This window comes from Streptomyces sp. NBC_00683 (genome assembly GCF_036226745.1).
Taxonomy (GTDB): Bacteria; Actinomycetota; Actinomycetes; order Streptomycetales; family Streptomycetaceae; genus Streptomyces.
Genome location: NZ_CP109013.1, coordinates 4,807,180 through 5,037,865, shown reverse-complemented (window position 1 = coordinate 5,037,865; position 230,686 = coordinate 4,807,180). Strand labels below are relative to the sequence as shown.

Annotated in this window: 189 protein-coding genes, 2 tRNA genes, 3 rRNA genes and 1 pseudogene (1 of these 195 cut by a window edge); 73 read left to right on the top strand and 122 right to left on the bottom strand. The window is 70.1% G+C overall.

From position 1 onward, the window contains the following. On the bottom strand, window positions 1-767 hold the 5' portion of the coding sequence (locus OG257_RS22570; RefSeq protein ID WP_329210133.1) for an alpha/beta fold hydrolase. 175 nt of this gene lie to the left of the window's left edge; 767 of the gene's 942 nt are visible here — the first part of the coding sequence; its start codon is at window positions 765-767; its stop codon lies beyond the left edge, outside the window. Continuing rightward, window positions 764-2,284 carry a flavin-containing monooxygenase gene (locus OG257_RS22565; RefSeq protein ID WP_329210131.1) on the bottom strand — a complete coding sequence of 507 codons (1,521 nt, stop codon included), beginning with the start codon at window positions 2,282-2,284 and terminating at the stop codon, window positions 764-766. Before OG257_RS22565 ends, OG257_RS22570 begins: the two co-directional genes overlap by 4 nt. Window positions 2,285-2,453: 169 nt before the next feature. Here OG257_RS22565 and OG257_RS22560 point away from each other — a divergent pair, with 169 nt between their 5' ends. Next, entirely contained in the window at window positions 2,454-3,095 is a 642-nt protein-coding gene (locus tag OG257_RS22560; protein ID WP_329215281.1) for a MerR family transcriptional regulator, read from the top strand. 4 nt (window positions 3,096-3,099) lie between these two features. On the opposite strand, the gene OG257_RS22555 is transcribed toward OG257_RS22560, so the two are convergent. Further along, a complete protein-coding gene (locus OG257_RS22555) occupies window positions 3,100-3,915 on the bottom strand; it encodes an exodeoxyribonuclease III (RefSeq protein ID WP_329210129.1) in 816 nt (271 codons plus the stop codon). A gap of 49 nt (window positions 3,916-3,964) precedes the next feature. Between OG257_RS22555 and OG257_RS22550 the strand changes: the two genes are divergently transcribed. After that, window positions 3,965-4,453 carry a GNAT family N-acetyltransferase gene (locus OG257_RS22550; RefSeq protein ID WP_329210127.1) on the top strand — a complete coding sequence of 163 codons (489 nt, stop codon included), beginning with the start codon at window positions 3,965-3,967 and terminating at the stop codon, window positions 4,451-4,453. On the opposite strand, the gene OG257_RS22545 is transcribed toward OG257_RS22550, so the two are convergent. Then, window positions 4,450-5,235, bottom strand: a complete 786-nt coding sequence (locus OG257_RS22545) for an SAM-dependent methyltransferase (RefSeq protein WP_329210126.1) — start codon at window positions 5,233-5,235, stop codon at window positions 4,450-4,452. The genes OG257_RS22550 and OG257_RS22545 overlap by 4 nt on opposite strands. Window positions 5,236-5,610: 375 nt before the next feature. Here OG257_RS22545 and OG257_RS22540 point away from each other — a divergent pair, with 375 nt between their 5' ends. Next, window positions 5,611-6,846, top strand: a complete 1,236-nt coding sequence (locus OG257_RS22540; protein ID WP_329210124.1) for a hypothetical protein — start codon at window positions 5,611-5,613, stop codon at window positions 6,844-6,846. A gap of 96 nt (window positions 6,847-6,942) precedes the next feature. Then, window positions 6,943-7,410 carry a GNAT family N-acetyltransferase gene (locus tag OG257_RS22535; protein ID WP_329210122.1) on the top strand — a complete coding sequence of 156 codons (468 nt, stop codon included), beginning with the start codon at window positions 6,943-6,945 and terminating at the stop codon, window positions 7,408-7,410. A 147-nt stretch (window positions 7,411-7,557) separates the two neighbouring features. Here the strand turns inward: OG257_RS22535 and OG257_RS22530 are convergent. The 7 genes from OG257_RS22530 to galU form a co-directional block, all read right to left on the bottom strand. Then, window positions 7,558-7,631 (bottom strand) — tRNA-Ala (locus OG257_RS22530). Window positions 7,632-7,718: 87 nt separating this feature from the next. Continuing rightward, complete coding sequence (sepX, locus tag OG257_RS22525; protein ID WP_443054460.1) at window positions 7,719-8,846, bottom strand: divisome protein SepX/GlpR; 1,128 nt, start codon at window positions 8,844-8,846, stop codon at window positions 7,719-7,721. Between the two features lie 157 nt (window positions 8,847-9,003). Further along, window positions 9,004-9,624 carry a GNAT family N-acetyltransferase gene (locus OG257_RS22520; protein ID WP_329210119.1) on the bottom strand — a complete coding sequence of 207 codons (621 nt, stop codon included), beginning with the start codon at window positions 9,622-9,624 and terminating at the stop codon, window positions 9,004-9,006. Window positions 9,625-9,641: 17 nt separating this feature from the next. Further along, window positions 9,642-10,208, bottom strand: coding sequence for a MogA/MoaB family molybdenum cofactor biosynthesis protein (locus tag OG257_RS22515; RefSeq protein ID WP_329210117.1), 567 nt, complete (start codon window positions 10,206-10,208; stop codon window positions 9,642-9,644). Continuing rightward, window positions 10,205-10,705: a cyclic pyranopterin monophosphate synthase MoaC gene (moaC, locus tag OG257_RS22510; RefSeq protein WP_329210115.1), complete on the bottom strand. Its 501-nt coding sequence runs from the start codon at window positions 10,703-10,705 to the stop codon at window positions 10,205-10,207. Before moaC ends, OG257_RS22515 begins: the two co-directional genes overlap by 4 nt. A 131-nt stretch (window positions 10,706-10,836) precedes the next feature. Then, window positions 10,837-12,147: a molybdotransferase-like divisome protein Glp gene (gene glp / locus OG257_RS22505; RefSeq protein WP_329210113.1), complete on the bottom strand. Its 1,311-nt coding sequence runs from the start codon at window positions 12,145-12,147 to the stop codon at window positions 10,837-10,839. A gap of 5 nt (window positions 12,148-12,152) precedes the next feature. Next, a complete protein-coding gene (galU, locus tag OG257_RS22500; protein WP_329210111.1) occupies window positions 12,153-13,055 on the bottom strand; it encodes a UTP--glucose-1-phosphate uridylyltransferase GalU in 903 nt (300 codons plus the stop codon). A 92-nt stretch (window positions 13,056-13,147) separates the two neighbouring features. Here galU and OG257_RS22495 point away from each other — a divergent pair, with 92 nt between their 5' ends. Beyond that, window positions 13,148-13,741, top strand: a complete 594-nt coding sequence (locus tag OG257_RS22495; RefSeq protein ID WP_443054459.1) for a 5-formyltetrahydrofolate cyclo-ligase — start codon at window positions 13,148-13,150, stop codon at window positions 13,739-13,741. Between the two features lie 37 nt (window positions 13,742-13,778). On the opposite strand, the gene OG257_RS22490 is transcribed toward OG257_RS22495, so the two are convergent. Continuing rightward, window positions 13,779-16,523, bottom strand: coding sequence for a penicillin acylase family protein (locus OG257_RS22490; RefSeq protein WP_329210109.1), 2,745 nt, complete (start codon window positions 16,521-16,523; stop codon window positions 13,779-13,781). A gap of 242 nt (window positions 16,524-16,765) precedes the next feature. On the opposite strand from OG257_RS22490, the gene OG257_RS22485 reads away from it, so the two are divergent. The 6 genes from OG257_RS22485 (at window position 16,766) to mscL (ending at window position 22,666) form a co-directional block, all read left to right on the top strand. Beyond that, entirely contained in the window at window positions 16,766-18,334 is a 1,569-nt protein-coding gene (locus OG257_RS22485) for a potassium/proton antiporter (protein WP_329215278.1), read from the top strand. Window positions 18,335-18,675: 341 nt separating this feature from the next. Next, entirely contained in the window at window positions 18,676-19,956 is a 1,281-nt protein-coding gene (locus tag OG257_RS22480) for an MFS transporter (protein WP_329210108.1), read from the top strand. A gap of 66 nt (window positions 19,957-20,022) precedes the next feature. Continuing rightward, window positions 20,023-20,376: an FmdB family zinc ribbon protein gene (locus OG257_RS22475; RefSeq protein WP_329210106.1), complete on the top strand. Its 354-nt coding sequence runs from the start codon at window positions 20,023-20,025 to the stop codon at window positions 20,374-20,376. Between the two features lie 89 nt (window positions 20,377-20,465). After that, complete coding sequence (locus tag OG257_RS22470) at window positions 20,466-21,314, top strand: S-methyl-5'-thioadenosine phosphorylase (RefSeq protein WP_329210104.1); 849 nt, start codon at window positions 20,466-20,468, stop codon at window positions 21,312-21,314. A gap of 177 nt (window positions 21,315-21,491) precedes the next feature. Further along, complete coding sequence (locus OG257_RS22465) at window positions 21,492-22,091, top strand: hypothetical protein (protein ID WP_329210103.1); 600 nt, start codon at window positions 21,492-21,494, stop codon at window positions 22,089-22,091. A gap of 113 nt (window positions 22,092-22,204) precedes the next feature. Beyond that, a complete protein-coding gene (gene mscL / locus OG257_RS22460; RefSeq protein WP_329210101.1) occupies window positions 22,205-22,666 on the top strand; it encodes a large conductance mechanosensitive channel protein MscL in 462 nt (153 codons plus the stop codon). A gap of 66 nt (window positions 22,667-22,732) precedes the next feature. On the opposite strand, the gene OG257_RS22455 is transcribed toward mscL, so the two are convergent. The 6 genes from OG257_RS22455 to OG257_RS22430 form a co-directional block, all read right to left on the bottom strand. Beyond that, the gene (locus tag OG257_RS22455) at window positions 22,733-22,936 is read right to left on the bottom strand and encodes a hypothetical protein (protein ID WP_329210099.1); all 204 of its coding nucleotides are present in this window, start codon (window positions 22,934-22,936) and stop codon (window positions 22,733-22,735) included. A gap of 67 nt (window positions 22,937-23,003) precedes the next feature. Next, window positions 23,004-23,417 (bottom strand): hypothetical protein, encoded by a 414-nt coding sequence (locus tag OG257_RS22450; protein WP_329210097.1) that lies wholly within the window; start codon window positions 23,415-23,417, stop codon window positions 23,004-23,006. Continuing rightward, complete coding sequence (locus OG257_RS22445) at window positions 23,414-24,163, bottom strand: QcrA and Rieske domain-containing protein (RefSeq protein ID WP_329210095.1); 750 nt, start codon at window positions 24,161-24,163, stop codon at window positions 23,414-23,416. Before OG257_RS22445 ends, OG257_RS22450 begins: the two co-directional genes overlap by 4 nt. Further along, on the bottom strand, window positions 24,160-24,762 hold the full coding sequence (locus OG257_RS22440) for a 4Fe-4S dicluster domain-containing protein (RefSeq protein WP_329210093.1): 603 nt from the start codon (window positions 24,760-24,762) through the stop codon (window positions 24,160-24,162). The genes OG257_RS22445 and OG257_RS22440 overlap by 4 nt, the downstream gene beginning before the upstream one ends. A 6-nt stretch (window positions 24,763-24,768) precedes the next feature. After that, window positions 24,769-27,093 (bottom strand): molybdopterin oxidoreductase family protein, encoded by a 2,325-nt coding sequence (locus OG257_RS22435; RefSeq protein WP_329210091.1) that lies wholly within the window; start codon window positions 27,091-27,093, stop codon window positions 24,769-24,771. Then, window positions 27,090-28,250: an MFS transporter gene (locus tag OG257_RS22430; RefSeq protein WP_443054458.1), complete on the bottom strand. Its 1,161-nt coding sequence runs from the start codon at window positions 28,248-28,250 to the stop codon at window positions 27,090-27,092. Before OG257_RS22430 ends, OG257_RS22435 begins: the two co-directional genes overlap by 4 nt. A 177-nt stretch (window positions 28,251-28,427) precedes the next feature. On the opposite strand from OG257_RS22430, the gene OG257_RS22425 reads away from it, so the two are divergent. Beyond that, on the top strand, window positions 28,428-29,483 hold the full coding sequence (locus OG257_RS22425) for a P1 family peptidase (protein ID WP_329210089.1): 1,056 nt from the start codon (window positions 28,428-28,430) through the stop codon (window positions 29,481-29,483). A gap of 121 nt (window positions 29,484-29,604) precedes the next feature. Beyond that, window positions 29,605-30,351: a DUF6227 family protein gene (locus tag OG257_RS22420; RefSeq protein WP_329210087.1), complete on the top strand. Its 747-nt coding sequence runs from the start codon at window positions 29,605-29,607 to the stop codon at window positions 30,349-30,351. Between the two features lie 121 nt (window positions 30,352-30,472). Here the strand turns inward: OG257_RS22420 and OG257_RS22415 are convergent, their stop codons facing one another. Further along, a complete protein-coding gene (locus OG257_RS22415) occupies window positions 30,473-32,020 on the bottom strand; it encodes an MFS transporter (RefSeq protein WP_329210086.1) in 1,548 nt (515 codons plus the stop codon). Between the two features lie 61 nt (window positions 32,021-32,081). Here OG257_RS22415 and OG257_RS22410 point away from each other — a divergent pair, with 61 nt between their 5' ends. Then, entirely contained in the window at window positions 32,082-33,074 is a 993-nt protein-coding gene (locus OG257_RS22410) for a helix-turn-helix transcriptional regulator (RefSeq protein WP_329210084.1), read from the top strand. Window positions 33,075-33,188: 114 nt separating this feature from the next. Here OG257_RS22410 and OG257_RS22405 read toward each other — a convergent pair whose 3' ends face one another. Then, window positions 33,189-34,190, bottom strand: a complete 1,002-nt coding sequence (locus tag OG257_RS22405) for a sigma-70 family RNA polymerase sigma factor (protein WP_329210082.1) — start codon at window positions 34,188-34,190, stop codon at window positions 33,189-33,191. A gap of 147 nt (window positions 34,191-34,337) precedes the next feature. On the opposite strand from OG257_RS22405, the gene OG257_RS22400 reads away from it, so the two are divergent. After that, entirely contained in the window at window positions 34,338-34,919 is a 582-nt protein-coding gene (locus tag OG257_RS22400; protein WP_329210081.1) for a GNAT family N-acetyltransferase, read from the top strand. On the opposite strand, the gene OG257_RS22395 is transcribed toward OG257_RS22400, so the two are convergent. Continuing rightward, window positions 34,867-35,649 carry a dioxygenase family protein gene (locus OG257_RS22395; RefSeq protein ID WP_329210080.1) on the bottom strand — a complete coding sequence of 261 codons (783 nt, stop codon included), beginning with the start codon at window positions 35,647-35,649 and terminating at the stop codon, window positions 34,867-34,869. The genes OG257_RS22400 and OG257_RS22395 overlap by 53 nt on opposite strands. A gap of 168 nt (window positions 35,650-35,817) precedes the next feature. Here OG257_RS22395 and OG257_RS22390 point away from each other — a divergent pair, with 168 nt between their 5' ends. Further along, window positions 35,818-36,330 carry a MarR family winged helix-turn-helix transcriptional regulator gene (locus tag OG257_RS22390; RefSeq protein ID WP_329210078.1) on the top strand — a complete coding sequence of 171 codons (513 nt, stop codon included), beginning with the start codon at window positions 35,818-35,820 and terminating at the stop codon, window positions 36,328-36,330. 73 nt (window positions 36,331-36,403) lie between these two features. Here the strand turns inward: OG257_RS22390 and OG257_RS22385 are convergent, their stop codons facing one another. Continuing rightward, complete coding sequence (locus tag OG257_RS22385) at window positions 36,404-37,936, bottom strand: MFS transporter (protein WP_329210077.1); 1,533 nt, start codon at window positions 37,934-37,936, stop codon at window positions 36,404-36,406. Between the two features lie 202 nt (window positions 37,937-38,138). After that, entirely contained in the window at window positions 38,139-38,801 is a 663-nt protein-coding gene (locus tag OG257_RS22380; RefSeq protein ID WP_443054568.1) for a TetR/AcrR family transcriptional regulator, read from the bottom strand. Window positions 38,802-39,066: 265 nt separating this feature from the next. Between OG257_RS22380 and OG257_RS22375 the strand changes: the two genes are divergently transcribed. Next, complete coding sequence (locus OG257_RS22375) at window positions 39,067-40,344, top strand: M6 family metalloprotease domain-containing protein (protein ID WP_329210075.1); 1,278 nt, start codon at window positions 39,067-39,069, stop codon at window positions 40,342-40,344. Window positions 40,345-40,356: 12 nt separating this feature from the next. Here OG257_RS22375 and OG257_RS22370 read toward each other — a convergent pair whose 3' ends face one another. The 9 genes from OG257_RS22370 to OG257_RS22330 form a co-directional block, all read right to left on the bottom strand. Continuing rightward, window positions 40,357-42,135, bottom strand: coding sequence for a class I adenylate-forming enzyme family protein (locus OG257_RS22370; protein ID WP_443054457.1), 1,779 nt, complete (start codon window positions 42,133-42,135; stop codon window positions 40,357-40,359). Between the two features lie 113 nt (window positions 42,136-42,248). Next, a complete protein-coding gene (locus OG257_RS22365) occupies window positions 42,249-43,385 on the bottom strand; it encodes a CU044_5270 family protein (protein WP_329210073.1) in 1,137 nt (378 codons plus the stop codon). Beyond that, on the bottom strand, window positions 43,382-44,008 hold the full coding sequence (locus OG257_RS22360) for an RNA polymerase sigma factor (protein WP_329210071.1): 627 nt from the start codon (window positions 44,006-44,008) through the stop codon (window positions 43,382-43,384). Before OG257_RS22360 ends, OG257_RS22365 begins: the two co-directional genes overlap by 4 nt. Window positions 44,009-44,138: 130 nt before the next feature. Next, entirely contained in the window at window positions 44,139-48,371 is a 4,233-nt protein-coding gene (gene fxsT / locus OG257_RS22355) for an FxSxx-COOH system tetratricopeptide repeat protein (protein ID WP_329210069.1), read from the bottom strand. Then, window positions 48,368-49,732, bottom strand: coding sequence for a TIR-like protein FxsC (locus OG257_RS22350; protein ID WP_329210067.1), 1,365 nt, complete (start codon window positions 49,730-49,732; stop codon window positions 48,368-48,370). The genes fxsT and OG257_RS22350 overlap by 4 nt, the downstream gene beginning before the upstream one ends. A gap of 172 nt (window positions 49,733-49,904) precedes the next feature. Beyond that, the gene (locus OG257_RS22345) at window positions 49,905-50,978 is read right to left on the bottom strand and encodes an aKG-HExxH-type peptide beta-hydroxylase (protein WP_329210065.1); all 1,074 of its coding nucleotides are present in this window, start codon (window positions 50,976-50,978) and stop codon (window positions 49,905-49,907) included. Next, window positions 50,975-52,219: an FxsB family cyclophane-forming radical SAM/SPASM peptide maturase gene (locus OG257_RS22340; protein ID WP_329210063.1), complete on the bottom strand. Its 1,245-nt coding sequence runs from the start codon at window positions 52,217-52,219 to the stop codon at window positions 50,975-50,977. Before OG257_RS22340 ends, OG257_RS22345 begins: the two co-directional genes overlap by 4 nt. Next, window positions 52,216-52,434, bottom strand: coding sequence for an FxSxx-COOH cyclophane-containing RiPP peptide (gene fxsA, locus OG257_RS22335; RefSeq protein WP_329210061.1), 219 nt, complete (start codon window positions 52,432-52,434; stop codon window positions 52,216-52,218). Before fxsA ends, OG257_RS22340 begins: the two co-directional genes overlap by 4 nt. Window positions 52,435-52,832: 398 nt before the next feature. Next, complete coding sequence (locus OG257_RS22330; RefSeq protein WP_329210059.1) at window positions 52,833-53,414, bottom strand: hypothetical protein; 582 nt, start codon at window positions 53,412-53,414, stop codon at window positions 52,833-52,835. Window positions 53,415-54,027: 613 nt separating this feature from the next. Here OG257_RS22330 and OG257_RS22325 point away from each other — a divergent pair. Continuing rightward, window positions 54,028-54,103 (top strand) — tRNA-Arg (locus tag OG257_RS22325). A gap of 115 nt (window positions 54,104-54,218) precedes the next feature. Here the strand turns inward: OG257_RS22325 and OG257_RS22320 are convergent. Next, window positions 54,219-54,665: pseudogene (locus tag OG257_RS22320) on the bottom strand (hypothetical protein); the annotation flags it as partial. Window positions 54,666-54,771: 106 nt separating this feature from the next. Between OG257_RS22320 and OG257_RS22315 the strand changes: the two are divergent. The 6 genes from OG257_RS22315 (at window position 54,772) to OG257_RS22290 (ending at window position 62,295) form a co-directional block, all read left to right on the top strand. Further along, complete coding sequence (locus OG257_RS22315) at window positions 54,772-55,932, top strand: tyrosinase family protein (RefSeq protein ID WP_329210058.1); 1,161 nt, start codon at window positions 54,772-54,774, stop codon at window positions 55,930-55,932. A gap of 986 nt (window positions 55,933-56,918) precedes the next feature. Beyond that, on the top strand, window positions 56,919-57,854 hold the full coding sequence (locus OG257_RS22310) for a DMT family transporter (RefSeq protein ID WP_329210056.1): 936 nt from the start codon (window positions 56,919-56,921) through the stop codon (window positions 57,852-57,854). Window positions 57,855-57,889: 35 nt separating this feature from the next. Then, entirely contained in the window at window positions 57,890-59,404 is a 1,515-nt protein-coding gene (locus tag OG257_RS22305; protein ID WP_329210054.1) for a leucyl aminopeptidase, read from the top strand. Continuing rightward, complete coding sequence (locus tag OG257_RS22300; protein WP_329210052.1) at window positions 59,391-59,777, top strand: RidA family protein; 387 nt, start codon at window positions 59,391-59,393, stop codon at window positions 59,775-59,777. Before OG257_RS22305 ends, OG257_RS22300 begins: the two co-directional genes overlap by 14 nt. Then, window positions 59,774-60,673 carry a PhzF family phenazine biosynthesis isomerase gene (locus tag OG257_RS22295; protein WP_329210050.1) on the top strand — a complete coding sequence of 300 codons (900 nt, stop codon included), beginning with the start codon at window positions 59,774-59,776 and terminating at the stop codon, window positions 60,671-60,673. Before OG257_RS22300 ends, OG257_RS22295 begins: the two co-directional genes overlap by 4 nt. A gap of 281 nt (window positions 60,674-60,954) precedes the next feature. Beyond that, window positions 60,955-62,295, top strand: a complete 1,341-nt coding sequence (locus OG257_RS22290) for a lipase family protein (RefSeq protein WP_329210049.1) — start codon at window positions 60,955-60,957, stop codon at window positions 62,293-62,295. A 336-nt stretch (window positions 62,296-62,631) separates the two neighbouring features. Here the strand turns inward: OG257_RS22290 and OG257_RS22285 are convergent, their stop codons facing one another. Then, the gene (locus OG257_RS22285) at window positions 62,632-63,165 is read right to left on the bottom strand and encodes a GNAT family N-acetyltransferase (RefSeq protein WP_329210047.1); all 534 of its coding nucleotides are present in this window, start codon (window positions 63,163-63,165) and stop codon (window positions 62,632-62,634) included. On the opposite strand from OG257_RS22285, the gene OG257_RS22280 reads away from it, so the two are divergent. Both OG257_RS22280 and OG257_RS22275 read left to right on the top strand, forming a co-directional pair. Then, window positions 63,164-63,763 carry a helix-turn-helix domain-containing protein gene (locus OG257_RS22280; RefSeq protein ID WP_329210045.1) on the top strand — a complete coding sequence of 200 codons (600 nt, stop codon included), beginning with the start codon at window positions 63,164-63,166 and terminating at the stop codon, window positions 63,761-63,763. The genes OG257_RS22285 and OG257_RS22280 overlap by 2 nt on opposite strands. Window positions 63,764-63,834: 71 nt before the next feature. Beyond that, window positions 63,835-65,046 carry an MFS transporter gene (locus OG257_RS22275; RefSeq protein ID WP_329210043.1) on the top strand — a complete coding sequence of 404 codons (1,212 nt, stop codon included), beginning with the start codon at window positions 63,835-63,837 and terminating at the stop codon, window positions 65,044-65,046. 52 nt (window positions 65,047-65,098) lie between these two features. Here the strand turns inward: OG257_RS22275 and OG257_RS22270 are convergent, their stop codons facing one another. Continuing rightward, the gene (locus OG257_RS22270) at window positions 65,099-65,458 is read right to left on the bottom strand and encodes a hypothetical protein (RefSeq protein ID WP_329210041.1); all 360 of its coding nucleotides are present in this window, start codon (window positions 65,456-65,458) and stop codon (window positions 65,099-65,101) included. An 88-nt stretch (window positions 65,459-65,546) separates the two neighbouring features. On the opposite strand from OG257_RS22270, the gene OG257_RS22265 reads away from it, so the two are divergent. Continuing rightward, window positions 65,547-68,462 carry an AfsR/SARP family transcriptional regulator gene (locus tag OG257_RS22265; protein WP_329210039.1) on the top strand — a complete coding sequence of 972 codons (2,916 nt, stop codon included), beginning with the start codon at window positions 65,547-65,549 and terminating at the stop codon, window positions 68,460-68,462. Window positions 68,463-68,487: 25 nt separating this feature from the next. Here OG257_RS22265 and OG257_RS22260 read toward each other — a convergent pair whose 3' ends face one another. Then, the gene (locus tag OG257_RS22260; protein WP_329210037.1) at window positions 68,488-68,850 is read right to left on the bottom strand and encodes a DoxX family protein; all 363 of its coding nucleotides are present in this window, start codon (window positions 68,848-68,850) and stop codon (window positions 68,488-68,490) included. Between the two features lie 105 nt (window positions 68,851-68,955). Between OG257_RS22260 and OG257_RS22255 the strand changes: the two genes are divergently transcribed. Beyond that, window positions 68,956-69,333, top strand: a complete 378-nt coding sequence (locus tag OG257_RS22255; protein ID WP_329210035.1) for a winged helix-turn-helix transcriptional regulator — start codon at window positions 68,956-68,958, stop codon at window positions 69,331-69,333. Window positions 69,334-69,374: 41 nt separating this feature from the next. Here OG257_RS22255 and OG257_RS22250 read toward each other — a convergent pair whose 3' ends face one another. After that, window positions 69,375-69,809 carry a hypothetical protein gene (locus OG257_RS22250; protein ID WP_329210034.1) on the bottom strand — a complete coding sequence of 145 codons (435 nt, stop codon included), beginning with the start codon at window positions 69,807-69,809 and terminating at the stop codon, window positions 69,375-69,377. A gap of 249 nt (window positions 69,810-70,058) precedes the next feature. Here OG257_RS22250 and OG257_RS22245 point away from each other — a divergent pair, with 249 nt between their 5' ends. Next, window positions 70,059-70,559: a GNAT family N-acetyltransferase gene (locus OG257_RS22245; RefSeq protein WP_329210031.1), complete on the top strand. Its 501-nt coding sequence runs from the start codon at window positions 70,059-70,061 to the stop codon at window positions 70,557-70,559. A 35-nt stretch (window positions 70,560-70,594) separates the two neighbouring features. Here OG257_RS22245 and OG257_RS22240 read toward each other — a convergent pair whose 3' ends face one another. Further along, window positions 70,595-71,470 carry an aminoglycoside phosphotransferase family protein gene (locus OG257_RS22240; RefSeq protein WP_329210029.1) on the bottom strand — a complete coding sequence of 292 codons (876 nt, stop codon included), beginning with the start codon at window positions 71,468-71,470 and terminating at the stop codon, window positions 70,595-70,597. Between the two features lie 142 nt (window positions 71,471-71,612). Here OG257_RS22240 and OG257_RS22235 point away from each other — a divergent pair, with 142 nt between their 5' ends. Further along, window positions 71,613-72,362 carry an ATP-grasp domain-containing protein gene (locus OG257_RS22235; protein WP_329210027.1) on the top strand — a complete coding sequence of 250 codons (750 nt, stop codon included), beginning with the start codon at window positions 71,613-71,615 and terminating at the stop codon, window positions 72,360-72,362. 18 nt (window positions 72,363-72,380) lie between these two features. Here the strand turns inward: OG257_RS22235 and OG257_RS22230 are convergent, their stop codons facing one another. The 3 genes from OG257_RS22230 to OG257_RS22220 form a co-directional block, all read right to left on the bottom strand. Then, the gene (locus OG257_RS22230) at window positions 72,381-73,271 is read right to left on the bottom strand and encodes an adhesin (protein WP_329210025.1); all 891 of its coding nucleotides are present in this window, start codon (window positions 73,269-73,271) and stop codon (window positions 72,381-72,383) included. A 130-nt stretch (window positions 73,272-73,401) separates the two neighbouring features. Further along, window positions 73,402-75,225: an MFS transporter gene (locus OG257_RS22225; RefSeq protein WP_329210023.1), complete on the bottom strand. Its 1,824-nt coding sequence runs from the start codon at window positions 75,223-75,225 to the stop codon at window positions 73,402-73,404. A gap of 220 nt (window positions 75,226-75,445) precedes the next feature. After that, window positions 75,446-78,247, bottom strand: a complete 2,802-nt coding sequence (locus OG257_RS22220; RefSeq protein ID WP_329210022.1) for a D-alanyl-D-alanine carboxypeptidase — start codon at window positions 78,245-78,247, stop codon at window positions 75,446-75,448. Between the two features lie 164 nt (window positions 78,248-78,411). On the opposite strand from OG257_RS22220, the gene OG257_RS22215 reads away from it, so the two are divergent. From OG257_RS22215 to OG257_RS22205, 3 genes are all read left to right on the top strand, one after another. After that, window positions 78,412-79,131: a GOLPH3/VPS74 family protein gene (locus tag OG257_RS22215; RefSeq protein ID WP_329210020.1), complete on the top strand. Its 720-nt coding sequence runs from the start codon at window positions 78,412-78,414 to the stop codon at window positions 79,129-79,131. Between the two features lie 218 nt (window positions 79,132-79,349). Further along, window positions 79,350-80,207, top strand: coding sequence for a helix-turn-helix domain-containing protein (locus tag OG257_RS22210; RefSeq protein WP_329210018.1), 858 nt, complete (start codon window positions 79,350-79,352; stop codon window positions 80,205-80,207). A 203-nt stretch (window positions 80,208-80,410) separates the two neighbouring features. After that, complete coding sequence (locus OG257_RS22205) at window positions 80,411-80,614, top strand: DUF397 domain-containing protein (protein ID WP_329210016.1); 204 nt, start codon at window positions 80,411-80,413, stop codon at window positions 80,612-80,614. 92 nt (window positions 80,615-80,706) lie between these two features. Here OG257_RS22205 and OG257_RS22200 read toward each other — a convergent pair whose 3' ends face one another. Then, window positions 80,707-83,070 (bottom strand): tetratricopeptide repeat protein, encoded by a 2,364-nt coding sequence (locus tag OG257_RS22200; RefSeq protein WP_329210014.1) that lies wholly within the window; start codon window positions 83,068-83,070, stop codon window positions 80,707-80,709. After that, window positions 83,067-83,480: a hypothetical protein gene (locus tag OG257_RS22195; RefSeq protein ID WP_329210012.1), complete on the bottom strand. Its 414-nt coding sequence runs from the start codon at window positions 83,478-83,480 to the stop codon at window positions 83,067-83,069. The genes OG257_RS22200 and OG257_RS22195 overlap by 4 nt, the downstream gene beginning before the upstream one ends. A gap of 555 nt (window positions 83,481-84,035) precedes the next feature. On the opposite strand from OG257_RS22195, the gene OG257_RS22190 reads away from it, so the two are divergent. Next, the gene (locus OG257_RS22190) at window positions 84,036-85,619 is read left to right on the top strand and encodes a sodium:solute symporter family protein (RefSeq protein ID WP_329210010.1); all 1,584 of its coding nucleotides are present in this window, start codon (window positions 84,036-84,038) and stop codon (window positions 85,617-85,619) included. 82 nt (window positions 85,620-85,701) lie between these two features. On the opposite strand, the gene OG257_RS22185 is transcribed toward OG257_RS22190, so the two are convergent. Then, the gene (locus tag OG257_RS22185; RefSeq protein ID WP_329210008.1) at window positions 85,702-86,817 is read right to left on the bottom strand and encodes an ADP-ribosylglycohydrolase family protein; all 1,116 of its coding nucleotides are present in this window, start codon (window positions 86,815-86,817) and stop codon (window positions 85,702-85,704) included. 270 nt (window positions 86,818-87,087) lie between these two features. Here OG257_RS22185 and OG257_RS22180 point away from each other — a divergent pair, with 270 nt between their 5' ends. After that, entirely contained in the window at window positions 87,088-88,023 is a 936-nt protein-coding gene (locus OG257_RS22180; protein WP_329210006.1) for an SDR family oxidoreductase, read from the top strand. 27 nt (window positions 88,024-88,050) lie between these two features. Here OG257_RS22180 and OG257_RS22175 read toward each other — a convergent pair whose 3' ends face one another. Then, window positions 88,051-90,633, bottom strand: coding sequence for a bifunctional FO biosynthesis protein CofGH (locus tag OG257_RS22175; protein ID WP_329210004.1), 2,583 nt, complete (start codon window positions 90,631-90,633; stop codon window positions 88,051-88,053). A gap of 120 nt (window positions 90,634-90,753) precedes the next feature. On the opposite strand from OG257_RS22175, the gene OG257_RS22170 reads away from it, so the two are divergent. Further along, window positions 90,754-91,443 carry an HAD family hydrolase gene (locus OG257_RS22170; RefSeq protein WP_329215270.1) on the top strand — a complete coding sequence of 230 codons (690 nt, stop codon included), beginning with the start codon at window positions 90,754-90,756 and terminating at the stop codon, window positions 91,441-91,443. A gap of 156 nt (window positions 91,444-91,599) precedes the next feature. Further along, window positions 91,600-92,814: a hypothetical protein gene (locus OG257_RS22165; RefSeq protein ID WP_329210002.1), complete on the top strand. Its 1,215-nt coding sequence runs from the start codon at window positions 91,600-91,602 to the stop codon at window positions 92,812-92,814. A 49-nt stretch (window positions 92,815-92,863) separates the two neighbouring features. Here OG257_RS22165 and OG257_RS22160 read toward each other — a convergent pair whose 3' ends face one another. Further along, window positions 92,864-94,348 (bottom strand): peptidoglycan D,D-transpeptidase FtsI family protein, encoded by a 1,485-nt coding sequence (locus OG257_RS22160; protein WP_329210000.1) that lies wholly within the window; start codon window positions 94,346-94,348, stop codon window positions 92,864-92,866. Window positions 94,349-94,499: 151 nt separating this feature from the next. Continuing rightward, window positions 94,500-95,345: an LLM class F420-dependent oxidoreductase gene (locus OG257_RS22155; protein WP_329209998.1), complete on the bottom strand. Its 846-nt coding sequence runs from the start codon at window positions 95,343-95,345 to the stop codon at window positions 94,500-94,502. A 211-nt stretch (window positions 95,346-95,556) separates the two neighbouring features. Here OG257_RS22155 and OG257_RS22150 point away from each other — a divergent pair, with 211 nt between their 5' ends. After that, the gene (locus OG257_RS22150) at window positions 95,557-97,080 is read left to right on the top strand and encodes a CehA/McbA family metallohydrolase (RefSeq protein WP_329209996.1); all 1,524 of its coding nucleotides are present in this window, start codon (window positions 95,557-95,559) and stop codon (window positions 97,078-97,080) included. Window positions 97,081-97,182: 102 nt separating this feature from the next. After that, window positions 97,183-97,914: a siderophore-interacting protein gene (locus OG257_RS22145; RefSeq protein ID WP_329209995.1), complete on the top strand. Its 732-nt coding sequence runs from the start codon at window positions 97,183-97,185 to the stop codon at window positions 97,912-97,914. A 118-nt stretch (window positions 97,915-98,032) separates the two neighbouring features. On the opposite strand, the gene OG257_RS22140 is transcribed toward OG257_RS22145, so the two are convergent. Beyond that, window positions 98,033-99,955 carry an AMP-dependent synthetase/ligase gene (locus tag OG257_RS22140; RefSeq protein ID WP_329209993.1) on the bottom strand — a complete coding sequence of 641 codons (1,923 nt, stop codon included), beginning with the start codon at window positions 99,953-99,955 and terminating at the stop codon, window positions 98,033-98,035. Between the two features lie 128 nt (window positions 99,956-100,083). Beyond that, on the bottom strand, window positions 100,084-101,361 hold the full coding sequence (locus tag OG257_RS22135) for an acetyl-CoA C-acetyltransferase (protein WP_329209991.1): 1,278 nt from the start codon (window positions 101,359-101,361) through the stop codon (window positions 100,084-100,086). Window positions 101,362-101,436: 75 nt separating this feature from the next. Between OG257_RS22135 and OG257_RS22130 the strand changes: the two genes are divergently transcribed. Beyond that, window positions 101,437-102,756 (top strand): 3-oxoacyl-ACP reductase, encoded by a 1,320-nt coding sequence (locus tag OG257_RS22130; RefSeq protein WP_329209990.1) that lies wholly within the window; start codon window positions 101,437-101,439, stop codon window positions 102,754-102,756. Between the two features lie 4 nt (window positions 102,757-102,760). After that, window positions 102,761-103,639 carry a MaoC/PaaZ C-terminal domain-containing protein gene (locus OG257_RS22125; protein WP_329209988.1) on the top strand — a complete coding sequence of 293 codons (879 nt, stop codon included), beginning with the start codon at window positions 102,761-102,763 and terminating at the stop codon, window positions 103,637-103,639. Here OG257_RS22125 and OG257_RS22120 read toward each other — a convergent pair. After that, the gene (locus OG257_RS22120) at window positions 103,636-104,250 is read right to left on the bottom strand and encodes a TetR/AcrR family transcriptional regulator (RefSeq protein WP_329215268.1); all 615 of its coding nucleotides are present in this window, start codon (window positions 104,248-104,250) and stop codon (window positions 103,636-103,638) included. The two genes, OG257_RS22125 and OG257_RS22120, sit on opposite strands and share 4 nt — an antisense overlap. A 239-nt stretch (window positions 104,251-104,489) precedes the next feature. On the opposite strand from OG257_RS22120, the gene OG257_RS22115 reads away from it, so the two are divergent. Further along, complete coding sequence (locus OG257_RS22115; RefSeq protein ID WP_329209987.1) at window positions 104,490-105,692, top strand: alpha/beta hydrolase family protein; 1,203 nt, start codon at window positions 104,490-104,492, stop codon at window positions 105,690-105,692. Window positions 105,693-105,816: 124 nt separating this feature from the next. Here the strand turns inward: OG257_RS22115 and OG257_RS22110 are convergent, their stop codons facing one another. The 5 genes from OG257_RS22110 to OG257_RS22090 all read right to left on the bottom strand — a co-directional run bounded on the left by OG257_RS22110 (window position 105,817) and on the right by OG257_RS22090 (window position 110,397). Then, window positions 105,817-107,175, bottom strand: coding sequence for a dicarboxylate/amino acid:cation symporter (locus tag OG257_RS22110; RefSeq protein ID WP_329209986.1), 1,359 nt, complete (start codon window positions 107,173-107,175; stop codon window positions 105,817-105,819). Between the two features lie 434 nt (window positions 107,176-107,609). Further along, the gene (locus OG257_RS22105; RefSeq protein ID WP_329209984.1) at window positions 107,610-107,906 is read right to left on the bottom strand and encodes a DUF4229 domain-containing protein; all 297 of its coding nucleotides are present in this window, start codon (window positions 107,904-107,906) and stop codon (window positions 107,610-107,612) included. 93 nt (window positions 107,907-107,999) lie between these two features. After that, window positions 108,000-108,578, bottom strand: a complete 579-nt coding sequence (locus tag OG257_RS22100; RefSeq protein WP_329209982.1) for a GNAT family N-acetyltransferase — start codon at window positions 108,576-108,578, stop codon at window positions 108,000-108,002. A gap of 147 nt (window positions 108,579-108,725) precedes the next feature. Beyond that, complete coding sequence (gene mqnE, locus OG257_RS22095) at window positions 108,726-109,889, bottom strand: aminofutalosine synthase MqnE (protein ID WP_329215266.1); 1,164 nt, start codon at window positions 109,887-109,889, stop codon at window positions 108,726-108,728. 52 nt (window positions 109,890-109,941) lie between these two features. After that, on the bottom strand, window positions 109,942-110,397 hold the full coding sequence (locus OG257_RS22090; RefSeq protein ID WP_329209980.1) for an Lrp/AsnC family transcriptional regulator: 456 nt from the start codon (window positions 110,395-110,397) through the stop codon (window positions 109,942-109,944). A gap of 121 nt (window positions 110,398-110,518) precedes the next feature. Here OG257_RS22090 and OG257_RS22085 point away from each other — a divergent pair, with 121 nt between their 5' ends. After that, window positions 110,519-110,665, top strand: coding sequence for a hypothetical protein (locus OG257_RS22085; protein WP_329215560.1), 147 nt, complete (start codon window positions 110,519-110,521; stop codon window positions 110,663-110,665). A gap of 4 nt (window positions 110,666-110,669) precedes the next feature. On the opposite strand, the gene OG257_RS22080 is transcribed toward OG257_RS22085, so the two are convergent. After that, entirely contained in the window at window positions 110,670-111,350 is a 681-nt protein-coding gene (locus OG257_RS22080; protein WP_329209978.1) for a UbiX family flavin prenyltransferase, read from the bottom strand. Window positions 111,351-111,464: 114 nt separating this feature from the next. Between OG257_RS22080 and OG257_RS22075 the strand changes: the two genes are divergently transcribed. Continuing rightward, complete coding sequence (locus OG257_RS22075; protein ID WP_329209976.1) at window positions 111,465-112,061, top strand: rhomboid family intramembrane serine protease; 597 nt, start codon at window positions 111,465-111,467, stop codon at window positions 112,059-112,061. Here OG257_RS22075 and mqnP read toward each other — a convergent pair. After that, window positions 112,051-112,935, bottom strand: a complete 885-nt coding sequence (mqnP, locus tag OG257_RS22070) for a menaquinone biosynthesis prenyltransferase MqnP (protein WP_329215263.1) — start codon at window positions 112,933-112,935, stop codon at window positions 112,051-112,053. The two genes, OG257_RS22075 and mqnP, sit on opposite strands and share 11 nt — an antisense overlap. Before the next feature lie 17 nt (window positions 112,936-112,952). Continuing rightward, window positions 112,953-114,410: a menaquinone biosynthesis decarboxylase gene (locus OG257_RS22065; RefSeq protein WP_329209974.1), complete on the bottom strand. Its 1,458-nt coding sequence runs from the start codon at window positions 114,408-114,410 to the stop codon at window positions 112,953-112,955. An 89-nt stretch (window positions 114,411-114,499) separates the two neighbouring features. Here OG257_RS22065 and OG257_RS22060 point away from each other — a divergent pair, with 89 nt between their 5' ends. Continuing rightward, on the top strand, window positions 114,500-114,895 hold the full coding sequence (locus OG257_RS22060; protein ID WP_329209972.1) for a PLD nuclease N-terminal domain-containing protein: 396 nt from the start codon (window positions 114,500-114,502) through the stop codon (window positions 114,893-114,895). Here the strand turns inward: OG257_RS22060 and OG257_RS22055 are convergent. Further along, window positions 114,890-115,330, bottom strand: a complete 441-nt coding sequence (locus OG257_RS22055; RefSeq protein ID WP_329209970.1) for a MarR family winged helix-turn-helix transcriptional regulator — start codon at window positions 115,328-115,330, stop codon at window positions 114,890-114,892. The two genes, OG257_RS22060 and OG257_RS22055, sit on opposite strands and share 6 nt — an antisense overlap. A gap of 171 nt (window positions 115,331-115,501) precedes the next feature. Here OG257_RS22055 and OG257_RS22050 point away from each other — a divergent pair, with 171 nt between their 5' ends. Genes OG257_RS22050 through OG257_RS22040 form a run of 3 tightly spaced genes read left to right on the top strand, consistent with a single transcriptional unit; the run spans window position 115,502 to window position 117,956 of the window. Further along, window positions 115,502-116,197, top strand: a complete 696-nt coding sequence (locus tag OG257_RS22050; protein WP_329209968.1) for a type 1 glutamine amidotransferase domain-containing protein — start codon at window positions 115,502-115,504, stop codon at window positions 116,195-116,197. A gap of 11 nt (window positions 116,198-116,208) precedes the next feature. Continuing rightward, window positions 116,209-117,510, top strand: a complete 1,302-nt coding sequence (locus OG257_RS22045; RefSeq protein WP_329215261.1) for an aldehyde dehydrogenase family protein — start codon at window positions 116,209-116,211, stop codon at window positions 117,508-117,510. After that, the gene (locus OG257_RS22040; RefSeq protein WP_329209966.1) at window positions 117,507-117,956 is read left to right on the top strand and encodes a nucleoside deaminase; all 450 of its coding nucleotides are present in this window, start codon (window positions 117,507-117,509) and stop codon (window positions 117,954-117,956) included. The genes OG257_RS22045 and OG257_RS22040 overlap by 4 nt, the downstream gene beginning before the upstream one ends. Window positions 117,957-118,009: 53 nt before the next feature. On the opposite strand, the gene ccsB is transcribed toward OG257_RS22040, so the two are convergent. The 7 genes from ccsB to hemL form a co-directional block, all read right to left on the bottom strand. Continuing rightward, window positions 118,010-119,092, bottom strand: a complete 1,083-nt coding sequence (gene ccsB, locus OG257_RS22035) for a c-type cytochrome biogenesis protein CcsB (RefSeq protein WP_329209964.1) — start codon at window positions 119,090-119,092, stop codon at window positions 118,010-118,012. Then, a complete protein-coding gene (gene resB, locus OG257_RS22030; protein ID WP_329209963.1) occupies window positions 119,089-120,783 on the bottom strand; it encodes a cytochrome c biogenesis protein ResB in 1,695 nt (564 codons plus the stop codon). Before resB ends, ccsB begins: the two co-directional genes overlap by 4 nt. Window positions 120,784-120,787: 4 nt before the next feature. Continuing rightward, window positions 120,788-121,525, bottom strand: coding sequence for a cytochrome c biogenesis CcdA family protein (locus tag OG257_RS22025; protein WP_329215258.1), 738 nt, complete (start codon window positions 121,523-121,525; stop codon window positions 120,788-120,790). Window positions 121,526-121,556: 31 nt separating this feature from the next. Continuing rightward, a complete protein-coding gene (locus tag OG257_RS22020) occupies window positions 121,557-122,162 on the bottom strand; it encodes a TlpA family protein disulfide reductase (protein WP_329209961.1) in 606 nt (201 codons plus the stop codon). 67 nt (window positions 122,163-122,229) lie between these two features. Then, window positions 122,230-123,486 (bottom strand): hypothetical protein, encoded by a 1,257-nt coding sequence (locus OG257_RS22015; RefSeq protein WP_329209960.1) that lies wholly within the window; start codon window positions 123,484-123,486, stop codon window positions 122,230-122,232. Window positions 123,487-123,662: 176 nt separating this feature from the next. Further along, a complete protein-coding gene (locus tag OG257_RS22010; RefSeq protein ID WP_329209958.1) occupies window positions 123,663-124,358 on the bottom strand; it encodes a histidine phosphatase family protein in 696 nt (231 codons plus the stop codon). Beyond that, window positions 124,355-125,662 (bottom strand): glutamate-1-semialdehyde 2,1-aminomutase, encoded by a 1,308-nt coding sequence (gene hemL / locus OG257_RS22005; protein ID WP_329209956.1) that lies wholly within the window; start codon window positions 125,660-125,662, stop codon window positions 124,355-124,357. The genes OG257_RS22010 and hemL overlap by 4 nt, the downstream gene beginning before the upstream one ends. Window positions 125,663-125,958: 296 nt before the next feature. On the opposite strand from hemL, the gene OG257_RS22000 reads away from it, so the two are divergent. Then, window positions 125,959-126,543 (top strand): hypothetical protein, encoded by a 585-nt coding sequence (locus OG257_RS22000; protein ID WP_329209955.1) that lies wholly within the window; start codon window positions 125,959-125,961, stop codon window positions 126,541-126,543. Between the two features lie 98 nt (window positions 126,544-126,641). Here the strand turns inward: OG257_RS22000 and OG257_RS21995 are convergent, their stop codons facing one another. Next, window positions 126,642-128,144: a SulP family inorganic anion transporter gene (locus tag OG257_RS21995; RefSeq protein WP_329209954.1), complete on the bottom strand. Its 1,503-nt coding sequence runs from the start codon at window positions 128,142-128,144 to the stop codon at window positions 126,642-126,644. Window positions 128,145-128,976: 832 nt separating this feature from the next. After that, the gene (locus OG257_RS21990) at window positions 128,977-129,549 is read right to left on the bottom strand and encodes a TIGR03086 family metal-binding protein (RefSeq protein WP_329209952.1); all 573 of its coding nucleotides are present in this window, start codon (window positions 129,547-129,549) and stop codon (window positions 128,977-128,979) included. Window positions 129,550-129,632: 83 nt separating this feature from the next. On the opposite strand from OG257_RS21990, the gene OG257_RS21985 reads away from it, so the two are divergent. From OG257_RS21985 to OG257_RS21975, 3 genes are all read left to right on the top strand, one after another. After that, entirely contained in the window at window positions 129,633-130,445 is an 813-nt protein-coding gene (locus OG257_RS21985) for a helix-turn-helix domain-containing protein (RefSeq protein WP_329209950.1), read from the top strand. A 40-nt stretch (window positions 130,446-130,485) separates the two neighbouring features. Continuing rightward, window positions 130,486-131,022 (top strand): GNAT family N-acetyltransferase, encoded by a 537-nt coding sequence (locus OG257_RS21980; RefSeq protein WP_329209949.1) that lies wholly within the window; start codon window positions 130,486-130,488, stop codon window positions 131,020-131,022. 132 nt (window positions 131,023-131,154) lie between these two features. Further along, window positions 131,155-131,904 (top strand): Mut7-C RNAse domain-containing protein, encoded by a 750-nt coding sequence (locus OG257_RS21975; RefSeq protein WP_329209947.1) that lies wholly within the window; start codon window positions 131,155-131,157, stop codon window positions 131,902-131,904. A gap of 115 nt (window positions 131,905-132,019) precedes the next feature. On the opposite strand, the gene OG257_RS21970 is transcribed toward OG257_RS21975, so the two are convergent. Continuing rightward, window positions 132,020-132,595: a TetR/AcrR family transcriptional regulator gene (locus OG257_RS21970; protein ID WP_329209945.1), complete on the bottom strand. Its 576-nt coding sequence runs from the start codon at window positions 132,593-132,595 to the stop codon at window positions 132,020-132,022. A gap of 107 nt (window positions 132,596-132,702) precedes the next feature. Here OG257_RS21970 and OG257_RS21965 point away from each other — a divergent pair, with 107 nt between their 5' ends. From OG257_RS21965 to OG257_RS21955, 3 genes are all read left to right on the top strand, one after another. Next, window positions 132,703-134,169 (top strand): FAD-dependent monooxygenase, encoded by a 1,467-nt coding sequence (locus tag OG257_RS21965; protein WP_329209943.1) that lies wholly within the window; start codon window positions 132,703-132,705, stop codon window positions 134,167-134,169. A gap of 106 nt (window positions 134,170-134,275) precedes the next feature. Continuing rightward, complete coding sequence (locus OG257_RS21960; RefSeq protein WP_329209941.1) at window positions 134,276-134,611, top strand: YnfA family protein; 336 nt, start codon at window positions 134,276-134,278, stop codon at window positions 134,609-134,611. Between the two features lie 62 nt (window positions 134,612-134,673). Continuing rightward, window positions 134,674-135,432 carry an SDR family oxidoreductase gene (locus tag OG257_RS21955; protein WP_329209939.1) on the top strand — a complete coding sequence of 253 codons (759 nt, stop codon included), beginning with the start codon at window positions 134,674-134,676 and terminating at the stop codon, window positions 135,430-135,432. Between the two features lie 126 nt (window positions 135,433-135,558). Here the strand turns inward: OG257_RS21955 and OG257_RS21950 are convergent, their stop codons facing one another. Next, window positions 135,559-136,752: an RtcB family protein gene (locus OG257_RS21950; RefSeq protein ID WP_329209937.1), complete on the bottom strand. Its 1,194-nt coding sequence runs from the start codon at window positions 136,750-136,752 to the stop codon at window positions 135,559-135,561. Window positions 136,753-136,924: 172 nt separating this feature from the next. Between OG257_RS21950 and OG257_RS21945 the strand changes: the two genes are divergently transcribed. The 3 genes from OG257_RS21945 (at window position 136,925) to OG257_RS21935 (ending at window position 140,349) form a co-directional block, all read left to right on the top strand. Then, window positions 136,925-137,734, top strand: a complete 810-nt coding sequence (locus tag OG257_RS21945) for a DUF3558 domain-containing protein (protein WP_329209936.1) — start codon at window positions 136,925-136,927, stop codon at window positions 137,732-137,734. 181 nt (window positions 137,735-137,915) lie between these two features. Beyond that, a complete protein-coding gene (locus OG257_RS21940; protein ID WP_329209935.1) occupies window positions 137,916-138,737 on the top strand; it encodes a DUF3558 domain-containing protein in 822 nt (273 codons plus the stop codon). A gap of 220 nt (window positions 138,738-138,957) precedes the next feature. Beyond that, entirely contained in the window at window positions 138,958-140,349 is a 1,392-nt protein-coding gene (locus tag OG257_RS21935; protein ID WP_443054454.1) for a DUF2637 domain-containing protein, read from the top strand. A 71-nt stretch (window positions 140,350-140,420) separates the two neighbouring features. Here the strand turns inward: OG257_RS21935 and lysS are convergent, their stop codons facing one another. Beyond that, window positions 140,421-142,172 (bottom strand): lysine--tRNA ligase, encoded by a 1,752-nt coding sequence (gene lysS, locus OG257_RS21930; protein ID WP_329215256.1) that lies wholly within the window; start codon window positions 142,170-142,172, stop codon window positions 140,421-140,423. Between the two features lie 132 nt (window positions 142,173-142,304). Here lysS and argS point away from each other — a divergent pair, with 132 nt between their 5' ends. The 4 genes from argS (at window position 142,305) to OG257_RS21910 (ending at window position 149,295) form a co-directional block, all read left to right on the top strand. Continuing rightward, complete coding sequence (gene argS / locus OG257_RS21925) at window positions 142,305-144,077, top strand: arginine--tRNA ligase (RefSeq protein WP_329209932.1); 1,773 nt, start codon at window positions 142,305-142,307, stop codon at window positions 144,075-144,077. Between the two features lie 762 nt (window positions 144,078-144,839). After that, window positions 144,840-147,836 (top strand): AfsR/SARP family transcriptional regulator, encoded by a 2,997-nt coding sequence (locus tag OG257_RS21920; protein WP_329209930.1) that lies wholly within the window; start codon window positions 144,840-144,842, stop codon window positions 147,834-147,836. 171 nt (window positions 147,837-148,007) lie between these two features. Further along, complete coding sequence (locus OG257_RS21915) at window positions 148,008-148,202, top strand: hypothetical protein (protein WP_329209928.1); 195 nt, start codon at window positions 148,008-148,010, stop codon at window positions 148,200-148,202. A 226-nt stretch (window positions 148,203-148,428) separates the two neighbouring features. Further along, window positions 148,429-149,295: a 4'-phosphopantetheinyl transferase family protein gene (locus tag OG257_RS21910; RefSeq protein ID WP_329209926.1), complete on the top strand. Its 867-nt coding sequence runs from the start codon at window positions 148,429-148,431 to the stop codon at window positions 149,293-149,295. A gap of 10 nt (window positions 149,296-149,305) precedes the next feature. Here OG257_RS21910 and OG257_RS21905 read toward each other — a convergent pair whose 3' ends face one another. The 18 genes from OG257_RS21905 to fabG form a co-directional block, all read right to left on the bottom strand. Then, window positions 149,306-151,162, bottom strand: a complete 1,857-nt coding sequence (locus OG257_RS21905) for an AfsR/SARP family transcriptional regulator (protein WP_329209924.1) — start codon at window positions 151,160-151,162, stop codon at window positions 149,306-149,308. 207 nt (window positions 151,163-151,369) lie between these two features. Continuing rightward, the gene (locus OG257_RS21900) at window positions 151,370-154,216 is read right to left on the bottom strand and encodes a non-ribosomal peptide synthetase (protein WP_329209922.1); all 2,847 of its coding nucleotides are present in this window, start codon (window positions 154,214-154,216) and stop codon (window positions 151,370-151,372) included. After that, on the bottom strand, window positions 154,213-165,141 hold the full coding sequence (locus tag OG257_RS21895) for a non-ribosomal peptide synthetase (protein WP_329209920.1): 10,929 nt from the start codon (window positions 165,139-165,141) through the stop codon (window positions 154,213-154,215). The genes OG257_RS21900 and OG257_RS21895 overlap by 4 nt, the downstream gene beginning before the upstream one ends. Window positions 165,142-165,227: 86 nt before the next feature. Then, complete coding sequence (locus tag OG257_RS21890) at window positions 165,228-165,443, bottom strand: MbtH family protein (protein ID WP_329209918.1); 216 nt, start codon at window positions 165,441-165,443, stop codon at window positions 165,228-165,230. 219 nt (window positions 165,444-165,662) lie between these two features. After that, window positions 165,663-168,152, bottom strand: coding sequence for an FtsX-like permease family protein (locus OG257_RS21885; RefSeq protein WP_329209916.1), 2,490 nt, complete (start codon window positions 168,150-168,152; stop codon window positions 165,663-165,665). Continuing rightward, the gene (locus OG257_RS21880; protein WP_329209914.1) at window positions 168,149-168,928 is read right to left on the bottom strand and encodes an ABC transporter ATP-binding protein; all 780 of its coding nucleotides are present in this window, start codon (window positions 168,926-168,928) and stop codon (window positions 168,149-168,151) included. Before OG257_RS21880 ends, OG257_RS21885 begins: the two co-directional genes overlap by 4 nt. Beyond that, complete coding sequence (locus tag OG257_RS21875) at window positions 168,921-170,279, bottom strand: MFS transporter (protein ID WP_329209912.1); 1,359 nt, start codon at window positions 170,277-170,279, stop codon at window positions 168,921-168,923. The genes OG257_RS21880 and OG257_RS21875 overlap by 8 nt, the downstream gene beginning before the upstream one ends. After that, window positions 170,276-171,193, bottom strand: coding sequence for an ornithine carbamoyltransferase (locus tag OG257_RS21870; RefSeq protein ID WP_329209910.1), 918 nt, complete (start codon window positions 171,191-171,193; stop codon window positions 170,276-170,278). The genes OG257_RS21875 and OG257_RS21870 overlap by 4 nt, the downstream gene beginning before the upstream one ends. A 25-nt stretch (window positions 171,194-171,218) precedes the next feature. Next, the gene (locus tag OG257_RS21865; protein WP_329209909.1) at window positions 171,219-176,087 is read right to left on the bottom strand and encodes a non-ribosomal peptide synthetase; all 4,869 of its coding nucleotides are present in this window, start codon (window positions 176,085-176,087) and stop codon (window positions 171,219-171,221) included. Window positions 176,088-176,152: 65 nt separating this feature from the next. Further along, window positions 176,153-177,154 (bottom strand): 2,3-diaminopropionate biosynthesis protein SbnB, encoded by a 1,002-nt coding sequence (sbnB, locus tag OG257_RS21860; RefSeq protein WP_329209907.1) that lies wholly within the window; start codon window positions 177,152-177,154, stop codon window positions 176,153-176,155. Further along, the gene (gene sbnA, locus OG257_RS21855; RefSeq protein WP_329209906.1) at window positions 177,148-178,161 is read right to left on the bottom strand and encodes a 2,3-diaminopropionate biosynthesis protein SbnA; all 1,014 of its coding nucleotides are present in this window, start codon (window positions 178,159-178,161) and stop codon (window positions 177,148-177,150) included. Before sbnA ends, sbnB begins: the two co-directional genes overlap by 7 nt. Next, window positions 178,158-179,555, bottom strand: a complete 1,398-nt coding sequence (locus OG257_RS21850; protein WP_329209904.1) for a condensation domain-containing protein — start codon at window positions 179,553-179,555, stop codon at window positions 178,158-178,160. The genes sbnA and OG257_RS21850 overlap by 4 nt, the downstream gene beginning before the upstream one ends. 3 nt (window positions 179,556-179,558) lie before the next feature. Next, the gene (locus tag OG257_RS21845) at window positions 179,559-179,804 is read right to left on the bottom strand and encodes an acyl carrier protein (RefSeq protein WP_329209902.1); all 246 of its coding nucleotides are present in this window, start codon (window positions 179,802-179,804) and stop codon (window positions 179,559-179,561) included. Window positions 179,805-179,886: 82 nt separating this feature from the next. After that, window positions 179,887-180,849: a beta-ketoacyl-ACP synthase III gene (locus tag OG257_RS21840; RefSeq protein WP_329209900.1), complete on the bottom strand. Its 963-nt coding sequence runs from the start codon at window positions 180,847-180,849 to the stop codon at window positions 179,887-179,889. A 46-nt stretch (window positions 180,850-180,895) separates the two neighbouring features. Continuing rightward, on the bottom strand, window positions 180,896-181,810 hold the full coding sequence (locus OG257_RS21835; RefSeq protein WP_329215254.1) for a TauD/TfdA family dioxygenase: 915 nt from the start codon (window positions 181,808-181,810) through the stop codon (window positions 180,896-180,898). Between the two features lie 112 nt (window positions 181,811-181,922). Further along, window positions 181,923-182,858, bottom strand: a complete 936-nt coding sequence (locus OG257_RS21830) for a TauD/TfdA family dioxygenase (protein ID WP_329209898.1) — start codon at window positions 182,856-182,858, stop codon at window positions 181,923-181,925. A 40-nt stretch (window positions 182,859-182,898) separates the two neighbouring features. Continuing rightward, window positions 182,899-183,663: a thioesterase II family protein gene (locus tag OG257_RS21825; protein WP_329209896.1), complete on the bottom strand. Its 765-nt coding sequence runs from the start codon at window positions 183,661-183,663 to the stop codon at window positions 182,899-182,901. Further along, the gene (fabG, locus tag OG257_RS21820) at window positions 183,660-184,406 is read right to left on the bottom strand and encodes a 3-oxoacyl-[acyl-carrier-protein] reductase (RefSeq protein ID WP_329209894.1); all 747 of its coding nucleotides are present in this window, start codon (window positions 184,404-184,406) and stop codon (window positions 183,660-183,662) included. The genes OG257_RS21825 and fabG overlap by 4 nt, the downstream gene beginning before the upstream one ends. A 113-nt stretch (window positions 184,407-184,519) precedes the next feature. Between fabG and OG257_RS21815 the strand changes: the two genes are divergently transcribed. Further along, window positions 184,520-185,236 (top strand): 4'-phosphopantetheinyl transferase family protein, encoded by a 717-nt coding sequence (locus OG257_RS21815; RefSeq protein ID WP_329209891.1) that lies wholly within the window; start codon window positions 184,520-184,522, stop codon window positions 185,234-185,236. Window positions 185,237-185,262: 26 nt separating this feature from the next. Here OG257_RS21815 and OG257_RS21810 read toward each other — a convergent pair whose 3' ends face one another. Further along, a complete protein-coding gene (locus OG257_RS21810; RefSeq protein WP_329209889.1) occupies window positions 185,263-186,456 on the bottom strand; it encodes a phospholipase D-like domain-containing protein in 1,194 nt (397 codons plus the stop codon). Between the two features lie 57 nt (window positions 186,457-186,513). Beyond that, a complete protein-coding gene (locus tag OG257_RS21805) occupies window positions 186,514-187,833 on the bottom strand; it encodes a helix-turn-helix domain-containing protein (protein ID WP_329209887.1) in 1,320 nt (439 codons plus the stop codon). 378 nt (window positions 187,834-188,211) lie between these two features. On the opposite strand from OG257_RS21805, the gene OG257_RS21800 reads away from it, so the two are divergent. Both OG257_RS21800 and OG257_RS21795 read left to right on the top strand, forming a co-directional pair. Beyond that, the gene (locus tag OG257_RS21800; RefSeq protein ID WP_329209886.1) at window positions 188,212-188,952 is read left to right on the top strand and encodes a DUF4232 domain-containing protein; all 741 of its coding nucleotides are present in this window, start codon (window positions 188,212-188,214) and stop codon (window positions 188,950-188,952) included. Between the two features lie 90 nt (window positions 188,953-189,042). Further along, entirely contained in the window at window positions 189,043-189,798 is a 756-nt protein-coding gene (locus tag OG257_RS21795) for a DUF4253 domain-containing protein (RefSeq protein ID WP_329209884.1), read from the top strand. 37 nt (window positions 189,799-189,835) lie between these two features. Here OG257_RS21795 and OG257_RS21790 read toward each other — a convergent pair whose 3' ends face one another. Together OG257_RS21790 and OG257_RS21785 are read right to left on the bottom strand one after the other, a co-directional pair. Then, window positions 189,836-190,123, bottom strand: a complete 288-nt coding sequence (locus OG257_RS21790) for a hypothetical protein (protein WP_329209882.1) — start codon at window positions 190,121-190,123, stop codon at window positions 189,836-189,838. Window positions 190,124-190,156: 33 nt separating this feature from the next. Beyond that, entirely contained in the window at window positions 190,157-190,477 is a 321-nt protein-coding gene (locus tag OG257_RS21785) for a hypothetical protein (RefSeq protein ID WP_329209880.1), read from the bottom strand. A gap of 124 nt (window positions 190,478-190,601) precedes the next feature. Between OG257_RS21785 and OG257_RS21780 the strand changes: the two genes are divergently transcribed. Continuing rightward, a complete protein-coding gene (locus tag OG257_RS21780) occupies window positions 190,602-190,961 on the top strand; it encodes a hypothetical protein (protein ID WP_329209878.1) in 360 nt (119 codons plus the stop codon). Between the two features lie 59 nt (window positions 190,962-191,020). Here the strand turns inward: OG257_RS21780 and OG257_RS21775 are convergent, their stop codons facing one another. From OG257_RS21775 to OG257_RS21745, 7 genes are all read right to left on the bottom strand, one after another. After that, complete coding sequence (locus OG257_RS21775) at window positions 191,021-192,337, bottom strand: hypothetical protein (protein WP_329209876.1); 1,317 nt, start codon at window positions 192,335-192,337, stop codon at window positions 191,021-191,023. A gap of 81 nt (window positions 192,338-192,418) precedes the next feature. After that, window positions 192,419-193,414, bottom strand: coding sequence for a porphobilinogen synthase (gene hemB, locus OG257_RS21770; protein ID WP_329209875.1), 996 nt, complete (start codon window positions 193,412-193,414; stop codon window positions 192,419-192,421). A gap of 125 nt (window positions 193,415-193,539) precedes the next feature. Beyond that, complete coding sequence (locus OG257_RS21765; protein WP_329209874.1) at window positions 193,540-195,207, bottom strand: bifunctional uroporphyrinogen-III C-methyltransferase/uroporphyrinogen-III synthase; 1,668 nt, start codon at window positions 195,205-195,207, stop codon at window positions 193,540-193,542. Then, entirely contained in the window at window positions 195,204-196,190 is a 987-nt protein-coding gene (hemC, locus tag OG257_RS21760; protein ID WP_329209872.1) for a hydroxymethylbilane synthase, read from the bottom strand. The genes OG257_RS21765 and hemC overlap by 4 nt, the downstream gene beginning before the upstream one ends. Then, window positions 196,187-197,680 (bottom strand): glutamyl-tRNA reductase, encoded by a 1,494-nt coding sequence (locus OG257_RS21755; protein ID WP_329209870.1) that lies wholly within the window; start codon window positions 197,678-197,680, stop codon window positions 196,187-196,189. Before OG257_RS21755 ends, hemC begins: the two co-directional genes overlap by 4 nt. After that, on the bottom strand, window positions 197,677-198,462 hold the full coding sequence (locus OG257_RS21750; protein ID WP_329209868.1) for a redox-sensing transcriptional repressor Rex: 786 nt from the start codon (window positions 198,460-198,462) through the stop codon (window positions 197,677-197,679). The genes OG257_RS21755 and OG257_RS21750 overlap by 4 nt, the downstream gene beginning before the upstream one ends. A gap of 258 nt (window positions 198,463-198,720) precedes the next feature. Next, window positions 198,721-199,011, bottom strand: a complete 291-nt coding sequence (locus OG257_RS21745; protein WP_329209866.1) for a glutaredoxin family protein — start codon at window positions 199,009-199,011, stop codon at window positions 198,721-198,723. Between the two features lie 126 nt (window positions 199,012-199,137). On the opposite strand from OG257_RS21745, the gene OG257_RS21740 reads away from it, so the two are divergent. The 3 genes from OG257_RS21740 (at window position 199,138) to OG257_RS21730 (ending at window position 202,719) form a co-directional block, all read left to right on the top strand. Beyond that, window positions 199,138-200,100, top strand: coding sequence for an HAD family hydrolase (locus OG257_RS21740; RefSeq protein WP_329209864.1), 963 nt, complete (start codon window positions 199,138-199,140; stop codon window positions 200,098-200,100). Between the two features lie 417 nt (window positions 200,101-200,517). After that, window positions 200,518-201,294, top strand: a complete 777-nt coding sequence (locus tag OG257_RS21735; protein ID WP_329209862.1) for an ECF subfamily RNA polymerase sigma factor, BldN family — start codon at window positions 200,518-200,520, stop codon at window positions 201,292-201,294. A 234-nt stretch (window positions 201,295-201,528) separates the two neighbouring features. Then, window positions 201,529-202,719, top strand: a complete 1,191-nt coding sequence (locus tag OG257_RS21730) for a DUF5667 domain-containing protein (RefSeq protein WP_329209860.1) — start codon at window positions 201,529-201,531, stop codon at window positions 202,717-202,719. 72 nt (window positions 202,720-202,791) lie between these two features. Here OG257_RS21730 and OG257_RS21725 read toward each other — a convergent pair whose 3' ends face one another. The 12 genes from OG257_RS21725 to OG257_RS21670 all read right to left on the bottom strand — a co-directional run bounded on the left by OG257_RS21725 (window position 202,792) and on the right by OG257_RS21670 (window position 216,452). Continuing rightward, window positions 202,792-203,838, bottom strand: a complete 1,047-nt coding sequence (locus tag OG257_RS21725) for a lysophospholipid acyltransferase family protein (RefSeq protein WP_329209858.1) — start codon at window positions 203,836-203,838, stop codon at window positions 202,792-202,794. A gap of 16 nt (window positions 203,839-203,854) precedes the next feature. Continuing rightward, the gene (locus OG257_RS21720; protein ID WP_329209857.1) at window positions 203,855-204,937 is read right to left on the bottom strand and encodes an NAD-dependent epimerase/dehydratase family protein; all 1,083 of its coding nucleotides are present in this window, start codon (window positions 204,935-204,937) and stop codon (window positions 203,855-203,857) included. Between the two features lie 179 nt (window positions 204,938-205,116). Continuing rightward, the gene (locus OG257_RS21715; RefSeq protein ID WP_003948845.1) at window positions 205,117-205,215 is read right to left on the bottom strand and encodes a 30S ribosomal protein bS22; all 99 of its coding nucleotides are present in this window, start codon (window positions 205,213-205,215) and stop codon (window positions 205,117-205,119) included. A 110-nt stretch (window positions 205,216-205,325) separates the two neighbouring features. Next, complete coding sequence (locus OG257_RS21710) at window positions 205,326-205,538, bottom strand: helix-turn-helix domain-containing protein (RefSeq protein WP_014046653.1); 213 nt, start codon at window positions 205,536-205,538, stop codon at window positions 205,326-205,328. Window positions 205,539-205,666: 128 nt separating this feature from the next. Then, on the bottom strand, window positions 205,667-206,482 hold the full coding sequence (locus tag OG257_RS21705) for a phosphatase (RefSeq protein WP_329209855.1): 816 nt from the start codon (window positions 206,480-206,482) through the stop codon (window positions 205,667-205,669). A gap of 76 nt (window positions 206,483-206,558) precedes the next feature. Further along, window positions 206,559-207,731 carry an acetoin utilization protein AcuC gene (locus OG257_RS21700; RefSeq protein WP_329209853.1) on the bottom strand — a complete coding sequence of 391 codons (1,173 nt, stop codon included), beginning with the start codon at window positions 207,729-207,731 and terminating at the stop codon, window positions 206,559-206,561. Then, complete coding sequence (locus OG257_RS21695; protein WP_329209851.1) at window positions 207,700-208,899, bottom strand: MFS transporter; 1,200 nt, start codon at window positions 208,897-208,899, stop codon at window positions 207,700-207,702. The genes OG257_RS21700 and OG257_RS21695 overlap by 32 nt, the downstream gene beginning before the upstream one ends. 43 nt (window positions 208,900-208,942) lie before the next feature. Then, entirely contained in the window at window positions 208,943-209,590 is a 648-nt protein-coding gene (locus tag OG257_RS21690; RefSeq protein ID WP_329209850.1) for an HAD family hydrolase, read from the bottom strand. Window positions 209,591-209,662: 72 nt separating this feature from the next. After that, window positions 209,663-209,779 (bottom strand): 5S ribosomal RNA (gene rrf, locus OG257_RS21685). Window positions 209,780-209,858: 79 nt separating this feature from the next. After that, window positions 209,859-212,983: ribosomal RNA gene (locus tag OG257_RS21680) — 23S ribosomal RNA — on the bottom strand. 303 nt (window positions 212,984-213,286) lie between these two features. After that, window positions 213,287-214,812, bottom strand: a 16S ribosomal RNA gene (locus tag OG257_RS21675). Together the 16S, 23S and 5S rRNA genes form the textbook arrangement of a ribosomal RNA operon. Before the next feature lie 626 nt (window positions 214,813-215,438). Further along, the gene (locus tag OG257_RS21670; protein WP_329209848.1) at window positions 215,439-216,452 is read right to left on the bottom strand and encodes a GlxA family transcriptional regulator; all 1,014 of its coding nucleotides are present in this window, start codon (window positions 216,450-216,452) and stop codon (window positions 215,439-215,441) included. A gap of 73 nt (window positions 216,453-216,525) precedes the next feature. Between OG257_RS21670 and OG257_RS21665 the strand changes: the two genes are divergently transcribed. After that, window positions 216,526-217,110 (top strand): cysteine hydrolase family protein, encoded by a 585-nt coding sequence (locus tag OG257_RS21665; RefSeq protein WP_329209846.1) that lies wholly within the window; start codon window positions 216,526-216,528, stop codon window positions 217,108-217,110. Window positions 217,111-217,145: 35 nt separating this feature from the next. On the opposite strand, the gene proC is transcribed toward OG257_RS21665, so the two are convergent. From proC to OG257_RS21650, 3 genes are all read right to left on the bottom strand, one after another. Continuing rightward, window positions 217,146-217,955, bottom strand: coding sequence for a pyrroline-5-carboxylate reductase (gene proC / locus OG257_RS21660; RefSeq protein ID WP_329209844.1), 810 nt, complete (start codon window positions 217,953-217,955; stop codon window positions 217,146-217,148). A gap of 121 nt (window positions 217,956-218,076) precedes the next feature. Then, entirely contained in the window at window positions 218,077-218,850 is a 774-nt protein-coding gene (locus tag OG257_RS21655) for an ABC transporter permease (RefSeq protein ID WP_329209843.1), read from the bottom strand. Then, window positions 218,847-219,665 carry an ABC transporter ATP-binding protein gene (locus OG257_RS21650; RefSeq protein ID WP_443054453.1) on the bottom strand — a complete coding sequence of 273 codons (819 nt, stop codon included), beginning with the start codon at window positions 219,663-219,665 and terminating at the stop codon, window positions 218,847-218,849. The genes OG257_RS21655 and OG257_RS21650 overlap by 4 nt, the downstream gene beginning before the upstream one ends. Before the next feature lie 179 nt (window positions 219,666-219,844). Here OG257_RS21650 and OG257_RS21645 point away from each other — a divergent pair, with 179 nt between their 5' ends. Beyond that, window positions 219,845-221,299, top strand: a complete 1,455-nt coding sequence (locus OG257_RS21645; RefSeq protein WP_329209841.1) for a SulP family inorganic anion transporter — start codon at window positions 219,845-219,847, stop codon at window positions 221,297-221,299. Here OG257_RS21645 and OG257_RS21640 read toward each other — a convergent pair. From OG257_RS21640 to OG257_RS21630, 3 genes are read right to left on the bottom strand one after another with little or no spacing between them, the layout of a single operon-like run. Then, window positions 221,280-222,059, bottom strand: a complete 780-nt coding sequence (locus OG257_RS21640) for a class I SAM-dependent methyltransferase (RefSeq protein WP_329209839.1) — start codon at window positions 222,057-222,059, stop codon at window positions 221,280-221,282. The two genes, OG257_RS21645 and OG257_RS21640, sit on opposite strands and share 20 nt — an antisense overlap. 52 nt (window positions 222,060-222,111) lie before the next feature. Then, on the bottom strand, window positions 222,112-222,660 hold the full coding sequence (locus tag OG257_RS21635; protein WP_329209837.1) for a hypothetical protein: 549 nt from the start codon (window positions 222,658-222,660) through the stop codon (window positions 222,112-222,114). A 34-nt stretch (window positions 222,661-222,694) separates the two neighbouring features. Then, a complete protein-coding gene (locus tag OG257_RS21630; protein WP_329209836.1) occupies window positions 222,695-223,021 on the bottom strand; it encodes an SH3 domain-containing protein in 327 nt (108 codons plus the stop codon). A gap of 123 nt (window positions 223,022-223,144) precedes the next feature. Between OG257_RS21630 and OG257_RS21625 the strand changes: the two genes are divergently transcribed. Further along, the gene (locus OG257_RS21625; protein ID WP_329209834.1) at window positions 223,145-225,313 is read left to right on the top strand and encodes a serine/threonine-protein kinase; all 2,169 of its coding nucleotides are present in this window, start codon (window positions 223,145-223,147) and stop codon (window positions 225,311-225,313) included. Window positions 225,314-225,344: 31 nt separating this feature from the next. On the opposite strand, the gene ilvD is transcribed toward OG257_RS21625, so the two are convergent. The 4 genes from ilvD to OG257_RS21605 all read right to left on the bottom strand — a co-directional run bounded on the left by ilvD (window position 225,345) and on the right by OG257_RS21605 (window position 229,805). Then, window positions 225,345-227,195, bottom strand: a complete 1,851-nt coding sequence (gene ilvD / locus OG257_RS21620) for a dihydroxy-acid dehydratase (protein WP_329209832.1) — start codon at window positions 227,193-227,195, stop codon at window positions 225,345-225,347. Window positions 227,196-227,321: 126 nt separating this feature from the next. After that, window positions 227,322-227,954, bottom strand: coding sequence for a TetR/AcrR family transcriptional regulator (locus OG257_RS21615; RefSeq protein ID WP_329209830.1), 633 nt, complete (start codon window positions 227,952-227,954; stop codon window positions 227,322-227,324). Continuing rightward, window positions 227,951-228,775: a sugar phosphate isomerase/epimerase family protein gene (locus OG257_RS21610; RefSeq protein ID WP_329209829.1), complete on the bottom strand. Its 825-nt coding sequence runs from the start codon at window positions 228,773-228,775 to the stop codon at window positions 227,951-227,953. Before OG257_RS21610 ends, OG257_RS21615 begins: the two co-directional genes overlap by 4 nt. Window positions 228,776-228,857: 82 nt before the next feature. Then, window positions 228,858-229,805 (bottom strand): Ppx/GppA phosphatase family protein, encoded by a 948-nt coding sequence (locus OG257_RS21605; protein WP_329209827.1) that lies wholly within the window; start codon window positions 229,803-229,805, stop codon window positions 228,858-228,860. Between the two features lie 41 nt (window positions 229,806-229,846). On the opposite strand from OG257_RS21605, the gene OG257_RS21600 reads away from it, so the two are divergent. Continuing rightward, window positions 229,847-230,686 carry a hypothetical protein gene (locus OG257_RS21600; protein WP_329209825.1) on the top strand — a complete coding sequence of 280 codons (840 nt, stop codon included), beginning with the start codon at window positions 229,847-229,849 and terminating at the stop codon, window positions 230,684-230,686.

Here is a 230,686-nt window from a genome sequence, read left to right as displayed (position 1 = left end):
CGCGCGTGCACCGGCGGCGTCAGCCGGTCCTCCGTGCCCGCGATCACCGCGGTCGGCAGCCGCAACTCCCTTACGCCCGATTCGAGATCGAGCTCCGCGAGCACATGCCCCCAGGCGACACGGGCCTTGCGGGGACACGCGTGCACGATCCTGGCACAGGCGTCGACCCGCTCGGGGGACGAACCGCGGCCCATCGTCGCGTACTTGAGGATCGCCTTCGAGACCGCGTTGACCGGCCCGAGCGGCGCCCGCGCCCCGAGGACCTTCCCGGTCAGCCGCGTACGGAGGGCGCCGGCCCGCATCGGCAGTACCAGCGACTCGGCTGTCAGCCGCGAACTGCCGGTGCTGCACAGCAGAACAGCGGCCCCGTGCTCGCGCACCGCGGCCCGCCCGGCTGCGGCGATCAGCGTCATCCCGCCCATGGAGTGCCCGGCGAGCACCGCCTTCTGCCCCGGCGCGAGCGTGGCCCTCAGCACCGCTTCCAGATCGTCGGCCAGCTTCTGCGTGCCGTATCCGTCCGCACCGGCCTCCGGCGTACGGCCGTGGCCCCGCTGGTCGTAGACGACGACCCGGTGGTCCGCCGCCAGGTCACGCACCTGCGCGTCCCAGAAGTGCGTGTTGCAGGTCCAGCCGTGCGCCAGGACCACGGCGGGGGCGCCTTCGGGTCCGTGCAGTTCGACGTGGATGCGCGCGCCGTCGGCGGACACGGCGGTCAGTTCGCGTACGGGCACGGGCGGGACGTCCGCCCGGTGCAGCAGTCGGCTCATCGTGCGACCTCCTCGGTGACGGACTTCTTCGCGGTGCTGACGGCGGGCGGCCGGATGACCTCGTACTCCCCGAGGTCGACCGAGCGCGTGGCCCGCCGGAATTCAGCCGTCGTCCCCGGCCAGACCGTGGTGTTGCGCCCGGTGGAGTCCAGGTACCAGCTGGTGCAGCCGCCGGTGTTCCACACGGTCCGCTTCATCCGGTCCTGGACCCGCCGGTTCCACGCGCCCACGGCGGAGGTCCGTGCGCCGAGTGCGGCGCGTCCGCCCAGGACGTCCAGCTGGCGCAGGTAGTCGGCCATGTAGTTCAGCTGGGACTCGATCATGAGGATCATGGAGGAGTTCCCGAGCCCGGTGTTGGGGCCGATGACCGTCATCCAGTTGGGGAAGCCCGCCGCGGAGGCGCCGCGCAGCGCCTGCATGCCGTCCTTCCAGGACTCGGCGAGCGTGATGCCTTCGGCGCCGACGACCCGGTCGGCGATCGGCATGTCCGTCACATGGAAGCCGGTGCCGAGGATGATCACGTCGGCCTCGGTCTCCGTGCCGTCGGAGGCGACGACGGTGGAGCCCCGCACCTCGGCCAGCCCCGAGGCGACGACGTCCACATTCGGCTGGGCGAGCGCCGGGTAGTAGGCGTTGGAGAGCAGGATGCGCTTGCAGCCGATGCGGTACGAGGGGGTCAGCTTGGCCCGCAGCTCCGGGTCCTTGACCGCCCGCGCCATGTTGGCCTTGGCTATCCGCTCCACCAGGCCCAGCTGGTCGGGGTGCTTGGTGAACGCGCCGACCTGCAGCTCCCGAATGCCCCACAGCAGTCCGCGGCGCGCGGTGCCGGTGAACGGGAGCGTGCGGTGCAGCCACTTCTCGGCCCCGCTGATGGCTCGGTCCATGCGCGGCATGACCCAGGGCGGGGTCCGCTGGAACAGCGTGAGCCTGCTCGCCTTGGGCTGGATCTCCGGCACGATCTGGATGGCGGACGCACCGGTGCCGATCACCGCGACGCGCTTGCCGGTGAGGTCGTAGTCGTGGTCCCACCGGGCCGAGTGGAAGACCTTGCCGGGGAACTCGGCGAGACCCGGGATGTCCGGCAGCTTCGGGTCGGAGAGCGGACCGGTCGCGGAGACGACGACATCGGCGGTGACGGTGACGCCGTTGGCCGTCTCGATCACCCAGTGCAGCTCGTCGCCGTCCCAGCGCATGACCGTGACCTCGTGGTCGAACCTGAGGTGCGGGCGCAGCCCGAACGTGTCGGCCACGTGCTCCAGGTAGGCGCGTATGTGCTCCTGCCCGGAGAAGGTGCGCGGCCAGTCGGGGTTGGGCGCGAACGAGAAGGAGTAGAGGTGGGACGGTACGTCGCAGGCGCAGCCCGGATAGCTGTTGTCGCGCCAGGTGCCACCGACGGAGCCGGCCCGCTCCAGGACCAGGAAGTCGGTGATGCCTTCACGGCGCAGCCGGACAGCGGCCCCGAGGCCCCCGAATCCGGATCCGATCACCGCCACTCGTACGTGTTCGTGCTGGGCCATGCTGCCGCCTCCCCGCGGTACGTCACACGACTCTGCCAGCAATCACTGGCATTGTTGGGAGGGTAGAGCAGGACCGTACCGATGGGTAGGGGTCGCACCAAGGAAAGTTACCGGCGGTACAACATAGGGTGCGGGTGTGGCTGAAGGACGCGAGCACCGCGAATACCGCATGGATGAGCTGGCCAAGGAGGCCGGTATCACCGTGCGCACCCTGCGCTTCTACCGTGAGCGCGGGCTGATCCAGCCGCCTCGCCGCGAGGGCCGCATCGCCTGGTACGACGACCACCACCTGGCCCGCCTGCGCACCATCACGGGCCTGCTGGAGCGCGGCCACACCCTCAACGGCATCGCCGACCTCGCCACCACCTTCGACAGCGGCCGCGATGTCGCCGAGGTGCTGGGCCTGGGAGAGCCGACCGAGGAGACCCCGGTCCGGCTCTCTCCCGAGCAACTCGCCGACTACTTCAGCGACGAGGCCACGGCGGAGAACCTCGCCGCGGCCCTGGACCTCGGCTACCTCGCCACGGACGGCGACGAGATCGTGCACATCAGCCGCCGCCTGCTGGAGGCCTCGTCGGAGCTCGTACGGGAGGGAGTGCCGCTCTCCGCGGTGCTCTCCTCCGGCCGCCTGGTCCGCGAGCACGCCGAGGCGCTCGCGGATCTCTTCGTCCGGGTCATGAACACCCACGCCGAGGGCACCGAACCGGACCGGATGCGCAGCCTCGCCCACGCGGTGGTGGACGCCGAACTGTCCATGGCCCTGGACCGGCGGCTGCGCGGCGAGGACGACACCGGCACCACGGAGAAGTGACCGGCTACCGCTCGTACGTGACCGTCACCGGCGCATGGTCGCTCCACCGCTCGCCGTGCGTGGCCGCCCGCTCGACCCAGGCCTTCACCGCGCGGGCCGCGAGGCCGCCGGTCGCGACCTGGTAGTCGATGCGCCAGCCCGCGTCGTTGTCGAACGCCCGCCCACGGTAGGACCACCAGGAGTAGGGCCCCTCCTCGTCCGGGTGCATGGCGCGGACGACGTCCACGTACGCGGCCTCGTCGAACACCCGGGTCAGCCACTCCCGCTCCTCGGGGAGGAAGCCCGAGTTCTTCTTGTTCGACTTCCAGTTCTTGAGGTCGGCCTCACGGTGGGCGATGTTCCAGTCGCCGCACACGACCACCTCGCGCCCCTCGGCGGCCGCCCGCACCTTGAGGCCCTTCAGATAGGGCAGGAAGGCAGCCATGAAGCGCTCCTTCTCGTCCTGCTTCTCCGTACCGACGTCACCCGAGGGCAGATACAGGCTCGCGACCGTCACACCCGGCAGGTCCACCTCGACGTACCGGCCACTGCCGTCGAACTCCTCGCTCCCCGGGTCCCCGAAGCCGCCGAACCCGGTCTGGACGCGCTCCGGGGCGTGCCGCGTGTAGATGGACACACCGGCGCGCCCCTTGGCCGCGGCCGGGGCGTGCACGGTGTGCCAGCCCTCGGGGTCACGTACCTCTTCGGGCAGCTGCTGCGGTTCGGCCCGGACCTCCTGGAGGCAGATCACGTCGGCCTCCGTCTGCGCCAGCCACTCGACGAAGCCCTTCTTCGCGGCAGCGCGGAGCCCATTCACATTCACACTGGTTACGGTGAGCATCCCGGCACAGTACCGATACCCGCTAGTGCATACCTGTACCATGACTCGCATGAATATCCAGCCTCGGCCTTTCGACCACCCCGACGCCGTCAAACTCAACGACCTGGTGCAGCTCGAATACGCCGAGCGCTACGGAGATGGGGGCGACATCACACCGCTCGACGCCACCATGTTCGATCCGCCGCGCGGACTGTACCTGCTCGCCTATGACGGTCAGGGCAGGCCTCTCGCCACCGGCGGCTGGCGCTCGCAGGAGCGGAACGCCGAGGGCTACTCCGACGGCGACGCCGAGATCAAGCGGATGTTCGTGATAACCGAAGGCCGCGGCAACGGCCTGGCCCGGCGGATCCTCGCCGCCCTGGAAGCCGACGCACGGGCCGCCGGCCGCACCCGCATGGTCCTGGAGACCGGCGACAAGCAGCAGGAGGCGATCGCCCTGTACACCTCCAGCGGCTACACACCCTGCACGAAGTTCGGCCACTACCGGACGTACGAGAGCAGCATCTGCATGGCCAAACCGCTGCGGCAGCCTTCCTAGGGAACCCGCGCCACACCCACGTAGAACCCGCTCCGCTCGTACACCGGCGCGGGCTGCTCCCGGTACCACTCGGTCGCCGAGACCAGCCCCGGCTCCACGAGGTCCAGCCCCTCGAAGAAGGGCTCGACCTCGCCGCGCGTCCTCATCCGCAACGAGATCTCACCCTTGCGGTACGCGGACTCGGTCTCCTGCCGGAGCTCCGGGTGCTGATCGGCCGTCCCGTGCGAGAGGACCAGGTAACTCCCCGACGGCAGCGCGCCCACCAGGGTCCTCGTGATGCCGTACGGGTCCTGGTCGTCGGGCAGGAAGTGCATCAGCGCGATGAGGGACAGCGCGAGGGGGCGACCGAAGTCGAGCACCTCACCCGCGCGTTCGAGGATCGCCCCCGGCTGCCGCACGTCCGCGTGGATGTACTCGGTCGCCCCCTCGGGCCGGCCGACCATGAGCGCTTCCGCGTGACGCAGCACGATGGGGTCGTTGTCGGCGTAGACGACCCGGGCCCGCGGCGTGACGGCCTGGACGATCTGATGCAGATTCGGGGAGGTGGGTATCCCGGTACCGATGTCCAGGAACTGGTCGATGCCCTGCTGGGCCAGCCAGCCGGAGGCACGGTGCATGAAGGCCCGGTTCCGCGCCGCGTTGGCCCGCGCCTCGGCAGGCAGCTTCTCCCCGACCGCCTGGTCGACGGGGTAGTTGTCCTTGCCGCCCAGGAGCCAGTCGTAGACGCGCGCCGGATGCGGCTTGCTGGTGTCGATTCGAGAGCTGGGCATACCGGCTGTCACAGGACGCTCCTCCGTACGGAATCGCGGATACTGGCGCTCCCCCGAACACCGGACAACCGTCAACTGCGGCCACCGGGCGGCCAGGTGAGCAGGAACAGCCTAGGCGACAGAGTAATCACCGTCCTCTGTTGCCCAGTGGTGACACGGTGACGATGGTTCAGCGACCCTGCGTACCCGATGATGAGCGCACACCGCAGGGCCGCCGGGGGGAAATGCAGAACCGGACGGGAAGCGGGAGTCCAGCACTTCGTTCCACGGGATCGGCGCTCTGCCGACTCCCTGCACTTCTGCGCACCACATCGCACCGCCATGCCATCAAGGGCCCGCTGTCCTCGTGTCAGTGCGTCCTCGACGATTCCTGGGGGGAATCCACTCATGCTCGCTCCCGCCCGCGCAGCCGCCGTCGTCGCCGCTGCGATCGCCGGTACCGCCCTCGTCCCCTTCATCGCACACGCCGAGAGCCAGCCGCTGCTGCGCGTCGAGCTGGGAACGCCCGCATCGAGCGGGCCCCTCACCCGGGGCGGCGCCACCGAGACCTTCGAGCTGACCGTGGAGAACCCCGGTACCAAGGCGCGCCAGTACCACCCGTGGCTGCTGCTCGACGAGGCCGGCCCGAGCCCGCTCCAGACGGCTGACATCACCTACCGCGTCGAGCCCGTGAACGCCCCCGCGACCGCCGTGCTCGTAGGCCACCAGGACGGCGGATGGCAGGGCATGTTCCACCCGGCCTCCGGAAGCGCCGGCGACGGCTTCCAGGTCCCGGCCGGCTCCGAGCTGACGTGGAAGGTCACCATCGGCCTCACCAAGTCGTACCCGACGATCAACGGCGGCTTCGAGCTGACGGCCGCCAGCGTCCGGCCCGAGCTGGAGCGACCCGACACCCTGGCCTTCGACGTGGCCCCGAACAACGAGCCCGGCACGTTCCGCACCTGGATGGACAGGACCGGCGGCTGCGAGGGCCTCCCCGAGAGCCAGTGCCAGGGCCTGGACCTGCACTACAAGGTGGGCGGCCACGGCACGTTCAACCACGCCGTGCGCAGCCAGCTGATCGCCTCCTACGGCGACAGCAAGGTGCGGAACGCGGGCCTCGTCGTGGAGGCGAAGGTGGACGGCGGTTGGAAGGCCCTGAAGGGTGACGACTTCTTCGCGACCCTTCCGACGATCCAGAAGGGCTTCGGCGTGGACTCGGGCGAGCGCGTGGTGCCGCTGCGGATCAAGCTGGCCGCCGACACCGCGGTCACCGGCCCCACGCCGATCACCCTGCGGACCGAGACCCTCCTGGACGCCGGGAACAACTACCCCTTCGCGGGTACCCCCGACACGAAGATCACGCTCGGCCCGGTGAAGGCCACGCCCACGCCCACCACGATCCCGTCCACCACGCCTTCCACCACCCCGACGGTGACGCCCTCCACCAGCAGCTCCGCCGCCGCGCCGGCCCCGTCCGCGCCCTCGACGCCTTCGGCGGGTGCTACCCGGGCCACCACCGGCTCCCTCGCCACCACCGGCTCCGACTCCACGGCGTCGCTGTACGCCGCCCTGGCGGCCGCCGCTCTCGTGGCCCTCGGCTCCCTGGCCTGGTTCACCACGCGCCGCAGCGCCCGGCGCTGACGGTCGATAAGCCCCCCGCCGATTCCCGGTGGGCGGGGGGCTTCTCACGTGCGTATTCACGGGCGTTCGCCCCCGGGGCATCGATAGCATCCGCCCATGTCCACCGCGCTCCGCCTGGAGAAGATCACCCCCGACAATGTCGATGCCGCGCTCGCCCTGCGCGTCCATCCCCACCAGGAGAGGAACGTCAGTCCCGTCGCGACTTCGCTGGCGGAGGCGTACGCCTTCGGTGAGCCCGCCTGGCCCCGGCTCATCTTCGACGGCGACCGGCTCGTCGGCTTCCTGATGGCCTTCCTGGACATCCAGTGGGCCCCCAAGAAGGACCCCGACGACCGCCGCAGCGGCCTCTGGCGGCTCAACATCGCCGCCGCCCACCAGGGCAAGGGGTACGGGCGCTTCGCCGTCGAGGCCGTCCGCGAGGAGATACGGCGGCGCGGCGGCACCCTGATGTACGTGTCGTGGGAGCCGGACGAGGACGGGCCCGGGGACTTCTATCTCAAGCTGGGCTTCCGTACGACCGGCGAGACCACCGGCGGCCAGACAGTCGGCGTACTCGACGTATGACGCGAGGGCCCCGCCCGGAAGACACCGGGCGGGGCTCCGTGCTCGCGCGACTGTCCGAGCAGCCCCCGCACCGGCACGGGCACTTCGCTGCTGTACGACGCCAAAGAGCCCCTACCGGGTTTCCCCGGTAGGGGCTCTGAGCTGCGGTGGACCTGTGGGGATTTGAACCCCAGACCCCCTCGATGCGAACGAGGTGCGCTACCAGACTGCGCCACAGGCCCTTGCAACGAGTGAAACTTTAGCACCCCCACCGGGGTGCTCGGAAATCCGTATGCCGCAGGTCAGCCGAGTCGGCGTCGCCACCGGTCTCACTCGTTGGCCGCACGGGGCCGGTCCCCGTCGTCGTACTGGTCGAAGAGCGGCGTCCGGCCCCGGTCGCGCGTGCGGCGGGGCTGGTTGGCGCGTCGGCGCGGCGCCGGGTCCGCCGCGGGCTCGGCGGGGTGCGCCGTGCCCGTCTGGGTGGGCTCCGCCGTGCTGGAGCGGGCCGCGCTCCAGGTGTCCGGGTCGCCGACCTCCACACCGCCCGTGGCGCGCGGGGCCACCGGGGCGGTGACATACGTCGGGAGGGGGACCGGGACCGGCTCCCAGCTGTCGCCCTGGGCAGGCCCGCGTTCGCGCTGCTGGTCCACCCACTCCGCGTGGTCCGTCTGCTCGACGAGGGCGCGGCGGCCCGCCTCCTGCGGGGAGACCGTGGGGGCGGGCACCGGGTGGGAGTCGCGCCCTTCGGGCTCCTCGTCGGGCTCGGCGGGAGCCGTTGTCGCGGGCTGGTGCCTGCGGGGACGGTTCTCGCGGAGCCGCTGCGCGGCCACCTCGGCAAGGCGGCGGTCCATGGTGAAGGCGAACCGGCGCCGCTCCTGGGCGCGCAGATGCACGATGTACGTGCTCAGCAGCACGGCCGGGACGGCGGGCGCCCACAGGAAGCGGAGTCCGCCGACCGCCGCGACGACGGCGCCGAGCGTGAACGCCAGGAACAGGACGATGGTCGTACGCCGACGGCGCGCCAGCACCTTCGAGCGCCGGGCCCGCCGCTCGCGCTCGGCTTCCGCACTCGACGTACGCGCGCGCTGTACGGGCGCGGGCCGGGCCGCCTGCGCGCGCGGGCGCTCCGGGGCGGGACGCTCACGCACCGGGTCGTGCAACCGGGCTTCCGTGTGCGCCGGGGGCGCGGAGAAGGCCCGGACGTCCACGGAACCCAATCGGTCCGTGACGGCATCCGGGTCGACGTCGCCGGGCGCCTCCTCGGCATCGCGCTCCCGCAGCTCCTTGGCGTACCGGCGCTCCATCGCCGCCCGTCCGGACAGCAGCCGGATGGCGGTGCTGAAGCGTTCCGTCGGACGGGCCTCATTGAGCTCGTCCTGCCTGCGGAGCCACATCGGCACCAAGTAGGCGGCCCAGGCCCCGACAATGACTGCGTAGATGAGGCCGCTGCTGCTCACGCTCACACCGTAGAGGGGTTTGCACGGCGGCATCCGCCAATTGGCCCGGTGTGTCGCTCGATCCGGCTGATATCACGGACTTTTTTTGCGATTGTTCAGATCAGCAGTCGACGCGAGTGGGTTCGCTAGTGCTCAGAGAGCGATCAATTTCGAACACTTATTTCATTTCCCCGGGAGTGCGTGGCGCCGCCGGCCGCACTCTGCGCCAGCGCCGGAGCATCCCGTCAGGGACTTCTTCCGCGGTGAGGGCAAAGATCAGATGGTCCCGCCACGCACCGTCGATGTGGAGATAGCGGGGACGCAGCCCTTCCTCACGGAATCCCAGCTTTTCCACGACTCTCCGGCTGGGGCCGTTCTCGGGCCGAATGCAGACCTCGATCCGGTGCAGACCGACGTTGCGGAAACAGTGGTCGACGGCGAGCGCCACCGCGGTCGGCATGACACCACGGCCCGCCACACCCCGGTCCACCCAGTAGCCGACATGGCCCGAGCACATCGATCCCCAGGTGATCCCGGCCACCGTCAACTGCCCGACGAGACGCCCTTCGAACTCGATGGCGAAGGGCAGCATCCGGCCCGCGTTCGCCTCGGAGCGCAGATGGCGGATCATCTGACGGTAGGTGGGGCGCTGGGCAACCGGGGCGCCGGGCGCGGGTGGCGGGACGGTCGCCTCCCAGGGGCGCAGCCAGTCACGGTTGCGCCGGTTGACCTCACGCCACATGCGCTGGTCACGCATCTTTATCGGGCGGAGGGTGATCTCGCCGTCGGTCAGGATCACCGGCCAGGTCGGGACGTTCAGCTCGAGCTCCCCGGTCGGGGGTGATCGCCGCCGCGCACCTGATCGACGGCGTGCACCAGAAGCCTGCTGAGGACGGCGAGGCCGTCGCGCACCCCGCCCGTGGAACCGGGGAGGTTCACGACGAGGGTGCCTCCCGCGATACCTGCGAGGCCGCGCGAGAGCGAGGCCGTCGGGACCATGTCCCGGCCTTCGGCACGGATCGCCTCGGCGATGCCCGGGATCTCGCGTTCGATGACGCGCCGGGTGGCCTCCGGGGTCCGGTCGGTGGGCGAGATGCCCGTACCACCGGTGGTGAGGATGACGTCGTAGCCGGCTGCCGCGCCGGCCCGCAGGGCCGCCTCGACGGGGTCGCCGTCCGGAACGACCTGGGGGCCGTCGACGGCGAATCCGAGACCGGTGAGCGCCTCGACGATGACCGGGCCGCCCTTGTCGGCGTAGACGCCGGCCGATGCGCGGTTGGACGCGGTCACGACGAGCGCGGTGTACGGGGCAGCCGGCGCGGCGCCGGACGGGTCCGGTGCGGGCGGTACGGTGCCCGAGGGGTCGTTGTCGGGCACGGTCATGCGTCCGCCCCCTCCGGCGCGGGGCGGCGGTAGTCGCCGGACTTGCCGCCCGACTTCGCCTCCACCCGGATGTCCGTGATCACCGCGCTCTTGTCGACCGCCTTGATCATGTCGATCACCGTGAGCGCGGCGACCGAGACGGCGGTCAGCGCCTCCATCTCGACCCCTGTGCGGTCGGTGGTCTTCACGGTGGCGAGGATCTCCACGGCGTCGTCCGTGACGCTCAGATCGACCTTCACACCGGAGACGGCGAGGGGATGACAGAGCGGGATCAGGTCCGGGGTGCGCTTGGCCCCCATGATTCCGGCGATCCGCGCGGTCGCGAGCGCGTCGCCCTTGGGGACGCCCTCACCCCGGAGCAGCTCGATCACACGCGGCGACACGAGGACCCGGCCACTGGCCCGGGCGACGCGCGCCGTGACGTCCTTCTCGGACACATCGACCATGCGGGCCGCGCCCGCCTCGTCGATGTGCGTCAGCCTGTTCTGCGTACTCAACTCACTCCGCCTAGCGGTAGGGCGCCGGTTGCCCGCTCGGCCCGCACACACACGTGCGGGCGGGCCGGGGGTCCGGGGGGCTTCCCCCGGTAAGGCACAGCGCCAGATACCGTACCGCCACCGCGCGGAAGTCAGCGGAGGAGGATCACCTCGGTCTCCGCGCCGGGCTCCGCGGAGGTGACGTCCTCGGGCAGCACGATCAGCGCGTCCGCCTGGGCGAGCGCGGCGATCAGATGCGATCCGGAACCGCCGACGGGGGTGACGGTGCCCGCCTCGGAGTCGTACGTACCCCGCAGGAACTGCCGCTTGCCGGACGGCGAGGCGAGCGCCTTGTCCGTGCTCAGCGTGGCGCGGACCGTCGGGCGGCGGACATCCTTCAGCCCCATCAGGGTCCGGATCGCCGGCCGTACGAACAACTCGAAGGAGACGTACGAGGAGACGGGGTTGCCGGGCAGCGCCAGCAGCGGGGTGTGGTCGCGGCCGATCGAGCCGAAGCCCTGCGGCTTGCCCGGCTGCATGGCCAGCTTGCGGAAGTCGATGCCGCTGCCCTGGTCGTCCTCGTCACCCACGGAGGACAGGGCTTCCTTGACCACGTCGTACGCGCCGACGCTCACGCCACCGGTGGTGACGACGATGTCCGCGCGGATCAGCTGGTCCTCGATCGTCGCGCGCAGCGTCTCCGCGTCGTCGGCGACCGCGGGCACCCGGTAGGCGATGGCCCCGGCGTCCCGGGCTGCCGCTGTCAGCGCGAAGCTGTTGGAGTCGTAGATCCGGCCGCCGGTCAGCTCCTCGCCGGGCTGCACCAGCTCGCTGCCGGTGGAGAGCACGACGACGCGCGGGCGGGGCCGCACCTTCACCGTCGAGCGGCCGATCGCGGCGAGCAACCCGATCTGCGGCGGTCCGACGACCGATCCCGCGCGCAGGGCCAGATCTCCCGGCTGGACGTCGCTGCCCCGGGCCCGGACGTGGGCGCGGGCCGCGACGGGGCGGTGGACACGGACCTCACCGCTCGCCCCTTCCGGGGCGTCGCTGTGGGCGCGCATGGACTCGGCCGGGCCGCCGCCCGTACCCCCGTCGGTCCACTCGACCGGGACGACCGCGTCGGCGCCCGCGGGCAGCGGGGCGCCGGTCATGATGCGGGCCGCCTCGCCGGGAGCCACCGACCGGCCGTCGGCGAGTCCGCCGTCGCCCGCCGCGACATCGCCGATGACCGTCAGGACTGCGGGGAACTCCTCGCTGGCGCCCTCGACATCGGAGACCCGGACGGCATATCCGTCCATCGAGCTGTTGTCGAAGGGCGGCAGAGCGACCTCGACCATGACGTCCTCGACCAGGACACAGCCCTGCGCGTCGGCCAGCTGCAGCTCGATGGGCTCCAACGGCCTCACCGCGGCGAGGATGTCGTCCAGGTGCTCGTCCACCGACCAGATCGTGGCGCTCAAGCTGTCTACAACTCCTCGTTGACGTAACTGCGCAGCCAGGTCCGGAAGTCCGGACCCAGGTCTTCACGTTCGCACGCGAGTCTGACAATGGCACGCAGGTAGTCGCCGCGGTCACCGGTGTCATAGCGGCGGCCCTTGAAGACGACGCCGTGCACCGGGCCGCCGGTCTTCTCGTCCTCGGCCAGCAGCTGCAGTGCGTCGGTGAGCTGGATCTCGCCCCCGCGTCCGGGCTCCGTGTGACGCAGTATGTCGAAGATCGCGGGGTCCAGGACATAGCGGCCGATGATGGCGAGGTTGCTGGGCGCGTCGGCCGGGTCGGGCTTCTCGACCAGCCCGGTGATCCGTACGACGTCGCCGTCGGCGGTGGCCTCGGTGGCCGCGCAGCCGTACATGTGGATCTGCGACGGGTCGACCTCCATCAGCGCGATGACGCTGCCGCCCTCGCGCTCCTGGATCTCGACCATCCGGGCGAGCAGCGGGTCGCGCGGGTCGATCAGGTCGTCGCCGAGGAGGACCGCGAACGGCTGGTCACCGACGTGCGGCGCGGCGCACAGGACCGCGTGGCCGAGGCCGCGCGGGTCGCCTTGGCGGACGTAGTGCATGGTGGCCAGGTCGCTGGACTCCTGGACCTTGGAGAGCCGTTCGGCGTCTCCCTTGCGGGTCAGCGCGGACTCCAGCTCGTAGTTCCGGTCGAAGTGGTCCTCCAGGGGACGCTTGTTCCGACCGGTGATCATCAGAACGTCGGAGAGGCCTGCTCCGACCGCCTCTTCGACGACATACTGGATGGCGGGCTTGTCGACGACAGGCAGCATCTCTTTGGGAGTGGCCTTGGTGGCCGGCAGGAACCGGGTGCCGAGACCTGCAGCCGGGATGACGGCCTTGCTGATCCTGGGGCGCGACTGAGTCATACGCAGACTCTAACGGGTACGTATGGGCGGAAGATGAGCGTCCGGTTAACTTCGTACTCATACAACCCCATACGAGAATTATGCGAGCACCCGTGAACCACGACATGTCCGGAAAGGCGCCCCTGCGGCGCGAACTGCTCGCCGCGCGACGGCTCCTGACCTCTCAGGACGTCGAAAACGCCGCGGCGGTTCTCTCCTCGGCCGCACTCGTTCTTCCGGAGCTCGACGGAGCCCGGACCGTCGCCGCCTATGTGTCCGTGGGGCGTGAACCCGGGACCCGCCCGCTCCTGGACGCGCTGCGTGCGCGGAACGTACGGGTGCTGCTGCCGGTACTCATGGCCGACAACGACCTGGACTGGGCGGCGTACGAGGGCACCGAACACCTCCTGCCCGCGGGCCGGGGGCTGCTGGAGCCCGACGGCGCGCGTCTGGGGCCGGCCGCGGTCCTCGACGCCGACGCGGTCCTGCTCCCCGGGCTCGCGGTGGACCGGCGCGGAATGCGGCTGGGCCGGGGCGGCGGCAGCTACGACCGGGTACTGGCCCGGCTGTCGGCGGCCGGGGCCCACCCCGCCCTCGTCGTCCTGCTGTACGACGACGAGGTGGTCGCGCAGGTTCCGGAGGAACCGCACGACCACCCCGTGGATGCCGTGGTCACGCCGGCCGGAGCGCGGCGCTTCACTGCCTAGGCCGTCCTGGGCGCTGCCCGGGCTCCCCGGGTGCCGCCTAGGGTTTCTTGAGCGTCAGCGTGTCGACCGTGGACTGCCCGACCGCGTTGCTGCTGAAGGACCAGTCGAGCAGTTCTCCGTCGACCCACTTGTCGGTCTGATCGGTGTAGTGCGCGCTGAACGCGTGCCCGGAGGCGCCGGTCAGGTTGATCCAGCGGGACTTGTCCCAGTCCCCCACGTTGACGACCATCCGCATCGACGGGACCCAGATGACGTCGTAGCCCCCTGCCGCGTTCCAGCCGGTGGCGTTGACGGCGGCCTCGCCGCCGCCGAGGTGCCAGGGACCCCGGTTGAGGGCCCGCTGCAGAAGGCCGGGGCCCTCGGTGCCGAGCGTCGGGTTGCGCAGGGTCAGCTGGTGCAGCCGACCCCAGCTCCAGGTGGTGATGTCCTTGCCGAGCTCGGCCGTCAGCTCCCAGCGGGCGTCTTCCATGGCCCGGGCGAAGAGCTCGTCACGGTCGTCGATCGCCTCTTCGCGACCCCTGACCGGAGCCTTCCACCACTCGTTGTCCTTGTCCTCGAGGATGGACCCGACCACCTCGTACCAGCGGTCGCCGCCGTCCGGCTGGGCGGCGTCCGGGGCGCGCTGACCGCATTCCCGTACGAGCCGGTCCTGCTCGTCCACCGGACCGGTGCCGGCGGCGGGCGGCACATTGAGGCAGTCACCCTCGGCGCGGAGCTCCTTGGGGAGCTTGTTGCCGAAGGCCAGCTTGAGGATGTTGCGCCAGACGCCGTTGAAGTAGGCGGCGGCCGCCGAGTCGGGTTCCTGGGAGTAGTCCCAGTTCTCCAGCAGCTTCTGCGCCTCGCGGACGTTCTTGTCGGAGATGTTGATCTTCAGCAGTTCGGGCACCAGCTTCGCGGCGATCACGCTCTGGTTGTCCATCTGCATCTTCTGCATGTCGTCGGTCGAGATCTTCCCGCCGCCCTTGGTCTTCGACTCGATGAGGTCGTTGATCCGCTGGCTGCGGGCGCCGTAGCCCCAGTCCTTGGTGAGCAGGTGGGGGTACTTCTCGTCGATGACGGCCTGGTTGGCGGTGACGATGTAACCGCGCTCCGGGTTGTACTCGTACGGCAGCTCGTCGAAGGGAACGAACTCCTTCTTCCAGCCGTAGTCCGAAGTCCAGCCGGGGGTGGGCAGCCGGCCGTCGCCCTTGATCCGCACCGGGATCGTCCCGGGGGCCTGGTAGCCGATGTTGCCCTTGGTGTCCGCGTAGATGAGGTTCTGCGAGGGCACCTCGAAGTTCTTGGCCGCCGCCCGGAAGGACGTGAAGTCCTTGGCCCGGTTGAGCTCGAAGACCGCGTCCATGGACTTGCCGGGATTCAGCGCGGTCCACTTCAGGGCGACCACGTAGCCGTCGGCACGGTCGGGTGCGTCGTTGGTGACGGGCGCCTTCTTGCCGACCTTCTCCAGCTCGCTGCTGCGGTCGGAGACCACCGGGCCGTTGTTCGTCTCGCGCACGGTGATGTGCCGGCTGCGGCCGCCGGCGACCTTGATGGTCTCCTCACGGGTGTCGAAGGGCTTGGTCCTGCCGTCGTACTGGTAGCCCTCGCCCGAGACCTTCTCCAGGAAGAGGTCGGTGACGTCCGCGCCGAGGTTGGTGAAGCCCCAGGCGATGTCCGCGTTGTGGCCGATGATCACACCGGGCATCCCGGAGAACGTGTAGCCGGCGGTGTTGTACTGGCAGGTCTCCGAGATCACCCGGCAGTGCAGCCCCATCTGGTACCAGAGCGAGGGAAGTTGCGGCGCCAGGTGCGGATCGTTGGCCAGCAGCGGCTTGCCGGTCGTCGTGTATTTGCCGGAGACGACCCAGGAGTTCGAGCCGATGCCGCTGCCGTTGGGTCCGAGCAGCGCCGGGATCTCGTCGAGGGTCTCGGAGAGCGCGGAGAGCTGGGTGTTGAGGCCCTCGGTGGCGCCCTCGGGGGTGTTCGAGCCGATGCTGTCCGACGGCTCGGCCTCCGGGTCGAACTTGCCGGTGACCGGGGAGACGGCGCCCTGCCGGACGATCGGCTTGTTCTTCGCGTACGGGTAGTCCGGGTAGAGATCCTCGATCTGCTTCTCGCTGAGCCTGCTGGTCATCAGCGAGCGGTCGATCTCGTCCTGCATGTTGCCGCGCAGGTCCCAGGCCATCGCCTTCAGCCAGGCGACCGAGTCGACCGGGGTCCACTCGGTGGGCTTGTAGTCGTTGGTCAGGCCGAGGGCGGCGTACTCGACGGAGATGTCCTTGCCGTCCTTGCCGTCCAGATACGCGTTCACCCCCTCCGCGTACGCCTGGAGGTTCTTCTTGGTGTCCTCGTCAAGCTTCTTGTCGTACTCATCCTGCGCGACCTTGCGCCAGCCCAGCGTGCGCAGGAAGGAGTCGGTCTCGACCTGGCCGGAGCCGAACATCTCGGAGAGCCGCCCGGACGTCATATGACGGCGGACGTCCATCTCCCAGAAGCGGTCCTGGGCCTGGACGAAGCCCTGGGCGCGGAAGAGGTCGCTGTCGGAGTCCGCGTAGATCTGCGGGATCCCGTAACTGTCGCGTTCGACGTCGACGTTGCCGGTCAGACCCTTGAGCTCGATCGAACCGGTCGTCTGCGGGTACGAGGCCCGAACCGTGGAAACGGACCAGAACGCGCCGTAACCGACACCCGCGACAAGCGCCAGCACCAGGACGATCACGAACAGGCGGGCGCGTCGCCCCTTCTTCCTGCCGGGCTTCTTCGCATCGGAAGAACCGGAAGAGGCGGTTGTGTTGGCGGGCATCGCTGTCCTTCGAGGGGCAGGGTGGTCCTGGGAGTGCAGGAGCAACCATAGGCGCCCCGCCGAAGCCACTCGGACGCGGTATGGGGATGCATCCATTTGCGCACTGCTCGCACGAACACTCGAAGCGTCAAGAAAACGTTAAAGATTAGGTAAGGTAACGAAGTACTGGCCCCCGGAGGTCGATCCGGAAGGCGTACGCAGGGAAGGAACGGACCCTGACTGTCCACGATCTCAACGAACTTCTGCTCGTCTGCTCGCTCGTCCTGCTGGTCGCTGTCGCGGCCGTACGCATTTCGTCCCGCAGCGGGCTTCCCAGCCTGCTCCTGTACCTCGGCATCGGGATCGCCATGGGGCAGGACGGCATTTTCGACGTCAAGTTCGACAACGCCGAGCTGACCCAGGTGATCGGCTACGCCGCGCTGGTCGTCATCCTGGCCGAAGGCGGACTGGGCACGAAGTGGAAAGAAGTCAAACCCGCGTTGCCGGCAGCGGCCATGCTGTCGACCGTCGGGGTGGGCATCAGCGTGGGCGTCACCGCGAGCGCGGCACACTATCTCGTCGGCCTGGACTGGCGGCAGGCACTGATCATCGGTGCGGTCGTCTCCTCCACCGACGCGGCGGCAGTCTTCTCCGTGTTGCGCAAGGTCCCGCTCCCGTCCCGGATCACGGGCGTACTGGAGGCGGAGTCCGGCTTCAACGACGCCCCGGTGGTCATCCTGGTGGTGGCGTTCTCCGCGGTCGGCCCCGTGGAGCACTGGTACGTGCTGGTGGGCGAAATAGCCCTGGAGCTGACCATCGGCGCGGCCATCGGCCTCGCGGTGGGCTGGCTCGGCGCCTTCGGACTGCGTCATGTGGCGCTGCCCGCGTCCGGCCTCTATCCGATCGCCGTGATGGCCATCGCGGTGTCCGCGTACGCGGCGGGCGCCATGGCCCACGGCAGCGGATTCCTGGCCGTCTACCTCGCCGCCATGGTCCTCGGCAACTCCAAGCTGCCGCACTGGCCGGCCACCCGGGGCTTCGCCGACGGGCTCGGCTGGCTGGCGCAGATCGGCATGTTCGTCCTGCTCGGCCTGCTGGTCACCCCGCACGACCTGGGCGACGACTTCTGGCCTGCCGTGGTCGTGGGGCTGGTGCTCACCGTGATCGCGAGGCCCTTGTCCGTCTTCATCAGCCTGGCGCCGTTCCGGCTGCCACGGCGCGAGAAGGCCCTGATGTCCTGGGCCGGGCTGCGCGGCGCCGTGCCCATCATCCTGGCGACGATCCCGATGGTGTCCGGGATCGAGGGCAGCACCAAGGTCTTCAACATCGTCTTCGTCCTCGTCATCGTCTACACCCTCATCCAGGGCCCGACCCTGCCCTGGCTCGCGAAGGCCCTGAAGATCGCCGAGGATCCGTCGGAGGCCGCCGACCTGGGCATCGAGTCGGCGCCCCTGGAGCGGCTGCGGGGGCATCTGCTGTCCGTTGCGATCCCGGGGAAGTCGAAGATGCACGGCGTCGAGATCGGCGAGCTGCGACTGCCCGCCGGGGCCGCCGTCACCCTCGTCGTACGGGACAGGAAGAGCTTCGTACCCGGGCCCACAACCGTGCTGCGGCGCGGGGACGAACTGCTCGTGGTGGCCACCGACCCGGTACGCGACGCGGCGGAAGCACGACTGCGTGCGGTCGGCGAGGGCGGCAAGCTGGCCGGCTGGCTGGGCGCGGGCGGCCCCCGGGACAACGGGTCCCCGGGGCTGGAGGTCCCGCACGTGGTGAGGCTCGCGAAGAAGCTGGGCAGGGGCGGCAGGCACGAGGACACGCGGACGCACCACTGATCGGAGGTGGTGACGCGCACCTCGTTCGCAATCGCAGGCATATTCGGACTGCAGCCTGTAAGATGAAGGATTGCTACCGAAGATCCACCTGAATTAATCTAGATCGACCACATTGATCGACCAGTCTTGATCGACCACCTCTGTCTGATGCAGAGCTGGCGCGACCGTATGGCGGTCGTGGCGTCCTTTTCGCCTCCTTTTCACCTCTGGAGCGAGCGCCCGGCATCTACCGCAGTTCCGCGCGAAGAGGACAGCTCTCGGCAGCTCCCGCACGAGCCGCGCACCCCGGGTGCCGCGGCGCCCCGGGAGCACGGCTACCAGGCGGCAGAAAGGCAAGGACCGTGGCATCCACGGTCTCCGACCGCCCCGGTTACGGGCAGTTGCTGCGCACCCCTGGTGCGTGGACCTTCCTCCTCCCGGGCTTCGCGGCCCGGCAGCCCTTCGCGATGCTGACCATCGGCATCGTGCTGCTGGTTCAGCACACCACCGGCTCCTACGGCAGCGCGGGCGCTGTCGCCGCCGTCTCCGGTGTCTCGATGGCACTGTTCGCACCGCAGAGCGGCAGGCTCGCCGACCGCTTCGGCCAGCGCGCCGTGCTCCTGCCCGGCGTGCTGGTGCACTCACTGTCCGTGGGCGTCCTCACCGGGCTCGCCCTGGCGCACGCACCCCTGTGGGCACTGTTCCTGGCGGCCGTGCCCACCGGAGCCTCCATCCCGCAGATCGGGCCGATGGTCCGGGCCCGCTGGGCCGCCCGGCTCGGGGCCGCCCCGGGTCGGCCCGCGTCCCCGCTGATGTCGACTGCCGCCGCCTTCGAGTCCGTGACGGACGAGTTCACCTTCGTCGTCGGCCCCGTCCTGGCGACGGCGCTGTGCACCGGCGTGCACCCGGCGGCCGGGCTGATCGCCGAGGCCGCGCTGACACTGATCGGCGGAGTTCTCTTCGCCGCCCAGCGCTCCACCCAGCCCGCCCCCCGCAGCGCGGCGACCGCCGCCGAGCCGCACCGCTCCGCACTGTCCGTGCCTGGGGTCCGGGTACTCGCCATCACCTTCCTGGGGATCGGCGCCGTCTTCGGCGGAATGCAGGTGTCGCTGACCGCGTTCTCCGAGGAGATCGGCAGGCCGGGAGTGAACGGGCTGCTGTACGGGGTGTTCGCGGCCGGCAACATGCTGGCCGGGATCGCCTGCGGGGCCATCGCCTGGAAGAGCAGCCCGCGTCGCCGGCTGATCGTCGGCTACGTGGCCCTGACCCTGACCGCTTCCGGGCTCTGGGCGGTGCACTCCGTGCCGCTGCTGGCCGGTCTCGGGCTGCTGGTGGGCCTGTGCATCGCTCCGGCCCTGATCAGCGGGTACACGCTGGTCGAGGCTCTGGTGCCGGCATCGGCCAGGACGGAGGCCTTCACCTGGCTGACGGGCGCTGTGGCGCTCGGCCAGGCGGCCGCTGTCACGGTGGCCGGACAGCTCGCGGACTCCCACGGTGCGAGCACCGGTTTCGTGGTGCCGCTGCTGGGAACGGCGCTGGCGCTGGCAACCCTGCTGGCCCTGCGCTCACGGCTGACACCGAGGTACCGGGGGCGGACGGTGGCACGTGGGATCGGTCACCGCGAGCCGGTCACGGTGGACTGATCGCTCGGAATACGTCAGTATGGAACGTCGTTAGCACTCACTGAGTGAGAGTGCCAGGAGGAGCAAGTGCCGACCTATCAGTACCAGTGCACCGAGTGCGGCGAGGGCCTCGAGGCGGTGCAGAAGTTCACCGATGATGCCCTGACCGTGTGCCCGAACTGCGAGGGACGCCTGAAGAAGGTGTTCTCGGCGGTCGGCATCGTCTTCAAGGGATCCGGTTTCTACCGGAACGACAGCCGCGGCTCCTCGTCGAGCAGCACGCCGGCGACGTCGCCCGCGAAGGCATCCGGTTCCGCGTCCGCCACGTCGACGTCCTCGTCGGGGTCGTCGGGTTCGGACTCGAAGCCCGCCGCGTCAAGTTCCTCGTCGTCGGCGTCCTCGTCGTCGTCCTCGTCGTCGAGCGGCACATCGGCCGCCTGAGGCCGTACACGTACACCACACGCTTCACCAGGACCCCGCTGATCGACTCGGCGGGGTCCCGGTCGTGTTCGCCCGGTTAGTGTGACCGCATGGTGAACGCAGAAACGGGTACAGCGGATATCGGTGTCATCGGCGGATCGGGCTTCTACTCCTTCCTCGATGACGTGACCGAGGTCCAGGTGGACACCCCCTACGGGGCTCCGAGCGACTCCCTCTTCCTGGGCGAGATCGCGGGCCGCCGGGTGGCGTTCCTCCCGCGTCACGGACGCGGCCACCACCTCCCGCCGCACCGCATCAACTACCGCGCCAACCTCTGGGCCCTGCGTTCCGTCGGCGTACGCCAGGTGCTCGGCCCGTGCGCCGTCGGCGGACTGCGCCCGGAGTACGGGCCGGGGACCCTGCTCGTACCGGACCAGCTGGTGGACCGTACGAAGGCACGCACGCAGACGTACTACGACGGAGAGATCCGGGCGGACGGAGCCCAGCCGAACGTGGTGCACCTCGGCTTCGCCGACCCGTACTGCCCTCATGGACGCCAGGCGGCGCTCGCAGCCGCGCGGGGGCGCGACTGGGAGCCGGTGGACGGCGGGACCCTCGTCGTGGTGGAGGGACCGCGCTTCTCGACCCGGGCGGAATCACGCTGGCATGCGGCGATGGGCTGGTCGGTGGTCGGGATGACCGGGCATCCGGAAGCGGTGCTCGCCCGTGAACTGGGGCTCTGCTACACGACGCTGACCCTGGTGACGGACCTCGACGCGGGGGCCGAGGCAGGCGAGGGCGTCAGCCACGGGGAGGTGCTCAAGGTGTTCTCCGCCAACGTCGACCGGCTGCGGTCGGTGCTGTTCGACGCGGTGGCCGCGCTGCCTGCGAACCGGGAGCGTGACTGCGCGTGCGTGCGCGCGCTGGACGGAATCGACACGGGAATCGAGCTGCCTTAACAGGACCGACTCAACAGGACCGACTCGTCCGGGTGCCCGACTTATCCACAACGTGGGGGCTGTCCACAGGCCCCGGCGGGATTCCCGTGAAGGGTGGATCGTGAGGGGAGTCCGGCGGCGATGCCCGCCGGACCCCCCTCACGTCCTGGATTTCCTTCACGGCAGGTGGTGTCAGCCATGCTCCCGTCCGTTCCCGATACACGTCCGGCTCCTCCCGCACCGCGCGGGGTGCCGCCGTTCGACCCCCTGCGCGTACGCGGCAGCCGTGCCGGACGGCTGCGGCGGGTGATACGCGGACAACGCCGCGCGATGGCGGCGGGACTCGCCCTGGCCTCTGCCGCACTCGCCGCTTCGGGCCTGGGCACCTCGGGCACCGCCGCACCGGGGACAGGCGGCACCGCAGGCGCGGCCGCTGTCGCGGGCGGTGTGCCGCCGGCCCCGGAGCGGCGTCCCGTGCGACGGGTGTCCGCGGCGGTACGGATCGCGGATGCGGCGACGGTGCGGCTGCTGCGTGCGGGCGATCGCGTCGATGTGATCGCCGCGCAGGACGGAGATCCCGTGGCCCGGGTGGTGGCGAAGGACGTACAGGTGGAGGACGTGCCGCGCGCAACGGAAGACGTCGGGCACGGATACCCGGGGACGGACGGCGACGGGACAACCGCGGGAGGCGGCGCCCTGGTGGTCCTGTCCGTGGAACGGGACACCGCAGCGGCCCTGGCGGGCGCCGGCGCATCGGGTCGTCTCGCGGTCGTGGTGTCCCATGCCGACGGGAACTGACCTACCGTCAACTCCCCCGTCGGAATTGTCCGATTGGACAGTGCCGCCTCCCAGCGCCTTATGTGGCAGGGCAGTTCGCTCCCCATACGGCACGTACAGAGGAGGGCCCATCCGTGAGCGAGAAGAAGGTCAGTCTGCTGGACGGGTTCAAAGCCTTCCTGATGCGCGGCAATGTGATCGACCTCGCGGTCGCCGTCGTCATCGGTGCCGCGTTCACCAACATCGTGAACGCGGTCGTCAAGGGAATCATCAATCCGCTGGTGGGGGCCTTCGGCACCCAGGACCTGGAGAAGTACAGCTCCTGTCTCCAAGGGCCCTGCGTCGTGGATCCGGACACCGGCAGGATGGACGGTATCGAGATCCTGTGGGGCTCGGTGCTGAGCGCCGCACTCAGCTTCTTGATCACCGCCGCGGTCGTCTACTTCCTGATGGTGATGCCCATGGCGAAGTACCTCGCCAGGCGGGCAGCCGCCCAGGCCGCCAAGGAAGGCGTTCAGGAAACGATGGAGGTGAGCGAGCTGGAGGTGCTGAAGGAAATCCGCGACGCTCTGGTCTCCCGGCGCGACCAGGCGTAGCCGAACCCGATCACACGCGCCGGATCACACCTGGTGGGTCACACGTGGCGGGTCACACGTGGTGGGTCACACGTGGTGGGGCGGCTTCTCGTCGAGGAAGCGGGCCAGATCGGCGGCGCTGCCGCCGGCAGGAGCCCGCTCGCCCCACCCCTGGTCCGTATCGTCCGCGGACTGCGTGTCCAGGGGATCGTCGAAGATCAGAGGCTGCTTGGGCCTGGGCTCCTGCGACGGCTTCGAATCTCGCGGTCCGGGGGCGGGGGCGGTACTCATACGTCAAGGGTACGGCGACACCCGCCGGCCGTTCGGACCCCGCCTCGCCGGCCCTCCGGATCCAGCCTCACCTGTCCTTCGGGTCGAGCAGCCACAGGCCGAGGACGACGAGGAACGACAGGCCGAGGAAACCGGCACCCCACCAGGCAGTTCCCGTGTTGCCCTCCATCCACTCGTCGATCAGCACGGTCAGACCCCAGAGCTGCCCGACGACCACGGTCATGGCCAGGACCAGCCGGGCCGTCAGCTTCGAGGAACGCTCGGGCTCCTGGTCGGTACCCGCTCCGGGACCGGGGCCGGTGTGCCGCACGCGAGGATCGCCGTAACCGCTGGTGGCGCGGATCTGGGGGTAGCGCTCGCGTACGGGCCGGTTCAGTTCGGGGCTGGCGCTGCCCGGCCGGTACTCGGGGTACCGGTGCCCGGGGGCCTCCTGGCCGACACCGGGTTCCGGGCGCTCCGGGGGCTGTCGGGGGTTCGTCATGACCGCCCGCCCGTGGTTCCGGTCCCGCCGAAGGTGCTGCCGGACGGATCGGCGCCCGGCTCGGCGCCCGGCACACCGGCACTCGACGAGGCTGCCGGGGGTGGTGCTTCCACGCCGCCGCTGACTCCGGGGCAGCCGATCCGGGCAGCCAGGTCCGGGCGGTCCTCGCCGATCTGACGGCACAGCCCGTGCTCGATGCTCTCGCCGGAACGGGTGGTGCCCACGGCCCAGATGCTGCCGTCGGTCTGCTCGGTGAGCACCACCTTGGGCAGTCCGCGGGGAGGCGGTCCCGCGGTGACTTCGCCGGTCCGGGCGTCGAAGACGCCTTCGTGGCAGGGGCAGTAGAGCTCCCCCTCCGTGCCCCGGTCGTTGCGCCACAGGACGGCGCAGGCGAGGTGGGTGCAGATCGCGGAGTAGCCGACGAGGGTGCCGTCGTCCATCCGTACGGCGACCGCCCTGTCCTCGTCCCCGGGGTAGCGGAAGGCGAGGGACTGGCCGGGCAGCAGCTGCGTGGCGATCTGCTTCGGCTCGGGGGCCTTGCCGTCCTCCTCGTCCCCGTGACGGTGGAGGATCCCGGCCGCCACCCCCACTCCGCCGAGTGCGAGGCCGCCCGAGACGGTGGTCACGATCCGGAGGTAGTCGCGCCGGGTGGTGAGCGAGTCGGCGGCGATACGGTCGTGGAGTGCCTCGCGGGGATCGCCGCCGGAGTTCCGGCCGCTGCCGGGCTGCTGTTCGGTGACGCTCATCGGCGGACGTCCTTACCGTTGATCTCGACGACGGGAAGGCCACCGGGCACGGGCCACTGGACCCGGTCCGCGGGGACGACCATGGCCACACCGGTGCGGACCTCGCTCTCGCCGAAGACGAAGGTGTCGGCGACCTGGACACCGGGGCGCTCGGCCTGGAGCTCCTCGAGGGTTCCGTAGAAGAGCGCTCCCGTCGGGCAGACGGTGGCGCACATGGGGGCGAGTCCGTAGGCGGTGCGGTCGTAGCAGAGGTTGCACTTCATCTGCAGCTTCGCCTGGAGGTCGATCTTCGGGACGCCGAAGGGGCAGGCGTTGACGCAGTTCGCGCAGCCGATGCAGCGGGTGGTGTCGGCCTGCTGCACCACACCGTCGGCGGTGACCAGGATCGCGTCGGCGGGGCAGACCTCCGCGCAGGGGGCCACGGGGTCCTCGCAGTGCATGCAGACCGTGGGAAGGGAGGCGACCGAGCTGCCCTCGTCGGTGTAGTCGAGGTGAATCATCGACTTGCCGCGGTGCGAGTCGCATTCCCGGCAGGCGGAGACACAGGCCTGGCAGCCGATGCAGCGCCCCGGGTCGATGAAGATCGTTCTGCCCATCATCCGGCTTCAGCTCCTTTCCGAGGTGCCACGGCCCTGCGGAGACGTGGGCGGCAGCGGGTCGGTCCGGGACACCTGGGTCTCGGGGTAGGCGACATGGCCGGGGGCGACGGGGGGCGAGGGCACCTCGTCGATCTTCTCGGCGTGCTCGATCCGGCAGGCGCACACCTTGTACTCGGGGATCTTGGAACGGGGGTCGAGTGCATCGATGGTGAGCGCGTTCGCCGAGGTGGGAACCGGCCAGTGGTACGGGATGAAGACGGTGTCGGGGCGGATCGCCTCGGTGACGAGCGCGGGGAAGACTTCGCTGCCGCGCCGGGTGACGACGCGGACGGGTTCGCCGTTGCGGAAGCCGTGGGAGGGGTGGACCTCCGCCCAGGGCCGTGGGGTCTGCTCGACGAGGGCGCCCAGCCGGCGCGTCTGGTTGCCGGAGAGGAAGTGGGCGACGGTGCGTCCGGTGGTGAGGGACATGGGGTGCTCGTCGTCGTACGGGTCCATCGGCGGGTGCCATTCGACGACCTGCATATGGATCCTCCCGTCGGGGTGGTACGTCCTGCCGTCCTCGAAGAGGCGCGGGGTGCCCGGGTGGTCGGTCGCGGGGCACGGCCAGGCGATGCCGCCGGTCTCCTCCAGGCGTTCGTAGGTGATGCCGTAGTAGTCGATGACGGTCCCGGCGGACGCGGTCCGCAGCTCGTCGAAGACCGCCCGGGAGTCGGCGAACGCGAACTTGTCGCCGGCTCCGAGGCGCCGGGCGAGTTCGCACATCACCCAGGTGTCGGTCCGTACACCGGGGGGCGGGTCCTGCGCCTTGTTGTGCTTGACCACACGGGCTTCGGCGTTGGCCATGACGCCCTCGTCCTCGGCCCAGGTGGTGACGGGGAAGACGACATGCGCGTTGGCGGCGGTCTCTGAGAGGAAGAAGTCGAACTGGGCGTGGAACTCCGTGGCGTCGTAGCCCTCCTTGACCACGCGGTAGTTGGGGAGGGAGACGAAGGGGTTGTTGCAGATGCCGATCAGTCCGCGGATCTCGCGGCGCTGCATCTGCCAGACCATTTCCATCATCGATGTCCCGGCGGCCGGGAGTTCGGACTCCTCGATGCCCCAGATCTCGCAGATCTGGCGCCGGTGTTCCTCGTTGAGGATCGAACGGCCTCCGGGCAGGAGATCGGACTTCTGGCCGTGCTCGCGGCCGCCCTGTCCGTTGCCCTGCCCGGTGAGAGTCCCGTAGCCGGCGCCGGGTTTGCCGATGTGGCCGGTGGCGGCGCAGAGGTTGATCACGGTGAGGCAGTTCTCGACGCCCTGCGAGTGGTGCTCGATGCCCCGGGCGTGCCAGGCCATGGCCTTGGGTGCCCGCGCGAAGGCACGGGCCACCTGGACGATCTGCTCCGCGGGGACGCCGCAGATGTCGGCGGCGCGGGACGGCGGGTACTCGGCGGCCTTGGCCCGGACCTCGTCCCAGCCGGTGGCGTGGGCGTCGAGGTAGGCCTCGTCGGTGAGGCCTTCGGCGATGATCACGCTGAGCACGGAGTTGAAGAAGGCGGAGTCGGTGCCCGGTTTGAGTGCGACATGGATGTCGGCGGTGCGGGCGATCGCCGTCTCGCGCGGGTCGATCACGATCAGGGTGGCGCCGCGGTCCCGGGCGCCCCAGACGTACTGGGTCAGCACGGGGAAGCACTCGCCGACGTTGGAGCCGGCGATCAGGAGGCAGTCCGTCAGCAGGATGTCGGAGAAGGGATTGCCGGCCCGGTCGATGCCGAAGGCGAGCTTGTTGGCGCCCGCGGCGCTGACCATGCAGAGCCGGCCGTTGTAGTCGACGTGCCGGGTCCTGAGCGCGACCCGCGCGAACTTTCCGACGAGGTAGGTCTTCTCGGAGAAGAGGCTGGCGCCGCCGAGAAGACCGAACGCGTCGTTTCCGTGGGCCTGCTGGATGCGCTTGATCTCGGAGACGGTGAAGTCGAGCGCCTCGTCCCAGGAGACCTCCTGGAAGTCCTCGTCGCGCGAGCGGCGCATGAGCGGGGCGGTGAGCCGGTCGGGGTGGTTGACCTGCTGGTAGGCGTTGATGCCCTTGGGGCAGAGCCGCATCCGGTTGATGTCGTGGTTGCGGGGCTCGACTCCGAAGACCTTGCCGCCGCGGTCCACGCGCAGATACATCCCGCACTGGACGCCGCAGAAGCAGCAGTGGGTGGGGACGAGCGTCTCGCCGTTCTGGTCGGCGTGCCACTGGTCGGCCGGAATGCCTCCCGCGTCCCGGAAGCCGCGGGTGCCGGGCGGTGCGAGGGAGGGGTCGAGGGGCAGGGCCGTGCGGCGGTCGGCTGCGCGTGGATCCGCGGTCACTTGAAGCCCTTCTTCACCTGGGAGAGGTAGGCGCTGCCCCGCAGCACCCTTTTGCAGCGCGGGCAGTACTCGGCCCATGCGTCGAAGCCGAGGTCGAGGTCGCGCATGGTGCCGCGCAGGTTCTCGACGTACGGCCCCGTGTCGATGGGTTCCTCGCAGCGGCGGCAGGCGAAGACCTGGTCGTCCTGGCGGCCGGTGTACTTGAACAGCTGCATCCCGACCGCCGCCGGGCGCTGCACGATGTGGAAGAACTTCCCGAAGGGGATGTAGATGAGGGTGAAGACCACCGACACCATGTGGAGGATCGCCAGGAACTGGTAGCCGCCGCCGTGCAGGAAGAGCGAGGAGAAGGTGAGCAGGAGGCCCGTCACGGAGATGACGATGAGGGCGAGCAGCGGCACCATGTCGTACGCGAAGCGCTGACCGGTGATGGCACCGCGGTCCTTCATCCGGCGCCAGAGGAAGTAGGCGGCCCCGGGGATGACCATGACGGCGGCGATGTCGAGGCCGTGGAACATCAGCCAGCCGAGGATGTTCAGCGAGTCGAAGCCGAGGATCTTGAAGCCCCAGATACGCATCTCGTAGCCGGGGCCCGAGCCGCTGCCCGAGGTGAAGGTGAACCAGCCCCAGGTCAGCGGAAAGGTGATCAGCGAGGCGAGGATGCAGCCCCAGAAGATCAGCTGGTGGGCGGCCCAGCGTGCGTGCGACCGGGCGCCGAGGAACTTCTGGAAGCCCAGGTAGGTGGCGATCATCTTCGGCAGGGCGGTGGGGGCCTTGCGGAAGTTCTCGGCCGAGAACAGGCTGCCCCAGCCGCGGGTGAGGAGCCGGCGTGCGCCGGGAGCGGAGATCCAGACCGTGTAGCGGTAGGCCACGCCGAAGGCGAGGAAGACCGTGGCCACGGCGTACGGGAGGAGCGCCGAGTCGAAGTTGTGGAGCAGGCGGCTGCCGAGCACGATCGCGAGGATCAGCAGGACGGAGACGACGACACCCGCCAGGGCCGCCCGGGCGTTGACGGACCGCGGGACGATTCCAGCGGCCTTCGCGGCTACGGCGGAGGCGGGACCCTGGTTCCGGCCGTCCGTCCCGGCGGGAGCGCCGGTGCGGGTAACGGGGTCCGACTGTTCGGGTGCGGCGGGCTCTTCTGGTGGCTCGGTCACCCGGCCACCGTAGGGCTGTACGGAGCGTTTGGTCCTGTTATGTGCATTCGCAGGATGAGCGAGTCGCTCGTGTGGCCCCGGCCCGCGGACCGGCTGCGGCCGCGCGTTCCCCCTCCCCCGCGATCACCGGTACGTTCGCCGTGACACGGCACCGCCGCACATCACGAGGAGCCCGGAATGACCGAGGAACCACGCCTCTTGGGACCGCTGGACGCGCTGACGGACGTGGACGGGATCCGTGTGGGCCATGCCCGGGTGCCCGGCGAGGGTGCGCTGAGCGGGACCACCGTCGTCCTGACTCCCGAGGGCGGCGCCGTCGCCGCCGTCGACGTACGCGGCGGCGGCCCGGGCACGCGGGAGACGGACGCTCTCGACCCGCGCAATCTGGTGCAGCGGATCGACGCGGTGGTCCTCACCGGCGGCAGCGCGTACGGGCTGGATGCCGCCTCCGGGGTGATGGCCTGGCTGGAGGAGCAGGGGCGCGGGGTCCGGGTCGGCCCCGACCCCGCCCACGTGGTTCCGGTCGTGCCCGCCGCCTGCCTGTTCGACCTCGGCCGGGGCGGCGACTGGCGGGCCCGGCCCGACGCCGCGACCGGCCGCGCCGCGGTGGAGGCGGCCGCGGCATCGGAACCGGGGGCGGCGGTCCCGGAGGGCACGGTGGGCGCGGGCACGGGTGCGGTGGCCGGACAGCTCAAGGGGGGTGTCGGCACGGCGAGCATGCGGGTGGCCTCGGGGGCCACGGTCGCCGCCCTGGTCGCGGTGAACGCGGCCGGCTCCGTGGTCGATCCGCGGACCGGGGTGCTGTACGGGGAGTACGGCGCGGGCGAACCCCCGGCGCACCCTGCGCCCGAAGTGCACGAGGCCGCCCGGCTGCGACTGGCGGAGCTCCGGGAGGCGAAGGGAGGACGCCCCTTCAACACCACGATCGCCGTCGTCGCCACCGATGCCGCTCTCACCCGCGCGCAGGCGCAGAAGCTCGCGGGGACGGCGCACGACGGCATGGCGCGCGCCGTGCGGCCGGTCCATCTGCTCAGCGACGGCGACACCGTTTTCGCCCTGTCGACGGGCCGGTTCCCACTGCCGCCGGAGCCCGTGGCCGAGCTGAACGACATCCTGGCAGCGGGCGCTGACGTGCTGGCCCGCGCCATCGTCAAGGCCGTACGGGCGGCCCGGGGCGTCGATGGTCCGGGGGGTGCGTTCCCCTCGTACCGCGACCTCTACGGCACCGCCTGAGAACGTGGGAACTTTCTGCGTGCGCGGTACGTTTTTTGCGAACCCCGGTCACGATGTCAGACCCAGGGACTACGTTATGCACGCATCAAGTAACGCGCGGCGACGGCCTGGAGACAGCACCTTGAGCGATCCGTACGAGACAACCGAGCAGCACCTCGAGCGACTCCTGCGATGCGCCCTCAACTCCTTCGACCTGTCCGACAGTACGATCGACCGGCTCGGGACGGCGCTTGCGCACAGCAGCGCGCTGCACTCGTCCCATCACAGCGCGGCCCTCCACCGCGAGACCCACAGACACACCTACCTGCTCTCCGACGGCACCGCGCTGACCCTGTGGGAGCTGGTGCACGGCAGTGGCCGGGACACCGGGTCCCCCCGCAGGCACGAGTTGTACGACGACGAGGGCGATGCCCGGATCGCCGCCTCACGGCTGGCCGGAGGCTTCTGGGACACCCCGGCCTTCGGCGACGAGAGCCTCCAGTCGGACCTGGAGGTCCTGACGCTGCTGATGGCTGCGCCCCCGGTCCCGCTGCCCCGTATGTACGCTCCGGACAATTCGGCGGACCATGCCCGCCGCGTCCTGCGCCGCGCGGAGAACAGCGACCACCCGGGCGCCGAGACGGCCGGGCTGCTCCGGGCCGCCTTCGCCCACCACATCACGCAGATCTTCGGACGCCAGTGCCGCGTCGAGGGACGGGACGCCGGATTCACGCTCTACGAGCACGCCTTCCTGCTCCTGGACGGCAGCGAGACGAGCCTGTGGGAGGTCGAGCACACGGCCACGCCGGACGGCCGCCACATGTGCGAGGTCTACGGGGACGAGGAATCCGCCCGCCGGGCCATGGAGAGCCGCACCCGAATCTGCTGACCGGCGCCCGTGCGCGGCCCGGCGGGCAGCGCGGTCCAGCGGCACGGATCCACGACACACGGCGGCCCGCACTTCCCCGGCCGGGGAAGTGCGGGCCGTCGGCGTCAGTGGATCAACGGGATCAGTTCGTGAGCGCGGGCTCCTTGGAGAGGTCGTCGCCCGATGCCGGGGCCGCCGCCTCACCGCCGCCCTCCAGGTGCACCTGCGGCTTGGCCGGCAGGGCGAACATCACCACGAAGATCACCGTGAGCACTCCGGCCACCCACCACAGCGAGTCCTGGAACGCGTCCACGAACGCCGGGCCCACCGCTTCCGGGGCCAGCCGGTCACTGATCGATCCGAAGAAGACGACCGAGACGAGGCCGAGTCCCAGGGCCGTGCCCATCTGCTGCACCGTGTTGATGAGCCCGGAAGCCGATCCGGAGTGCTCCTTCGGCACCCCGGAGAGCACCGCGTCCGTCAGCGGAGCAACGATCAGCCCCATCCCCACACCCATGATCACCAGGGGTGCGGCCATCTGCCAGGCCGTGATGCCCATGCCGTACCGCGCCGCCTCCCCGATGTAGAGCAGCAGCCCGGCGATCATCAGCAGCGCGCCCGCCTGGAGAACCTTGCGGCCGAAGCGGGGCACCAGCTTCTGGACGGAGATGCCGGCGGCCACCGAGACGGCGATCGAGAACGGGATCCCGGTCGCACCGGCCCGCAGCGCACTCCAGCCGAGGCCCATCTGCATGTAGAGCGTCCAGACCAGGAAGAAGATGCCGAGGGCGATCCCGAAGGTCAGCTGCACGGCGACACCCGCGGCGAAGCTCTTCACCTTGAACAACGACAGTTCGATGAGCGGCGATCCGTCCTTGCTCGCCTTCTGGCGTTCGTACGCGACGAGCCCTGCGAACACCAGGAGGCTTGCGGCCATCGACACGTGGCCCCACACCGGCCAGCCGAGGTCGCGACCGCGGGTCAGCGGGTAGAGCAGCATGAGCAGACCCAGCGTCACCAGGACCACACCGACCAGGTCGAGACGGAGTGCCTTCGGCGCCTTCGACTCACTGATGAACTTGCGACCCAGGATCAGCCCGGCGATGCCGACCGGAAGGTTGATCAGGAAGATCGGCCGCCACTGCAGGCCGAAGAGGTTCCACTCGGTGAGCAGCGCACCCAGGAGCGGCCCGGAGACCGCGCCGAGCCCGACGATCGCGCCGAACAGGCCGAAGACCTTGCCGCGCTCGTGTGCCGGGAAGGTGGCGTGCACGATCGACAGCACCTGCGGCACCATCAGCGCGGCCATGCCGCCCTGCAGGATGCGGGAGGCGACCAGCATCTCCGGGTTCGCCGCGAAGCCGCAGAGGGCCGAGGCGATGGTGAAGCCGCCGATGCCGATGAGGAAGAGCCGCTTGCGGCCGTAGATGTCGCCGAGCCGGCCGCCGGTGATCAGGCCTGCAGCGAAGGCCAGGGCGTATCCGGCGGTGATCCACTGGATCGAGGAGAACGAGGCGCCGGTGTCCCGCGTGATGCTCGGGATGGCGATGTTGACGATCGTGACATCGACCAGGTCCATGAAGGCGGCGGTCATGACGATGGCGAGTGCGAGCCAGCGGCGCCGGTCCGCCGGCTCCGTGGATGGTGCGTGGCCGACCGCCGCGGACGGCAGGGATTCGGAAGAAGTCATAGGAAGAAACTACCGACCCATTAGGTCAGGTCGTGTCCTGATGGACCGGCATCCTGGACGCATGACAGATACCCCGGCACGACTGCTGAATCTGCTGTCGCTCCTCCAGACACCGCGCGAGTGGCCGGGCAGCGAGCTCGCCGAGCGTCTCGACGTCAGCCCGCGCACCATCCGCCGTGACATCGACCGGCTCCGCGACCTCGGCTATCCGGTCGAGGCATCGCGCGGCTCGGTCGGCGGCTACCGCCTGGTCGCGGGCACGGCCATGCCCCCGCTCCTGCTGGACGACGAGGAGGCGGTGGCCATCGCGGTGGGGCTGCGGGCCGGAGCCGGGCATGCCATCGAGGGCGTCGACGAGGCGTCCGTACGGGCGCTGGCCAAGCTGGAGCAGGTCCTTCCCTCACGGCTGCGCCACCGGGTCTCCTCCCTGCAGAAGGCGACCGTGCCCCTCACCCGCGGCGACGGATCCACCATCGACCCGCAGACGCTGACAGTGATCGCCTCGACGGTCACCGGGCGGGAGCAGCTGCGCTTCGCCTACCGCTCCGGGGACGGCACCGCGTCGAAACGGCAGGTCGAGCCGTACCGGCTGGTCAGCACGGGCAGCCGCTGGTATCTCGTCGCCTACGACCTGGACCGGGAGGACTGGCGCACCTTCCGGGTGGACCGGGTGAGCAACCCGTTCGCCACGGGGGCCCGCTTCACCCCGCGCGAGCTGCCCACCGAGAGCGGGGACGCGGCGGAGTTCTTCGCCCGGTCGATGTCCCGGATGCAGCCGGAGCTGCGCATCGACGTGACGTTCAGGGCTCCGGCGGACTTCGTGACGGCGCGGCTGCCCGCGTCGCTCGGCGTTCCGGAGCCGACCGGTGAGCACAGTTGCCGGCTGCGCTCGGTCTCCTCGGACTCGCTGGAGTGGGTGGCGCTGCGGCTGGCTCTGGTGGACTGCGAGTTCACCGCGCACGGGCCGTCGTCGCTGGTGACGTACCTGAGCGAGCTGGGCGCCCGCCTGACCCGTGCGTCGTCGGAGGCGGGGCCCGGGGCGGATCAGAAATGAATGAGCCCCGGCGCCGGGGGGGGTGGGCGCCGGGACTCAGCTCATGGGACCGGTACAGGACCGGTCGTCGGGCCGGTGCGAACCGGCTTGATTGGGAGGTTACGGGTTATCGGCTCACGCCGCAGCGTCAAAGCCCGTGTCGTGAGCCATTCGCTTCAATTCGAGTAGTGCGTGCTTCTCGATCTGGCGGATCCGCTCCCGCGTCAGACCGTGCTGCTTGCCCACTTCGGTGAGGGTCCGCTCACGGCCGTCCTCGATTCCGTACCGCATCCGGATGATGGAGGCGGTGCGGTTGTCGAGCTTGCCGATCAGGTCCTCGAGCTCCTCGCTGCGCAGCAGCGTCATCACGGACTGCTCGGGCGACACCGCAGAGGTGTCCTCCAGCAGGTCACCGAACTGCGTGTCACCGTCGTCGTCCACGGACATGTTGAGGCTGACCGGGTCACGGGCCCAGTCCAGGACGTTGCCGACGCGCTCGGCGTTGGAGTCCAGCTCGGCGGCGATCTCGGAGTGCTCCGGGTCGCGGCCGTGCTCGCGGTTGAACTCGCGCTGCACCCTGCGGATCCGGCCGAGCTCCTCCACGAGGTGGACGGGGAGCCGGATCGTGCGGGACTGGTCGGCTATCGAACGGGTGATGGCCTGCCGGATCCACCACGTCGCATACGTGGAGAACTTGAAGCCCTTGGCGTAGTCGAACTTCTCGACCGCGCGCACCAGGCCCGCGTTGCCCTCCTGGATCAGGTCGAGCAGGGGCAGGCCCGCTCGCGGGTAGCGCCGGGCCACGGCAACGACGAGCCGGAGGTTGGAACGGATGAATATGTCCTTGGCGCGCTCGCCCTCGGCGACCAGCGCCTCGAGCTCCTTGCGCTTCGCTCCGCCGGCCTTGCTCTCCACCTCGCCGTCGAGGATCTGCTGGGCATAGACGCCCGCCTCGATCGTCTGCGAGAGCTCGACCTCCTTGGCGGCGTCGAGCAGCGGTGTGCGAGCGATCTCGTCCAGGTACATGCCGACCAGGTCGCGATCGGCGATCTCCCCGCCCACGGCGCGAACACTGCTTGCCCGGGTGGTCCCGCCGCTGGTGGCGGACGAACGTCGGGCGACGGCACGGGTTGCCATGCGTGCTCCCTTACTCAGTAGGTCGCGACACCCTTTCGGGTGCCCTGCATCCGATGGAAACAACGACTGGAATCCGGACAGAATTCCCACCGCGACCGTTCGCTTTCGAGATCATGCAGTACCCTGTCGGCCCCAGCAGGAGGACCCATGCCACATATATCGACTGGAGTGCAGGTCAGGCCCGGTACGGAGGCCGATCTGGAAGTTCTTACGGACATCTACAACCACTACGTCCGTGAGACGGCGCTCACATTCGATACAGCTGCGTTCACTCCGGACGAGAGGCTGCCGTGGCTGCGCTCCCATCCTGAAGACGGCCCGCACCGCCTCCTGGTTGCTCAGGAGGCGCCCACGGCTGACAACGCGACCGGGGTCCTCGGTTATGCCACCAGCAGCCCGTACCGCCCCAAGGCGGCGTACAGCACCTCGGTGGAGGTGAGCGTCTACTGCGCACCCGGCACCACGGGCCGCGGTATCGGCACGCTCCTGTACACGGCCCTGTTCGAGGCCCTGGCCGGCGAGGACATCCACCGCGCCTATGCGGGCATCGCCCAGCCGAACGAACCGTCCGTACGGCTGCACGACGCCTTCGGCTTCCGCCATGTCGGTACGTACACCGAGGTGGGCCGCAAGTTCGGCCGCTACTGGGACGTGTCCTGGCACGAGAAGCCGTTGCTCAGCCGAACTGCACCGAGCGCTTCGCCAGACCCATCCAGAAGCCCTCGATGACGCTGCGCCCCTGATCGAGCTCGCCCTCCGCCGCACCCAGCGTCACGAACAGCGGCGCGAAGTGCTCGGTGCGCGGATGGGCCAGCCTGCCCGCCGGTGACTTGCTCTCGAAGTCCAGCAGCGAGTCGATGTCCTGCGCCTGGAGCGCCCTGTGCCCCCAGTCGTCGAACTCCGCCGACCATCCGGGGATCCCGCCCCCGGGGTGGCGCAGCGCCGCCAGGTTGTGGGTGAAGAAGCCGCTTCCGACGATCAGTACCCCCTGGTCGCGCAGCGGAGCGAGCTTGCGCCCGATGTCCATCAGCTTCTGCGGGTCCAGGGTCGGCATGGAGATCTGGAGTACGGGGATGTCCGCGCCCGGGAACATCTCCACCAGCGGCACGTACGCCCCGTGGTCGAGGCCGCGGTCCGCGATGTCCTGGACCGGCGTGCCCGCGCCGCGCAGGAGTTTGCGGACGTCGTCCGCGAGCGCCGGGGCCCCGGGGGCGGCGTAGCTCACCCGGTAGTAGTGCTCCGGGAAACCCCAGAAGTCGTAGACGAGCGGCACGGTCTCGGTGGCGCCGAGGGCGAGCGGGGCCTCCTCCCAGTGCGCGGAGACCATCAGGATCGCCTTGGGCCGGGGCAGCCCGGCCGACCAGGCGGCCAGCTCGCCGGGCCAGACCGGGTCGTCGGCGAGCGGCGGGGCGCCGTGCGAGAGGTAGAGGGCGGGCATGCGCTCCGCGGTGTCGGTCATGGCACTCCCATTCCTCGGCCGATCAAGGTATGTGTTCTCTACAGGCACCGGAGGCGGACACCTGCCGCAGGCACCGGGAACTCGACGGCTCATTTCTTTGAATCTTCAAGTTCCAACTCCGGGAGACCTTAGCTCTATCTAGTTCAACTTTCAAGAAAAGGTCGTACAGTGAAGTACATGACCACGGCATCCACCGGCGGGCCTCACTGGCTCACCACCGAAGAGCAGGGCGTCTGGCGCTCGTACCTCCACGCCACCACGCTCCTCGAGGATCACCTCGACCGCCAGCTGCAGCGCGATGCCGGCATGCCGCACATCTACTACGGACTGCTCGTCCAGCTCTCCCAGGCCCCCCGGCGCCGGAAGCGGATGACCGAGCTGGCCAAGGACGCCAAGATCACCCGCTCCCGGCTCTCGCACGCCGTCGCCCGGCTGGAGAAGAACGGGTGGGTCCGCCGGGAGGAACACCCCCTGGACAAGCGCGGCCAGAACGCGGTCCTCACCGACGACGGCTACGAGATGCTCGCGCGGTCCGCACCGGGCCATGTCGACGCCGTGCGCCAGGCGATGTTCTCCCGGCTCACGCCCGAACAGGTACGGAACCTGGGCGAGATCATGCAGGTCATCGCCACCGGGCTGCAGCCGGAGGACACGGACGCGGATCTGCCCTGGCTCCGCTGAGCGGAACCAGGGCAGATGGCCGGGGCCTGATATCAGGCGGCTTCAGGTGTCACACCGTCGCGCCCGCGCCGGCTCAGTGAGCGACGACCGGGATCTTGAGCTCGCCCTCGAAGCCGTCCGCACCTTCGGCCGACCCGCCGCCGGAGCCGGTGGCTCCGGTACCCGGGCGCCCGGTGTTGATCAGCGTCAGAGCGATCGCCGAGGCCGCGGCGAGGATGCCGACCGCCCACCAGATCGCGCTGGCGTAGCCGCTCACCATGGCCTGGAGCTGCAGCAGCTTCGGGTCGGAGGCACCTGCGGCGTGGTCGGCGATGTACGCGGTCGTGGCACCCGCCGCGATCGTGTTGAGCAGCGCCGTACCGATGGCGCCGCCGACCTGCTGCGAGGTGTTCACCATCGCGGAGGCCACACCGGCGTCACGCGGCTCGATGCCGTGCGTGGCCAGCGACATGGCCGGCATGAACGCCGTACCCATACCGAGGCCGAGCAGCAGCTGTCCCGGCAGGATGACGCCCGCGTACGAGGAGTCGATCTCCAGCTGGGTCAGCAGCAGCATGCCGATCGCCGCCACCAGGAAGCCGGGGCCCATCAGCAGCCGCGGCGGGACCCGGGTCATGAGCCGGGCGCCGATCTGCGTGGAACCGGCGATCATGCCCGCGATCATCGGAAGGAACGCGAAGCCGGTCTTGACCGGCGAGTAGCCCTTCGCGACCTGCAGGTAGTAGGTCAGGAACAGGAAGAGCCCGAACATCGCGATGATGGCGAGACCCAGCGAGAGGTAGACCCCTCCGCGGTTGCGCTCCGTCAGGACGCGCAGCGGCAGCAGCGGGGACTTGACGCGCGACTCCGTGACGACGAAGGCCAGGAGCAGCACCGCGGCCGCGACGAACATGCCGATGGTCAGCGAGTCCGACCAGCCGGCCGACTCAGCGCGGGTGAAGCCGTACACCAGCGAGACCAGGCCCAGCGTGGACAGGACGACGCCGGGGATGTCGAGCGGCGAGCGGTTGCGTCCGCCGGCCGGCTCACGGATGACGAAGTAGGCACCCGCAGCGGCAACGATCGCGAAGGGGATGTTGACGAAGAACGTCCAGCGCCAGTTCAGGTACTCGGTCAGGAAGCCGCCCAGGATCAGGCCGACCGCGCCACCGCCACCGGCGATGGCCCCGTAGATACCGAAGGCCTTGGCGCGCTCCTTGGCGTCGGTGAACATCACCGCGAGGAGCGACAGGGCGGCCGGTGCGAGCAGCGCGCCGAAGGCGCCCTGCAGGGCACGGGAGCCGAACATCATCGCCTCGCCCTGGGCGGCACCGCCGATCGCGGAGGCCGCGGCGAAGCCGAGAAGGCCGACCACGAAGGTGCGCTTGCGTCCCCAGAGGTCGGCGATGCGTCCGCCGAAGAGCAGGAGCCCACCGAACGCGAGCGCGTAGGCGGTGATGACCCACTGCTTGTTGCCCTCGGAGATGCCCAGGTCCGTCTGGGCGGAGGGCAGGGCGATGTTCACGATGGTCGCGTCGAGGACGACCATCAGCTGGGCGAGGGCGATGAAGGCCAGTGCTTTCCAGCGACTGGGATCCGGAAGCAGCGTGTCGGCTGTTTTGGACATGGGAGTAGCCACCTAAGGACGCGCGTGGACGCGAAGAGTCGTCGTGAAGGGTCGTGGGTCGGCGGAACGGGCCGATGGCGCCGGAAAAGGGCGCACCGTGCCGACGGTCGGGCCTGCTCGTCAGGCCCCGACCTGCTCCTTGTGTGTTCTGTCGGCCGCTGGGGCCCCGTGAGTCTGCTGAGTCTCTGATGTGCCGCCGGCGTCAGTGCCCGCGGCGCAGGTCCTCCAAGGTCGCCGCCGATCCGGGCAGCTCGGAACGTGCCGGAGCTTCCAGACCGTCCAGAAGGAGCTGGAGATGGCGGTGGGTGAACCGGTCGATGTCCGGGCAGGCGATGCCTGGCAGCGGCCGGGTGAGCTGGGAGAGGGCGACGAGTACGTCACCGACGGCAATGTCGGTGCGCAGCCGCCCTGCGGACATGGCGCGCTCCACGAGCCCTTCGACGGCCTCTTCGAGGCCTCGGCGGGCGGCGAGCAGTTCGGGGTGGTCCTTGTCGAAGCCGCCCGACAGCATCGGGCACAGGGCGCCGATCCGTTCGTCGGCCGCCGCGTGCACGAAGCGGCTGAGCGCGGCGAACGGATCGGATTCCGCCGCGACAGCCTCCTGGGCACGTTCGGTGGTGCGGGAGGTGACCGCGAGGACGACTTCGTGGGTCAGCGCGGCCCGGTCGGGGAAGTTCCGGTAGAGCGTGGCGTTGCCGACCCCGGCCCTGCGTGCGACCTCGTCGAGCGGCACGTCCGGGCCGAACTCGACGAACATCTCGCGCGCGGCCGTCACGATCCGCTCCCGGTTGCGCAGTGCGTCGGCCCGCGGACGGGTCATACGGCGCTGCACGGCGCAGGCGGCGGTTTCGGCGACGGTCTCCACGACGGCGGCCCTTCCCATTTCGGTGTGTGGGCGACCCCTCGGACTAACCGGGGACCGCTTCCCCGTTTCGCGGGGACACCCATGCAAACGGGGAAAGGATCCCCGGTTATTTCCCGAGCTATTGTGACCTGCGTCACACATTCTACCGAGGTGAAAACCCCTCCATCGGCGCACCCAACGAGCGGACCCGCAGGACCCGGCACAGGCTGATCGCCAGAGCGCAGTCAGGGCCGGCCGACTGCCGCGGACCCCCCGAAGGCGCCCTATGCAGCAGCCCCGCCACCGGATACGCAGGTACCGCCGCACCGTCGCCCTCGCCGGAGCAACGGCTCTGGTCATCGCGACCGTGGCGTCGGCGAGCTCCACGCTCCCCGACCCCAGCCGCGCCTCCGCAGGACCGGTGGCCGCGCCCCGGGGAACAGGCCTCGCACCGTGCCGGATCCCTGCCGGGATGGGCGTGCAGATGTCGGAAGGCATGCCGACACCGCCCGGATACGCGCGCTCCACGGGCGAGATCAAGGCCCTCAACCTGATGATCGACTTCCCGGACGCGGAGGCGACGGAACCGGCCGAGGACCGGCTCGCGGAGTTCTTCCCGCAGACGTCCGACTGGTTCCGCACCAGCTCCTACGGCCGCCTCACGTATGTGCCCGAAGCCCCGGTGAAGGACTGGCTGCGGATGCCCGAGCCGTTCTCGGCGTACGGGATAGAGCGGGGCTCACCGTACGAACCCGGCTACCGCAAGCTCGTCAAGGACCTCGTGAGCACCGCGGACCCGAAGGTGAACTTCTCCGCGTACGACCTGGTCAACGTCCTGGTCACCCCGAACGCCGGCCCCTCGGCGCTGGACACCGTCCTGTCGGTCACCTTCTCCGGCAACGATGACGCCCCGCTCGCCGACGGAGTCCCGCTCGCCAACACGTCCTTCGTCTACAGCCGCCAGGACGACGGGTCGGGCTCGTACGCGGAAACCGGCTACCGGGTCCTGCCCCACGAGAACGGCCATGTCTTCGGGCTGCCCGACCTGTACACGATGGAGGGCGGCGGCTCCGTCGGGCACTGGGACATCATGTCCGAGGACTGGGGCGCCAACAACGACCTCCTGGGCTGGCACAAGTGGAAGCTCGGCTGGCTCGACAACAGCCAGATCAGGTGCGCGGCCATGCCCGGAACCAGCGAACACACCCTCGGCCCGCTCGCCACGACCGGCGGCACCAAGCTGGCCTTCGTACCGCTGAGCGCCGAGTCCGGTTACGCGGTGGAGGTCCGCACCCCGGCGGGCAACGACGAAGCGGTCTGCAGGCCCGGTGTACTCATCTACAAGGTGAGCTCCGACGTCGACACCGGCCAGGGGCCGGTCTCCGTCGCGGACAGCACCGAGGACAGCGGCGGCTGCACCAGGCGGCCCAATGTCCACGCCGAACTCTCCGACGCCCCGTTCGAGCCCGGCGAGGTCTTCACCGACCGGTCCAACGGCATACGCATATCCGTCGTCGCGAAGGACGCCGACGACAACTACGAGGTCCGGATCACCCGGCCCTGAGAACCGCGGCGCTCAGCCCCCGCTCCTGTGCGCATGGTCCCTGACCGTCTCCCGGAGCTCCCGCTTGAGGATCTTCCCGGTCGGATTCCGGGGCAGCGGTTCGTGCGTCACCAGGACATGGGCCGGAACCTTGAACGGGGCCAGACTCCGGGCCACCTGCGCCCGCAGCTCCTCGACACCGGTCTCGGCGCCCGGCCGCAGCCGGACGACCGCCGCGACCTCCTCGCCCAGCACCGGGTGCGGGACACCCAGCACCGCCGCGTCCTCGACATCGGGGTGGTCGTGCAACGCCGCCTCGACCTCGACGCAGTACACGTTCTCGCCGCCCCGGATCACCATGTCCTTGATCCGGTCGACCACGGCGACCCGCCCGTCCCGGACCACGGCGAGATCCCCCGTACGGAACCAGCCGCCGCTGAACGCCTCGGCCGTCGCCTCTTCGTTGCGCCAGTAGCCGCGGACCACGGACTGACCGCGCAGCCACAGCTCACCGACCTCACCTTCCTGCAGTGCTTCCCCCGCCGCACCGGCGATCCGCACCTCGGTGACCGGCGTCGGGGTCCCGACACTCTCCGGGTGGGCGCGGTACGAGGCGCCGAAGTTGGCCAGCACTCCCCCGCTCGTCTCGGTCAGGCCGTAGCCGTTGCGCGGCTCGATCCGCTCACCGTGCCGGGCGGTGAGCTGCGCGACCAGGTCGGGCGGAGCCGCCGCCCCGCCCGTGTTCAGCATCAGCAGGCTCTCCAGCCCGTCGCCCGCACGGTCCGCTCCGGCAATCAACTGGAGCGCGGTGGCCGGCACTCCGGCGTAGTGCGTGACCCCGTGCTCACGGATCAGCCGCAGGGCCTCGTCGGCGTCCCACTTGCGCATCAGGACGAGGGTGCCGCCCGCCGCCATCGCCGCGTAGAGGCTGGTGAACGCCGCGACGTGGAAGAACGGGAACGTCATCAGGGTGACCGGAGCCGGTCCCTGCCCGGGGATGATCCCGCGGCCCAGTGCGGAGGCGGCGGCCTGGTAACGCGGATTGAGAGCGGCACCCGCCTGCGCGAGGTGAGTGGCGACAGCACCCTTGGGCCGCCCCGTGGTGCCGGAGGTGTAGATGATCGTGGCGTCGTCCTCCGGGCGGATCTCCACCTCGGGAGGCGCGGCCAGCGGGTCGGGGGCGGGCAGGTCCGCGTACCGCTCGGCCCTGTCGGGCAGCTCTCCTTCCCCGAGTGCCTCGTCATGGAAGACGACGAAGCGCGCCCCGGCCTTCTCCCCCCATGCCGCCACCTTCGGCAGCTGCTCCCCGTCGACCAGCAGCACCCGCGGCTCGCAGTCGTCGAGGGCGTAGCCGAACTCCCCCTCGGTCCACCAGGCGTTGAGCGGGACGGCGACGAGGCCGGCCAGCTGAGCCGCCCAGAACGCGATCTGCCACTCGGGGTGGTTGCGCATCGCGATCACAGCCCGGTCTCCGGGACGCAGCCCGTACGTCTCGGAGAGCCGCCGCGCCAGCGAGGACGCGCCGGCGAAGAACTCCGCGTACGAGCAGGTCCGTTCACCCGCGATCAGGAACGGCTGGTCGCCGAAGGCCCAGGTGGTCTCGACGAACTCGCGCAGTGTGCGGGGCCCGTTCGCATAGACGAGCGGGCCGTGCTCGGCACGGACCACGGCAAAGGGAGCACCGGGTGCGGTCAGTACCGCCTCGGCCCGTGCACGGGCGGCCTGATCGTGGGCGGCCCGGTCGTGGGCGACCCGATCGCGGGCGGGAGCGGGAGCGGAATCTGGGGAAGGGGTGGGGTCGGTGTGTGGCACGGTCGACCTCTCCAAGCGCTGTCTCAGCAACCCGGCGACGCTATGCCCGCGCCCCGCCCCCGTCAAGAAACAGCAGCCCCCCGCCCCAAGCCCTGCTCACCCTTTCGGCCAGGTCAGACCTTGCCCTTGGCCCCCGGGAGCTCCTTCATCGCGTCCACAACCGCCCGCTCCGTGATCGCCGTGTGCCCGGTCACCGTGCCGGCCTCGACCCCCTCCATGTCGCGCATCTGCACCGTGCGCTCCCCCAGGTAGCTGAAGGTCTTCGGGTCGAAGATCCACTCGGTGCGGGCGCCGCCCGTCTCATCGGTCCGGGCTATGGCGATCCCGTGCCGCCCCACCGCATCGGTCGTGTCGTCCACCACCACCACGCCAGGGATCTTCGCGGCCGCCCGGTACAGCGCGGATGTCAGCTCCGCCGGCATCACCTGCTCCATCACCAGGTCACCGATCGTGGTGAAGGCCTGCTGGTCGGGGCCGTTGCCCTGCCCCTCCGTCTCCTCGTAGATCTTCTTCAGCAGCTCGTCGGGGTCGGTGGTCAGCGTCTTGAGGTAGTCGTAGCTGGGCGAACCGATGCTCGGCTCCAGGGCCTCCCCCTCGTCGTCCAGAGTCAGCCCGTCCCTGGACGTCGTGCCGTTTCCCGGCTCGATCAGCCAGCCCCTGCGGCCGTCCGGCGACAGCCAGACCTGGCGGCCATGCAGCTTCTGCACATAGGTCTCGCTCTTCCCGGTGTCCACGTTCTCCGACATCGTCAGCCAGGAGACCTGGCTCTTGATGTAGATGAACTGCCCCGGCCGGGGCTCGGGGAGCTTCTCCTTCACGGCGGCCACGGAGATCCGGTCGACCGTGCTGCTCAGCCCTTCCGTCGTGCCCTGCGCGACCTGTACCACCGAAGCGGGAACAGATCCTTCCGGCGGACCGGCGGCTTCGACGGCCTTCTGCCCCGTCAACTGCGCGACTCCGATCGTCCCGGCCAGCACGGCGACCGCGGCAGCCGCCCCGATCAGCGCGAGCCGGCGACTGCCGGTACGGCGCGGCGGCTCGGGAGAACTCGGCGGGAAAAGGGCCACGGTCTGCGGCTGCGCCCCGGTCGACTTCCGGTCCTGCGCCTGGCGGATCTCGTTCATCAGGTGCTCCTCGAGCGTGGTCAGGCGGTCGCGCGAAAGCACCGGATCGCCTGGCGCCGGCAGCAGCGCCGCCGACTCCACATGGTCGAGCGGCTCACGGCGCCGCCGCCAAGGGGTGCGATTCATCGGTTTCTCTCCTCGTTCGACCGGACCGCATCGACGCGGCCACCCTGTACTTGTCCGCCCGTCCCGACCGGTTCCCTCTTTCTTCGCAGGCGGCGCAACTCCCCGTCCGTGAGTTTGCGCAGCCGGGTTCTCGCCCGCGACAGCCGGGAACGCACCGTGCCCACCGGCACTCCGAGCGCCTCGGCGACCTCCGCGTAACCGAGCCCGGACCACACGCACAGTGCGAAGACTTCGCGCTCGCTCCTGCGCAACTGCCCCAACGCGGTCTTCGCCGCGGCCAGTTCCTCCGAGTCCGTGATCCGCCCGACCAACTCGTCGGCGAAATCCGGCAACACGTCCCGCAAGGGCAGTCTGGCCAGCGCTCTCTCGTGCCGCCGGGCGGCGCGCCCCGTGTTGCGCAGCACGTTGACCGCGATCCCCATCAGCCAGGGCCGCGGACTGTCACCTTCGTCCCGCAGCTTCCCGCGCAGCCGCCATGCCTCCAGAAAGGTCAGCGACACGATGTCCTCGGCCGCGTCCCAGTCCCCCGTGGTCCGCACCGCGTGCCGGTAGACGAGCTGGGCATGGTCGCGGAACAGCTCGCGGAACGCCTCCGGGTCCCCCGCGCGGATGCGGGCATGCATCGAGTAGTTCACCTCCTGACTTGTCCGCCCACGCCTCGCGGTTCCTGTGATGCGCGTCACACGTGACATCGGGTCGAGGCGTCCGGGACCAGGAGTGTCCGGGACCGGGTGGGGTCAGGAGCGGACCAGGTCAGGGAGCGGGCGGCTCGATGTCCGAGTCGAGTCTCCCCCACGCCTGCACCGCCAGCGTGGTCGGATGTTCCGCACCCATCGTCGCCGCGGCCCGCTCCAGGGCGTCCTGGTGCAGGGCCGCCGCCTCGTCCGTCGCCCCGGTCGCCCGCAGGTCCAGCGCCAGGTTCGACGCACAGCCGATCGCGTCGTAGTGATCGGCTGTCAGGACGCGGACGAAGTCGGCGTACGCCTCACGCTCCAGCGCCACCGCCTCTGCCGTCCTGTTGTTGGTGACCAGGTCGGTGGCGTGGTTCATCATGCTGGTCAGCGTGTAGGGATTGGCGGCGCCGAGAACCTCCCGGTACTGCTGGAGGGTTCTGCGCGACATGGCCAGCGCCGCATCGCGCGCCCCGGTCAGCCGCAGGTACACGGCCAGGTTGTTCGCGCAGGCCAGTGCGAACGGATGCCGCTCCCCCAGCTGGGTGCGGTGCCGGTCGAGGGCGTCCTGCGCGAGCGCCCGCGCCCCCTGCGCGTCCCCCGTGGCCACCAGCGCACAGGCCAGGTTGGTGGCCGCGGAGAGGGTGTCCGGATGGTCGGGGCCGAGCACGCTCATGTACGTGTCGTAGATGTCGGCACTGAGCGCCCTGGCCGCCTCGTACTGACCGGTGCGGCGCAGCACCGCCGCGAGGTTGCGGGCCGCGCTCAGCGTCTCCGGATGCTTGTCGCCGGTCCGCTCCCGGAAGGCCGCCACGGTCTCCTGGAGCAGTTTCAGCGCCTGTTCCGGCGCCCCCGTCTCCCGCAGGTCCCGTGCGTAGTTGCTGGCGGAGGTGAGCGTGTACGGATGGGTGGCGCCAAGCACTTCGCGCCGGGTCTCGTACACGTACCGGTCGAGCTCGCGGGCACCCTGCCGGTCGCCGGACAGGAAGAGGGAGACCGCGAGGTTGTTCGCGGCGCTGAGTGTGCGCGGGGTCCGCAGGCCGTGCACCCGCTGGCTGACCCGGTAGGTCTCCCGGTCGATGTCCCGCGCCTTCGTGTAGGCGCCGGTGCTGCGCAGGTCGGCGCCGAGGTTCCCGGCGGCGATCAGGGTGTACTCGTCGTCCTCGCCCAGCGACTCACGGGCCTGCTCCCACACCTCCAGGCCCAGCGCGTGCGCCTCCGCGAGCTTTCCGGCGGACCTCAGCGCATTGGCCTGCTGGCACCGCATGAGGATCACCAGGGAGTCGCCGTCCCCGAATACGGGAACCCAGAGGCCCAGGGCCCGTTCGGCCGTTTCCAGGGCCGCACTGTGATCGGAGCGCCGCCACAGGTAGCGGACCGCGTCGACCACCCAGCGGCGTACCCGCGCGGACCTGCTGCTGAAGGCCCGCGACGGGGCCATGTGCGGGAGCAGTGCCGCGTGCCGCCCCCAGGAGGCGGGGTCCTCGGCGTACCCGGGATTGGCCTCGGCGAGAATCGCGTGCACATGGGCGCGCATCTCGGCCCACCGTTCGCGCGGCACCTGGGAGCGCAGCACCTCCTGCACCAGCCGGTGCACGCTGATGGTCCGGTCGCCCTGGTCGGTGCGGGCGAGGCCGTAGCGGTTGATGTCGGTGAACAGCCTGCCCATCCGCATCGGATCGTCCAGGCGGTCGTCGTACTGCTCCAGCAGCTCCGCCGTACGGCTGCCGTACAGCGTCCACATCGGGATCGGGTCCGGGCCGAAGAACGCGCAGATCTCCAGAAGCAGCGCGGCGGCGGGCGTCGCCTCCCGCATCGCGCGAAGCGACAGCAGCCAGGTGGCTGCCGCCGAGCGCGGATAGCTCGTGGGCGGCTCCTGCTCCAGCATCTGCGTCAACTGGGTCTCCAGCAGCCGCAGATACGTCTCCACGGGCATGGCCGACTGCTCCAGCCAGGCCGCCGCCTGCCCGACGGCGAGCGGGAGGTCGCCGAGCGCCTCGGCGACCTGACCGGCCTCGGTGTCCGTCAGGTTCGGGTTCTGCCGCCGGAGCAGTCGCACGGACTCGTCCCGGGTGAAGACATGGACCTCCACCTGGACCGCGAGTGCCACCCAGGCCCGGTTGCGCGACGTCACCAGGACGTGGCCGGGCCCTGCCGGGATCAACGGGGCCAGCTCCTCGGGCCGTTCGGCGTTGTCGTAGACCAGGAGCCAGCGCCGGTAGGGCCGCCCCTGCCGTAACGCCTCCAGCACGGCGGCCGCCGTCGTCGCCACGTCGTCACGGGCCGGCAGACCCAACTCGGCTGCCAGCGCGGCCAGTTCCTGGCGCACGAGGCCGGGCTGACCGGCCGCTATCCACCACACGGCGTCGTAATCGGCGGCGAACCTGTGCGCGTACTCGATGGCGACCTGCGTCTTGCCCACCCCGCCGAGCCCGAACACGGCCTGCGGCGGCCCGCCTTGCAGCCCGCTCGCGGCGAAGCCGTTGCGCATCTGCTCCAGCGTGCCGGCACGACCGGTGAAGGAAGGGTTGCGCGAAGGCACGTGCCAGACCCGGGGAACGACTCCGGGATAGCGCGGTCCGCTCTCCTCCTCGGTGGCCGCCCTGCCGGGGGTCCTGAGGGTGCCCGCCACGGCGTTGTCCGGCCTGCCCACGGCCGCCAGCAGCGCCTGCTCCGCCTCTTCCTGGTCCCGCTCGACAAGGTCCACGGCCACCAGGCCCGCGAAGGGGGCGGGCAGCGGGGCGTCGTGGACCCGGATGGGGATCAGCATCCGCTGCGAGGCCTCCGGGTCCCGGGAGGACACCGACTTCCACAGCTCGTGGGCGTGCGGCAGCCGGACGAAGTCCGGCGAGAGGAGCACCACGATCCGGCCGGATCCGGCCAGGGCCAGACGTACGTCGGTCATGGTGTCGGCGCCCGCGTGCTCGGCCGAGCCGCTGAGGGCCACCTGGTAGCCGGTCGCGGTGAGCCGGGCGCCGATCCACTCCGCCCACATGCGGTCCGCGGGCGCGTAGCTGAGGAAGATGTCGGAGGGGATGGGCGCCTTGGTCCGCTCGTACGAGGCGAGCAGCGCCCGCCGCATCGTCTCCGGCATCGGGCGCTGCTTCGTGACCCGCCCGTCGGTGATCCGGCCGGTGAGCCTCTCGGACGCGGCCAGCAGGCTGTTGCCCTGGTGGGGCCGGTCGCCTACGGGGGCGGGGATCTCCTCGTACGCGAAGAAGGGCCGGTAGGGGATCTCCACATCGCCCCAGTACAGGTCGCGTTCCTCGCGGGTCATGGAGCCGAGGAACGACTGGAACCTGCTGCGGGCCAGGTCCCGGCCGGCCTCGAGCTTGTTCTGTTCGGCGTACTCGACGCGCATCGGGGCGGGCAGGATCCGGATGGGCCGCATCGTGGCCTGGGCCCGCACGGACTCGGCGACGGCTGCGGCACCCTGGATCGACTGGGCGCTCAGGGTGAAGGAGTCGACGACGACGTCGGGCAGCAGGATCGTGCAGATGCCGGCCGTGTCGGACAGTCCCGTACGGCTGTCGATCAGGACGTAGTCGTAGCGTTCGCTCAGCTCGTCGCGCAGGGCAGTGAGGAACTCGGCGCCCCGCAGCTGCGTGTAGAAGTGGTCCCAGTCGAAGGTGGAGACGGCCGCGGAGTATCCGTCGTTCTGGAGACCTGCGGGCAGGAAGTCGAGCCGCCCGTCGTCGGCGAAGTCCATGCGCACCCCGACGATGCAGTCGTCGACATCGGAGTGGTCACGGAACCAGCGGTCCCAGTCGACCCGCCCTCCGGGCAGGGGCTCGGGACCGGGCCCGGAGGCTCGCATGGAGTAGTCGCGGATGAGGTCGATGACGCCCTTGGTGGAGCCGAGTTCGGGGTCGACCAGCAGTGGATGGAAGTAGCGGTGGAGCCCCGGCGCCTCCAGGTCCCAGTCGATGATCAGAACCCGCAGGCCGTTACTGGCAAGGATCCAGGCGGTGTTGACGAGAGCCATGGTGCGGCCGACGCCGCCCTTGAACGAGTAGAACGTCACGACGGTGCCGGGTTCCCCGGTGCGCTTCCCACCGGTGCCGGCTGCTCCCGGCCTCTCACCCGGCCTCTCGCCCGGCACCGCGCCGCCTTCCGCCGGGGACCTCGCACCCGGCACCTGGGCGCCGCCCGCTCCGAACCCTGCACCAACAGCCCCGGAAACAGCCCCGAACTCCCCGGATCCCGCAGGGGTGTCCACCAGCCGCAGGCCTTCCGCACCCCCGAAGGTGTCTCCGTCGTCCCAGCCGCCCGAAGCGTCCCCGCTCGCCGAACCGTCCCAACCGTCCCTGGTCATCGCCCTGCGCCTCCGTCACCACGAGAGTCGAGCGGCCCGTGCCCGCCGGGCCTGCGAGGCCGGTTCACCGGCCGGTCAGCGGGAGGGCCGGCCTGCGGTGTTCCACCGGCCGGCCCTGGAATCCGTGGCGGAGCGCTGCCCGGCCCGCTGCCGGTTCCGCTGGTCGGCCCCCGCAGGATCGGGCGCGCCGACACCGTCCCCTGCTCGCCCGCACCCGGGGCCACAGGGGCATGGCGCTTGCGTATCAGGTTGTTCTGCGCGGAGGACACCATCCGCCCCAGGGCCTGCTTGAAGTCCGTGGCACTGACCCGGACCTGGAACTGCCTGTCCTGTGTGCCGCGCGACGACTTCCGCTCGAAGACCTCGGTCACCCCGCGCCAGAGTTCCCCCCGCTCCCCGTCCTCCCGGGGATGGCAGGGAACGAGAACGCCGGTCGCGGGATGCTCCGTCCGGTCGAACTGCTCCAACTGCTCACGGTACGGCGACACCGGCGCGCTCCACGCGTCCACCAGCAGGATCGACACCTGGTCGTCGCGCCATGCCTGATTGAGCTGCCGGGTGAGCCCACTGCGCACCTCCCGGTAGGCGGTGCCGTACCCCTGTGCCGTCACCAGGCGCTGAGCCACCTGGTAGATCGGGTACTCCTCCTGCGGGTGGTACGGATTCCAGTCGAGCCCCGCACGGCCGTAGTACGGGGCGCTCCTGCGCTCTTCGGGCAGCGTGTCCGCGGTGCCGGCGGCCACGAAGAACTGGACGGTGCTGCCCGGCCTGGTGGGTGCGGTGCGCGGCGGGAACGACAGGGGTTCCTGTGCCAGCCGGATGCCGTTGGCCACGGGCAGCTTCTCGCGCTCGGCGACGTACAGGACGCGCTGCGCGACGAGCCGTACGGCGTTGCGGTAGTCCTCGCCCGCAGGGTCCTTCTGGAGCAGCCGCTGCAGCCCGGCATCGGCGTACCAGGATCCGAAGCCGTCGGTGACGTACTGGATGTGCGCGACCTCGGACGGAATGTCGACGGGGCGCCACAGCACGGGGATCAGCGCCGACGAGCCCTTCTGGGTCCGCGCGAAGTACTGGTTCGCGCGCCGCATCATCACTCCGGCCTCACGCGAACACCACTCGCTGCGGAAATAGTCGGGCGAGTAGAGCGCCACCATCGAATGACAGATGCCGAGCACGCTTTCCAGGCGCTCGCTCCAGTGCTCACCGATACGGATGGAGCTGTTGTCCCGGAATCCGACCGGCAACCGGACCGCGCTACCGGCCAGTTCCATGATCTGCGCACATAAGTCGTCGTAGAACCGGCGCACATAAGCGTCCTGGTCATCGGTCCTGGCATAGCTCAGAAAGAAGTACGGCCCCACCGCGCCCCCACGACTCGATCTGCTGAACGCAGGCCCACAGTGCCCCGGCACCAACTGAATACCCTCGGAAACGGCCAGTTATTGCCCGCGGCCACGCAGACTGTGCCCACGGTCACGTTATGGCCAGAACTCGACGGTACGCAGTGCCGTTACGGAGTCGGCAGGACGCCGTTCAGCCCGTATCCCTGTCCCAGTCGCCGATGGTACGGCTCAGTTCCTCGACGAACTGCTCTCCTTCGTAGTTGAGTTCACCGCTGCCCAGCAGAGTCCGCGCGGCATCGGCGGTCCGCTCACGCCAGTGGCTGTACTGGCCGCCGGCGTAACTCCGGGTCAGCGGCCCGGGCCAGTGCTCCCTGCCCCGTTCCACCCGCCAGAAGTCCGAGACCCCCAGATGCGCGTACGTTCCCTGAAGCAGGGCGCCCGCAGGGCGCGGATCCGTGCGCCACGGCGCGTGATAGCGCGCCCCCGAGTCCGGCCCGTGCAGCGGTACGAGATCGAGCAGCGCGCCCAGCTGGATGTGCAGGAACTCGTGGACCAGCGCCAGCGCCAGCCGCTCGGCGTCGGCGGGCAGGGACACGCCGACCGCGCCGTATCCGCGGCGCACCACCGAGGACACCGCTGTGCCGTCGGGCTTCGGCAGGAGCGGCACCAGCGTGGACACCCCGGCGCCGACGGCCTCGGCGTGCCAGGGATGCCGCTCGACGAGCAACTGCCAGGCCTCGGACAGCAGTCCCTCCCAGCGGCGCACCGTTGCGCCGTCCAGGGGCCCCGGCACCGGGTCACCGTGCGCCTCTCGGTACGGGCCGCGGTCATCGATCCTTACGGTGAGACAGCGCCCCCGCGACTCCACCTGGAGGACCGGGCCGCCCGGATCCAGCAGCCGGGCCAGCCCGCCAGGCACGGGATCCACCTCGCCGCCGCCCGTCTCCGTGTACAGCGCGCGCAGCGCACCGGCCGCCCACAGGTCCAGATAGGGATGGAGGAGCACCGACTCCCACCGCTCCGTGGACTCCTGGCGCAACTCCTCGATCCGGTCGTACGTCTCCGCCAGCCGCATCTGCCGCACCACACGCGGGGCACGCTCCTCCGCGACCCGGCGCACCGCGCTCAGCAGCAGCCTGCGCTTGCTCAGCTGTCCGGCCCGCAGAACGGCCACGGCGGAGGCGCCGCCCCGCCCCCGGGCCAGCGCCAGGAAGGTCTCGCGCGGAATCAGATGCCGGGCAGGCGCGGCCCCCGGCCCGTTCACCGGGCCACCGAACCGGCCGGCCGGCGCTCCTTCAGCCTGGCCAGATCGTGCTCCAGCCTGCGCCGGATGTGCCCGATCAGGGCGGCCATGTCCGCGCAGTAGACCGTGGGATGAGCGAACGGATCACCGGGCCCGTGGCTGTACCGGTGGGCGTACAGCCCTCCGCCGCAGACCGCCACCAGCGGGCAGGAAGCGCAGACGGGCGACAGCTCCGGACTGCGGAAGGCCGGATGCGCCTCGGCCACGGTGAAAGCATCACGGAACACGTCCAGCGGGGTGGCAGCCGCCCCGTCGTACGACACCTTCAGGCTGTCGGCCAGCTCCAGCGAGCCGTCCGTCTCCACGACGACGAGGTCCAGCGGGCCGTTGCCCACCATCTCGCTGCTCGCCCGGCCGCCCAGCAGCAGCATGATCAGCTCCTCGAAGAGCCGGATCCCGGTCTCACGCCGGGGCGCCCCGTACCAGCGGTCGAAGACGGCGCACAGCCAGTCGGCGTACGGGGTCGCCCCCGGACTGTCCTGCGCCCCGTCACACGGCCCGTCCTGCGAACCGGGCGGCCTTCCTGGTGGTACGCGCCGTGCCGCAAGGCCCGGCGGGGGGACGTCCCATGTGCCGTGCGGCAGCAGGAGATCCATCCGCGGCGGCGAGAATTCGAGCAGCGCCTCGTAGGTCTCCACGGGGTCGGCGTCCAGGTCGATGGTGCACAGCACTCCGCTGAAGAGCTCCCGGTCGGCCCCGTCCCCGAGGATGCGCAGCGCCCGGGCCACGGCCCCGTGACTGCCTCGCCCGTCGGCGAACTTCCTGTACCGGTCATGGCCCGCGGCAGTCCCGTCGAGGCTGACCCCGACGCGCACGCCGTACCGGCGCAGCACCCGCAGCAGCTCCGGATCCTGGCCCAGCAGCACCCCGTTGGTCTGCATCCCCCAGGCGACCTCGCCGGTGCCGTCCAGCGCGTCGCGCAGAATCCTCAGGGTCCCGTCGAGATGCCGATGCCCGACGAGCAGGGGCTCACCGCCGTGAAGAATCACCGAGATCGGCCCGTCGGACCGTTCCGCCCCGGTCCCGCCCCCCGGCGGCCTCCGGTAGTCGGCGATCCGGGCGGCCACCTGCCGCACCGTGGAGTGTTCCATCCGCCGCACCTTCGTCCGCCAGCTCTGGTCAGCGGCCTCGTATACGTAGCAATACGTACATGCCAAATTGCATCGCGTATGCAACTTGAGAAGGAACTGGCGGAACGTCATGACCGCTCGCGGGTCCGCTCCCGTTCCCCGGCCGCAGGGTCGAGCGCCGACGTGAACGCGGAAACCGGCTCGCTGGAGGGGGTGAGCACTTCTTCCCTGAGCCGCGACACCATGTCGGCGAATACGGTGTCCGGCAGCTCGGCCAGCTCCGCGTCACTCAGCCCGCTGACATCTGCCAGGACCGAGACCAGCGGGGCGGAATTGATTGACTTCATGCTCCCCTGCCATCGCTTTTCGCGCGAGCATATAACAGAGCGTCAGTGATCGTTTACCGGCACCGACCCACCCATCAACCTCGCCCTCGCACACGCGCCACGGACGGCCCAACACCCCTCACCCCAGACCCCGCTGACCAGCCTCGGCCCTGTCCGCACACCCATTCAGAAGCCCCTCGGAATCGGCCTCGCCCCCGGCGCGGCGGACAACCGGAGCGACGGACCCAAGGGTTCTTTTGTGGTTATTTCTTTCGATCCGGTCAAATCATTCAACCGAGGACGGGACCAAATGGCTTTACGTCCCACGCATTACCGGAAATAGACGGACCCGCCTTTCCTGCCGTGCATCCCTCCGCCTCCCCGACCCACCCCACAGACGCGGGCGCGCACCGAAGCGGTCAACCGTCCGGGCGCTCCCGGCCACTGCCCCTGCAGAAGGAGCAGTCCATTCCGAGACCACACTCCCCACACCGGCTGCCGTCCACGAAGCCCAGCCCCTCGCATGCGCCGCATGTGCCCCAGCCGTCGCACATGCGGCACAGCCGGTCTCCGGGCGCCAGTGTCTGCGGCGCGGCCGCGCGCGGCGGACGTATCCAGCGGTCGCGGAACCACACGGTGGGCGCCTTGCCCCAGATGACCGGACCGCCGGACGGCCGACTGAAGAGACCCACCTCGAACCCGTCGCGCCGCGCCTTCACCGAGGACCCCCCGAGGCCCTCGCCGGTCTCGACGGAACACCAGCCTGCCGCGGCCATGGCGTCGACGGCCGACGCAGCAGCACAGGAAGCGCCTGCCAGGGTCAGGGTCACCGTGAACTGCCTGCCCATCGCCCCGCGCGTGGTGCGCCGCTCCTGGATCCGCTCCTCGACCGCCGGCTCCACCCCGGGCGCGACGGCCGCCGCGAGAGCCCTCAATTCGCTGTGCAGCCAGCTCACCGAACGCTCGAACTCCTCGGCCGCGCCCTCGATTTCCTCGCTCAAGGCCACCCCGCCTCACTTTCGATGCCGGTACGGTCCGCCGAATTCACCACCTGACGGTACGTCACTCATTGTGCTGGTGACGCTCCTTGGCGCGACGGCGAGCGCCACGGCGGACGAGTCCGACGCGCCCAGCCCCGGCGTGTGAGACACCCGCCGCAGAGGGCCCAAGCCCAGCGAGCCCGATGACGTGCAGGCTCCCGGGAATGCCCGGTCAGCTTCCCGCCGCCCACCCCGACCTCCATCCACCCCGGACCTGAAGATCACCCGCCCAGGAACCGTGTTCGATCACCCCCCGAAGATCACTTGAGCGACGGTCCCTCGGAACAGTCGAGCCGCCCCGGCCGAGCCGCTCGCCACCTGCGACGGCATCACGCCAATCCGGAGAACACCGCAGGTCAGATCCCTGCCGCCTGTGTCCGGCGCCACTAACCACATACAGAAGCCCTCCACGGCGGCGAATCCGCTAGGCTGTCCCTGGTCGGTCGTTGGTACGTCCCGCCTGTCTGCTCGAGCAAGATCGCACAAGACAGTCCGCCACGCCTGACCAGCGGGCCTGCAAGCCTTGACGAAGATCCGTCCCCTGGGTTTTCGACAAGACTTTCCGCGGCCCCGCGCCTTCGTAGCTCAGGGGATAGAGCACCGCTCTCCTAAAGCGGGTGTCGCAGGTTCGAATCCTGCCGGGGGCACCAGTTCAGAAGGGCCCCACCTCCGGATTTTCGGAGGTGGGGCCCTTCTGACATCCACAGCTGACATCAACGGTGTCGGTCACTCACCGCCGGGCCGCCTCTCGAGCAGCGAAGACATGCCCGCCTCCTGCCACGACTCCCCCGCTCCAGCCTTGGCCGCAACCTGTCGCATCCTGTGCCGGCGAAGGGGCGCGATGACATGGCCGGGAGCAGAACAGCCAGTCGGCGCCTTGGGATCGTCGTCGTAAAGAAACACCGCGCCGCCGCTGGGTCTGCCGGCGGATGTAGAGGAGGCCGCAGTGAGGGCGGTGCGCAGAACCCGGTGCGATTCCTTTGCAGTAGCCGCGGTGGTCTTGTTCTTCAGCTGGACGAGGAAGCGCCGGACATCAGCGTCACCGAGCGAACCCAGCCGCTTCCCTCCGACCATGGGCACCAGGTACAGCCGGACGCGCGCTTCGTACTTGTCGTACGTGCCGAGCTTGCGCCGAGGCTTCACCACGTTGTCGAACCAGTAGGGCAGCCACCCGGAGAGTTCTGCCGACCGAGTGGGCACGGGGATGCTCTGGCGACGTCACCCGAATGGCGTACTCCGTGTGGCGACGAGTCGGCTGCGATCCGATGTTGGTCGAGGGGCATTCACCCATCCGGCCGATCGTTGAGAGAGGCTCACCATGGCCCTACTTGTCCGCAGGAACCAGGCCCTGTTGTCCGAGGACCAGAAGCGGCAACTCGTCACAGCGGTGTGGGACCTAAAGTCCCAAGGCAAATACGACCAGTTCACCAAGGCGCACGTGGCAGGTGCGAACTCCTACCACCACGTCCCCACTTTCCTGCCCTGGCACCGGGAGTTCGTCCGGATCTTCGAGACGGCACTGCCGACCCCGTCCGGTCAGCCGACGCTCACCATTCCGTACTGGGACTGGACGGGCACCAGCGATCCATGGGCCGACTACTTCATGGGCGGCAACGGCAGGGCGAGCGACGACCGGGTCATGACCGGTCCGTTCGCCGTAGGCAACGGATGGTTCTGCGTCGATCCCAGTCGGGAGATCCCTTCGTACCTCAGGCGGCAGTTCGGTGCCGGCGCCGACCACCTGCCGACAACAGGCGACGTGTCCGCCTGCCTCGCAATGACGCCGTACGACAGCGAGCCGTGGGAGGGGGTGAGCCAAAGCTTCCGCAAATCCATAGAAGGCGTGATAACGCCGGACATCCACAACAGGGTCCATCGGTGGATCGGCGGCAACATGGAACTCACCAGTTCGCCCAACGACCCCGTCTTCTGGCTGCATCACTGCAACATCGACCGGCTCTGGGCCTTGTGGCAGCAGAACCACCGGAACGAGACATACCTCCCGCAGAGCGGCGGCCCGCCGGGACAGAACGTCAACGACCTGATGCCCCCGTGGTCGAGCGTGCGGGTGAGCGCGGTGCTCGACCACCGAAGCCTGGGCTACGTCTACGACACCGAGAACCCCACGGCCCAGGGCGACCACATGCATCCCGGGGACACCCTGCGCAGCGGCGACTCGATCAGCTCGGGGGGCGGCCGGTACCGGCTCGTCTACGAGACCGACGGGAACCTGGTCCTGTACCAGGACGGCGAACGTACTCCGCAGTGGTCGTCCCAGACACAGCGCAGGTCTCCTGGAATGTGCGTCATGCAGATGAACGGCGACCTCACCATCGACGACGCCGACGGACAGCGGGTGTGGAGCCTGGGCATCGACGGGCGCGGCAACCGTCTCAGGCTGACGGGGGACGGAGCTTTGGAGGTCACCGGCCTGTCCGGGGCGATCGCCTGGCGTTCCCCCCGTGAAGTGATGGCCTGACCGGACCAGCGACAGCAAGAGACAAGCCCCCGTCGCTTCGCCGCGGCGGGGGCCTCCTTCACGCCCAAGGGACCAAGGGAGTGGACCATCCCCCGTCCCTCAACTCAGCGTCCGTCTTGCTGGTCCGCAGCACAAGACAGTCGGATCGTCCGAGTGCCGAGCGACCCCGCCCGAGTGTGCGCGACGGGTGCGCCCTGACATCCACCGCTGACATCAACGACACCGGACAGGGGCGCACATGGGCACCCCTGCTCGGCCTTCACGACGACGGTAGGAGCGCTGGGATACGGCGGCGCCCGATCGGTTGACCTTCTCGAACCGGCCCTTTCGTATGAAGCAGCGAAGTGCAGCAGCCGCCCCGTCCGGTAACACCCTTACGTGGTCTTGGCGAGGCCGACATGACCGTGCGCGACCGATCCACATAGAGCTACGGATCAGAAGTACCCCGTGCCACAACCGCGCCAGGTGGGGCGGGGACTCACGGGAACTGCGGACGTCGGCAGAGACGCCTGCGGACAAAACGCCAAAGCCGGCATGTTGCAGGTCAGGCCCCAACTCGCCCCACCTCGCCCCTAAAGCGGGTGTCGCAGGTTCGAATCCTGCCGGGGGCACCAGTTCAGAAGGGCCCCACCTCCGGATTTTCGGAGGTGGGGCCCTTCTGACATCCATAGCTGACATCAACGTGCCAGGCACTCACGGCCGGGCCGCCTCTTGAGCCGCCGGGCCATGTGGCTGATCGCCTCGGATGCCACGGGGCGAGGCCGAGCACTACCGCGCGCGCCATCGAGCTGGGTGTTCCGAGCGACGCCATCCCCGGCCGCGGCCCGGGCCGGCCGGCTTGGGATCGGTCCCGGCGAACACCTGCATGCGCCTTCTCATCAAGCATGTAGCAGGACTTAAACCAGATGTAGAACTTTTCACTTGTCCTTCCGGGTTGGTCAGGGCACCGTTCATGGAGGCGAGGTCCTGGCAAGGAGAGATCACGGGTGAGCGATGTCGCGGGCAGGACATGGGCGTGGGCGCGGGTGGGCGTGCTCGCCCTGCTGTGGGGGTCGACCTTCCTCTGGATCGAGCTGGCCCTGGACGCCCTGACTCCGGTTCAGGTCACCTTCAGCCGCTGCTTACTCGGGTCGGTCACCCTGCTGCTCGCGTGCCTCGGCTCTGGGCGACGGCTCCCTCGGGGTCGGGCGACCTGGGGCCACATCGTCGTGGCCGCCTTCTTCTGCAACGCCCTGCCCTTCGCCATGTTCAGCCTCGGCCAGCAGACCATCGACTCCGGGACGGCCGGCGTGCTGAATGCGACAACCCCGCTGTGGTCCCTGCTGATCGGCGTCGTGACCGGTTCCGAACGCGGGCTCCGCCCTGTCAGGCTGGGCGGACTCCTGCTCGGCTTCGCCGGGGTAGTGCTGATCTTCGCGCCGTGGCAGACCGCCGGGCCGGTCGGCTGGGGCGCCCTCGCCGTCGTCGCCGCGGCGGCGAGCTATGCCGTCGGCTTCGCGTACATGGGCCGCAACCTGGTCGGGAAGGGCTTCCCCACCATCTCGCTGTCCGCGGCGCAGATCGTCGCGGCGACCGGCCTGACCGCGCTGACCCTGCCGGCCGGCGGACTGACGTCGATTCACATCGGTCCGAGGACCCTCGTCGCCGTGCTCGTCCTCGGCGTCGTGGCCACCGGGGTCACCTTCCACCTCACCTACCGGATCATCGCCGCCGAAGGCGCCACCAACGCCGCGACGGTCGGCTACTTGCTGCCAGTGGTCTCGGTGGCGCTGGGCGCCACCGTGCTCGGCGAGGGGTTCACCGTCCGGGTCGCCGCCGGGATGTTGGTGGTGCTGGTCGGGGTCGGCCTGACCCGCCGCAGGATGCCGACTCCGGCGGCCCTGGAAGAGACCCCGGCGACCCCGGCCGCGCCGAGAACCTGACCCACCGCCTTCCATGAAGAACGGGACGTACGTACGTGACCGCACTGACGGTAAGCACCATCCACGTGGCATCGCTGCCTGCGGACTGCATCGTGATCGGCACCGCCAAGGGTCCCAAGGGCCCGGTACTGACGCCCGGCGCGGAGGCGGTGGCCGCGGCGTTCGACGGCGGGCTGACCGACCTGCTCTGCGCGCTCGGCGTGACCGGCGCCGAGGGCGAGGCGGTCAAGCTCCCCGCCCCCGCCGGCATCAAGGCCCGGCTGGTCCTCGCGGTCGGCCTCGGCGACGCCGCCGACGAGAACGACGGGTACGACGCCGAGGCGCTGCGGCGGGCCGCTGGGGTGGCGGCCCGGACCATGTCGGGCGCCGGGACGGTCGCTCTGGCTCTCCCGGTCGGGACTGCCGAGGCCGTGGAGGCGGTGGCGTTGGGCGGCCTGCTCGGCGCGTACGCCTTCACTGCCTACCGCACCACTCCTGACGCCGCGGCCCCGGTCCGCAAGCTGGTGATTCCCACGAGCCGTCACGGCCGGGCGGACGCCGAGGACGCCGTGCGGCGCTCCGGCGTGCTCGGCCAGGAGCTGAACCGAGCCCGCGACCTGGTCAACATGCCTGCCAACGACCTGCACCCTGAGAGCTTCGCCGACGCCGTGGTCACGGCCGGCAGGGAGTACGGGCCGGCGGTCGAGGTGATCGACGAGAAGGCGCTCGCCGCGGGCTCCTTCGGTGGCATCCTCGGCGTCGGGCAGGGCTCGGCCAGGCCGCCGCGGCTGGTGCGGATCGCTCACACCCACCCCGAGGCGACAGTGAGTCTCGCCTTCGTCGGCAAGGGCATCACCTATGACTCGGGCGGCATCTCGCTGAAGCCGGTCGGCGCCAACGAGATCATGAAGCGCGACATGTCCGGTGCGGCAGCCGTGTGCGCCGCGGTGCTGGCCGCCGCCCGGCTCGGTCTGCGGGTCAACGTCACCGGCTGGCTGGCGCTGGCCGAGAACATGCCGTCCGGCTCCGCCGTCCGCCCCGGCGACGTGCTGCGGATGTACGGCGGCCGGACCGTCGAGGTGCTCAACACGGACGCCGAGGGGCGTCTGGTGCTCGCCGACGCATTGGTGCGCGCGGGCGAGGAGCGGCCCGACGCGATCGTGGACGTGGCCACCCTGACCGCCGCCATGCGGTTCGGCCTGGGCAACCACCTCTTCGGGGTCATGTCCAACGACGACGCCTTCCGCGACCGGGTCCTGGCTGCCGCCGGCCTGGTCGGCGAGCGGGCCTGGCCCATGCCACTGCCGGCCGAACTGCGCCCGAGCCTGAACTCCCGGGTGGCCGACCTCGCCAACTACGGCGAGCGCATGGGCGGTGGCCTCGTGGCCGGCCTGTTCCTCAGAGAGTTCGTTCCGGCCGGCACCCCCTGGGCCCACCTGGACATCGCCGGGCCGGCATTCCACGAGGGCGCCCCCTACGGTTACACCCCTCAGGGCGGCACCGGGTGCGCGGTCCGGACCCTGGTGCGGTTGGCTGCGGACACTGCGGCAGGCGGACATGACGTTTCTTGATGCGGTCACGACGCCCGGAGCGCCCGACCCGTCCGGCCACTACGCGCAGGCCGCCGTCACGCCGGACGGCACCATCTGGGTGTCCGCGCAGCTTCCGGTAGGCGTATCCGCCGATGCCACCGTCGCGGAGCAGGCGCGTCAGACGCTGTCCAATGTGCTGTCCATCGTCGAAGCCGGTGGCGGTGGCGTCGACTCCGTGGCCAAGGTGTGCCTCTATCTGACGGACATCTCCGACTGGGCAGGCGTCGACGCCGTCTTCGGCGAGGTGTTCGGCGACCATCGGCCCGCGCGGGCGGTGCTCCAGGTGACCGGGCTGCACCACGGGTTCCGGGTGGCAGCGGACGCAGTTGCCTGGCGGGTTCACGGCCGATGAGGATCCTCTATCAGGTCGACGCCTTCACCCTCACCCCGTTCACCGGCAACCCGGCGGGCGTGGTGCTGGCGGCCGACGGCATGACGGACGCCGAGATGCTCGCGGTCGCACGGGAGCTCAACAACTCGGAAACGGCATTCGTGCTGCCCGCCGACGCCGCCGACCACGACGTACGGGTGCGCTTCTTCACCCCGACGACAGAGGTGCCGACCTGCGGGCACGCCACCGTCGGGGCGCACTACGCCCGAGCAGTCGAATACGGGCTGCCGTCGGCCTCGCTGGTGCAGAAGACGGGCGGCGGACTGCTGCAGCGGGTGGAGATCCACCGCGATGGCGACCGGGTGCGGATCGGCATGCACCAGGGGGTGGCTGCCTTCGGGCCCGAGCTGAACGGCGATCAGGTGGACCGGCTGCTGCACGCCGTGGGCGCCGATGTCCGCGACCTGGCGGACAACGGTCCCGTCCAGGTCGTGTCGACCGGGCACTCCAAGGTGCTGGTGGAGTTGCGCGAGCGCGCCGTGGTGGACGGGCTGCGGCCGGATCCTGTCGCGTTGACGGCTCTGAGCCGCGAGGTGGGCAGCAACGGCTTCTTCCTCTTCACCAGGGCCACGGGGGAGGCGCACCTGCTCACCTGGGCCCGGATGTTCGCGCCCGCGATCGGTATCACCGAGGATCCGGTGACCGGTAACGGGAACGGCCCGCTCGGTGCGTACCTGGTGCGGCACGGCATCGTCCCCACGTCGGGCGGCCGGCTGGTCTTCACCGGGCGGCAAAGGGCGGCGATGGGTCGGTCGGGCGACGTCCGGGTGTCCGTCGAGGCGCGGTCCGACGGTGAGCTCGATGTGTCCATCGCAGGTGACGCGACGACGGCGTTCCGGGCCGAGCTGCACATCTGACGGGCCGCCGGTCAGCTGAATCGGCGGATTCGGTGGCCGCTTGTGCCCGGCTGGGAGCCGGGCCGAGCTGTTTCTCCAACAGGTCGGGGCCGGCTGGGCCCGGGCGGCTTCCGTCCGGCGATCCGATGTGCGGCCGGACATCTGACCGCGCCCACGTCAGCCCGGCCCCTGGTGCGGGGCCCGAAATCTCTGTTGACGCGCCTATGTACAGGCGACGTTTACCACCAGTAACTTACCGCGGAGTAATAACACCTGTCCTTGCTGCGCACATCGGGGGAGTCATGAACCGGATCACCGTCGGCCTGCTGGCCACCGCCGCCGTCACCGCCCTCACCGTCGGCACGGTGCCGGCAGCGATGGCCGCACCCACCGCGGGCGAGGTGAACGCCACCGCGTCCGACCCGTTCTACCGCTACGACGGCAGCAAGCCGCTGTCCTCGTACAAGCCCGGCGACGTACTGAAGAAGCGCACGCTGGACTACCACATCGTCGGCATCCCGACGCCGGTGAAGGCCATCCAGCTGCTCTACCGCTCGACCGACGCCCAGGGCCGGCCCTCGGCCAACGTGACCACGGTGGTCCGCGGTCATCGCAGCGACGGCAGCAAGGCCGTGTCCTACCAATCGTTCTACGACTCCCTCGACCCGGAGGACGGACCCTCCCGGGCCATCGCGGGCGACGTGTCCCTCGGCGGCATCATCGCCAACGTCGAGACCGTCGTTCTGGCGCCGCTGCTCCTCCACGGCTACGACGTCGTCATCCCGGACACCGAGGGTCAGAGCGCCGACTTCGCGGCCGGACCGGAGTACGGGACGAACACGCTGGACTCGATCCGGGCGAGCACGCGCACCGAGGAGACCGGCCTGAACAGCGCCACTCGGTTCGGCCTGTTCGGCTACTCCGGCGGGGCCATCGCCACCAACTGGGCGGCAGCCCTTGCCCCCGAGTACGCGCCCGAGGTGAACCGGCAGTTGGTCGGCTTCACCGAGGGCGGACTGCTCGTCGACCCGGCGCACAATCTGAAGTACGTCGACGGCGCCCCGGTGTGGAACGGCGTGATCCCGATGGCTCTCATCGGCGTCACCCGCTCGTACGGCATCGACATCAAGCCCTACCTCAGCGAGAAGGGCCTCAAGGTCTACAACGAGCTCGAGTACGGCTCGATCGTCGATGCGCTGGGCCGCTACCCGGGGATGACCTGGAAAGACATGACGAAGCCGGAGTACAAGGACCCGAACTCCATCCCTGCCTTCGTCGAGGCGGTCAACAAGATCAACCTCGGTCAGGCCGCCACCCCGACCGTCCCCGGGCTCATCGGACAGGGGAACGCGGGCGTGCTCGAGGGAACGCTCAACAACCCGGCCGGTATCGGCACGGGTGACGGTGTCATGGTCGCCGGCGACGTGCGGGCGCTGGCACGGCAGTACTGCGCCACCGGCAACAAGTCGATCAAGTACGAGCAGTACAACCTGCTCAGCCACGTCGGTTCCATGCTGTACTGGGCGCCCCGCGCGATGGCCTGGCTGAACGACCGCTTCGCCGGCAGGACCGCCCCCACCAGCTGCGGCAGGATTCCCGCGGGCAACTCGCTGGAGCCGGAGATCCCGACCGTCGCGAAGTGACCGGCCGGGGCCGCCGCAGCGCGGCCCCGCCGTCCGGCTACCGCCGTCCGGCTGCCGCGATCAGTCCCGGCGCGTCCGCAGCTCGCTGCCGGGGTTCCGTCCACCAGGATCTCCATCCGGAAGACCAGGCGCAGGTGGCTGTACGCACGGCTGTTGCCGTTGCGGAGGGTGAACGTCAGCCCTTGGGGCGCTCCGCCTCGCACGAGGCCGATTCTTCCGCCGGGCGTGGCCACGGCCATGGAGAGGTACGTCGGCACGGGGCGGGGGCCGCGTTGGCGGCCGCGGGCGCCGGACCGGGTGAGGTGGGCGCGCCGTTCCTGCCGGCGGCCGTCCCCGTCAGGATTCGGCAGCCGGGGTCAGGGGCAGCCGCATGATCGTCAGGTCGAGCCAGCGCCCGAACTTGATGCCGGCTTCCCGCACCGTGCCGACGTGCTGGAACCCGAATCGTTCGTGCAGCCGGATCGACGCGGTGTTGCCGGCCTCGATGTCCGCGATCATGACGCGATGGCCGGCCTCGCGCGCCGATGCGATCAGAGCGGTCATCAGCGCGGTGCCGACGCCGAGTCCGTGCCGGCCCTCGCGGACGTAGACCGAGTCCTCCACGGTGTGCAGGAATCCGTCGAGTTCCCGCCACTGGCCGTAGACGGCGAACCCGGCGACCTCGCCGTCCACTTCGGCCACGACCGCCGAGCCGCGCTCCAGGTGGACGGCCAGCCAGGCGGCCCCTTCGGCAGCAGACTGCGGGGTCTGTGTCCACAGGGCCGTCGAATGCTCGATCGCGTGATTGCGAATGGCGAGGACGGCTTCCGCGTCGCCGGAATGTGCCGGTCGGACCACCGCCGATCGAGTCATTTCGTATATTGGATTCATGTCCAACATGATAGACAGCCATCCTCTGGTGGGCCAGATCGCTGCCCGCGTCCGCACCGAACGGGACCGCCGCCGGTGGACCCTCGCCCAGCTCGCGGAAGCCTCCGGCGTCTCCCAGGCCATGATCAGCAGGATCGAGCGCGGCGAGAGCAGCCCCACCGCCGTCGTGCTCGGCAAGCTGTCCGCCGCCTTCCAGCTCAGTGTCTCCTCCCTGCTCGCCCTCGCCGAAGGCACCCCCGACGGGGCAGCGGGCGAAACCGCGGGGCTGCGCCGGGCGGCCGACGCGACCGAGTGGCGCGATCCCACCACCGGTTACCGGCGCCGTCAGATCACCGGGCCGCACTTCCCCACGGAGATCGTCGAGATCCGCCTGCCCGCCGACGCCCAGGTGCCGTATCCGGCCGCGGCCTTCGCGTTCGTCCGGCAGGTCGTCTGGGTGCTCGACGGGCGTCTGACCTTCCACGAGGGCGACACGGTGCACGAACTCGGCACGGGCGACACGATCGAACTCGGCGAGCCCGCCCCCTGCGTCTTCGCCAACAACAGCGGCGCCGAGTGCCGTTACGCCGTCGTCCTCACCCGGGACCAACGGCCATGACCGACGGGATACGCCCGGGCCTACCGGGGGCAACAGCCGTGACCGGCAGGACGCACCCGGGACCGACGGCAATGTCCCGCGGGATACGCCGGGGCCGCACGTTCCTTCTCGCCGCGATCGCCGGGACGGCCATCGCGAACAACTACGCCATCCAGCCCGCGCTCACCGACGTCGCCGCCCAGCTGGACGTACCGCTCTCCGTGATCGGCCTCGTGCCCACCGCCGCACTCATCGGCTGCATGAGCGGATTCGCACTGCTGCTTCCCCTGGGCGACCGTCTCGCCCCCAACCGCCTGATCGCCGGCCAGCTCACCGCTCTGGCCGCCGCCCTCGTCGTGGCCGCGTCAGCCACCGGCGCGGGCGTGCTCCTGGCCGCCTACGTGTTCGTCGGAGCCGCGGCCGGCGTCGCGGCGCAGGCCGGAAGCATCGTCGGCCGCCATGCCCGGCCCGAACGCCGCGCCGCCGCCGTGGCCACCGTTGCCGCCGGAATGTCGGCCGGCATCCTGCTCAGCCGACTGGTCGGAGGCACCCTCTCCGACGTACTCGGGTGGCGACAGATGCTGCTCGTCTTCGCCGCCCTCGCCCTGCTCGGCGCGCTCGCTGCCGCCATGCTCCTTCCCTCCGAGCGGCCACCGTTCCGCCACGGGTACCTGGCCGCCCTCGGCTCGCTCCCCCTCCTGCTGCGGCAGCACTCCCGCCTGCGCCGCGCCGTGGCCGCCGGCGGCCTGTGGTACTTCGCGTTCAACCTCGTCTGGGTCACCCTCGTCCTCGCCCTCGGCCGGCCTCCCCACTCGCTGACCCCCACCGCCATCGGGCTGTACAGCTTGGCGGGCGTCCTCGGCTTCGCCGTTCTCCCGCTCACCGGGCGGCTCGCCGACCGCTACACCCCCGGCACGGTGATCGTCGCGGGCATGCTGGTGGCCGCGGCCGGGACCGCCCTGCTCGCCACGGGCCTGGACACCCCGCCGGTCACCGCGCTCGGCCTCGCCCTCTTCGACGCCGGCTGCTTCGCCGCCCAGGCAGCCAACCAGAGCCGTGTCATGGCCATCGACCCCGATCGCAGCGGCAGCCTCACCAGCGTCTACCTGGTGCTCTACTTCATCGTCGGCGCCATCGGTACGGCGCTGGCCGCGCCCCTGCTCGGAGCCATCGGCTGGCAGGGCACCTCGCTCACCGCCCTCGCTGCCCTGCTCGCCGCCGCCTTCGTCGCGCGGACCGGGTTCCGGCGGACCCCCCGTGAATCACCGCGCGTTGCCGCGGTCGGTCCCGGCCAGGGGCCCTGACGCCGGCGCCGAGACGCTGACGCTCGATGACGGCGGTTCTCCCACCAGCGGTTCAACTCCCCCACCGGACCGGTCGGGCCGCCACGGGGATGCGCCCCGTCGGGCGCTCCGCGCGGAGCACGGCGCGGGCGGCCGCGAGGATCTCCTCGTCCCTCTCCACACCGGAACCTGCCAGCACCTGGAGCAGCCGCGTCCGCCACACATCGGGGTCGGTCTCGTACGCGTCCAGCACCCGTACGCCGTAGCCACCCGCTCCCCCGGCTCCGGCTCCGGCTCCGGCTCCGGCCAGCCTCCGGCGGACCGCCTCTCTCAGCCCGGCGTAAAGGTCATGGACGGTTCCGCGCGCGGAGCCCGTGAGTCCGGCCGCCGCCCCTGTCGCGAACGCGGTGGCCACCAACTCCACTTCGGTCACTGCGACTCCCCCTTCAGTTGTGCGGGTTGTGCGATCTCGTACACGCCACCATGGCCAGGGGTGCTGCAATGCTGATGAAATTCCGATGATGTACGGGAGCGGAGGGTTCGCGGTGGACGGGGGAACGCCTCAGGAGCTCCGGATCGACGTGCTCGGGCCGCTGCTGGCCTGGCGGGGCGGAACACCGGTGGACCTGGGGCCGGTCCGGCGCCGGGCCGTACTCGCCGCGCTGGTGCTGCGTGTCGACACGCGGGTGAGCCATGAGCAGTTGCTCGACGACCTGTGGGACGGGCAGCTGCCGGGGTCCGGCCACAAGGTTCTGCCGAGCCACATCCACCCACTGCGCAAGGCACTCGACGTGCCGGGCGCCGGGCCCGCGGAATCGGTGATCCGCAGCGGCAAGGGCTGGTACAGCTTCGGCGGCCACGGAGTCCGGCTCGACGTGACCGAGCTGGACGAACGGGCCGGCGTGGCACGGCAGGCGAAGGTGTCCGGCGACGTGGGCACCGCGATGGACCGGTACTCCGAGGCACTCGCCCTGTTCCGTGGCGAGCCCCTGACCGGCCTGCCGGGACGGCGCGCGCAGGAGGAGCGCCGGCGGCTGCTGGAGCGACGGCTCTCGCTCCGGCTCGAGAGACTCGAGTGCCTGGTGCTGCTCGGCCGGTCCGCCGACGCGCTGGACGAACTCGCCGCGCTGTCCACGTCCGATCCCCTCAACGAGTCGGTACTGGCCCTGCGCATGCGTGCCCTGTACGGAAGCGGGCGCCAGGCCGAAGCCCTGAACTCCTTCCAGGGCATGCGGGGGCGCCTGCGCGACGAACTCGGCGTCGATCCCGGCGAGGAACTCCGCCGGATGTACGACGCGGTGCTGCACCAGGACGACGAACGCCTCCTCGGTCCCGCCACGGGCCGCTCCGCCGCTCCCGCAGCCCCACCCCCCTTCCACCGCACGGTGAACGACCTGCCGGGCGACGCCGGCCACCTGATCGGGCGGGAGGCGGCGCTGGCGCAGCTGATCGCGCCCGCTCCCCCCGGATCCGTATCGATCATGACGGTGGACGGTACGGCCGGGGTCGGCAAGACCGCGCTCGTCGTACGCGCGGCCCGTGAACTCAGCGACCGGTACCCGGACGGCTGCCTGTTCGTGGACCTGCGTGCGCACAGCACGCAGCGGCGGCAGGTTCCGGAGCGGGCGCTGCAGCGACTGCTGCGCTCGCTCGGCGCGGCAACGGGTGAGCTGCCGAGCGACCTCGAAGAGCTCACCGCCGTCTGGCGCGCGACGACCAGCCCGCTGCGACTTCTGCTCGTGCTGGACGACGCCCTGGACGCCGACCAGGTACGGCCGCTGCTGCCGGCGGGAGCGGGCAGCAGGGTGCTGGTGGCCGGCCGGCGGCGGCTGGCCGAACTGGACGCCGACCGCCGGGTCACCCTGGAGCCCCTGGAGAGCGGGGACGCGGTGTCCCTGCTCACGCACATCATCGGAGAGGACCGCACGAGCCGGGAGCCGGAGGCGACGCAGCAACTGGTCGGGCTGTGCGACGGGCTGCCGCTGGCACTGCGCATCGCGGGGTCGCGGCTGCAGAACCGCGGCACCTGGACGGTGGGGTACCTGGTGGGCCGCATGGCGGGCGACGAGCACCGGCTCGGCGAACTGAGCGTCGGCAACCGCAGTGTGGAGGCCGCCTTCCGCCTGTCCTACGACCAGCTCGCACCCGAGCAGCAGCGCGGGTTCCGCGCCCTGGGGCTCGCACCGACGGTCGAGTTCGACGTGCTGACGGCGGCGACCATGCTCGGCGGTCCGTCGCACGACACCGAGAGCATCCTGGAAAGCCTCGTCGACACGAGCCTTCTGCAGCACTCGCGTCCGGGCCGCTACCGATTGCACGACCTGGTCCGCGTGCACGCACGACGCCTCGCGGAGGGCGCGCCCGCCGAGGCCGCCACCGCACGCAGGGCCGCACTCCGCCTCTTCCTGGACGCGGCCAGGATCACCAGCGACTTCGGCACGGCCGGTTTCCCCACCGGACCCGAGCCCGCCGGCTCACCGTTCAAGCACTGGCAGGACGCGGAGACCTGGCTGGACGCGGCCGGTGGCCAGCTCGCCGATGTCGTCGGACACGCCGCGGCCCTCGGCGAGGCCGACTACGCCTGCTGGATCGCCGAGGCGCTGGTCGACTACTTCGTACGGCAGGGCCGCTACCACGAGAGCCAGACGGTCCTGGAGATCGCCCTCGCGCACGTGGACGAGGCCACGGACGAGCGGATGGCCACCGCGCTGCGGAACTGCCTGGGCTACACCGGGGTGTACCAACGCCGGTACCGGCAGGCCCGCACCAGCATCACCGAGGCACTGGACCTCAGCCGACGCCGCGACGACCCGTTCGAGGAGGCCCGGGCTCTCGCCGCGCTGGGGGCCGTCGACCTGAGCGTGGGAGAGGACGACCGGGCGATTCGCCATCTCAGGACGGCGGTGGACCTGGCCCGGGAACTGGGCAACGACTGGATCGTCTCGATAGCACTCGTCACCCTCGGCCTCGCCCACCAGTTCCGGCGACGCAACGAGGAGGCACTGGCCTGCTTTGCCGACGCCCACACGCACGCCGAGCGGGACGCCAGGCCGCGCGTCCTCGGCAGGACCCTGACCTGCGCCGCCGACGTCCACCTCCGCCTCGGCCACTACGGTGAGGCCAGGAGCCGGTTCCGGCAGGCGGTCGAACTGGGCGAGCAGGTCGGGGACATCTTCCTCTGCGCACGCAGTCTGACCCGCCTGGGAACGGCGGAGCGGGGCGAGGGAAACCCGGGCGCGGCCATAGCCCTCCACCACCAGGCCCTCCTTCAGCACCGGTTGCTGTCCCCGCTCACCGACCCCAGTTACCACTGGCTGGAGATGGACATCCGCAGCCGTCTCGGCCACGCCTACCTGGCGACAGGCCGCGTCCCGGAGGCACGCCGGCAGTTCCAGGCCGTGCTCGACGTGCACGAATCCCGCGCGCCCCGGCGCTGAACGTACTCCTGGCGACCGGTGGACCTCACCAGGCCGTGGCGAGCCACGCGGCCGCGCCGGCCAGCACGATGAGTGCGACGTTCAGACCGGTTTCCCTGACCTCGCCCCGGGACAGGTGCAGACCCGTTGCCAGCACCTGGAGCACGAGGAGGCCGAGCGCGGCAACGATCGCGAGGACGGGCGCGATCCCCGTGAGCGGCGGCAGCACGAGGCCGACGGCACCCAGGATCTCGACGACACCGATGCTCCGGACCAACCGCATCGGGACCGTGTCCACCCAGCCCATCATGGGCTCGAGCTGCTCCTTGCGCTGCACGACCTTCTTGCCGCCCGCGTACAGGTAGAAGACTCCCAGCAGTCCGGCGACGATCCAGTAGGCGATCTCCATCTGCGTCCTCCGTCATGGTTACGACTTGTAAGCAAGCACATGATCGGTGACTATGAAAAGCCTTACAAAAGGCACACCGGTGTGCGTGGCGAACAGGGAACGCCGATGTCGAAGTACCGCAACAGCTGCCTCATCCGCGGTGACGGCGGCCGTGCGATCCGAGGCATCCTGGACCGCATCGGCGACAAGTGGACCCTGCTGGTGGTGGCCACCCTCGACGGTGAACGCATGCGCTTCACCGAGCTCCAGCAGCGGATTCCGGGAATCTCGCAGCGCATGCTCACCCGCACGGTCCGGCACCTCGAGCGCGACGGCCTCGTGACCCGCACAGCGTTCCCCGAGGTACCGCCGCGCGTCGAGTACGAGCTGACCGCGATGGGTCGCACCCTGATCGAACCCGCCGTGAAGCTGGCCGAGTGGGCCGTCGACAACAACCCCGGCATCGAGCTGAGCCAGGCGGACTACGACTCGGAACATCCCTGAGGCGTCACTCCGCCCGGCCGCCGAACCACTCCGGGAGGCGGTCAGCCTGCCAGGGGCAGGACAGCCGCTATCGCGTTCCGTTCCTTGCGGCCCGCCAGCGGGAAGACGATCTTCAAGCCCTGCTCGTTGTCCGGCGAGGACACGACGAAGGACGAGTTGAGCAGCCGCTCCTTGATCTCCGAGCGGACGAGACCGGCGCGCGGAATCGTCATCAGGTGCTCCTCGGGCCGGGCGAACGTCGGGTTCGCCCGGAAGACGAAGATGCGGCGGTCGGTCATCGCCAGATACATCGGGACCGGCACCGGGACGACGGCCATGCCACCACCGCTCATGATCGCCGAGGCCGCCGCGAACGCCGCTGTCCGGCGCACGGAGACCGAACTCAGGTTCACGACGGACGTCACCTCGACCCGCTCCTCGGGCTCGAGCATGGGGTCGACGGCGGCCAGCAGCAGTCGACGGCGCTTTCCGTTCACGGATGTACTCCTACGAGGTGGGATGCCGGACCGGACGGGATAATTCCGCCGGAGGTTTCGACAGCGCGGCCCCGGACGCCACCGCGGGGTCCCGGAGCCCGGGAATCAGCCGCGGGGCCGGACCACCTCGCGAGGCCCGGCCGGCGTGAGCTGTCGGCATACCCTGGCACACGCGTTCCCCCGGCCTCCACGGGCACCCCATGACGCCCCCGTCCGCCGTCCCGGTACCGGTCCTGTGATGCTGGGCCCATGACTGATCGACGCGAGGTCGCCATCGTCCTCTGGCCCGGTCCGGGCCCGTCCACGGAGGACGGACTGTCCGGGCTGCTGGCGGCCTACCACCTGCGGACCGAGGAGGAGAAGGGCAAGCCCGTTCCCGACGCCGGAGCGCTGCCGGACCGCTATCGCGCGGAGATCCTGGATCCGCGGACGGCGTTCGCGAACGATGTCGTGCTGGTGGCACTGAGCGGGGGCGAGGCAGTGGGCTGCCTCGTGGTGACCGCCCCCGTCGAGAGAAGATCCGAGGTCAAACGACTCTGGACCGCCCCGTCCTCCCGGGGCCGAGGCGTCGCTTCGGAGCTGCTCGGTGCCGCGCTCGCGCGATGCGCGGAGGACGGCGTGAGCACGGTGGGGCTGTCCGTGTGGAAGTGGCGGACAGGCGCCATCGCCCTGTACGAACGGCTCGGCTTCGCCGTCACCGAGTCCTGGGACGAGCGGGAGGATCTGGTGTGCATGGAGCGCGCCGTGTGAGTCACCGTGCGAGTGCTCACGCTGTCGAGCCGGTCTCAGCCAGGCCTTCGGTCGTCGAGGATCTCGCCGATCACATGCCGTGCGGTCGCCGCCATCACCGGATTCGTGGTCCGGTAGTACGAGAGTTCCATGAGCGCGATCGACAGCGCCCAGCCCCTCCCCCGTGCCCAGCTCGCGTCGTCCGCCTCCAGCGCCGCGCGGAAGGCCCGCCTCGCCGGGGCCGTGAGCAGGTACCACGCCGCGATCAGGTCGACCGCGGGATCGGCCAGCCCCATGCACCCGAAGTCGATGACGGCACTCAACCGGCCGCCCGAGAGCAGGACGTTGCCGGGCTGAAGGTCGCCGTGGACCCAGGTGGCGGCATCCCGTGGACCGGGGGCCCGCAGTGCCTCGTCCCAGGCGGCTGCCGCCGCGGCGCTGTCGATGACTCCGTGCAGTGAGGCCAGGGCGTCCCGCGTGGCCGCGTCGCGCGATTCCAGGGGCTCGCTCCGGAACGCGGGCGGGCCACCCTCGGTGTCGATGCCTCGCAACGCTTCGACGAATTCGGCCAGTTCGGCCGCGAGCCGGACGGAGCCGCTGCCCGCCTCCGGGTTCTCGCCGTCGATCCAGCGGCAGACCGACCACGCCCAGGGGTAGCCCTCGGCGGGTGCGCCCTCGGCCAGCGGTTCGGGTACGGCGAAGGGGAGGTGCCGGGCGAGGTGCGGCAGCCAGCGGTGTTCCGTCGCCACGTCCTTCGACCCGCCCTCGATGCGGGGCAGCCGCACGGCCATGTCCGCACCCAGCCGGTAGATGGCGTTGACCGTCCCGCTGGAGCGGACCGGCTCGACGGGAAGGTGCGCCCATGCGGGGAACTGCGCGGCGAGCAGCCGGCGTACGAGCGCCGTGTCGGTCTTCACCTCGTTGACGTGCATCAGGCGATGCAAGCGGGCTGCGGCGCCGGGCGTCAAGCGAGATCCCGCTGCGGCGGCGGGCATCAGCGGCATCCGGGGCGGTGGCGGGCCCCGGCGAAATCCGGTGGGTCACACGGGTGCCCCTGCTGAATGATCGGTGCCCATGACCCTCGTACTCCCCCCTCGTCTCACCGCCTCGGCGCGGACCCTCCGCGACACCGCCCGCCGACGCGGCCTGCGGACCGTGCAGCTGCCGGACTTCGACGTGCCCGAGGGGCTGCGCGACGGGGGCGGCCATCTACATGCCGGACCGTCCTTCGCCGACGTCGTGGCACCCGCGCTGGGCATCGCGCCACTGGAGGCGCCCGCCGACTGGCTGGCCCGGCTGCCCGTCGCGTTCACCCGGCGCGAGATCCGGGCCGTGCCCATCCGTGAGGCGTACGGGCTGCGCCGCCCCGCGTTCGTCAAGTCGCCCAACGACAAGAGCATCCCGGCCCTGGTGTACGCGGACGGGTCCCGGCTGCCCGGTCCGGACGCGATCGATCCCGAAACCGTGGTGCTGGTGAGCGATGTCATCGTGTTCGCCGCCGAGTACCGCCTGTACCTGCTCGACGGCCACGTGGTCTGCGGAAGCCGGTACGCCGAGGACGGCCGGCTCCGCACGGGTCCGCTGTCTGCCGGGGCGCTCGCGTTCGGCGCCGATCTGCTCGCCGCCGCAGGGCACACCCTGCCGTCCGCGATCGTCATCGACGCCGGCCTCACCGACGCCGGGCAGTGGGCGGTCGTCGAGGCCAACGCTGCCTGGGCCAGCGGCTGTTACGCCTCCGATCCGGACCTCGCCCTGGACGTCGTGCTCCGGGCCGCCGGCCCGGTCGGCCAACTCACCGAACGGGACCGGGCGTTCGTCCGCTGACCCGCACGGCAACCCGGCTCAGCGGCACGAGGCCTTGAGCTGGGCCGCCGCATGGTGCGCGCCCACCAGGTCCGTATCGCCCCAGTCCCGGCCCCGGTCGATCAGCTGGACGGCGAAGGTGTCGCCCTTCACCGGGTAGCTCTTCACATCGACCGGCTCACCCCGGTGCTCCGGCTGGCGCACGGCGAAGCCCGTATAGGCGGAGTCCGCGTCGCCGGGATCGGAGAGCACCCGGTACACGGTGGGGTTGCCCGCCACGTCGTTGTCGCGGACGCTGCTCGGCACGAAGACGGTCAGCGTGCACTCGCTGAAGCCTTCGCCCAGATGCCAGGACCAGACCGCACTGCCGCCCCGGTCCTCGGTCGGACTGCCGGACATCGGGACCGCGCTGAACCGGCCGTCGCACGAACTGTCCCTGAAACCACCCGACTCGACGGTGTACCAGCCCGCGTCGCCGTTCTCGAAGCGGCCGTGCTCGGCGTAGTCGCCCGTCGTGCAACCGGGGCCCGCCCAGGCGCTGTAGCGGTACCCGCCCGTATCCGCAGGACTGCTCGGATCACTCGCGGGTGCCGAGGAGTCGGGGGATTCCGGAGAGCTCGGGGATTCCGTCACGGGAGCGTCCGGGCTCTCGTCGCCGCCCGGTCCGATCCGGGTCGGAGCTCCGCCACCGATCGGAGCCGGTACGGCGCCGGCCCGTCCCGCAGCCTCCGGGCGCCCTCCTCCGCCTCCCGACGCGAGCAGCGACACAGCGGTGGCCAGGCTCCCGGCCGCGACCACAACTCCGGCCGCCAGCAGGACTTTTCGCCTCCTGGGCAGGGTGGAGACCCGGCCCATCAGCGTCTCTTGGGCGATCCAGGAACCGCTCCCGCCGGCCGAACGCGCCACTGAACCGCACCGGGGACAGACCATGCCCGGCAACGGACCTATGTGTTCGCCCCCGCAATGTTGGCACCTCATGGCAGCACACCTTGCCAGTGCTGCGCCCGCAGAGGGAGAGTTCCCGCACTATTTGCTCGACCGGGCGCCTGACGCGAGCCCGTCAGCGGAGTTCCTCCGGACACGGCGTACCCGGTTGCAGCTGGTACGGCGCCGCGAGCCGGTAGACCCCGGGCCGCGGTGCGAGCAGCTCCGTCCACTCGTCGCCGTCCGGGTCCTCGTCCACCTTGATCAGGCAGCCGTGCGCGTTGGTGAAGTCCTTCGGGGCTTCGTCGTCCTCCGCGGAACGCTGCTTGGAGGCCTCCGTCTCCTGCGGGCGCTCCACACTCTTGCCTTTGTCGTCCACGACGGCGAGCCAGCGCGAGTACGGGATCCGGATCAGCACCCGTCCCGCCGACTGCACCCGGATCGTCAGCTCGTCGGCTCCGGCGCGCTCGACCGTCGCGGGCGGATCGGCGAGCGGCACCGGGTCCAGGACCCGGAACAGCTTCCAGTTGGCGTCGCTCCAGACCGCCTTCAGATACGGCTGGCCCTCCTGGACGAGCTCGGTCTCCTGCAGCGCCCCGCTGGAGTCCGGCTTCCCGGTCGGCAGCACGACGTAGTGAACGGCCCAGCGGTCGAGCCACTCCCGGTAGTTCACGGCGTTGAGGGTGTCGTCGTAGAAGAGCGGGTTGCGCTTCATGTCGGCCTGCCGGTTCCAGCCGCGGGCCAGGTTCACGTACGGCGCGAGCGCCGACGCCTCCCGGTGGCTGCTGGCGGGCACCACCTCGACCCGGCCCCTCTCCGCCCCGGCCTTCTGGAGCTGGTTGACCAGAGGGGCCAGTTCGCGGTTCCAGGAGGCGGTCGGGGCGGTACGGACGATGTCGTCGACGCCCTTGAAACCGATCCAGAAGTTCAGGCCCGCGAAGGCGATGACCAGCGCGTACCAGCGGCGGGTGCGCGGCGCCGTGTACGGCAGGGCGGCGAGCAGCACGACCCCGGCGAACAGCATCGCCATGCGCGACACGTTCGAGCCGATCTGCGAGTCGATCACGTACGTCAGCAGCGTGCCGATGCCGTACACCGCGGCGGCGGTGCGCACCGTGCGCCAGTCCCGCGGCACGAGGAAGAAGACGAAGACGGCGTACAGGAACGGCAGCGACAGGGTCCCGATCGCCATCGGCTGCGTACCCGAGAACGGGAACAGCCACGCGGACAGTGCCACGACCGCCGCGGGCGCCAGGCCCAGTGCGTACGCCCCGGGGCGCCGTTTGTTCAGGAAGAGCGCCGCGGCCACCACACCGAGGAAGAGCCCGGCGACCGGACTCCCCGCGGTCGCGAGGCCGGCGAGCGGCGCGGCGACACCGGCCTTCGCCCACCGCTTGTACCGCCAGCGGTGGGGCCAGCAGAAGACCGCGGCGACCGCACCCAGCGCGAACATCATGCCGAGCCCGAAGGTCACCCGTCCGGACAGGGCGTTGCACAGGTACGCGAACGCCCCGGCGAGGGCGCACGCGAGGGGGTTGCGGACGGCCGGCACCCGGACCAGGATCAGCGCCGTGAGCGCGGAGGAGACCGTACCGACGATCATCATCGTCGTACGGACGCCGAGCACCGACATCAGATAGGGCGACACCACGCTGTACGAGACGGGGTGCATGCCCCCGTACCAGGCGAGGTTGTACGCGGTACCGGGGTGGCGGCCGACGAACTCGGCCCAGGCGTCCTGGGCGGCGATGTCGCCGCCGCTGTTCGCGAAGAAGAAGAACCACAGCAGGTGCACGGCGGCCGCGACCGCGGTCGTCAGCAGGACCGGATGGCGCAGGAGGCGGTTCCGTACGGACGTGTCGGGCCCGTCCTGCCCGCCGTCACGCGGGGCCGGAATCCGGACCCGCAGATTTCCGGCAGCCGTGCTGTCGTTCGCCCGCGTCGGCTCAGCCGTCGTCACTGCGACTCTCCCCGTCCTCGCCCGGGCCTGCCGAACCGTCGATGTACCGCACGGGCCTCATCCGTACCCGGAGGGACGCGTCCCGGCGCCCAACCGTTGCTTCCGGGACGCTAGCACGCGCGTTTTTCTCCGCGCTGCCCCATTTCCTGCCCCGCACCTCCGGCTCCGCGCCCCTGCCCGCCGGTGTACGCGGCGGGCAGAAGCACGGGCCTCACTGCCGTCAGGTGATCCGGGTCAGCCTGTCGCCGAAGGCCGGTTCCGTCATCTCGCTCTGGAGGGCGACGGGGGCCGAGACCTTCCCCGGGCCGGTACCGACCGTCACTTCGCCGACGACCGTGCCCGCCTTGGCCGCGTGCGGGAGCGTCTCCCCGCCGTCGCCGAGGTCGAGTTCCACCTGGAGCCCGCCCCAGCCGACCGCCTTCAGGTCCTTGGTGGAGACCACCGGTGTCCTGCCGCCGAGCCCGTTGTCGACGTAGCCGACGACCTGGCCCTTCTTGACGACGGTGGCGGAGTCGACGCCCTTCTGCGCGGCCTGGATCAGGCCGAGGCTGCTCTGTATGGCGCGCTGCAGCTTGGCGTCCAGCGTGCCGTCGACGTCGGCACCCATCACCGCGCCGATGATCCGCCGGCTCTTCCCGTCGACGACCGTCTCCGCGGTCCAGATGAGGTTGCCGCCGGCCGGGGTGGAGGAACCGGTCTTGATGCCGCTGACACCGGGTTCCAGCAGGATGTTGTTGTTGTTGTAGATGGTCTTGCCGATGCCCGGGATGTCGGCCTGGGGCATGTTCACGATCTCGCGGAAGACGTCGTACTGCAGGACCGCCCTGGCCAGCTTGAGCTGGTCGGCGGGCGTGGACTCGGTCGAGGACTCGAGACCGCTCGGGTCCGTGTACGTCGACTTCGTCATCCCGAGGTCCTTGGCCGCCGCGTTCATCTTGTCGACGAAGGCCTCCACCGTCGTGGCGTCCCAGCGTGCGAGCAGCCGCGCCACGTTGTTCCCCGACGGGATCATCAGGAGCTGGAGCATCTGACGCTCCGTGTACTTCTGCCCCTCCTTGATGGGCGCCGTCGACTCCTGGGGACGGTTGGCCTCCTCGCCCGCCGTCTTGTCGACCTCGATCTGCTCACCGTCCTGCTTGCCGGTGATCGGGTGCTCCTTGAGGATCACGTACGCCGTCATGATCTTCGCGACGCTCGCGATCGGCGCGGTCTTCTCCGTGCCGTACGAACCGATGGTGCCGACGCCCTCGACCTCGACGACGCCCTGGCCCTCTTCCGGCCACGGCATCTCCAGCTTCTCGCCGCCGAAGGTGTACGTCGGGTCGGCGGAGAGCGTCAGCGTGGGCTCGGGAAGAGGCCGCACCGCCTGCGCGATCGCAAAGACGATCACGACGAGCAGCAGCAGCGGCGTCCAGATCTTGACCCGCCGGACCGCCGTGCGGACCGGGGTCTGCGGGGGCGGCGGGGTGTTCGTCAGCTCGGCGAGCAGGTCGAGCGGTGGCAGGGGCGGCATGGGCTGCTGCCGGGTGCGCTCCGCCTCGGTGAGCCCGGGGACGGCGCCGGCCGGACGGCCGGGATCCGCCGTGCGGCCCGGAGTGAGGTCCGGGGTGACCGTGGGGCCGATGCGGGGCGCGGACGCGGACGCATCGGACCGGCGGGGGGCGGGCGCCGGGGGCGGGCCCGCGTCGTCCGACCGCAGCGGTACGAACTTGCTGGTCCGCTCGGCGGGGGCCTCGGGGGTGTCCCGCCTCGTGTCCCGGGGAAGCTTCAGCGCGGTCGTCGGCTGGTCGATCCGGCCGGGCCGCAGCGCCTTGAAGGCGGTGGTCGGCTGATCGATTCCTCGCTTGTCCTCAGCGGGCTCCGCGGGAACGGCCGGGTCCTCGGACTCGGCCTGCTCGGCCTGCTCGGCCTGCTCGGCCTGCTCGGCCTGCTCGGCCTTGCCGGACGTCTTGGCCTTCTCGGCCTTCTCGGGCGTGGCCTCCTCGCGGGTCCTGGGCACGCGGGGCGCGTCGGAGGTGGCGCTGACGTCCGCAGCCTTGTCCGTGTCCGCCCCGGTCACAGCCTCGGACGCGTCGCCCTGCGCGGGCTTCGCGTCCGGCTCGGGCGCGGAGTCCTCGGACGCGGAGTCCTCGGGCACGGAGTCCTCGTCGCCCCCCTTCGCGACCCACGCCGCGACGGCGGCGCGCAGCCGCGCGTCGTTCGGCTCCGCTGTGGAGGACGGCTCGGAGGGGGCCTCATCAGCGGCTCCTGAGGCGGCGTCGGGCTCGGCCCCGGAGCGGGACTCCGGCTCGGCGTCGGACCCGGAAGCGGCCTCAGCGCCGGCTTCCGCTTCCGCGTCTGCTTCCGCTTCCGCGTCGGAGTCAGATTCCTGCGCAGGCCCGGAGTCGGACGGCTCGGCCGGCTCCTCCGACCCCGCATCGCTGCCCGAACCGGCTTCGGAGGCCGGCGCGGAGTCGGCGTCGGAGTCCGGGTCCGGGTCCTCGTCGTCCGAAGACCCGGCATCGGCGGACGCCTCGTGCGTGGTGTCGATTTCGACGGCAGCCGCCTCGTCCGTCTCCGGGGGCACAGCCGCCCCGTCAGCCGCGGCAACCTCCTCGGCCGCCTCGTGGGGCTCGGAGTCCTCCACAGGGGCCTTCACGCCCTCCACAGAGCCCGTTGAGCCCTCCACTGCCCCTGAGTCGGAGCCCGCGGCGTCCTGCGCATCCGCTCCGGCCGCATCCGGCTCGCTCCCGGCAGCAGCCGAGGAATCCGCGGACACGTCTGCGGACACGTCCGCAGAGGCATCTCCGGACGCGTCGGCCGGATCGTCGGCAGCATCCGCGGAGAACGGCGCGCGGAAGACCGCTGTCGCGGTGTCCGTCGCGGTGCCCGTCGTACTCCCGGTGCCCGCCGAAGCGTCCGGTTCGCGGAACACGGCGAGACGCGGATCGCGTCCCTCAGCCGTCCCCGACGACTTCCGCTGCTCCGAATTGTCGGGGGACTCGCCCGCCACCGATGCCTCCTCCATGCGCCGCGGGGACATGCCCGCACTGTCCGAACCATCTACCAGTGTCCTGTGTGAACCCTTGGCTGGGCCGCTAGACGAGAACGACATACCTAACGGTTCCCTCACAAAGCACCCAGGCACCCTCGACAGACCAATGTGAGAGGGGTCACCCTGTCATTCATCCACGCGGGGAGGCATGGATGGGCAGGAGCCGCAGAACAATTCCGGAGGAGCTTCTGTTGCTCGCTCTGGACCCGACCACGGGTACCACAGCGCAGCCGCAGTCGCTCGACCTCGGCCTGGCCGGGGCACAGCTAGTAGAGCTGGCTCTGGCAGGACGGATAGCCCCTGACGGGGATCGTATCGCCGTGGTGATGCCACGGCCGACAGGAGATCCGACTCTGGACTCCGCACTGGAACTGCTGCGCCGTCGCGGCAGCCCGGTCCGGGCCGTCCACTGGATCGGCGGACCCCGACTGGGGCTTCGCCAGATCTACCTCGCTCATCTGGAGCGGTGCGGCATGGTGCATGCCGTGGCGGGCCAGATGTGCGGAGTGCTGCCGACGACTCGCTACCAGGCGACGGACACGGCAATAAGCCGGGACATCAGAAACCGGCTGGACAGTGCGATCCGCACCGGCGTACCGCCGGACCCGCGGACCGCGGCGCTCGCCGCGCTGGCCCATGCGGTCGGACTCGGCAAGCACCTGTACCCCGGGAACGAGGGGCGCTCTTCGCGCTCCCGGCTCCGGGACCTGATCAGACACGACCCGATGGGCGGCCTCGTGGCGCATGCCGTGATGGACGTCCAGAACGGGGTGGCCGTACAGCCGCGCCGTAATCAGCAAGCGGCAGGCGTGCCGTTGCAGCCGCAAGCGCAAGCGCGTCGCGGCAGCATGGCGCACACCTCCGTGCACTGACCGCGCAGAGCATCGCGCGGAGAACCGAATACCGCCGCACCGTCGTCCCCACAGACCCGGTTCGGGAGCCGCACCACGCGCGGGGCAGCCGGATCCACCGGCTGCCCCGCGCGCTTGTGTGTGGCCGTTTTCCAGCGCGCTCACGGGCAGGGGTGGCAATCTGCTGAGCAGTAGATACGCACAGCTACAACAGCTGCATAGCCGGAGGTGCCGTTTCCGTGCCGACCAACGTCAATCCCACCGTCAGGCGACGCCGGTTGGGCCAGGAATTGCGCCGCCTTCGCGAGATCAAGGGCATGACGGCCGAGGAGGTGGCGGAGCGACTGCTGGTCTCCCAGTCGAAGATCAGCCGCCTGGAGAACGGCCGCCGTTCGATCAGCCAGCGCGACGTCCGGGACCTCTGCGGCGTGTACGAGGTCGAGGACCACCGGATCGTCGACTCGCTCATGCAGATGGCCAAGGACTCCCGCCAGCAGGGCTGGTGGCACGCGTTCGGCGACATCCCGTACAGCGTCTACATCGGCCTGGAGACGGACGCGGCCTCACTGCGCGTCTATGAGTCGCTGATCGTTCCCGGTCTGCTGCAGACACGCGAGTACGCACAGGCGGTCATCGAAGGGATGTGGCCCGAAGCCACGCCCAATGAGATCGACAAGCGGATCCAGATCCGCCTCAAGCGCCAGGACCGCCTCACCGATCCCGTCAATCCGCTGCGCTTCTGGGCGGTGATCGACGAGGCACTGCTGCGTCGTATCGTCGGCAACCCGCAGACGATGCGGGCCCAGTTGCTGCACCTGGCCGAGCTGAGCGAGCTGCCGCACGTGACACTTCAGGTGCTGCCCTACGACGTGGGCGCGCATCCCGGCATGTACGGAAAGTTCGCCATCCTCGAGTTCCAGGAGGCGATGGACGCGAGCGTCGTCTACCTCGAGGGCGTCACCAGCGACCTGTACCTGGAGAAGGCCAATGACGTCCAGAGCTACGCCGTAATGTACGAGCACTTGCGAGCCCAGGCCCTGAGCGCCGAACAATCACGCGACTTCATCATTGCGGCAGCCGAAAAGTGCCTGCCATAAGCAGGCGATGAAGTGCCATCGGAATGAAAGTCGGCAACATACGCCTGCGCGACTCCAGCCAGGAAGACCCCAAAGGCTTAGTTCACCCAAAGGGGTGAACGGTGCTCACCTTCGATGATGTCGCAGCGTAGCGTCGATCCCGGAGTCGCTGATTCACAGCGACCGGGACACAAGACCCGACCACCGGCACAATCATCGGAGGCATGCTGATGAAGCATGGCAAGCTGACAGAATGGACCAAGTCATCCTATTCCGCCGTTAATGGGGACTGCGTCGAGATCAAGACTGCGGGACATGACGCCGTCGCGGTGCGCGATTCCAAGGATCCGCGCACCGGAGTCCTCGGCTTCACAGCCAACACCTGGTCCGCATTCCTTTCGGACATCAGCCGAAACCCGCTGCACTGAGCCTGACCGAAAGGTCGGCCGGCTCACGCAAGTCGCCCCAGCCACACCCTCTCGACTGGTCCGCCGTCCTGGCCGAGAGGGTCACTGCTCACTCAGGGAGCAGCCAACAAGCTGCGGGTCCTCGCCGTGACAGGGCTGTCGCCGCCCAGCACGCGCTCGCACAGCGGCAGATTCAGGCGCGCAAGCGCCTGGGCCTCGGCCACGCGACCGAAGGCCGCCAGGGAGGCGGCCAGCCCTGTCCGGTTCGTGAGCAGGTAGGGGTGCTCAGGCCCAAGAGCCCGCTCCTGGCCGTTCACCGCAACCCTGGCGAACGAGATCGACTCCTCCAGCGCCCCGCGCTCGGCCAGGATCCAGCTCAGGAGGACCGCGGCCGACAGAGCCAGCGGGTGCTCGTCGCCCCCGACGCGCTGCCGGTCCGACAGGGCCCTTCGCGCAAGCGGTTCGGCCTGCTCGTACCTGCCGAGGCGGTAGAGGCCGAAGGCGAGATTGTGGCGACTCGTGACGGTTGCCAATGAGTCATTACCGAGAAGCTCCTCGCAGACAGCCATCGTTTCGGGCCCCACGCGGTCAAATTCTTCGACTTCGCCGGCAACGGCCAAGTATTCGATGAGGAGCGCCCGGGCATAAAGAGTGTCCGGGTGATTTTCACCCAGAACTCGTCCTCGGACTTCCTGAGCCTTCTTCAGCGCTGCCACACACTCTTCCACTCGCCCCAATTGACCAAGAGGCTCGTGAAAGGACAGGAAGCTCTCCAAGGTTTCCGGGTGTTCTTCACCGAAAACTCTTTCCCGCCCGTCCAGGACCTTTCGGTGCAGTGCCTCGGAGTCCTCGAATCGCCCCAGCCTGAAGAGAGCCAGGGCCGCATTGTGGCCGGCGCCGAGGGTGAGCGGATGATCCTCCCCCAGATACGTTTCCGCTACCTTCACGGCGGCTTGGGACACATGCAGGGACGCCTGATAGTCCCCGCTCGCAAAAACGTGCTGGGTCAGCGGATTCGCAACCCCGACCACGCTGATTCCGGCGTCGCGGTCCTCCACCAGCCGGAGCTGATTCATCACGTGCGGGACCAGTCTGCGTACTCGGCCTCCCGCCACTCCCCTGCCCACCTCGGCGGGAATCTGCGAGGCGAGCAGACGCGCCGCCCCCTGAACCAACAGCGACTTCTGATCATTCGGTACCGCTGCCGCGACACTGTCGAGCAGAACTCCGTGCGTCTTGACGCATCTCACGACTTCGCCGCTCTCCTCGGAGTCGACGAGCGAGACCAGGGAATGATCCAGCAGGCCCCGCAGCGCGGTTTCGACCCGGTTGGCGGGCAGCGCCGGCTCTACAGCACCGAGGTCGACGGCGCCCACGGACAGGGGGCGCAGCAGCGACAGCGGAACCGGGTCGGAGCTCCAGCAGGAGAGCAGGCGGAGCAATGACTCGCTCTCGGGAATGCCGGCATCGGCCAGGGCGTTGAGCGAGATCTCCCATGTCCGCCCCACGAGTTGCCGCGCATTTCCCTCCGAACTGCCCGGCGCCGCACCCCTGTCGATCAATTCGGTGGGGTTCTCGTCGAGGTGCCGCCGATAGTCGCTCATGGACCAGTTCTCCAGAAGTTGACGGGACAGGAAGGATCCGGCCAAGGTCAGGGCGAGCGGGAGGCATTCGAGCCTTCTGGCCACGGTCTCCGCATCGTGCGGAGTGCCCGCGTCCGGAGCAAGGTCATGCAGCACCAATGCGGCGTCCTCCAGCGGAAGTACACCCACCTGGTGCAGTTCCGCGCCGCTCCAGACACGTGAGCCGGCTGCGCGCGTGGTCACGAGCACCGTTCCTTGCGGGCTGGACCGGAGCCACGCGCCTTCTTCAAGAGCCGCGGGATCATCTGCGTTGTCGAGAACCAGCAACCACGGCTGTGCCGAATGGTTCAGGTAATGCCAGGCAAGATCGGCTGACGCGCGGCGCCCTTCGTGCGCCGCGGCGAGCTCGGAGGTCTCCGCACCACGATCGGCAGCTACGGCAAGCATTCCGGCACGGAGCGTGGCCCGCTCGGAGGCGTTGACCCACAGCCCTGTGCGGCCCTCGCGCCCGGCGACCTCGTTGAAGAGGGTCTGAGCCACAGCGGTCTTGCCGCAGCCGCCCATTCCGTGGAGAACGTGGATTCCGCCGCTCTCGTTCCGGACAGCGTCCGTCAGCCTGCTCATCAGGTCGGCGCGGTCCCTGAGTATCCGCGGAGTCCGGCCTACGAGAGGAGTGCGTACGGAATCCGGTGCGGGCCAGTCACCTGCCCGACCTTCCTTCGCCCGCACCACCGTTCGCTGCATGGACGGCCCGAAGAGGGATGAACTCTGGCCCGGCGCCTGGTGGTAGTGGTTCTCGGTGACGTACTGATCGCCGGCCGACTGGTAGACACGGCCCTGCCCCGATGCCCTGCCCTGCACGAGATGCTCCGGGTGCGGCTCGGTCCCGCTCACCGTTCGTTGATGTGCTGATCGCGCCCGGCCTGGTAGACGCGGCCGCTACCGGATGCCTCGGCGCGCATCTGCACGCTCCGCGGCGCGTCGTTCACCTCGGGATCGAGTTCCACCAGGATCCGCCGCAAGTCCGAGGCGATGTCCGGCCTTTCGGTGAGCAGCCGTCGCACACGGCCCGTCCAGGCATCACGAAGTTCCTGCTCGGTCAGCTCGTCGCCGGTCTCCCTGGCGGTGAGCAGATCGTCACGAGCCGCTTCGAGTTCGTCCTGGACACCTTCAGCACGCGAGGGACTGGCCCGTTGCCAGAGGGAGACGATGCCGTCCCGGGTCCTCTCCCATGCGTCGGTCGCCATGAGCGTGACCACAGTGGCCCCCGCGGACCGTGCCAGCTCGATCAACTGCGCGTCCATCCATGCCCCCACTCCGTCGGCACCTGTTCAGTGCCTGGACAGAGCGACCACACTAGGTGCGACGGATTGTCGCTGTCAGGTGGAACCGCGTCAGTCGGCCACGGACAGTGGTGCCGCGGCCTCCTGCCTCGGGCGCTTCCGGGCGCCGGGCGGACTGCCCGCCCGGGTCAGGAGCAGCGAACAGCTGCTCCGGCGCCGGAACCCTTCGATCGGTTCAGCTCTCCTCCTTCTCCGGCCGCACGGGACCCGCATCCCGTGCGGTCGTTCTGCGTTCTCAGCGCTCATGCTTTGGTTCTGTCTCTGCACAGCCTGACGAAGTGCCCGCTCATCGTGTGGCCGCTGTCACGTTCACTACAACGCTTCGCAAGGTCAAGAACAAGTAAAATCGTTCGCCTTGCTGATCTGTGTTCACATCCCTGATCGCGAAAACCTTGACCGAGGACCCGAACAGGCGGTTCAATCCCCAAAGTCCCCGTTCCCGCACGGGGGCCCCGCTGAACGGCCGTACTGACGAAGTGCGTTCCCGTTCACAAGGCGGACCCCTGGAGGGGGCACATGAACAGTCTCGACTGGGCCGTGCTCATCGGATACTTCGGTGTGATGGTCGCGATCGGACTCTGGTCGCACAAGCGCGTGGACAATGTCAGCGACTTCTTCACTGCCGGCGGCAAGATGCCGTGGTGGCTGTCGGGCATTTCGCACCACATGTCGGGCTACAGCGCGGTGATGTTCACCGGCTACGCCGGTATCGCGTATCAGTACGGCGTCACATCCTTCGTGACCTGGTCGCTGCCGATCGCCATCGGCATCGGTATCGGCGCGAAGCTCTTCGCACCACGGCTGAACCGGCTGCGCTCGCGGCTGCACGTCGCGTCGCCGCTCGAGTACCTCAAGAACCGCTACAACGTGCAGACCCAGCAGGCCCTGGCCTGGTCCGGTCTGCTGCTGAAGATCGTGGACGTCGGCGCCAAGTGGGCGGCCATCGCCACGCTGCTCTCCGTCTTCACGGGAATCTCCCTGACCCAGGGCATCTTCATCACCGGCGCCATCACGGCCGTCTACTGCACGGTCGGCGGCCTGTGGGCCGATGCGCTCACCGAGCTCGGGCAGTTCATCATCCAGCTCTTCGCGGGTATCGCGATGCTGGTCATCGTCCTGAACGAGCTGGGCGGGTTCAGCTCGCTGTGGACCGTCTGGGACAAGCTCCCCGAGGGCCACACGGACCCGACGGCCGGTCCGTACACCACGACCTTCCTGCTGGCGTACCTGTTCATCAAGACCTTCGAGTACAACGGCGGCATGTGGAACCAGGCCCAGCGCTACATGGCCACGGACTCCGCACGCTCCGCGACCCGTTCGGCCCGCCTGTCCGCGGTCCTGTGGCTGGTCTGGCCCGTCATCCTGTTCTTCCCGATGTGGGTCGCGCCGCTGCTCGTCGAGGCCAAGAAGCCGGACGCCTCGGACAGTTACGCGCTGATGACCGAGCAGCTGCTGCCGCACGGTCTGCTCGGCCTCGTGGTCGTCGGCTTCTTCTCGCACACGATGGCCATGTGCTCCTCCGACGCCAACGCGATCTCGGCGGTCTTCACCCGGGACATCGCGCCGGTCTTCTCCAAGGCGGCCCGCACCTGGAGCAACCGCAGCGGTCTGCTGGCCGCGCGGCTGTCCACGCTCGCCTTCCTCGGCCTGTCGATGGCACTGGCGACGCAGATCAACTCGCCGACGTTCAAGGACATCATCTCGGTCGTCATCAAGTGGGTGGCCGGCCTGATGGGTCCGATCGCCATTCCGTTCATGCTGGGCCTGCTGCGCAGGTTCCGCAGGTCGGGGCCGACGGCGGCGCTCACGAGCTGGGCAGCCGGTCTGCTCGCGTTCTACCTCACCAACTACAACTTCGACGGCTCGGTGAAGACCGACGTCGCCCTGCAGTACCAGGTGGCGCTGCCGCTGGCGATCTCGCTGGTGCTCTACATCGTCATCGGGTTCATCAAGCCCGAGGACACCCCCGAGCGCGACGCGCTCATCGAGATGATCAACACGGATGGCGGGGGCCCTGACGGCGAAGCCGGCGCAGCCGCGGTTCCGGCGCAGAAGACCGGCCCGGACGGTACGGCGGTCCCGGAAGGCGTGAAGGACTGACCGTCGTTCCGACAGGGACGCACGAACGGTGGGCGGGCGCGGCGGCGTCCGCCCACTGCTGTCCCGCCCCTCCCCCCTTCCGTCAGTCCCGCGGGTAGCGGGTCAGCCAGCCGGGAGCCACAGCGGTCGGGCTGTGCAGGGCGGGCCCCTGGGTCATCTCCATCGCGAAGTCGTCGGCGAGTTCGAGGACGGTCGAACGCCCCTCGAGTTCGGCCAGCCAGGCCGGCGGCAGCGCCGTCTCACCGTGCAGCGCCCCGAGGAGGGCCCCGCAGACGGCCCCGGTGGCCGCGGACGGCCCCGAGTGGTTCACGGCGAGGCGCAGCCCGTGCCGCACGTCCTCGCCGACGAGCGCGCAGTACAGCGCCACGGCGAGGACCTCCTCCGCGGAGTCCGTGTCGCCGAGCGCCTCGATGAGGGCCGGCCCCGGAATGCCCTGCCGTACGGAACCGAGGGCCTGCCGCAGTGCTTCGGTGACCTGCTCGTTGCCCGGTCGGTCCGCCAGCAGCCCGAGGGCGTGCTGGACCGAACCGTCCAGGGTGTCTCCGCGTGCCAGCCCGTGCACCAGGACGGCGAGGGCTCCGGCTGCCAGCTGGGCGGTGGCGTGGCCGTGGGTCTGGGCGGCGCACTCGACCGCCAGCTGGAGGACGAGCTGCGACTCCCACCCGACGAGCAGTCCGAAGGGCGCGGAGCGGGTGAGGGCGGCCGAGTCACGGGCCGCGGGGTTCTTGGGCACGGCGAGCGTTCCCATGGTGGCGTCGCCGAACCCGACGAGGCACTCCCGGGTGGGTGCGCGGCGTGTGTACAGCCACTCCTCCCGGGCGAGCCAGCCGTTGTCCTTGCGGCGTTCGTCGGGCCCCCAGGCGCTCTGTGTGGCCGCCCAGCGCAGATGGGCGCGGTGCACATCGGTGGGCGGGTGCCAGGCGCCGGTGTCACGCCGGACCTGGGCGCGTATCAGCCCGTCGACGGTGAAGAGGGTCAGCTGGGTGACGGCGGTGACGGCCCCGCGCCTGCCGTGCGCGGGCACGAAGTCCACCACGCCGTCGACACCGTGGGCCGCCCGGATCTGCTCCAGGGTGAGCCCGGCGACACCCGCCCCGAGCGCGTCGCCGATGGCGCCGCCGAGCAGGGACCCGCGCACCCGGCTGCGGAAGTCCTGCTGCTCCGCACGGCCCCAGACAGCTGTGGTCCCTGTGGTCACCGTGCCCCTTCCCATCCGCTCACCGGCGTGCGACTGCGCAAGCACTGTAATCGAACTGGAAGGGCCGGCTCAGGGCCGGAACGGTATGTACGGAGTGCGGCGCCGGCCGGGGGGCGCCGCACTGTCCGGGTTATCCGAACTGCCCGGCCTGGTAGTCCCCAAAAAAACAAGACACAAGGTGTCGTGTTTGGCGACGAGCATGGTTTCCCCGGTCGTCGATGGCATACCTGGACCGGGTCGTACAGACAGATCAGGACCTCAAGGGGATTCATGTCCGACACACCGACCACATCGGAACCGGCGCTCCACGGAAAGATCGCCCTGGTCGCGGGGGCCACCCGGGGCGCCGGGCGCGGCATCGCGGTCCGGCTCGGCGCGGCGGGTGCGACCGTCTACGTCACGGGCCGCACCACGCGGGAACGGCGCTCGGAGTACGACAGGCCCGAGACGATCGAGGAGACCGCCGAACTCGTCACCGCCGCGGGCGGAACCGGCATCGCCGTGCCGACCGATCACCTGGTGCCCGAGCAGGTCCGTGCGCTGGCCGAGCGCATCGATGCCGAGCAGGGGCGGATCGACGTGCTCGTCAACGACGTCTGGGGCGGCGAGCGGCTGTTCGCGTTCGACAAGCCGGTCTGGGAGCACGACCTCGACGACGGACTGCGCCTGCTCCGGCTGGGCGTGGAGACGCACGCGATCACCAGCCACTTCGTGCTGCCCCTGCTGGTGCGGTCCCCGGGCGGGCTCGTCGTCGAGATGACCGACGGGACCTCCGCGTACAACGGGGCCAACTATCGCAACTCCTACTTCTACGACCTGGTCAAGAACAGCGTGCTGCGGATGGCGTTCGTGCTGGCCCACGAGTTGAGGCCTCATGGCGGGACAGCGGTGGCACTGACGCCCGGCTGGCTCCGCTCGGAGATGATGCTCGACAGTTTCGGCGTGGCCGAGGAGAACTGGCGCGACGCGCTGACCGAGGTGCCGCATTTCTGCGTCTCGGAAAGCCCGTCGTACGTCGGGCGCGCGGTCGCCGCTCTGGCCGGTGACGCCGGCCTCGCCCGCTGGAACGGGCAGTCCCTGTCCAGCGGGCAGCTCGCCCAGGAGTACGGCTTCACCGACCTCGACGGTTCCCGCCCCGACTGCTGGCGCTATCTGACCGAGGTCGTCGATGCGGGCAAGCCGGCCGACGCCACGGGATACCGGTGACGGACCCGTACGCCGGCCGGAAGGACCTCAGCCCTCCAGCACCGGCAACAGCTCCGGCAGGTGCCCGTCCGACGCCGCCGCGGCCCCGATGCGCTCCTCGGGCACCTCTCCGTACAGCGTCGTACGCGGCTTCGCCGGCCGCCCCGCGAGGTCGGCGATGGCGACGAGGTCCTGGATGGACCGGTACGAGCCGTAGCTGGAGCCCGCCATCCGGGAGATGGTCTCCTCCATCAGCGTGCCGCCGAGGTCGTTGGCCCCCGAGCGCAGCATCTCGGCCGCGCCCTCGGTGCCGAGCTTCACCCAGCTGGTCTGGATGTTGGTGATGTGCGGGTGGAGGAGCAGACGGGCCATCGCCGTGACGGCCCGGTTGTCCCGGTCGGTGGGGCCGGGGCGGGCGATTCCGGCCAGGTAGACCGGGGCGTTGGTGTGGATGAAGGGCAGCGTCACGAACTCGGTGAAGCCGCCGGTCTCCTGCTGGAGGCGGGCCAGCGTACGGAGGTGGCCGAGCCAGTGCCGGGGCTGGTCGACGTGGCCGTACATCATGGTCGAGGACGACCGCAGGCCCACCTCATGGGCGGTCCTGATGACTTCCAGCCAGGTGGCGGTCGGCAGCTTGCCCTTGGTGAGGATCCAGCGGACCTCGTCGTCGAGGATCTCGGCCGCGGTGCCGGGGATCGAGCCGAGTCCGGCCTCCTTGGCGGCGATCAGCCAGTCGCGGATGGACATGCCGGTGCGGGTCGCGCCGTTCACGACCTCCATCGGCGAGAACGCGTGGACGTGCATTCCGGGGACGCGCTCCCGCACGGCCCGCGCGATGTCGAAGTACGCGGTGCCCGGCAGGTCCGGGTGGATCCCGCCCTGCATGCAGACCTCGACCGCACCGACGTCCCAGGCCTGTGCGGCACGGTCGGCGACCTGGTCCAGGGAGAGCGTGTACGCGTCGGCGTCCGTACGCCGCTGCGCGAAGGCGCAGAAACGGCAGCCGGTGTAGCAGACGTTGGTGAAGTTGATGTTCCTCGTGACGATGTAGGTGACGTCGTCACCGACCACGTCGCGGCGCAGCGTGTCCGCGATCCGGCACAGCTCGTCCAGCGCCGGCCCGTCCGCGTGGAGCAGGGCGAGCGCCTGGTCGTCGGTGAGCTTCGTCGGGTCGTCGGCGGCCTGGCCGAGCGCCTGGCGCACGTCGGCGTCGATGCGGGACGGGACCATGCCGGGAGCGGCGGCTTCCCGGAGCGCCTCCCAGTCCCCGTACACCTCGTCGAAGTCGTCGCGCCGGTCGCCGGTGCGGCCCTCGGTGTCGATGGTGCGGTGCAGGTCGGTGCGGCCGGAGGCGTTGAAGCCCTCGTCGGGCTCCTGCCAGGGCAACCCGGCGGGAATCGCCCCCTCCTTCGCCAGACCGGTCTCGGGGTCCGCGAGCGCCCGTACGTGCGGGACGAGGCGGGGGTCGAGCCAGGGCTCGCCGCGCTGGATGAACTCCGGATAGATGGTGAGACGTTCACGCAATTGAAATCCGGACTCGGCAGTACGGGCGGCGAGTTCGTCGATGTGCGGCCAGGGGCGCTCGGGGTTCACATGGTCCGGGGTGAGGGGCGAGACACCGCCCCAGTCGTCGATGCCCGCGCCGATCAGCAGGGCGTACTCGGCGTCGACGAGGTTCGGCGGGGCCTGGATGCGGGCCGAGGGGCCCAGGATGTGGCGGGCCACGGCGATCGCGGCGGCCAGTTCCTCCAGTTCCGCGTCCGGCATCCCGCGCATCGCGGTGTCCGGCTTCGCGCGGAAGTTCTGGACGATGACTTCCTGGATGCCGTGATAGGCGCGGGCCGTCTTGCGCAGCTCGAACAGGGAGTCGGCGCGCTCCTCGTACGACTCGCCGATGCCGATCAGGATGCCCGTGGTGAACGGGACGTTGGACCGTCCGGCGTCCTCCAGCACCCGCAGCCGGACGGCCGGCTCCTTGTCCGGGGACCCGTAGTGGGGGCCGCCCTTGTCCGACCACAGCCGGGTCGCCGTCGTCTCCAGCATCATGCCCATGGACGGCGCGACGGGCTTGAGCCTCTGCAGATCAGTCCAGGTCAGCACGCCGGGGTTGAGGTGCGGCAGCAGCCCCGTCTCCTCCAGCACCCGGATCGCCATGGCACGTACGTAGGCCAGGGTGTCGTCGTACCCCTCGGCCTCCAGCCACTCCCGCGCCTCGGGCCAGCGGTCCTCCGGCCGGTCGCCGAGCGTGAACAGTGCTTCCTTGCAGCCCAGTTCGGCACCCTTACGGGCGATGTCGAGGACCTCGTCCGGCGACAGGAACATCCCGTGCCCCGCGCGCTTGAGCTTCCCGGGCACGGTGACGAAGGTGCAGTAGTGGCAGGTGTCCCGGCAGAGCCGGGTCAGCGGGATGAAGACCTTGCGGGAGTACGTGATCACTCCCGGGCGGCCCGCGGCGTCGAGCCCCGCGTCCCTCACCCGGGCCGCGGACCCCGCGAGATCCGTGAGGTCGTCCCCTCGCGCCTGAAGCAGTACGGCGGCCTCGGCCACATCGAGGGCGACTCCGTCGCGTGCCCGGCGGAGGGCGCGCCGCATGGCGTTGGTGGTCGGGCGTCCGAGCTGAGGATCGGTCATGAGCCGAGCATACGAGCGACGCGACCTGCCCGGATCAGGGCCTCTGCCCGCAGCAACCGTCCGGCCCCTCCTGGCGCCTTGGCCGTTATGTCGCACTTGCCCCGTAGGCTCGGTCCGGTGATGGAAACGATCGTCTTCGACATCGGCGAAACCCTCGTCCGCGACGACCGCCACTGGGCCTCCTGGGCCAACTGGCTCGGCGTCCCGCCGCACACCGTCAGCGCACTGGTGGGCGCCGCGGTCGTGCAGGGCCGCGACTGCACGGACGCGCTGCGCATCCTGCGCCCGGACATGGACGTCGCCGAGGCCTACCACGCCCGCGCGGCAGCCGGACGCGGCGAGCACCTGGACGAGACGGACCTCTACCCCGACGTCCGCCCGGCCCTGGCGGAACTGCGCGCGCTCGGCCTGCGGATCGTGATCGCCGGAAACCAGACCGTCCGGGCCGGGGAACTGCTGAGGGCCCTGGACCTTCCCGCGGACGTGGTCGTCACGTCGGAGGAGTGGGGTGTGGCCAAACCGGACCGGGAGTTCTTCGAGCGCGTGCTGGAGGTCTCGGACGCGGCCCCGCACGCCACCCTGTACGTCGGCGACCACCCGGCCAACGACCTGTTCCCGGCCAAGTCCCTCGGCCTGCGGGCGGCGCACATCCGCCGGGGCGCGTACGGGCACTGGTGGGCGGACCACCCCGACGTGACGGAGACGGCGGACTGGTGCATCAACGCACTGACGGACCTGCCGGCGCTCGTGAACGCGGCACCCTCCGGTGTGGCGCCCCGCATCGGCACCGGCCTCCGGTCGGTCCCGTGAGCGGAGCCGGACCGGGCGTCCCCGCCACGTTCCCAGGACGTGGGACAGCCCATGGTCGAAGGGCCCGCCGACCGTGATCACCACGTGATCACCACCCCGTAGCCTCCAACCCGCCAGGGGATTGACGGGGTGTGTGATCGAGGCGGGGGCAGCAACATGACATACCGGCGCGCGGCGATACCGGCACTTGCCGGAGGACTGCTGCTCACAGCGCTTCTGTGGTGGGCGGGGGCGAGCGTGAACGCCTTGCACCTGGCGGGTACCACCGAGGTGCTCGGCGGCCGGGCGGCCGCCGAACTCGAGCACTGGCTCGCCCCCTGGTCGTACGACGCTCCGGCTTCGCTCCGGTACAACGCCGAGGCGACCGGTGGGGCCGGGGGCGCGGCCGCCACCGACGGCAGCCGCTATCTCTCGCTGTACGCGACCTCCATGCAGATCCGGTTCGGCGTCCTCTTCGCCGTCTTCATGCCCGGGGCGCTGCTCCTGGTCCGCAGGCTGCCCCCGGTGCGCGGCCGGACCACCGCCGCGTTTCTCGCGGTATGGGCCTGGGGCCTGGTGGCCGGGATGCTGGCGGCGACCGTCTCGGCGCCGTGGCAGATCGCCTCGCGGGGGCACGGCAGTTACCGCTTCCTGCCCCAGCTGGCGGGCTCGAGCTCGTCCGGGCAGCAGATCACCGTTTTCGCCGCGCTCGTCGCGGCGGCGGCAACCGTGCTCGCGGCACGGATCACCACCAAGGGCGCCGGACCGCTGCCGCTGAGGCAGGTCCCGGCCCGCGCCGCCCGCCTGGCCGCCACCGTCGGCACCGCAGTGGTCGCGCTGTCCCTGCTGGTCCTCTCGTACCAGCCGGTCGCCGCATCCATCCAGACGGTCTCCCTGTCCGGCCGGCTGCTCGCCGAACCGGGCGAGTTCCTTCGCACGTGGCTGCTGCTCGGCGGCTGGGCGGGCCCGGCGGGCGCGCCGCTCGGCACCTGGCTCCTGTACCGCGTCGCGGACGCGCTGCTGCTCGCCGTGGTGTGGTGGTCCCTGCGGAAGCTGCCCGTACTGCTCGCCCCGGCCACTGTTCCGGCGATGGCGGCGGGCGCGGTCTGCGCGACCGTCATCGGGCTGCTGGCGAGACAACTGCTGCAGATGGCGCTGACCGGTGCGGACTCGGGCATGCGCTGGGGGCTGGTGCAGCTGTCCGGCGGCCTCGGCGGCGGCGTCCCGGCCGCCCTGACCTGGGGCCTGGTGGCCGGCCTCCTGACCGCCCTGACACTGCGGCTGGCCGGCGGCGGCGCGGAGGCCGACGACGCCCCGGCCCCCGCCCTGCCGGACCCGCCCGCCACGGCCCCCGCCCCGCCCACCGCGCTGCCGGACCGGTCCGCCGGATGACGTCGGCCCCCGCCCGGCGACATGCCGGGCGGGGGCCGAAGGGTCCGGGCTACTTGCCGAGGACCGCCTTCATCACGTCCCGCGCGATCGGGCCGCCGAGGCCGCCACCCGAGATGTCCTCGCGGGAGATGTCCATCGCCGTCGGGTCGATGAACACAGCGACCGCCACCGACTGGCCGTCGGGCTTCTTGCCGTACGAGACGAACCAGCCGTACGGCACCTCCTTGGTCACATCGTCACCGCGCTGCGCCGTACCGGTCTTGCCGCCCACCGTCACACCGTCGATCAACGCGCGCTTCGCGCTGCCCTCCTTGGCGGTGAACTCCATCATTTCCTGGACCTTCTTCGCCGTGTCCTCGGAGACCGCCTGGCTCTTGAGCTTCGGCTCGTGCTTCTCCAGCGTGGACAGGTCCGGGCCGCGCAGTTCCTCGACGATGTACGGCTGCATCAGCTTGCCGTCGTTGGCGAGGGCGGCGGTTACCATGGCCATCTGCATCGGCGTGCTGGTGAGGCTGCCCTGGCCCATTCCGGTCAGGGCCGTGCCCGGCTTGTCCAGCTCCCCGGGGTAGAGGCTCTTCGTGGCGAGCATGTCGCCGAAGTCCTCCGAGTACACATCGGAGTTGAAGCCGAACTTCGCCGCCGTCTCCCGCATCCTGTCGTCGCCCAGCTTGGAAGCCGCGTCGAGGAAGACGTTGTTGCAGGAGAACTGCATGGCCGTCTTGAACGAGGCCTTGTTGCAGGTGCCGTCGCCCGCCTCGCTGCTGATCTTGTTGCTGGAGAGCGGCAGCTGGTACGGGGAGACGGCGTCGGTCGCCGCGTCGACATCCGTGACGACGCCGTGCTCCAGGGCGGCGGCGGCCGTGAGGATCTTGAACGTGGAGCCGGGCGGGAAGGTCTCGCGCAGCGGGCGGTTGGCCAGCGGCTTGCTCTTCGCGTCGACGAGCGACTGGAACTTGTCGCCCTCCTTGAAGGAGTTGCCGGCGAAGACCGAGGGATCGTACGAAGGAGTCGAGACCAGGGCGAGCACCTTGCCCGTCTCCGGGTCGAGAGCGACGACCGCACCCCGCGCGTCGAGGTCGGTGAGGCCCTTGTACGCGGCCTTCTGCGCCTTCGGGTCGATGGTCGTGATCACATCGCCGCCACGCCGCTCCTCACCCGTGAGGATGTCCTTGGCGTTCGAGAAGGCGAAGCGCTCGTCCTGGCCGCTGAGCACGCTGTCGTACGTCTTCTCCAGCAGGGACATGCCCTGCGCCTGGGAGGCGTAGCCGGTGACCGGGGCGTACATCGCGCCGTCCTTGAAGGTGCGCTGGTACTTGAAGTCGGTCCCCGAGACCTCCTTCGAGCCCGTGATCGCCTTGCCGTTCACGATGATGTCGCCGCGCGGTGTCGCGAACTGCGTGATCTTGACCCGGCGGTTGTGCTCGTGGGTGGCGAGCTCCTCGCTCTTGGTGAACTGCAGCCAGTTGGTGCGGAGCAGCAGGGCGAGCATCAGCAGCCCGCAGAAGATGGCTATGTGCCGCAACGGCCTGTTCATCGTGCTCCCGCTCCCCGGCAGCCGAGCGCACACGCACACGGGCCGCACCATCGATGTCCGTTGGTGAAAGATGCAACTTTAGCGTTCGTGGTTGCATCCGAAGATCGCCACCGAACGATCCCGGCCACCCGGCTGCCGGGCCGCCCGGCCGTCAGAGATACGCGGCGTACGCGTCCAGCGCCCGCAGAACCTCCGCCTCGCCCGCGGGCGGCAGTTGCAGGACGACCTCCTCGACGCCCAGGTCCGCGTAGTGCGCCAGCTTGCCCGGGCTGGGCACGACCGCGTACGGCACCACCTGGAGCTGCTTCGGATCGCGGCCGGCCGACTCCCAGGCCGCGCGCAGCTGCGGTACGGACTCCGAGAGGCCGCGCCCGCCGATCGGCAGCCAGCCGTCCGCGTCGCCGGCGATCTGTGCGAACAGTTTCGGCCCCGCGGCGCCGCCGATCAGGGTGCGCGGGCCGTTCACCGGGCCGCGCGGCTTCCGTACCGGCTTCGGATACGCGTGGCTCGCCCTGACCGAGGCGAACTCGCCGTCGTACGCGGTCGGTTCGTCCGCCCACAGGGCCCTCATCAGCGCCATCCGGTCGCTCGCCAGCGCCCGCCGTGTCGACCAGGTGACCCCGTGGTCCGCGGCCTCCTCCACGTTCCAGCCGAAGCCGACACCGAGCGTGAACCGGCCGCCTGAGAGGTGGTCGAGCGTGGCCGCCTGCTTCGCCAGGACGATCGGGTCGTGCTGGGCGATCAGGGTGATGCCGGTGCCGAGGGACAGGCGCTCCGTGACCGCCGCCGCCTGGCCCAGGGCGACGAACGGGTCGAGGGTGCGGCCGTACTCGGGCGGGAGCTCGCCGCCCGCCGGGTACGGGGTGTCCCTGCTCACCGGGATGTGCGTGTGCTCGGGCAGGTACAGCCCGGCGAAACCGCGCTGCTCCAGCTCCCGAGCGAGCCGTACGGGCGTGATCGTCTCGTCGGTGAGGAAGATCGTTGTCGCGATCCGCATGCGCGGACACCTCCGTCGTCGTCCGGTGACGGCACCAAGGTATGCGGTCGCGTGCCGTCGGGAGCGCAAAGCGGCGCTTCCGATCACGCCCCGGGTCGTGCGGCTTCGCGAAGGCCGTTTTCCCTCTTGCGTTTCCACGGAGTTCACGGCCTCATACGAGAGTTCGAGTACGTCACCCTCGTCACTCACGACACCCTGGGGAGCCACTCGTATGACCGGATCGATAGCCAGGCGCGGCCTTCTCGTCGGGACCGCGGCCACGGCTCTAACGTTGGGCCCTGTGAGCTTCGCCGACGCCGCACCCACGCCCGGCCCCGGGGACGACAGCGGGGACGGCCCGGTCACGGCGGTGCGGACCGTGCGCGGCACCCTGCCCACCGGGTGCCCCGACTTCGTCCACCTGCCCGTCGAAGTGCCGCACGGAGTACGGGAGATCGCCGTCTCGTACACGTACGTGAAGACTCCCGTACCGGCCGGCACCCAGGGCAACGCCCTCGACATCGGGATCTTCGACGAGCGCGGCACCGAGCTGGGTGGGCGCGGCTTCCGCGGATGGTCCGGCGGGGCGCGCGGCAGCTTCTTCATCCGGGCCGAGGAGGCCACACCCGGCTACATCCCGGGGCCGGTACGGGCCGGGACCTGGCACATCGCGCTGGGCCCGTACACCGTGGCGCCGGAGGGCCTCCCGTACGAGGTGACCGTCACGCTGACCTTCGGGCCCCCCGGCACCACCCCCGAGCCCGTCTACCCGCCCGAGCGCGCGAAGGGGCGCGGCAGGGCCTGGTACCGGGGGGACTGCCATCTGCACTCCGTCCACTCCGACGGCAAGCGCACCCCGGCGGACATCGCGGCCGCCGCGCGCGCCGCCGGGCTGGACTTCATCAACAGCAGCGAGCACAACACCTACTCCGCGCACAGCGCCTGGCAGGGGCTGTGGGGTGACGACCTGCTGATCCTGACGGGCGAGGAGGTCACCACCCGCAACGGGCACGTCGTGGCGCTCGCCACCGACCCGGGCACGTTCGTCGACTGGCGCTACCGGGCGCGCGACAACCGCTTCGGGCATTTCGCGAAGGCCGTGCGACGGGCCGGCGGCCTGGTCGTGCCCGCGCATCCGCACGCCACCTGCATCGGCTGCCACTGGAAGTTCGGCTTCGGCGAGGCGGACGCGGTGGAGGTGTGGAACGGCCCGTACACCCCGGAGGACGAGATCGCGCTCGCCGAGTGGGACAACTCGCTCGTCGCGGCCGTCCGCGCGTCGAAGCCGTGGATCCCGGCCATGGGCAACAGCGACGCCCACCGCGAGCCGGACAAGGTCGGGCTGCCGCAGACCGTCGTCCTGGCCGACGAGCTGTCACGGAAGGCGATCACCGCGGGCATCCGGGCGGGCCGCTCGTACATCGCCGAGTCGTCCGCCGTCACGCTCGCGTTCGGCGCCTCGGGCGGGCGCGGTCTGCATGCCGGGATCGGTGAGCGGCTGCGGGCCGACGAGGACGCACCCGTCACGGTACGGCTGGAGGTCACCGGTGCGCCGGGGTGCACGGCGCACTTCGTCACGGACCAGGGCACCCTGTTCACGGCCGCGCTGCCGGAGTCCGGGTCGGGCACGGCCGAGTGGCGCACCACTCCCTCGTACGCGGCCTATGTGCGGGCCGAGGTGCGGCACCCGGCATCGGTGCCGGGGCTGCCGGGAGCACTGGCCGCGCTCACCAACCCGGTGTTCCTGGGGCGTTAGCGCACTGCCGCGACCGCCCCTCCCGGTGCGGCACCACTCCCTGGAGCCGATAATTCAGGTTAGCCTAACCTCTATTATTCGTCGGGTGGGAGGGGCACGGTCGTGGGTCATGGCTGGGAGGGCGTCGTCCTCAAGCTGTTCCGGGGGCGTGACTTCACGTTCACCGTCACCGGGGCCGAACAGGTCACCGAGAACTTCCGGCGGGTGCATCTGACCGACGGCGGACTGCTCGACGCGACGGACGGCGCGCACCCCACGATGTGGGTCAGGATCTGGTTCGAGCACGAGGGCAAACCCCACCAGCGCGCCTACACCCTCGTCGACCCCGACCGGGAGGCCGGGACGTTCAGCCTGGAGTTCGCCCTCCACGACGGGGCCGCGAGCACCTGGGCGCGGACCGTCCAGCCGGGCGACACGGTCGACGCCACCCTTCAGGGCACCGGCTTCACCCTGCCCGAACCGCAGCCCGCCAGGCTCTTCGTGGTCGGCGACGCCGCCTCGCTGCCCGCGGTCAACTCCCTGCTGGACGCGGTCCCGGAGACACCGGCGACGATCTGGTTCGAGGACGCGCACGCAGCCGACGAGAAGCTCCCCCTGCGCCTGGACCCGGCCCGCCACACCCTGCACACGGTCCCCCGGCGCGACGAGGGCAAGCACCTGGTGGCCGAGGTGAAGGCCGCCCTGCCCGACCTGCTCGGCGACGACGCCTCCGACGCCTACCTCTGGATCGCCTGCGACACGGCGACGACCCGGGCCCTGTCCTCGTACGCCCGCAAGGAGCTCGGCCTCGCCAAGGACCGGGTGAACGCACTGGGCTACTGGCGCGCCGCCTGAGGCGCGGTCGCGGGTGACCGGTGCGGTCCGCCGGCCCGGTGCGGCTGCCACCGGGCCGGCACGTACGGGCGGAGGGGCGGCCCCAACCGGGGCCGCCCCTCCGCGCGTTGACCGCAATCTACCTGCGGTACAGGTCCTCGATCTCCGCGTCGAAGTCGCGTGTGATCGCGTCCCGCTTCAGCTTCAGGGACGGGGTGAGATGCCCGCTCTGCTCGGTGAAGTCCCCCGGCAGGACCGTGAACTTGCGGATCGACTCGGCACGCGAGACCAGCCGGTTGGCCTCGTCCACCGCGCGCTGCAACGCCGCGCGCAGCTCCTCGTCATCGACGAGTTCGCGAATCGGCACGTCCACCTTCTTGCGCATCCGGCGCCAGTGCGCGAGCCCGTCCGGCTCCAGGGTGATCAGAGCGGTGACGAACGGACGGTTGTCGCCGACCACCATGCACTGGCCGACCAGCGGATGGGCGCGCAGCCAGTCCTCCAGCGGGGCCGGGATGACGTTCTTGCCGCCGGACGTGATGATGATGTCCTTCTTGCGGCCGGTGATCGTGAGGTAGCCGTCCTCGTCCAGTGCGCCGAGGTCGCCGGTCGGGAACCAGTTGCCGTCCTCCAGATACGGGACCGCCACGCTGCGCTCGGTGTCCCAGTACCCCTGGAAGACCTGGCCGCCGCTGAGCAGGACCTCGCCGTCGTCCGCGATCCGTACGGCGGTGCCGGGCAGCGGCCAGCCCACCGTGCCCAGGCGGGGCTTGAGGGGCGGGGTGACGGTGGCGGCCGCGGTGGTCTCGGTGAGGCCGTAGCCCTCGAAGATCTCGATGCCCGCGCCCGCGTAGAACGCGGCGAGCCTGTGCCCCAGCGGTGAGCCGCCGCAGATCGCGTACCGGACATGGCCGCCGAGCGCGGCCCGGATACGGCGGTAGACCAGCGGGTCGTACAGGGCCCGGGCGATGCGCAGGCCCGGTCCCGGGCCGGGGCCCTTGCCGTGTTCGGCGGCCTCGACCGCCTCGCCGTAGCGCTGGGCGATGCGGGCCGCACGGTCGAAGGACGAGGCACGGCCCATCTTCTCGGCGGTGGCCCGGCCGGTGTTGAAGACCTTCTCCAGGACGTACGGGATCGCCAGCAGGAACGAGGGCTTGAAGCCCGCCAGGTCCGCCAGCAGGTCCTCGGTCTGGATGGAGGGCGCATGGCCGAGCCGGACCCGGGCGCGCAGGCAGCCGACCGCGACCATCCGGCCGAAGACATGGGACAGGGGCAGGAAAAGGAGGGTGGAGGCGGGGTATTTGGAGACGGACTTGAAGACCGGGTGCAGCAGCTCGATCGCGTTGTCGACCTCGGCGAAGAAGTTGCCGTGGGTCAGGACGCAGCCCTTGGGCCGGCCCGTGGTGCCGGAGGTGTAGATGAGGGTGGCGGGGCTGTCCGGCCGCAGAGTCGAACGCCGGGCGGCGACCTCCTCGTCGGGGATCTGCTTGCCCAGCGACTTCAGGCGGCCGATGGCACCGGTGTCGAACTGCCAGAGGTGGGCGAGATCGCCGAGCTGCTGCCGCTCCTGGCTCACCAGCCGGCCCTGTTCCTTGCTCTCCACGGCGCAGGCCACAGCGCCGGAGTCCTGGAGTATCCAGCGGGTCTGGAACGCGGACGAGGTGGGGTAGACGGGCACGGTGACCAGCCCGGCCGCCCAGGCCGCGAAGTCGAGCAGCGTCCATTCGTAGGTCGTACGGGCCATGATCGCGACCCGGTCACCGGCCTGGAGGCCTTCGGCGATGAGGCCCTTGGCCACCGCCTGCACCTCCTCCGCGAACTCCGCGGCTGTCACGTCCTGCCAGGTGCTGTCGGACTGCTTGCGGCTGATGACGGCCTCGGAAGGGGCCTCGCGGGCGTTGTCGAAGGGGATGTCCGCGAGCGATCCGCCCCGTACGGTCGGCGCGAACAGGGGTACGGAGACCTCCCGTACCGTGCCGTCGGCGGCTCTGACCTTCGTGGGCTCGACCAGAACGGGCACGGTGGGGGCCGCGGATGCGGCGGCAGCGGCTGACGTGGACACGAGCGGCTCCTCGGCATGGGGGTCGGCACCGGACTCGTCCGTGGGTCCGGTACCGGTGCGGGCTGTTGGGTGCGCTGGGTCGTGCGGGGCGCGGCGGGCGAGCCGGCGCCCGGTCCCGTCCGTCGGGGTCAGGGGCGTTCCAGGACGGCGGTGACTCCCTGGCCGCCCGCGGCGCAGACGGAGATCAGACCCCGGCCCGGAGCGTCCCGTTCCGCGAGGAGCCCGGCCAGGGTCGCGACGATCCTCGCACCGGTCGCGGCGAACGGATGCCCCGTGGCCAGGGACGATCCCGCCACGTTGAGCCTGTCGCGGTCGATCGCCGCCAGTCCCTGCTTCTCCCAGGAGGCCAGCGTGGCAAGCACCTGGGAGGCGAAGGCCTCGTGGATCTCGAAGAGGTCGAAGTCGTCGAAGGTGAGCCCGGCACGCTCCAGCATGCGCGGTACGGCGTACGCGGGCGCCATCAGCAGTCCGTCCTCGCCGCTCACGTAGTCGACGGCCGCCGTCTCGTACAGCGACAGGTAGGCGAGCGGCTCCAGGCCGTGCGCCTGCGCCCACTCATCGCTCGCCAGGAGCACGGTGGCCGCGCCGTCGGTGAGCGGGGTCGAATTGCCCGCCGTCATCGTCGCGTCGGGGTGACCGGCCCCGAACACCGGTTTCAGCGTGGCGAGTTTCTCGACGGTGGAGCCGGGGCGCAGGTTCTGGTCACGGTCCAGACCGAGGTACGGGACGACGAGGTCGTCCAGGAAGCCCCGCTCGTACGCTGCGGCGAGCCGCTGGTGGCTGGTGGCCGCCAGCAGGTCCTGGTCGGCGCGGGTGATGCCCCACTTCCGCGCGGTCACCGCCGCGTGCTCACCCATCGAGAGACCCGTGCGGGGTTCCTCGTTGCGCGGGATGTCCGGGACGAGGTGCCGGGGGCGTACGCCCGACAGGGCCTTGATCCGAGCGCCCGTCGACTTGGCGCGGCGGGCCCCCAGGAGCAGCCTGCGGAGCTGGTCGTTGACGCCTAGGGGCGCATCGCTCGTGGTGTCGGCGCCGCCCGCGATCGCCGAGTCGACGACACCGAGCGTGATCTTGTTGGCGGCGGCGATGACGGCCTGCAGGCCCGTGCCGCAGGCCTGTTGGATGTCGTACGCCGGGGTGCGCGGGTCGAGGGCGGAGCCCAGGACGGTCTCGCGGGCCAGGTTGAAGTCGCGGCTGTGCTTGAGGACCGCGCCCGCGACGAACTCGCCGACCTGCTGACCCCGCAGACCGAACCGATCGACCAGTCCGTCCAGTGCGGCGGTGAGCATCTCCTGGTTGGAGGCCTGCGCGTACGGGCCGTCGGAGCGGGCGAACGGGATGCGACTGCCGCCGATGACCGCGACCCTGCGCGGCTGCGGAAGTGCGAGAGGGATCAACTCGACCAACTCATCTCGACCAACTCCTGACTCTTGAGTAACCTTACTCTGGAGTAAATCTACGACCGAGCAGGAGTCTGGACAATGGCCGACCGCTATCTGCACCTCACCGGCACAGCACCCGGCCGCTTCCTGACCCGCAGGCTCGGCCTGCCGCAGCCCCGGCGGCTGCGGCGCTGGACGCTGGAGAATCCCACACTCGACGGGCCGTTGCTGCACCTCACAGCGGGTGAATCGGCGATCTCGGACATGCTGCGCGCGATTCTCGCGAAGATCGGCCCGGAGGCCACCGAGCAGACCGGCAACCCGGCGGGCATCGTCCTGGATGCGACCGGAATCACCACGGCCGCCGGACTCGGAAAGGTGCACGCCGCGCTCCATCCCGTCGTGCGCTCGCTGGCCGCGGGAGGCCGCGTCGTCGTCATCGGCGCCCCGCCGTCCCCCGACGACCACCACCAGGCGGCGGCCCAGCAGGCACTCGAAGGATTCGTGCGCTCGCTCGGCAAGGAGATCGGCAAGGGCTCCACCGCCCAACTGCTGCGGATCCCGTCAGGCGCCGCCGCGTCGGCGGAATCCACGCTCCGCTTCCTGCTCTCCCCCCGGTCCGCCTACATCAGCGGCCAGGTCATCGAACTCACCGACGCCACCCCGGACCCGGTCGCCGACTGGGCGGCGCCCCTGTCCGGCCGCACCGCCCTGGTCACCGGCGCGGCCCGCGGCATCGGAGCGTCGGTCGCCTCCGTACTGGCCAGGGACGGTGCCACGGTGATCTGCCTGGACATCCCGCAGGCCGAGGAGGAGCTGACCCGTACCGCCGCCCGGCTCGGCGCCACCGCCCTGCCGCTGGACATCACCGCACCCGACGCCGCCGACCTGATCGCCGCAGCCGCACCCGAGGGCATCGACATCCTCGTCCACAACGCGGGCATCACCCGGGACCGCAGGCTCGCCAACATGCCGGCCGAACGCTGGGCCCAGGTGATCGAGGTCAACCTGGACAGCGTCCTGCGCACCACCGACGCCCTCCTCAAGGCGGGCGCCGTCAACCGCGGCGGCAGGATCGTCGCCACCGCGTCCATCGCCGGGATCGCCGGGAACAACGGCCAGACCAACTACGCGGCCAGCAAGGCGGGCATCATCGGCCTCGTCCGCTCCCTGGCCCCGCACGCCGCCGCCGACCACGGCGTCACCGTCAACGCGGTCGCCCCCGGCTTCATCGAGACGAAGATGACCGCCGCCGTGCCGCTGTTCATCCGTGAAGCCGGACGCCGGATGAACTCCCTTTCCCAGGGCGGGCTTCCGGTCGATGTCGCCGAGACCACCGCCTGGTTCGCCCAGCCCGCGTCGAGCGCCGTCAACGGCCAGATCGTGCGGGTCTGCGGCCAGAGCCTGCTGGGGGCCTGAGCCGATGTCCAGCCTGAGCGTGTCCCTCCTGCGCGGGGCCGTCACCTCCCCGTTCAAGCGGGCAGGACGGTCCGGCGTCGTGCTCCCCACCGGCCGGGCGTCGCTTCCCCCAACCCGCAGTGCACCCGGGCCCCTCGCCTCGTACAGCAGGGTCTGCGGGTTCACCGAACCCGGAGTACTGCCGCTCACCTACCCGCACGTCCTGGGCTTCCCCCTGGCCATGCGCGTCATGACCGGCCGGACCTTCCCCCTGCCGGTCCTGGGGCTCGTCCACACCTGGATCGACATCACCCGGCACCGGGTCCTGCACCCGGAGGACCGGCTCGAACTCACCGCGTACGCAGCCGGCCTGACGCCCCATCGCCGCGGCACCGAGGTCACGATGGTGACGGAGGCGCGGCTCGCGGGCGAGCTGGTCTGGGAGTCGCGCAGCGGATACCTGTCCCGGCACCCCACCGGCACCACCGCACCGCCCGCCGGGGCGGCGGCGGCCCCCGAGGACCTTCCCGCCGTGACCGAGTGGCAGCTGCCCGGCGACCTGGGCCGCCGGTACGGTGCCGCGTCCGGCGACCGGAACCCCATTCACCTGTACCCGCTGACGGCACGGCTGTTCGGCTTCCCCCGGCACATCGCGCACGGCATGTGGACCGTCGCACGCTGCCTCGCCGAGGCCGAAGCCGGCATCGGAACCGAAGCCGGGGCCGAAGCCGGCATCAAAGCCGGAACCGTCGAACCGGGCCGGATCCGTTCCGTACGGGCCGACTTCAGGGCCCCCCTCCCGCTGCCCGCCACCGTGACGTACGCGGCCGCGGGCCCCGACTTCGAGGTGCGCGGCAAGGGCCGCGTCCACCTCACCGGCAGCGTGACCCTGGACGGCAACTAGCGGGACTGCCACCCACGGCCGTGCATGAGGTTCTCCAGGCCCGCCCACGAGAAGTTCATCAGGGTGCCCGCCGCTTCCTTGGCCGAGACGCCCGGAGTCTCGTTCGCCCACCCCGCGAGCGCCTCCGCGGCCCCCACGAGCGCCTGCGCGAGCCCGGCCACATCGCGGTCGGGCAGCGCGGGATCATGGTGCGCCTCGCGCGCCGCCGCCCCGATCAGACCCGTCACGAACGCAACGATCTCCTCCCGCAGCACCCCGACCTCGCTGACGAACGGCTCCCCCTGCGAACGCGCCTGCTGGTGCAGGACCGCCCAGCCGTCCGGGTTGTCCGCGGTGTGCGTGAAGAACGCCCGCAGCCCCGCCCACAGCTGGCGATCCGCCGGCAGCCCCGGCTCCACCGCCGCCTGCACCGCTTCCACCAGCGCCTTTGCCTCGCGGCGGATACACGCGGTGAAGAGTTCTTCCTTGGAATTCAGATACAGATAGACCAACGGCTTGGACACACCGGCCAGCTCCGCGATCTCGTCCATCGAAGCGGCCCGGTACCCGCGCTGCCCGAAGGTCTGCACCGCGGCATCCATCATCTGCTTCTCACGGACCGCGCGCGGCATCCGTTTGCTCTTCACTGCACTCACGTCAGACTTCCCTCCCGCCCCCACTGCCCTACTCCTCGGTAAGAGTACGGCGCGGGTCCCGCCCCCGTCGTACGGAAGGGGCGCCGCCCGGCCACGATGACCGGTAGTCGCCCACCGGCCCCCCGCCAGGGGACGCCCCGTACACCTCTGGTCCCCCACGGGATCACACCCGGGGCCGATGCCGTCGCCCGCTTCCCCCGCCTAGCGTTCCTTCCATGACGCTCAGACTGCCCGGACGCACAGCCGCCGTCGCCCTCACCGCCCTGGCGCTGCTGGCCCCATCCGCCGTCACCGCCCACGCCTTATCCGGCCCCGCGCCCACCCCTGCCACATCCGCCGCCACGCTCGAACTGCCCCGCCCGACCGGCCCGTACGCCGTCGGCACCGACGTTCTCCACCTCACCGACCACGACCGCACCGACCCGTGGGTTCCCGACTCCGGGAACCGCGAACTGATGGTGTCGGTCCACTATCCCGCCCTGCCCGGCGGCGGAAGCGGCCCCGCCCCCTACATGAGCACCGAAGAGGCCCAACTGTTTCTGGCGCAACGGAAACTGGACGGCATCGTCCCGGCCACAGTCGTCAGCTCCACCTCCACCCATGCCCGTACCGACGCCCGGGCCGCCCGGGGCCGGTTCCCGCTGGTGCTGCTCTCCCCCGGCTTCGGTACCCCCCGCGCCACGCTGACCTCCCTCGCGGAGGACCTCGCGAGCCGCGGCTACGTCGTGGCGAGCGTCGATCACGCCTACGAGTCCACCGGAACGGCCTTCCCCGGCGGGCGGATGCTCACGTGCGCGGCCTGCGACGCGGCGGAGGCGGCGCCGGACGAGGCGGCCGAGCGGGCGGTGCTGAAGACCGTCTCCACCGGACGGGCCGACGACCTCACCTTCGTACTCGACCGGCTGACCGGTCCCCGCCCGGCCTGGGACAAGTCCCGGATGATCGACCGGCGCCGGGTCGCCGCCGCGGGCCACTCCATCGGCGGCAGCGCCGCAGCCTCCACGATGCTCGCCGACTCCCGCGTCGACGCGGGGATCAACATGGACGGCACCTTCTTCGACCCGATTCACCGCTCGGGCATCGGCGACCGCCCGTTCCTGATGCTCGGCACCGACGCGGGCCACCGTCCCGGAGGTGCGGACGGCTCCTGGGACGAGGGCTGGCAGCACCTGGACGGCTGGAAGCGGTGGCTGACCGTCAAGGACGCCGGCCACTTCACGTTCACGGACATCCCGGAACTCGGCGAACAGCTCGGCCTGCCGGTCGACCCCGCGGCCACACTCTCCGGCGACCGCTCGACACGGATCACCCGGGACTACGTGGCGGCCTTCCTCGACCTGCACCTACGGGGCCGGCAACAGCCACTCCTCGACGGCCCGTCGCCGGACAACCCCGAGGTCGTCCTCCAGCACCGCTGACCGCCCGGCGGACACAGGAGCGCCCCCGGCCTCGTAAGGCCGGGGGCGTCTTCAAGCAGAGCCGACAGAACGTGCCCTGCACCCGACCGGGGTGCAGGGCACGTTCCTTACGGGCCTGGTGGCGTCACGCGGGGACGGGCACGCCCGACGGCTTCGCGGTCTCGACCTCGACCTCGATCTCGTCGACCGGGGAGGCCGACGCCGAGTTGTACTTGTCGTGGTCGAGGATGTTCTCGCGGGCCGACACGATCACCGGGACCAGCGCCTGTCCGGCCACGTTCGTGGCGGTGCGCATCATGTCCAGGATCGGGTCGATGGCGAGCAGCAGACCCACGCCCTCCAGCGGGAGGCCCAGCGTCGACAGGGTCAGCGTCAGCATGACCGTGGCGCCGGTGAGGCCGGCGGTGGCGGCCGAGCCGATCACCGAGACGAACGCGATCAGGATGTAGTCACCGATGCCCAGCTGGACGTCGAAGATCTGCGCGATGAAGATCGCCGCCAGCGCCGGGTAGATCGCGGCGCAGCCGTCCATCTTCGTCGTGGCACCGAACGGGACGGCGAAGCTGGCGTACTCCTTCGGGACACCGAGACGCTCGGTGACCTTCTGGGTGACCGGCATCGTGCCGACGGAGGAGCGGGAGACGAAGGCCAGCTGGATCGCGGGCCAGGCGCCCTTGAAGAACTGCAGCGGGCTGACCTTGGCGACCGTCGCGAGGAGCAGCGGGTAGACGCCGAACATCACCAGGGCGCAGCCGATGTAGACGTCGGCGGTGAACGTGGCGTACTTGCCGATCAGGTCCCAGCCGTAGTCGGCGATCGCGTAGCCGATGAGGCCGACGGTGCCGATCGGGGCGAGGCGGATGACCCACCACAGGGCCTTCTGGAGGAGCTCCAGGATCGACTCGCTGAGGGAGAGGATGGGCTTGGCCTTCTCGCCGAGCTGGAGCGCGGCGATCCCGGCGACGGCGGCCATGAAGACGATCTGCAGCACGTTCAGCTCGGTGAACGGCGTGATGATGTCCGTCGGGATGATGCCGGTGAGGAAGTCGATCCAGGAGCCGGCGTGCTCGGGCTTGGCGCCGTCCTTCGGGGTGAGGCCGGTACCGGAGCCCGGGTTGGTGACCAGCCCGATCGCGAGGCCGATGGCGACCGCGATGAGCGAGGTGATCATGAACCAGAGCAGCGTGCGGGTCGCCAGCCTCGCGGCGTTGTTGACCTTGCGCAGGTTGGTGATCGACACCAGGATCGCGAAGAAGACGAGGGGCGCGACGGCCAGCTTCAGCAACTGGACGAAGATGCTGCCGACCTGGTCGAGCGTGGTGTAGAGCCAGCTGATGTCCTGGCTGCGGGCGAGCCAGCCGAGCAGGACACCCAGGACCAGACCGGCGACGATCTGAACCCAGAACGGGACCTTGGGTATGCGGAAACCGGAGCCGGTGGACTTACCGGCGTCGGTCGCGGGGGACGCGGAATTCGCGGACACGGACACACTCCAGATGTGCGCATCGGGACGTACGGGGACGGACGTACCTACGTGCGGTCGAACGGGGACGGGGGTGCGGCGCCCGCGTCAGGGGCGGCGCCGCTGCATGATGCCGGTTCAGACGTTGCGGCAACAGACCGCGGACATACAGCGGCAGAGATCGACATGCAGGCGCGCCACGAGCGGGGGGCTCATGGTGTGAAAGGGGCGCACTGCTGCGTTCATGTCGAACACGTTAACACTTGTACTTTGAGAACCTCAAAGGTCTGCTTTGACGAAAGAATGCGCCACGGCCGCCGGCACCGCGCGCCCGGCGGGCTCGAAGCGTCGCGTACGGGCCCGGAAACGCCGAAACCCCGGCACTGGAGCGAGTGCTCCGGTCCGGGGGTTTCGTGCGTACGGGGCCGCGTGGTGTGAGGAACCTTACGCGGTGCTTACTGGGTGACTCTGTCCTCGCGCGTGCGGTTCGCCTCGAGCTTGGCCTTGGTCCGGTCGACCGTGGAGATGAGCTGGGCGGACATCTCGTCGCGCTGCTTGCGCAGGAGGACGAAGCTGAGGGGCGCGGAGAGGACGAGGCCGAGCAGGATGACCCAGACGACGTTGGATCCACCGAGCCCGGCGGGCAGCACGCCGAAGTGGACGGCGACACCGGAGACGAAGAAGCAGCCCACGAAAATCAGCAGGCGCATCGCGGTGTAGCGGATCGTTGCGCTCGGCTTGGCAGCGGACACGGCTGGCCTTCTCTCTACGTCCGACGTTCCTGCGGTCGTGCAGTCTGCGGTTCCACGGTTCTGCCCGACCAGTGAAGCATGCCCCGAATTCGATCAGTTCGCAGGGCTCCCGGTTTCCACGAGCCGTCCCGCGGAGGGGCTGTCCTGCCGGAGGAGCGGGAGCAGCATGATGATGTCGTCGCGGTAGTCGTCCTCGGCCACCCTGATCGCGTTCGGGACCCGGCCCACCTCCTGGTATCCGCAGGAGGTGTAGAAGCGGTCGGCCCCGGTGCCGCCGCGGCAGGTGAGCCGGATGGCGTCGATGCCCTCGATGGCGCGGGCGGCGTCGGCCGAGGCGGCCATCAGTTCGCGCCCGAAGCCCCTGCCCTGGTGGCGGGGGTGGACCATCACCGTGTAGAGCCCGATCCAGTGCCGCATCAGCCGGTGGGAGTTGTGCGTGAGGAAGGCGGTGGCGGCCACAGTGCCGTCCTCGTCCCGTCCGACGATCAGGCGGGTTCGGCCCTCGGCCATCCCGGCGAGGTGCCTGACCAGCTCCGGCCGGACCTCCTCGGCGGTGACGGGTGGCACGAAGCCGACGGCTCCGCCCGCGTTGGTGACGTCGACCCAGAGCGCGGTGATGCTGTCCCGCAGCGCCCGGTCGAACGGGGGATCGACCTCAAATGTAAGTGCCATAGAGGCAGATTAACCATTACCCCACTGCCTCTCAACCGGTGTCCACCACGCGAGAAGGCCCCTACGGCAGCCCATGCGAAAGCCCCGGCCGGGGACGGCTGGCCGGGGCTTTCACGAAACGGGAACAGGACCGGGAACCGGAACGCCTCAGACGCGCATCGGCTGCGGCGACTCGCGCCGGTCGGCGTCCGGACCCGGGTACTCGCGCAGGATCTCGTACCGGGTGTTGCGCTCCACCGGCCGGAAGCCCGCGTCCCGGATCAGGTCCAGGAGGTCCTCACGGCCGAGCTTGCTCGGCGTGCCGTAGTCGTCCGCGTCGTGCGTGATCTTGTACTCGACGACCGAGCCGTCCATGTCGTCCGCGCCGTGCTGGAGCGCGAGCTGAGCGGTCTGCACCCCGTGCATCACCCAGAACACCTTGACGTGGGGAACGTTGTCGAAGAGCAGCCGCGAGACCGCGAAGGTCTTGAGCGCCTCCGCGCCGGTCGCCATCGACGTCCGCGCCTGGAGCGTGTTGCGGACCTTGCCGTCCTTCATGTCCACGAAGTCGTGCTGGTAGCGCAGCGGGATGAAGACCTGGAAGCCGCCGGTCTCGTCCTGCATCTCCCGCAGCCGCAGCACGTGGTCGACGCGGTGACGGGGCTCCTCGATGTGCCCGTACAGCATCGTCGCCGGGGTCTTGAGCCCCTTCTCGTGCGCGAGACGGTGGATGCGCGACCAGTCCTCCCAGTGGGTGTTGTGGTCGACGATGTGCTGGCGGACCTCCCAGTCGAAGATCTCCGCGCCACCGCCGGTCAGCGACTCCAGACCGGCCTCGATCAGCTCGTCGAGGATCTCGGACGCCGAGAGCCCCGAGATCGTCTCGAAGTGGTGGATCTCCGTCGCGGTGAACGCCTTGAGCCCCACGTTCGGCAGGGCTTCCTTGAGCGCGCTGAGCGAACGGGGGTAGTAGCGCCACGGCAGGGTGGGGTGCAGCCCGTTGACGATGTGCAGCTCGGTGAGGTTCTCGTTCTCCATCGCCTTGGCGAGGCGGACGGCTTCCTCGATGCGCATCGTGTACGCGTCCTTCTCGCCCGGCTTGCGCTGGAACGAGCAGTACGCGCAGGACGCGGTGCACACGTTGGTCATGTTGAGGTGGCGGTTGACGTTGAAGTGGACGACGTCGCCGTTCTTCCTCGTACGCACCTCGTGGGCCAGCCCGCCGAGCCAGGCCAGGTCGTCGGACTCGTAGAGCGCGATCCCGTCCTCGCGGGTCAGCCGCTCGCCGGCCCGGACCTTCTCCTCCAGCTCGCGCTTGAGTCCCGCGTCCACTAGGGCGCCTCCCATATCTCTACGTAACAGACTCCGGCAGCCAACCGTACGCCTATGCCTCGTCGGGCAGTTCCCCGACCCGGTTCTCCCACTTGGTGGAGAGCACGATCGTGGTACGGGTCCGGGAGACCCCCTTCGTGCCACTGAGCCGGCGGATCGTCTTCTCGAGGCCGTCCACGTCGCCGACCCGCACCTTGAGCATGTACGAGTCGTCACCCGCGATGAACCAGCAGTCCTCGATCTCGGCGAGGTCCTTCAGCCGGTGCGCGACGTCCTCGTGGTCGGCGGCGTCGGAGAGCGAGATGCCGATCAGCGCGGTGACCCCGAGTCCCAGCGACGCGGAGGCGACCGTCGCGCGGTAGCCGGTGATGACACCGGCGGTTTCCAGCCGGTTGATCCGGTCGGTGACGCTGGGCCCGGAGAGCCCCACGAGCCGCCCCAGCTCGGCATACGAGGCCCTGCCGTTCTCTCTGAGGGCCTGGATGAGCTGCCTGTCCACCGCGTCCATATGACTGAAACCTTCCATTGTTCAGCAGTACCGCGAGTTTAAGTGTAGAATCTAAGGCATGCAGGGCCCAGACCCTGCAAATCTTTCAGAACATCCAAGAAATGCTTTCGAATCTTCAGGAGTGAACTTCACCGTGTACACGATCGAGATGGCCTACGCCCGGATGCGCGAGCTGCAGGACCTGGCCAACCGCTCGCGTGCCCACCAGCCCGCCGCCGCGCACCGCGTCGACAAGACCCGCGCCCCGCGCACGCCCAAGAAGCGCTGACCGGCTAGGACCTTTCACGGGAGCCCCCACCGAGCTCTCCTTCCCACCGGCGGTACAGCTGGTGCGGCACCCCTGCCGCGTCCAGCACCCGCCCCGCGACGAAGTCCACCAGATCCTGGATGTGCGTCGCACCCGCGTAGAACGCCGGAGAGGCGGGCAGCACCACTGCGCCCGCCTCGTCGAGCGCGACCATCTGCTTCAGCGTCTGCCCGCTCAGCGGGGTCTCGCGGACCGCGACGACCAGCCTCCGCCGCTCCTTGAGCGTGACGCTCGCGGCCCGCTGCAGCAGGTCCTTGGACAGTCCGAGTGCCACCCCGGCCACACAGGCCGTCGACGCCGGCACGATGAGCATCCCCTTCGCCGGGTAGGACCCCGAGGACGGCCCGGCCGCCAGATCGCCGGCCGGCCAGTGCCGTACGCGATCGAGATCCGTCCCGCTCACACCGAAGGTGTGCGGCTTCCCGTCGGCACCCCGCGCCAGCCAGTCGCCCAGGTCCTCCCGCCAGTGCGCGTCGCGGAAGGCGATCCCCGTCTCGTCCAGAAGGGTGAGGCGCGAGGCGCGGCTCACCACCAGGTCGACACTCTCCCCCGCGGCCAGCAGCCCCCGCAGGACCGAGGCGGCGAACGGCGTCCCCGATGCGCCGGACACCCCGACAATCCAAGGCCTGCGCTGCTGCTGACTCACTGAAGTCCCGGAATCCACACCACCGAGCCTATCCGGCACCCCCGGTCAGGAACCGAGCCAGGTACTCCGTACGTTCCGTCAGGTGAAGGGACAGCCATGGACCAGGGGGTGACCATGACCGGTACGCGCACAGGCGCCACCGCACGGGCCGTCACGGCGGGCGCCGTGATGCTGGGGTGGATCGCGCTGCTGTGGGTGCTGGAAGGCATCGACACGGCTACCGGCCACTCCCTCGACACGTACGGCATCAGCCCGCGTGAGCCCGCGGAGCTCGCCGACATCGTGCCGTCCGCGTTCCTGCACAGCGGCTGGGAGCACGTGGCCTCCAACAGCGTCCCGCTGCTGGTGCTCGGCTTCATCGCGGCACTCGCGGGGATACGCAGGTTCGCCGCCGTGGTCCTGGTGGTGATCGTGACGGGCGGCCTCGGCGTCTGGCTCACCGCGCCCCCGAACACGGTCACGCTCGGCGCGTCCGGTGTCGTCTTCGGCCTCTTCGGCTATCTGCTGGTCCGCGGCTTCGTGGACCGCCGCCCGCTCGACATCGTCGTCGGCCTGGTCATCGCCGCGGTCTACGGCTCACTGCTCTGGGGTGTGCTGCCGACCGACTCCGGCATCAGCTGGCAGGGCCACCTGTTCGGCCTCATGGGCGGGGTGGCGGCGGCCTTCGCCTTCCGCCGCCCCCGCCGCACGGCCGGTGCCGTCACGGTGTGAGACCGCGCACCAGCAGGTCGAGCAGCGCGCAGGCGAACAGCGCGATGCCGATGAACCCGTTGACCGAGAAGAACGCCCGGTTCAGCCGGGACAGATCGTGCGGCCGCACGACCCGGTGCTCGTACACGAAGGCCGCTGCGACGATCGCCATGCCGATCCAGTAGAAGAGCTCCGCGTCCGTCGCCAGGCCGAACCAGACCAGCAGCCCGGTCGTCACGACGTGGCAGACCCGCGCGCCCCACAGCGCGGCCGGGATCCCGAAGCGCGCCGGGAAGGAGAGCACCCCGTGGGCCCGGTCGGCCTGCACGTCCTGGCAGGCGAAGATCAGGTCGAAGCCGCCGATCCAGATCCCGACGGCCAGGCCGAGGATCACCGCGTCCCACGACCAGCTGCCGGTCACCGCGAGCCAGGCGCCGATCGGCCCGATGGCCTGGGCGATGCCGAGGATCGCGTGCGGGAAGTTCGTGAACCGCTTGCCGTACGGGTAGACGACCATCGGCACGACGGCGACGGGTGCCAGCGCCAGACAGAGCGGGTTCAGCAGGGCGGCCGCGCCGAGGAAGACGACGACGGCGACGACCGCGCCGGTCCACGCCGACTTCACCGAGACCGCACCGGTGACCAGTTCACGGCTCGCGGTGCGGGGGTTACGGGCGTCGATCTCCCGGTCGATGATCCGGTTGGCGGCCATGGCGAACGTCCGCAGCCCGACCATGGCGACGGTCACGAGCAGCAGGGTGCCCCAGTGGATGTCCTTGTCCAGCTGGAACATCGCGGTCAGCGCGGCGATGTACGCGAACGGCAGGGCGAACACCGAGTGCTCGATCATCACCAGCCGCAGGAACGCGCGGGGCGTGCTGCGGGGCTGCGGCATCGCAGCGGCGGAGGCGCTCACAGGCCGTACTCCTTCCAGCGGCGGTCGACCTTCGCCGCCGTGTCGGGGTCGGACTCGACCATCTCCGGCCAGCCCCCGTCCCGTGTGTAGCCCTCCTCGGGCAGCTTCCGCGTCGCGTCGATGCCCGCCTTGCCACCCCAGAACTGCTGGTAGGAGGCATGGTCGAGATGGTCGACCGGCCCTTCGGTGAGGAGCAGGTCGCGGGCGTAGTCGGTGTTGCCGAGCGCCCGCCAGGCGACTTCGTGCAGATCGTGGACGTCGCAGTCGGCGTCCACGACCACGATGAGCTTGGTCAGCGACATCATGTGCGCACCCCAGACGGCACTCATCACCTTCTGGGCGTGCTTCGGGTACTTCTTGTCGATCGAGATGATCGCGCAGTTGTGGAAGCCGCCCGCCTCGGGCAGGTGGTAGTCCACGATGTCCGGAATGATGATCTTGAGCAGCGGGAGGAAGAACCTCTCGGTGGCCCGCCCCAGCGGCCCGTCCTCCGTCGGCGGCCGGCCCACCACGATCGACTGCAGCAGCGGACGCTTCCGCATCGTCACGCAGTCGATCGTCAGCGCGGGGAAGGGCTCCTGCGGTGTGTAGAAGCCGGTGTGGTCGCCGAAGGGCCCCTCGGGCAGCATCTCGCCCGGCTCCAGCCACCCCTCGATGACGACCTCGGCCTGCGCCGGCACCTGGAGCGGGACGGTCTTGCAGTCGACCATCTCGATCCGCTTGCCCTGGACGAAGCCGGCGAAGAGGTACTCGTCGATGTCCCCCGGCAACGGCGCCGTGGACGCGTACGTCACCGCGGGCGGTGCCCCGAACGCGATGGCGACGGGCAGCCGTTCACCGCGCTTGGCGGCGACCTGGTAGTGGTTGCGGCTGTCCTTGTGGATCTGCCAGTGCATGCCGATGGTGCGCTTGTCGTGGCGCTGCAGCCGGTAGAGCCCGAGGTTGCGGATGCCGGTCTCGGGGTGCTTGGTGTGCGTGAGACCCAGGTTGAAGAACGAGCCGCCGTCCTCGGGCCAGGTGAAGAGCGCCGGCAGCTGTTCCAGGTCCACGTCGTCACCGGTCAGGACGACCTCCTGGACGGGTGCGCTCGCGGACTTCACCTTCTTCGGCGGCACATGGACCATCGAGCCGAGCTTCCCGAACGCCTCGCGGACCCCGACGAAGCCGTTCGGCAGCTCCGGCTTGAGCAGGCCGCCGATCTTGTCGCTGATGTCGGAGTAGGACTTCAGCCCGAGCGCCTTGAGCAGCCGCCGGTCGGTCCCGAAGACATTCATGGCCAGGGGCATGGACGCCCCCTTGACGTTCTCGAAGAGCAACGCGGGCCCGCCCGCCTTGTTCACCCGGTCGACGATCTCGCCGACCTCCAGATACGGGTCGACCTCGGCCTTGATGCGCTTGAGATCGCCCTCGCGCTCCAGAGCCCGGAGCAGGGAGCGAAGATCGTCGTAAGCCATGGGGACAAGTATCGGCCACCCGCTACCCTGGGCCCGTCACCGGGGCGGGACAGTGCGCCCCTCACCTTTTCTCGGGGGACCCTTCCACGATGCTCAGGGCCTTGATCTATCTTCTGCCGCTCGCACTCACGATCTACGCGTTCATAGACTGCCTGAACACGCCGGAGGACGAGGCCAAGCACCTGCCGAAGCTGGCCTGGGTCTTCATCATCCTGCTGTTCTGGATCGTGGGTCCGATCGTCTGGTTCGCCGCGGGCAAGCTGCGGGTGCCGCCCGCCGGAGGCCGTACGCCCTCCGAGTGGCACCGCAACCACCGCACCACATGGGTGGCCCCGGACGACAACCCGGACTTCCTGAAGTCGATCAAGGACGAGAACGCCCGGGACGAGTCGCTCCTGAAGGACTGGGAGGCGGATCTGCGCCGCCGCGAGGACGAGATGAAGCGCCGCGAGGACGGGGCGGGGTCCGGCGACGCCTCCTCATGAGGACAGCAGCTGCCCCAGCCGGTTGAGGAGGGGCAGCAGCGCCGTGCGCTCCTGGGGGGTGAGCGCCTCCAGGGCGCCGTGCACGACGCGCATCTCGGCGCGGATGCGGTGGGCCAGCTCGGTGCCGTCCGGTGTGCGGGCGGCGACCTTGGAGCGGCGGTCGTCGGGGGCCGGGGTGCGGGTGACGAGGCCGCGGGTCTCCATGCGGCCGATGAGGCCGGTGGCGTTGGACGCGTCGCAGACCAGGTGATGGGCCAGGGCGCTCATCGGCATGGGTTCGTTCAGGGCGATCAGCGCGCGCGCCTGCGAGGTGCTGAGGCCGTGGCGGGCGGCGACGGCGGTGAGGTCGTCGTGGTGGCCGCGGACGACGACCGCGAGGGGTTCCAGCAGTTCGTCCGGAGTAGGGACGGCGCGGGGTGCCGGTTCCGTCGTCATGGTCGGTCATCCTTCGATCTGTACGCGTGGCCCCGAGGCCCGGAACCGTGCCCGCCACGCAACACATTCATTTGACATGCTCAACTTTTGGCAGTTACATGAACTGCATTGCTTGAGCATATCAAGCTTCGCTCATGTCTTGCGTCTCGCGTCTCGTAGGGAGCACCCCCCATGCCCTCCGTACTGTTCGTCCTCACCGGTGCCGACCACTGGACCCTCAACGACGGCACCACCCATCCCACCGGCTTCTGGGCCGAGGAGCTCGCCGCCCCGCACCGCGTCTTCACCCAGGCCCATTTTGACATCACCATCGCCACCCCGGGCGGCGTGGCCCCCACCGTCGACACGGCCAGCCTGGCCGCCGAGGCCAACGGGGGCCAGGAGCAGGCCGATGCCGTCGCCTCGTACCTCGCGGCGATCGACGAGACGCTCCGCATCCCCGCCCGCCTCGAGGACATCGTGCCCACCTCGTACGACGTGGTCTTCTACCCCGGCGGCCACGGCCCCATGGAGGACCTGGCCGTCAGCGAGGTCTCCGGCCGCCTCCTCACAGCCGCCCTGGACTCCGGCACGCACCTGGGCGTCCTGTGCCACGCCCCCGCCGCGCTGCTGCCCGCCCGCCGCGAGGACGGCAGCTGGCCCTTCGCCGGCTACCGCCTGACCGGATTCAGCAACACGGAGGAGACCCAGGCCGGCCTGGCCGCCAAGGCCCCCTGGCTGCTGGAGAACCGGCTCGTGGAACTCGGCGCGGACTACTCCGCCGGAGACCCCTGGGGGCCCCACACCGTGCACGACCGCAATCTGCACACCGGACAGAACCCGGCCTCCTCGGAACAGCTGGCCCGCGAGATCATGGCGGCCCTGTGAGCGGCGCCGAGATGCCTGCCGAGGTCGTCGCCCGCCTCCGCGCCACCTTCCGTACCGGACGCACCAAGAGCCTCGACCATCGCACCTCCCAGCTGAGGCGGCTGCGCGCCCTGCTCACCGAGTCGGGTGACGAGCTGGCCGAGGCGCTCCGTGCCGACCTCGGCAAGAGCCGCAAGGAGGCCTACCGGACCGAGATCGACTTCACGGTCCGCGAGATCGACCACACCCTGGAGCGGCTGGAGGGCTGGCTGCGGCCCGAACCCGCCCCCGTACCGGCGGCACTCGCCGGAGCCACCGCCCACACCGTGCAGGACCCGCTGGGCGTGGTCCTCGTCATCGCGCCCTGGAACTACCCGGTGCAGCTGCTGCTCGCTCCGCTGGCCGGCGCGCTGGCCGCGGGCAACACCGTCGTCGCCAAGCCCAGCGAGCTGGCGCCCGCGACCTCCGCCGCCGTGGCCCGGCTGCTGCCGCAGTATCTGGACGCCGACACGGTCGCCGTGGTCGAGGGTGCCGTCCCGGAGACCACCGCGCTGCTGGCCGAGCGCTTCGACCACATCTTCTACACCGGCAACGGCGCGGTCGGCAGGATCGTCATGACCGCCGCCGCCCGCAACCTCACCCCGGTCACTCTCGAACTGGGCGGCAAGTCGCCCGTCTTCGTCGACCGCGACACGGATCTGACGACGGTGGCCGCACGGCTGGCCGCGGGCAAGTTCCTCAACGCCGGCCAGACCTGCGTCGCCCCCGACTACGTCCTGACCGACCCGGAGACCGCGCCCGCCCTGGCGGACGCGCTCGCGGCGGCGGTCGAGGGGCTGTACGGACAGGACGCCTCGACCCACCCCGAGTACGGGCGGATCGTGAACGAGCGCCACTTCGACCGGCTGGTGGGGCTGCTGGACTCCGGCCGTACGGTCACGGGCGGCACCCACGACCGTGCCGACAAGTACATCGCGCCGACCGTGCTGGCCGATGTGGCTCCGGACGCACCCGTCATGGGCGAGGAGATCTTCGGCCCCGTACTGCCGATCGTGACGGTCGACGGGCTCGACGAGGCCATCGGCTTCATCAACGACCGCGACAAGCCGCTGGCGCTGTACGCCTTCACGCACTCCCCCGCCGTACGGGAGCGGCTGCTGGCCGAGACCTCCTCGGGCGGGGTGGGCATGGGCCTGCCGCTGGCCCACCTGACCGTGTCCGACCTGCCGTTCGGCGGGGTCGGCGAGAGCGGGATGGGCAACTACCACGGCCGGTACTCCCTGGAGACGTTCAGCCACCGCAAGGCCGTCCTCGACACCCCGCTGGCCCGGTGAGCCCTCCGTACGCCGACTGGCTGGCGGTCGCACTCGCCGAGGCCCGGGAGGGCCTCGCGGAGGGCGGCGTCCCGGTGGGCGCCGCGCTGTACGGGGCGGACGGCACCCTGCTGGGCCGGGGCCGCAACCGCCGTGTCCAGGACGGCGACCCGTCCCTGCACGCGGAGACGGCGGCGTTCCGGGCGGCCGGGCGGCAGCGCTCGTACCGGGGCGCGACGATGGTGACCACGCTCTCGCCGTGCTGGTACTGCAGCGGTCTGGTCCGGCAGTTCGGGATCTCCCGGGTGGTGATCGGCGAGGCCGAGACCTTCCACGGCGGCCACGACTGGCTGGCCGGGCACGGGGTGGAGATCGTGCTGCTCGACGACCCGGAGTGCGTCGCGCTGATGCGTGCGTTCGTCCGGGACCGTCCGGAGCTGTGGCACGAGGACATCGGCGAGGAATGAGGAAGCACGAAGGGCGCGGTCCGCAGGTGCGGACCGCGCCCTTCGTGCTGTGCTCAGACTCCGGCGTAGGAGTGCTTGCCGGTGACGAAGATGTTGACGCCGTAGTAGTTGAAGAGCCAGCAGCCGAAGGCGATCAGCGCCAGGTAGGCGGCCTTGCGGCCCTTCCAGCCGGCCGTCGCGCGGGCGTGCAGGTAGCAGGCGTACGCGACCCAGGTGATGAAGGACCAGACCTCCTTGGGGTCCCAGCCCCAGTAGCGGCCCCAGGCGTCGCCCGCCCAGATCGCTCCCGCGATGATCGTGAACGTCCACAGCGGGAAGACGGCCGCGTTGATGCGGTACGAGAAGGTGTCCAGGGACTTCGCCGAGGGAAGCCGCTCCAGCACGGAGGCCGCGAACTTTCCGGGGGTGCCGCCGCCCGCGAGCTTGTTCTCGTAGCTGTCGCGGAACAGGTAGAGCAGCGTGCCGACGGCGCCGAGGTAGAAGACGGCACCGCAGATGATGGCCGTGGAGACGTGGATCCACAGCCAGTAGGAGTGCAGCGCGGGCACGAGCTGGTCGCTGTCGGTGTACAGCGTCGTGGTGGCGATGCCGAGGTCCAGCAGGACCGTGGTGACCAGCAGCAGACCGATCCAGCGGACGTTCTTCCGCAGCGCCAGGAGGGTGAGGTAGGCGCCGACCGCCACGGTGGAGAAGGTGATCGAGAACTCGTACATGTTGCCCCAGGGGGCGCGCTGCACCGACGCGGCCCGGGCGACGACTCCGCCGGCCTGGACGGCGAAGGCCACCACGGTCAGGGAGACCGCGATCCGCCCCCACAGGTCGCCCTTGAACGTGCCGCCCGCGGCTCCGGGGCCGTCCGGGACGTCCCGGGTGCCCGCGGCGGAGCGGGTGACGATCCTGGGGCGGTCCAGCACGGCCGTACCGCCGGCGTTCTGCGCGGCCTGCGCCTTCACCGTGGGGCCCGCGGTGTCGGACCCGGTCAGCGCGGCGGCCGTACGGCCGACCTTGCTGCGGCTGCCGAACACCCACTCCGCGATGTGCGCGAAGAAGGCCAGGGTGTAGACGGCCATCGACGAATAGATCAGCGTGTTGCTGATGTTCGCCAGATTCTCGTTGGTTGCGGCGGCGAGACTCACTTCTCAGCCCCTTCAGCAGGTTCTTCGGAAGGTTGTTCGGGCTCGGGATCGGGATCGGGCGCCGTGGGCGCCTCGGTGTTGAGCGCGACCGCGAGACCGGCCAGCTCCTCGGGAAGCCTCGCGGACTCGCTGCGGCCCAGGCCGGCCATCTCGACGACGGTGACGCCGTCCGTTCCCCGTACGGCCTTCACCCACACCCGGCGCCGCTGGATGAAGAGCGACCCGGCGAGTCCGGCGATGGCGGCGATGGCGCCGGTGAGCGCCCAGCCGCTGGCGGGCTGGCGCGAGATCTGGAAGCTGGCCCATTCCTCGACGCTCTCGAAGGTGACCGTGCCCGCTCCGCCGGGCAGCTTCATGGACTCGCCGGGGCGCAGCCGCTGCTTGAGCTTGTCCCCGTTGCTGTCCTTGAACTCCTTCATCTGGGACGTGTCGAGCTGGTACACGTTCTGCGGCAGTCCCGAGTCGACGCCCAGGCTGCCGTAGTAGCCGTTGAGCGCGAGGACCGGATAGTCGGCGCCGGGGAACTGGGAGAACATCGTGCCCTGGCCGTCACCCGCGAACGTCGGGACGAAGAACGCCTGGAAGCCCAGCTGGGTCTTCTTGCCGTCGGCGCCGCGATAGCCGTCCATCACCTTGATCGCACCGGTCGAGGTGACGTTGTTGTCGATGGGCAGCAGCGGCACGGCGGTCCTGTAGACCTCCTTGCCCTTGCCGTCCTTGACGGAGATCACCGGGGCGTAGCCGTGCGCGTTCAGGTAGACCTTGGTGCCGTCCACGACGAGCGGCTTGTTGACCTCGATGACCTTCTTCTTCGGCGCGCCGTCCGTGCCTTCGGAGTAGGTCACCCGGGCCTCGTAGGTCCGGGGTGTGCCGCGCTGGGGGCCGCTGCGCTCGTACGTACCGACGAAGTCGTCCAGCGTGAAGCTGAACGGGGTGAGCTCGTCCGTGTCGAAGAGCGAGCCCGACTTGAAGTTGTCGTACTGGGTGAGCGTGTTGGAGAAGCCGTCGTTCTCGACGACGAGCTTGCCGCCCTCGGACTTGAAGAGCTGTCCTCCGGCGAAGGAGACCAGCATGACGATCAGCGCGATGTGGAACATCAGGTTCCCCGCCTCGCGCAGATACCCCTTCTCCGCGGCGACGGCGTCACCCACCGTGTGCGAGCGGAAGCGGCGCCTGCGCAGGATGGCGAGGGCGGCCTCGCGGACCTGCTCGGGTTCGGCGTCGGTGCGCCACGTGGTGTACGCGGGCAGCCGGGTCAGCTTCTTCGGGGCGCCGGGCGGGCGGCCGCGCAGCTGGCCGACGAACTGGCCGGTGCGCGGGACGATGCAGCCGACGAGGGAGACGAACAGCAGGATGTAGATCGCGGAGAACCACACCGAGCTGTAGACGTCGAAGAACTGCAGCGCCTCGTAGACCGGGGTGACCGTGGTGTGGGCTTCCTTGAAGGTCTGCACCTTCAGTTCGTCCACGCTGTTCTGCGGGATCAGCGAGCCGGGGATGGCTCCGAGCGACAGCAGGAACAGGAGGATCAGGGCGACCCGCATCGAGGTGAGCTGCCGCCAGAACCAGCGGGCCCAGCCGATGACGCCCATCGCGGGTACGGAGGAGGCGGACTCCTCGCGCGGGGCGGTGGAGAGCTGTGCTCCGGCCTCGCCGAGGTCGCGCTCTTCCTTGGTGTTCGTGTTGCTCATGGACTCAGATCCCCACAGTGAAGCCGTTGGACCAGACCTGCATCTCCTGCATGAGCACGTCCCAGGCGCCCGTCAGGAGGAGCACGCCGGTCGCGATCATCATGCCGCCGCCGATGCGCATGACCCATACGTAGTGGCGCTTGACCCAGCCGAACGCGCCGAGTGCCTTGCGGAAGGCGACCGCTGCCAGCACGAAGGGGATACCGAGTCCGAGACAGTACGCCACGGTGAGTACCGCCCCGCGCCCCGCGGTCCCCTGGTCGATCGCCAGCATGCTGACCGAGGTGAGCGTCGGGCCGAGGCACGGGGTCCAGCCGATCCCGAAGAGGGCGCCGAGCACGGGTGCGCCCGCCAGCCCGGTCACCGGCCTCCTGTGGATGCGGAACTCCCGCTGCGTCATCCACGGCATCAGCCCCATGAAGAAGATCCCCATGAGGATCATCAGCACGCCGAGGACCTTGGAGAGCACCTCGCTGTGTTCCTGGAGCCGGTCGCCGAAGTAGCCGAAGAGCGCGCCGCCGGAGACGAAGACCGCGGTGAATCCGAGGACGAAGAGCGAGGCGCCTGCGACGATCCGGCCGCGCCGGGCTTCCGCCAGATCGGTGCCGCTGACCCCGGTGACGTAACTGAGGTAGCCGGGCACGAGCGGCAGGACGCACGGCGAGAAGAAGGAGACGAGTCCGCCGAGAAGGGCGATGGGCAGGGCGACCAGAAGGGCCCCGCTGAAGACCGTCTCGTTCATTCCGGTGGTCGCGGCGAGCTGGAGCACCGGATCACTTCTCCGCGATCAACGGGTCGATCATCTCGCGCAGCTTCTCGGCGTCGACGGCGGCGAGCGTGCGGGCGGCGATCTTCCCGTCGCGGTCCACGACCACGGTCGACGGGATCGCCTTCGGGTTCAGGGTGCCCTTGGGGAAGCGGAGGAGGAGCTTGCCGGTCGGGTCGAAGAGGCTCGGGTAGGTGACGCCGTAGTCCTGCTCGAAATTGATCGCGGCGGCCTTCTGCGGGTCCCGGGTGTTGATCCCGACGAACTGGACGCCCTCGTCCTGGGTCTCCTGGGCGACCTTCGCGAAGTGCTTGGCCTCGGCGCGGCAGGGGGCGCACCACGATCCCCAGACGTTCAGGACGACGACCTTGCCCTTGTAGTCGGCGATGTCGAGAGCCTTGCCGTCCAGGGTCGTGCCGTCGAGCTTCGGTACGTTTGTGCGTTCGCCCTTGGCCACCGTGGAAATGCCGCCGCTGCCGGTGACGAAGTTCGTGTTGCCGCCACCGCCGGCCTTGGTGCCGTCACCGCTGCATGCGGACAGCGTCAGTGCACCGGCCACTGCTGTGGCGGCGAGCAGGGTGAAGCGGCGTCGGGATGCGCGGCCAGAGCTCATGTGAAAAGTTTCGCATGGCAGTTCCAGGGATCTTCCGCACCCCCCTCGATGCCCGTAAAGCCCCTTGTCAGGCCTGTTTAAAGAAGGCGTTCCAGCCGCCGTCCGGCGACTGGCCGACCTCGAGGGTACGAAGCTTCGCGAGCACCGCCGGGTCCTGCACGTCGAGCCAGTCGACGAACTGCCGGAAGGAGACGAGGCGCACATCCGGCTTGTCCGCGATCTTTTTGATCACTTCCTCGACGGCGTCCATATAGATTCCGCCGTTCCACTCCTCGAAGTGGTTGCCGATGTAGAAAGGCGCGCGGTTCGTCTCGTAGGCGCGATCGAAACCGGCGAGGTAGGCGCCGGTGGCCTGGGTGCGCCAGCCCGGATAGCGCGCGGGCATGCCGTTGGTCGAATTCATCGACTGGTTGGCGAGGATGTTGTAGTCCATGGAGAGAACTTCGAAGCTGTGGCCGGGGAACGGCACGCCCTGCAGCGGAAGATCCCAGATCCCCTGGCGTTTCTCCGGCCACATCTGCCGGCCGCCGGGCGAGCTCGCGTCGTAGCGCCAGCCCAGCTGTTTCGCGGTCGGCAGGAGATTGTCCTGGCCGAGCAGACAGGGGGTACGGGCGCCGACGAGTTCCTTCCGGTAGTCGAACGGCAGTGGATCGACGTCTGTCCAGCCCGTGTTCGTCCGCCATTCGGTGACGAAGGAGATCGCCTGGTCGATTTCGCTCTGCCATTGCTCGGCCGACCAGTTGCCGACGGATCCCGAACCGCCGCAGAAATGCCCGTTGAAGTGCGTGCCGATCTCGTGCCCGTCGAGCCAGGCCTGGCGGACGTACTTCAGGGTCTGCTTGACGTGGTCGTCGGTGAGGTAACCGATGTCGGAGGCGCCCCTGGGGTTGTTGGGCGGGCGGTACAGGGACTTCTTCGACTCGGGCAGGACATACAGCCCGGAGAGGAAGAAGGTCATCCCGGCATTGTGTTCCTCGGCGATTTCGAGAAAGCGGGGGAAGAGACCGTTGCCGACCTCACCCGCCCCGTCCCAGGAAAAGATCACGAACTGCGGCGGTTTCTGGCCGGGTTCGAGCGGGACAGGGGCGGCGGGCTGATTCGGCTGCTTTCCGGTATCGGCGGTGGAACCGTCACCGATGAGCCTGATGTTCTTCTTGGGGGAGCCTCCGCCGTTCCCGTGCGTTCCCTTGTCGCCTTTGGGGATCTTCTCGGGACCGGAACGCCCGCTGTCCGACGACCCCAGGGTGCCGCAGCCGTTCATGGAGAGAGCGGCTGCGGCGCCGAGCCCCGCCCCGAGCAGGCCCCTTCGGTTGATCTCACGCATAGCGTCCCCATCTGCGGTCGTTTTACCTCAAGCCCATACAAACTGGCGAAGGCTTAGATGAGGAAAGCAACACGACGGTTCCGCTGATAATCACAAAAGTTGTTACGTGATCAGACCCTTACAGGTGCTGCACATAACGCGGCCGCGAAGGAGTGACGCCCGGGGCGTACGGGGCCCTATGCCCCGAACGCCTTGGACTTCCCCTTCACCGGCTTCGCCCCCGCGAGCAGATGCGGGGGCACCAGGTCCCGGGCCGGCTCGGTGTACCCGACGGACACGATCTTGTCGCCCTGGTACGTGAAGGTCGTGAGCGAGGCCAGCGTGCACTGCCGCTTGCGCGGGTCGTGCCACAGCCTGCGCCGCTCCACGAAGCTCCGCACGATCCAGATCGGCAGCTGATGGCTGACGCACACCGCCTCGTGCCCGCGGGCGGCGTCGCGCGCCGCGTCCAGGGCGCTCATCATCCGTACGACCTGCTCGACGTACGGCTCGCCCCAGGACGGCTTGAACGGATTGGTGAGGTGCTTCCAGTTGTCCGGCTTGCGCAGCGCGCCGTCGCCGACCCCGAACGTCTTGCCCTCGAAGACGTTGGCCGCCTCGATGAGCCGCTCGTCGACGGCCAGGTCCACGCCGTGCGACTTGGCGATCGGGGTGGCCGTCTCCTGGGCGCGCTCCAGCGGCGAGGCGACGACATGGGTGATGTCGCGCTTGTCCAGGTGCTCGGCGACCCGGTCGGCCATCCGGCGGCCGAGGTCGGAGAGGCCGTAGCCGGGACGCCGCCCGTAGAGCACGCCCTCCGGGTTGTGCACCTCGCCGTGGCGCATCAGGTGGACGACGGTGATGTCCTTGCTGCGCGCGCTGGTCTCACTCATGCGGTGGCCTCCGATGCGGCACGTGCGGCGGCGGGCAGGGCTGCGGCGATCCGCTCGACCGCCCGCGCGTCGTGGGCGGTCGAGACGAACCAGGACTCGAACGCGGAGGGCGGCAGATAGACGCCCTGCTCCAGCATCGAGTGGAAGAAGGCGGTGAAGCGGAAAGCTTCCTGCTTCTTCGCGTCCTCGTAGTTGCGCACCGGCTCGTCGGTGAAGAAGACGGAGAACATGTTGCTCGCCGCGGACACGGTGTGCGCGACACCCTCCTTGGTGAGCGCCTCGCCCACCAGCGCCCGGAGCTCCGCGGAGACCGCGTCGACCTTCACGTACGCCGCGTCGTCGAGCAGCCGCAGCTGGGCGAGGCCGGCAGCGGTGGCGATCGGGTTCCCGGACAGGGTGCCCGCCTGGTAGACGGGGCCGACGGGGGCCAGGTGCGCCATCACATCGGCACGGCCGCCGAAGGCCGCGGCCGGGAAGCCGCCGCCCATGACCTTGCCGAAGGTCATCAGGTCGGGGCGGACCCCGTCGATGCCGTACCAGCCGGCCCTGGACGTACGGAAACCGGTCATCACCTCGTCGGAGATGTACAGCGCACCGTCGGCCGCGCAGATCTCCTTCAGCCCGGCGTTGAAGCCGTCCAGCGGCGGTACGACGCCCATGTTGCCCGGCGACGCCTCGGTGATCACACACGCGATCTCGCCCGGCTGCGCGGCGAACACGGCGCGTACCGCCTCCAGGTCGTTGTAGGGCAGCACGATCGTGTCGCCCGCCTGGGCGCCCGTGACACCGGGCGTGTCAGGGAGGCCGAAGGTGGCGACACCGGAACCGGCTGCGGCCAGCAGCGCGTCGACGTGCCCGTGGTAGCACCCGGCGAACTTCACGATCTTCGCGCGCCCCGTGAACCCGCGGGCGAGCCGGATGGCGGACATGGTCGCCTCGGTGCCCGAGGACACCAGCCGCACCTGCTCCACGGGCTCGATCCGGGCCACGATCTCCTCGGCGAGCGCGACCTCGCCCTCACCGGGCGTACCGAACGAGGTACCCCGGGCGACCGCGTCCTGGACGGCCGCGATGACCTCGGGGTGGGAGTGGCCGAGGATCATCGGCCCCCACGAACACACGAGGTCGACGTACTCACGGCCATCGGCGTCGGTGAGGTACGGACCCGTACCGGACACCATGAACCGGGGCGTACCGCCCACGGCCCGGAAGGCACGCACGGGAGAGTTCACGCCGCCGGGCGTCACGAGGGACGCACGGTCGAAAAGCGTCTGCGAAACTGGGGCTTCGTATGAATACGCCACTTTGGTCCTGATCTGCGATTCGAGGTTCGGGGGGTCTGGCCGGAATTCTCGGCCCACCGGTGAGCAGGGAGCGCGCTCTCCCCGTATGAGGCTCGTACAACGAAAGGGCTTCAGTCTCCTCGCGTCTGCGAAACTGGGGCGTCATAGGGAAAGCTCACACATGCCATGGTGTCAGAGGCACCGACGGTCTTGCGGACAGGTGTTTCACCGCACGCTCGTGGGGGAGGTCACTGACACGATGATCGGGTTGCGCGGCGGGGGCTGTGTCTCCTAAGAAGTAGTCGGGTGGATGAGATATGCATCGCGGTGGCGGAGTGGGCGAAGGGACCGACGACCTGGGGCCCGAGCCTGCCCGACGAGGGCGGCACCGGCGCGAGGGCGAACGCGTACGGGACACCCAGGCGGGTAACGCCCGGGATCCCGGGAGCAGGAGCAGTGGACTGGTGGGGGTGACCTACAAGTATTTCGGTGCCCCCGACGGCGCCACTGCCGCACGTGTGCCCATTTCGATGCGCCCGGAGGAGCTGGGCGGCGACGAACTGGGCATGGGCGGCATGTTCAGCAAGATCAAGCCCGAGACGGTGGCGGCCATGGTCCTCACCGGCATACAGGGCATACCCCTGAACAAGGTCCCCCCGCTGGAACTGGTCGTGCTCCACCCCGACTACGCGGTGGTCAAGCTTCCGATGACGGTCGTCGACCCGCTGCGGGACGTCGGCGAGGAGTCGGTCGGCGCGGCGGCCTTCATCTGGTCCACGGTCCCGGACCGCGGTGGCCCGCGCGACGCGTTCAACGTGTACCAGCTGCTCCACGAGTGGCAGGACTTCTCCCACCGGCTGCATGACGCCGGGCACCAGGCGTACTGCCTGGTCTGGCCCTGACCTGGCCTTTTACCAGCCGATGGACGGCCCTCCGGTGAAGAAGCCCAAGGAGGCCGGCCTGCTCCCGGCCGAGCGCCGCACCACCGCGGCCCGAGACGTCAGTGGCTGCCGGTCAGCTCGCCGCTGAGCGATTCGTGGATGCGGGCACTCGCTTCGTTGAGCCCGGTGATCTCCACGCTCTTCCCGCGCTGTTCGTACTTGGTGGTGATGGCGTCCAGGGTCGCCACCGAGGAGGCGTCCCAGATGTGCGCGGCGGTCAGGTCGATGACGACCTCGTCGGGGTCGTCCGCGTAGTCGAACCGCCCGACCAGGTCGTTGGACGACGCGAAGAAGAGCGCGCCGGTGACGGAGTAGACGACCCGGCTCCCGTCCGGGTCGGTGACCGCGGTGACGTCGGCGAGGTGGGCGACCCGTTTGGCGAAGATGACCATCGCGGTGACCGAACCGACGACGACGCCGATCGCGAGGTTCTCGGTGGCGACCACGCAGACCACCGTGATGACCATGACCGTGATCTCACCGGCGGGCATCCGCTTGAGGGTCCTGGGCGCGATGGAGTGCCAGTCGAACGTCGCGAAGCACACCATGACCATGACCGCGACGAGGGCCGCCATCGGGATGTCGGAGACGACCGGCCCGAAAACGATGCACAGGATCATCAGGAACGTACCGGCGAGGAACGTGGACAGGCGGGTGCGGGCACCCGAGACCCGTACGTTGATCATGGTCTGGCCGATCATGGCGCACCCGCCCATGCCGCCGAAGAACCCGGTCACGATGTTGGCGATGCCCTGGCCGATGGACTCGCGGGTCTTGCTGGAACGGGTGTCGGTGATCTCGTCCACCAGTTTCGCCGTCATCAGCGACTCCATCAGGCCGACGAACGCCATGGCCAGCGCGTACGGGGCGATCGTCGTCAGTGTGTCCAGGGTGAACGGCACATCCGGCAGGCCGGGCACGGGCAGCGACGAGGGCAGCTCACCGTTGTCACCGACCGTCGGGACCGCGATGCCGGCCGCGACGGTGATCACGGTCAGGATGATGATGGAGACCAGCGGGGCCGGGACCGCCCTGGTGATCCTCGGGAAGAGCACCATCATCGCGAGCCCGGCGATGACCAGCGGATACACCGGCCAGGGGACATCGGTGATCTCGGAGACCTGTCCCATGAAGACCAGGATGGCCAGCGCGTTGACGAAGCCGACCATCACACTCCGGGGCACGAACCGCAGCAGCCTGGCGACCCCGAGCGCCCCGAGGACGACCTGGAAGACGCCGCCCAGGATGACGCCCGCGACCAGGTAGCCGAAGCCGTGCTCGCGGTTGAGGGGGGCGATGACCAGCGCCACCGCCCCCGTCGCGGCGGAGATCATCGCGGGCCTGCCGCCGACGAACGAGATGACGACAGCCATGGTGAACGAGGCGAACAGACCGACCGCGGGGTCGACGCCGGCGATGATCGAGAACGAGATCGCCTCGGGAATCAGCGCCAGGCCCACGACGAGGCCGGCCAGGGCCTCCGTCCGGAAGACCTTCGGGGACAGCCAGGACGGGCGGTGACCGCGCAGCAGGCCGGCCGCGGAACGTACGGAAGAGGGCAAGGGGAGCGACACCTGTCGTACTCGGGCACGCCCGGCAGCACCGTGGGACATGCGTGGACCGCGGAGCCCGGACGGCATTCCGCGGATCGTCCGCTGCGGCGGACGGAAGTCTCGGGGGCAGCAGCACCGAGGGCTGCTGTCGGGGCGGAGTTTCGCGGCGAGAGGCTTCGCCGGCCGCGGCCCGCAACTCCCCGGGCACCGGATTCCGCCGGGGGCATCGTCGGCCCCGTCCCGCGCCTGGGAGCTCAGCAACTCTACCGTTCCCGGCCGGCGTGCCAGAGTGGATCATGGGCACGCCGGTGCGTTCCGGAGGCATCCCGAGCCCGCTGGAGCCGCTGGGTTCCCGCTTTCACCCCGTACGGCGGGACGCTTCCCGGGCGTGATCCGCTCCCCGCCCGTGACGAGGACCTCACGGCAGGCGAGCCGCGCCGCTCGTGGGACGGGCGGGGGCCTGCCCCGCCCAGGTCACGCCCCCATCCAGCCATTCATTGTCCGAAGAAGGATCTCCAGCCACCCCGCCGGCTGTGCCGATGCAAGAGGCATCGACGTCGGAGGAGGCCCGGCATGGGCAACATTCTGCTGGCCCTGTCCATCCCGTTCCTGGCCTTCGCCTGCGGCATCCACGCAGCGTGCGACTGCTGGTGGCGGCGCAGGCATCCGGCTCCGCCGTCCCCGTACACCCGTCACGCGGCCCGTCTCGCCGAACAGGACCTGCTGACGCGGGCCGAGGGCATCGTCGACCGCGCGTACGCCTCTCTCGGCCGTTTCTACGACAGCCCGCCGGGCATGCGGCAGCCGGCGGCGGAGGTGTCTGCCGATGAGGCCTGCGAGGTCACGGCCGGGGCGGGCGCCAGCCCGGATCGCGGCCCGTCACAGCCAGGACCTGCTCGAAGGCTCCTGCCTCGGGCGGTACGGGGAACGGCTCGCCGAACACCTTCATCTCCCGGGCCTGCGGCGCCATCGCTGCCAGCCCCGGGCCCAACTCCCGCACCACGGCCGGGTCGGGCGCAAAGTCCTGGCCCGTCGCCCGCGCCAGGTCCCAGGCGTGCACGGTCAGGTCCCCCAGCACCATGAGCCCCACCGTTCTGGCCGGGAGCCCCATGCCTCCGGCCACACCGTCCTCAGCACCCGGCTCGTCCCAGGCCTTCACCAGCCGCGCCGTCCCGTCCCCGAACCTGTCGCGCCAGTCGCCCGTGACGACATCCGGCGTCCGGCTGAAGTCGACGGGCTCCCGGGCCGCCAGGGCGCGGAAGTTGGCGACCACGAGGAACAGATGGTTCAGCAGGGCCCGCACGTCGTACTCTCTGCACGGTGTGGGGGCCGCCAGGTCCTCGTCACCGATCCCCCGCACGACGGGCCAGGCCTGTGCGGCGGAAACGTCCAGAAGTTCACTGATCTTCTTCATGCTCCCGACGATGCCCCCGGCCGGCCACGCCGTCTTGAAGAAACGCGACAGGTGCGCCGGGGGCTCGCCATAGGATCCCGACCATGGCCGGACCCGCACGCGACACACGGGGCATCGTCGACGCCCCCGACCTGTTCACCCGCGTGCAGTTCCGTCTGCGCGAACCCGCCCCCGCGCTGCGCCCGTGGCTGGAGCACTACTGGCTGATCGACTGGGACCTCACGGAGCCCTACACCTCGCATGTGGTCCCCCACCCGTCGGTCCATCTCGTCCTCCAGCGGCACGAGTCCGGCAGCAGGACGGAACGGGCCGGTTTCGCCGAAGTCGTCGGCATCGTTCAGGGACTGTTCAGCCAGCGGCTGGAGGGCCGGGGGCGCGTCTGCGGCGTGAAGTTCCGGCCCGGCGGATTCCGGCCGTTCGCACCGGAGCGGCCCGTGTCGGCGTGGACCGGGCAGCGGCTCCCGGCCCAGGAGGTGCTCGCCGCACCGGAGGTCGGCGCCGTTCTCGATCCCGCCGAGGAGGACGCCCGGGTCGCGGCACTCGATGCCTGCCTGCTGCTGCTCGTGCCTCCGCCGGACCCGCAGGCCGAGCGTGCGATGGCGCTCGTCGAACTCGTACGCACGGACCGCTCGCTGCTCCGCGTCGATGAGCTGGCCCGTGCCGAGGGCCTGTCGGCACGCTCGCTGCAGCGGCTCTTCTCCACGTACGTGGGCGTCGGGCCCAAGTGGGTCATCCTGCGGTACCGCATCCACGAAGCACTGCAGCGCGCCGGGACGGACCCGGAAACCGACTGGGCCGCGCTCGCCGCCGATCTCGGCTACAGCGACCAGGCGCACCTGGTCAGGGACTTCACGGCGACGGTCGGCGTGCCGCCGACGGCTTTCGCGCCCCACTGACACTCGGCCCGCTGTCGGAGCCGCGCACTACAGTCGCCCCATGGAACGCACGCCACCGGTCCCTGCGCCCCTGCGGATCGAGCCCTGGTCGGACGATGACCTCGAACTGCTCCGCCTGGCCAACGCCCCCGAACTGATGGACCATCTCGGCGGTCCCGAGACCCAGGAGCAGCTCGAAGCCCGCCACGAGCGGTACGCGGCACTGAGCGCCGACCGGACAGGCAAGGGCCGCATGTTCCGGATCGCCCTGGCCGGAACGGGCGAGGGTGTGGGGACGATCGGTTTCTGGGAGACGACCTGGCAGGGCGAGCAGGTGTACGAGACGGGATGGGCGGTCCTCCCCGGCTTCCAGGGGCTCGGCATCGCCACGACCGCCACGAACGCCGTTGCCGAACAGGCACGGGCCGAGCACAAGCACCGCTTCCTGCACGCCTTCCCGTCCGTCGCCAACGCGGCGTCGAACGCGGTGTGCCGCAAGGCGGGCTTCGTGCTCCTCGGCATGTGCGACCTGGAGTACCCGCCGGGCCGCCCGATGGTGGCCAACGACTGGCGGCTGGACCTGCACCCGGACCGCTGACCGCGGCCACTCCGACTCGGGCCCGCCGCCGGCCCGCGTCGCGGCCTCCTGAACCGCGCTGTCCGCCGACCCGCGTCCGCGCGCCCCGGAAACCTCTCGCTGCCGCGCCCCGCGCAATGGCATCCTGGCCAGGTGAACGGACCCGAGATCGCCCTCGAAGTAGCCCCGGAACTGCGGCTCTTCGTCGCCCACGAGCGCCGGCAGGGGCGCACCGGCGTCATCACCGACGGCTCCTCGACCCTGGGACACGTCGTGGAATCCCTCGGCATCCCGCTCACCGAGGCCGGACAGCTCCTCGTCGACGGCCGCTCCGTGCCCGTCTCACACATCCCCGGTCCGGGCGAGCTGGTCGAGGTGCGGGCCGTGCAGCGCCCGCAGCAGGTCCCCGGTGCGCCGCTCCGCTTCCTTCTGGACGTCCATCTGGGCACGCTCGCACGCCGGTTGCGGCTCCTGGGCGTGGACGCGGCGTACGAGAGCAAGGACATCGGCGACCCCGCGCTGGCGGCCCTCTCGGCGAAGGAGCAGCGGGTCCTGCTCTCCCGCGACCGGGGGCTGCTCAGACGGCGGGAGATCTGGGCGGGGGCGTACATCTACAGCGACCGCCCGGAGGAGCAGCTCCGCGACGTCCTGGGCCGTTTCGCGCCGGTACTCGCACCGTGGACCCGCTGCACCGCCTGCAACGGGCAGCTCGCACAGGCCGACAAGGACTCCGTGAGCGCCCGTCTGGAGCACGGCACGCAGGAGACCTACGACGTGTTCGCGCAGTGCGCGGACTGCGGGCGGGTGTACTGGCGGGGCGCCCACCACGCCCGCCTGGAGGCCGTCGTGGCGGACGCCGTGCGCGAGTTCGGCGAGCTCCGCAACGAGGCGCCGACCGCGTAGCCGCCGCGTCCGGACACCAGGGCTGTCCGTTCCTGCGCACACCGCCTCCTACGGCCGGCTCCCGGGCCGGCCGCCTGCCCGCTTCTACGGCTGCGTGCTCCTACAGCTGCGGCTCCTACGGCTGCTCGGCCGTCAGATAGCGCTGGACCGTCGGTGCGAGCCAGCCGATGATCTCCTGCCGGGACATCGCCACGGCGGGCCCGATGCGCAGGACGTACCGGGCGAGCGCCATGCCCAGGATCTGCGAGGCGACGAGCGCCGCACGGCGCGGCGCATCGGCCGGGTCGGGGCAGACGCCGGCTGCCACCGGCCCGAGCTGTTCGGCGAAGACGGCCCGCATCCGCTCGGCTCCCGCTTCATTGGTGACACCCACCCTGAGCAGGCCCGTGAGCACGTCGTCCTGCTCCCAGCGGTCCAGGAAATGCTCGACGAGGACCGCGCCGATGTGCTGTCCCGGCAGGGCGCCCAGACCGGGAATCCGCAGATCGATCTCGGACGCCGCGGCGAACAGCCCCTCCTTGGAACCGTAGTACCGCATCACCATCGACGGGTCGATGCGCGCGTCACGGGCTATGGCGCGGATGGTGGCGCGCTCGTACCCGTCGGCGGCGAAACGCTCGCGTGCGGCTTCGAGGATCGCGGCCTTGGTGGCGTCCGAGCGGCGCGGGGACGAGGGGGCTTGCGCTGTCATGCCAACAATCGTAGGCCAACACATGTTGACATGCCATATCCGCAGGTTCTATGTTTGCCAACAAGCGTTGACCCACAACCGTTGGCACGTGGCATCGGGAGGCCGTCATGACCGGCACATCCAGCACCGAATCCAGCACCTCCGGCACCCTCGACGTACTCGTCGTGGGCGCTGGACCCACGGGCATGCTCCTGGCGGGCGACCTCGCCGCCCAGGGGCTGTCGGTCACCCTCGTCGAGCGCCGCCCGCAGGAGACGGGCAACATGACCCGCGCCTTCGCCGTCCACGCACGCACCCTCGAACTGCTCGGCACCCGCGGCCTCGCCGACGAGCTGATCGCGACCGGCACCCTCCTCACCCGGTTGCGGCTCTTCGGCAGGCTCTCGCTCGACCTGTCGCGGCTGCGGACCCGTTTCCCGTACCTCCTCATCACCCCGCAGTACGAGGTGGAACGCCTGCTGGAGCGCCGCGCACGCACAGCGGGCGTGACCTTCCGGTACGGGACGGAGCTTCTGGGCCTGAGCCAGTCCGCCGACCGGGACACGGTCACCGCCGAGATACAGGACACCGACGGGACCCGCTCCACCCTCGAAGCGACCTACCTCGTCGGCACCGACGGAGTCCGCAGCGCCGTCCGGCACACCCTCGGGCTGCCCTTCCCGGGCGAATCCGTGATCAGGTCCATCGTCCTGGCCGACGTCCGCCTCGCGGAGGAACCCCCGAGCCTCCTCACCGTCAACGGCGTGGGGGACGCCTTCGCCTTCATCGCCCCGTTCGGCGACGGCTGGTACCGGGTCATGGGCTGGAACCGCACCCGGCAGGCCTCCGACAGCGAGCCCGTGGAGCTCGACGAACTGCGCGAGACCGCCCGCCTCGCGTTCGGCACCGACTACGGGATGCACGACCCCCGCTGGATCTCGCGCTTCCACAGCGACGAACGCCAGGTGCCCGCCTACCGCACCGGCCGGGTCTTCCTGGCCGGCGACGCCGCCCACGTCCACTCCCCGGCGGGCGGCCAGGGCATGAACACCGGGCTCCAGGACGCCGCGAACCTCTCCTGGAAGCTCGCCGCCGTCCTCCACGGGCACTCGGCCGACCCCGAAGCACTGCTCGACAGCTACCACGCCGAACGGCACCCGGTCGGCGCGAAGGTCCTCCGCGCCAGCGGCGCGATCATCCGCCTCGCCATGGCCAGGACCCCGCTGCAACGGGCCGTACGCACCGCCGTCACCCGCCTGCTGTCCGTCGTACGGCCGGCCTCGGACAAGGCGATCGGGATGATCACCGGCATCGGAATCTCCTACCCCGCGCCCCGGGGCAGCCACCGCCTCACGGGCACCCGCGCCCCGGACCTGCAGCTCCGCGAAGGCCGGCTCCACGACCTCCTGGGCGACGGCGCCTTCACCCTGGTCACACCCCCGGACGCCCCCACCCCGAAGACCCCGGCCCCACTCGTCCACGCGCACTGGACGGGAGACCGCACCACCACGCTGCTCGTCCGCCCCGACGGATACATCGCCTGGGCCGGCGAGCACCCCGACCCCGAAACACTGCGTCATGCCATAGCCCGGTGACCGCTGGGGAACGGAACACGGCACCCGGCACCTCACCGCGGCCCGCTGCGGCCAGGTCCCGTCCCGCACTGCGCCGGCCTGCCGACTGCCATGAAACGCTGCTCCCATGCTGGTCGCCCGTTCCGTCGCACTCTTCGCCGTTGCCGCGCTCTTCGAGATCGGTGGCGCCTGGCTCGTATGGCAGGGCGTGCGCGAGCACCGCGGCTGGATCTGGATCGGCGCGGGCGTCATCGCCCTCGGCGCCTACGGTTTCGTGGCGACGCTCCAGCCGGACGGGGAGTTCGGCCGCATCCTCGCCGCGTACGGAGGGGTGTTCGTCGCCGGTTCGATCGCCTGGGGCATGGTCGCCGACGGCTACCGCCCCGACCGCTGGGACGTGATCGGCGCGCTGGTCTGCCTGGCCGGCATGGCGTTGATCATGTACGCACCCCGCAACCACTGAATCCGCGCTCAGGCCGACTGCCTATCCTTGGCCGTACCGATCAACTGTCCGAGGAGTTCGCCATGGCCGCCACCCCCATCGCCGTCATCACCGGCGCGAGCAGCGGCATCGGCGCCGCGACCGCCCGGCAGCTGGCCGCCGCCGGATACCGCGTCGTGCTCACCGCCCGCCGCAAGGACCGCATAGAGGCGCTCGCCGCCGAGCTGACCGAGGCGGGCCACCAGGCAACGGCCTACGCCCTGGACGTCACCGACCGCGCCGCGGTCGACGAGTTCGCCACCGCGTTCCGCTCCCTCGCCGTCCTCGTCAACAACGCGGGCGGTGCCCTCGGCGCCGACCCCGTCGCGACCGGCGACCCCGACGACTGGCGCCAGATGTACGAGACGAATGTCATCGGCACCCTGAACGTCACCCAGTCCCTGCTCCCCGCCCTGACCGCGAGCGGCGACGGCACGGTCGTGATCCTCTCCTCCACGGCCGCGCTCTCCTCGTACGAGGGCGGCGCCGGCTACGTCGCGGCCAAGCACGGCGAGCACGTCCTGGCCGAGACCCTTCGCCTGGAGATCGTCGGCACCCCGGTCCGCGTCATCGAGGTCGCGCCCGGCATGGTCAAGACCGAGGAGTTCGCCACCACCCGCTTCCGCGGCGACACGGAGAAGGCGGCCAAGGTCTACGCAGGCGTCGACGCCCCGCTCACCGCCGACGACGTGGCCGACACGATCACCTGGGCCATCACCCGCCCCAGCCACGTCAACATCGATCTGCTGGTGGTACGCCCCCGCGCCCAGGCCTCCAACTCCAAGGTCCACCGCACACTCTGAGGCCGGCGAGCGGCAGCAGGCCGGTGCCGGGGCGAGCAGCGCGCCCGCACGACCGAGCCCCCCGGACCGCACAGCGGCGGTCCGGGGGGCTCGGTCGGGCTCGGTTCTGCGTTCGGGGATCCGGGCTCAGCCCTTCACGCACACGACCTGCTTCAGCTTCGCGACGACCTCGACGAGGTCGCGCTGCTGCTCGATGACCTGCTCGATCGGCTTGTAAGCAGCCGGGATCTCGTCCACGACGCCGGAGTCCTTCCGGCACTCCACGCCCCGCGTCTGGTCCTCCAGGTCCTTCGTCGAGAAGCGGCGCTTCGCGGCGTTCCTGCTCATCCGCCGCCCGGCGCCGTGCGAGGCGGAGTTGAACGACTTCGCGTTCCCCAGCCCCTTCACGATGTACGAACCGGTGCCCATGGAACCCGGGATGATCCCGAAGTCACCCGAGCCGGCACGGATCGCGCCCTTCCGCGTGACCAGCAGGTCCATGCCCTCGTACCGCTCCTCCGCCACATAGTTGTGGTGACAGGAAATGACCGGCTCGAAGGTGACCTTCGCCTTCCTGAATTCCTTCCGGACCACGTCCTGGAAGAGCCCCATCATGATCGCGCGGTTGAACTTCGCGTACTCCTGCGCCCAGAACAGGTCGTTGCGGTACGCCGCCATCTGCGGGGTGTCCGCGATGAAAACTGCCAGGTCACGGTCGATGATGCCCTGGTTGTGCGGAAGCTTCTGCGCCTGCCCGATGTGGAAGTCGGCGAGCTCCTTGCCGATGTTCCGAGATCCGGAGTGCAGCATCAGCCATACCGATCCCTCCTCATCGAGGCAGAACTCGATGAAGTGGTTTCCGCTTCCGAGCGTTCCCATCTGCTTTGTGGCGCGCTCCTGCCGGAATTTGACCGCATCGGCGATCCCGTTGAACCGCGACCAGAAGTCGTCCCAGCCCGCCGTCGGGAATCCGTGCAGCCTTCCCGGGTCCACGATGCTGTCGTGCATTCCGCGGCCCACCGGGATCGCCTGCTCGATCTTCGACCGGAGCCGCGACAGGTCCCCCGGCAGGTCGTTGGCCGTGAGCGAGGTCTTCACCGCGGACATTCCGCAGCCGATGTCCACACCCACCGCGGCCGGGCAGACCGCTCCGTGCATCGCGATCACCGAGCCGACGGTCGCGCCCTTGCCGAAGTGGACGTCCGGCATGACGGCCAGACCCTTGATCCACGGCAGCGTGGCCACGTTCCGCAGCTGCTGCATCGCGACGTCCTCGACCGAAGCCGGGTCGGCCCACATACGGATGGGAACCTTCGCACCCGGCACCTCTACATACGACATAACCCCTCAACTCCCCCGAAAAAGATTCAAAGCGCAAAACCGGTGCCGAGGTCGGCAAACAGGTCGGCCGACCGGCATTCACAGCGGCGCGTGCGATACACATTGTGTCCATCGGCCGCCATCGAGCGGCAACCTGTTTTCGTACCGAAGGGAGCCTGGGACCGTGCGACACATGGCGTACGTACCCGGCGTCGCGCTTCTCGCAGCGCTCGTCGCCGGCTGCAGCGCCGGCTCCGGCGCCGACGACCCCGCCGCCGACAGCAAGCCCGGCAGCCCGACGGTCTCGGCCGCGCCCCCGGGCAAGTACCGGACTCTGCCCGAATCCTGCAGCGCGGTGCCGCGTTCCACCCTCAAGGACCTGCTGCCGGGCGCCGCCGATCTGCCGGAGGAGCAGCAGGACAAGGTGTACGAGGGCACGGCCTCCGTCACCTTCGACACCGACCGCAAGGTCGGCTGCCGCTGGAAGTCGGACGCCCCGGACGCGTCCCGGAATCTGTCCATCGACTTCGAGCGCGTCGTGTCGTACGACCCCGCGGTGAGCGACGACACCCGGGCCCAGGACGTGTACACGAAGAAGGAGAGCGCCGCCGGGCTGTCGGGCGGGCCGAGCAGCACCGTGTCCGGGACGCCCACGGGTTCGCCCGGCGGAACGCCCAGCGGCTCCCCCTCCGGTTCCCCCGGCGGGTCGGCCTCCGGCACGCCTCCGACCCCGTCCGCCCCCTCCACCGGCTCCGACGAGGACCTGCGGCCACGCCTGCTCGACGGCCTCGCCGACGCCGCATTTCTGGACGATGCGCTCACCAGGGCAGGTTCCACCGCACAGCACCGCACCGTGAGCGTGGTATTCCGCACATCGAACGTCATAGTGACCATCGAGTACACCGAGCAGTCCGCCCTCGTCACCGAGGTTCCCGACAGCAAGGAACTCCAGGAGAAGGCCCAGGCCCTGGCCCGGAAGCTGGCCGAGACCCTCAGCGAGTAGCCCGGGTCCGGCGGCCCCGCCGGGGCCGTACCGTGCTTCCCCGGGGCATGCGACCGAGGCGGCATCCGGCCGCCGTCCGTCGTACCGTGGCCCTTCGGTACGACGGCCGGCCAGGCCGCCGCACCTGCCCGCCCGACCATCCGCACGACCGAGACCGCCGTGCCGTCCGAGTGAAGGAACCATGCACCGATCCGCCCCGCGACTGTCCCGCATACTCGTCTGCGCCGCTGTTCCGGTGATGCTCGTCGTCGCCGGCTGCTCGTCGGACTCCGACGACACGAAGGGCTCGGGCTCCTCCACCTCCCCGGGTGCGAAGAAGTCGCAGCCGAGCGTCGAGCCCGCGAAGTTCGCCGCACTGCCCGACGCCTGTGCGTCGATCGGCAAGAAGACGATCGAGAACCTGGTTCCGAAGACGAAGAACAAGGGCGGCACACCGGGCCGGTCCAGCGACACCGCGACCCGCGGCAGCTGCTCCTGGAACGGTCTGGACGACAACGGCGTCAAGGGTTCCCAGTACCGCTGGCTCGACGTCGGCTTCACCCGCTTCGAGTCGGACGACGCTCTCGGCAGCGGTGCCAAGCGGGCGACGGACGACTACACGAAGCAGATCGCCAAGGCGCAGGCGACCGAGGGCGCCCAGAAGGTCTCGGCCGCGCCCGCCGCCGGTATCGGCGAGCAAGCGACCGCCGTCACCTATGACCTCACCAAGACGAGTGAGGACTTCAAGTACGCGACGATCGTGGCCCGTACGGGCAACGTCGTCGTCACCCTCACCTACAACGGCGCGGGCTACGCGGGCGCCAAGGCACCCTCCGCCGCCGACATCCTGAAGGACGCCCAGACGGCGGCCAAGGAAGCGGTCGCAGCGGTCGCCGCGGACAAGGGCGAGGCCGCCGCGACGGCGAAGCCCTCGGCCAAGCCGTCCGCCAAGGCCTCGACCAAGCCGGCTGCCAAGGCCTCGGCCAAGCCGTCCGCCAAGACCTCGGCCAAGACCTCCCGGTAGTCCTCCGGGTCGGCCGACACCACCTCGTGACCCAAGCCCGGCCCGGACACGAACACACCTGCGCAGAGGCGTCTTTGCGAAGCCCGGTCCTCACCGAGGACCGGGCTTCGCCCCCTCCCCGCGCAACATCACTCGCACGCATGTGCCAGGCTGTGGCCGCGCCGGATGCCGAAGCAGGGCCGGTCCATTCGAAGTCGGGAGGGGAACGCGGGTGGCCGCAATGCAGCTGACACGCACGCACCGCGTACTCATCGGGGTTGTCGTCGCCGGTGCTGTACTCATTGCCGCGATCGGGTTCGCAGGCTCCTACGCCGCGGTGCGCGAGCTCGCGGAGGAGAAGGGCTTCGGCCAGTTCTCGATCGTCTTCCCGATCGGCATCGACGCGGGCATCTGCGTCCTGCTGGCACTGGACCTGCTGCTGACCTGGATGCGCATCCCGTTCCCGCTGCTGCGCCAGACCGCGTGGCTGCTGACGGCGGCGACCATCGCCTTCAACGGTGCCGCCGCGTGGCCCGACCCGCTGGGCACCGGGATGCACGCGGTGATCCCGATCCTGTTCGTCGTCTCCGTCGAGGCCGCCCGGCACGCCGTCGGCCGGATCGCGGACATCACGGCCGACAAGCACATGGAGGGCGTGCGCCTCACCCGCTGGCTGCTCTCCCCCGTACCCACGTTCAAGCTGTGGCGCCGGATGAAGCTGTGGGAGCTGCGCAGTTACGAGCAGGTCATCAAGCTCGAACAGGACCGGCTGATCTACCAGGCCCGTCTGCAGGCCCGGTTCGGCCGCAACTGGCGCCGCAAGGCGCCCATCGAGTCGATGATGCCGCTGCGTCTGGCGAAGTACGGTGTTCCGCTCGCCGAGACCGCTCCGGCCGGCCTCGCCGCCGCGGGCATCGAACCGGCCCTCCTGCCGCCGGCCCCCGCCGCAGCCGTCGAGGCGGGGCAGCAGCCCCAGCTCCCCTACGCCCCGCAGGGGCCGGAGCAGCAGCCCGCCGCGCACCGGCAGCAGCACCCGCAGCAGCTCCAGGACCAGCTTCAGGAGCAGCAGCCCGATGAGCAGGGCGAGTGGCCGGCGGAGGGCCCCGGCTCGCACGACAGCCCGTGGTTCGCGGCGCCGCAGGAGGCGTACGAGGGCGCGTACAACCCCACGTACGTGGACGGCCTGGAGCCCGCCCCGGTCATGATCCCCTCGGGGCCCGGTGGCCGGACCCGCCCGCTGGGCAATGTGGGGACGATCGGCGCGTTCCCGCACCCCCGCAGCGCGGAACCGCAGCCCGGTGAGGAGCAGCCCGCCCCTCACCAGGAGCAGCAGGCAGCCCGCGCCGAGGCCCCGGTGGCCCGGCGCACGCCGCAGGAGTCCCTCGGCGACGCTCCGGAGGCGGACCCGGCCGAATGGGCCGAGGCCGAGATCGAGTTCAGCGAGATCGCGTACGACGTGTTCACCGCGTACACGCATCAGCACCAGGACTACCCGAGCGCCGAGGTGCTCGACATCCACCTCTCGGACGGCCACAACGTCCGTCATCCGCGCAGTGCGGCCCTGCTCCGCCGACTGCTGCCCGGCTTCAAGCAGCGCTTCGACAACGAGATGGCCGCGGACCACATCGCCTGAGGGTCCCCGCGCAGCAGAGAACCGGGCGGGCCGTCCAGCGGCCCGCCCGGTTCTTTCGTCTGTCCCCGGCTCTACGCGCCGAGCAGCGTGCGTACCCGGTCCGCCCCCACCGCGAGCAGCAGCGTGGGCAGGCGCGGCCCGGTGTCCCGGCTGACCAGCAGCCGGTACAGGAGCGCGAAGAAGGACCGCTGGGCCACCTTCAGTTCGGGCGTCGGCTTGGCGTCGGGCTCCAGCCCCTCGAGGACCTTCGGCACGCCGTAGACGAGCGTGGTCAGCCCGTCGAGCGACCAGTGCGAGTCGAGTCCTTCCCGCAGCAGCCGCAGGGACTCGCGCGCCTTCTCGTCGAGGGAGCCGAGCAGCTCCTTGTCCGGCTCGTCGCGGACGATGGTGCGGGCTTCGGCCGGGACCTGGCTGGTGATCCAGTTCTCGGCGCGGTCGAGCCGGGGCCGTGCCTCGTCGAGCGAGGTGAGCGGGTTCTCCGGGTCGAGCTCGCTGAGGATGCGGAGCGTCTGGTCCTCGGCGCCCGCGGTGATGTCGGCGACCGATGCGAGCGTGCGGTAAGGCAGGGGGCGCGGGGTGCTGGGGAGCGGACCGGCGGCCGTGCCGATGGCCCGTGCGTGCGCGGCGGCGTCGGCGGGCAGCACCGAGCCTTCGGCGACCTTGCGGGCCAGGGAGTCCCACTCGTCGTAGAGCCGCTGGATCTCCTGGTCGAAGGCGATCTTGAAGGACTGGTTGGGCCTGCGGCGGGCGTACAGCCAGCGCAGGAGCGGCGCCTCCATGATCTTCAGCGCGTCGGCCGGGGTCGGCACGCCGCCCTTGCTGGAGGACATCTTCGCCATGCCGGAGATGCCGACGAACGCGTACATCGGTCCGATCGGCTGGACGCCGTCGAAGATCTCGCGCACGATCTGGCCGCCGACGACGAAGGAGGAGCCCGGCGAGGAGTGGTCCACGCCGCTGGGCTCGAAGATCACGCCCTCGTAGGCCCAGCGCATCGGCCAGTCGACCTTCCAGACCAGCTTGCCGCGGTTGAACTCGTTCAGCCGGACCGTTTCGGCGAAGCCGCAGGCCGAGCAGGTGTAGTTCAGCTCGGTGGAGTCGTCGTCGTAGGAGGTGACGACGGTGAGGTCCTTCTCGCAGTTGCCGCAGTAGGGCTTGTACGGGAAGTAGCCGGCGGTGTTGCCGCTGCCGTCGTCCTCGTCCGCCGCGCCGGAGCCCTCGGCGGCCTCCAGCTCGGCCTCGTCGACCTTCTTCTGCTGCGGCTTCTTTCCGCCCGCGGCGCCGTCCTTCTTGGTCCGGTAGCGGTCCAGGACGGCGTCGATGTCGGCGCGGTGCTTCATGGCGTGCAGGATCTGCTCGCGGTACGTGCCGGCCTGGTACTGCTCGGTCTGGCTGATGCCGTCGTACTCGACGCCGAGCTCGTCCAGCGCCTGGGTCATGGCTGCCTTGAAGTGCTCGGCCCAGTTCGGGTACGCGGACCCGGCGGGGGCGGGCACCGAGGTCAGCGGCTTGCCGATGTGCTCGGCCCAGGAGGCGTCGACGCCCGCGACCCCGTTCGGGACCTTGCGGTAGCGGTCGTAGTCGTCCCAGGAGATCAGGTGCCGCACGGTGTGGCCGCGGCGGCGGATCTCGTCGGCGACGAGGTGCGGGGTCATGACCTCGCGGAGGTTGCCCAGGTGGATCGGGCCGGACGGGGAGAGGCCGGACGCGACGACGACCGGTTTGCCAGGCGCACGTCGCTCCGATTCGGCGATGACATCGTCCGCGAAGCGGGAGACCCAGTCGGTCTCGGTGCTGCTCTGACTCTGAGCCACGGTCGGCACGTCCTTCTCTCGTGTAGGACTCATAGGGGCACCGCCCATTCTCCCAGGTACCGCCCACAGCGCGAAAACGGCTTTACGCCCCGTGGGATACTTGGGTGATCTCTTGTCCTCTACGGAAACGGCAGCCGGCTCATGGCTTCGGTCACTTCCCTCGCTTCCACGCTCCAGCAGCAGCTGGCGGACGCCCTGACGGCAGCTCTGCCGGAGGCCGGCACCGCGGACCCGCTGCTGCGCCGAAGCGACCGGGCCGATTTCCAGGCCAACGGGATCCTCGCGCTCGCCAAGAAGCTCAAGGGCAACCCGCGCGAGCTGGCGGCCAAGGTCACTGCCGCCCTGCCGGCCGGTGACCTGATCAAGGACATCGAGGTCTCCGGCCCCGGCTTCCTGAACATCACGCTCACCGACGGGGCGATCACCAGGACGCTCGCCGCGCGTGCCGCGGACACCGACCGGCTCGGCGTCCCGGTGAACGCGGACGCGGGCACGACGGTCATCGACTACGCCCAGCCGAACGTCGCCAAGGAGATGCACGTCGGCCATCTGCGGTCGGCGGTCATCGGTGACGCGATGGTGCAGATCCTGGAGTTCACCGGCGAGAACGTGGTCCGGCGCCATCACATCGGCGACTGGGGCACGCAGTTCGGGATGCTCATCCAGTACCTGATCGAGCACCCGGGCGCGCTGGGCCACAAGGAGGGCGAGGCGGCGGACGGCGAGGCCGCGATGTCGTCCCTGAACCGTGTCTACAAGGCGTCGCGGGTCCTCTTCGACTCCGACGAGGAGTTCAAGGCGCGTTCCCGTGACCGGGTGGTGGCCCTTCAGGCCGGCGACCCGGAGACGCTGGCGCTCTGGCAGGGCTTCGTCGACGAGTCGAAGATCTACTTCTACTCGGTCTTCAACAAGCTCGACATGGAGGTCCGCGACCCCGACATCGTCGGCGAGTCCGGTTACAACGACATGCTCGAGGAGACCTGCCGGATCCTGGAGGAGACGGGTGTCGCCGTCCGCTCCGAGGGTGCGCTGTGTGTGTTCTTCGACGATGTGAAGGGCCCGGACGGCAATCCCGTCCCACTCATCGTCAAGAAGACGAACGGCGGTTACGGCTATGCGGCGACCGACCTCTCCGCGATCCGCGACCGGGTGCAGAACCTCAAGGCGGACACCCTGGTCTACGTGGTGGACGCGCGTCAGTCCCTGCACTTCAAGATGGTCTTCGAGACGGCCCGCCGGGCAGGCTGGCTGAACGAGGACGTCCATGCGCACCAGCTGGCGTTCGGCACGGTCCTGGGCAAGGACGGCAAGCCGTTCAAGACCCGTGAGGGCACGACGGTGCGGCTGGAGGACCTGCTGGACGAGGCCGTCGAGCGGGCCACCGCCGTGGTGCGCGAGAAGGCCGAGAAGGTGGGCCTGTCCGAGGACGAGATCGTCGAGAACGGCCGGTACGTCGGTGTCGGCGCCGTGAAGTACGCGGACCTGTCGACGTCGGCGGTGCGGGACTACAAGTTCGACCTGGACCAGATGGTGTCGCTGAACGGCGACACGTCGGTGTACCTCCAGTACGCGTACGCCCGGATCCGCTCGATCCTGCGCAAGGCGGGGGATGCGAAGCCCGTCGCGCACCCGGAGCTGGAGCTGGCTCCGGCCGAGCGGGCGCTGGGCCTGCACCTGGACCAGTTCGGCGAGGTCCTTGCCGAGGTGGCGTCGGGGTGCGAGCCGCACAAGCTGGCCGCGTACCTGTACCAGCTCGCCTCGCACCTCACCACGTTCTACGACCAGTGCCAGGTGCTGAGCGACGAGAACCCGGCGGAGGTCGTCGAGAACCGGCTGTTCCTCGTCGAGCTGACGGCCCGGACGCTGCACCAGGGCATGCGGCTCCTCGGCATCCGGACGCCCGAGCGCCTCTGACCGTTCGACTGCCGGGGCTGCCCGGGGCTCGCGCCCCGGGCAGCCCCCTGTCATGTCCCGGCAGCTCCCCCTCGCAAGGCGCCCCGGAGCGCGCTACGGGGGCACGGTGCCCGCTATCCGGCATGTATTGCCGGCACCCGTTCGCCCGACGCGTGACCTGCACCACATTCGACTCGAACCCGCTCTTCCCCCGGCATTGCGTGGTTGATTCGCAGCAGCCGTGACTGGCGGAATTGAGTACGGGGGAAAACATGAACAGGGCTCACATTAGAACGGCCGCGACGCCGTCCGAAATAGTGTTACCGACGGACGCACCCCGGATTCGGCGCGGGGGCCCGCAACACCCCGGGACGGGAACACCGGGAAGCCACGGCACTGCTGTGCCGGAGTCATTTGCCGCCATCCGCGCGCCATACGCCGCGAATCCACTTGCCGGAAACCCGCCCGGCTTTTAACGGCGCACTTGACCGAGCAACATGGCATTCCGGGCGAAGAGTTGATACTTACTCCGGAGTAGGCCAACCGTACTGGGCGGTAGATCGCAACGTCGCCGTATCGTGGGATCACAGAACCGACTCAGGAAATGCAGCAGAACACGGCGTGACAGCACCCGTATTCCTGTCCGTTGCGCTCATCCCGGCGAGACTCCCGGGATCACGCACCCGGCGGAACACGGGTACGGGGGCAGTGAGCGGCAGGCCGGGCGGCCCTGCCGGGCAACAAGATCAATTGCTTCCACCGTTCGGGAGGCAAGGGGGATACGTGGAGAAGCGGCTGAACTTCAAGGTGTTAGGGCCCCTGGAAGTGACCTCCGGGGCCGCGCAGGTGCCGGTGGGAGGGCCACGGCACCGGACCATTCTTGTCGTACTGCTGCTCAGCCCGGGCAGGATCGTGCCGGTCGACACCCTGATCGAGGCCGTGTGGGGCAACCACCCGCCGGCCACCGCCCGTACCCAGGTGTCCATCTGTATCGCCGCGCTGCGCAAGACGTTCAAGGCCGCCGGATTCCCCGGCGAGGTCATCGTCACCGCCCATCCCGGCTATCTCCTCCAGGTCGGCATGCACCAGCTCGACTCGGAGGAGTTCTCCGCACTGGTCTCGGCGGCCGAACTGGCCGTCAGGAACAACAGGCCCGCCGAGGCCGCCCGTTGCTATGCGGACGCCCTGAAACTGTGGCGCGGACGGCCGTTGGCGGGCGTGACGGGCCGGCTGGTGGAGGACGAGGCCCAACGACTCGAGGAACTGCGGCTCGACACCTACGAGAACGCCACGGCCGTGCACCTGCAGCTCGGCGACCACCAGAAGATCCTTCCCGATCTGGCGGCGATGGTCCGCGAGCATCCGCTGCGCGAGAGAGCCCGGCATCAGCTGATCACCGCCCAGTACCACTCGGGCCGGCGGGCCGAGGCCCTGGAGACCTTCCGGGACGGGCGCCGCTGGCTCATCGACGAACTCGGCCTGGAACCCGGCCCGGCCCTGTCCGAGCTGCACAACGCGATCCTCCAGGACGAACCCTCGCTGAACGCGCGCGGCCCCGAGGGCGCGGGCGGCGAACCGCTGCTGCTGTCGAAGCCCGTCGGCGACCCGCTGGAGCTGCCTCCCGACGTATCGGGGCTGGCCGGCCGCAAGGAGGAGCTGGCCCAGCTCGACGAACTGCTCGAACTCGGCGCGGTGGCGCACGGCCCGGCCACGGGACTGATCACCGGTGTCGGCGGGATCGGCAAGACGTGCCTGGCGGTCCGCTGGGCGCACAGCGTCTCCGACCGCTTCCCCGACGGCCAGCTCTTCGCCGACCTCCGCGGCTACGACGAGCATCTGGAGCCCACCACGGCGGGTGAGATCCTCGGCCGGTTCCTGCGCTCGCTCTCGGTGCCCATAGGCCAGATCCCGGCCGAACCCGAGGAGCGCGCCGCCCTCTACCGCAGCCTGCTCGCCGACCGCCGGGTCCTGGTGGTGCTCGACAACGTGCGGACCTACGCCCAGGTGCGTCCGCTGCTGCCGAGCAGCGGAGGCTGCTGCGTCCTGGTCACCAGCCGGGAGCAGCTGTCCGAAATGGTCGCCTGGCCGCCGCAGGCCTGGGTGCGGCTCGGCCGGCTGTCACCGTACGAGGCGGTCGAGCTCCTCGGGAAGATCGTCGGCGAGGAGCGCATCGCCGCCGATCCGCCGTCCGCCGCCCGGCTCGTGGAGCTGTGCGACCTGTTGCCGCTCGCCCTGCGGATCGCCGGGGCGCGGCTCGCCTCCAAGCCGCACTGGACGGTGTCGCGCCTGGTGCGCCGGCTGAGCGACGAGCGGCTGCGGCTGGACGAGCTCAGCTCGGGGGAGTCGCAGGTGCGCGCCAGTTTCACCCTGACCTACCGCGGTCTCTCCGCGCCGACGGCGCTGCTGTACCGGAGCCTGGGGCTTCTCGATGTGCCGGACTTCGGCGCCTGGGTCGCCGCGGCGCTCCTGGACACGGACCTGATGACCGGGGAGCAGCTCATCGAGGAATTGGTCGACGCCCAGTTCCTGGACGTGGTCGGCCTGGACGCGACCGGGCATCCCCGCTACCGGTTCCAGAACCTGCTGCGGCTGTTCGCCCGTGAGCGCGCCGAGGCGGAGGAGACCCCCGAGGAGCGGCAGGCCGCACGGCAACGCGCCTTCCGGGCCTATCTCTCGCTCGCCGAACAGGCTCACCGGTGCTCCTACGGGGGCGACTTCAGCATCATCCACAGTGCGGTGCCCCGCCATCCGCTGCCCGACGAGCTCGGTGCCGGGCTGCTCACCGCTCCGCTCGACTGGCTGGAGACCGAACGGCTCTCCCTGGTCGCGGTGGTCGACCAGGCCGCCGCCCTCGGTATGGACGAGCTCGCCTGGGATCTCACGATGTCCATCGTGGTGCTCTTCGAGACGCGCAACTACCTCGACAACTGGCGCGAGTGCAGCGAACGGGCACTCGCCGCGACGCGGGCGGCCGGCAACGCCCGTGGCCAGGCCGCCATGCTGCACAATCTCGGCGCCCTGGAGATGCGGCAGCGCAACTTCGGTGAGGCGTACGCGACCTTCACCGAGGCGCTCGCGCTCCATGACCGGGCGGGCGAGGAGCACGGGCACGCCCTCGTACTGCGCAACATGGCCATGATCGACGAGATGCGCGGGGATCTGGAGACCGCCATGGAACGCAGTGCGCGGGCCCTGGCGACGTTCCGGGCCGTCGGCGACCTCTCCTCGGAGGCCCATGTGTTGAACAACATGGCGCAGATCGAGCTGGACCGTGGCCGTACGGATTCGGCGCAGCGGCTGAGCCTCGAATCCCTGCGGGTCTCCACGGCGATCGGTGAGGGAGGGGCTCGCAGCCTGGCGCTCGGGACCCACCGGCTGGCCCGGGTGTACCTCGCGCAGAACGAGTACGGCCTGGCCGAGGAAGCGTTCCTGCGGATGATCCGGATCGTCCGCGCCAAGGCCGACATGTTCGGTCTGGCCCATGGGCTCCTCGGGCTGGGCGAGGCCAGGCTGGGCACGCGGAACTGGGCGCAGGCCAGGGGAACCCTGCTGCACGCCCTGGAAATCGTCGGACTGGTCGACAGCGCCCTGGTCGAGGGGAAAATCAAACTGGCCCTCGGTGAGGCGTGCTGGAAATGCGGTGAGCACTCCGCCGCCCGGCAGTATTTCGCCGATGCCCGGGACGACTTCACCCGGATCGGTGTCGGGACGTGGGTGGAGCGGGCGCAACTGGCACTTGCCGGAACGCTTCCCCGGGAAGAGACGCCGGAAATCCCCTGACGGTTCCTCAATCCGCCACTCCATGGACCACTCGACCGCACCGATCAAATCCGGCCGCCGGAATCCCGGAATCCCTTTTCCGCGATATCTGACGTCGGGAAAACCGAAAGCGGAGCGATAATGAGCCGAAACCCTTGTGCCATACCGTTCATCGCATAGCAGGTTGACGACATGGGGGAAGTAATGCAGAACGTCCGTACCACCATCGCCACCGTCGCGGTCACCACTGTTCTCGTGGGGCTGTGCGCATTCGTGGGCGCCGGATCCGCGGCGGCCGCGCCGTCCGCCGGCGACGGGCTTGCCGTTTCGGCCGCCGGTATCCCCGCCCAGGCCGCCGACGGCACGAATGACGAGAGCTGGCACTGAGCATCCGGGGCCGGAGCGGTACGCCCGGCCCGCGCAGGTGAACAGCGGGCGCCGGAGGACCGGCGCCCGCTCCGTGTGTCCGCTCCCGAAGACCACTCGTGCCGCCCCGCCCGCGCCCGATTCCGGCAGCCCCGGCGGCCCGGACGGCGAAAAAATATATCCGCGATATACGGGGACGGTACGGTCCGCGCCACGCAGTCAGCAGTCGAAATGACAGAGAGTGCCCATGGCGCCCCCTTACAACATGTTCGAGAACAGCGGCGGCCGCGGGGCTGAGGACAGCTCCACGGCCGTGTTCCGCGCGCTCCGCGCCGGTGGCGACACGCATGTCTGGTGGTGGCGCCAGCCGTTGCGCACCGACCCCGCCGATCTCGCTCTGCTCAACACCGAGGAGTTCCGGCAGGCCCTGTGCCTGCACTCGGAGCGGGATGCCGCGGCGTACGTCCACACGAGGGCGACGGCGCGCAGGGCCATCGGGGAGCTCCTCGACGTCGCACCCGAGGACGTCGACATCGAGAAGCCGCAGTGTCCCGTCTGCGGGGACCCCGGGCACGGGCCGACGCGCCTGAGCCGCCCCGATGTGCCCCTGGCCATCAGCCTGGGCCGTACCGGCGGTCACACCGTCCTCGCGGTGGGGACCGGAGCGACGATCGGCGTGGCCGCGGAGCACCTGCGGCCCGTGCGCCAGGACGTGCTGGCCGAGTCGTGGCTCACCGCGGACGAGGCGCTCCATCTGCTGGAGCTCCCGCGGGGTGCTGTCCGCGACGAGGTCTTCTACCGATGTTGGGCCCGGAAGGAGGCCGTCCTCAGAGCGCTGGGGCACGTACCGGACGGCGTCCGGCCGGACCAGATCGAGTCCTACCCGGCCACGACGGACACCGTGTTGATGCACTGCCCCGGCACTCCTGGCACTCCTGGCACTCCCGGTGAACAGCACCCCGACGGTCGGACCGCCTGGGTCGTGCGGGATCTCGCGCTCTCCGGACGCGCGGCCGCGGCCGTCGCCCAGCCTGCCGGGACCGAGCCGGCCTGCGGCCCGGTCCGGACGCATCTGCCCGGAGGAACGGCGCGCCCCCTTCACGGCGCGCCGTGACACCGCACGCTCAGCGGGCGGCGGTTGCTTCGGGCTGTCCCCGGTGCGCCGTCTCCTTCAGCAACCCGGCCAGGAGCAGCACCAGTTCGTGGAAGCGGTAGAGCGGCCGGCCCTGGCGGTCGACGCCGCAGATGTCGAGCAGCGCACCGTCCACCAGCTGTTCCAGGCGCTGCTCCGCGGCTGACTCCCGGGTTCCCAGATACGTGGCCGCCCGCTGTGCGGGGAACGATTCCACGCCGATGTCCGCGAGCTGGATCAGCGTGGTCCGTGCCTGGTCCCATCCGGGCAGCTGCCGCAGCGCCGGCATCAGCGCGCCGACCACGTCGATCCCGCCGAAGGACAGCTCCCGGAGCCGGGTCTCCGGATCGGCCAGCCGGTCGGCGAGCCGTGCGACGGGCCAGTAGGGGCGCGCCGCGAGCCTGCTGCCGGTGATGCGCAGCGCGAGCGGCAGCCCCGCACAGTAGGCGAGTACATCGTCCGTCGCGTCGGGTTCGGCCAGCAGCCGTGCGCGGCCCGCGGACGCGGCCAGCAGGTCGAATGCGGCGCCGTCGCCGAACGGGGCGAGTGCGGTCGTTCTCGCTCCGGTCACCTGGGTGAGCCGGGCGCGGCTCGTGATCAGGACGACGGCGTCCGGTGACCCGGACAGCAGAGGGTCGAGCCCGCGGCTGCCGACCGCACCGTCGAGGACGACCAGGAGCCGTCTGCCCGCCGTGCGCGCCCGGTAGAGACGCACCAGCTCGTCCAGCTCCATGAGCCCGTCCGCGCCGCTGCCCGTGCCGCCTCTGCCGACGTGTTCGCCCAGCCCCCGCAGGAGTGTCGTGAGGACCTCGGCGGGAGGTCTCGCCCGGCCGTCGGGCCGGGCGAGCTCGGCGAAGAGGAAGCCGCCGGGGTAGTGCGCGGCGCTCGTGTGGGCCGCGTGCAGGGCCAGCGCGGTCTTGCCCACGCCCGCCATGCCGGTGACCAGCAGGTGGCGCGGTCCCCGCCCGGCCGCGGAGTCCGCCAGCTGGGTGCGCAGGGCGGCGAGTTCGGCCTGGCGCCCGACGAACTCCTCGGTGTCCGGGGGCAGCATCGCCGGGGCGTCGTCGTCCTCGTAGCCGGCGTGCTCGGGCTGCTGGATCCTGCTCCCGGGCCCGGGTCCACGGTTGCCGGCGAGCACGGCCTCGTACGTCGATCCGAGGGCCTCGCCGGGGTCGATGCCCAGCTGGTCGGCGAGCAGGCTGCGGCCCTCGTAGTAGCTCTGCAGCGCGTCGCTCTGGCGCCCGCCCCGGTAGTACGCCGTCATCAGCTGCGCACGGAGCTTCTCGCGGAGCGGGAACTGTGCGACGAGTCCGGTGAGTTCGGCGGTCAGCTGCTCGTGCCTGCCGAGCGCGAGGTCCGCCTCGATCCGGCTTTCGAGGGCGTGCATCCGCGCCTCCTCGAGCTGGGGAAGCTCGGCGTCCGCGAGGTGTTCGGTGACGTTGGAGAGCGCGCTTCCCCTCCAGTGCCCCAGCGCCTCCGTGAGCAGCGCCCCGGCCTCGCCGAACCGCTTGCGGCGCAGCGCGGCGCGCCCCAGCTTCTCCAGCCGCTCGAACTCCAGGAGGTCGACCCTGCAGTGCGGCGCCGCGAGCAGGTAACCGGGCTGGCGGCGCTCGATCCTGACCTCGTCGCCGAGGAGTTTGCGCAGCCTGGACATGTACGTATAGATCTGTGCGCCGGACGTCGCCGGCGGCTCCCATCCCCACAGGAGCGTATTGAGTCGGGTGTCGGACACCACGCGGCCTCTGGCGAGCAGCAGAGTCGCGAGCACCGTGTGCACCTTGGAACCGGACAGCGCAATGCGTGTGCCGTCCTTGTGAGCTTCAACCGGGCCGAGGACTCGGAAGTCCATTCGGCACCCCCCGTCTGGCTAATACGAACGTGTGCTCGCTGCAGAAGCTATGCGGGGGCTTTATTCGCGGGTTATCCGTTCGGTAACGCCGTGGCCTTGGCCTTGTGACGAGGGGGTGGGAGCCTGCCCCCACGCCGGGTCCCCGGGCCGGGACGGGCCGCGCGGCAGAACCGGCGGCCCGTCATCTCCAGCGCGGCGACGTGCGGTTCAGCCCGCGGTGACCTCGACGTCACGGCCGAGGAGCGCCGCCACGACCTTGTGCACGTGCTTGCCGTTGTCGGAGTTCGTCATCACCACGCAGCCGTTGCCGGACCGCAGTTGCAGCGAGGTCAGCGCACGGAACCCGGCCGTCTGCCCGCCGTGCCCGAACTCCGGGTCGGCCATCGAACCGTCGACCACGGTGCCCAGGCCGTAGAAGCTCCCGGGGAACGCCTCGGTGAGCATGACCCCGGCGGACTTCGCGGACAGCAGGTCCGAGAAGCCCAGATGGGCCTGCCGGATCTCCACCGCCAGCTGGGCCAGATCGGAGGGCGAGGACCACAGCCCGCTGCCCGCGAGCACCGGTCGTACCCGGTAGCCGTCCAGGAGCGCACTGCCGTGCTGGTCGTGACCGTCGGCGATGTCCCGTCCGACGGCGTGCGGGTCCTCGGGAGCCAGGAAGGAGCTGTCCCGCATGCCCAGAGGGCCGAACACCAGCTCCGCCGCCAGCTCCTGGAACTCCTGTGCGGTCACATCCGTCAGCAGCTGCTCGATCATGGCCCACTGGCTGCCCGCCTTGCGGAACAGCGCCCCGGGCTCGTGCTCGGCCGTCACCTCGTCCAGTACGGCGGTCAGCTTCGGCATGGCCTCACCCGGCCGCCACCAGGTGCCGGGAGTCTGTGACAGGCCGGCCGTGTTCGACAGCAGGTGGCGCAGCGTCAGCGGGCTGCCGCCCGCCGCCCTGGGTGCGCGGCGGCCGGTCAGATAGCCGTCGACGTCCGCGTCCAGGTCGAGCACGCCCCGGTCGACGAGACGCAGCGCGGCGAACGCCGTGACGTGCTTGCTGATCGAACCGGCCTGGAACCGGGTCCGCAGCGTCACCGGAGCACCGGTCCCGGTCGCCCTGGTCCCGTAGGCCTGCAACCCGACCAGCTGGCCGTCCCTGAGGAGAGCGACCGCGGCACCCGGCACCCCGTGCGCCTCCATCGCCCCGGCCACGTCGGACGCGGCCTGCGGCCCTCCTGCGGTGGCAACCGTCATCGGCCTGCTCGCTCCCCCATCGGTCCCATCGGTCTCATCGGTCCCCTCCGCCTTCGCGCCGTCGATCGTCAGCGCGAGATCCTCGATCGTCTCGCTGTCCAGCAGCATGCGCAGGGTGAGGTCGAGCCCGGCCTTCCGGGCGGCGGCCATCACGTGGACGATGCGCATCGAGTCGGCTCCCAGGTCCAGCAGCCGGTCCCGTACGCCCACTTCGGGCACCTGGAGCACCTCGGCGCACGTCTGCACCAGCAACCGCTCGGTCCTCGTGCGCGGTGCCACGTACTCCCGGTCGGCGACCAGTGCGGTGCGGCCGGGTGCGGGCAGTGCCTTGCGGTCGACCTTGCCGGCCGCGTTCAGCGGCATCGCGTCGAGCAGGACGAACGCGGCGGGCACCATGTACGAGGGCAGCGACGCGGCCAGATGCGCGCGCAACTGCGCCTGTTCGGCGGCCCCGCCGGTGACCGCGTACGCGACGAGCAGCTTCTCGCCGTTGCCGTCCTCGCGTGCGATCACCGTCGCGTCCTCGACCTCGGGGTGCGCCAGGAGCACTTCCTCGATCTCACCCAGCTCGATGCGGTAGCCCCGTATCTTCACCTGGTTGTCGATCCGGCCGAGGCACTCCAGCTCCCCGTCCGCCCTGAACCGCGCCAGGTCGCCCGTCCGGTACATGCGCGAACCCGGCTGACCGCCGAACGGCTCCGGGAGGAACCGCCCGGCCGTCAGCCCCGGCCGGCCGACGTACCCGCGGGCCACACCGGCGCCCGCGATGTACAGCTCCCCGACCACACCCACCGGCACGGGCTGCTGCACGGCGTCCAGCACGTACGCCCGGTAGTTGTGGATCGGGCGCCCGATCGGCACGCTGCCGGCGTCCGGCGCGACCTCCCAGGCCGTGGCCCAGACCGTCGCCTCGGTCGGGCCGTACTGGTTGACCAGCCGGTCCACCCGGCCGCCCAGATCACGGGCCAGCGCGGGCGGGCAGTCCTCGCCGCCGGTGATGGCGGTCAGCGGGACACGGCCGAGCCCGGCGGCGATGAGGAGCTTCCACCCCGCCGGGGTCGCCTGGGCGTGGGTGACCCCGGCGGATTCGATCAGCCGCAGCTGCGCGGCCGCGTCGTGCACTTCGTCGTCATCGGCGAGGACCACCCTGCCGCCCGTGATGAGCGGCAGGTAGAGCTCGGTCGTCGAGATGTCGAAGGACAGCGACGTGGGCGCCAGCCAGATGTGCTCCGGGCCCGCCCCGTACCGCTCCCGCATCGAGAACAGGACGTTCAGCAGGGAGAAGTGCGCGATCTGCACACCCTTGGGGCGTCCCGTGGAGCCGGAGGTGAACAGCGTGTACGCGAGCCGGTGCCTGCGGGACGGATCCTTCGGGTCCCGGTCCGCCGACCCGTCCGGACGGGTGTCCGGCCGGGCCGCGATCAGGGAGCGGTCACGGTCGAGGTCGATGACGTCACCGTCGTAACCTCCGCCGAGGCGCTCGTACAGGCCTCCCTGCGTGACGATCAGCCGTGCGCCCGCAGCGCCGAGCATGTAGGTCAGCCGGTCAGCCGGCAGCCCGGCGTCCAGGGGCAGATGGGAGCCGCCCGCCTTCCAGATCCCCAGCAGGCAGGGCAGGGTGTCCGGCCCGCGGTTCAGCAGGACACCGACCACGGACTCGGGCCCCACCCCGGCCCCGCGCAGCTGGTGCGCGATCCGGTTGGCCCGGACGTCGAGCTCGCGGTACGTGAGGGTCTCGGCGCCCACCTGCACGGCGACGGCATCGGGGGTGGCCGAGACGGTTGCCTCGATCACCTCGTGCACATATCTGCTCATCCCCACTCCACCTCGGTGTCGTTCCAGTCCTCGAGCACCTGGGTCAGCTCAGCCGTGGACAGGAGCGCCGCGTCCGCGTCTCCGTCGGGGTCGGCCGCCATGGCCTCCAGCACCGCGCGGTACATGCCGGCGAGTCTCTCCGCGTTCGCCCGGTTCAGACCGGTGCTGACAGCCCGCAGGACCAGCCGCCCCGGCACGTTGGCGATCGACAGGGTGAACTCGTTGGAGCTGTCACCCGCCCCGCCCTGTACATCGACCGTCCCGGTGTCCACCTGATGGAAGTCCTGGTAGCGGTACATGATGTCGAACAGCCTTCGCCCGCCGGCCAGGCGCTGCACCGCGGGAAGCGGATGGCGTCGGTGGTTGTACACCTCGGCCTCGCGGTCGAAGACCTGCCGGACCAGTTCGCTCCAGGTCCTAGCCGTGCGGTCATGGGCGAACGGCAGCGTGTTGAGGTACATGCCGTAGACCCGCTCCGCCCCGGGAACCTCCGGGCGTGCGCTGTACAGCACTCCCGTGTGGAAGGCCGGCTCGTTGGTCACCGTGCTGAGCACCTTCAGGTGCGTGGCCAGCAGGACCGCCTTGAACGACGTGCCGCTGGACGTGGCCAGTGCGCGCAGGGCGGGCTCGATGTCGCGGAACTCCACCGACAGCTTGAAGTCCTCCCGCGGGGCGCCGTTGCCGTCGCCCCAATCCGCGGGAAGGACGCACATGGAGTGCCGGTCGACGATCCCCTGCCAGTAGTTCCGGTCCTCCTCCGACTTCAAGGACTCCTGTTCCGCGGCGATGAAGTCGGCGTAGCGCACGGCCGTCGGCTCCGGCTGTTCCGGCTCCTCACCCGCCGCGTACGCGTGGTAGACGTCGAGCACCTCCATCAGCAGCGACTGCTGGCTCCACCCCTCGGTGATGGCGTGGCAGTGGGTGAAGCCCAGGTGCCAGGCCTCGTCCGACTCGACGAGCGCGGCGATACGGAGCAGCGGAGGCCGCCCGAGCTCGAACAGCTCGGCACGTTCTGCCGCGATGTGTGCCCGGCGGGCCTCGGCGAACTGCTCGGCGTCCAGACCCCGCAGATCCTGCACGGTCACCGGGATGACGGCGTTCGCACGGACCAGCTGGAGGGGGATGTCGAACTCCTCCAGGGAGAACGACGTACGCAGCATCTCGTGGCGTTCCACGATCGTCTGCCCGGCGCGGCGCAGGGCGTCGGCGTCGAACGGCCGTCCGTCCTTGATCCGGAACGTGGACGTGTTGTGGTACTTGTTCAGCCCGTCGTCGGCGAGCATCTCGACCAGCATGCCGAGCTGCACCTTGGAGATCGGGTACGCGTCGACCAGGCCGGCCGGGAGCGTCGCGCGGATCTCGTCCGACACCTGGGCGAACGGTGCGACCGCCACGTCCTCCTGGCCGGGCTCCGTCCCGGCGAGCGCGGTGGCGAGTCCGGCGACCGTACGGTGCTGGAAGACGTCCCGCACCCCGGCTTCGAAGCCCTCGGCGCGCAGGGCACCGACCAGGGCGATGGCCTTGATCGAGTGACCGCCCAGATCGAAGAAGTTGTCCTCGACCCCGACCCTCTCCAGCCCCAGAACACGGCGCCAGACAGCGGCGATGCGTTCTTCGGTGGGGTTACGGGGGGCGAGGTAGGTGTCCTCGGCAGACCCTTCGGGGTCGGGGAGGGCGCGTCGGTCGATCTTGCCGTTGGCGGTCAGCGGGAGCGCGTCGAGTCCGACGAAGACGGACGGGACCATGTACTCCGGCAGCGAAGCCCTGAGCGCCTCCGCCAGGTCATCGGTGCTGCCGACGACGTAGGCGATGAGGCGCTGGTCCTCGGACACCACCACGGTGGCGTCGGTGACCTGCGGATGAGCGACCAACGCGGCACGGATCTCACCGAGCTCAATGCGATACCCGCGCACCTTCACCTGGTCATCGATACGGCCCAGGAACTCGACCGCACCATCACTGCGCCAGCGGACCAGGTCACCGGTGCGGTAGAGACGTGCACCGGCCGGCCCGAAGGGGTCGGGCACGAACCGCTCTGCCGTCGCACCGGGACGGAAGGCGTAGCCGCGTGCCACACCCGTACCGCCGACGAACAGTTCACCCACCGCACCCACGGGAACCGGCTGCAGACCCGCGTCCAGGACGCGCATGGTCATGTTCGGCAGCGGACGCCCGATCGGCACCACACCCTCGAACGCCTCAACCAGCGGGAACACACACGTCCCCACGGTCGCCTCGGTCGGGCCGTACTCGTTCAGTACACGGCCCTCACCCAGCAGCACCCGCCAGCGCTCCACCAAACCACCGGGCAACGCCTCACCCGCAACCACCACACGAGACGTCAGACCCTGGATCTGCTCGTCCGACAACTGGCCCGACAGCACTTCCAGATGGCCGGGGGTCAGCTTCATGAAGGAGAACGGACCCGCCGCCGCCAAGCTGTCGCCCAGCTCCGTCAGCTCACCATCCCACAACCACGCACGCTGACCCGCAGCCAGCGGAGCCCACACATTCGGCACCACCAAGTCGAACGCCACCGACGAGAACACCGGCGCACCACCCGAACCCGACGCCACCAACTCCCGCACCGCCCAGTCCACATGATTCACCAGACCGCGATGCGAAACCTGCACACCCTTCGGCCGCCCCGTCGAACCCGACGTGAACACCGTGTACGCCACCGAATCCAGATCCAGCACACCCGAAGGCACCGAATCCGGGAACGACGACACATCACCCTCGGCCAGCACCGTCTCCACACCCGGGAAACGATCCACATACCGGGCCGACGTCAACGCCACACCCACCCTGGCGTCCTCGACCATCCCCGCGATACGACCCTCCGGCAGCACCGGGTCCATCGGAACGAACCCACCACCCGCACGCCACACCGCGAGCAACGACACCACCAGATCGACCGAACGATCCAGCAACACCGCAACCGTCGACTCCGGACCCACACCAGCCGCACGCAGACGATGCGCCAACCGATTCGCCCGCACATCCAACTCCGCGAACGACAACGACTGCCCACCGGCCTCCACAGCCACCGCACCCGGTTCCGCGGCAACCCAGAGGCCCACCAGTTCGGGCACCGAGATCTCCGGTACCGCCGCCGCCGAGTCGTTCCACCCGGTCAGCACCTGCTCGCGCTCCCCACCCGGCAGGAACACCTGACGGGCGTCACCCTCCACATCCGCGGCCATCGACTCCAGCACCGACCGGTACATCGCCGCGATCCGCTGTGCGCCTGCGGCGCCGAGCACCTGGGGGTTGACCGTGAGGAGCAGGCCGCTGCCTCGGGCCGCGACGGCGAGACCGAACTCCGTGGCACCCTCACCGTCCCCGGAGTCGGTGTCGACGACGTCCGTCTCCGCCTGGGCGTCCGCCAGGTCGAGATAGCTGAAGCGCACGTCGAGGAGTCGCGTGCCGTCACTCAGCTCGCGCTGCATCACCGGCATCGGGAAGCGCCGGTGCGGCCAGAGCGTGCCTTCCTGGTCGAAGACCTGGCGGATCAGCTCCCGCCAGGTCCGTGCGCCGCGTTCGTAGGCGAACGGCACGGTGTTGAGGTACATGCCGTAGACCCGCTCGGCGCCCACGACCTCGGGCCGGCCGCTGGAGACCAGGCCGGTGCAGAAGGAGTCCTCGGCGGTCAGCTGGCTCATCACCTTCAGGTGCGCCGCGTGCAGCACAGCCTTGAGTGACGTTCCGGTGCCGCTCGCGGCAGCTCGGAGCGCCGGGGTGAGGTCGCTGAGCGGTACGTGCACGGTGTTCGCACGGTGTCCCGGCTCGGGGTCGCCCCACCCGGAGGGCAGCTCGAACTTGGCGTGCGAGCCGAGTACGTCCCGCCAGTAGTTCCTGTCCTCGTCCGAGGCCAGCGACGCCAGCTCGGCGGCCACGAAGTCCGCGTACCGCACGGCGGGGACCGCAACCTCGGGCAGGGTCTCGCCGCCGCGCACCCGCAGGTAGCCCTCGACGATGTCGCTGAGCAGGGTGCGGTGGCTCCAGCCCTCCGTGATCGGGTGGCAGACACTGACCGACAGCCACCACGCCTCGTCGGACTCGACGAGTGCGGAGATGCGGAGCAGCGGGGCACGGGACAGGTCGAACGTCTCGGCCCGCTCGGCGGTGATGTGCGCCCGGCGTGCGGCTGCCTGCTGCTCGGCGTCGAGTCCTCGCAGATCCTGCACGGTCACCGGGATGACGGTGCTCGCGTGGATGAGCTGGAGCGGAACGGCGAAGCCTTCGAGGTCGAAGGACGCGCGGAGCATCTCGTGGCGTTCCACCACGGCCTGCCCGGAACGGCGCAGGGCCTCGACATCGAACGGGCGACCGTCCTTGATCCGGAACGCGGTCGTGTTGTGGTACTTGTTCAGGCCATCGTCGGCGAGCATCTCGACCAGCATGCCGAGTTGTACCTGCGCCAGCGGGAAGGCGTCCACGAGGCCCTCGGGCAGCTTCGCCCTGTCCTCGTCCCCGATCAGCGCGAACGGTGCGACGACGGCGGACTCGGTGACAGGTTCCGTTCCGGTGAGCGCGGTGGCGAGTCCGGCGACCGTACGGTGCTGGAAGACGTCCCGCACCCCGGCTTCGAAGCCCTCGGCGCGCAGGGCACCGACCAGGGCGATGGCCTTGATCGAGTGACCGCCCAGATCGAAGAAGTTGTCCTCGACCCCGACCCTCTCCAGCCCGAGGACGCCACTCCACACTGCGGCGATGCGTTCCTCGGTGGGGGTGCGGGGGGCCACATAGGTGTCCTCGGCCGATCCCTCGGGGTCGGGGAGGGCACGCCGGTCGATCTTGCCGTTGGCCGTCAGCGGAAGGGCGTCGAGCCCGACGAACACCGAGGGGACCATGTACTCCGGCAGCGAGCCGGCCAGCCAGGCCGACAGGTCATCGGTGCTGCCGACGACGTAGGCGATGAGGCGCTGGTCCTCCGACACCACCACGGTGGCGTCGGTGACCTGCGGATGAGCGACCAACGCAGCCCGGATCTCACCGAGCTCAATGCGATACCCGCGCACCTTCACCTGGTCATCGATACGGCCCAGGAACTCGACCGCACCATCACTGCGCCACCGCACCAGGTCACCGGTGCGGTAAAGACGCGCACCCGCCGGCCCGAAGGGGTCGGGCACGAACCGCTCTGCCGTCGCACCGGGACGGTATGCGTAGCCGCGTGCCACACCGGTCCCGCCGACAAACAGTTCACCCACCGCCCCCACGGGGACCGGCTGCAGACCCGCGTCCAACACCCGCATGGTCATGTTCGGCAGCGGACGCCCGATCGGCACCACACCCTCGAACGCCTCGACGAGCGGGAAGACGCAGGTCCCGACGGTCGCTTCGGTCGGGCCGTACTCGTTCAGTACACGGCCCTCGCCCAGCAGCACCCGCCAGCGCTCCACCAGACCCCCCGGCAGCGCCTCACCCGCAACCACCACACGAGACGTCAAACCCTGGATCTGCTCGTCCGACAACTGGCCCGACAGCACCTCCAGATGGCCGGGGGTGAGCTTCATGAAGGAGAACGGACCCGCCGCCGCCAAGCTGTCGCCCAGCTCCGTCAGCTCACCATCCCACAACCACGCACGCTGACCCGCAGCCAGAGGAGCCCACACATTCGGCACCACCAAGTCGAACGCCACCGACGAGAACACCGGCGCACCACCCGAACCCGACGCCACCAACTCCCGCACCGCCCAGTCCACATGATTCACCAGACCGCGATGCGAAACCTGCACACCCTTCGGCCGCCCCGTCGAACCCGACGTGAACACCGTGTACGCCACCGAATCCAGGTCGACAACCACATCCGGAGCCGACTCCGGGAACGACGACTCACCGTCCTCGTCGACCCGCACCACGGCCACATCGAACCGGTCCGCGTACGCACCCGACGTCACAGCAACGGTCACCCGCGCGTCGGCCACCATGCCCGCGATCCGGCCCGCCGGCAGGACCGGGTCCATCGGAACGAACCCACCACCCGCACGCCACACCGCCAACAACGACACCACCAGATCGACCGAACGATCCAGCAACACCGCAACCGTCGACTCCGGACCCACACCAGCCGCACGCAGACGATGCGCCAACCGATTCGCCCGCACATCCAACTCCGCGAACGACAACGACCGGTCACCGGCCTCCACAGCCACCGCACCCGGCGACTCGACCACCCGACGCGCCACCAGCTCCGGCACCGACACCTCCGGCACCACCACCGCCGAGTCGTTCCACCCGGTCAGCACCTGCTCGCGCTCACCACCCGGCAGGAACACCTGACGGGCGTCACCCTCCACATCCGCGGCCATCGACTCCAGCACCGACCGGTACATCGCCGCGAGGCGGTCCGTGCCCTCCCTGCCGATGAGGTGCCGGTTCGCGGTGATCACCATGAATCCGGCGCGGGTGGAGACACCCAGCGGGAACTCGGTGGGGCTGTCGTCGAGCGTGGCCGGGTAGTCGACGAGGTCCTGGTCGACCTGCCGGAAGTTCTGGTAGCTGAAGCGGACGTTGACGAGCCGGTCGCTCGTGCTGAGCTCGCGCTGCATCACGCCCAGCGGGTACCGGCGGTGCGGCCACACCTCGATCTCCTGGTCGAAGACCTGGCGCACCAGATCCCGCCAGGTTCCGGCGCCACGGGTGAAGGCGAAGGGCAGCGGGTTCAGGTAGACCCCGTACACCCGCTCGGCGCCCACGGCCTCCGGCCTGGCGTTGGTCACGAGGGCGGTGAAGAAGGACTCCTCCGGCGTGAGCTGGCTCATCACCTTGAGGTGCGCCGCGTGCAGGACGCTCTTGATCGGTACCTTCGCCTTGCTGGCCAGGGTCCGCAGTCCGGCGTCCAGGTCGTGGTACGGCACCCAGGCGCGGTGCAGTCCGCGCGGTGTCTCCTCCGGGTCGTCGCCCCAGCCTGCGGGGAGTTCGAAGGAGGCGTTGTTCTCGAGGACCGTCCGCCAGTAGTCGCGGTCGTCGTCCCCGGCGAGGGAGACCAGCTCGGCGGCGATGAAGTCCGCGTACCGCACGGCGGCGGGTGCGGGTTCCTCGACCGGCGTCCCGTCGCGCAGCGCGCGGTAGGTCGTGGCCAGTTCCATCAGCAGGGAGTGGTGGCTCCAGCCCTCCAGTACCGCGTGGCACTCGGTCAGGGTCAGCCACCAGGAGCCGTCGTCGCAGGCGTGTCCGGTGAAGCGGATGAGCGGGGCCCGGGTCAGGTCGAAGAGCTGGGTGCGCTCCTCGGCCATGAAGGCGCGCAGCGACGCTTCGACGGCGGCGCCGTCGAGCCCCCGCAGGTCACGTGCGTCGACCGGCGAGGTGACGTCGGACGGGGCGTGGACGAGCTGCAGCGGTACGGAGTAGCCCTCGATCGCGAACGAGGAGCGCAGGATCTCGTGCCGGGCCAGCACCGTGTCCACGGCCTGCTGGAGCAGCTCGCGGTCGAAGAGCTGGTCGTCGAGGATCCGGAAGCAGGTCGAGTTGTGGTAGTGGTTGCGGCCGTCGTCGGCGAGCATCTCGACGACCATGCCGAGCTGCACCTGCGCCAGCGGGTAGGCGTCGACGAGGCCGGCCGGCAGCCGGTCGAGGTCCTCCTGCGCCAGGAGGGCGAAGGGCTCGACGGCCGGTTCGGCCTTGGCCGGGGCGGGGCGTCCGGTGATGAACGCGACGAGTTCGGCCGGGGTGCGGTGCTCGAACACATCGCGGACCGTCACGTCGTACTCGCCGTCGCGCAGTGCGCCGACGAGTGCGACGGCGCGCAGCGAGTCGCCGCCCAGGTCGAAGAAGTTGTCCTCGACGCCGACCTGTTCGACCCCGAGCACCTCGCGCCAGACCGAGACCATCTCCTCCTCGGCCGCGGTGCGCGGCGCGACGTGGGCGGCCTCGACACCGAGTGCGCTGCGGTCGGGGGCGGGCAGTGCGGCCTGGTCCAGCTTGCCGTTGACGGTCAGCGGGATCTTCCCGACGACGAGGAAGGCCGTCGGAATCATGTAGTCGGGGAGTGACCCGGCCAGCAGGGTCCGCAGCTCGCTGGGTGCGGCCACGGCATCGCTGGTGGGTACGACGTACGCCACGAGCCTGCGATCGCCGGGGGTGTCCTCCCGGGCGACGACGACGGCGTCCCGTACGCGCGGGTGGGTGGTCAGCGCGGCCTTGATCTCGCCCAGTTCGATGCGGTGACCGCGGATCTTCACCTGGTGGTCGATGCGGCCCAGGTAGTCGAGGCTGCCGTCGGGCCGCCTGCTCGCCAGGTCACCGCTGCGGTAGAGCCGGGAGCCGGGCTTGCCGTACGGGTCGGGTACGAAGCGTTCCGCGGTCAGGGCCGGCCGGTTGAGGTACATGCGGGCGACGCCGGGGCCGCCGACGTGGATCTCGCCGGGCACTCCTACGGGAACCTGCTCGCCGTGTGGGCCGAAGAGGTGGACCTGCAGGTCGCGCAGCGGTACCCCGATCGCGTTCCCGGTGTCGGACTCCAGGTCGGACTCGGTGAGCAGGTGGTACGTGGTGTGGACGCAGGTCTCGGTGATGCCGTACAGGTTGGCCAGCGCGGTCTGTTCCAGGCTGCGGCGGGCGACCCAGGGCTTGAGGCCCGGGATGTCCAGCCGTTCACCACCGAACGACACGACGCGCAGCGCGAGTTCGTCGAGCAGCCGGTGTCCGTCGGCGGCGAGGGAGACCAGGCTGCGGAAGGCGGACGGGGTCTGGTTGAGGACCGTGACCTGCTGCTCGGTGAGGAGACGCAGGAAGTCCTCGGGGGCGCGGGCGACGTCCGGCGGGACGACCACGAGACGGCCGCCGTAGACGAGGGCGCCCCAGATCTCCCAGACCGACATGTCGAAGGCGTAGGAGTGGAACAGCGTCCAGACGTCGTTCTCGTCGAAACCGAAGTGCTCCTCGGTCACGGTGAGCAGGCGCACCACGTTCGTGTGGCTGAGGCCGACGCCCTTGGGGCGGCCGGTCGAGCCGGACGTGTAGATGGTGTAGATCAGGTCCTCGGGCACCGCTCCGGACTCGGGGTTGCTGTCCGGGGCCGCGGCCAGGGCTGCGGTCTCCGCCTCGCCGTCCAGCACCACGAGCAGGCCGTCGACGACGCCGGCCAGGTGCGCGGCGTGCGCACCGGAGGTGACGACGATCCGGGCGCCCGCGTCCTTGAGCGTGTAGCCGATGCGCTCGGCCGGGTGCTCCGGGTCCAGGGGCAGGTAGCCGGCCCCCGTCTTGAGCACGGCGAGGAGGGTCGGCACCAGGTCGAGGTTCCGGTCCAGGCTGACGCCGACGAGTCCGCCGGGGCGGGCGCCGTGGGCCCGCAGGTGGTGGGCGAGCCGGTTGGCGCGTGCGTTGAGTTCGGCGTAGCTGAGCTGCTGGTTGCCGAAGACGAGGGCGATCGCGTCGGGGGTGGCCGCGGCCCGGTCCTCGACGAGCTCGTGGACACAGCGGTCGGGCGCTTCGAAGTGCTCCGGCTCGGGCAGCAGGACGGCCAGATCGGACTCGTCCAGCATGTCGAGACGGGAGAGGCGCAGGTCCGGTTCGGCCGTGGCCGACTCGACCAGACGCACGAAGTGCCGGGCCATGCGCTCGACGGTGGCCCGGTCGTAGAGGGCGGTGCTGTACTCCAGCGTGCCCCGGACGCTGCCGTCCGCGGACTCGCTCAGCTGGAGGGTGAGGTCGAAGCGCGAGACACGCGAGGTCGCGTGCAGGGACTCCGTCTCGACACCGGGCAGCCGGAAGTCGCGGGTGCGCTCCCGGTGCATGGTGAAGGCCACCTGGCACAGGGGGGTGCGGGACATGTCCCGCACCGGCACGAGTTCGTCCGCGATCCGCGCGAACGGGAACTCCTGGTTGTCGAAGGCGTCCAGCACGGTCTCGCGGGCACCGACGAGCAGCTCACGGAACGTCGGGTCGCCCTGCCACTGTCCGCGCAGGACAAGGGTGTTGATGCCGTAGCCGATGAGCTGTTCCAGTTCGGGGCGGCTGCGGCCCGACACCACGGTGCCGACCGCGATGTCGCCGCGACCGGTGTACCGGGAGAGCAGCGCCTGGTAGCCGGCGAGCAGGGTCTGGAACGGGGTGGCGCCGTGTGCGGAGCCGAGCGTGCGGAGCTTCTCCGCCAGCGGGGCCGGGATCTCGATGGGCACCGCGTCGCCGTCGTAACTGCGGGAGGCGGGGCGGCGCCGGTCGGTGGGCACCTCGAGCGGGGTGCTGCCGGCCAGCTGACCGCGCCAGTAGTCGAGCTGCTTGGTCAGGCCGTCACCGGCGAGGCGGGTGTGCTGCCAGGCCGCGTAGTCGGCGTACTGGACGGCCATCGGTGCCAGAGGTGACGGCTTGCCCTCGCCGAACGCCCCGTACACGTCGGAGAGTTCGGACATGAACAGGCCGACGGACCACTCGTCGCAGGCGACGTGGTGGAAGACCACGACCAGCAGGTGGTGGTCGTCGGTGATCCGGATGAGCCGGGCCCGCAGCGGCGAGCCGTTCTCCAGGTCGAAGGGGCGGCCGGGCTCGGCCTCGGCCAGTGCGAGGGCGCGCTGTTCCCGCTCGGCTATGTCCGCCGTGCCCGTGAGGTCGTCGACCGGAAGGACGAACGGGGCGGGAGGGTCGATCAGCTGGACCGGCTCGGCACCTTCGAGGCGGTACCGGGTGCGCAGGATCTCGTGCCGCGCCACCAGTTCCTCGAAGCTGCGGCGCAGCACCGAGGTGTCGAGCGGCCCGTGCAGCCGCAGGGCGACCGGGACGCTGTACTCCCAGCTGTCCGGGTCGAGCCTGCTCAGGAACCACATCTGCTGCTGACCGTGGGAGAGCGCCAGCGGTCCGCCCCGCTCGACCGGCACCACTGCGGCACGCCGGCCGCTGCGGCCTCCGGCGAGTCGGGCGCGCACCAGTTCCTCGCGCCTCTCCTCGGCCTGTCCGCCCGTGCGAACTTCGCCAGTACTCATGCTGAGCGCCCCTCCCGACCTTCGTTCCGTACGTGTCACTGGGTGTCCTGCGTGGTGCTGCCGCCGGTCCTGCCGGCGGTTCCTGCTCAGGCGCCGGACTTCTCCATGCGGCGGCGCAGGCTCGCGGGCCGCATGTCCGTCCAGACCTCTTCGATCCGGTCGAGGCAGACCTGCCGGGCACCCTCGGTGCCCTCGGTGTGCCAGCCGGCCGGCAGCTCCCGGTCCGCGTCCCAGATCGAGTACTGCTCCTCGTCGTTCAGGACGACCCGGTAGACGCGGTTGTCGGTCTGCTCGTCAGCCATGTCGGTTTCCCTTCGGTGGTCGGATTCGCACTCAGCTTCGGACGCCCGCCTATATCGGCCCTCTACTGAACGCATCCGTACACACACGGCCACAACGCAGCACGCGGCCCGGTCCCGTCGGGGGAGGCGGGACCGGACCGCGTGGGTCTCGGGGTGCTGCGGGTGGGGGCGCCCTGGTGCCGGGAGGCTGGCGGGCGCCCTCTGGGGGGGGTGGCCGGGCTACTCGCGTGAGCCGAGGAACTGGACGGTCCGCGCCCGCAGTGCCGCGCCGACGGGCAGCACCGTGCCGATCACGGCGAGGAGCGTGGACACGACGGCGACAGCGATGACGATCAGGTACGGCACCACGATCGGTGTCGTACCGAACAGCTGGAGCAACGCACCCCACAGTCCGGTCAGGTTGACCGCGGTGGCCGCGAGTGCCAGTGCCACCCCGATGGCGGAGACCAGCAGGGACTCGGCGACGAAGAACCGTACGACCTGTTTCGGCGTGGCCCCCGCCATCCGCAGCACCGCAAGGTCCCGGCGCCGGTCGGCCGTCGCCATGAGGAGCGTGTTGAGGATCGCGATGAAGCAGAAGATCATGATGATCACCGCGGTGGAACGCTGCCGCACCTCCGTGAGGTGGCGTGCGTAGGCGCTCTCGGAGGCGACCAGTTGGTCCCTCGTCATGAACTCGGCTCCGTCGCCGGCCACCGCCTTGCGGATCTGTGCGGTGATCGCGGCGTGATCGGCACCGTTGTCCAGCGTGATGTAGGCCCTGCGCGCGAGACCGTCCCGTGCGTAGACGGCCGACGGGGCGAACCGCTGCGGCAGGTACGCCACGTCCTCGCCCCGCAGCGCCTTGTACGTCGCCGCGACCCGCAGCTCGACGCGCTCGCCGTCGGGCATCTCCACGGCGAGCTCGGAGCCGACGTCCATGCCCCACAGGTCGGCCACGGCCGTGCTGTTGTCGTCGAGATCGTCCAGGGACCCGTCGATGATCTTCAGGTCCATCGTCTTCTTCAGCGCGACGGGATCGACGACGAGGCCGTCGTTCTCCTCGTACCGGTTCTCGTCCTTGGTGTAGACGGTGGTGAGGATCGGCGCCGCGATGTGCACGCCGTCGATCGCCGCGACGCGCTCGATCACCTGCGGGCTGATGCCCGGGGTTCCGTCGGGTGCGAGTGCGTACTGCGAACTGACCCGGTTCTGCAGGCCGTTGTCACGTGCGGCGCCGAGCGAGTCGGTGGCGGCGAGCAGCGAGAAGGCCAGCCCGACGGTGAGCAGGACGGGGGCCGCGGTGGCAGCGGTACGCCGTCGCGAGGTCAGCGCGCTCTCGCGCACCAGCATCGCGGTGGGCCCCGAAGCACCCCGGAAGGGCAGCATCAGCAGCTTGGTGAGCGGTCCGACGACCAACGGCGCGAGCACCGCCGCGGCCAGGACCGGCACCATCAGCGACACGACGTAGACCGTGGGCGAGAGCACGCTCGTCGGTGAGGCGATGGCGATCCACGCCGTCCACCCGACACCGCCCACCAGGGCGATGACACCGAGCAGCGCCCTGCCGGGCGTCACCCCCGTGTCATCGACGGAGGCCTCGCGCAGCGCCTCGATGGGACGGATGCTGCCGGCCCGGCGTGCCGCGGCTGCCGCACCGCCGACCGCCACCAGGAGGCCGACCAGGAACGCGGCGGCGAGCGGCGCCAGAACGGTCCAGTGCAGCGAGGGCTCCACCGTGAACCACTCGGGCGAGATGTCCATCGCGATGAGCATGTCGGCGAGGAGTTGCGCGCCGAACAGTCCGAGGACCGTGCCCACCGCGGAGGCGACGACGCCGACGAGCAGCGCCTCGTTGCGGACCATCTTGCGCACCTGCTTGGGGGTGGCGCCGACGGTACGCAGCAGTGCGACCTCCCGGCGGCGCTGGACCACCGCGAAGGCGAAGGTGGAGGCCACCACGAAGATCGCCGTGGTGCCCGCCACGCTGGCCATCACCGGCACGAGCGTGATGGTGTTGTCGAGCGTCTCACGGTCGGCCGCCTCGCTGGCGTCCGCCTTGTGCCGGTCCTGGCCGGTGAGCACCGCGGCACTGTCGCCGACGGCGGCCCGGACGTCGGCGACCGGGCCGAGCGCCACCAGGGACTCGATGCGCGGGGAGAGCCGGGCGGCCTCCGCGTCGGTGAAGAAGACGGCGTCCTCCCAGCCGACCGGGGAGACCGTGCCGCTGACCGTGTACTGCTCGACGCCGGAGGCGGTCAGGACCGTCACCTTGTCGCCGGTACGGGCCTGGTCCGACGGGACCACGACGTCCTTGGCGCCGGACGGCTCCTTGCCGTCGGCCAGGTCGTAGCCTCCGAACCTCGCCACCGGCCAGGGGTGACCCACCTGGTCGGCGGGGCCGCCCTCGATCTGGGCGTAGAAGGCACGGTCCACCACGGTCTCGCCGGTGGCGGCGACCTTCTCGCTCAGCTCGGCCGAGATCCCCTGGGCGGCCGCGAGCGACCGGATCCCGAGGTCGTGGTGGGCCGGGTCCCAGTCCGGGTCGGACGCCTGCACCACGGCGGGCGCCTCGGCGAACCGTTCCACCGGCCGGTCCGGCAGGTCGAGCATGGTCATGATGAGTACGCCCATGGCCGCGACCTGCGCGACCCCGAGCACCAGCGCCACGACGGTGCCGAGGAACGACACCCACCGTGCCCGCAGGGTCTGGAAAGCAACCCTGATCACCGCGACACCGCCAGGTCCGTCATCCGCGCGGCGACCGCCTCGGCGGTGGGCGAGCGCAGCTCGCCGACGAGGCTCCCGTCGGCGAGGAACAGCACCCTGTCCGCGTACGCGGCCACGTTCGGGTCGTGTGTGACCATCACGATCGTCGTCGTCACCCGCTCGCCGTGACCGGGGGCGGGCACGACGCCGGGATCCGGCACGGGCGCACCGGCCAGCTGCCGCAACGTGTCCAGCAGTTCGCGCCCTGTGGTGAGGTCGAGTGCGCCGGTGGGTTCGTCGGCGAAGAGCACCGCCGGCCGGGCCACCAGGGCACGGGCGATGGCGACACGCTGCTGCTGGCCGCCGGACAGCTGGCTCGGCCGGCTGCCCGCCTTCTTCTCCAGCCCCACCTGGGCGAGTGCCTGCTGCACGGTCCGGCGCTTGGGCTTGCGCCCGGCCAGCCGCATCGGCAGCGCCACGTTCTGCTCGGCGGTGAGCGAAGGCAGCAGGTTGAAGGCCTGGAAGATGAACCCCGTCGTCTCGCGGCGGAGTTCGGTGAGCTGGGTCTCGTTCAGCCCGACGATGTCCTTGCCGTCGATGAACACCCGCCCCGATGTGGGCTTGTCGAGTCCCGCGGCACACTGCAGAAGGGTCGACTTGCCGGAGCCCGACGGGCCCATGATGGCGGTGAAGCTCCCGCGGGGAAAGGACAGACCGATCTCGCGCAGCGCCGTCACCGCGCTGTCCCCGGATCCATAGGTCTTGGTCAGCGACTCGAGCCGCACTGCGTCATCCATCGATTCTCCGCAATTCCAGGGTGGTGAGGGGATCGGCCGTGGACCCGTCCGCGATGGCAACCGGCTCGGGCTGTGGGGGCGGTGCGCTGTCCTGCCGGTCCTCCAGCGCCGCACCCGGCCTGGTGAAGACCGCGGTGGCGACCAGGGCGAGCACCACCATCACTCCCGACACGACCATGAGCGTGTGCCGGGTGCCGACTGCCTCCAGCAGATACCCGGTACCGAGCGCACCGAGTGAACTCGCCCCCGACACAAGGAGCATGACGACACTGCCGACCCGCCCCTGCATGTTGTTGGGGGTGATTCGCACCTGGTAGGACATGCCGGAGACAGTAACAGCGGCTCCTATATGAGACGTTATGAAGAAGAGCACACCGAGTGCCACGGGTTGTCTGAAAAATACCGCTGCGGGCATGACCAGCGCCCAGGTCACATGCGCCATGATCATGATCTGACGCATCGCCAGCCGCTTGTTCAGCCAGCCGCCGACCAGCGCCCCGAACAGCCCTCCCATACCGCCGGACGCCATGATCAGGCCGATGGTGCCCGCGGCGCCGCCGTCCTCCCTGACCACGACGGCCACGGTGAGGATGAGCCCCTGGAAGACCAGATTGCTTCCCGCGATGATCAGCAGGGCGGTTCGGAAAAAGGCGCGATCCCATACCCACCGCAGCCCGACCGCGATGTCGGCCCGCATGTTGCGCCGCTTGTTGCCCGGCCTGGGGGGCGGCTCCTTCTCCCCCCGCAGCCGCACGAGTGTGATCAGCGAGAGCAGGTACAGCCCGACGCTCGACATGAACGGCATCCACGCCGACAGACCGAACATGGCACCGCTCACCGGATGTCCGATGAAGTTGACGCCCCGTGAACGTGCCTCGTTCGTCGCCATCGCCGCCCCCAGTTGCCTGGGCGGCACCACACCGCGGACCATGGCCCGCTCGGACAACTGGTAGAAGACCGTCATGCTGCTCTGGATGAACGCCACCGTCGCGATGTGCCAGACCCAGACGGTGTCCCCCAGCAACGACACAGCCACCGTGGCGACCGCGACCATGCGCACGATGACGCACGTCATCATCACCCGCCGACGGTTCAGCCGGTCCACCATGACACCGGCGGGCAGCTGGACCAGCAGCGCCGGCAACAGCCCCGCGAAGCCCACGAGTCCGGCCGCGCTCTCCGATCCGGTGTCCCACAGCACGAGCAGCGTGAACGCCATGCCCGAGCACCGCTCCGCCATGACGGACATGGCGGAGCCGGTCCACAGCAGCCGGAAGTCGCGGTAGCTGCGCAGCGTCGGCAGCGCGTGCTTGCTTCTTCGCCGTATCCGATACCCCCCCTCGTCACTCATGGCCGATCGGCCCAGCACCATTCCAGGACAGCCATCGCGCTGTGCAGCTTGTGCGTGGCCTGGGTGAAGGCGATGCTCGCCGGCCCGTCCAGCACCTCGGCGGTGACCTCCTGGCCGCGGTGGGCGGGGAGGTCGTGCAGGAAGACCGCGTCAGGGCTCCCCTGCCACAGCTCGCGGGTGACCTGGAACGGTGCGAAGACCTCCCGCCAGTCGGCGGTCGGCTTGCTGGTTCCGGTGGTCTGCCACCGCGTGGTGTAGACGGCGTCGAGACCCGACGGCAGGGCATCCATGTCGTGCTGCTCGGACACCTTCGACCCGCTGCGCGCCGCCTGTTCGGTGGCGGTGGCGAGGATCTCCGGCGCCAGCCCGTAGCCGGGCGGTGTCCGCAGCTCGAGCTCCGTCCCGGGGAACCGGGTCAGGGCGAGGGCCAGGGCCGCGGCGCTGTTGTTGCCCTCGCCGACGTACAGGACCCGCAGGCCCTCGACACGGCCGAAATGGTGCTGCAGCGTGGTGAGATCGGTGAGCCCCTGGGTGGGGTGCTCCTCCGCGCTCATCGCGTTGATGACGGACATCTGCCCGCCGGCCGCCCAGGTCCGCAGCTCCTCGGTGGCGTCCGCGGTTCGGGCCACCAGCAGGTCCAGCATGCCGGAGAGCACCCGGCCGGTGTCCTCGGTGGTCTCCCCCGTGTTCAGCTGCAGGTCGTCGGGACCGAAGGTCACCGCCTTCGCCCCGAGCCGCAGGGCGCCGCTGGTGAAGGCGGTACGGGTACGGGTGGACGTCCGCCGGAAGTAGATGCCGACGATCGCGTCCTCCAGGGACTTCGCCCGGGCCCCGGCGGCGAATTCCGCCCCCCGCTCGACCAGGCCCCGCAGGTCGTCGTCGGTCAGGTCGCAGATGGAGATGAGGTGTCGCATGAGCACGTCCTTCGTCTCGACGGAATCAGTGGGACTCGGTGAGCACGGCGTCGATCTCGGCCCGGATCCGGTCCTCGATCTCCACGGAGAGCTGCGCGATCGTCGGGCTCTCGAAGGCGACGCGCATCGGCAGGTCCAGGTCGAACTCGTTCTGCAGGCGCGAGACCAGCCGGACGGCGAGGATGGAGTGGCCGCCCAGGTCGAAGAAGCTGTCCTGGGTGCTCGCCTCCTTGCCGAGCAGGTCGCGCCAGATGGCTGCGACGCGTTCTTCGGTGGGCGTACCGGGAGCGATGAACGCGTCGGCTGCCGTGGCCTCGGGGTCGGGGAGGGCGCGTCGGTCGATCTTGCCGTTGGCGGTCAGCGGGAGCGCGTCGAGGCCGACGAAGACGGACGGGACCATGTACTCCGGCAGCGAAGCCCTGAGCCCCTCCGCCAGGTCATCGGTGCTGCCGACGACGTAGGCGATGAGCCTCTGTTCCTCCGACACCACCACGGTGGCGTCGGTGACCTGCGGATGAGCGACCAACGCGGCCCGGATCTCACCGAGCTCGATGCGATACCCGCGCACCTTCACCTGGTCATCGATACGGCCCAGGAACTCGACCGCACCATCACTACGCCACCGCACCAAGTCACCCGTGCGGTAGAGACGCGCACCCGCCGGCCCGAACGGGTCGGGCACGAACCGCTCAGCCGTCGCACCGGGACGGTATGCGTAGCCGCGTGCCACACCCGTACCGCCGACGAACAGCTCACCCACGGCCCCCACCGGGACCGGCTGCAGACCCGCGTCCAGGACGCGCATGGTCATGTTCGGCAGCGGACGCCCGATCGGCACCACACCCTCGAACGCCTCGACGAGCGGGAAGACGCAGGTCCCGACGGTCGCTTCGGTCGGGCCGTACTCGTTCAGTACACGGCCCTCACCCAGCAGCACCCGCCAGCGCTCCACCAGACCACCGGGCAACGCCTCACCCGCAACCACCACACGAGACGTCAAACCCTGGATCTGCTCGTCCGACAACTGCCCGGACAGCACCTCCAGATGACCGGGGGTCAGCTTCATGAAGGAGAACGGACCGGCTGCCACCAGGCTCTCACCCAGCTCCGTCAGCTCACCGTCCCAAAGCCACGCACGCTGACCCGCAGCCAGAGGAGCCCACACATTCGGCACCACCAGGTCGAACGCCACCGACGAGAACACCGGCGCACCACCCGAACCCGACGCCACCAACTCCCGCACAGCCCAGTCCACATGATTCACCAGACTGCGATGCGAAACCTGCACACCCTTCGGCCGCCCCGTCGAACCCGACGTGAACACCGTGTACGCCACCGAATCCAGATCCAGCACACCCGAAGGCACCGAATCCGGGAACGACGACACATCACCCTCGGCCAGCACCGTCTCCACACCCGGGAAACGATCCACATACCGGGCCGACGTCAACGCCACACCCACCCTGGCGTCCTCGACCATCCCCGCGATACGACCCGCCGGCAGCACCGGGTCCATCGGAACGAACCCACCACCCGCACGCCACACCGCCAACAACGACACCACCAGATCGACCGAACGATCCAGCAACACCGCAACCGTCGACTCCGGACCCACACCAGCCGCACGCAGACGATGCGCCAACCGATTCGCCCGCACATCCAACTCCGCGAACGACAACGACCGGTCACCCGCCTCCACAGCCACCGCACCCGGCGCCGCGGAGGACCGACGCGCCACCAGCTCCGGCACCGACACCTCCGGCACCACCACCGCCGAGTCGTTCCAGACCCGCAGGAGCCGGTGCTCGTGCACCGAGGTGATGTCGATGGCCGACAGTGCCGCCTCGGGCGCCGCCACCACGCCCTCGACCAGCCTCACGAAGTGGTCGGCCATGCGCTCCACGGTGGGCCGGTCGAACAGCGAGGTCGCGTACTCCAGCGCACCGTTCAGCGAGCCGTCGGCCTGGCGCCACACGAACATCGTCAGGTCGGTCTTGGCCACCCGCCAGGCGCCCTGGAAGGCGTCCATCAGTACCCCGTCGGCGGCCACCGATGTGGCGCCTTCGTCCTGCAGGTCGAAGGCGACCTGGTAGAGCGGGGTGCGGGACAGGTCGCGGACCGGCTGCAGTTCGTCCACCAGCCGTTCGAACGGCAGCTCCTGGTGCGCGAAGCCGGCCATGGCCGTGTCCTTCGTACGTCCCAGCAGCTCGCCGAAGGTCGGGTCGCCGGTCAGGTCGCAGCGCATGACGAGCGAGTTGAGGAAGAAGCCGACCGTGCCCTGGGTCTCGGGCCTGAGCCGCCCGGTGACCGGGCTCCCGATGCCGAAGTCGTCCTGCCCGCTGTGCCGTGAGAGCAGCGCCGCGAAGACGGCCAGCAGGGTCGCGTACTGGGTCGCGCCGTGCTTCCGCCCGATGCCGCTGAGAGCGTCGGCGAGACCGGCCGGAACCGAGAAGCGCACGCCCTCGCCCCGCCCGTCGCGCCGGGCCGGGCGAAGCCGGTCCGTGTGGAGCTGCAGTTCGGGCATGCCGCGCAGCGCGTTCTTCCAGTAGTCGAGTTCGCGGTCGAGGACCGTGTCGTCGGACCGGGCGGCCTGCCAGGCCGCGTAGTCCGCGTACTGCACAGGGAGCTCGGGGAGTTCCGGTGTCCGGCCCTCCGAGGCGGCGGCGCACAGCTCGCGGATCTCCCGGTCCATCAGCACCGTCGACCAGCCGTCACTGGCGATGTGGTGGGTCGTGACCAGCAGCACGGGGCCGCCGACGGGAACCCGTACGAGCAGGGCCCGCCACAGCGGCCCGTCGCTCAGGTCGAAGCCCCGGGCGAACTGCTCCCCGAACAGCCCCTCGATCTCTGCCTCGCTCGCGTCCACCACGCGCAGCTCGACCGGCTGGGGTCCGGCCACCACCTGGCGGGGCTCCTCGCCCTCCAGGACGTACCGGGTGCGCAGGGACTCGTGGCGGGTCTCCAGCGTGTCCAGTGCGGACTGCACCGTGTCGGCGGCCGTGCCGGCGGGCAGCCGGAGGAACAGCGGCGCCACCCATTCCGCGCTGCCCGGGTGCATGCGGTCCAGGAACCACAGCCGGTGCTGTCCGAAGGAGAGCGGCAGGGGGGTGTCGCGTCCCACCGGTACCACCTCGGGTACGGCGGGCCGCGCCTCCTCCAGGAGCTTGGCCTGGGCCTCGACCGTGGAGGCCGCGAAGAGCCCGCGCAGCTGGATGCTGTCTCCGGAGGCCCTGCCCAGGGCGTCGGCCAGCCGGGTCAGGACGAGGGAGGAGCCGCCGAGGGCGAAGAAGTCGTCGTGCACACCGACCCGTTCGACCTGGAGCAGCTGCTCCCACACCTCGGCGACGAGGCGTTCGGCGACGGTGCGGGGCGCGGTGTACCGGGGCCCCTCCCCCGCGGTCCGTGTGCCGGGCTGCTCGGGGTCGGGCAGGGCCTTGCGGTCGATCTTGCCGTTGCCGGTCAGCGGGAAGGCGTCCACGGGCACGAACAGGGCGGGGACCATCGGCTCGGGGAGCCGCTTGCGCAGGAAGCTGCGCAGTTCGTCCCGGGGTATGCGGCGGGCGGTCACCAGGTGGGCGACGAGGCGCTTTCCGCCGCCGACGGTGTACGCGCCGACCACGGCGCCCCGGATGTCGGGGTGCGCGTTGAGTGCGGCCTCCACCTCGGCGGGCTCGATGCGGACGCCGTTCACCTTGACCTGGTGGTCCACGCGGCCGAGGTAGGCGAGTGCGCCGTCGGAGCGCCAGCGCGCGAGGTCGCCGGTGCGGTACATGCGGCTGCCCGCCGGGCCGTGCGGGTCCGGTACGAACCTCTCCGCGGTCTGCGCCGGGTTGCCGACGTAGCCGCGTGCCACGCCGATGCCCCCGGCGTACAGCTCGCCGACGACACCGATCGGGACCGGGTCGAGCTCCTCGTCGAGCACGTACACGCGCATGTTGTCGACCGGCCGGCCGATCGGCACGGCCTCGGTGTGCAGCTCCGGGTCGAACTCCTGGCCCGTGACGTCGATGGAGCACTCGGTGGGGCCGTAGGTGTTCCACACCTTGGCGCCGGTGGGTTCGCCGAGCCTGCGGCACAGTTCGGCGTCGAGGGCCTCACCCGCGGACAGGACGAGCCGCAGCCCGGTGCACTCGGACCAGGCGGGCTCCTCGGCGAGCAGCCGCAGCACGGAGGGCACGCCCTGCAGGACGGTGATGTGCCGGTCGGCCACCGTCCGTACGAGGAGGGCGGGGTCCGATTCGGCGCCCTCGGGGGCCATCACGACGGTGCCGCCCGCGACCAGCGGCGCGAAGAGCTCCAGGGCCGCGGCGTCGAACGTGAGGACGGTCTTCTGCAACACCCGGTCGTCCGGGGTGAGTTCCTGGCGGGCGACCGACCACGACACCCGGTTGGCGATCCCGCCGTGCTCGACGAGCACGCCCTTGGGGCGGCCCGTCGAGCCCGAGGTGTACGTGATGTACGCGGCGTGCTGCGGGCCCGTTTCCACCGGTTCGGCGTCGGCCTCGCCACCGGCCGCGTCCAGGAGCACGACACCGTCGGGTACGACCCCGTCCAGAGCCCCGGCCGACTCGCCGATGGTCAGGACCGTCCGCGCGCCGCTGTCCGCGACCATCCAGGCGATGCGCTCGGCCGGGTGGCCTGCGTCCAGCGGCACGTAGGCCGCGCCGGCCTTCCAGACGCCCAGGAGCGCCGCGACGAGCTCGCGCCCGCGCGGCAGGCAGACGGCAACCCTCGACTCGGGAAGGACACCGCGCCCGCGCAGCAGCCGCGCGATTCCGTTCGCGCGGCGGTCCAGCTGCGCGTACGTCATCGACCCTTGTGCGTCGTCGACCGCGATGGCGTGGGGGGTACGGACGGTCTGCTGGGCGATCAGTTCGTGCAGCGGGACAGACATCTCTTCTCCAGAGGTGTTGATCAGTTGCAGCGTTCAGTGGCGGTGACCCGGGTTCGGGAGCCTTCCTAGGGCGTCGGCGCGGGAACGAACCCGTCGATACGGGTGCCGATGCCGCCCCTTCGTGCCTCGTCCCGGACGAAGCCGGCCAGCGCCAGGTCCAGGACGCCGAGGCCGAACGGGGAGTACACGAGCGGCTTTCCGGCCTCCGGTTCCAGCCGGGCGGTGCCGCGCAGCAGGGCGCCGATGGAGGCGTCGACGAAGTCGCGCCCACCGGTGTGCTGCTCCGCCAGGTGCGGTGAGGTCTGCTCACGGCATACGTGGTCGGGGTCGTCGACGATGTTGTGCGCGCCGAGTACGGCGGGCACGGTGAGGTCGCGCAGCGAGATGTGGAGCACGACGGTGCCGGGCGGGCAGGCGTCCAGGCCGGTGTACGGCGAGGCCGACGTCGTCGCGAAGGACACCAGGTCGTGGGCGGCCAGCGCCTCGTCGAGCGTGGCGCAGTGGCGGATCTTCGCGCCGGGCAGCAGCCTGGCGTGATCCGCGGTGAAGCGCTTGGCCCGCTCCATGTCCGTGTCGTGGACGGCGAGGGAGTCGAGCTCGGGCAGCTCGGCGGCCAGGAAGCGCAGCACCTCCCGGTTGATGACGCCGGTGCCGATGAGCGTGATCCCGGACGGCCTGCGGTCCCCGAGGAGCATCCGTGCGCCGAGTGCGGCCGAGGCCGCGGTGCGCATGGCCGAGATCAGGGAGCCCTCGATGAGCGCCTCGGGGTGCCCGGTCTCCAGTGAGTTCAGCAGGACGGCGGCGCTGGCGCGCTGCAGCCCGGCGGCGACGTTGCCGGGGAAGGAGGAGATCCACTTCATCCCGGCGACTTCGGTGTCGCCCCCGAGGTAGCCGGGGAGGCCGATGATCCGGTCCCTCGGACGGTCGGGGAAGCGCAGGAAGACGGAGTGCGGCAGGACTGTGCGGCCCTCGTCGTGGCGCTTGTAGGCCTCGGCGACGAGGTCGATGACCTCCTTCTCGCGTCCGGCCAGCAGCCCGGCCACTTCACCGTGCTTGATGATCAGCATGCGCCCACCGCCAATGTGTGTTCGGGTTCGTTCCACAGATGTGAGACCTCTCCGAAGTGGGCGCGCACCCAGTCGTCGGAGTAGATGGTGTCGAGATAGCGGTCGCCGCGGTCGGGGAAGATCATCACGCAGTTGCTGCCGGCCGGAATGCGGTCGGCCATCTTCCCGAGTGCGGCGGTCACCGCCCCCGAAGAGCCGCCCGCGAGGATCGCCTCACGGTGTGTCAGGGTCCGGCAGGCGACGACGCAGTCGAGGTCGTTGACGAGCACGACCTCGTCGGCCAGCGTCGGATCGAACAGCGGGGGCTTGATCGCGGCCCCGTGTCCGGGCAGCAGCCGCGGACCCGAGGGGCCGCCGAACAGCACGCTGCCCATGGCGTCGACCCCCACCAGCGTGGTGGAGAGTCCGCGCTCCCGGATGTACTGGGCGCAGCCGGTCATGGTGCCGCCGGTACCGGTCGAACAGAACAGGTAGTCCACCCGGTCGTCCAGTGCTTCGGCGATCTCTCGCATGGTCTGCACATGGGCCCGGGGGTTGAGCGGGTTGGCGTACTGGTTGGGCCAGTACGCGCCGGGTGTCGCGGCCACCAGTTCGCGAACCCGCGCCAGGCGCATGGGCAGATAGGCGCGGGTGTCCGGGTCGACCTCGGTCACCATCTCGACCGTGACCCGGTAGGCGCGCAGGATCGCCAGGTTCTGCTGGGTGGTCTTGGGGTCCACGACGCAGATGAAGTCGATGCCGAAGTACCGGCAGATCTGCGCGATGCCGATCGCCAGGTTTCCGGAGCTCGATTCCACGACCGTGGACCTGCCCGGTACCAGTTCCCCGCTGCGGATCCTGCCGAGCAGCATCGACAGGGCCGACCTGTCCTTGACACTGCCGCCGGGGTTGAAGGCTTCGAGCTTCGCGAAGACGCGGGACCCGAAGCGGGGCAGCAGCCCGCCGAGTTCGACGAGGTGCGTGTTGCCCACACCGTCGAGGATGCCGCGGAGCACGGGTTGCTTCATGATCCGTCGCCGGCGTTGCTGCCCAGGGCGAGCAGCGAACGCTTCTGGGCGGCGTCCGTCAGCGGGATCCGGGAGACCGGGCGCTCGGGTGTGTCCCCGGCGGCGGTCATGAAGCGGATGAGCTGGTCGAACAGCCGGTCCATGGTGTCCCGCTCGAAGAGCGCCGTGTCGTAGCGCAGGGCGATGGTGAGCCCCTGCACGTCACGGGTGACTTCGAAGGTGATGTCGCACTGGCCCTCGAGGTGCGGTATCTCCAGGTACGTGGTGGTCAGACCGGCCACGTCGAGGGGTACGCCGGCGACCGCACCGGCCAGTTCGGAACCGAAGCGGTCCGTGGTGACCATGGTCATGGAGATCCGGAACAGCGGCCCGGTCGCCGCCGCGGCCTGCGCGACCAGCGGGAACGGGTACGTGGCCCGCGCGGTCGCCTGCCTGAGGCGGTCGTTGGCCGCGGCCGTCACCTCGCCCAGCGGGGTGTTCCTGTCGAACACGGCCCTGATGAGCACCGGGTTGACGTAGTAGCCGACGACGTCCTTGGCGGCCGAGCGGCGCACCGAGGCCGGGCAGGCGATGAGGAAGTCGGACTGTCCGGTCCAGCGGTTCAGCAGTGCCTGCAGGGAGCCGAGCGCCAGGGCGAACTGCGAGATCTCCTGTTCGGCGGCGGCACGCTTGAGCCGCTCCGCGAGTTCGTCGGGCAGCCGGCGTACGAGGCTGGCACCGGTGAACGACGCGACGGCCGGCCGGGGCTTGTCGGTCAGCAGCTCCGCGGGTGCGGACCCTTCGACCTGCTCCTGCCAGAACTCCGCCTGCCGCTGACCGCGCGAGGATTCGAGCAGGGCACGCTCGCTCTCGACGAAATGGCCGTAGTCGACGGCGACGGGGGCCCAGCCGGGCTCCTTGCCCTCGGCGAACGCCTCGTACGCGGCCAGCAGGTCGCGCCACAGCATCCACTGGGAGATGGCGTCGGTCGCGATGTGGTGGGTGAGCGCCAGCAGCACGGCGTCGGTACGGCGGCGCCACAGCACCACCCGGAACGGTCCCTCGTCCGAGAGCCGGAAGGGGGTGCCCGCCTCCGCGGCGACGAGCCGCTCCAGCTCGTCGTCGTCCGCGTCCGGTACGTCACGGACGACGAGTTCGCCGATGTCACCCGGGTCCTTCACCAGCCGGCGGGGACTGCCGTCGGCCTCGACGTACACCGAACGCAGCATCGGGTGCCGTTCGGTGAGCGCCCGGGCCGCCCGCGCCAGGACCTCCGGGTCCGGCGCGGGCTCCATCCGGACACCACCCGCGAGGTTGTAGGTCGCGCTGTCGGGAGCCAGTTTGTGGAGCAGCCATAGCCCCTCCTGGCCCACCGACAGGGGCATCGCCCCGCCTATGGGGTCCGTGTGGCCCATGGGTCAGACTCCTGCCTTGTTTGCTGTCAGGAAGTCCGCGACGTCACTGACGCGCAGCAGGTCGCCGACCCGCTCGTCGGGCACTGTTTGGTTGAAGGCCTTCTCCACGGCCGCCAGGAGGTCGATGCGGGTGAGGGAGTCCATGCCGAGCTCGTCGAAGCTGGAATCAGCGGTGACCTCGCCCTCCAGGTCCGGCGCCGTACGCAGCGTGAGGTTGATGATCTCGACAATCAGTTCGTCTCTGGTCATGGCCTTCGTCTCTCCATAGGTGTGTGCGCGTGGATGTGCGTGCGGGGGGAGTGCGGGGGTTCTGGGGGTTCGCCGGGGCCGGTCACGGCATCCGGACGACCTGGCCGGCGTACGTCAGGCCGGCACCGAAGCCGAGCAGCAGGACGTTCTCGCCGGGGGTGCTGCGGCCGCTCTCCTTGAGCCTGCTCAGCGCCAGCGGCACGGAGGCCGCGGAGGTGTTCCCGGTCTCGACGACGTCGTTGACGACGCGCTCCGGCGGGAGGTCCAGGTTCGCGGCGAGCGTCTTGATGATCCGGTTGTTGGCCTGGTGCGGCACGAACCAGTCGATGTCCTGCATCGTGATCCCGGCGGCGGCGCACGCCCGGTGGGCGACGTCCGGCATGGTGGCCGTGGACCACTTGTAGACGAGCGGGCCGTTCATGGTGACGTACTCCCGGCCGTCCGCCTTCTCGGTGATGCCGAGCACGTCGTGCCGTGCGCCGTCGCTGCCCCAGACCGCCGGGCCGATGCCGGGCTGGTCCGAGCGGGACACCACCGCGGCTCCGGCACCGTCACCGAAGATGACGAACGTGTCGGGGTCGGCGGGGTCGATCCACTCGCTGGTCCGCTCGGCGCCGACGACCAGGACGTTGCGCGCCTCGCCCAGACGCACGGCGTTGGACGCCATGGCCAGCGAGTACGTGAAGCCGGCACAGACCGCGTTGAGGTCGTACGCACCCGAGTTGGGCAGTCCGATACGACTGGCCACCTCGGGGGCGATGCCGGGCATACGGCGACGGCGGGTGGCGCTCGCGACGATCGTCAGGTCCACCTCGCCCGGGTCGATGTCGGCCGAGACGACGGCCTTCTCGCCCGCGGCCGCCGACATCGTGACCAGGTCCTCCTCGTCGGAGGCGTGATGGCGGGTCTTGATGCCGGTCCGGCTCTCCATCCACTGCGGCGAGACCGTCGTCAGCGGTGCCAGTTCCTCGTTGGACACCAGCCTGGCCGGCCGGTACACGGCCAGTCCGGAGATCCGTGATCCGTACGTCTCGAACTCGAACATGTCTCCCTCAACTCCCGATAGATCCGTCAGCCGTCAGCCGTCAGGCTCAGGCGTCGGACGGCTCTGCCATGGCCACGGCGATGCGCCGCGGTCCGGTGAACGGCTCACGCGCGTGCGCGGCGAGCATGTTGTCGACGACCAGGACGTCGTCGCGCTGCCAGTCGAAGCGGACCGCAGCCGACCGGTAGGCGGCGCGCAGGTGATCCGTCACCTCGTCGGGGATGACCCCGCCGTCCCCGTAGAAGGTGTTCGTGGGCAGGTCCTCATCGGCGAAGATCGCGCGCAGACCGGCTCCGACCTCCGGGGCCAGGGTGCTGACGTGGAAGAACGTGGCGTGGTTGAACCACACTTCCTCGCCGGTGACCGGATGGCGGTGCACCGCCTGCCGTACCGCGGTGGTGCGCAGACCGCCGTCGGGCCGCCACTCCGCCTCGATCCTGCGTTCCTTGCAGTACGCCACGACGGCGTCCTTGTCCGAGGTGTTGAAGGCCTCCTGCCAGGGCACTCCGAACCCGGCGTGGAAGTTGCGCACGACCTGCCAGCCGCGCGCCTCGAACTCCGCTCGTACCTGCGGGTCGACGGACCTGAGCACCTGGCGGATGTCGGCGAGCGGGGTGGCGCCCTGCGTGACGGGCGGCTCGACGCAGAAGAAGTACAGCGTCCGCGGCCAGACCGCCTGGTAGGAGTTCTCGTTGTGGAGGAAGATCTCCTCGTTCTGCGGATAGTCGGTCGAGGTGTAGACCTGCCCCTTGATGGTGCTGCGGGGCGAGGAGCGCTCGGCGTACGCCAGCGGCGGCGTGCCGGAGAACGCCCGGACGGTGCCGTCGAAGCCGTCGACACCGCCGACCTCGAATCCGCGCAGCAGCAGTGCGCCGCGCTGGGTGAGCAGCTCGCGCAGCTCCGCCCGGTTCTCGGTGATGTAGCCGTGGATGCCGGTGCCGGGGGCCGCGGGACGTCGCATCCCGGGCACGGTCCCGCTCCCCACCCAGCCGGCGGGTGTCTCTTCCGAGGTGATGGTCATGGTCAGCTCGCTCCGTGGTCGAAGAAGTCGGGGCAGCCCTTGGGCCGGGGCGTCAGTCGGACATCGCCACGAGGACGCGGCGGTCCCCGGTGAACGGCCGCCGGCCGTGGGCCAGCAGGACGTTGTCGATGAGCAGCAGATCGCCCGTGCGCCAGTCGACGTCCACGGCCGCCTCCAGCCCGCGGTCGCGGACCTGGGCGACGTACTCGGGCGGAATCGGGCTGCCGTCGGCGAACCGCACCGACTGCGGCAGCTCGTCCTCGGACAGGATCTGGGCGAGCTCGGCCGCGGTGTCGTCACCGAGACCGGCCGGGTGCCACTGGTCGGCCTGGTTGAACCACACCTCGGCGCCGGTGACGGGGTGCCTGGTCGTGGACGGACGGTGGGACTCCACGCGCAGACTCCCGTCGCGCCGCCAGTCCCACTCGGCTCCGGCGTTCTTCAGGAACGCCTCCACGTCCGCCCGTTCGTCGGTCTCGAAGGTGTCCTGCCAGCTCTTGCCGAGGCCGTAGCCGTCGTGCAGGTTCTGCACGTAGCGCACGCCGCCGGCGAACGCCTCGCGGACCTCCGGGTCCAGGACGGCGAGCCAGCGCTCGGCGTCAAGCACCGGGGTGGCCCCGCCGGAGCCCGGCTGCACCTGGCAGAAGAAGGCCAGGCGGGACGGCCAGGCGTGGGCGTAACTCATCTCGTTGTGCATCGAGATGGTGAATTCCTGCGGGTACTCCGTCGAGGTGTAGACGTTGCCGCCGACCTTGGTGCGCGGCGAGTTGCCGTGCACGTACGCCAGCCGGTTCGGCAGCAGCCGGTCCAGGGCCGTGTCCAGCGTCTGCGGGGTGATCCCGAAGCCGCGGAAGACGAGCGCCTTCTCCTTGACCAGGGTCCCGGCCAGGCCGAGTTCCAGTTCCTCCAGGCGGCTCAGCAGTTCGCCGGTCCCGCCATCGTCCTTCGCTTCGATCTCCAGTGGTGCCCAGGACGTCGGACTCGTCACGGCGCCCCTCCTCTCGCTGTTGTGGTGAAGCCTTCGGCTATCAGGCCCGCAGGCCGGACGGGATCCGAGCCAGCCGCCCCGCGATGTCCGCGGTCAGCTCCGCCTCCCGGGGGGCGAGGTAGAAGTGGTCCCCGGGGAACGACCGCACCGCGAAGGCGCCGGTCGTCAACTCCCCCCAGGCCAGCAACTGTTCGTAGGAGATGCCCGGATCCCTGTCGCCCTGGTACGCGACGATCGGAGCGCGCAGCGCCACCGGGCTGTGCGGGTGGTAGGTCTCGATGAGCTTGTAGTCGGAGCGCAGCACGGGCAGCAGCAGCTCACGCAGCTCCGGGACCGCGTACGGGTCGCCGCCCAGGGTGCCCAGCCGGGACACCCCGGCGACCAGGACGTCGTCGGCCGCCCTGTGCAGGGTCGTGGGGGACGTCCGGTGCGGGGCGTTGCGCCCCGAGAGCAGGACCCGGACCGGACCCTCGCCCGCACCCGCCTCCTGCCGCACCGCGACCTCGTAGGCCACCGCGGCGCCCATGCTGTGGCCGAAGAAGGCCATCGGCAGGTCGCCGAACGGATTGAGCGCCTCGGAGATCCGGTCGGCCAGCTCGTCCATCGACTCGATGCACGGCTCGCCCATCCGCTCCTGCCTGCCCGGGTACCGGACGGCGAGGACCTCGATATCGGCGGGAAGCCGCGAGGGCCAGCCGTGGAACAGCTGGGCGTTGCCGCCGGCGTGCGGGAAGCAGACCAGCCGCAGCCGCGGTTCGCCCGTCCGCGCGTACCTGCGGAACCAGGTCTCCGAGGAGGCACTCACAGCGCCATGCCCCCGTCGATCCGGACCACCTGGCCGGTGATGTACTCGGCCTGCGGGGAAGCCAGGAAGGAGACCAGCGAGGCCACTTGCTCGGGAGTGCCGAAGCAGCCCATCGGGATGCGGGTCAGGGCGTCCTTCGCGACGGCCTCCGGTACACCGGCGACCATCTCCGTGTCGATGAAGCCCGGTGCGACGGCGTTGGCACGCACTCCGTAGCGGCCGAACTCCTTGGCCAGCGCCTGCGTCAGCCCGATGATCCCGGCCTTCGAGGCCGAGTAGTTCGTCTGTCCCGCGTTGCCGACGACCCCGGCCACGGACGAGAGGGTGACAACGGTGCCCGCACGGCGCCGGATCATCGAACGGACCACCGAGCGCAGCAGGTTGTACGTTCCGTCGAGGTTGGTGCGCAGTACCGAGTCCCACTCGTCGTCCGACATCAGCGCCAGCGGCCTGTCGCGGGTGATCCCCGCGGAGGTGACGACCGCCGACACCGGTCCCAGCCCCGCCTCGACGTCCGCGACGAACGACCGGACACCGACCCGGTCGGCGACGTCGACGCGGCGGATCAGTGCCCGCCGGCCCGCCGCCAGGATCTCCTTCTCGACCTGTTCCGCCGCCGCGTCGTCGGAGCGGTAGCAGATGGCCACGTCGAACCCGTCCCGTGCGAGCCGGGTGGCCACCGCCCGCCCGATCCCGCGCGACCCCCCGGTCACCAGTGCCACCTGTGCCTCTTGGTCCGGCATGCTGCCCCCATCCGTTCGAATGAGTCGAGCGTGCGTTCACTGGCTATATCTGGCCTATACGGCATCCAGCGCCGCTCGAGGGCGCGCGCCGGAGCCCGGTACCGTGACCGTTCATGACCTTGCTTCCGACCGGTGGCCCTGCTCTCGCGGGCCTACTGGCCCCGCTGCTTCCCCCGCTGGTCACCGCCGTCGACACCTTCCACGACAGCGCCGAACCCTTCCTGTTCCCCGAGGAGGAGGCCCTGGTCGCCAGGGCGGTGGCCAAGCGGAGGCACGAATTCACCACGGTCCGCCACTGCGCCCGCACCGCTCTGGCCAGTTATGGCTTGCCTCCCGCACCGATCCTCCCCGGCACCGAAGGCGCACCCCGCTGGCCCGACGGCATGGTCGGCAGCCTCACGCACTGCGACGGATACCGGGCGGCGGCCGTCGCCGAGAACACGACGGTGGCCTCCCTCGGCATCGACGCCGAACCGGCCGAACCCCTGAGCGACGAGGGCTCACTGAACCTCGTCACCCTCCCCGCCGAACGCACCGCGCTGAGCGAACTGGCGGCCCACCGGCCGGGAGTCCCCTGGGACAGGCTGCTGTTCAGCGCCAAGGAGTCGGTCTACAAGGCCTGGTCCCCGCTCACCGGCCGCTGGCTCGGCTTCCAGGACGCGCACATCACCCTGCGCCCGGACGGCACCTTCGCCGCCACCCTGCTCGTCCCGGGCACCACGACGGCCGGCCCCCCGCTCACCGGCTTCGACGGCCGCTGGCAGGTACGCCACGGCTTCGCGCTCACCGTCGTCACCGTTCCCCCGCGCGGCGGAACCGGCCCGGCGTAACCACTCCGGCGCCGGGGCGCCTCACGTCACAGCCAGCGGCGTATCGGCAGGACCGCCGCTTCCCGGATCCGCTGCACCGGCGAGCGGCGCTTCCACCGGGCGCCGTCGATCAGCACGCTGTCGGCGCGGTCGTCCTCGAAGTGCCCGTCCAGGGTCGCGGTGAACGCCGGGTCCAGCACGGCGAGCATCACTTCCTCGTCGTGGTCCAGCGAGCGGCGGTTGAAGTTGGTCGAGCCGATCAGCGAGGCGACCCGGTCCACGGTCACCGCCTTGGTGTGCATCATCGTCGGCTGGTACTGGTAGATCTTCACACCGCAGGCGACGAGGTCCTCGTAGTGGTGCTGTCCCGCCAGCTGGCAGACCCGCTTGTCCGTGTGCGGTCCGGGCAGCAGGATCTCCACGGAGACGCCCCGCGCCGCCGCGGCGCAGAGCAGCTCGACGAAGTACGTGTCCGGCGCGAAGTACGCCGTGGTGAGCCTCACCCGCTCCTCGGCGGACTCCAGGACGACCCGGAGCAGGGTCTGCATGTCCTGCCAGCCGAAGCTGGCCGAACCCCGTACCACCTGCACGATCGCGTCGCCCTGCGGCTGGAGCTCGACGAAGCGGTCGCGCTCGGTGAACAGCTCGTCGTGGCACTCCGCCCAGTTCTGGGCGAACGCGGCGGCGAGGCCGTCCACCGCGGGGCCGCGCAGCTGCACATGGGTGTCGCGCCACTCGCGCTCGTTACGGGCGTCGCCGCACCACTCCTCCGCGATGCCGACGCCACCGGTGAACGCCGTCTCCTCGTCCGTCACGAGGACCTTGCGGTGGCAGCGGTGGTTCTGCTTGAGCGGCGACAGGTACAGCGGCTTGCGGAACCACGCGACCTCCACCCCGGCCTCTTCCATCATCGCCAGCTGGTCCTTCTCGATCAGCCGGCTGCCGAAGCCGTCCAGGAGCAGCCGCACCCGCACTCCGGCGCGGGCCCGCTCCGACAGCGCCTCCGCGAAGTCGCGGGCTATGTCACCGCGCCAGTACACGAACGTCATCATGTCCACGGTGTGCTCAGCATCACGTATCGCGCCCAGCATCGCGGCGAATATCTCGTCGCCGTTGTGGAGGGGGACAAGGGCATTGCCCTCGGTGGCGGCGATGCCGATCAGCCGCTCCAGCCGCCGCCGCAACCGCAGGATGCGCTCGGGGTACCCGGTGTCAGGTCTGTCGTCTGTATGGGTGGACATGGAACACCTGACCGAATCGAGGGGGCGAGGACCCGCCGACTGTACTCCGCGCCCGGATCAGTAGTCGGGTTCCACCCACTGGGCCGTATCCGCCCGGTAGCGGTACTCCGGCCGCCCCTGAATGCTGCTCGTACGGAACGGCTTGCCGTTGTCGTCGATGCGCAGGGACCCGCTCCGGCCGCCGCTGCTCCACTCCAGCTCCAGGTACCAGGTCACATCGTGACCCTCCACATGCGCGTCGAGGTGGAACACCTCCACGTCCGTGGAGCTCACCCGGTACGGGAAGTCCTTCGCCGGGACGACGCCACCGCCGTCCTGCCCCGCGACCGGATGCGAACGCGGCAGGCTCTCGTCCAGGTCGATGTCGAAGCTCTGCGGAGTGATGCCGCTCCCGCAGCCCTCCCCCATCGAGTACGCGGTCCAGGCGAGCGCCGGTTCGCGCCCCACGACCCGCACATGCAGACCCTTGAGCACCACCGCTTCCTGCGATGCCCCCTGGAGGGTGAGTTCGAGCATCATGTCGCCCCCGTCCACACCACCGAGCGCCCTCGCCCAGTTGCGGGTGTCCTGGGGCGGAGGCGGCTTCGGTACGGTGCCGGGCTCACGGTCGAGCAGGTAGTACTGCCCGCAGGGCGACTCCCAGTTGTACGAGCTGATGACGGCGCTCACAGGGGTACCGCGGTCGTCCGCCCCACCGCCCTGCCGCGCCGGCGAACCGGGGGAGGCGGACGCGGAGGGTCCGGCGGTGGCGCTGCCGCCTGCCGACGGGGAAGCCGGCCGGCTCGGCGTCGCGGACGCGCTGCCGGTGCCGCTCCCGCTGCCGCTCGGCGTGACCGGAGCCGTCCCGGTGGCCGCGCCGGTGCGTCTGCCGTCGCCACCGTTGCCGTCCGTGAGGCCACGGAACGCCAGGGCGGCGGGAACGGTGAGCGCGACGACGGCGGTCGCCGCGAGCAGGACGCGCAGCCGCCGGGACGGCCGCCGGCCGGGGGCGGGAGCGGCGGAGGTGGTGGTGCCGGACGCCTCGGAGGGCGTCACGTCCTCGACCTCCGGTCCTGATTCCGTTTCCGTGCTCTCCTCCGGAACGGATCCGGGCTCCGCCGTGCCACCCGCGCCCGCCTTCCGCGCCCCCCGCCGCTTCGCCTCATCGGCCAGGATCCACTTCCGGTGCAGGCCGACCAGCTCGTCCGCAGACGCCCGGCACACCCGGGCGAAGCGTTCGACCGGCGCGTAGTCCTGCGGAACGGCGTCGCCGTTGCAGTACCGGTGCACCGTCGACGTGCTCATGTGCAGCTTCCGGGCGAGTGCCCCGTAGCTCAGTCCTGAACGCTCCTTGAGGCCACTGAGCTCTGCCGCGAAGTCCTGGATCTCCGTACCCACGCCGACCGTTCCTCCCACTGATCCATCCCGGAACCGCGTTCCAGGGAGGCCTCGTTCCCCCAGGTCAGAGGGCATTCAACCGTTCCACCGTCCCGAACCGCCCGGCAGCCGTTGCCACCGGAACCAGGCCCCGCACAAGATGTGGACACACCGCCGGACCGACCGTCGTCCACACCGGGAGACGCAGTGCGTACCCGCTTCGAACCGAGCCTGACCGACGCGGTCGCCGCAGGAGTACTGATCGCCGCCACGGCGACCGTCATCACACTCCTGTGGCACCTCTGACCACTCGTCATTCTCCAGCACAGCCGGCACCATCCGGCGCGCCCGAGCGGCGCCCCGGACACGACAGACCTTCTGAACGGGGAGAACCACCTCATGCGCAACCGTAACTTCCGTCGCACCGCCCGCACCTCCGCCCTCGGCACCGCCGCACTGCTGGCCGCGCTCTCGCTGACCGCCTGCCAGGAGGACGGCCAGGCGGCAGCGGACACCTCCACCCCGGCGACCGCCGCCCCGTCCGAGCAGCCTTCGGACAGCACGAAGGCGCCCGCGGACAAGGGCAACGGCAAGGACAAGGGGACCAACGGCTCAGGTGCGGACTCCGGTTCGAGTTCCGGTTCGAGTTCCGGTTCGGCCGACGCCGAGCCCGCCGCGAAGCAGCCGAAGGACACCGGCGACGACAGCGGACCTGTCACCCTCGCCTGCGACGGCGGCAACTCCAAGGTGAAGCTGACGGCCGTGACCCGGCCCGTCAACCACATGCTGCTCACCGTGACGAACACCGGCTCGAAGGCCTGCAACGCCTACTACCACCCGTTCCTGAGGTTCGGCGAGGCGCAGGCCGTCCCGCGGACCTTCGAGGAGAGCAAGCCGCAGGCCGTCGTCACACTCGGCCCCGGAGAGTCCGCCTACGCCGGCGTCATGACCGCGTCCGCCGACGGAAGCGGCACGGGCGGTTACTCCACCAAGGAACTGACGGTCAGTTTCCAGGGTCGCGAAGGTTCCGGCTCCAGCGGCCCGTCCTCGGACGTGCCGCTCACCAAGGCCGTCTTCGTCGACAGCACGCTGGCCGTCACGTACTGGCAGACGGGCCTGGACGACGCCCTCGTGTACTGACCGCGCCGGTGACGCACGGGTGGCACCCCCGCCAGGTGCCGCCCGGGGCCGAACGGGCCGTTGTCAGTGGCGGATCCTAGAGTCACCTGCATGGCGACGCTCCCGAATCCCCTGCCCCTGCTGGACCTTCCGCCGGGCACACTCGTGGACACCACGATCGACGACCCCTGGCACGAGCCCCTGCTCTGGTACGCCGACGAGTCGGCGCAGCCGGGCGACTGGGCCCGGCTGAGGACGACCGGCAGGCCGCTCGGCCTGCTCCCTGTGCTGGTGGACGGCGGGCGCCGCACCCAGTGGCCCGAGGACTGGGACCTCGATCCGGCCGGGACCTCGTATCCGGGGGACCACGACGCGGAGGACGTCCTCGGCGAGTTCTGGGAGGAGTACGCCTCCGACGAGTTGGAGGACGGGGCCGAGTGGTCCGGCCTGGCGCCCACCCCGTCCGCGAGCGCGTCCGAGACCCCCGACGAACTGGCCGCGGAGATAGCCGACCAGCTCACGGAGGGCGCGCGGATGGCGCTCGTACCCGCCCGGCGCAGCGCGGACATACCTGCGGCGATCGGCTGGTCGGGCCCGCTCAACCACGAGAACGACGTGGCCCGGCTCTGTGCGGTGCTGCGCTCCTGGGAGGACCGCTTCGACATCCGGGTCGTGGCGCTCGGTTTCGACACCCTGACCGTGTCCGTGGGACGGCCTCCCACGACTGCGGCGGAGGCCGGGGCGCTGGCAGCCGAGCACTTCGCGTTCTGCCCGGACAACATCGACGCGGCCCCTCCGAACGGCCTGGACGCCTATGCCGAGAAGTACCTCCTGGGCCAGGAGACGTGGTCGTTCTGGTGGGACTGAAGCCCGTTCGGCATGCCGGGCACCAGGGGTGGCGGGGTCAGCAGAACCAGCCGTTCTGGACCCAGCCCCGGCGGTTGATGTCGCCGTAGGCGAAGCCGTAGACCCAGTCCCCGCCGGCTTCCTCGACGAGGAAGGTCTGCCCGCGGTACAGCGTGCCCATCCAGGCCCCGTGGGGGGCGGTGACCCGGACGAAGAGGTCCTGGGCGCACACGGTTTCGCGCTGCCCCACGGTGCCGTTGGCGGCGGTGGCGGGATTGACGGTCAGAACGGCCGTGGCGGCGGTCAGGGCCAGGACGAGGGTGGTACGCCTGCTGGTGCGGGTCATGGGGGGGGTCCTTCACGGGTGTGGGGTGTGGGGTCACCAGGATCCGAAGCCACCCAGGCATTCCTGCCTGACGAAGCCCCAGTCGTTGGGGCCGAAGTCGAAGGTGGCTGCCCATCCGTTGTAGACGGGGTGGGCGCCGCGGGTGTGTCCGACCTTGTCACCGCGCAGCAGGGTCCGTTTGAGTCCGGCCGGTCCGGAGGAGCTGTCGTAGTTCGCGTAGAAGCTGGCGCTGTCGCAGACGATGACGGCGTGTTCCGGCACCGTCGGATCCGCGTGCGCGGATCCGGTGGAGATCAGGGCAAGGGCGAGAGCAGCGGTCAGGGACAGGGCAGGACCCAGTCGTGTCGTGGCCATGACAGACATGATGGGGTGTGGCCGCCGTCCCGTCGAGAGGGCCGGGCATGGAGTCCCGCGCACGGATCGGCCTTGAGTAGGAGCACTCATGTGCCGTGCCCGGGTGCCGCGTTGAATCGGGTGCATGCCCGATGACATGCCCGATCTGCTCGACACCCGCGCCCCGAAGGCCTGGACGACCCCTCTGGTCTCCACGGTCGTCACGCTGCAGGGAGCCGCTCTCGCCCTGTTCTTCGGCGGCCTCTCCCCCATGGCCTGCGACTCCTGCGAGGGCGCGCAGGAAGACCGGTTCACCCGCAGCTTCGACTCCGGATGGGCGGTGCTGTGCACGGGCCTCGTACTCGCCCTGGCCGTTCTGGTGGCGAGCTGGGCCCTGCCGTGGCACCGACGGCACGCGGCGAACCGCGTACTGCTCGCGGTGACCGCACCTGCCGTCGTGCTCTGCGCCTTCATCGCGTTCGTCGCCCTGGTCGACTGGCCCTGACGTGATGCGGTCAAGGCACTCGGAGCCCGAGCACCGAACACCGGGCAGGCGTCCGGCCCTCAGAGAAACCGTGAACTGCCCACGGGACCCGCTGACCTCAACCGGGCCCGATCGCCCTGGAGCCACGTGCCCCGCACGGCCGAGACGAAGTCCGTGAGCTTCTCGACGGGATCGGCGGGCGCCGACCCGTCCCCGCCATCGGGCGTGGGATCGGCCCCCACGATCTCGGCGGCGATCTCCGCCTCCGGCCTCCCGTCGGCCTCCCCGCGCTCCGCTCCGCCGTCGTCGCCCAGCCGAAGGACCTCCCCCCACGGAGGCACGACCGACTGGTGGAGCAGCGAGACGCTGTCGGCGGCGACGGCGGGCGGGTCGGTCCAGCAGCTCGCGTGCTCGTGCAGCACCTGCCCCGGCGCCCGGCGGAAGAGCTGCCCGAGCAGTTCGGGGCCCTGGTCGGCGCCCGCCGTGTCGTTCAGGTCGTAGGCGATCACGACGGTGTCCTCCCGTCCGGCCTCGAAGGGCTCCGCCGGGAGGCCCAGCACCCCCGCGGCTGCCAGACCCAGGATGCGGCTCCCCCGGTCCGGCAGCAGGGACACCGAACGAGGCCGCACCCCGGCGGCGGCGAGCACCGACTTCAGCCGCAACAAGCCCTGCAGGCACTGGTCGTGGGAGTCCTGGAACCACGCGTACCGGCCGGTCATCCCCGCGTCGTACCCGTGCGGGGACAGCGTGCCCAGCACCGTGCCGCCCATGACGTACTGCCAGCCCCGGAGGTCCGAGTGGTCCAGCGGGCTCACCGGCCCGGCGGTCGCGGCACGCTCCAGGACACGGTTCTGCCGGTCCCACGCACCGCGCCAGGTGTCGTCGGCGGGAGCGCTCAGACGCGCGTGCTGACGGCGGGCCAGCTCCAGGTCACCTGCCAGAACGGCATTGAAGACCAGGAGATAGCGGTCGGGCCAGTCACCGAGGCCGTCCTCCTGCGCGAGCAGCGCGTCGACGGCATCGCGGTGCCGTCCCTCGTCCTCGTACGCGGAGACCAGCTCACGCAGCATGCCGGAGGAACCCGGCGCCAGGCGCAGTGCCTCGCGCAGTGCGGGTATCGCCAGGTAGGACACACCGCGTTCCACGCAGGCGTACCCGTAGTCGTAGAGCGCGCGCACCCGGCCGGGGTGCGCGGCCAGAGCCGTCGCAGCCTTCCGGAGGTCGTCGAACCCGGCCGCCTCCGCGGCCCGGCCGACCACGGTCGCGACCTCTTCCAGCGGCGCCGAGGGTGCCTGCCGCAGCCTGCGCAGCGCACCCGGGACGTCACCTCCGTCGAGGCAGTCCGAGGCCTCGGCCAGTTCGGGGGACGTGGGACGGCGATTCCTGCGCGAGAACATGCGGGCGATCCTCCCCGTAACCGGGGACGCCCTCAACCGAATTGATCACCGGCGAGGGTTACGCCCCGGCACGGGACCGGGTCAGCGCCCCAGCCGCTGCGCGACCTCCGTCGCCCAGTACGTCAGGATCATCCGCGCACCCGCACGCCGGATCCCCGTCAGGCTCTCCAGGATCGCCGCGTCCCGGTCGATCCAGCCCTTCTCCGCGGCGGCCTCGATCATCGCGTACTCGCCGCTGATCTGGTACGCCGCCACCGGCACGTCCACCGCGTCAGCGACCTTCGCGAGGATGTCCAGGTACGGTCCGGCGGGCTTGACCATGACCATGTCGGCGCCCTCCTCCAGGTCGAGCGCCAGCTCGCGCATCGACTCACGGACGTTCGCCGGGTCCTGCTGGTACGTCTTGCGGTCGCCCTTGAGCGAGGAGCCCACCGCCTCACGGAACGGCCCGTAGAACGCGGAGGAGTACTTCGCGGTGTAGGCCAGGATCGACACGTCCTCGTACCCGGTCTGGTCCAGCGCGTCGCGGACCACCCCGACCTGGCCGTCCATCATGCCGCTGGGACCCACCACGTGGGCGCCCGCGTCCGCCTGGACCTGGGCCATTTCGGCGTACCGCTCCAGCGTGGCGTCGTTGTCGACGCGGCCGTCCTCGGTCAGCACCCCGCAGTGGCCGTGGTCGGTGTACTCGTCCAGACAGAGGTCGGACATGACCACGAGGTCGTCGCCCACCTCTTCCCGCACCGCCCGCAGAGCGACCTGGAGGATGCCGTCCGGGTCGGTGCCCGCCGTGCCGCGGCCGTCCTTCTTCTCGTCCAGCGGGACACCGAAGAGCATGATCCCGGAGACCCCGGCCGCGACCGCGTCGACCGCGGCCTTCCGCAGGGTGTCCAGGGTGTGCTGCTGCACGCCAGGCATGGCCGAGATGGCGACCGGGGCGTCGATGCCCTCGCGCACGAACGCGGGAAGGATCAGATTCGCGGGGTCCAGCCGGGTCTCGGCGACCATGCGCCGCATGACGGGCGTCGTCCGCAGCCGCCGGGGCCGCGAGCCGGGGAAGTTTCCGTAATCGGTCATCCTCCGAGACTAGACCCGCACACATCACCGGTTTACCGACAGTCGAGCCGGAAAAACGGACACACGAAAAGGGGCCCGGCCGCTTCACAGGGAAGCAGCCGGGCCCGCTCATCCGGTACCGGTACTCAGGTGGTCGTCCGACGGCGTCTCGCACCCGGGCGCCGCTCGCTCGGACGCGTCACCGGGTCACCGGCCTCCTTGGCCGCGTCCCGGCGCTGCGCACCGAAGTCCGCCAGCGCCTGGGCCAGCTTGTGGACCGACGGCTCCGGAGACAGGACGTCGACCCGCAGGCCGTGCTCCTCGGCGGTCTTCGCCGTGGCGGGACCGATGCACGCGATCACCGTCACGTTGTGCGGCTTGCCCGCGATACCGACCAGGTTGCGGACCGTCGAGGACGAGGTGAAGAGCACCGCGTCGAAGCCGCCGCCCTTGATCGCCTCACGGGTGTCGGCCGGCGGCGGCGAAGCGCGGACCGTGCGGTACGCGGTGACGTCGTCGACCTCCCAGCCGAGCTCGATCAGCCCGGCCACCAGCGTCTCCGTGGCGATGTCGGCACGCGGCAGGAACACCCGGTCGATCGGGTCGAAGACCGGGTCGTAGGGCGGCCAGTCCTCCAGCAGACCGGCGGCGGACTGCTCGCCGGAGGGCACCAGGTCCGGCTTCACACCGAAGTCGACCAGCGCGGCGGCAGTCTGCTCACCGACGGCCGCGACCTTGATCCCCGCGAAGGCGCGGGCATCGAGCCCGTACTCCTCGAACTTCTCCCGTACGGCCTTCACCGCGTTCACCGAGGTGAAGGCGATCCACTCGTACCGGCCCGTGACCAGGCCCTTGACCGCGCGCTCCATCTGCTGGGGCGTACGCGGCGGCTCGACGGCGATCGTCGGGACCTCGTGCGGTACGGCACCGTACGAACGCAGCTGGTCGGAGAGCGACGCCGCCTGCTCCTTCGTACGCGGCACGAGCACCTTCCAGCCGAACAGCGGCTTGGACTCGAACCACGACAGCTGGTCACGCTGGGCGGCAGAGCTTCGCTCCCCGACCACGGCTATGACGGGCTGGTGCCCGTCCGGCGAGGGGAGGACCTTGGCCTGCTTGAGGACCTGGGCGATCGTCCCGAGCGTCGCCGTCCAGGTGCGCTGGCGCGTCGTCGTTCCCGCGATCGTCACCGTCAGCGGGGTGTCGGGCTTGCGGCCCGCCGAGACCAGCTCCCCGGCGGCCGCGGCCACCGAGTCCAGCGACGTGGACACGACGGCCGTCGCGTCGCTCGCCCCGACCTCGGACCAGCAGCGGTCCGAGGCGGTACGGGCGTCGACGAAGCGCACATCGGCGCCCTGCGCGTCACGCAGCGGCACACCGGCGTACGCGGACACGCCCACGGCGTTCGCCACACCGGGCACGACCTCGAAAGGCACGCCCGCGGCGGCGCAGGCGAGCATCTCCACGCCCGTGTTCCCGTCCAGGCCGGGGTCGCCGGCGACGGCACGGACAACCCGCCTGCCACCCTTCGCGGCCTCCATGACAAGATTGGCGGCGTCCCTGAGAACGGGTACCCCGACGGCTGTTGACGACATGTCAACAACCGTCAGCTCAGGGGTGCTTACCCCTGCCCGCGCATGGCCGCGAACGACGTCGAGGACGTCGGGTTCGGCCACAAGGACGTCCGCGCTCGCGAGCGCCTCGACAGCGCGCAGGGTCAGCAGTCCCGGGTCGCCGGGACCGGCGCCGAGGAAGGTGACGTGCCCTGCGGACAGGACCGGAAAATCGGATGCGGCGGGGCCGTTGGGGCTCAAAGTGCTCGCTCCCCCATAAGACCGGCCGCACCCTTGGCGAGCATCTCGGCCGCGAGCTCGCGACCGAGGGCCGCCGCGTCGTCGTGCGACGTGGGGACGGGACCGGTGATGGACAGCTGCACCAGGGAGGCGCCGTCGGTGGAACCGACGACACCGCGCAGGCGCAGTTCGTTGACAGTCTGCCCGTCGACCAGGAGGTCGGCCAGCGCACCCACAGGTGCGGAACAGCCGGCCTCCAGGGCGGCGAGCAGGGCGCGCTCGGCGGTCACGGCGACCCGGGTGTACGGGTCGTCGAGCTCGGCGAGTGCTGCGGCGAGGTCCGCGCTGGTTGCAGCGCATTCGATCGCCAGTGCTCCCTGACCGGGAGCGGGCAGGACGGTGTCGACCGGCAGGAAGTCGGTCACCTCACCGGTCCGGCCGAGGCGGCTGAGCCCTGCGGCGGCGAGTACCACCGCGTCCAGCTCCCCGCTTCGTACGAAACCGATACGCGTATCGACGTTGCCCCGGATCGCCACGGTCTCGATGTCGAGGCCGTGCGACCGGGCGTACGCGTTGAGCTGCGCCATGCGGCGCGGCGAGCCGGTGCCGATACGGGCACCGGACGGCAGTTGCGCGAAGGTCAGCCCGTCCCGGGCCACCAGTACGTCGCGCGGATCCTCGCGCTCCGGTACGGCGGCCAGGACGAGGCCCTCCGGCTGTGTGGTCGGCAGGTCCTTGAGCGAGTGGACGGCGAAGTCCACCTCGCCGCGCAGCAGCGCCTCGCGCAGCGCGACGACGAACACGCCGGTCCCGCCGATCTGCGCCAGGTGCTCCCGGGACGTGTCTCCGTACGTGGTGATCTCGACGAGCTCGACGGCGCGCCCGGTCACCTCACGGACCGCATCAGCGACCATGCCGGACTGCGCCATGGCTAGCTTGCTGCGCCGGGTGCCGAGCCGGAGCGGCTTCGTGGTCTCCCCACCCAGGGGTGAGTTGTCGGTCATGACCGCCCTCTATTCGGGTCGTTCAGGTCTGCCCGGGAGACGGCGGCCACCGTCTGCGGGTCGAGGTCGAAGAGTTCGCGCAGCGCATCGGCGTACCCGGCGCCACCGGGCTCGCTGGCGAGCTGCTTGACCCGCACGGTGGGCGCGTGCAGGAGCTTGTCGACGACGCGGCGCACGGTCTGCGTGATCTCGGCGCGCTGCTTCTCGTCCAGGTCGGGAAGGCGTCCGTCGAGCCGCGCGATCTCGCCGGCCACCACATCGGCGGCCATGGTGCGCAGGGCGACGACGGTCGGGGTGATGTGGGCGGCACGCTGGGCGGCACCGAAGGCCGCCACCTCGTCGGCGACGATGGTGCGCACCTGGTCCACATCGGCGGCCATCGGGGCGTCCGCGGACGCCTCGGCGAGCGACTCGATGTCGACGAGGCGCACACCGTCGATGCGGTGGGCCGCCCCGTCGATGTCCCTCGGCATGGCGAGGTCGAGCAGGGCGAGCCTCGCGGGCCCGGAGGCCGGGCCCCGCACGGGTACCCGGCGCACGGCACGGTCCTGTGCGGCGGCGGTGGCGGAACCGTTCTCCACCCACGCGGCGTGCTGGTCCAGGTCCGCGGGGGCGGCCGCGGCGCGGGCCGCGGACGGCTCCGCGGCGGTGTCGAAGTCGACGCCGAGCGCCCCGGCGACGGCCTCGGCGGTCAGGACGAGCCCGGTCGCGCCGGTACAGGAGACGACCACATCGGCACGTGTCAGTTCGTCCGGCACTGCGGTCATTTCCACGGCTCGTGCCGTCGCCCCGCCGCTCTGGGCGAGGATCTCGACGAGCCGGTCGGCACGGCCCCGGGTCCGGTTGGCGACGACGATCTCTGCGACGCCGGTACGGACCAGGGTTGCGGCGGCCAGGGAGGACATCGAACCCGCGCCGATCACCAGGGCGCGCTTGCCAGCGGCCCATTCGGTGACCTCGGTACCGTCCGCGAGCTGCTCGAGGCCGAACGTGACGAGCGACTGCCCGGCCCGGTCGATCCCGGTCTCGCTGTGGGCACGCTTGCCGACCCTCAGCGCCTGCTGGAACAGGTCGTTCAGCAGCCGTCCCGCGGTGTGGAGCTCCTGGCCCAGCGCGAGCGCGTCCTTGATCTGGCCGAGGATCTGGCCCTCGCCGACGACCATGGAGTCCAGCCCGCACGCCACCGAGAAGAGGTGGTGGACGGCGCGGTCCTCGTAGTGCACATAGAGATAGGGAGTGAGCTCGTCCAGGCCGACGCCGCTGTGCTGCGCGAGCAGCGTGGACAGCTCGGCGACACCCGCGTGGAACTTGTCCACGTCCGCGTACAGCTCGATGCGGTTGCAGGTGGCCAGCACCGCCCCCTCGGTCGCGGGTTCCGCGGCGAGGGTGTCCTGGAGCAGCTTCGTCTGCGCCTCGGGCGACAGTGACGCCCGCTCCAGCACGGAGACGGGGGCGCTGCGGTGGCTCAGTCCTACGACAAGGAGGCTCATGCCGGCATCACGGCGGGCATGTCCCCGTCGGGTCCCTTCCGGTTCACGGGAGTGGCGCGCATCGGCGGCGCCTCGTCGGCGTCGTCGTCCGCGGCCGCGTTGCCTTCGGCGGCGGCTCCCTCGCCGGCCTTGCGCTGCTCGTGGAACGCGAGGATCTGCAGCTCGATCGAGAGGTCGACCTTGCGCACATCGACGCCTTCGGGCACGGAGAGCACGGTCGGCGCGAAGTTCAGGATGGAGGTCACACCCGCGGCGACGAGCCGGTCGCAGACCTGCTGGGCCGCGCCGGGCGGGGTGGTGATGACGCCGATGGACACACCGTTGTCGCTGATGATCCGGTCCAGGTCGTCGGTGTGCTGGACGGCGATACCGGCGACGGGCGTACCCGCCATGGCCGGGTCGGCGTCGATCAGCGCGGCGACCCGGAAACCACGGGAGGCGAAGCCGCCGTAGTTGGCGAGCGCGGCGCCGAGGTTACCGATACCGACGATGGCGACCGGCCAGTCCTGGGTGAGCCCGAGCTCACGGGAGATCTGGTAGACGAGGTACTCGACGTCGTACCCGACTCCACGCGTGCCGTAGGACCCCAGGTAGCTGAAGTCCTTGCGCAGCTTCGCGGAGTTGACCCCCGCCGCCGCGGCGAGCTCCTCGGAGGAGACCGTGGGCACCGAGCGCTCGGAGAGCGCGGTCAGTGCGCGGAGGTACAGCGGAAGCCGGGCGACGGTGGCCTCGGGAATTCCTCGGCTACGGGTCGCCGGTCGGTGAGTTCGGCCAGTTGCCACGGTGCTCCTGCGGGATGAGCGGGGCTGCAGGCGGCCGTATGTCCCAAGACCGCCCCGTCGAATGCAGGCTATGTCTTTGTGAACGCGTGCACAAAGATAGTGTCCGTTTTGTCTGGTCAAAGTGACCGGGGTCACGCATATTCCTCGCGCGATCCCGGAACCCGGGACCGCATCAGCCCGTTGCAGGCCCGAAGGGGGCAAAGCGGTACACACTCCTCATGTCCACGCCCCCCGAGACCACTCAAAACGCCCATGATGTTAACCGGGTTTCGACTGGGTACCCAGTGCCGTGCGCAACCTCGCCGGGTCCACCCGCCAGAACGTGTGCTGTTCGTCATCGATCAGGACCACCGGAATCTGCTCCCAGTACTCCTTGTACAGCTGCTCGTCCTCGGTGATGTCCTTCTCCACCCAGGACGCGCCGGTCTCCTCGCAGACGGCGCGCACCACCAGTCGCGCATCGTCACAGAGGTGACAGCCGGGCTTCCCCACGAGGGTCACCACCCGGTCGGCAGGCTTCTTCTTCGTACGCCGCAGCAAGGCACTCATGCCTCCATTCTGCGCCGCTCCGCACCACTCGCGGGGTCACCCGTTTAACGCGGCGGTCCCGGAGAGTTCACACGGTCGCATCCCGCCAGGTCGGGAAGGACCGAACAGAATGGCTATGCTCACGACATGGCCGCTCTTGGATGGCTCACACCCCGCAGGCGCCCCGCGACAGCACGGAGCGTGCTGGCAGGCGAGGCAGCAGCCGAGGCAGCGCGGAAGTCGACACTTCCCGCCGACGAGTCCCTTCTTCCCGCAGACGCCGCGGATCTGCTGACCGCGGCCGAAGGCGCCGGGGAGCCTGTGTTCCCGGTGGCCGGGGACGACCGGGCCGCCGCCTTCTTCGACCTCGACAACACCGTGATGCAGGGCGCCGCGATCTTCCACTTCGGCCGCGGCCTCTACAAGCGGAAGTTCTTCCAGCGCCGCGAGCTGACCCGGTTCGCCTGGCAGCAGGCCTGGTTCAGGCTGGCCGGCGTCGAGGACCCCGAACACATGCAGGACGCCCGCGACAGCGCCCTGTCCATCGTCAAGGGCCACCGCGTCGCCGAGCTGATGTCCATCGGCGAGGAGATCTACGACGAGTACATGGCCGACCGCATCTGGCCCGGCACGCGCGCCCTCGCCCAGGCCCACCTCGACGCGGGGCAGAAGGTCTGGCTGGTCACGGCCGCCCCGGTGGAGACCGCCACGATCATCGCCCGCCGGCTCGGCCTGACCGGCGCACTGGGCACCGTCGCCGAATCCGTGGACGGCGTCTACACCGGCCGCCTGGTCGGCGAACCCCTGCACGGCCCGGCCAAGGCCGAGGCGGTACGCGCGCTGGCGACGGCCGAGGGACTGGACCTCGACCGCTGCGCCGCCTACAGCGACTCGCACAACGACATCCCGATGCTGTCGCTGGTCGGCCACCCCTACGCGATCAACCCGGACACCAAGCTCCGCAAGCACGCCCGCGCCCTGGACTGGCGCCTGCGCGACTACCGCACCGGCCGCAAGGCCGCCAAGGTCGGCATCCCGGCCGCCGCCGGCGTGGGCGCCCTGGCCGGCGGCACCGCGGCCGCGGTCGCACTCCACCGCCGCCGCCGCTGACCCCTCTCCGCCGGCACGCCTCCCCCTCCGACCCGCGCCGCCCCCGGGCCGCCGCCGGTCCATGCCCCGAGGCGGCGGGCTGGCGGGCCACGCCCGGGGACGTACGGCCAATCGGGAGGGCGGAGCCGCCCGCACCCGCTCACCCCTCCGGCCAGTCGTGTTGACGTCGAGCGACCACAACCCGTCGCCCCCGCAGGCAGATCACGAAGCATTTCGATCAATAAGCGGTCACGATGTGCGACTTACTCCGTCACTTAGAGGTTACGGAAGCGACGGAATCGATGATTTGAGCAACTGGGTGTAGCACGGCCTGTACGAAGCGTTATTCTCCTCAGACGCACAAGGAGCCCGCCACCCGCTACCACGAGTGACGGTTTTCGAACTGCACGTGATGGAAGCTCTGCCTCTGGGAGTCCCGTGTACCCACACGTCGGGGTTGACACCTCGGGCCTGGCTACGCTGCGCGCAACGGTCCTCGACCACTTGCGCGGCTTCGTCCCCACCGCGTACGCCGTCCCCGCATTTGCCACCCCTGCACCTGCCGGCCCTTGCTACGCGTTGGCCGAACGCAGCGCGGCGGTCGGAAGACGCAGCAACCGCGGCGCCACGACCACGTCAGCCGTTCGCCGGCCCACGGCCGACAGCGACAGCGCGCGCATGATGGATCTTGTCGAGCGCGCACAGGCCGGTGAGGCCGAGGCCTTCGGCCGCCTGTACGACCAGTACAGCGACACCGTGTACCGGTACATCTACTACCGCGTGGGAGGGAAGGCGACAGCGGAGGACCTCACCAGCGAGACGTTCCTGCGCGCCCTCCGCCGCATCTCCACCTTTACCTGGCAGGGCCGCGACTTCGGCGCCTGGCTGGTCACGATCGCCCGGAACCTGGTCGCCGACCACTTCAAATCCAGTCGTTTCCGACTGGAAGTGACCACCGGCGAAATGCTCGACGCGAACGAGGTCGCGCGCAGCCCCGAGGACTCCGTCCTGGAGTCCCTCTCCAACGCCGCACTGCTGCAAGCCGTGCGACGACTCAATCCTCAACAGCAGGAGTGCGTCACCCTCCGGTTCCTGCAAGGGCTCTCGGTCGCCGAAACGGCCCGTGTCATGGGCAAGAACGAGGGCGCGATCAAAACCCTGCAGTACCGCGCCGTCCGAACGCTCGCCCGACTCCTGCCCGACGACGCCCGTTGAGATCACCATGGGCGGCGGACGAGATCACCATTGGTGACGGGTACGTGACACACTGGTCCGATCATCCTTCGTCCGTAACCCAAACGCCGCGCCACTCGTTGTGCCGGATGCAGGCCCCCTGTCGTCGCACCGCGACCCGTAGTCCACTCGCTCGATCGTGTGGAAACGCGCCCGGTGCGCAACCTTCCGGACGCTCAGGGGAGTCGACCGTCATGACGAGAGGAGGTGCCGCCAGTGATCGCAAACGTTTCGGCACACCGGCGGGCGAACGCCTTCGCCCAGGCCCTGGAGGAGCAGTCGCCCCAGGGTGCGGCGGCCGTACAGCCCGAGGAACCGGCCGAACCGGCCGACCACGGAACGCTGTTGGCCCTGGCGAACGGCCTCGGTGAGCTACCGAAGCCGCAATTGGATCCCGAGGTCAAAGTGGTGCAGCGAGCCCAGCTCGTCGCGGCCATGGAGACCATGTTCGCCGAGGGCGGTGCGTCCACGGGCCCTACCGTGCCCGAACAACGGGGCAGGGGGGCCCACCGGGCCTCCCCGCTCCGGAAATTGCGCCCCCGCTCCCGCTGGGCGAAGGGCCTCACCGCGGGGGGACTCACCGTCGGTGTGGCCGCAGGAGCTTTCGGCGGAGTGGCCGCTGCCAGTTCCGACGCCCTGCCGGGTGATTCCCTGTACGGCCTGAAGCGCGGCATGGAGGACATCAACCTCACCATGGCCAACGGCGATGCCGACCGGGGCGAGGTCTACCTCGACCAGGCATCGACCCGCCTCAGCGAAGCCCGCCGCCTCATGGAGCGTGCCCGCTCGGGCGAGATGGACCACGAGTCCCTGGGGGAGGTCAGACGCACGCTCAACGGCATGACGCACGACGCCACCGAGGGACACAGGCTGCTCCACTCCGCCTACCAGCGGGACGGCTCCCTCGGGCCGATCCAGACACTGGACTCCTTCTCCCGCTCGCACCGCGAGAGCTGGAGCAGTCTCCGTGACCGGCTGCCCGTGCAACTGACCGACATCGGCGACAAGGTCAGTTCCGTCTTCGACGCCATGGACCAGGAGGTCGCGCCGCTCCAGGCCCTGCTCCCCCGTACCCCGGGCACGAGCGAGGAAGGGAAGCAGCCCGAATCCCCGGACGGCACCGGCCCCTCCGGCACGGACCGCCCGGCACCCTCGTCCACCTCCCCGGACGGCGGACCGGCCGGCAGCACCACGCCCAAGCCGTCCGGATCCGGCAGCACTCCGGCCGACGGCCTGATCAACGGCGGTACGGACGGCCTGCTCGACGACCTCCCGACGGACGACGGCACCCCGTCGTCCCCGGGCGGCGAGGACGGCACGTCCGAAGCACCGGATGTGACCCTGCCTCCGCTGCTCCCCGGCCTGCTGCCGGGCCTGGGCATCGACGGCGAGGACCTCAGGCCGTAGCCGAAGCGCGGGAGAACGCATGCGAAGGGGGGCCGTCCGGATCCGGACGGCCCCCCTTCGCATGCGGCTTCCTCAGAAGAAGACCGACCTGCGCTGCACCAGCAGCTTGTACAGCGTGTGCTGGATCTGCTCCCGCACCTGGTCCGTCAGGTTGAACATCAGCATCGGATCCTCCGCCGCCTCCGGCGGATACCCGTCCGTCGGAATCGGCTCCCCGAACTGGATCGTCCACTTCGTCGGCAGCGGCACCGCACCCAGCGGTCCCAGCCACGGAAACGTCGGCGTGATCGGGAAGTACGGAACGCCCAGGACCCGCGCCAGCGTCTTCGAGTTGCCGATCATCGGATAGATCTCCTCCGCGCCGACGATCGAGCACGGCACGATCGGCACCCCGGCCCGCAGCGCCGTCGACACGAAACCGCCCCTCCCGAAGCGCTGCAGCTTGTACCGCTCGCCGAACGGCTTGCCGATGCCCTTGAAGCCCTCCGGCATCACCCCGACGACCTCGCCGCGCTGCAGCAGCCGCTCCGCGTCCTCGGCACACGCCAGCGTGTGACCGGCCTTCCTCGCCAGCTCGTTGACCACGGGCAGCATGAAGACCAGATCGGCGGCGAGCAGCCGCAGATGCCGCTCGGCCGGGTGGTTGTCGTGCACCGCGACCTGGAGCATCAGCCCGTCCAGCGGAAGCGTCCCCGAGTGGTTCGCGACGATGAGCGCCCCGCCGTCCGACGGGATGTTCTCGATGCCCTTCACCTCGACCCGGAAGTACTTGTCCGCGAGGGGCCGCAGCATCGACATGAGGACCTGGTCGGTCAGCTCCTTGTCGTAGCCGAACTCGTCGACGTCGTAGTCGCCCGTGACCCGCCGTCGCAGGAACGCGAGCCCGCCCGCGATCCGCCGGTCCCAGCCGGCCCGCCCGGAGACCTCGTGGGCCTCCTCGGGAGGCGTGGCCTCCTGGGCGCCCGCCACCGGCTGCGCTCCCCGCAGGGCGCTCACAGGCGCCGCACCGGGGCCTGCCGGGGCCTGGCCCCGGCCGCTCCCCGGCAGCACGCCCCTGCGCCGCGCAGCGCCTGAGCGCGAACGGTCGTCGTCGAACGGAATGACCTTGGCGTCCGCCATCGTCGGTCGCGCTCCTCTACCTGGCGCCGTGAGTCGAATGTGTCGCATCGGTCCCGCCCCCGGCCGGCCCGCCGACGAAAGGCAGGTCCGCCAGCCGCCCGACAGCCCTGCTCATCACCTCGGGCGGCAGCAGCCCCGGTCCCCGGCTGCGCGCGAACTCGGCGAAGGTCTCCGCCGTGGTGAACCTGGGGCGGAAACCCAGGGTCTCGCGCATCTGCACGGTGGAGACCACCCTGCCGTGGGTGAGCAGCCGGATCTGCTCCGGCGAGAAGTCGGTCATGCCGATCGTGCGGAGCGCCGAGCCGACCCAGGTGACGGCGGGCAGCAGCACCGGCACGGTCGGCCGGCCCAGCCGCCGCGAGCACTGCGAGAGCAGCAGCACGCCGTCGCCGGCGATGTTGAAGGTGCCGCTGTTCAGGGTTCCGCGCCGCGGTTCGCGCGCCGCGATCTCCAGGACCGCCATGACGTCGTCCTCATGGACGAACTGCAGCCGCGGGTCGTATCCGAAGACGGTCGGCAGGACGGGCAGCGCCAGGTAGTCGGCAAGCGGCGAGTCCGGCTCCGGGCCCAGGATGTTGGCGAACCGCAGCACGCAGACGGCAACGTCCGGCCGGCGGCGCGCGAACCCGCGTACGTACCCCTCGACCTCCACCGCGTCCTTGGCGAAGCCTCCGCTGGGCAGCGACTTGGGCGGGGTCGTCTCGGTGAAGACCGCGGGGTCGCGGGGCGCGGAGCCGTACACGCTCGTACTGGACTTGATCACGAGCCGCTGGACGGTCGGTGACTTCTGGCAGGCGCCCAGCAGTTGCATGGTGCCGATGACGTTGGTCTCCTTGACCGTCGTCCGGCCGCCGGCGCCGAGCGCCTTCCCCGAGACATCCAGATGAACGACCGTGTCGACCGAGTGCTCGGCGAGGACCCTGGCGATCGCGGGCTGCCTGATGTCCGCCGTGACGAATTCGGCATCACCCAATTGGTGCCCGGGCGCGACCGCGTCGACGGCGATCACCCGGTCCACACCGGGGTCGCGCTGGATACGCCGTACGAAGCGGCCCCCCAGCTGCCGGGCCACTCCTGTGACGAGCACGATCTTCCCCAAGATCAGCGCCTTCCGTCGTTCGTTCGTCGAGCGGGGTCTTCCCCTGGCCGTCACCGTAGCCGGTGGATGTTGCCCTGTGATGACCCCATGGCGGCCTTTGCCGAAGTCATGGCCGGAAAAACACCGAAGCCCCTCCACCGGAACGGCGGAGGGGCTTCGGATTCACGAACTGCGTTCGCTTACTTCTTGTTGCGACGCTGAACGCGCGTGCGCTTGAGCAGCTTGCGGTGCTTCTTCTTGGCCATCCGCTTACGCCGCTTCTTGATAACAGAGCCCACGACTACCCTCGCTCACTTCTTCTTCACTGGTGCGGGGCGTCTGGGCCCACACGACCTACGTCGGCCTAGCCTACCCGCCACTGGGTGAGGGGCGTAATCCGAGGGCAACGTCAGGCCGATTCCACCCCCACAAAGGACTCGCGGAGATACTCGTGAACCGCTTGCTCCGGGACCCGGAAGGACCTGCCCACCCGGATCGCCGGCAGATGACCGCTGTGCACCAAGCGGTACACGGTCATCTTCGACACTCGCATGACCGAGGCGACTTCCGCCACGGTCAGAAACTTGACCTCGTTGAGAGGCCTCTCGCTGCCAGCAGCCATGACCCACCTGTACCTTCCGCACGAGACGCGCACCGGCTTCCCCTCCGGTGACTCTTCGTCGTTGTGCGCTCACTCCCCAGATTAGGGGCGGGTGATGCGAGTGGGGAAGAGGTGAGACGACAGGCCGCCTACTGTGACAGACACGCCCGATTGAGTACATAGCGAGTAAGCGGGCGGTAGTAGTCCGACCGCACGCCGTCATCAAGCGGAACAGCGACGGACACCCGCCCCTCGGCCTCGCCCACGAACAGCGCGGGATCGTCCGTATCGGCCAGACCGATGGCCTCGATGCCCAGCTGACCTGCCCCGCAGACCCATCCATGGTCTCCGACCACCAGCTCGGGCAGCGCCCCGCAGTTCTCCGCGATCACCTCCAGCACGGCCCGAACCGGCAGCGGCGAATGGGTGTGCGCGCCGGTCGCACCACCGGGGGTCCGCACGCCCGGTTCGCGCACCAGCGCGACTCCCCGTACGTAGTCGAGGTTGTACGTGCGTACGCCGAACCGGGTCGTTATGTCGACACATCGGCCCTGCGCGGGGGTGAGCACCGCGCACCCTGCCGCCGACAAGGCGTCTGCCAGTCCGGCGTAGAACCCGAGCAGCCGGTGAGGATGACCGGTCCCGAACAGCACCGGAGCCCGCCTTGCCGCAGCCGCCCCGAGCCTCTCGGCGAACGCGTCCAAACCTGCCAGGGTCCGCTCCGGGTCGATCACATCAAGACCCGAGACATGATCAGGATCGTCCGACACACCGCACTTCTCCGCCATCAGCCTCAGCAGGTCACGCTCGCCCCAGACCCGGTCCGGATCGAGGCCCAGCATCACGCGCGGATCCCTCGCCGCGAAGAGCCGGTAGCTCTGCAGACTGTTCTGCCGCGAAGTGGCCACAGGCCCGGCCAGCCTGGCCGCCAGCAGATGGGCGCGCAGCGCCCCGGTGCTCAACACCCTCCCGATGCTCCCGCACCGGGAACACCGCAGGACCAAAACCCCGATTGCGCCCCACCGTTGGCGTAACCCCTACTCAGGCCAGCAGCCCCCGCAGCGGAAACACCGCCCGCCTCGTCGCCAGCACCGCTTGGTCCAGCCGGTCCGCCGGGTCGTACCCGGCCTCCCACGGCTGCCACGACGGAGTACGGCCGTCCGTCATCCGGGCCGGCCCCAACTGACGCGTCCGGGCGTAGACCTCGTCCCGCCACGACGACGGAATCACCGACTCCGGGTCCACCGGCGCATGAGCGGCGATCCCCACGAGATGCGTCCAGGACCGCGGCACCACATCGACCACCGCGTACCCGCCGCCGCCGAGCGCCACCCAGCGCCCGCCCTCCGCGTACTCGTGGGCGAGCTCGTGGCACGACGCCATCACGGCCCGCTGCGCATCCAGCGACACCGCCAGATGGGCCAGCGGATCCTCGAAGTGCGTATCGGCCCCGTGCTGGGTCACCAGCACCTGGGGCCGGAAGTCCGCCAGCAGCTCCGGCACCACCGAATGGAACGCCCGCAGCCACCCCGCGTCCCCCGTACCGGCGGGCAGCGCCACGTTCACCGCACCGCCCTCACCCGCCCCGCCGCCGGTCTCCTCCGGCCACCCGGTCTGCGGGAACAGCGTGCGCGGATGCTCGTGCAGCGACACGGTCAGCACCCTCGGGTCCTCCCAGAACGCGGCCTGCACCCCGTCCCCGTGGTGGACGTCCACATCGACGTACGCGACCCGTTCGGCCCCCAGCTCCAGCAGCCGGGCAATGGCCAGCGCCGGATCGTTGTAGATGCAGAAGCCCGCGGCACCTCCCGGCATCGCATGGTGCAGCCCACCGGTGAAGTTCACGGCGTGCGCACTCTCCCCGCGCCACACCGCCTCCGCGGCCCCCACCGAAAGCCCGGCGATGAGCGCGGACGCCTCGTGCATCCCCGCGAAAGCGGGATCGTCCACGGTCCCCAGCCCGTACGACTGGTCAGCCGCCGCAGGATCCACGGACGCGGCCCGTACCGCCGCCACGTAGTCCTCGCGGTGCACCAACCGCAGGGTGGACGCACCGGCGGCCTTGGCCGATCTCACATCCACCGCGGAGTCGAGCCCGAACGCCCGCACCAGCCCCATCGTCAGGTCAAGCCTGACCGGATCCATGGGATGACTGTCACCGAAGTCGTATCCCGAAACTGCGTCATCCCACATCAGCCGCGCGCGCCCGCTCATGCCCGCCACCGTATCGGGCGGGCTCGGCGCCGAACGACCGGGCATACACGAGCGTCGCAAGAACCAGCACCATCGGCACGAGCATCGCGCCCCGATAGCTCCACGCGTCACCGAGGGCCCCCACCAACGGCGAGCCGACCAGGAACCCCACGTAGTTGAAGACGTTCAGCCGGGCGACAGCCACATCGCTCGCCCCCGGGAACATCCGCCCCGCGGCGGCGAAGGTCTGCGGCACGATCACACAGAGCCCCAGCCCCAGCATGGTGAACCCGAGCATCCCCCACCACGCCCCGGGCGCCACGGCCACCACCCCGAAGCCCCCCGCCGCCAGCACACTCCCGAAGCGCACGACGGCCACCGCCCCGAACCGCCGCACCCCGAGGTCCCCCACGGCCCGCCCCAGCAGCGTGGTCACCATGTAGACGTTGTACGGAAGGGTCGCCATCTGCTCCGAACTGCCCAGCACGTCCTGCAGGTACTTGGCGCTCCAGTTGGAGACCGTCGAGTCCCCGATGTACGCGAAGGCCATCACCAGACAGAGCGGCATCAGCAGCTTGAACGGGACGGAACCGCCCTTCACCGGCTCCGCCGCCGCATCCTCCGCCGTCCTGCCCTCCGCGTACCACCGGCTCCCCAGCAGCGCCGCGGGCAGCAGGACGACCACGGCCGGCAGGTAGGACACGAGCAACGACAGATCCCAGTGCGCTCCCGCCCAGGCCATCGACGCCCCGGCGATGCCGCCCAGGCTGTAGGCGGCATGGAACCCGAGCATGATGCTGCGCCCGTACGCCCGCTGGAGGCTGACGCCCATCATGTTCATGGACGCGTCCAGCGCACCGACCGCGAGCCCGAACGCACCGAGCGCGAGGGCCACCTGCCACAACTCGGTGCCCGCACCCACACCCAGCAGCGCCAGCAGCACGACGGGCTGCGCCCACCTGAGCACGATCCCCGGCCGCACCCGCGCGACCACCTTCTCGGTGGCCACGCTGGCGATCCCCGCGAGGATCGGCACAGCGGCAAGGAAGGCGGGCAGCAGCCCGTCGGATATCCCGTACCGGTCCTGGATCGCGGGGATACGCGTCACGAGCAGAGCAAAGGTCACCCCTTGCACCAGGAAGCTCAATGCCAGAGAAGCCCTGCCGTGCCGCAACCGCGCATCCGTCATGGCCGCGAGCGTAGAGCCATCGATCTACCCCTGGGTAGATCGATCAGGCGAGCAGTTTTGGCAGCTGCGACATGTCGGAGAAGTGCCCGGTGACCCCGACGAGCCGGTCCGCCGGCATCATCGAGGTGAATCCGTACACGTCCATGCCGGCGGCACGGGCTGCCTCGACGCCGAGCGGACTGTCCTCGATCACGACACACCGCTCGGGGGCCACGCCCATCCGTTCGGCGGCGTGGAGGAACAGGTCCGGGGCCGGCTTGCCCTTCCCGACGTCCTCGGAGCTGAAGATCCACTCCTCCTCGAACCACTGGTCGAGCCCCGGCTTCCGGTGCCCGGCCGCGATCTTCTGGTGGCTTCCGGACGAGGCGACGCAGTACGCGACCCCGTCGGCGACGAGCTCGCCCAGGAGCTCCTCGACCCCGTCCACCGCGGCGATCTGCGCCTCCTGGAACGCGGCGAGCGTCCGGCGGTGCAGCTCCTCGTCGAAGTCCGCGGGCAGTTTCTGACCTGTCCGCTCCTCCACCAGATCGTGCACCCGGTGGACTGCGGCCCCCATGTAGTCGCGGACAGACTCCTCGTACGAGGTGGGGTGACCGAGCTCGGTGAGGTAGCCGGCTAGGACGGTGTTGGAGATCGGCTCACTGTCGACGAGCACACCATCGTTGTCGAAGATGACCAGTTCGTAGCGCATGGTCCGACCCTAGACGCTCAGAACGCAGAAAAGCCCCGTGCCACAAGGGCACGGGGCTTTCCCGGAATAATTGTTCGGCGGCGTCCTACTCTCCCACAGGGTCCCCCCTGCAGTACCATCGGCGCTGAAAGGCTTAGCTTCCGGGTTCGGAATGTAACCGGGCGTTTCCCTAACGCAATGACCACCGAAACACTATGAAATTAACCAACACCGGATGAAAACACGGCCGTTCGTTATTTCAGAACTAACACAGTGGACGCGAGCAACTGAGGACAAGCCCTCGGCCTATTAGTACCAGTCAGCTCCACCCGTTACCGGGCTTCCACATCTGGCCTATCAACCCAGTCGTCTACTGGGAGCCTTAACCACTCAAGGTGGTGGGAATACTCATCTCGAAGCAGGCTTCCCGCTTAGATGCTTTCAGCGGTTATCCTTTCCGAACGTAGCCAACCAGCCATGCCCTTGGCAGGACAACTGGCACACCAGAGGTTCGTCCGTCCCGGTCCTCTCGTACTAGGGACAGCCCTTCTCAATATTCCTACGCGCACAGCGGATAGGGACCGAACTGTCTCACGACGTTCTAAACCCAGCTCGCGTACCGCTTTAATGGGCGAACAGCCCAACCCTTGGGACCGACTCCAGCCCCAGGATGCGACGAGCCGACATCGAGGTGCCAAACCATCCCGTCGATATGGACTCTTGGGGAAGATCAGCCTGTTATCCCCGGGGTACCTTTTATCCGTTGAGCGACAGCGCTTCCACAAGCCACTGCCGGATCACTAGTCCCGACTTTCGTCCCTGCTCGACCCGTCGGTCTCACAGTCAAGCTCCCTTGTGCACTTACACTCAACACCTGATTGCCAACCAGGCTGAGGGAACCTTTGGGCGCCTCCGTTACTCTTTAGGAGGCAACCGCCCCAGTTAAACTACCCATCAGACACTGTCCCTGATCCGGATCACGGACCCAGGTTAGACATCCAGCACGACCAGAGTGGTATTTCAACGACGACTCCACAACCACTGGCGTGGCTGCTTCAAAGTCTCCCACCTATCCTACACAAGCCGAACCGAACACCAATATCAAACTATAGTAAAGGTCCCGGGGTCTTTCCGTCCTGCTGCGCGAAACGAGCATCTTTACTCGTAGTGCAATTTCACCGGGCCTATGGTTGAGACAGTCGAGAAGTCGTTACGCCATTCGTGCAGGTCGGAACTTACCCGACAAGGAATTTCGCTACCTTAGGATGGTTATAGTTACCACCGCCGTTTACTGGCGCTTAAGTTCTCAGCTTCGCACACCCGAAAGTGCACTAACCGGTCCCCTTAACGTTCCAGCACCGGGCAGGCGTCAGTCCGTATACATCGCCTTACGGCTTCGCACGGACCTGTGTTTTTAGTAAACAGTCGCTTCTCGCTGGTCTCTGCGGCCACCCCCAGCTCAGGAAGCAAGTTCCCTCACCAGTGATGGCCCCCCTTCTCCCGAAGTTACGGGGGCATTTTGCCGAGTTCCTTAACCATAGTTCACCCGAACGCCTCGGTATTCTCTACCTGACTACCTGAGTCGGTTTAGGGTACGGGCCGCCATGAAACTCGCTAGAGGCTTTTCTCGACAGCATAGGATCATCCACTTCACCACAATCGGCTCGGCATCAGGTCTCAGCCTTAATGTGTGACGGATTTACCTACCACACGGCCTACACCCTTACCCCGGGACTACCACCGCCCGGGCTGGACTACCTTCCTGCGTCACCCCATCGCTTACCTAGTACAAGTCTGGTTCATCGGCTCCACCACTACCCTCAACTCCGAAGAGATCGGGCCGGCTTCACGGACTTAGCATCGCCTGATTCAGTATTGGGCGTTTCAAAGCGGGTACCGGAATATCAACCGGTTGTCCATCGACTACGCCTGTCGGCCTCGCCTTAGGTCCCGACTTACCCTGGGCAGATCAGCTTGACCCAGGAACCCTTAGTCAATCGGCGCACACGTTTCTCACGTGTGTATCGCTACTCATGCCTGCATTCTCACTCGTGAACCGTCCACAACTCGCTTCCGCGGCTGCTTCACCCGGCACACGACGCTCCCCTACCCATCCATACTCCCGTTGGGGATATGTGTATGAATGACACGACTTCGGCGGTACGCTTGAGCCCCGCTACATTGTCGGCGCGGAATCACTTGACCAGTGAGCTATTACGCACTCTTTCAAGGGTGGCTGCTTCTAAGCCAACCTCCTGGTTGTCTCTGCGACTCCACATCCTTTCCCACTTAGCGTACGCTTAGGGGCCTTAGTCGATGCTCTGGGCTGTTTCCCTCTCGACCATGGAGCTTATCCCCCACAGTCTCACTGCCGTGCTCTCACTTACCGGCATTCGGAGTTTGGCTAAGGTCAGTAACCCGGTAGGGCCCATCGCCTATCCAGTGCTCTACCTCCGGCAAGAAACACACGACGCTGCACCTAAATGCATTTCGGGGAGAACCAGCTATCACGGAGTTTGATTGGCCTTTCACCCCTAACCACAGGTCATCCCCCAGGTTTTCAACCCTGGTGGGTTCGGTCCTCCACGAAGTCTTACCTCCGCTTCAACCTGCCCATGGCTAGATCACTCCGCTTCGGGTCTTGAGCGCGCTACTAAATCGCCCTATTCGGACTCGCTTTCGCTACGGCTTCCCCACACGGGTTAACCTCGCAACACACCGCAAACTCGCAGGCTCATTCTTCAAAAGGCACGCAGTCACGACTGCATGTGCAAGCACATACAGCGACGCTCCCACGGCTTGTAGGCACACGGTTTCAGGTACTATTTCACTCCGCTCCCGCGGTACTTTTCACCATTCCCTCACGGTACTATCCGCTATCGGTCACCAGGGAATATTTAGGCTTAGCGGGTGGTCCCGCCAGATTCACACGGGATTTCTCGGGCCCCGTGCTACTTGGGTGTCTCTTAAACGAGCCGTTGATGTTTCAGCTACGGGGGTCTTACCCTCTACGCCGGACCTTTCGCATGTCCTTCGCCTACATCAACGGTTTCTGACTCGTCTCACAGTCGGCAGACTATGAAAAAGAGATCCCACAACCCCGTATGCGCAACCCCTGCCGGGTATCACACGCATACGGTTTGGCCTCATCCAGTTTCGCTCGCCACTACTCCCGGAATCACGGTTGTTTTCTCTTCCTGCGGGTACTGAGATGTTTCACTTCCCCGCGTTCCCTCCACACTGCCTATGTGTTCAGCAGTGGGTGACAGCCCATGACGACTGCCGGGTTTCCCCATTCGGAAACCCCCGGATCAAAGCTTGGTTGACAGCTCCCCGGGGACTATCGTGGCCTCCCACGTCCTTCATCGGTTCCTGGTGCCAAGGCATCCACCGTGCGCCCTTAAAAACTTGGCCACAGATGCTCGCGTCCACTGTGCAGTTCTCAAACAACGACCAGCCACCCATCACCCCGCCCTAACAGGCGAGTTCACTGGGGCCGGCAACCGAAGATCCAGACTCAACGAGCCCGTACCTTCAGATACCCAACAGCGTGCCCGACCCGATCAACTAGTTCCCATTTTCCACGCCGAAGCAGTACTTACGAAAACCAGCCAACCGTGCCGAATAGTCAACGTTCCACCCATGAGCAACCACCGTCGAACATTTGCCGACGAAATGGTCTCTGGATTCCCCGAAGAGAATCTAGATGCTCCTTAGAAAGGAGGTGATCCAGCCGCACCTTCCGGTACGGCTACCTTGTTACGACTTCGTCCCAATCGCCAGTCCCACCTTCGACAGCTCCCTCCCACAAGGGGTTGGGCCACCGGCTTCGGGTGTTACCGACTTTCGTGACGTGACGGGCGGTGTGTACAAGGCCCGGGAACGTATTCACCGCAGCAATGCTGATCTGCGATTACTAGCAACTCCGACTTCATGGGGTCGAGTTGCAGACCCCAATCCGAACTGAGACCGGCTTTTTGAGATTCGCTCCGCCTCGCGGCATCGCAGCTCATTGTACCGGCCATTGTAGCACGTGTGCAGCCCAAGACATAAGGGGCATGATGACTTGACGTCGTCCCCACCTTCCTCCGAGTTGACCCCGGCAGTCTCCTGTGAGTCCCCATCACCCCGAAGGGCATGCTGGCAACACAGAACAAGGGTTGCGCTCGTTGCGGGACTTAACCCAACATCTCACGACACGAGCTGACGACAGCCATGCACCACCTGTATACCGACCACAAGGGGGGCACCATCTCTGATGCTTTCCGGTATATGTCAAGCCTTGGTAAGGTTCTTCGCGTTGCGTCGAATTAAGCCACATGCTCCGCTGCTTGTGCGGGCCCCCGTCAATTCCTTTGAGTTTTAGCCTTGCGGCCGTACTCCCCAGGCGGGGAACTTAATGCGTTAGCTGCGGCACCGACGACGTGGAATGTCGCCAACACCTAGTTCCCAACGTTTACGGCGTGGACTACCAGGGTATCTAATCCTGTTCGCTCCCCACGCTTTCGCTCCTCAGCGTCAGTAATGGCCCAGAGATCCGCCTTCGCCACCGGTGTTCCTCCTGATATCTGCGCATTTCACCGCTACACCAGGAATTCCGATCTCCCCTACCACACTCTAGCTAGCCCGTATCGAATGCAGACTCGGGGTTAAGCCCCGAGCTTTCACATCCGACGTGACAAGCCGCCTACGAGCTCTTTACGCCCAATAATTCCGGACAACGCTCGCACCCTACGTATTACCGCGGCTGCTGGCACGTAGTTAGCCGGTGCTTCTTCTGCAGGTACCGTCACTTGCGCTTCTTCCCTGCTGAAAGAGGTTTACAACCCGAAGGCCGTCATCCCTCACGCGGCGTCGCTGCATCAGGCTTTCGCCCATTGTGCAATATTCCCCACTGCTGCCTCCCGTAGGAGTCTGGGCCGTGTCTCAGTCCCAGTGTGGCCGGTCGCCCTCTCAGGCCGGCTACCCGTCGTCGCCTTGGTAGGCCATTACCCCACCAACAAGCTGATAGGCCGCGGGCTCATCCTTCACCGCCGGAGCTTTTAACCCCGTCCCATGCAGGACAGAGTGTTATCCGGTATTAGACCCCGTTTCCAGGGCTTGTCCCAGAGTGAAGGGCAGATTGCCCACGTGTTACTCACCCGTTCGCCACTAATCCACCCCGAAGGGCTTCATCGTTCGACTTGCATGTGTTAAGCACGCCGCCAGCGTTCGTCCTGAGCCAGGATCAAACTCTCCATGAATGTTTTCCCGTAATCGGGAGAGCACCATAAAAGAGCGGGACAACCAACCGGAATAGGGCTGGTCATCCACAGCGTCCTCGCTGATGTTGCCTACCCGCCACATGGGCCAGTAGGACTTCAAAGGAACCACCAACCCACCGAAGTGGGCCGGGGTATCAACAAATTTGGCGTTGACTTTTGGCACGCTGTTGAGTTCTCAAGGAACGGACGCTTCCTTCGGTCCCGTTTCACCGGGGCCCTCCGGGCGCTTCCCTTCGTTCTTGCGTTTCCGACTCTATCAGACTCTTTCGTGTCCGATTCCCGGTCGAAGCGGGTTTCGCTTTCCAGTTCTTCGCTTTCGCGTTTCCCTTTCCGGCGAGTCCGACTCTATCAGATCCTTTCGGGCCTGATTCCCAGTCAGTGGGGCTTGTCATCCCGGCTGTTGGGCCGTTCCGACGAGTGAGACTTTAGCGGAATCCGGGGCCCCGACGCTAATCGGGTCATCGTTCCTTCGAACGTGGATTCCTCATTCCGAACGTGCACACAGAAAACGTGCGACACAGGTCGCCGGTTTCTTGTGGTCACTACGGAATCGCTGTCCGGGGACCGACCGGGGTCGGCGCTCACGTCGGACAACTCGGAGCACACTACGGATCCGTACGGGTGGTGTCAACCTCCGGCCTGGGCCCCGCGTCACGGAAGGCTGTCCGGTAGTCGCGCGGGCTGGTGGAGAGGTGTGCCGCGAAGTGCTGACGCATGGTGATCTCGCTGCCGAACCCCGTGCGGCGGGCCACCTCCGGGAGGGGCAGGTCCGTGCGTTCGAGGAGCTTCTGGGCTGCGGCGATGCGTTGCGTGATCAGCCAGCGCAGTGGGGTGGTCCCGGTGGTGGCCTGGAAGTGACGGGCGAAAGTGCGTGCGGACATGCCGGCCCGGGCCGCGAGGGTGGCCACGGTGTGCGGTTCCGCCAGGTGGGCCAGCGCATGGGCCCTGACCGAGGCGAGAGTGTCGGCGTCCCGGTCGGACTCCGGAGTGGGGTGCTCGATGAACTGCGCCTGGGTTCCGGTCCGGAACGGGGCCGTGACCATCGAACGGGCGATCGTGGCCGCCACTTCGGCGCCATGGGTGATGCGGACCAGATGGAGGCAGAGGTCGATGCCGGCCGCCGTGCCCGCCGAGGTCCAGATGTTCCCGTCGCGGAGGAAGAGGGCGTCCGGCACCACGGTGACCTGGGGGTGGTGGGCGTGAAGGAGGTCGGTGAGGTTCCAGTGCGTGACGGCCTGGCGGCCGTCGAGCAGACCCGCCTGCGCAAGCGTGAAGGCGCCGCCGCAGAGCGCGGCGATGGGCGTGCCCCGCCCATGGGCACCGCGCAGGGCCTCGAGCACCGCGGGCGGGGCCGGGGTGAGGTGGTCGTCGAGGCCGGGCACCACGATCAGGTCGCAGCGCGACAGCCAGGTCAGCGTCCGGTCCGGGCTGAGGGACAGGCCGCCGCGGAGCGGAATGGATGCCGGGTCGGCGGCGGCGCGGCGCAGGTCGAAGGCGGGGACACCCCGGTCGGTACGGTCCACGCCCCAGACCTCGGTGATGACGGAGACGTCGAACGCCCGGACTCCCGGGAACGAGACCAGAGCGATGCGGGCGGGGCGGTTCGGCGACGCGGTCACCTTGGCAGTAAAGCATCGATCGATGACTTTCCCGGCTCTGGGAGACAGTCGCCCAGGGGCGGAGAGTGAAGGCATGGAGATCGCAGGGAACGCAGCGCTGGTCGTGGTGGATGTGCAGCAGGGCTTCGAGGAGGAGGCGTACTGGGGACCGAGGAACAATCCGGATGCCGACAGGAACATCGCGGGGCTGATCGATGCCTGGCAGGCGAGTGGCCGGCCCGTCGTGTTCGTACGGCATGACTCGACCAAGCCTGACTCGCCCTTGCGGTTGGGCTATTCGGGCAATGAGTTCAAGGAGTACGTGGAGGAGCGTCGCGGAAAGGGGAGCGGGGCGGAGTTGTTCCTGACGAAGTCGGTGAACTCCGCCTTCTACGGGACGCCCGATCTGGATGCCTGGCTGCGGGAGGCCGGGGTGCGGCAGATCGTGGTGGCCGGGATTCAGACCAATATGTGCGCGGAGACGACAGCGCGCATGGGCGGCAATCTCGGGTACGAGGTGTTCTTCGCTCTCGACGCGACGTACACCTTCGACGCGGTGGGGCCGTGGGGATGGGCCCTGGGTGCGGACGAGCTGGCGCGGGCCACCGCCGTGACGTTGCACGGCGGTGGGTTCGCGAGCGTGGTGCGCAGTGCGGAGCTGGTTGCCGCGGTGAAGTAGACGAGTGACGTGGGTGGGGCAGGGGCGCGGCGGTCTCAGCCGTTGCCGGAGGCGAGCTCGCGGCTGCGGTCGCGGGCTGCTTCGAGTGCGGCGATGAGGGCGGCTCGCACGCCGTGGTTCTCCAGTTCCCTGATGGCGCTGATGGTGGTGCCGGCCGGGCTGGTGACGGCCTCGCGCAGCTTGACCGGGTGTTCACCGCTGTCCCGGAGCATGATCGCGGCGCCGATGGCGGCCTGGACGATGAGGTCGTGGGCCTGGGCGCGGGGCAGGCCGAGCAGGATGCCCGCGTCGGTCATGGCCTCGACGAGGAAGTAGAAGTACGCGGGTCCGGAGCCGGAGAGCGCGGTGGCCGCGTCCTGCTGGGACTCCGGGACGCGGAGGGTCTTGCCGACGCCGCCGAAGATCGCCTCTGCGTGGGCGAGGTGTCCGGGGGTGGCGTGGCTGCCCGCCGAGATCACGGACATGCCCTCGTCCACGACGACGGGGGTGTTCGGCATGACCCGTACGACCGGGGTGCCCTCGGCGAGGCGCTCCTCGATGAACGCGGTCGGGATGCCGGCGGCGGCGGTGATGACGAGACGGTCGGCGGTGACGTGCGGGGCGAGTTCGTCGAGGAGCTTGCCCATGTCCTGCGGCTTGACCGCGAGGATGAGGATGTCCGCGCTCTTGGCGGCTTCGGCGTTGGTGACGGACTCGACGCCGTAGCGGGTGCGGAGCTCTTCGGCGCGCTCGGAGCGCCGCGTGGTCACCAGGAGATCGGCGGCGCGCCAGCCCGCCCGGATCATGCCGCTGAGCAGAGCCTCGCCGATCTTTCCTGTACCGAGGACTGCGACTGTCTGGGTCATGCGGTTTCACCCTCCGGGTGGCGGTTCTCGTCGTTGCCGCCATCCTCGCACCGGGCGCTCAGGGCCTCTCGTCTGGATCAGGCCGGATCAGGGAGCCCGGCAGGATCCAGACGCGAGGCCCTCAGGTGGTGCGGCGGCGGAGGGTGGCCGCGCCCAGGCAGAGGACGAGCAGGGCGCTGCCCGCGACGATCACGATGTCGCGGAAGAAGGCGGGGGTGATGTCGGTGTGGGTGAGGACCTCGTTCATCCCGTCGACGGCGTACGACATCGGCATGACGTTCGAGACCGCTTCCAGGACGGGGTGCATCTGGTCGCGCGGGGTGAACAGTCCGCACAGGAGCAGCTGGGGGAAGATCACGGCCGGCATGAACTGGACCGCCTGGAACTCGGAGGCGGCGAAGGCCGAGACGAACAGGCCGAGCGCCGTGCCGAGCAGCGCGTCGAGCAGGGCGACCAGGAGCAGCAGCCAGGGCGATCCGACGACGTCCAGGCCGAGCACCCACACGGACAGCGCGGTGGCCAGGAGGGACTGGACGACGGCGACCGCACCGAAGGCGAGTGCGTAGCCGGCGATCAGGTCGCCCTTGCCCAGGGGCATCGCGAGGAGGCGTTCGAGGGTGCCCGATGTGCGTTCGCGCAGCGTGGCGATCGATGTCACCAGGAACATCGTGATGAGCGGGAAGATGCCGAGCAGCGAGGCCCCGATGGCGTCGAAGGTCTGCGGGCTGCCGTCGAAGACGTAGCGCAGCAGCGTGATCATCAGGACCGGGACGATCAGCAGCAGCGCGATGGTGCGGGGGTCGTGCCGGAGCTGGCGCAGGACGCGGGCGGCGGTGGCCAGGGTGCGGGCGGGGCTCAGCGGCTGCGCGGTGGGCGCGGGGGCTGTGGTGCTCATCGGGTCGTCTCCTGGCGGGTGGCAGTGGCGGCTTCGTCCACGAGGTGGAGGAAGGCCTCCTCGACGGTGGCGGATCCGGTGCGGGTGCGCAGGCCTTCGGGAGTGTCGGAGGCGAGGATCTCGCCCGCGCGCATGAGCAGCAGCCGGTGGCAGCGCTCGGCCTCGTCCATGACGTGCGAGGAGACGAGGATCGTGGTGCCCCGGTCGGCGGCGAGGGCGTGGAAGAGGTTCCAGAGGTCCCGGCGGAGTACGGGGTCGAGACCCACGGTCGGTTCGTCGAGGACCAGGAGTTCGGGTGTGCCGAGCAGGGCGACCGCGAGGGAGACGCGGCTGAGCTGGCCACCGGAGAGGTTCCCGGCCAGGGCGTCTGCGTGGGTGGTGAGGTCGACGTCCTGGATGGCGCGGGTGACGGCTTCCCCGCGGGCGTCCCGGTGGCTGCGTCCCGGCTGGAGGACGGCCGCGAAGTAGTCCAGGTTCTGCCGGACGGTGAGGTCGGTGTAGACGGACGGGGCCTGGGTGACGTAGCCGATGCGGGGGCGCAGGGCGGGGTGCCCCGCGGGGCGGCCGAGGACGTCGAGGGTGCCGGTGACCTTGGCCTGGGTGCCGACGACGGAGCGCATGAGTGTGGATTTCCCGCAGCCCGAGGGGCCGAGGAGTCCGGTGATCCTGCCGGGTTCGACGGCGAAGTCGAGGCTGCGGAGGACGGTGCGGTCGCCTCGTTCGACGGTGAGGGCGCGGGCTTCGACGGCAGCTGCGGCGGCGGGTGCGGCTGTGGGTGCGCGCCCGTCTCCCGCACCGTACGGGGAATTCATCATGTGATGAATTTTCGTCCCGTCGGAGGTCCCGCGTCAAGGGATCGGCGTGGCGTCGGGCACAGTCGGCCCGGGGCGTGATCGGAATGAGTGGTCCCCTCCCGTTCCATCCCGTTCTGCTTCGTTCCATCCCGTACTGCACCCATGCTTCTCACCGCCCACTGCCGACGGAGGCACCTTCATTGCGTGGCATTCCGGTCTCTCGCGCCGACTTCACCGCTTCACTCGTCGTCTTTCTCGTCGCCCTGCCCCTCTGCGTGGGTGTGGCCGTCGCCTCGGGCGTGCCCGCCGAGCTCGGACTCATCACCGGGATCGTCGGAGGAATCGTCGCGGGACTGCTCCCCGGCAGCAGCCTGCAGGTCAGCGGTCCTGCGGCCGGGCTGACCGTCCTGGTGTACGAGGCCGTCGCGCTCTACGGGATCGGCGCCCTCGGGGTGCTGGTCCTGACCGCCGGCGCACTGCAGGTGGCTCTGGGGGTCATGCGGCTCGGACGGTGGTTCCGTGCCGTGTCCGTCGCCGTGGTGCACGGGATGCTCGCCGGGATCGGACTGGTCCTGATCTCCGGTCAGGTGTACGTACTCGCCGACGCGACGGCTCCCGGCTCCATGGGGCAGAAGATCGCCGGGCTGCCCGGCCTCCTGCTCGGCGAGGGGGTATCCGGTCCGGCCGTCGCGTTGGGGGTGGGGACCGTCGTCGTACTGACGCTCTGGCCGAAGTGGCGGCGGGCGGCGCGCGTGGTGCCCGCGCCGCTGGTGGCGGTGGGGCTCCCGGCCGGGGTCACCGCGGTGTTCGGTCTGCCGGTGCGCCGGCTGGAGGTGAACGGCCTGCTCGACGCCGTACAGCCGCCCGGGATCGCCGACTGGGCGCGGCTTCTCGAAGCCGGGGTCCTCGGCACCGTCCTCGCGTTCGCCCTGATCGCCTCGGCGGAGTCACTGTTCAGCGCGGCCGCGGTGGACCGGCTGCACAACGGGAAGCGGACGGACTACGACAAGGAGCTGATCGCGCAGGGCGCGGGCAATGCCGTGTGCGGGGTGCTGGGCGCCCTGCCGATGACCGCGGTGATCGTGCGCAGCGTCGCCAATGTGCAGGCCGGCGCGCGGACGAAGGCGTCCCGCATCCTGCACGGTGTGTGGCTGCTGCTCTTCGCCGCGGCCCTGCCGATCGCGCTGGGAATCATTCCCGTGGCGGCCCTGGCGGGCGTACTCGTCCACGCCGGCTACAAGCTCATTCCCGTACGGACGCTGGTGCCGCTGTGGCGTGAGCACCGCGGTGAGGCGGTGGTGCTGGGAGTGACGGCCGGGACCATCGTGGCGACAAGCCTGTTCGAGGGGGTCGTGGTCGGACTGGTGCTGGCCGTCGCCAAGACCGCCTGGGACATCAGCCATGTGCATGTGGAGGTGGAGGAGGGTGCCGGCGGTGTGCTGCGGGTCCGGGTGGCGGGCAATGCCACGTTCCTGCGGCTTCCGAAACTGCTCGACGCCCTGGACGCGCTGCCGCGCGACCGGGTGGTGGAGCTGGATCTGGCCGGGCTCCGGCACACCGACCACGCGTGTGCGGCCGCTCTGGAGGGATGGGCCGAGTCCCGCGAGGTACGGCGGGACCAGGAGACCGGCACGGTCAGCGGATCACCACGATGAGGTCGGCGACATAGCGCTCCTCGACCGTGCCGTTTGGGAAGAGCCCGGCGAGGTGAGCGCGCTCCGCGGCGAGGAAACGGCGGGTGGCCTCCTCACCTGCGGTGCCGAGCACGAGGAACGCGGAATGGCTGGCGAGGTTGGCGAGGTGGGTCTCGACCGGCACCTTCCGCGACCAGGGGAGCAGGCGCTGCGCGAGGCTGCCGCCGGCCGGCCGGGGCAGCTCGCGGAACCGGCTGCCGGGGACCGGGGACGCGGGTGAGGAGCCGTGCGCGCTGTTGTCGGCGCCGAGGTGGCGGCGCAGGCGGGTGTCCTGGTCGGCGATCCAGGGGACGGAGTGGTCGGAGACGTTCCACCACAGCGCCAGGGCTCCCCCGGGACGCAGGACGCGGAACGCCTCGGGCATCGAGCGTTCCTGGTCCGTCCAGTGCCACGACTGTGCGTAGGTGATCAGGTCGGCCGACGCGGTGGCCAGCGGGAGACGGTTGCCGTCGCCCCGCACGACCGGTACGGACGGAAGCGTCCGGTGCAGTTCGGCCGCCATGCCGGGGCCCGGCTCCACGGCCGTGACCCTGGCGCCCCGTGCGTGGAGCAGCCGGGTGGCGATGCCCGTTCCGGCGCCGATGTCGACGGTGCGGGCGCCCCGCAGCGGACGGCCCGCCAGCTCCTCGACGGCGTCGAAGAGGGCGGCCGGGTAGTCGGGGCGGGCCGCTGCGTACTGGGCGGCGGCACGGTCGAACGAGAGGGCGCGGGCAGTCGACATGGGTTCATCGTCCCTCTGCCACGGCGTACGCGGGAGCGGTTTTCCGCAGACGCTACTTCCGCCCGGTGCGCTTGCCCTTGGCGCTCCTGCGGGCCGCCGGATTGCCCGTGCGGGTCGAGCGGCGCTTCACGTACTGGGCGAGCGCCGTCTCGTACTCCGTGCGCCGGAGCTTCTCGCCGGGCGCCTCCAGGAGGGAGCGGAAGAAGTACGCGAGGAGCGAGCCGATGAAGCCGATGGACTTGAGTCCGCGCAGGCTGTCCTCGCGCGACGGGTCCGCGGGACGGCGGCTGAACCCGTCCCAGGTCCTGCGGAAGGCGATGGCGCTGCACACCGCGAACATCAGGACCACGAGCATGCCGACGAGGCTGCCGACCTCGGCGATCTCCAGGCCCTGGTACGCGAAGCGGAGGACGAAGCACGAGGCGACGGCCGCCGCGAGCGAGCCGACGGCTGCCCCGGCGCGCCGCAGCCCGTAGCCCCCGTCGTGGTCGACCCAGGTCGTACCGAAGAAACGAAGGGGCTCGGGCTGCGGACCAGGCGTGCTGCCGCCGGACGTCGTGCTGCCGGAGGGCGTACCGGATGCTTCGCTGTTCTCGCTCACGGAATCGATTATCCCTGGGCGAGCGCTGTGCGTGTCAGTCGCAGCGCGGGGCGATGTAGCCGTCACTGCCCGTGTGCACGTACGCGTCGGACACGAACTCGCCGCTGGCGATGTTGTCCCAGAGGTTCGTCGTGCCGTACGGGCCGCTGATCCACTCCCCCGGCTTCTGGCAGTAGACCGGGACGCTCATCCCGTACGGCAGCGTCCTGACGATCCCGTACTGCGTGCCGGGGCCCTTGCGGACGTTGACGCGGTAGCCGGGGGCGATGGGGTATCTGACGACGCTCGCGGCGAGCGTCGTCACCCCCTGGTCGTCCGCCGCCGCACTGTCGGTGATGCCGGTGTTCTCTCCAACGCCCATGAGGGCCTCCCCCGTTGAAAACGATGCGTACGACGCGCAGGCTAACAACCCCCACCCGACTCGCACGCACCATCGACTAGGCTCCGTGCGTCGCGCTTGCGGACGAACACACGGGGGTGGGCGGTGCCGCCGCTGCGAGGTACCGGATCGCATCCGGAAGCGGAACAACCTGAGTACGCCGGCCGGTACCGGCTCGAGGCATGTCTCGGTGCGGGCGGCATGGGTGTGGTGCACCTGGCGCGCTCCGCCTCCGGGCTGCAGCTCGCGGTCAAGGTGGTGCACCGCCAGCACGCGGCGGACCCCGAGTTCCGGGCACGGTTCCGGCAGGAGGTCGCGGCGGCCCGCAGGGTCAGCGGCGCCTTCACCGCACCGGTCGTGGATGCCGACCCGACAGCCGAACTGCCCTGGATGGCCACCCTCTACGTGCCCGGCCCGACGCTCTCCGCGCAGGTGAAGCGGAACGGGCCGATGAGCCCGGCCGAACTGCGCACGCTCACGGCAGGGCTGGCCGAGGCGCTGCGTGACATCCACCGGGCCGGTGTCATCCACCGCGATCTCAAGCCGAGCAACGTGATGCTCCCCGACTCCGGTCCCAAGGTCATCGACTTCGGGATCTCCCGGCCGTACGACAGTGACCTGCGCACCGAGACCGGGAAGCTGATCGGCTCGCCCCCGTACATGGCGCCCGAGCAGTTCCAGCGGCCGCGTGAGGTCGGCCCCGCCGCGGACGTGTTCGCGCTGGGCGCGGTGCTGGTCCACGCGGCGACCGGCCGGGGGCCCTTCGACTCGGACAGCCCGTACATCGTGGCCTACCAGGTGGTGCACGACGAGGCCGACCTGGCCGGGGTGCCCGCCGATCTGGCTCCGCTGGTCGGGCGGTGCCTGGCGAAGGATCCCGCGGAGCGTCCCACCCCGGACGAGATCATGGCGGCGCTGCATCCCCCGTCGTACGAGGCCACGGCGTTCGTCCCGGCACAGCGGCGTCCGGCCTCCGTCGCAACCCGGGCGGCATCCGGCGCGCGGGAGCCCGCCCAGGAGACGGCGACCCACATACGGGCGGCGGAACCGCCGTCCGGGACGAGGCGCGGGCGGCGGACGGGGCGGCGGCTCGCGGTGGCCGCGGGAGTGCTCGCTCTGGTCGCCGGCTGCGTGTGGGCGGCCGGCGCGTGGAACAGCTCCGGGACCCCGGGCACGGCCGAGGCCGAGGGAAAGAAGAAGACGGCGCCGGCCTTCGTACCGTGGCAGACACCGCTGCCTTCCCCGCAGGGCTCGACGCCCTCGTGCTCCCCCTCGGGGACGGGTGCGGACTCCGCGTTGTACTGCGTGGCCGCGGGCTTCGGCACGGCGCGGCTGGACCCGTCGGACGGCCGGGTGATCTGGTCGCGGCGGGATGCCTCGCCGGAGGCCCCCGAACTGGGAGCGGCGGCCGGCGGACCGGCGTACACCGCCGTGCCGGGCGGCGCCCTCCGGGCCTACGACCCCGGCCGGGGCACCCAGCTCTGGGAGGCGGACCTCTCCGCGTACCTCGACGTCCCCTTCCCTGCCGGTGACACGCTGCTGATGGTCGGGCGGGACGGCACCGCGCAGGGCCTCGACGCCACGACCGGCGCGTCGCGCTGGCGGCACACCGTCCCCGGCCACCGGCAGCCGGGCTACGCGCTGTACGAGAGCGGGACGGGACTCGCGTACGTCTTCGAGAACTCGGCGCACGGGACCACCACGCTCGTCACGGCGCTCGAGACGGAGACCGGGCGCACCGCCTGGCAGCGCCGGCTGGACGGGACACTCACCCCGGCCGGGGCGTCCGACGGGGTGCTCGTCCTCACGTCCATGAACGAGAGCGCCCAGACCACCGGGCTGGTGCGCTACGACCCGGTGCTGCGGAGCGCCACCCGGACGACACTGCCCTTCCGGATGAACGAACCGGAGGTCGTACTCGACGGCGACACCGCGTATCTGCTGGAACGCGGCGGCACACTGCTGGCCGTCGGGATCCGTCCGGGCAGCGGGAAGGCGGAACGCTGGCGCCTGGAGACGGCCGTCGGGCTCACGTCCTCGCCCGTCCTCGGAGAGGGCGACCGGCTCTACTTCTCCGCGGCCGACGGACGGCTGCTCGCTGTCGACACGGAACACGGAACGCTGCTCGGGCAGACCCGTCCGCGGCTGAGGGCGGGGAAGCTCAGCCACGCCTCGTCGCTGCCCGCCCCCGTGGTCCTCGGCACGGCCGTGTACGGAACCTCCCCGGACGGTTCCGTTTTCGCCGTGGACGCGAACGACCCCGCCCACTGGTGATACCGGGGACGGGGTCGGACGTGCGGTTGTGTCAGCCGAGCTTGGAGACGTCGCGGACGGCGCCGCGGTCCGCGCTCGTCGCCATGGCCGCGTAGGCCCGCAGCGCCGCCGAGACCTTGCGGTCGCGGTTCTTCGGCGCGTACACGCCGTTCAGGGCCGCTCGGCGGGTGGCCAGCTCGGCGTCGGGGACGAGGAGCTCGATCGAACGGTTCGGGATGTCGATCCTGATCCGGTCACCGTCCTCGACGAGCGCGATCGTGCCGCCGGACGCCGCCTCCGGCGAGGCGTGCCCGATGGACAGCCCGGACGTGCCGCCGGAGAAGCGGCCGTCGGTGACGAGGGCGCAGGTCTTGCCGAGGCCGCGACCCTTCAGGAACGACGTCGGGTAGAGCATCTCCTGCATGCCGGGGCCGCCGCGCGGGCCCTCGTAGCGGATGACGACGACGTCGCCGTGCGTGATCTCCTTGCGGAGGATCTTGTCCACCGCGTCGTCCTGGGACTCGCAGACCACGGCAGGGCCCTCGAAGGTCCAGATCGACTCGTCCACACCGGCTGTCTTGACGACACAGCCGTCGACCGCGAGGTTGCCCTTGAGGACCGCGAGGCCGCCGTCCTTCGAGTACGCGTGCTCCACGGAGCGGATGCAGCCGCCCTCGGCGTCGAGGTCGAGGGTGTCCCAGCGCTCGGACTGCGAGAAGGCGGTCGCGGAGCGGACGCAGCCGGGGGCCGCGTGCCACAGCTCGATCGCGTCGGGGGACGGGGAGCCGCCCCGCACGTCCCAGGACTTCAGCCAGTCCGCGAGGGAGTCGGAGTGGACGGAGTGGACGTCCTCGTTGAGGAGGCCGCCGCGGTAGAGCTCACCGAGGATGGCGGGGATGCCGCCGGCCCGGTGGATGTCCTCCATGTAGTACGTGCCGCCGGGCGCGACGTTCGGCGCGACCTTCGCGAGGCAGGGGACGCGGCGCGAGATCGCGTCCATCTCCGGGAGGCCGAAGTCGAGCTCGGCCTCCTGGGCGGCGGCCAGCAGGTGCAGGATCGTGTTGGTGGAGCCGCCCATGGCGATGTCCAGGGCCATGGCGTTCTCGAAGGCGGCCCGCGAGGCGATGTTCCGGGGGAGGACCGTCTCGTCGTCCTGCTCGTAGTGGCGCTTGGTGATCTCGACGATCGTGCGGCCGGCGTCCTCGTACAGCGCCTTGCGGGCGGTGTGCGTGGCGAGGACCGAGCCGTTGCCGGGCAGGGCCAGGCCGATCGCCTCGGCGAGGCAGTTCATCGAGTTGGCGGTGAACATGCCGGAGCAGCTGCCACACGTCGGACAGGCGTTCTCCTCGATACGGAGGATGTCCTCGTCCGAGATCTTGTCGTTGACCGCGTCGGAGATCGCGTCGACCAGGTCGAGGCTGCGGACCGTGCCGTCGACGAGGGTGGCCTTGCCTGCCTCCATCGGACCGCCGGAGACGAAGATCGTGGGGATGTTGAGGCGGAGGGCCGCCATCAGCATGCCGGGGGTGATCTTGTCGCAGTTGGAGATGCAGATCAGCGCGTCGGCGCAGTGGGCCTCGACCATGTACTCGACGCTGTCCGCGATGAGGTCGCGGGAGGGCAGGCTGTAGAGCATGCCGCCGTGGCCCATCGCGATGCCGTCGTCCACGGCGATCGTGTTGAACTCGCGGGGCACCGCGCCCGCGGCCTTGATCGCCTCGGAGACGATCCGGCCGACGGGGGCGAGGTGGGTGTGTCCGGGGACGAACTCCGTGAAGGAGTTGGCGACCGCGATGATCGGCTTGCCGATGTCCTCACTGGCTACGCCTGACGCCCGCATAAGGGCGCGGGCGCCCGCCATGTTGCGGCCGTGGGTGACAGTGCGGGACCTCAGATGGGGCATCGCCGATCGCTCCTTCGACAGATAAAGACTGTCTCCGAGCGTACGCCCCGCTCCAGGATCTGGACAGCGTGTCCGGATTCCGGGACGCGGTGCCCATTGTCCGGGCAGGTGCGGCGCCCGTCGGCCCTACGGGATGTCCTGCCCCGTGAGGTAGCGCTGGAGCGTCGGGGCCACCATGGTGATGATCTTCTCCGGGTCCGCCGACGCCAGTGGTTCCGCCTGGATCACATAGCGCAGGATCGCGATCCCGATCATGTGCGAGGCGGCCAGTTCGGCACGGAAGGTCGGGTCGGGTACGTCCAGGTCCGCCGCGATCCGCTCCAGCAGCCGCCGCAGCACGAAGCCCCGCAGGACCTTCGCGGCCGCCTCGTGCGTGAGCGCGGAGCGCAGGATCGCCAGCATCGGCGCGCGGGACACCGGGTTCTCCCATACGCCGATGAAGTACCGGGCCAGCCGCTCACCGACGCTGTCCATGGGACCGCCGAGGATCTCGGGGATGACGAGCGCGGGCTCGAAGGAGACCTCGATGGCCGCGGCGAAGACCTCGTCCTTCGTACCGAAGTAGTGGTGGACCAGGGCCGCGTCTACGCCGGCCGCCTTGGCGATGCCGCGCATCGACGTCTTGTCGTAGCCGCGTTCGGCGAATTCCGTACGGGCCGCCTCGAGGATCCGCGTCCTGGCGTCGGGGCCGGCGCTCTTCTCCGTACGGGAAGGGCGGCCCCGGCGGCGGGGAGCCGGGCCGTCCGCCCCCGGCGTCATGAGCGGGGTGCCTGCGCGGAGGACGCCAGGTGGAGCCGGGTGAAGGCGAGCGCCTCCGCGAGGTCGGCCTCGCGTTCGGCCGCTGACATGGCGCGGCGCGTGTTGACCTCGATGACCACATGGCCGTCGAACGCGGTGCGGGCGAGGCGCTCCAGCAGTTCCGCGCAGGGCTGGTCGCCCCGGCCGGGCACCAGGTGCTCGTCCTTGGCGGAGCCCTTGCCGTCGGCGAGGTGGACGTGGGCGAGGCGGTCGCCCATCCGGTCCACCATCGCCAGGCTGTCGGTCCGCGCGGTCGCGGTGTGCGAGAGGTCCACGGTGAAGTGCCGGTAGTCGTCCTGGGTGACGTCCCAGTCGGGGGCGTACGCGAGCATCTCGCGGTCCCTGTAGCGCCACGGGTACATGTTCTCCACCGCGAACCGCACATCGGTCTCGTCCGCCATGCGCCAGATTCCGCTGACGAAGTCGCGTGCGTAGTTGCGCTGCCAACGGAACGGCGGGTGGACCACCACCGTCGACGCCCCGAGCTTCTCCGCCGCCGCCCTGGCCCGCTGGAGCTTGACCCACGGGTCGGTGGACCAGACCCGCTGCGTGATCAGCAGGCAGGGCGCGTGCACGGCGAGGATCGGGACCCGGTGGTAGTCCGACAGCCGCTTCAGCGCCTCGATGTCCTGGCTGACCGGGTCGGTCCACACCATGACCTCGACGCCGTCGTAGCCCAGGCGCGCAGCGATCTCGAAGGCCGTCGCCGTCGACTCCGGATAGACCGAAGCAGTCGACAGGGCGACCTTCGCATCCGGGATGCGCACCACTGGTTCTGCCACGGAGACAGGGTACGGGCAGCGGTACGCGTCGAAGAGGGACCCCGGCTGAAAGTGAGAAGGGCCATGACCGCCGGGCCGGGGATCAGTCGAGCGCGACCTGGCCGGTCGGGAGGTGGTCCAGGCGACGCAGGATGACTCCCTCACGCAGCGCCCAGGGGCAGATCTCCAGCTCCTCGACCCCGAACAGGTCCATCGCCCCTTCGGCGACCAGCGCCCCGGCCAGCAGCTGCGCGGCCCTCCCCTCGGCCACCCCGGGCAGGTGCCCCCGCTGCTCGACGGTCATCGCCGCCAGCTTCGGCACCCACTCCTCCAGCGCCTTGCGGGTGAGGACGCGCTGGACGTACAGGCCCTCTGCGGAGCGTGCGGCGCCCGCGATCCTGGCGAGCTGCTTGAAGGTCTTGGAGGTCCCGACGACATGGTCCGGCGGGCCCAGCCGGGTGAACTCGCCGACCGTGCGGGCGATGCCGGCCCGGACGTGGCGGCGCAGCATCCGTACGTCCGTCGCGGCCGGCGGATCGCCCGGCAGCCAGCTCGCTGTGAGCCGCCCGGCTCCGAGCGGCAGCGAGACAGCGGCGTCGGGCTCCTCGTCCATCCCGTAGCCGACCTCCAGCGAACCGCCGCCGATGTCCAGCACCAGCAGCTTCCCCGCCGACCAGCCGAACCAGCGGCGGGCGGCCAGGAAGGTCAGCCGGGCCTCCTCCTCACCGCTCAGTACGGCGAGGGCGATGCCCGTCTCCTCCCGCACCCGGGCCAGCACCTGGTCCGCGTTGCTCGCCTCGCGCACGGCGGACGTGGCGAACGCGAGTACGTCCTCGCAGCCCTTGTCCTCTGCGGCCCGCAGCGCGTCGGTGACCGTCGACACGAGCCGGTCGACGCCCTCGGGGCCGATCGCCCCGTCCATGTCGAGGAGTTCGGCCAGCCGCAGCTCCGCCTTGTGCGAGTGTGCGGGCAGCGGGCGGGCGCCGGGGTGCGCGTCGACCACCAGCAGATGAACCGTGTTCGACCCCACGTCGAGGACTCCGAGTCTCATACCCGGAACGCTACTGCTCCGGTCGGTCTTACTCTTGGCCCGTGCCAAAGACGAAAAAGGCGAAGCCGGACAAAGTCACGAAGAAGCAGAAGATGAAGCAGGAGATGCAGCAGCCGGAAGCAAAGGGGCCCGGCGGGCCCGACGAGAAGGGGCTCGACTTCGCGCGGGCCTGGGTCGAGTTTCCCGACCCCGCCGACGACGAGCAGATCTTCCGTTGCGATCTGACCTGGCTGACGTCCAGGTGGACCTGCATCTTCGGCAGCGGCTGCCAGGGCATCCAGGCGGGCCGTGCGGACGACGGGTGCTGCACGCTGGGCGCGCACTTCTCGGACGAGGACGACGAGAAGCGGGTGGCCGGGCACGTCGCCCGGCTCACTCCCGACCTGTGGCAGTTCCACGACGTCGGCACGGAGACGGGCTGGGTCGGTGTCGACGAGGACGGCGAACGCCAGACGCGGCGCTGGGAGGGCTCCTGCATCTTCCAGAACCGTCCCGGGTTCGAGGGCGGCGCGGGCTGCTCGCTGCACATCCTGGCGTTGCGGGAGGGCAAGGAGCCGCTGGAGACCAAGCCCGACGTGTGCTGGCAGCTGCCGGTCCGGCGTACCTACGACTGGATCGACCGGCCCGACGACACGCGCGTGCTCCAGGTCTCTATCGGGGAGTACGACCGCCGGGGCTGGGGTCCCGGCGGCCACGATCTGCACTGGTGGTGCACGTCGGCGACATCGGCGCACGGGGCCGGGGATCCGGTCTACGTGACCTACCGTCCGGAGCTCGTCGAGCTGATGGGCAAGCAGGCGTACGACCGGCTGGTCGAGCTGTGCGAGGAGCGGCTGTCGTCGCTGCTGCCGATGGCACCGCATCCGGCTGATCCGGTCTGA

What these genes read in the sequence shown, in the direction of transcription:
- OG257_RS22565 (WP_329210131.1), bottom strand. Translation starts at nt 2,284, where the DNA reads ATGGCCCAGCACGAACACGTACGAGTGGCGGTGATCGGATCCGGATTC.
- OG257_RS22560 (WP_329215281.1), top strand. Translation starts at nt 2,454, where the DNA reads ATGGATGAGCTGGCCAAGGAGGCCGGTATCACCGTGCGCACCCTGCGC.
- OG257_RS22555 (WP_329210129.1), bottom strand. Translation starts at nt 3,915, where the DNA reads ATGCTCACCGTAACCAGTGTGAATGTGAATGGGCTCCGCGCTGCCGCG.
- OG257_RS22550 (WP_329210127.1), top strand. Translation starts at nt 3,965, where the DNA reads ATGAATATCCAGCCTCGGCCTTTCGACCACCCCGACGCCGTCAAACTC.
- OG257_RS22540 (WP_329210124.1), top strand. Translation starts at nt 5,611, where the DNA reads ATGCTCGCTCCCGCCCGCGCAGCCGCCGTCGTCGCCGCTGCGATCGCC.
- OG257_RS22535 (WP_329210122.1), top strand. Translation starts at nt 6,943, where the DNA reads ATGTCCACCGCGCTCCGCCTGGAGAAGATCACCCCCGACAATGTCGAT.
- OG257_RS22515 (WP_329210117.1), bottom strand. Translation starts at nt 10,208, where the DNA reads ATGACCGTGCCCGACAACGACCCCTCGGGCACCGTACCGCCCGCACCG.
- galU (WP_329210111.1), bottom strand. Translation starts at nt 13,055, where the DNA reads ATGACTCAGTCGCGCCCCAGGATCAGCAAGGCCGTCATCCCGGCTGCA.
- OG257_RS22490 (WP_329210109.1), bottom strand. Translation starts at nt 16,523, where the DNA reads ATGCCCGCCAACACAACCGCCTCTTCCGGTTCTTCCGATGCGAAGAAG.
- OG257_RS22470 (WP_329210104.1), top strand. Translation starts at nt 20,466, where the DNA reads ATGGTGAACGCAGAAACGGGTACAGCGGATATCGGTGTCATCGGCGGA.
- OG257_RS22465 (WP_329210103.1), top strand. Translation starts at nt 21,492, where the DNA reads ATGCTCCCGTCCGTTCCCGATACACGTCCGGCTCCTCCCGCACCGCGC.
- OG257_RS22455 (WP_329210099.1), bottom strand. Translation starts at nt 22,936, where the DNA reads ATGAGTACCGCCCCCGCCCCCGGACCGCGAGATTCGAAGCCGTCGCAG.
- OG257_RS22450 (WP_329210097.1), bottom strand. Translation starts at nt 23,417, where the DNA reads ATGACGAACCCCCGACAGCCCCCGGAGCGCCCGGAACCCGGTGTCGGC.
- OG257_RS22445 (WP_329210095.1), bottom strand. Translation starts at nt 24,163, where the DNA reads ATGAGCGTCACCGAACAGCAGCCCGGCAGCGGCCGGAACTCCGGCGGC.
- OG257_RS22440 (WP_329210093.1), bottom strand. Translation starts at nt 24,762, where the DNA reads ATGATGGGCAGAACGATCTTCATCGACCCGGGGCGCTGCATCGGCTGC.
- OG257_RS22425 (WP_329210089.1), top strand. Translation starts at nt 28,428, where the DNA reads ATGACCGAGGAACCACGCCTCTTGGGACCGCTGGACGCGCTGACGGAC.
- OG257_RS22415 (WP_329210086.1), bottom strand. Translation starts at nt 32,020, where the DNA reads ATGACTTCTTCCGAATCCCTGCCGTCCGCGGCGGTCGGCCACGCACCA.
- OG257_RS22410 (WP_329210084.1), top strand. Translation starts at nt 32,082, where the DNA reads ATGACAGATACCCCGGCACGACTGCTGAATCTGCTGTCGCTCCTCCAG.
- OG257_RS22405 (WP_329210082.1), bottom strand. Translation starts at nt 34,190, where the DNA reads ATGGCAACCCGTGCCGTCGCCCGACGTTCGTCCGCCACCAGCGGCGGG.
- OG257_RS22400 (WP_329210081.1), top strand. Translation starts at nt 34,338, where the DNA reads ATGCCACATATATCGACTGGAGTGCAGGTCAGGCCCGGTACGGAGGCC.
- OG257_RS22395 (WP_329210080.1), bottom strand. Translation starts at nt 35,649, where the DNA reads ATGACCGACACCGCGGAGCGCATGCCCGCCCTCTACCTCTCGCACGGC.
- OG257_RS22385 (WP_329210077.1), bottom strand. Translation starts at nt 37,936, where the DNA reads ATGTCCAAAACAGCCGACACGCTGCTTCCGGATCCCAGTCGCTGGAAA.
- OG257_RS22375 (WP_329210075.1), top strand. Translation starts at nt 39,067, where the DNA reads ATGCAGCAGCCCCGCCACCGGATACGCAGGTACCGCCGCACCGTCGCC.
- OG257_RS22365 (WP_329210073.1), bottom strand. Translation starts at nt 43,385, where the DNA reads ATGAATCGCACCCCTTGGCGGCGGCGCCGTGAGCCGCTCGACCATGTG.
- OG257_RS22360 (WP_329210071.1), bottom strand. Translation starts at nt 44,008, where the DNA reads ATGCATGCCCGCATCCGCGCGGGGGACCCGGAGGCGTTCCGCGAGCTG.
- fxsT (WP_329210069.1), bottom strand. Translation starts at nt 48,371, where the DNA reads ATGACCAGGGACGGTTGGGACGGTTCGGCGAGCGGGGACGCTTCGGGC.
- OG257_RS22340 (WP_329210063.1), bottom strand. Translation starts at nt 52,219, where the DNA reads ATGACGTTCCGCCAGTTCCTTCTCAAGTTGCATACGCGATGCAATTTG.
- fxsA (WP_329210061.1), bottom strand. Translation starts at nt 52,434, where the DNA reads ATGAAGTCAATCAATTCCGCCCCGCTGGTCTCGGTCCTGGCAGATGTC.
- OG257_RS22315 (WP_329210058.1), top strand. Translation starts at nt 54,772, where the DNA reads ATGGCCCTACTTGTCCGCAGGAACCAGGCCCTGTTGTCCGAGGACCAG.
- OG257_RS22300 (WP_329210052.1), top strand. Translation starts at nt 59,391, where the DNA reads ATGACGTTTCTTGATGCGGTCACGACGCCCGGAGCGCCCGACCCGTCC.
- OG257_RS22295 (WP_329210050.1), top strand. Translation starts at nt 59,774, where the DNA reads ATGAGGATCCTCTATCAGGTCGACGCCTTCACCCTCACCCCGTTCACC.
- OG257_RS22290 (WP_329210049.1), top strand. Translation starts at nt 60,955, where the DNA reads ATGAACCGGATCACCGTCGGCCTGCTGGCCACCGCCGCCGTCACCGCC.
- OG257_RS22280 (WP_329210045.1), top strand. Translation starts at nt 63,164, where the DNA reads ATGTCCAACATGATAGACAGCCATCCTCTGGTGGGCCAGATCGCTGCC.
- OG257_RS22285 (WP_329210047.1), bottom strand. Translation starts at nt 63,165, where the DNA reads ATGAATCCAATATACGAAATGACTCGATCGGCGGTGGTCCGACCGGCA.
- OG257_RS22275 (WP_329210043.1), top strand. Translation starts at nt 63,835, where the DNA reads ATGTCCCGCGGGATACGCCGGGGCCGCACGTTCCTTCTCGCCGCGATC.
- OG257_RS22265 (WP_329210039.1), top strand. Translation starts at nt 65,547, where the DNA reads ATGTACGGGAGCGGAGGGTTCGCGGTGGACGGGGGAACGCCTCAGGAG.
- OG257_RS22260 (WP_329210037.1), bottom strand. Translation starts at nt 68,850, where the DNA reads ATGGAGATCGCCTACTGGATCGTCGCCGGACTGCTGGGAGTCTTCTAC.
- OG257_RS22255 (WP_329210035.1), top strand. Translation starts at nt 68,956, where the DNA reads ATGTCGAAGTACCGCAACAGCTGCCTCATCCGCGGTGACGGCGGCCGT.
- OG257_RS22245 (WP_329210031.1), top strand. Translation starts at nt 70,059, where the DNA reads ATGACTGATCGACGCGAGGTCGCCATCGTCCTCTGGCCCGGTCCGGGC.
- OG257_RS22240 (WP_329210029.1), bottom strand. Translation starts at nt 71,470, where the DNA reads ATGCACGTCAACGAGGTGAAGACCGACACGGCGCTCGTACGCCGGCTG.
- OG257_RS22235 (WP_329210027.1), top strand. Translation starts at nt 71,613, where the DNA reads ATGACCCTCGTACTCCCCCCTCGTCTCACCGCCTCGGCGCGGACCCTC.
- OG257_RS22230 (WP_329210025.1), bottom strand. Translation starts at nt 73,271, where the DNA reads ATGGTCTGTCCCCGGTGCGGTTCAGTGGCGCGTTCGGCCGGCGGGAGC.
- OG257_RS22220 (WP_329210022.1), bottom strand. Translation starts at nt 78,247, where the DNA reads ATGTCCCCGCGGCGCATGGAGGAGGCATCGGTGGCGGGCGAGTCCCCC.
- OG257_RS22215 (WP_329210020.1), top strand. Translation starts at nt 78,412, where the DNA reads ATGGGCAGGAGCCGCAGAACAATTCCGGAGGAGCTTCTGTTGCTCGCT.
- OG257_RS22205 (WP_329210016.1), top strand. Translation starts at nt 80,411, where the DNA reads ATGCTGATGAAGCATGGCAAGCTGACAGAATGGACCAAGTCATCCTAT.
- OG257_RS22195 (WP_329210012.1), bottom strand. Translation starts at nt 83,480, where the DNA reads ATGGACGCGCAGTTGATCGAGCTGGCACGGTCCGCGGGGGCCACTGTG.
- OG257_RS22190 (WP_329210010.1), top strand. Translation starts at nt 84,036, where the DNA reads ATGAACAGTCTCGACTGGGCCGTGCTCATCGGATACTTCGGTGTGATG.
- OG257_RS22180 (WP_329210006.1), top strand. Translation starts at nt 87,088, where the DNA reads ATGTCCGACACACCGACCACATCGGAACCGGCGCTCCACGGAAAGATC.
- OG257_RS22175 (WP_329210004.1), bottom strand. Translation starts at nt 90,633, where the DNA reads ATGACCGATCCTCAGCTCGGACGCCCGACCACCAACGCCATGCGGCGC.
- OG257_RS22170 (WP_329215270.1), top strand. Translation starts at nt 90,754, where the DNA reads ATGGAAACGATCGTCTTCGACATCGGCGAAACCCTCGTCCGCGACGAC.
- OG257_RS22165 (WP_329210002.1), top strand. Translation starts at nt 91,600, where the DNA reads ATGACATACCGGCGCGCGGCGATACCGGCACTTGCCGGAGGACTGCTG.
- OG257_RS22160 (WP_329210000.1), bottom strand. Translation starts at nt 94,348, where the DNA reads ATGAACAGGCCGTTGCGGCACATAGCCATCTTCTGCGGGCTGCTGATG.
- OG257_RS22155 (WP_329209998.1), bottom strand. Translation starts at nt 95,345, where the DNA reads ATGCGGATCGCGACAACGATCTTCCTCACCGACGAGACGATCACGCCC.
- OG257_RS22150 (WP_329209996.1), top strand. Translation starts at nt 95,557, where the DNA reads ATGACCGGATCGATAGCCAGGCGCGGCCTTCTCGTCGGGACCGCGGCC.
- OG257_RS22130 (WP_329209990.1), top strand. Translation starts at nt 101,437, where the DNA reads ATGGCCGACCGCTATCTGCACCTCACCGGCACAGCACCCGGCCGCTTC.
- OG257_RS22125 (WP_329209988.1), top strand. Translation starts at nt 102,761, where the DNA reads ATGTCCAGCCTGAGCGTGTCCCTCCTGCGCGGGGCCGTCACCTCCCCG.
- OG257_RS22120 (WP_329215268.1), bottom strand. Translation starts at nt 104,250, where the DNA reads ATGCCGCGCGCGGTCCGTGAGAAGCAGATGATGGATGCCGCGGTGCAG.
- OG257_RS22115 (WP_329209987.1), top strand. Translation starts at nt 104,490, where the DNA reads ATGACGCTCAGACTGCCCGGACGCACAGCCGCCGTCGCCCTCACCGCC.
- OG257_RS22100 (WP_329209982.1), bottom strand. Translation starts at nt 108,578, where the DNA reads ATGGCACTTACATTTGAGGTCGATCCCCCGTTCGACCGGGCGCTGCGG.
- OG257_RS22090 (WP_329209980.1), bottom strand. Translation starts at nt 110,397, where the DNA reads ATGGACGCGGTGGACAGGCAGCTCATCCAGGCCCTCAGAGAGAACGGC.
- OG257_RS22075 (WP_329209976.1), top strand. Translation starts at nt 111,465, where the DNA reads ATGACCGGTACGCGCACAGGCGCCACCGCACGGGCCGTCACGGCGGGC.
- mqnP (WP_329215263.1), bottom strand. Translation starts at nt 112,935, where the DNA reads ATGCCGCAGCCCCGCAGCACGCCCCGCGCGTTCCTGCGGCTGGTGATG.
- OG257_RS22065 (WP_329209974.1), bottom strand. Translation starts at nt 114,410, where the DNA reads ATGGCTTACGACGATCTTCGCTCCCTGCTCCGGGCTCTGGAGCGCGAG.
- OG257_RS22060 (WP_329209972.1), top strand. Translation starts at nt 114,500, where the DNA reads ATGCTCAGGGCCTTGATCTATCTTCTGCCGCTCGCACTCACGATCTAC.
- OG257_RS22055 (WP_329209970.1), bottom strand. Translation starts at nt 115,330, where the DNA reads ATGACGACGGAACCGGCACCCCGCGCCGTCCCTACTCCGGACGAACTG.
- OG257_RS22050 (WP_329209968.1), top strand. Translation starts at nt 115,502, where the DNA reads ATGCCCTCCGTACTGTTCGTCCTCACCGGTGCCGACCACTGGACCCTC.
- OG257_RS22045 (WP_329215261.1), top strand. Translation starts at nt 116,209, where the DNA reads ATGCCTGCCGAGGTCGTCGCCCGCCTCCGCGCCACCTTCCGTACCGGA.
- resB (WP_329209963.1), bottom strand. Translation starts at nt 120,783, where the DNA reads ATGAGCAACACGAACACCAAGGAAGAGCGCGACCTCGGCGAGGCCGGA.
- OG257_RS22025 (WP_329215258.1), bottom strand. Translation starts at nt 121,525, where the DNA reads ATGAACGAGACGGTCTTCAGCGGGGCCCTTCTGGTCGCCCTGCCCATC.
- OG257_RS22020 (WP_329209961.1), bottom strand. Translation starts at nt 122,162, where the DNA reads ATGAGCTCTGGCCGCGCATCCCGACGCCGCTTCACCCTGCTCGCCGCC.
- OG257_RS22015 (WP_329209960.1), bottom strand. Translation starts at nt 123,486, where the DNA reads ATGCGTGAGATCAACCGAAGGGGCCTGCTCGGGGCGGGGCTCGGCGCC.
- OG257_RS22010 (WP_329209958.1), bottom strand. Translation starts at nt 124,358, where the DNA reads ATGAGTGAGACCAGCGCGCGCAGCAAGGACATCACCGTCGTCCACCTG.
- OG257_RS22000 (WP_329209955.1), top strand. Translation starts at nt 125,959, where the DNA reads ATGCATCGCGGTGGCGGAGTGGGCGAAGGGACCGACGACCTGGGGCCC.
- OG257_RS21990 (WP_329209952.1), bottom strand. Translation starts at nt 129,549, where the DNA reads ATGAAGAAGATCAGTGAACTTCTGGACGTTTCCGCCGCACAGGCCTGG.
- OG257_RS21985 (WP_329209950.1), top strand. Translation starts at nt 129,633, where the DNA reads ATGGCCGGACCCGCACGCGACACACGGGGCATCGTCGACGCCCCCGAC.
- OG257_RS21980 (WP_329209949.1), top strand. Translation starts at nt 130,486, where the DNA reads ATGGAACGCACGCCACCGGTCCCTGCGCCCCTGCGGATCGAGCCCTGG.
- OG257_RS21970 (WP_329209945.1), bottom strand. Translation starts at nt 132,595, where the DNA reads ATGACAGCGCAAGCCCCCTCGTCCCCGCGCCGCTCGGACGCCACCAAG.
- OG257_RS21965 (WP_329209943.1), top strand. Translation starts at nt 132,703, where the DNA reads ATGACCGGCACATCCAGCACCGAATCCAGCACCTCCGGCACCCTCGAC.
- OG257_RS21960 (WP_329209941.1), top strand. Translation starts at nt 134,276, where the DNA reads ATGCTGGTCGCCCGTTCCGTCGCACTCTTCGCCGTTGCCGCGCTCTTC.
- OG257_RS21955 (WP_329209939.1), top strand. Translation starts at nt 134,674, where the DNA reads ATGGCCGCCACCCCCATCGCCGTCATCACCGGCGCGAGCAGCGGCATC.
- OG257_RS21950 (WP_329209937.1), bottom strand. Translation starts at nt 136,752, where the DNA reads ATGTCGTATGTAGAGGTGCCGGGTGCGAAGGTTCCCATCCGTATGTGG.
- OG257_RS21945 (WP_329209936.1), top strand. Translation starts at nt 136,925, where the DNA reads ATGGCGTACGTACCCGGCGTCGCGCTTCTCGCAGCGCTCGTCGCCGGC.
- OG257_RS21940 (WP_329209935.1), top strand. Translation starts at nt 137,916, where the DNA reads ATGCACCGATCCGCCCCGCGACTGTCCCGCATACTCGTCTGCGCCGCT.
- OG257_RS21935 (WP_443054454.1), top strand. Translation starts at nt 138,958, where the DNA reads ATGCAGCTGACACGCACGCACCGCGTACTCATCGGGGTTGTCGTCGCC.
- argS (WP_329209932.1), top strand. Translation starts at nt 142,305, where the DNA reads ATGGCTTCGGTCACTTCCCTCGCTTCCACGCTCCAGCAGCAGCTGGCG.
- OG257_RS21915 (WP_329209928.1), top strand. Translation starts at nt 148,008, where the DNA reads ATGGGGGAAGTAATGCAGAACGTCCGTACCACCATCGCCACCGTCGCG.
- OG257_RS21910 (WP_329209926.1), top strand. Translation starts at nt 148,429, where the DNA reads ATGGCGCCCCCTTACAACATGTTCGAGAACAGCGGCGGCCGCGGGGCT.
- OG257_RS21905 (WP_329209924.1), bottom strand. Translation starts at nt 151,162, where the DNA reads ATGGACTTCCGAGTCCTCGGCCCGGTTGAAGCTCACAAGGACGGCACA.
- OG257_RS21900 (WP_329209922.1), bottom strand. Translation starts at nt 154,216, where the DNA reads ATGAGCAGATATGTGCACGAGGTGATCGAGGCAACCGTCTCGGCCACC.
- OG257_RS21895 (WP_329209920.1), bottom strand. Translation starts at nt 165,141, where the DNA reads ATGAGTACTGGCGAAGTTCGCACGGGCGGACAGGCCGAGGAGAGGCGC.
- OG257_RS21890 (WP_329209918.1), bottom strand. Translation starts at nt 165,443, where the DNA reads ATGGCTGACGAGCAGACCGACAACCGCGTCTACCGGGTCGTCCTGAAC.
- OG257_RS21880 (WP_329209914.1), bottom strand. Translation starts at nt 168,928, where the DNA reads ATGGATGACGCAGTGCGGCTCGAGTCGCTGACCAAGACCTATGGATCC.
- OG257_RS21875 (WP_329209912.1), bottom strand. Translation starts at nt 170,279, where the DNA reads ATGAGTGACGAGGGGGGGTATCGGATACGGCGAAGAAGCAAGCACGCG.
- OG257_RS21870 (WP_329209910.1), bottom strand. Translation starts at nt 171,193, where the DNA reads ATGCGACACCTCATCTCCATCTGCGACCTGACCGACGACGACCTGCGG.
- OG257_RS21865 (WP_329209909.1), bottom strand. Translation starts at nt 176,087, where the DNA reads ATGTCTGTCCCGCTGCACGAACTGATCGCCCAGCAGACCGTCCGTACC.
- sbnB (WP_329209907.1), bottom strand. Translation starts at nt 177,154, where the DNA reads ATGCTGATCATCAAGCACGGTGAAGTGGCCGGGCTGCTGGCCGGACGC.
- sbnA (WP_329209906.1), bottom strand. Translation starts at nt 178,161, where the DNA reads ATGAAGCAACCCGTGCTCCGCGGCATCCTCGACGGTGTGGGCAACACG.
- OG257_RS21850 (WP_329209904.1), bottom strand. Translation starts at nt 179,555, where the DNA reads ATGGGCCACACGGACCCCATAGGCGGGGCGATGCCCCTGTCGGTGGGC.
- OG257_RS21845 (WP_329209902.1), bottom strand. Translation starts at nt 179,804, where the DNA reads ATGACCAGAGACGAACTGATTGTCGAGATCATCAACCTCACGCTGCGT.
- OG257_RS21840 (WP_329209900.1), bottom strand. Translation starts at nt 180,849, where the DNA reads ATGTTCGAGTTCGAGACGTACGGATCACGGATCTCCGGACTGGCCGTG.
- OG257_RS21835 (WP_329215254.1), bottom strand. Translation starts at nt 181,810, where the DNA reads ATGCGACGTCCCGCGGCCCCCGGCACCGGCATCCACGGCTACATCACC.
- fabG (WP_329209894.1), bottom strand. Translation starts at nt 184,406, where the DNA reads ATGCCGGACCAAGAGGCACAGGTGGCACTGGTGACCGGGGGGTCGCGC.
- OG257_RS21815 (WP_329209891.1), top strand. Translation starts at nt 184,520, where the DNA reads ATGACCTTGCTTCCGACCGGTGGCCCTGCTCTCGCGGGCCTACTGGCC.
- OG257_RS21810 (WP_329209889.1), bottom strand. Translation starts at nt 186,456, where the DNA reads ATGTCCACCCATACAGACGACAGACCTGACACCGGGTACCCCGAGCGC.
- OG257_RS21800 (WP_329209886.1), top strand. Translation starts at nt 188,212, where the DNA reads ATGCGCAACCGTAACTTCCGTCGCACCGCCCGCACCTCCGCCCTCGGC.
- OG257_RS21795 (WP_329209884.1), top strand. Translation starts at nt 189,043, where the DNA reads ATGGCGACGCTCCCGAATCCCCTGCCCCTGCTGGACCTTCCGCCGGGC.
- OG257_RS21790 (WP_329209882.1), bottom strand. Translation starts at nt 190,123, where the DNA reads ATGACCCGCACCAGCAGGCGTACCACCCTCGTCCTGGCCCTGACCGCC.
- OG257_RS21785 (WP_329209880.1), bottom strand. Translation starts at nt 190,477, where the DNA reads ATGGCCACGACACGACTGGGTCCTGCCCTGTCCCTGACCGCTGCTCTC.
- OG257_RS21780 (WP_329209878.1), top strand. Translation starts at nt 190,602, where the DNA reads ATGCCCGATGACATGCCCGATCTGCTCGACACCCGCGCCCCGAAGGCC.
- OG257_RS21775 (WP_329209876.1), bottom strand. Translation starts at nt 192,337, where the DNA reads ATGTTCTCGCGCAGGAATCGCCGTCCCACGTCCCCCGAACTGGCCGAG.
- hemB (WP_329209875.1), bottom strand. Translation starts at nt 193,414, where the DNA reads ATGACCGATTACGGAAACTTCCCCGGCTCGCGGCCCCGGCGGCTGCGG.
- hemC (WP_329209872.1), bottom strand. Translation starts at nt 196,190, where the DNA reads ATGACCGACAACTCACCCCTGGGTGGGGAGACCACGAAGCCGCTCCGG.
- OG257_RS21755 (WP_329209870.1), bottom strand. Translation starts at nt 197,680, where the DNA reads ATGAGCCTCCTTGTCGTAGGACTGAGCCACCGCAGCGCCCCCGTCTCC.
- OG257_RS21745 (WP_329209866.1), bottom strand. Translation starts at nt 199,011, where the DNA reads ATGAGTGCCTTGCTGCGGCGTACGAAGAAGAAGCCTGCCGACCGGGTG.
- OG257_RS21740 (WP_329209864.1), top strand. Translation starts at nt 199,138, where the DNA reads ATGGCCGCTCTTGGATGGCTCACACCCCGCAGGCGCCCCGCGACAGCA.
- OG257_RS21725 (WP_329209858.1), bottom strand. Translation starts at nt 203,838, where the DNA reads ATGGCGGACGCCAAGGTCATTCCGTTCGACGACGACCGTTCGCGCTCA.
- OG257_RS21710 (WP_014046653.1), bottom strand. Translation starts at nt 205,538, where the DNA reads ATGGCTGCTGGCAGCGAGAGGCCTCTCAACGAGGTCAAGTTTCTGACC.
- OG257_RS21700 (WP_329209853.1), bottom strand. Translation starts at nt 207,731, where the DNA reads ATGAGCGGGCGCGCGCGGCTGATGTGGGATGACGCAGTTTCGGGATAC.
- OG257_RS21695 (WP_329209851.1), bottom strand. Translation starts at nt 208,899, where the DNA reads ATGACGGATGCGCGGTTGCGGCACGGCAGGGCTTCTCTGGCATTGAGC.
- OG257_RS21690 (WP_329209850.1), bottom strand. Translation starts at nt 209,590, where the DNA reads ATGCGCTACGAACTGGTCATCTTCGACAACGATGGTGTGCTCGTCGAC.
- OG257_RS21665 (WP_329209846.1), top strand. Translation starts at nt 216,526, where the DNA reads ATGGAGATCGCAGGGAACGCAGCGCTGGTCGTGGTGGATGTGCAGCAG.
- proC (WP_329209844.1), bottom strand. Translation starts at nt 217,955, where the DNA reads ATGACCCAGACAGTCGCAGTCCTCGGTACAGGAAAGATCGGCGAGGCT.
- OG257_RS21655 (WP_329209843.1), bottom strand. Translation starts at nt 218,850, where the DNA reads ATGAGCACCACAGCCCCCGCGCCCACCGCGCAGCCGCTGAGCCCCGCC.
- OG257_RS21650 (WP_443054453.1), bottom strand. Translation starts at nt 219,665, where the DNA reads ATGATGAATTCCCCGTACGGTGCGGGAGACGGGCGCGCACCCACAGCC.
- OG257_RS21640 (WP_329209839.1), bottom strand. Translation starts at nt 222,059, where the DNA reads ATGTCGACTGCCCGCGCCCTCTCGTTCGACCGTGCCGCCGCCCAGTAC.
- OG257_RS21630 (WP_329209836.1), bottom strand. Translation starts at nt 223,021, where the DNA reads ATGGGCGTTGGAGAGAACACCGGCATCACCGACAGTGCGGCGGCGGAC.
- ilvD (WP_329209832.1), bottom strand. Translation starts at nt 227,195, where the DNA reads ATGCCCCATCTGAGGTCCCGCACTGTCACCCACGGCCGCAACATGGCG.
- OG257_RS21615 (WP_329209830.1), bottom strand. Translation starts at nt 227,954, where the DNA reads ATGACGCCGGGGGCGGACGGCCCGGCTCCCCGCCGCCGGGGCCGCCCT.
- OG257_RS21605 (WP_329209827.1), bottom strand. Translation starts at nt 229,805, where the DNA reads ATGAGACTCGGAGTCCTCGACGTGGGGTCGAACACGGTTCATCTGCTG.